This window comes from Halomonas litopenaei, from assembly GCF_003045775.1.
GTDB lineage: Bacteria > Pseudomonadota > Gammaproteobacteria > Pseudomonadales > Halomonadaceae > Halomonas > Halomonas litopenaei.
Genome location: NZ_PXNS01000005.1, coordinates 171188 through 401873, shown reverse-complemented (window position 1 = coordinate 401873; position 230686 = coordinate 171188). Strand labels below are relative to the sequence as shown.

Sequence of the window (230686 nt, the reverse complement as noted above, 5' to 3'; positions counted from 1 at the left end):
TGACGTTGGCGTGAGCGAAGACTTCGGTGGAGCCGATACCGACGATCAAGGAATGCAACCCCTCGCTGGCACGCAGCTCCTGCAAGGCCTCTTGACCGCCCCCCTCGTAGATCCAGTTGATATAGGTCTCCGGCCCCATGCCACCGGGGAAGCCGGCAAAGATGGCGTTGATGGGCTTCTGGTTTACCAGGTAGCTGGGCGTGGAGTGCCCCGCCTCCACGGTGCCTTCCAGCACGGCCTCGTATACCTGCAACGCAGGTACGATCACCCCTGCGCCGAAGGGTTTGATCTCCACCCGTCCCTGGCTGAGGGTGTCGGCGTTATCGGCAAACCGCTCCAGAAAGTTCTCGTAAAAAGGGGAGCCCGCCGGTACCGAGGTCGGCACCTTCCACTCGACGTCAGCCGCCAGGGCAGGCGCCACCAGCCCCATCACCAGACTTCCGATCGCTGCTGCACTCAAGGCCTTGTTGTTCATTGTATTGACTCCATCGGTGTATCCAGCGCCCATCGCCAGATTCCACATTCCCCAACGCTTCGACAGGCCGATACGCCCAGACTCAGGCAACACCGCCAAAACGTAGATTGTATAAAATATATTTACAGGATACCCAAATGCAAGAGCGCCGTGAAAGCCCGCCCCTGTGATCCATCACGACAACAGTCAGCCCAGAACCCGGTCAGGTGGCGCATGCCAGCTCGACGTGACACAACCGCACCAGGCCACCCTGTACCAAGGCGTCGCGCGTCGGCCGAGAGAGCCCGCGAAAAAAGCACGGAGGGAAGGCAGGAAACAGAGAAGGATGCCGAGAGAAGAATGCAGAGAGACGACCAGAGAGCACAGAGCATTAGCAGGCTTGGCAAACCCGTGCCCCCGAGGAGGCAACCATGGGAGAGGGAGCCTCCTTGAGGAGGCACTCCGCTGCACGACATACAGCGGCGCTTATTCTATGAATCCAGGTGCTTGAATTCAGGGGGTCAAACTGTCAGGTTCGCGGCAATGGCTGGTGTTGCCACACCCCCTGAACCACCCTAACCCGGTCGTCGCTGAGGTTGTCGAGCAGGTTACGGCCCATCTCCACGAAGACCTCACCAAAGATCAGCGCAGGACCAGGCAAGCGGGGACGAATGGGAGGACGGTCAGCAGGCCCTGACGCCTGAGGTGACGACTCTCCCCCCTCCTGCCTGGGCGGCTGCGCCTGGTCCGTGTTGGTGCCACCATCGGCTCGGCGGTCAGCCCCGCCCTGCTCGCGACGCCGGTGATGGCTACGCCAGGCCAGCGCCTCGGCGCTGACATCCTCCAGCGCCTGGCGCTGAAACCCGGCGGCCTGGAGGTGTTGCTCGAGATCCTTCAGGGACAACAGTCGGCTATGCTCGGGCGTTCTCGCCCAGGGCACCGGGAGCGATAACGGCGCAGGATTGTCGCCTCGAACCACCTCGTGGAGCACCAACCTGCCACCCGGAGCGAGCACCCTGCGACACTCGCTCAACACAGCGGCGAGGTCCGGCATATTGAGCAGGGCATGCTGGCACCACACCGCCTCGACACTGGCATCCCCCAGCGGCAACTCGGCGGCATCGGCGCACACGAAACGGGTAGTGTCCTCCAGTCCACAGGCCCGACTCAGCCAGGTCGCGACCTCGATGAAGCCCGGCGTGATATCCACCCCCACCACTTCGTAGCCAAGCTCACGGGCCAGCAGACGACTGGCGCCGCCGGTACCGCAGCCCAGATCGAGCAGGCGCGCTGCGCCGCTGGAACCCGTGCCCACACCCGCGAACGCGTCCAAGCGAGGACCGTCCCCCTTGTTCGGGGGCTGGCCGGCATCCCACCCCGCCAGGGCCATCAATCGCCGGCTGGCCGCCCTGCCCCCCAGATGCAGTTGATCGATACCGGCCATCTCGTCATGACTCAGATGGTCGGGGTCGCATCCCGCCTCGACGAAGGCACGTTCGAGCCGAGCCAGCAGGCTTCCTTTGGCATCATAGTGCTGGCCCAGCTGGCTACCTGGCGTTCCTTGCGGGGCCTCTCCTGGTGTCCCCTTTAGCGTCATGCGGCGCTCCTTGCACGTTTATGGCTGCTCAACCTCAAGCGGGAAGCCTCTTGGACAACAGCAGCAAAAAAGACATACACTTCTTGTACGAAAATTATGCAATACATCCAGCGGTGACTCGACTTCCACCCACCTGCCACCCTTCAGGAGCCCTCATGGATACGCAAGGACGCCGGCCTTCGTCGGCCCCGGCTCGAAAGCCGACGCGACGCTCTGCCCTGCTCGCCGCCGTTGGCGCCCCGCTGGTGCTGTCGGCCTGCACAGGCCTGCCCTCTGGCACCCAGCCCATCGATGACTTCACCCTGGAGGACTATCTGGGTCGCTGGTACGAGATCGCGCGCTTCGATCACAGCTTCGAGGAAGGGCTCGACTGCGTCACCGCCGACTACGCCACCCGGGATGACGGTGGCGTCCAGGTGATCAACCGTGGCGTCGACCTGTCCAAGGGCGAGCCCGACGTGGCCGAAGGCAAGGCCTACCTGCTGGAGGAAGACAACGTCGGCCGCCTGAAGGTGAGCTTCTTCGGCCCCTTCTATGCAAGCTACAACATTCTGGCGCTGGATGACGCCGGACAATGGTCGCTGGTCACCGGACCGGACCGCGACTATCTGTGGATCCTCGCCAGAAGTCCCCAGCTTGACGATGCGACCTACCGCTCGCTGGTCCAGCGCGCACAGGATCTGGACTACCCGGTCGAGGAGCTGATAGAGGTCGAACAGGGCGAGGAGTGCGAGCCCTATCGCCAGGGCTGAGCAATAATCAGGCGCTGCCACAGGCCGCCTGACCTCGTCAGAATGTATAACATACAGACCAGTGAACACCTCATACGCTGAAAGGGCGACCACCTCGGTCGCCCTTTCACTGCATGGAGGTCAAGCAATGTCACTGGGAAGACGAGAGTTTCTTGCCGCCACGGCGGCCATCGGCGCCACCGCTGCGGTGCCGTCGCTATTTGCCCACGCCGGCGGCACGCCCGAGCGCTATCCGATCGACGCCTGGCAGGTGGTGGATGATCGCTTCAAGCAGTACATGCTGTTCAACGCCCCGCTGGAACGGGAATGGACGGGCGGACTCTGGCTCGAGGGGCCTGCCTGGAACGCCGTGGGTCGCTACGCCGTGTTCAGCGACATCCCCAGGGCCCGGCAGATGCGCTGGGACGAGGCCAGCGGCCAGGTCAGCGTGCTGCGTGATCATATCGGCCATTCCAACGGCAACGCTTTCGACGATCGTGGTCGCCTGATCGCCTGCGAACACTCGCCGGCCCAGGTGGTTCGCTACGAGTGGGACGGCAGTCGCCATGTGCTGACCAGCACCTTCGACGGCAAGCCACTCAATGCCCCCAACGATCTGGTCACCCTGCCCGGCGGCGCCATCATCTTCACCGACCCCGGCTACGGCGCGCACTCCGACTACGAGGGCAAGCAGCGCTCGCTCGAACTCGAGACCGCCATCTACTACTGGGAGGACGGCATGCAGGAGCCGACCCGTCTGACCACAGAGCTCTACAAGCCCAATGGTATCGCCCTGGGGCCGGACGGCAGCTCGCTGTATGTCACCGATACCGCCCCTTCGCACCATCCCGATCAGCCCGCCACCATCACGCGATTCACCTTCAGCGCCGAGAACAGGACGCTGGCTGGTGCCGAGAGGCTGGTGGAAAGCACCAGCGAGGGCTATGACGGCATGTGCTGTGATGAGGACGGCAACCTCTGGGTCGGCACCTCAGGAGGCGAGGGCAAGGATGGGGTCAGCGTGTTTGCTCCGGATGGCACCCTGATCGGTCGCGTCCTGCTGCCGGAAGTCTGCGCCAACGTCTGCTTCGTCGGAGAGAAGCGCAACCGCCTGCTGATGGCCGCCAGTCAATCGCTGTATACCCTCTATACCGGCGCGCGCGGTCTCTAGGCGCCTGCCGCTGTGGCCGTTCATCTCCAACCCGGCGGCGAATGCTGCCGGGCCTTTCATTATCGCACCCCCGGTTTTCACCAGATCGACGCTCGCTCTTGCGAGGTCCCTCGCTGCCTAAGAAGGTGAAGCGGCATCCGCGCCTCCAGCGATGATCGAATGCCCGACCATCGGCCGCTGACAGGCCACGCCCTGCCCTGTTTCCGTTCGCCCCAGCTCGGCTGGCGAGTCGGCCCGGAGGGTCGCTAGTGGGTAGGTAGTGGGCCAGCTCTGGGCCGATAAGAGGCAACGGGGTCCTCCTGGGGGCTCGCAATGGTGCGGCGACAAGAATTCGATAAATGCCTTGGCAACAAGAAGACTCCCGATGACGTTTGTTCTGACACCCGACTCAGGTTCCCTTTGTTCCTCGCCTCTGGCGGGAGGTCGCCATGCTGGCTGAGTGGCTGACGGCAAGTCTTGAGGCCGATGCGTCGTCCCCCGACCGGCCGATCAAGGGCCGGGAAGGCTCGCTAAAAGGCGGCCGCTATCGGATCGAGGGGCCAGGCCTGCTGCGCCTGATCCCGGACACCGTCGGCGCAGATGCACGCGCCTGCGTGCTGTCCGTCGGCATCCACGGCAACGAGACCGCGCCGATCGAGCTGCTGGGTGATTGCCTGGCGCGCCTGGAGGCAGGGCTTGCCTCTGTCGGTGCTCCGGTATTGGTGATCCTCGGCAACCTCGAGGCGATTCGTCGCAACACCCGCTTCGTCGAGACCAACCTCAATCGGCTGTTCCGGCGGGAACTCGACCAGCCAGGCGACGAGGCCGTCCGCGCGCGTGAGCTGATGGCCGCGGTGGATGCCTTCTTCGCCGACCACAGCCAGCTGCCAAGGCTGCACTACGACCTGCACACCGCGATCCGCGACAGCCACTACCCACGCTTCGTGGTGGACCCTTTCGCCGAGACTCGTACCGATAGCGAGCAGTGGCACTGGATGGCCGGCGCGGGCATCCAGGCGGCGCTCAAGCAGCATCAGCATAGCTGGACCTTCTCCCACTACAGCAAGCACTACCACGGCGCCCAGGCGTTTACCCTGGAACTCGGCAAGGCGTTGCCGTTCGGCCACAATGATCTCGAGCCACTTGAACCCATGGGCCGGCTGATTCAGTCGCTGATCGCCGGACAATTGCCCGAGTCGGGCGAGATCCAGCAGCTGGATGGCTTTGCGGTGGCTGTCGAAGTGTTCCGTGAAAGCGAGGACTTCGCGCTGTGCTTTGCCGATGACATTCCCAACTTCACCGAGTTCGCCCCCGGTACCGTGGTGGCGCGTGACGCCCAGGCCGGCGATACCCGTATCGGTGACGAGCCGCTCAAGGTGGTGTTCCCCAACGCCAGGGTAGAACTCGGCGCTCGAGCGGCGCTGCTGGTGCGCCCGGTGAGGCTAACATCAGCGTGAGATCGCACCTCTTTTACTTACAATAAATATATACATAACAACAACCTGGAGATAGACGCATGACAACTCCCGCCCCTATACTCGACGAAGGTCTATACCCCCTCGGATCAGCTTCGTCTGCTGCGCCGTTCCAAGCCTGTTAGAATCCCCCGTTTTTTTCGCGCCAGCCCGCGCCATCCGGCCGGCCCACCCGGCACGGCCGATTCTATCTGGAGCCCGATTCATGGCTGATACACCAATTCCGCTGGAAGTGCGCAATATCAAGAAGCGCTTTGGCAACACCGAAGTGCTCAAGGGGCTGTCTCTCGAGGCCCGCAAGGGGGACGTCATCACCCTGATCGGCGCCTCCGGCTCCGGCAAGAGCACCTTCCTGCGCTGCATGAACCTGCTTGAACAGCCCAACGAGGGCGAGCTGTTTGTCCACGGCGAACAGATCCGCTTCAAGGAAACCAAGCACGGCCGCGAGCCTGCCGACTGGAACCAGGTGGTACAGATGCGCGCCAAGCTGTCGATGGTGTTCCAGAGCTTCAACCTCTGGGCCCACATGACGCTTCTGGAGAACGTCATCGAAGCGCCTGTCCACGTGCTCAAGAAGTCGAAGAAGGAGGCCATCGAACACGCCCGCGCCCTGCTAAAGCGGGTCGGCCTGGCCGAACGCGCCGACTATTATCCGGCCCAGCTTTCCGGTGGCCAGCAGCAGCGTGGCGCCATCGCCCGGGCACTCGCCATGGACCCGGAGGTCATGCTGTTCGACGAGCCAACCTCGGCGCTGGACCCGGAGCTTGTCGGCGACGTGCTCAAGGTCATGCGTGACCTGGCCGAGGAAGGCCGCACCATGATCGTGGTAACCCACGAAATGGCCTTCGCCCGCGACGTCTCCAGTCAGGTGATCTACCTGCACCAGGGTCAGGTCGAGGAAGCGGGTCCGCCCGACCAGGTGCTGGGCAACCCCAGCTCCGAGCGACTCAAGCAATTCCTTGCACCCAAGCGCTGAGGCGGCCAGGAGAGACCCATGATTGACCTTCACGGTTACGGGCCACGCCTTCTCGAGGGGGCGCTGGTCACCATCGAACTGGCGGTGCTGTCACTGATCCTGGCCATCGGGCTTGGCCTTGTCACCGCCAGCGCCAAGATGTCGCGCAACTGGGTGGCCCACCGCCTGGGCACCCTCTATACCACCATCATCCGCGGCGTACCGGACCTGGTGCTGATGATGCTGCTGTTCTTCGGCGGCCAGATCGGCATCAACATGGTCACCGACTGGCTGTATGCCCGCTTCGGTATCGACATCTTCATCAACGTCAACGAGTTCGTCGCCGGCGTCCTGACCATCGGCCTGATCTTCGGTGCCTATATGGGCGAGACCTTCCGTGGCGCCTTTCTGGCGGTGGACAGCGGCCAGATCGAGGCAGGCCGCGCCTACGGCATGAGCCACGCCCTGGTGTTCCGCCGTATTCGCTTCCCGCAGATGATGCGCCATGCCCTGCCGGGCCTGTCCAACAACTGGATGGTGCTGTTGAAGACCACCGCCCTGGTCTCGGTGATCGGCCTGTCCGACATGGTGCGGGTCGCCGCGGAGGCCTCCAAGGCCACCCGCGAGCCCTTCCTGTTCATGATCATCGTGGCGGTCATCTATCTGCTGATCGCCAGCGTCTCGGAGTGGTTCTTCGCCAGACTGCAGAAGCGCTACGACATCGGCTTCGGAGGGCATGACTGATGGATTCACTGCTTGCCTCAATCGAAGCACTGCTGGCCGACAACACCATCTTCACCCTCGACACCCTGTCGTACTACGGTGAGGGCCTGACCACCACGGTCCAGCTGGTGTTCCTGTCATTGATCGTCGGCCTGATCGCCGCGGTGCCACTGGCCATTGGCCGAGGTTCCAAGCGCCGCTGGATCAAGATGCCGATCTTCTTCTACACCTATGTGTTCCGCGGCACGCCGCTGCTGGTGCAGCTCTACCTGATCTACTACGGCGTGGTGTTCGTCGAGGGCATCCAGGACACCTGGCTATGGGTACTGCTGGAGAAGCCGTTCTTCCCGGCGCTGGTGGCGTTCTCGTTGAACACCGCGGCCTACACCACCGAGATCTTCCATGGTGCGATCAAGGCTACCCCGCGTGGCGAGATCGAGGCGGCCAGGGCCTACGGCATGCGCTACTCGCTGATGATGCGCCGCATCGTGCTGCCCAGCGCCTTCCGCCGGGCGCTGCCGGCCTACGGCAACGAGGTGATCTTCATGCTCCACGCCAGCGCCATCGCCAGCGTCGTGACCATCATGGACCTGACCGGTGCGGCACGCTTCGTCTATGCCCGCTACTACGCGCCCTTCGACGCCTTCCTGTTCGTGGCGGCGATCTACCTGTGCCTGACCTTCGCCATCCTGTACCTGTTCCGCTATCTGGAAAAGCGCCTGCTGGCCCACTTGAAGCCGGCCTCCGGTTAAGCCGTCGTGACGCCGGAGGCCACCGCCTCCGGCGCCGTCGCGCTATCGTCAAACAAGCGTTGGGAACTGGCGTTTCATTTCTGCCGCCCTGCCCTTCCTGAGAGGGCCCCGATTCGCTAAGGTGATGGTATGCGTCCACAAGACGCCCTCCCATCGCATCAACACCCGCTTATCAATAACAAGGGTTTACCTATATGACACTGCGCAAGCTCTTTACCGCTGGCCTGATCGGCACCGCGGTTCTCGCTTCTACCGCCCAGGCCGAGGTTCGTGACATCCGCATCGGCGTCGATGTGCCCTACGAGCCGATGGAATACCGCACCCCCGACGGCGAGCTGACCGGCTTCGACATCGATCTGGGTAACGCTCTTTGTGCTGAAGTCGGCATCCAGTGCGAGTGGGTGGTTCAGGGCTGGGACGGCATCATCCCCGGCCTGATGGCGCGCAAGTACGACGCCATCATGTCCTCCATGACCATCAACGACGAGCGTCGTGAGCAGGTGCTGTTCTCCGACCCCTACTTCACCCCGCCGTCCGCCTGGTTCGCCCCGACCGACCTGGAGATGGGCAACCCTGACGTCGAGTCCCTCGAGGGTCTGACCATCGGCGTGCAGCGTGGCACCCTGCAGGACAACTACGTCACCGACCTGTACGGCGACGTGGCCGATGTCAGCCGCTACGCCACCGCCGACGACCTGGTGCTGGACATGGACTCCGGCCGCGTCGACATCGGCTTCCTCGACTATCCGGTCGGCAAGTCGACCCTGCTGGACAGCGAGGCAGGCGACTACAAGGTGGTCGGTGAGCAGATCACCGAGCCCAAGGAGTACTTCGGTGACGGCTTCGGCATCGCCTTCCGTCAGCGTGACGAGGACCTGGCCAAGGCCTTCAACGAGGCGCTCGCCACCCTGAAGGACAACGGCACCTACGAAGAGATTCATGCCAAGTACTTTGCTGAATAAGTCTTTGCTGAATAAGCATCTTGCTGAAGCAACAAGTCCTGCCCGAGCCAACGCCTCGAGCAGGCACCGCGCCGGACCCTCTTGGGTCCGGTGTCACCACCGGCACTCGCTGGAACACTTGCTGTAGCACTCGCTAGAACACTCGACAGCACCTTGAAGCGACAGGACATCTTCGTGCCCCTGACCTGGCTCCCCATCTTCGCAGAGTCCCTTCCCCGGCCGCCCTGGCTGGATGGCTTTGCCCTGAGCGAATGGTTCGACGAATAGCGTCCCCGGCGTATACTCCAACGCCTTGAAAGTTCTGCTTGTTCGCCCTCCCCTGGCGACATTCCCCTGCCTGTCGGCAGCCCCCTGCTGATGCATCGCTGCAGGGGTCATATGCTGTGGTTATTCACTCTTGTCCAAGGAAGTCCCCATGAATCGTTCTCCCCTGCTGCTCGCCTCCGCCCTGTCCGCGCTGATGATCGGCGCAGGCCCAGCACTCGCCGATGAGCCGCTTCGCCTGGCCGTCGATGTGCCCTACGAACCCTTCGAGTACAAGACCGCCGACGGTACCCTGACCGGCTTCGAGATCGACCTGGGCAACGCCGTCTGCGAGCGCCTCGAGATCCAGTGCACCTGGGTCGAGCAGCCCTGGGACGGCATGATCCCGGCGCTGATGGCGCGCAAGTTCGACGCCATCATGTCGTCCATGGCGATCACCGAGGAACGCAGCCGCCAGGTGCTGTTTTCCGAGCCCTACTACACCACCCCGAGCGCCTGGATCACGCCGCGCGGCCGCGACATCGACATCGCCGACAAGGCCAGCCTCGAAGGCCTGAGCGTCGGCGTGCAGCGCGCCACCCTGCAGGATCGCTACGTCACCGACCTGTACGGCGATGTGCTCGAAGTGCGCCGCTACGCCAGTGCCGACGACGTGGTCGCCGACCTGCGTGCCGGCCGCCTGGACCTGACCTTCATGGACTATCCGATCGCCGAGGCGATGATCGACATCGATACCGAACAGAGCGACTTCGTGCGCATCAGCGACTTCATCAAGGAGCCCGAGACCTACTTCGGCCAGGGCGTCGGCGTGGCCTTCCGCAAGCGCGACCGTGAACTCGCCGAGCGTTTCAACGAGGCCCTGGCCGAGCTCAAGTCAGACGGCACCTACGACGAGATCATGAACGAGTACTTCAGCTACGACGTCAAACTGTGAACGTTGCCCTTTATCGTTCAGGCCGGCCTGCCCCAGGGCCGGCCCTGTCTCGGGAGCCGCCATGCTGACCCTTCTGAAGAATGCCCGCCTCTACGCCCCTGCCGCGATGGGCCTGAAGCACCTGCTGATCACCGACCGCCGCATCGCGGCGGTGCTGGAGCCCGAGGCCAGCGTCGATGAACACTTTCCCGGCCTCGAGGTACACGACCTCGAGGGCCGGCGGGTCATCCCTGGCCTGGTCGATCCGCTGGTGCACATGACCGGCGGTGGTGGCGAAGGCGGCTTTGGCACCCGCACCCCCGAGCTCCGCCTCGAGGATGCCATCGCCTCCGGCGTCACCACCCTGGTGGGGGCGCTCGGCACCGACGCTCTGACCCGCACGCCGGCCAACCTGCTCGGCAAGGTACGCGAGCTCGCCGCCGGCGGCCTGAGCTGCTACGCCTACACCGGCTCCTACCAGCTGCCGCCGGTGACCCTGACCGGCTCGGTGGCCGAGGATATCGTCCATATCCCCGAGTTCATCGGCGTCGGTGAGGTCGCCATCAGCGACCATCGCGGCTCCCAGCCCAGCGCCCATGAGCTTGCTCGGCTGGCCTCCGAGAGCCGCACCGCAGGAATGCTCGCCGGCAAGTCCGGGATCGTCTTCATCCACACCGGCGACGCCGAAGGTGGCCTGGAGATATTGCGTGAGGTAGCACGCACCACGGCCTTGCCCATCGCCCAGTTCATGCCGACCCACATCAACCGCACCGCGGCGCTGTTCGAGGATGGCCTGCGCTTCGCCCGGGACGGCGGGCGGATCGACTTCACCACCAGCACCACGCAGGAGCTTCTGGCCGACGGCGAGGTGCCTGCGTCAGAAGCCGCCGCCAGGGCGCTCAAGGCCCGCGTCGACCCTTCGCGCATCAGCCTGTCCTCCGACGCCAACGCTTCCCTGCCCCGCTTTGACGCCGAGGGGCGATTCGTCGGCCTCGAGGCTGGCCGCCTGGACAGCCTGTTCGAGGTACTGGGCGAGTGCGTCAACGACCACGGCATCGCCCTGGAGGTCGCCGTGGGCCTCGCCAGCACCCACGCCGCAGACGCCCTCGGGCTCAAGCGCAAGGGACGTCTGGCGGTCGGTCAGGACGCCGATCTGCTGGTGCTCGGCGACGATGACTGGGCGATCGACCAGGTCTGGGCGCTGGGCCAATGCCTGCATCGGCGTGACACGAATCGTTAGGCGTGTAAGGATCTCTCCATCACCACGACTGATTACGGTCCCGCAAGCTGGCGTGTAACCTTGATGGCAAGCCATCGCGCCGAGCCTGCGTCTCCCCCACCCACGAGGAGAGCCCATGAAAAGCTATGAAAAGTCACCCGAGGCCATCGCCCGACTGAACCGCGAGCAGTATCGGGTCACCCAGGAAAGCGGCACCGAGCGTCCCGGCACCGGGGAGCACCTGCACAACCAGGAGCCCGGCATCTACGTGGACATCGTCTCTGGCGAGCCGCTGTTCGCCTCGTCGGACAAGTACGAGTCCGGCTGTGGCTGGCCCAGCTTCACCAAGCCGATCGAGCCGGCCTACGTCAACGAGCTGGTGGATTCGTCCCATGGCATGATCCGCACCGAGGTGCGCTCATCCCACGGTGACAGCCACCTGGGTCACGTCTTCAACGACGGCCCCAGGGACAAGGGAGGCATGCGCTACTGCATCAACTCGGCGTCGCTCAGGTTCATCCATCGCGATGACATGGAAGCCGAGGGCTACGGCGAATATCTGAATCAAGTCGAGGAGGTCTGAACATGGCACAACAACGCGCAGTTCTCGCAGGCGGGTGCTTCTGGGGCATGCAGGATCTGATTCGCCAGTTGCCAGGGGTCGAGTACACCCGGGTCGGCTACACCGGTGGCGACGTGCAGAACGCCACCTATCGTAACCACGGCACCCACGCCGAGGGTATCGAGATCCTGTTCGATCCCGACGTGATCAGCTATCGCAAGCTGCTGGAGTACTTCTTCCAGATCCATGACCCGACCACGCCCAATCGTCAGGGCAACGACCGTGGCATGTCCTACCGCTCGGCCATCTACTACGTGGACGAGGAGCAGAAGCGTGAAGCGCTCGACACCATCGCCGACGTGGAAGCCTCGGGTCTGTGGCCCGGCAAGGTGGTCACCGAGGTCGAGCCGGTGGGGGATTTCTGGGAGGCCGAGCCCGAGCACCAGGACTACCTGCAGCGCATTCCCCATGGCTACACCTGCCACTTCCCGCGCAAGGACTGGGTACTGCCCAGGCGCACCGAAGAGGCCTGATGCGCGTCGTCTGACAACGCCAACCAGGCCATCGCATCACAGCACCCACCAGCGCCGCCCCTCGGGGCGGCGCTGTCGTGTCCGGCTCCAGGTGTCCTGTCCGGGCTCTCTGCAAGGGGAGACGCGGGCTTGCGCCAGCCGGGCTCAACGCCGCGGATGGACGCCACCGACGTGGGCATGCTCCAGCGTCTCGGGGGGATCGACCGGCTGGGACAGTTCATTGAGGATGCCGCACTCGCCGACCTTGCCCTGGCCTGCGCAGCGACGACGCAGGCCTTCCAGTTCGACCTTGAGCCTGGAGAGCTGTGCGATCCTCTGCTCGACGTGCCCCAGGTGCGCCTCGATCAGGGCGTCGGCCTCCTCGCAGGGCTGCTCGGGATCGTCCTGACAGACCAGCAGCGCGCGGATCTCGTCCAGCGTCATGTCCAGGGCGCGGCAGTGACGGATAAAGTCCAGGCGCTCGGCGTGGGCCTCACGATAGAGTCGATAATTGCCCTCGCTGCGCGCAGGCTCGGGCAGCAGTCCTTCGCGCTCGTAGTAGCGCACCGTCTCCACCTTGACCCCGCTGCGTCTTGCCAGCTCGCCGATCTTCATGGATTTTCCTCCCGCCAAACGTCCGTCCATTCTGGCCAGGCATCGACTGTCTCGTGCCAGCCCTTGACCCTATAGTGACTACAGGGTGTCAACTCTGACTCAGAGACCCGAGTGGAGTTCCCAGAATGGTAGATTCCCCCAAGATGGCAGATTCCCCTGAAGAGCGCAGCGCGAAAAGTACGAGCAAGGCCGGCTGCTGCGCCTCCAGTGCCACGCCCCGCACTGAAACCAAGACCGAAACTAGAGACGAAACAACAAGCGAAACCAGGCCGGCGGGAACCAGTACCTGCTGCGGGGCAGCCGAGACTGCCGACACCCCACAGAGCAGCGAAGCGTCCCCTTCGGCCAGCCGTCTTGCGCTGACCATCGACGAGATGTGCTGCCCCACCGAAGAAGGCGTGCTCAGAAAGGCGCTGGCCGATCTTCCCGGGGTCGAGGCACTGAGCTTCCAGCTGATGCAGCGTCGTCTGGTCGTCCATCACCACGGTGTCGATCGCGACGCCTTGGCCGCCCGTGTCCGCGACACCGGCATGACGCCTCGCTTCGAGGATGACCAAGGCGCCAACGCCGCCGATGATTCCCGCAGCACCACGACGACGCCCTGGGGGCGCCTCGCGCTGGCCGGCATTCTGGCCCTGGGCGCCGAGGCCATCGGCTGGCTCGGGCTGACCGCAGGCTTGCTTACGCCGCTGCTGGCCATCGTCGCCATCGCCCTGGTCGGCATTCCCACCTGGAAAAAGGGCCTTGTGGCGCTGCGCCACGGCACCCTCAACATCAATGCGCTGATGAGCGTGGCGGTAACCGGCGCCATGCTGATCGGCCACTGGGCCGAGGCGGCCATGGTGATCGTGCTGTTCACCCTGGCCGAGCACCTCGAGGCCGGGTCGCTTGCACGCGCGCGCCAGGCCATCTCAGGACTGCTCGACCTGGCCCCACCCAGGGCACGGGTGCTTGATGAAGGAGAGTCTGGCAGCGGCGAGTGGCGCGAGATCGACGCTGACGACGTCGCCATCGGTGATCTGGTCAGGGTACACGCTGGCGAGCGTCTGGCGCTGGACGGCGAGATCGTGCGCGGTGACCCTAGCCTGGATGAGGCGCCGATCACCGGCGAGAGCCTGCCGCGTGATCGCTCCCTCGGCGAGAGCGTCTACGCCGGCTCCATCAACCTGGCCGGCGACTTCGACTACCGCGTCACCCGGCGGGCCAATGACACCACCCTGGCGCGCATCATCCACGCGGTGGAAGAAGCCCAGTCCCGTCGTGCGCCTACGCAGCGCATCATCGATCGCTTCGCCGCCATCTACACCCCGGTGGTGTTCGTGCTGGCCGGGCTGGTCGCGCTGGGCTGGCCACTGCTCGGCCTCGGCCCCTGGCTCGACGGGGTCTACCGCGCCCTGGTGCTGCTGGTCATCGCCTGCCCCTGCGCGCTGGTGATCTCCACCCCGGTAACGGTGGTCAGCGGCCTCGGTGCCGCCGCACGCCAGGGTATCCTGATCAAGGGCGGCGTCTTTCTCGAGCAGGCCACCCGACTCACCCACCTGGCGCTGGACAAGACCGGCACCCTGACCGAGGGCAAGCCACGGCTGGTGCGCTCAGCTGCGCTCGGTGACAGCAGCGACGCCGAGGGACAGCGCCTGGCCCTCGCCCTGGCGGAGCGCTCCAACCATCCGGTGTCCCGCGCCCTGGTGCAGGGGCTGGGCTCTCAGCCTGCTTCTCAGCCCGCGGTGTCACTGGAAGGTGTCGAGGAGCGCGGCGGTCGTGGCCTGGTGGCAAGCGAGGCCGATAGCGGTGCGACGGTGTGGCTCGGCAACGCCCGCCTGGCCGGCGAGATGGGGGTCAGCCAGGCCCAGCTGAACAGTGAGGACAGTGACGCCGACGCCGACGACGACGCCGGCATCGTCTGGCTGGGGCGCGACGATCGGCTGCTGGCCTACTTCGCGGTCAGGGACGCCCTGCGCATCACCAGCCGCCAAGCCATCGAGCGCCTACACCGCCAGGGAGTGAGCGTCAGCATGCTCAGCGGCGACGCCCAGGCCAGGGTCGACGCCATCGCCCGTGAGGCCGGCATCGACGAGGCCTACGGTGAGCTGTTGCCTGAGGACAAGCTGGCGCGCCTGGACGCGCTGTCCCGCCGCGGTGTGTGCGCCATGGTCGGCGACGGCATCAACGACGCCCCCGCACTGGCCCGGGCCGACATCGGCATCGCCATGGGCGCGGCAGGCAGCGACGTGGCCATCGAGACCGCCGATATCGCGCTGATGAACGACGACCCGGCCAGTCTGCCGCGGCTGATCGACCTGGCCCGCAGCACCCGCCGCCTGCTGGTGCAGAACATCGCCCTGGCGCTCGGCATCAAGGCGGTATTCCTGGCCCTGGCGCTGACCGGCCACGCCACCCTGTGGATGGCGGTGTTCGCCGACCTGGGCTCGAGCCTGCTGGTCGTCGGCAACGGACTGAGGATACTCAGACAGCGGTTTGATTGAAGCGCAGTCTCCACTTTGCCATCACGGCGTCGTCGATGCGTCCGGCCAGCGAGGCCTGGCCTGGCGTGTCCGCCAGCTATTTGGCGGCCAGACCTCAATCGCTACCATGTTCTCGAATATACTGTTTCAGGGCCTGGTCGATGCGGCGCTGCCAGCCATCACCGCCCTGCTTGAAGTGGTCAATGACGTCCCGAGACAGACGGATCGACGTCTTCACCTTCGTCGGCGTTCGTTGCGCCCCCCGCTGTCCGATGGCCCGTTTGAGGTTTGCAGGCAACACCTCATCCATGGGGCGCATACGTTCGATATCCTCATCGGTGAGTTCCCGGACCTCACCTGTCCTGTCCGTGAGTCGCCTTGTCATAGCGCCGCACCTCCCGAGCGTTGGCCTTTCTCAAGCTGATGACGCGAATTCCACCTTCAATCGGCGTGAAGCACACCACGTGGGCCCGCTGACCGATCATCCCGATGGCAACAAACCGACGCTCCGGGTAATCGTTGCGCTTGTCTTCGGTCAGTAGCGCCCCTTCCCAATCGAAATGAGACACCTCGCTGAAGGGCAGGCCGCGCTCTCTGGCATTCCAAGCGCTCTTCCCCGGATCGAAGTCGATGATCATGCTTTAAATGTATGGACAAAAAAAGGACAAGAAGGTTCGTTCTCCCACAACGCACTCGTTGCCGAAACTAATGCTTGCCAGGTGCCTTGGCTGCCACCACCAAATAATGGCCTCCATCTTGCGTCTCGTCACCCCTCCCTGACCGCCATCGCCTCGCGCATGAAGCGCAGTATCCACTCGGCCATCACGCCGTCGTCGATACGTCCGGCCAGTGAGGCCTGGCCCTGGCGTACCCGTTCTTCCCCGACCAGGCCCTGGCGCAGGTGCATCAGGTCGCGGGAGTAGTCGGGGCGAAACTCGGGGTGGCCCTGGACGCCGAGAAAGCAGCGGCCGACGCGGATCAGGTAGTGGGGGCAGAAGCCGCTGCCGCCCAGGGTCGAGGCGCCTTCGGGCAGCGTCTCGACCTGATCCTGGTGGCTGACCAGCAGGTCGAGGTCATGCTGCCAGGGGGTCATCCAGGGCTCGCGCTCGCCGACCCGATTGTTGGAAAGCCCCACGCCCCAGCCCTTGGGACTCTTGATCACCTCGCCGCCCAACGCCTTGACGATCAACTGATGACCGAAGCACACCCCCACCAGCGGCTTCTCGGCGCGATAGAGCGCGCGCACGAAGTCCTCAAGCCGGGCGATCCAGGCGTGGCCGTCGTTGACCCCGAACTTCGAGCCGGTGGTCAGCCAGGCGTCCACTGCCTCGACGTCATCGGGAATCTCGCCGTCCAGGCAGCGGTAGACCTGCCACTCGAGGCTGACCCCCAGAGAAAAGGCCGCCGGCGCCAGCAGCGCCTCGAACATGGCCGGATAGTTGCCGTGGGCGTCGATCAGCTCCGGCGCCACGTCGTCGCACTGCAGTAGACCGATTCGCATGATGTTCTCCATCACCAGTACTCCCTTGACGCTGGCCGGCCACCTTGCCAGAGACGACCCGGGCGCCGCCAGGGCTACGTCATCGGGCGGGGCCGGGCGCTATACCAACGCTATACCAAGCGCTATAGCCGGCCCTGCTGGGCCGCCAGGAAGATGCGTTGATAATCCTCGGCCGTAAAGGCGATGGGATTGCTGGCCGCAGACGGGTCGACCACCGCCATTTCGCCGATCTTCACCGCTTCGGCGTCGTCGATGCCGATGGCCGCCAGGTCGTGGGGGATCGCGAGCCGCTCACGCAGCTCGAGCACCCAGTCGATGGCACTTGAGGTGCCCGGCTGGCGGATATCGAGATAGCGACACAGGCGCACCATGGGCTCGCCGATGGCGCGCTCGTTGGCCTTGAGCACATAGGGCATCAGGATGGCGTTCAAGGTGCCATGGTGGGCGTCGTACAGCGCCCCCAATGGATGGGCCAGGGCATGCATGGCGCCGAGCCCCCGCTGGAAGGCGGTGGCGCCCATGCTCGATGCCACCAGCATGTTGAGCCGGGCCTCCAGGTCGTCGCCGTGGGCGTAGGCCCGGGGCAGATAGTCGCGGACCCGGCGCATGCCCTCCACCGCGATGCCCTCGGCCATGGGGTGATAGCCCGGCGCGCACCAGGCCTCCAGACAGTGGGACAGGGCATCCATACCGGTAGCGGCGGTAACCGCAGGGGGCAGGCCCACGGTCAGGGTCGGGTCCAGGATCACCCGGGCCGGCACCATGCCGGGGTGGAAGATGATGCGCTTGACCCGCTCGGCCTCGTCGGTGATCACCGAGGCGCGTCCCACCTCCGAGCCGGTACCGGCGGTGGTCGGCACCGCCACCAGCGGCACGATGGCGTCGCCGTCGGCGTTCTTCCAGTTGTCGCCGACGTCCTCCAGCGACCACAGCGACAGGCCGTCGCGCTGATTGGCCATCAGCGCCACCGCCTTGGCCGCGTCGAGTCCGGAGCCTCCGCCGAAGGCGATCACGCCGTCGTGTTCCCCCTGGCGGAAGGCGTCGACGCCGGCGATGACGTTGGCACCGGTGGGATTGCCCTTGATCTCGGCAAACAGCCCCGCCCTGAGTCCCTCGGACGCGCAGTGATCGAGCACCTCGCGCACCATCGGCAGCGCCGCGAGCCCCGGATCGGTGATCAACAACGGCGCCGTCATGCCAAGCTCTCGACACTGGGCCGGCAGGTCACGAATCCGACCGGCGCCGGTGAGGATGGCCGAGGGGTAGTTCCAGCTGGTGGTGTAGCGGCTGATATCGCTCATGGTTGCCTCAGGCGTGTTTCAGATGGAAGGACTTGGGCCGGGTCAGGCTGTCGAAGCCGAGCCGCGACAGCGAGCAGCCGCGGCCTGAGTGCTTGACGCCGGTCCAGGCCAGCTCCGGGTCCAGATAGTCGCAGCGATTGACGAAGGCGGTGCCCACCTGAAGCCGCGCGGCCAGCGCTTCGCCGGTGGCCAGGTCGCGGGTGAAGATCGCCCCGGTCAGGCCGAACTCGGAGTCATTCATCAAGGCGATGGCCTCGTCGTCGCCCTCCACCGCCATCACCCCGACCACCGGGCCGAAGCTCTCCTCGCGCATCACCGCCATGCTGTGGTCGACCCCGGTCAACAGCTGTGGCGCCAGATAGGCGCTGCCGGGGCGCGACAGCGGATAGTCGCCGGGGTCGATCCAGGCGCGGGCGCCGGCGGCCACCGCGGCCTCCACCTGGCCCCGCACGAAGTCCGCGGCGGCGGGCTTGACCACCGGCCCCAGGCTGGTGGACGGGTCGCAGGGGTTGCCGAGCCTGAGCTGCTTGAGCCAGGCCACCGCCCGTTCGACGAAGTCATCGAAGATGGCGCGCTCGACGTAGATCCGCTCGATGCCGCAGCAGCTCTGGCCCGAGTTGAAGAAGGCGCCGTCCATCACCCCTTCCACCGCGCTGTCCAGGTCGACGTCGGCACGCACATAGGCGGCGTCCTTGCCGCCGAGTTCCAGCGCCGTGGCGATAAAGCGCCCGGCGGTGGCAGCTTCGACGGTGCGACCACCGCCCACCGAGCCGGTGAAGGACACATGGTCGATGCGAGGGTCACCCATCAGGGTCTCGGTGGCCTGGTGGCTCAGATGCAGGTACTGGAACACCCCCTCGGGGATACCCGCCTCTCGGGCGGCCTCGACCATGCGCTCGGCACACAGCGGGGTCTGGGCAGAGTGCTTGAGGATCACCGCATTGCCGGCGAGGATCGCCGGCACCACGGCGTTCACCGCGGTCATGTAGGGGAAGTTCCAGGGCGCGACGATCAGCGAGACGCCCAGCGGTTCGCGGCGGATATAGCGGGTAAAGCCGGGCTTGTCGGCCAGGCGCAGCGGCGCGAGCGCCTCAGGCGCCATGGCGATCATCGCCCGGGCGCGCTCCTCGAAGCCGCCGATTTCCCCGCCGCCCTGAGAAATGGGCCGGCCCATCTGCCAGCACAGCTCCTCGGCGTGCTGATCGCGCCGGGCGACGAAGGCGTCCACCATCGCACTGCACAGGCGGCAGCGCTCGGCGACGTCACGTTCGCGCCAGTCCTGCTGGGCCTCGACCGCGCGGGCCAGGGCGGTTTCGATCTCGGCCGCGTCGGCCTGCTCGCGCTCCACGTACACCGAGCCGTCCACCGGCGATATCGTCTGTTGAATGGCCATGCAGTTCTCTCGTCTGTCGGTTGGCGGGATGCCGGGCATCCTCGTCAGATGATCTCGATGCCGTTCTATCGTCCGTCGATCGGCATCATGCCGGGCATCCGCGTCAGATGATCTCGAAGTAACGGTCGAGCTCCCAGTCGGTGATATGCCGACGGAATTCGCGCTCCTCCCACTCCCGGGTGGCGGCAAAGTGCTCGACGAAGTCGTCGCCGAAGAGCCCGCGTGCAGGCGTCGACGCCTTGAGCCGCTGGGCCGCCTCCCACAGGGTTCGCGGCAGCGCCTGGTGCTCGGGATGGTCGAGCTCGTAGGCGTTGCCGGTGACCGCGGTATCGGGCTCGAGCTTCTGCTCGATGCCATGAAGGCCGGCACCGATGGCCGCGGCCAGCGCCAGGTAGGGATTGGCGTCGGCGCTGCCGAGCCGGTATTCGACCCGCTGGGACTTGGCGCTGCCGGGGATCACGCGCAGGGCGGTGGTGCGATTCTCGACGCCCCAGGTGGCGTCCGTCGGCGCCCAGAAGCCGGGAATCAGCCGGGTGTAGCTGTTGATGGTGGGGGCGAACATGGCCAGAAACTCCGGCATCAGCCGCTGCTGGCCGGCGACGAAGTGACGCTGGATGGCGCTCATGGAGTGCTCGGCGTCGGCGTCGTAGAAGGCCGACTCGCCGCTCTCGAGGTGATTCATCGACAGGTGGATATGGCCGCTCTGGCCGGGATAGTCCGGCGACCACTTGGCCATGAAGGTGGCCATCAGGCCGCGTCGCTGGGCCCACACCTTGGTGAAGGTCTTGAACAGCGCCGCCTTGTCGCCGGCGGCCAGCGCCTCGTCGACGCCGATGGCGGCCTCGAGCACGCCTGGCCCGGTCTCGGTGTGCAGCCCCTCGATGGGGAAGTCCATGCGCTGGGACAGCTCCAGCAGCTCGTGGTAGAGCTCGGCATGCACCGAACTCCTGAGCATGGAGTAGCCCATCATGTCCGGGGTCAGCGGGCGCAGGTTGCGAAAGCCCTTCTCGCGCACCGATTCCGGCGTCTCCTGGAACATGAAGAATTCATACTCCAGCGAGCCGTGTACCGAGAAGCCCATCTCGGCGGCCCGGCCCAGCACTCGCCGCAGCAGGCCACGCGGACAGATCGCCTCGGCCCGCTCGGTGAATTCGGCCATGAACAGCAGCATGTCGCCTTCAAAGGGTACCTCGCGACAGCTCTCCGGCAGCACGCGCAACTGGGCGTCGGGATAGCCGGTGTGCCAGCCGGTGTAGCGCGTGTTGTCGTACAGCTCGTCCTTGCTGTCCCAGCCCAGCACCACGTCGCAGAAGGCGAAGCCGCCGTCGAGGGCGGCAAAGAACTTGTCGCGGTGCATGTACTTGCCGACCATCACCCCGTCCAGATCGAGGAAACCGATCTTGACGTGGGAGAGGTTGCGCGCCTCGACCACCCGGCGGGCGTCATCCGCCGTGCGCACGTCCCTGGGATTGAGTCCTGACATCGATCACCCTCCTCATGGGCGAAGGAACAAGGGCGAAGAAACAACGGGCCGACCTTGATTGCCGAGCCGGCCCGCAACGCCCGATATCTACCGAGAGTGTCAGCTGTAGCGGTAGGGAGGTCCCGCCTGCTGCATGGTCTGACGATAGTCCTTGAGGATCTGCACCACCTTGGCGTTGCGCTCGCTCTGGCCTGCGATCTCGTCCCAGAAGCTCAGCGCCTCGTCCTCGATAGTCTGCCACTCGCTTTCCGGGATCGAGGTCAGCTCCAGCTTGCCGCCCTGGGTGCGGTAGTGGGCCTCGCCCCACCAGTACCAGTGCTGACGATAGTAGTGAGAGCTGTCCATGCACATTCTGAACAGCGTCTTCAGGTGATCCGGCAGCTCGTTCCAGCGCTCGCTGTTGGCGAAGTAGGAGCCGGCCCAGGCGCCGGAAATATTGTTGGTCAGGTAGTAGCTGGAGACGTCCGCCCAGCCCACGGTGTAGGCCTCGGTGATGCCGGCCCAGGCGATGCCGTCGAGTTCACGAGTCTGCATGGCGACCTCGATGTCCTCCCAGGGCAGGGTCACCGGCACCACCCCGAAGCGGGTCAGGAAGCGCCCGGCGGTGGGGAAGGTGAAGACCCGTTTGCCCTCCAGGTCCTTGATGCTGCGGATCGGCTCCCGGGTGACAAAGTTGCAGGGGTCCCAGCTGCCGGAGCCGAGCCAGGTCACTCCCTCGATCTCGCCGTAGGCCTCCTCCCAGATTTCCTTGAGGCCGTAGTGGTTGAACAGGGTCGGCACGTCCAGGCTATAGCGCGAGGCGAACGGGAAGTAGCCGCCGAACACCGAGACATCGACCGGGGCGTTGATCGAGTCGTCGTCGCTCTGCACCGCGTCGATGGTGCCCCGCTGCATCGCTCGGAACAGCTCGCCGGTGGGCACCAGCTGGTCGGAGAAGTACAGCTCGATCTCCATCTCGCCGTTGGCGGCCTTGTTGAAGGCCTCGATGGAGGGCTTGATCACGTGCTCCGCCAGGGCTGGCCCCGCATAGGTCTGCAGTCGCCAGCGGATCGGCGTCTTCGACTGGGCGTGGACGTAGGGGGCGGCCAGAGTGCCCGCCCCCACGGTGGCGGCGGTGGCGACACCGGCCTTCTTGAGGAAGTCGCGACGATTGGTCATCCGTTCTCTCCCGTTTTCGTTGTTGTTGCCTGACGTTGCGTCCGTAAAGGACGCCTGTTGTCGTCTTCTCCTGCCTTGACGCTTCTTGCTTCACATCCCTGCCTGCCGGGCCAAGACCGCGACAGTCCTGCTTCAGTAGTCCCTGAACAGACCCGGCAGCCATAGCGCCAGCTCGGGAAACGCGGTGATCAGCGCAAGCCCCGCCAGCATGATGGCGACGAATGGCCAGACGCTGCGGTAGATGTCGCCGAGACTGATCTCCGGCGGGGCCATGGCGCGCATCAGAAAGAGGTTGTAGCCAAACGGTGGGGTCATGTAGGCGATCTGCACGGTGATGGTGTAGAGCACTCCGTACCAGATCGGGTCGAAGCCCAGGGTGATCACCAGCGGCACGTACAGCGGCGCCACGATCACCAGCATGGCGGTGTCGTCGAGGAACATGCCGAGCAGAATGTAGGACAGCTGCATCATCACCAGGATCTGCCAGGGGGTGAGGCCGAACTGGTCGAGGAATACTGACTCGATGGCGCGCACCGCGCCGAGACCGTCGAACACCGCGCCAAAGCACAGCGCCGCCAGGATGATCCACATGAACATGCAGGTGATGCCGAGCGAGCGGCGCACCGTGGTTTCGATTACCGCCAGCGTCAGACGGCGCTTGAACGCCGCCGCCAGGGTCGCCGACAGCGCCCCCACCGCGGCGCTCTCGACCAGGCTGGTGACGCCCATCACGAACAGCCCGGTCATGAAGAAGAAGATTGCCAGCGGCATGATGCCCGCGCGCAGAAGCTTCAGCTTGTCGGCGGTGGACAGGTTGCGCTCCTCCGGCGGCAGCGCCGGCCCCAGGCTCGGCTGCAGGCGACAACGCACCACGATGTAGATGACGAACATCGCAGCCAGGATCAACCCGGGGATGGCGCCGGCAAGCCACAGCTGGCTGACCGGCTGTCGCGCGATCATGCCGTAGAGCACCAGCACCACGCTGGGCGGCACCAGGATGCCAAGCGAGCTTCCGGCCTGGATCACCCCAGTGACCATGATCTTGTCGTAGCCCCGGCGCAGCAGTTCCGGCAGGGCGATGGTGGCACCGATGGCCATGCCGGCCACACTCAGTCCATTCATCGCCGAGACCACCACCATCAGGCCGATGGTACCGACGGCGAGCCCGCCCTTGAGCCCGCCCATCCATACGTGGAACATCTCGTAGAGTTCGGAGGCGATGCCCGACTCCGAGAGCATGTAACCCATGAAGATGAACAAAGGCAGGGTCAACAGCGGATACCAGTTCATCAACTGGATGGCAGCGCTGAACGGCATCTCCATGCCGCCATCGCCCCACAGCAAGAGCGCCGCCGCCGCGCCGACGAAGCCGATGACGCCGAACACCCGCTGTCCGGTCAACAGCAGCAACATCATCGAAGAGAACATCGTCAGCGCGATCATTTCATAGCTCATCGATCGCCCTCCGTCCCTGGCTCTGGCTTAGAAACAGCAACATCATCGACGCTCTCGACAAGGGCAGCATAAGCACGATCATTTCATAGCTCATCGATCGCCCTCCGTCCCTGGCTCTGGCTCTGGCTCTGGCTTAGAAACAGCAACATCATCGACGCTCTCGACAAGAGCAGCGTAAGCGCGATCATTTCATAGCTCATCGATCGCCCTCCCCGTCCTTCCGGTCCTGCTCTTCCCTGCCGTCCTTATCCCCCTCGGTCTGCTCGAGCGGGTGTCCTCTCAGCACGGCGATATCCTTGAACAGGGTCGAGAGGCACTGGGCTAGCATCAGCGCTACCCCCAGGGTCATGATGATCTTGATCGGCGCCAGCGGCGGCGCCCAGGAGCTGTAGTTGGTCTCGCCGTACTTGATCGCGTAGCTGGTGCTGGAGATGCCGCCGGCCAGCAGGGTGGCGAGGAACACCAGCAACAGCAGCATGGTCAGGACGTCGCTCATGGCCTTGGCCCGTGGCGATAGTCGGGTATAGAAGAGGTCCATGCGCACATGGTCGTCGAGCTGCATGGAGTAGGCGCCGCCCAGCAGAAAGTAGGCGACCATCAGGAACTGAGAGACCTCGACGCCCCAGATCAACGGCCGATCAAACAGGGTGCGCGAGAGCGAGGCGTAGAGCAGGACCCCGATCATCACGAAGATCAGGTACATGACGATACGACCGATACGCCGATTGAATCGGTCCACGTAGCGGACGTAGAGACGAATGGCTGCCGGCATGGGCGCTCCCGGACACAAGAGGAATCTCCTGAGTCTTGGCCCAGCCTGGCCGGACGTGCCAGTTGCATCGACTTCAACGACGTGATGACTATCGAAGCTTTCGATACTGCTCAAGCAAAGTGCAGAGAAAAGCAGCCACTGCACCGAAACCGGCCATGCAACTGGCCATCGCCGGGAAGATTCTCAGACGGAAGTGACGATCTGCTCCTCGACCCAGGGCAGCTCCTCGGTGAGCGTGGCACGAAAGTCGCCGTCCAGCAGGCGGCGGGCGTCCCGCGCCAGCTGCCCAGGCAAGCCACCGAGTTCGTCGCGCCTGGCGACCAGCGTCAACGAGCGCTTGAGCGGCGCCAGCGGCAGCGCTTCGATACGCACCCTGAGCTGATCGAGCCCCGCCTGATACAGGCACAGCGGGGTCGTCACGGTAAAGCCGACGCCGTCGCTCACCGCCTTGAGCAAGGCGCAGGTGTTGTCCAGGTGCAGCCGCGCCGGCAGCTCCACACCGGCCAGGCGCAGGTGGCGCTCGATACTCTGGCCGATCAGCGACTGTGGCACGTAGCGCACGAAGTCGAGCTGACGCGATAGCCAGCGCAGATTGTCAGCAGGCCCCGTCCAACTCGCCGGCAACACCAGCACAAAGGGCTCGTCCAGCACCCTGTGACGCTCCAGGCCGTCGTAGTTTTCCAGCCGATCGTCGGAGATGATCACGTCCACATGCCGCGTCAGCAACGAGTGGCCGTGCATGTGCGAAAGCCCGGTGGTCAGGGTGTAGTCACGGGTGTGGCGGCGGATGACATCGATCAGCGGCTTGCCCACGGCGGTGGCCAGCGAATCCACCAGCGCCAGGCGCATCTGATGCAATTGACCGAAGGCGCCGGTGATCAGTTCGCGGCGGGTATCCCGGGCCTCGCCCAGCAGACGGCGGGCACGGTCATAAAAGAAGCGCCCGGCGCTGGTGGGCTCCAGCGGCCGCGAGCGGCGCTCGAACAGCGCCAGCCCCAGGCTCTCTTCGAGGGTCGCCAGGCAATGCGACACCGACGACTGGGTCAGGCCGAGCGCCTCGGCGGCGGCGCTCTGGCTACCGCGTTCCAGGGTCTCGACGAAGATTTCCATACTGCGCAGGTCGAAGCCGAAGCCATTCTTCATGGCGTCTCCTCGGTGGTGATGTTGTTATTGTCTCGGCGCTGTTGTCGGCTCTTGCAGGGGCTGTCGCAGAGATCCTTGACCCGGTGCTGATCCTGGTCGGTGTCGAAGCTCTACTCTGACTCCTGCGGAACTTGTCGGCCCGGCACAAGTCTACCCTGGCAAGCCGAACAACAGGGAAGTCCGATGACCTACGTCGCCAGCGCCAGCTACCACGAACGACCGTCCTCCCACTGGACCGGCTGGGGCCAGTGGATCGCGCTTGTCACCATGACCCTGGACCACCTGGCACGCTACCTGGCCACCGACGCCTGGCACCTTGGCTGGGTCGATTCGAGCGTGGGCCGTATCGCCTTTCCACTGTTCGCCGGCATGGTCGCCTGGCACGGGCTGTTCAATACCCGTGATCCGCTGCGCTACGCGCGCCGGGTGATGATCATCGGTCTGCTGGCCCAGTTACCCTACCAACTGATGCCCCGCGAGGCGCTGTTTCAGCTCAACATCTGCTTTACCCTGGCGCTCGGGCTGATGGCCGGACACTGGCTTGAGCAACTGACCCGGCGACAGGAGGCCGGAGAGCTGGGCCATGTACGCCTGGCGCTGGAGACCCTCGGCGTGGCAACCGGCTGGTACTTTGCCGGCTTCTGGGTCGAATACGGCCACCATGGCCTGTTGCTGGTGCCGTTTTTCATGCTTGGCATGGGCCAGCTCCATCGTACCGACGACGCCCTGCTCTCGCGCCTGCTGGCGGTGGTCGGCTGCCTGCCGCTGCTGCTGGTGGCAGGCATGATGAACAGCTCCGACATGGCCAAGTCGGTGACCGTGGCCACGGTCCTGGCGGTGCTGCTGCTGGCCGCTGGTGCTCACCGGCTATGCCGCGCGCCCGGCATCGTCATGCCGCGGCGGATGTGGCTCGCGTGGTATCCGGCCCACTTCGCGGTGATCGCCGCCATCCTGCTGTGGACCGGCAACGCCCAGATAATGTGAACCCGCCAAGGTGGCTCGCCTGCTCTTGGTACCCCCAGGCCCACTTCGCGGTGATCGCCGCCATCCTGCTGTGGACCGGCAACGCCCAGATAATGTGAACCCGCCAAGGTGGCTCGCCTGCTCTTGGTACCCCCAGGCCCACTTCGCGGTGATCGCCGCCATCCTGCTGTGGACCGGCAACGCCCAGATCATGTAACGGTACCGGCAACGCCCAGAGAACCCGCCAAGGTGGCTCGCCTGCTCTTGATACCCCCAGGCCCACTTCGCGGTGATCGTCGCCATCCTGCTGTGGACCGGCAACGCCCAGATAATGTGATATTGAAAGCGCGGTGATCGCCGCCATCCTGCTGTGGACCGGCAACGCCCAGATAATGTGATATTGAAAGCGCGGTGATCGCCGCCATTCTGCTGTGGAACGGCAACGCCCAGATCCTCTAGGCGTCCTGCGCCGGCAGCGCAAAACGGCTTCTCTGTTCCATCAAGAAGACCTTGAAGGCCTGCCAGGCCGGGCTGCGGTAGCGGTCCGGATGCCACACCAGCGAGAAGTGGCGGGTCAGCGGCAGGTCATGTGACAGCGCCAGCAACTCCCCTCGCTCGAGCTCTCCCCGCACGCTCAGGTGCGACAGGCAACCCAGTCCCAGGCCCGCCGCCACAGCCTGCTTGATCGCCTCGTGCTGCCCCAGCTCCATGCGTACCTTGAGCCTCGGCACCCGGGGCAGCACCGCCGCCTCGAGCACCTCCCGGCTGCCGGAGCCGATCTCGCGCAGGATCCACGACTGCTCGACCAGATCAGCGTCCTCGACCCGGCCCTTGGCCACCAGCGGATGTCCGGGCGCGCAGACAATCACCATATGATCTTCGCACCACACTTCGCTGGCGAGTCCCGGCTCGTGACAGCGCCCCTCGATCATCCCCAGGTCGGCGTCGAAGCGCTGTACCTCGGAGATCACCTCGCCGGTATTGCGAAGCCTCAGGCGCAGGTCGACCCCCGGATGCAGTCCGCCGAACTCCCCGGCCAGCGGCGGCAACAGATAGGTGCCGATGGTGGCGCTGGCGGAGATCGCTAGGCTGCCGTGGAGCTCGTCTCCCGGTTCCTCGGCGGCGGCGATCAGCTCGCCCAGATCATCCAGCAGCTGTTCGGCGCGCGGCAGCAGTCGATGGCCCATGTCGTTCAGGCCAAGCCGCCGTCCCGGGCGTTCGAACAGGGTGACACCAAGTTGACGCTCCAGGTCCGCCAGCGCCTGGCTGGTCGCCGACTGGGACAGGCTCAGTTGTCTGGCCGCGGCGCTGACGGTTCCCAGCCGGGCCACCGCCACGAAGACCTCGAGCTGGCGCAGGGTGATATGGGAGCGGGTGGGACTGTCTGGCGAGAAACTCATCACGGTGCTCGACGGTTGCAGGGAAGATGGCGGGGAAACGACAACGGCTCCTATATCGGCTCAGCTTATAACAGGTTTCGTTATTACACGATAATCATCTGGCATATCCACGCCTAGAATCTCCCTATCGAACCGACGCCTCAGGCTCCACCCAGACGAGCCGGTAGCGGCGATACCCTGACACGAAGAGGAGATCCGCTCATGTGGCAAGGACTTGCGCTATGCGCACTATTGACGCTGGCCGGGCAGGCCATCAGCCGACTGCCCGGTATCGCCGACGCAGGCGTCAGTCCGCTGGTGTTCGCCCTGCTGCTGGGCATCGTGGTCGGCAATCTGCCGCTCAAGCGCACCGTCGAGGGCGCCCAGCCGGGGCTCGCCTTCGCTACCCGCTGGCTGCTGCGCGGCGGCATCGTGCTGTTCGGCCTCTCGCTGACCTTCGCTCAGGTGGTCGGACTCGGGCCCAAGGTGCTGCTGCTGGACGCGCTGATCATCACCGCGGTACTGCTGGTCGGCTACCAGATCGGCACCCGGGTGCTCGGCATGGATCGCGAGACCACCCTGCTGACCAGTGCCGGCAGCGCCATCTGCGGCGCCGCTGCGGTGCTCGCCACCGAGTCGACCATTCGCTCGAAGCCGGCAGCGGCGTCCATGGCGGTGGCCACGGTGGTGCTGTTCGGCTCCCTGGCCATGCTGACCTACCCGCTGCTGTATCCGTGGCTGGGCATGGACGAGGGACTGTTCGGGGTCTATATCGGCGCTACCGTGCATGAGGTGGCCCAGGTGGTCGCCGCCGGCGACGCCGTCGGCCCGGATGCCCTGGCCAACGCGGTCATCGTCAAGCTGGTGCGGGTGATGCTGCTGGTGCCCTTCCTGCTGGTGGTCGGCCAATGGTGGCTGCGTCAGCCGACCCAGGAAGGCGCCGAGGCCGGCGCTCAGGGCGCACACAAGGCCAAGCTGGTGATCCCCTGGTTTGCCCTCGGCTTTATCGCCATGGTCGGCGTCAACAGCGTCATCACCCTGCCCGCGCCGCTGCACTCGGGTCTGGTGCTGGCCGGCCAGATCGCCCTGACCATGGCCATGGCCGCGCTTGGCATCAACACCCGGATGTCTCGCCTCAAAGCGCTCGGCGTGAAGCCCTTTCTGCTCGCCCTGATCCTGTTTGTGCTACTGGTGGTTGGTGGCGGGATGGCCAGTGCCCTGCTGATGGGCTGACCGGATCGATGGACCGGGCAGGAACCCGACACACAGCGAAGAAGGCGGCCTTGCGGCCGCCTTCTTGCGTGGTGCTGATCCATCATTGAGCAGCGAGAGACTTGCCCCTGCTACAGAGAGAATTCCTCGCCGTCGTAGGACGTCTGTACCTCGATGCTTCCTTCGACGATCTCGGCGGCGAGGCGATCGAGTTCGGCGACGATGTCGTCCTCGACCCAGGGCGCCAGCGACAGACGCACCGCCTCCGGGTTCTCCAGGCCGATACGCACCACCTCACCCGAGCTCCAGCTGCCCTGCTTGACCGCCTCGGCAGCAACAAAACCCGCCATGGACACGTTGGCGATGGCGGAGCCGGCGAACACCTCCGGGTAGTCCTCATGCCACTCGCGCACATTGCCGAACTGCCAAACGCCTTCGGCCTCCTGCATCGCCTCGATGGCCCCTTGGCGACCTGCATTCAACATGGTGAAGATGATATCGGCACCGGCCTCGATCTGGGCGCTGGCCACGTCATGGGCCAGTGACACATCGTCCTGATCGCCGGCGAAGATGGTGAGGAAGTCGGCGTCCGGCCGGGTATGCTGCAGACCGTGGTAGAAGCCCCCGCGACCCTTGAGACCCGGAGTGACGCGAATCCCCGAGATATGGCCCACCACGCCGCTTTGGGTCAGCAGACCCGCCGCTGCACCGGCGAGCCAGGCGGACTGCTCCTGAAGGACCTCATAGCTCGACACATTGTCGCCGGTGACATCCCCCTGGGTAACGGAGAACAGCACCTCGGGATAGTCCGCGGCCACCGTCATCACCGCCTCGGAATTCTGACCGCCGTGGGCGATGATCAGGTCCGGCCCGGCATCCGCCAATCTCCGCAGGGCGGCCTCAAGCGCGTCGGGCTCCGGCGCTATCCCGTCCTCGTAGCTGATCTCGGCGCCAAGTTCGGCCTCGATGCGCTCGAGTCCACGGTAACCCGCCTCCATGAAGCCGCCGTCATCCTTCTGCCCCGGCAATAGCATGGCCACCTCGAAGGCATCCGCCACGGCCAGGGAAGGCGAAAGCGAGAGACCACACAGCGCCGCCATGTATCCAACTTTACGTATCATCGAACACCTCATTACTTATTTTTGTATACAGAACGTATCAACTACTCTAGCGCCGTGGTGGCGTCATCGCCACCCCGAAACGACGACGGGCCCCGTAATGGGGCCCGTCGTGGAGGAAGCGAAACAGCGCCTGGCTCAGTCTTCGAAGCTGAAGCGCACCTCGGGGGCGTCCGGCACCAGGGCGGCGCATTCGCGCACCCGCTTGAGCAGGCTCGCGTGATCGTCGGCGACCAGGTTGATGTGACCAAGCTTGCGACCGGCGCGCTCGCTCTTGTCGTAGCGATGCAGGTGGGCGTCGCGCATGGCCAGCACCTGGCTCGGCTCGGGCTCGCGTCCGATCACGTTGACCATGCAGGTCGGCGCCCGGGCACTGGTGTCCCCCAGCGGCAGGCCCTGGATGGCACGCAGATGATTCTCGAACTGGCTGGTCACCGCGCCATCCATGGTCCAGTGGCCGGAGTTGTGCACTCGCGGTGCCATCTCGTTGGCCAGCAGGCTGCCGTCGGCGCACTGGAACAGCTCCAGGGTCAGCACACCGACATAGTCCAACTCGTCCAGCAGCGCCCGGATGTATTCATCGGCGGTGTGCTGGACGCTGTCGTCGAGATCCGGCATCGGCGCCAGCGAGTAACGCAGGATGCCATCGACATGGACGTTTTCCGCCATGGGATAGAACACCACCTCTCCGTCGCGTCCGCGCACGGCGATGATCGACACCTCGCGCACGAAGTCGACAAAGGACTCGACGATCAACCGCGGGTGATTGATGCGCTTCCAGGCATCGGCAGCTTCCGCCGGGTCCTTCAGCACCGCCTGCCCCTTGCCGTCATAGCCCTCGGTGATCGACTTGGCCACCACCGGCGTGCCCAGCTCACGAGCGGCGGCTTCCAGCGACTCGGCGCTGTCCACCAGGCGATAGGCCGGCGTCGGAATACCCAGTCGATCGAACAGCGCCTTCTCCTCGGCACGATTCTGACACACCCGGATCGCCTCACTGCCGGGGTAGACCGGTTTCTCGGCTTCGATCGCCTGGACCAACGACACCGGCAGGTGCTCAAACTCGTAGGTGACCAGGTCGACGTCTTCGAGGAAGCTCTGGACGTGCTTCTGGTCGGTGTCGATCATCACCTCGCCGATCCCGGCGCTGGGGTGGCCGGTGGTATCGAGAAAGCGGAACCGGTTGGCCAGCGGATAGCCGGCCAGCGCCAGCATACGGCCGAGCTGTCCGGCCCCGAGAACGCCAATCTTCATGACTTGCTCCTGTTTTCCTGCGGGTACACGACGCCGTTCAGCCCTGGCGAGACTCGGGCGGACGAGGATCGGGATTGTCGAGCACGGTCTGGGTCTGCTCGGCGCGGAAGGCCTCGACGGCCTCGCGAACCTGGCTGTCCCCGAGCCCCACGATCTGGGCTGCCAGCAGGCCAGCATTGGTAGCGCCGGCCTTGCCGATGGCCAGGGTGCCGACGGCGACGCCGCCCGGCATCTGGGCGATCGACAGCAGTGAATCCAGCCCCTTGAGCGCCTTGGACTCCACCGGCACGCCGAGCACCGGCAGCGCGGTCTGGGAGGCGGCCATGCCGGGCAGGTGCGCTGCACCGCCAGCCCCGGCGATGATCACCTGAATACCACGCTCGGCGGCACCCTTGGCGTAGTCGAACAGCAGATCCGGGGTGCGGTGGGCGGAGACCACCTGGGTCTCGTAGCTCACGCCGAGGCGCTCGAGCATGGTCACGGCGTGTTCCATGACCGGCCAGTCGGACTTGGAACCCATGATCACGCCGACCCGGGGCGCTGGGGAAGTGGATGACATCGGCAACTCCTCGAAGAAACGACGGCGCCGCGGCAAAGAAATCGCCACGACAAGGGAACAATCGGGAAGCGGCATAGTCTAGCAGAGCCGGGGGAGCAGTACCTCTCCCTATGCGGAGACGTCGCCAGCCAGCGACAGCGCCTTTCACCCTGACTGCGCATTGGCCTGCTAGGGTAACGCTGCTGTCGCGGCCATCGCCGACACTCCACGCCGCCTGACAGGACGACCCGCTCACCCAAGGAGAGAGCCATGAAACCGACCCTGCTGCTTATTGCCGCCCTGACCTCCGGCCTGGCGCTGGCCGGTTGCGATGAGGGACAGAGCACCGCCAGCACCGCGCAGGAGGGCTCGAACGCCAGCCAGCAGAGCACCACCGAACAGGCGCAGAAAATGACGCTTGACGGTACCCTGAGCTTCGCCGAGGCCGGCCAGAGCCTGCCCGACAATGCCGAGGTCACGGTGTTGCTCAACGACGTTGCCCTCGCCGACGCCCCGGCCAGGACCATCGCCGAAACCACGGTGACCATCGAGCGCCAGGCACCGACCGACTTCTCGCTGAGCTACGCAAGCGACGCGGTGAACCCGCGCCACACCCACAGCCTGCGTGGCGAGATCCGCAACGACGAAGGTCAGTTGGTGTGGACCAGTACCGAAGCCACTCCGGTGGAAGTCGGTGCCGACGCCGACCAGCCGCCGGTGTCGGTGGTGCTGCGCCCGGTGGGTGCCGACGGCAATGCCCAGAGCGACAGCATGCAGAAGGCCCAGGAGGCGCTGCTGTCCAGCGGTGATGAACCCACCGCCGCCGAGAAGCAGGCCGTGGAAGAGGCCGACGCCGTGGCCGAACAGGCCGCCGGCATGCAGGAGCCCAGCCAGGGCGCCGCCGCGGCGAGCGGCGAAAATGCCGACACCGGTGCCAATACCGAGACGTCGTCCAGCCAGCCGCAGTAAGCGAGCGCCCTCGACGGACCGGCTCCTCCCGATACGACAACGCCGTGCCCAAGGGCACGGCGTTGTCGCTGTTGGCGGCTGCCCTGGCGCCGCTACGCTGTTGCCGGCGAGCGGCGGGCCTGCCAGAAGTTGAGGCTGATGATCGCCAGCATGACGGCGGCACCGGCGACGTCGAACACCAGCGACGGCAGGAACACCCCGACGATCGCCGGCAGCAGCAGCACGCGCTGCCAGATCGCCATGCGGGTGAACAGATAGCCTTCCAGGGTGGCGGCGAAGGCGCCCAACGCCAGAAGCCCGGTGAAGCCCTTCCAGATCAGCAGCCAGACCGGCCCGCCGACGATGATCTCGGGGTTGTAGACCATGAACAGCGGCACCAGGTAGAGGCCCTTGGCAAACTTCCACGACTGGAAGCTGGTCTCCATGGGCTTGGCCCCGGCGATGGCGGCCCCGGCGAAGCCGGCCAGCGCGATCGGCGGCGTCACGTTGGAGTCCTGGGAATACCAGAACACCACCAGGTGGGCGATCAGCAACGGCACCCCGAACTCATTGGCCAGCGCCGGTCCCACCAGCACGATCAGCACGATATAGCTGGCCGTCACCGGCAGCCCCATGCCCAGCACGAGACTCGCCAGCAGCACCATGATCAGCGCCAGCAGCAGGTTACCGCCCGAGAAAGCCAGCATCATGGCCGAGAACTTGAGGCCGAGACCGGTCAGCCCCACTACCCCGACGATGATCCCTGCCACCGCACAGGCCATGGTCACCGCCACGGCGTTGCGCGCACCGAGTTCGAGGCCTTCAATCAGCTTGAGCAGACCGTTGCGACAGGCCAGCCCCAGACGCTCGGCGGTCACCGGCTGCCCCTCGCCTGGCGCCACGAACAAGAACCACACCGCAAAACGCAGCACCGCCACCAGCAGCATGCAGACGATGGCGTAGTAGCCCACTCGCATCGGCGACATGTTCATCATCAACAGCCACACCAGCACCGCCAGCGGCAGCAGGAAGTGCCAGCCGTGCTTGAGCACGTCGCTCATCTGCGGCAGCTCGTCCTTGGCCATGCCCTGCATGCCCTCCTTGAGGGCGATGATATGCACGAACAGATAGACGGTGGCGAAGTACATGAAGGCCGGCAGGATGCTGACCTTGACCACCTCGAGATACGGCAGCCGGGTGTACTCGGCGATCAGGAAGGCACCGGCCCCCATCAGCGGAGGCATGATCTGGCCACCGGTAGACGCCGCCGCCTCGATGCCACCGGCCTGGTGGGGCTTGTAGCCCAGGCGCTTCATCAGCGGGATGGTAAAGGCGCCGGTGGTGACCACGTTGGCGATGGCACTGCCGGAGATCGAGCCCATGCCGGCAGAAGCGATGACCGCGGCCTTGGCGGGCCCGCCACGCTGGCGGCCGGTGGCGGCGTAGGCCAGATCGATAAAGAACTTGCCCGCCCCGGTGATCTCGAGAAAGGCACCGAACAACACAAAGATGAAGATATAGGTCGCGGCCACCCCCATGGGCAGGCCGAAGATGCCTTCCTGCCCCAGGTAAAGCTGGCCCACCAGGCGATCGAGATTGTAGCCGCGATGCTCGAGGATGCCGGGCAGGAACTGGCCGAGCCAGGGTAACTCGCCACGGGGCCCGGCAAAGGCGTAGAGGATGGCGATCAGGCCGATGATGGTCATGCCCAGACCCACCGCGCGACGGCTGGCCTCCAGCACCGTGATGGTAGCGATGATGCCGACGGTGATGTCGGTCTGGCTCCAGAAACCGGCGCGATTAATGATCTCGTCCAGGAACAGCGCCATGTAGCCGCCGGTGATCATCGCCCCGATGAAGAACACAAGGTCGATCGCCCCACCCAGCACGCCCCTGTCACGCTTGGGACCGAACACCGGAAACATCAGGAACGCCAGCATCATCACCAGCGCGAGGTGGATGCTGCGCTGATAGAACAGCCCCAGCGGCTGAATCCCCGCCGAGTAGAGCTGGAACAGCGACAGGCCGACCGCCACCAGGGTGATCAGCCATAGGATGGTCTTGGGGTGGTTGGCCTGGCTGCCAGGCACCACCGGTGAAGCTGCCGTTTCGCTCATTGTCGTGATTCTCGTCAGGCCTTGCCGGCGCTTGGCCGGTCGGCATAATTCGGAATGCTGTCGCAGGTCGCAGGCCCTCGAGGGGCCGAAGTGCTCACGCGGTTGGTGGCATCATTCGATAGCCTGGGCCAACGACAGGCTAGTCGCGCCGCTCGAGTCCAACGCTGACCAAACGCCCCGCCGCCAGATCGCTCAGGCTGATGGGCGTGGAGGCCGCCGGCACGGCCAGGGAGTCCCCGTCTGGACAGTCGGCCCGAGCCTTGATCAACGTCTCCAGGGTCGGCTCACCACGGCTGACCAGGCGATGATCGACGCGCTTGGCGCCGACCCTCAGCCGATAGCGATTGCCGGGGACGGGCTCGTCGATGTCCTCGATCCAGTAGCCGCCCTGACCGTCGCTGACCTGGCGTCCGCGCCCGGGCACGTGGTCGAGGCCCGCGGCAAAGTCCGGCAGGTGACTGCGTTCAAGCACCATGGCACCGCCGAGGTTGCGATAGCAGTCGAGCACCTCGAAGCCTTCTACCGAGTGGTTCCAGGCCAGGCACCAGCCGGCACCATCGGGCATCGGCAGTTCCACCAGCGCGGCGCCCTCGGCGTCGCGCACGCTCAAGGTGAATAGAGCATCGCAGTCGGCATCACTTGCCTGGCCAGCGCCCGCCACAGTCATCAGCGTGACCAGCCCAAGCGCAGGCAGGGCGAGCCCGGAGGCCCGCCCTGCCATGTGTCGACGCCCCGCCATCAAGGACGCTGCTTGTCCTGCACCTCGGCACCGACTTCCTCGTAGTAGCGCAGCGCGCCCGGGTGGAAGGCGATGGGTGTGGAGTTCACCGAGAACTCGACGGTGGTGTCATTGGCCGCCGGATGGATGGCGATCAGCTCGTCGGTCTGCTCGAACAGGGTCTTGGTGATCTGGTAGGCCAGTTCCTCGTCCATCTCGCTGCTGGCGATCAGCACGTTGGGTACGCCAAGGGTCTGCACCGCTTCTTCCATGCCTTCGTAGAGACCGGCCTTGAGCTCATAGGGTGCAAACACCGGTTCGTCCTCGCGCGCCTTGGCGACTTCCTCGTCGCTGAGGCCGATCAGCCGAACATCGCTGGTGGTGGCCAGATTCAGAATCGAGCTGGTGGGCGGCCCCACGCTCCAGAAACCGGCATCGATATCGCCATCACGCAGGGCGTCGGCGGTCTCGTTGAAGTTCAAGCGACGCGGGTCGAAATCGTCGTAGCTGATGCCGTTGGCTTCGAGGATGGCGCGGGCGTTGAGCTCGGTGCCGCTGCCCGGCGCACCCACGGACACGACCTTGCCTTCCAGGTCCTCCAGCGAGTCGATGTCGGAGTCGGCCATGGTCACGATCTGCACCGCATTGGGATAGATGGAGGCGATGGCACGAATGTTCTCGAGCTTGCGCCCCTCGAAGTCACCGGTACCGGTAGCGCCCTGGTGGACGGTGTCGGCCAGCGCCAGCGCCAGATCGGAGTCACCACGCCAGACCAGTCCCATGTTCTCCACCGAGGCGCCGGTCACTTCGGCCACGGCGTCGTAGCCGTCGACGTGCTTCTTGATCAGCTCGGCCAGGCCTCCACCGTAGGGGTAGTAGGTGCCGCCGGTTCCACCGGTGGCGATCGACAGCTGGCTCTGGGCCACGGCGCTGTGGCTGGCAACCAGCAGGGATGCCGTCAGGGCAAGGGTCAGTGCTCGCATGGTCTTCCTCCGTTCCTCGTGGGAACCGCTTAGAATTTATTGTGCGGAATTGAAGTGTCGATACAGCAATCGCCTAGGCAAGCTAGCAAGAGCCGGCCTCGCTTGCCACTGCAGACATTTCGACGTTTTTTATCTTTGTCTGCAATTCTCACAAGGTCTTAGAGACACTGGCCCGCCATCCTGCCCGTCGAACCCCCGAAGGGCGCGCTTCTCAGGGAGCTGGCGTCGCGCCGGCTTTTCACGCCTCAGCGTTGACTGTCGACCTGCTCGCGTACCTTGGCGACGATATGCGCACCGATCGGCAACGCCGAGGTCGCCGCCGGCGATGGCGCATTGCCTACGTTAATGGTGCGCGGCGTGTTGACGAACAGGAAGTCGTCGACCAGCTTGCCGTCTCGTGTCACCGCCTGGGCACGCACCCCGGCCGGGTAGGGCTTCAGGTCATCGAGGGTGAGACTCGGGCAGTACTTGCGCACCTCTTCCAGATAGCCACGCCGTGACAGCGAGTTCTTCATCTCGCGCATGCCAGGGCCCAAATGACGCCACAGCACCTTGAGAATACCCGGATGGCTGACCATGCCGACCAGATCCGCTGCCGAGACATCACGCTTGCGATAGCCCTCGCGGGCCAGTGCCAGCACGGCGTTGGGCCCCACCGTCACGCTGCCATCGATCATGCGGGTAAGGTGGACGCCGAGAAACGGCATGCTGGGGTCCGGAATGGGGTAGATCAGATGATTGACGATGGCGTTGCGGTGCTCGGGCAACTGAAAGTACTCCCCGCGGAAGGGACAGATGGTGAAGCTCGGGGTCTGCCCCAGCATGCGCACCACCCGGTCGGCCATCAGCCCCGAGCAACTTACCAGGTAGCGACTGCTGAAGGTCTCGGTGGTGGTGGTCACCACCACTTCCTGGCGACGTTCGTCGAGCCCGGTGACCTCCCGTGAGTAGCGGATCTCGCCACCGCGTCGCTCGAACTCGGCGGCCATGGCGCGAGTGACCTCGGCATAGTCGACGATACCGCTGGACGGCACGAAGATGCCGCCGACGCCGGTGATGTTGGGCTCACGCTCTGCAAGGGCACCGGCGTCGAGCCATTCACGCTCGAGCCCATTGGCTTCGGTGCGTTCCCACAGGGCCTTCATCCGCCCCAACTCCACCTCGTTGGTGGCGACCAGCAGCTTGCCGCAGCTGTCGTAGGCGATGCCGTGGGTCTCGCAGAACGCCTTGGTGGCACGGTTGCCTTCCAGACAGAAGCGCGCCTTGAGGCTGCCCGGTGTGTAGTAGACCCCGGCGTGTATCACACCACTGTTGTGACCGGTCTGATGGCGAGCCGGACCGTCCTCCTTTTCCAGCAACAGCATGCGCTTTTCAGGATAGGCGTCCTTGAGCTGCATGGCGGTGGACATGCCCAGAATGCCACCGCCGATGATGATGAAGTCGTACATGGGGGTCTCGTTGTCCTTGGTCTTGCCCCGCCGCCGGGACGGGGCCGGATACATCGTGGGCGGCCGGGTATCGCGGGGCCCATCACCCTAGAGTACCGCGTCGGGCCGTGCCCCGCTGCCCCGCTGCCCCCCTCTTCCCCGGAGGACACCTCAGCCCTGGCGCGCTCGCAGGGTGCTGCCACAGGTGAAGACACCGCGCTGGCGCATCAGCTCGCGTCTGAGCTGCGGGTGAGCCTTGAACTTGTCGCGACCGTGCAGCCAGAAGTGGTTGTTGATCAGCAGGAAGCTGCCGACCGGGTTGGGCAGGGAGATGACGCCGTCGCTCGACTCCAGCGAGTCCGACAGCTCGCAGAGCCAGTTGCCCTCCTCCAGATCACGTGGCTGGACAAACTGATCGATGTAGGCCATCACCGGGCGGCCATCACGGTCGACGTCAAATACCGGGTGAAAGACGTCGCGCACCACATTCTTGCTGGGCGGAGCCGACCAGCGCATCTCACTGAACGCCAGCGGGTGACGGCAGAACCGCTCCAGCTCGTGCCAGTCGTCCAGATGCAGCAGCCGCGAGTTGCCGCCTTCCATGTGCTGCTCGTCGATCTTCATCATCAGCACGTAGTCGGTGACCTGCTCGACGAAGGTGCCGTCGTTGTGAAGCTCCATCACCCGATGCGGCGCCCGCAGATAGCTGTCGGAGGTGTCGACATTCTCGACCACGAAGCGGGCATAGTACTGACCACTCATGGCATCGAAGTTGGATCGTCCGATCAGGTGGGCAACGGCGGTGGCAAACTTGACCATGTCCTCGGCCTGCTCGACCCGGTCCAGCCCTTCCGGCACGACCTGCAGCGCTCCCTGGCGACGGTCCAGCAGGATATTGGCCAGCCGCGGCCTGAGCGTCCCCTCGCACAGCTCATCGAGTATTCCCGCGACACGAAAACGCAGCATCGACTTGTACTCCAGCGCCTGAATCGGCCATTCGGCACAGGCGTCGAGGAAGGCAGCGACGACCGACCGCTCGACACGCAGCTCCTGCAGACGCTCGGAAGAGGTCGACGGGACCAGGGTGAACCCGCGTGGATCGCGTGCGCCAGGGGCGGTGGTCTGATCATCACGATCCTGAAGCTGGGCAGAGGCAAGGATGGACATGGCAGGGCTCCGTATTGTTTTGACGTTTTGTCAAAATATCTACATTTTTATTTTTAGTCAACAAAAACCCGGCTGCCGCCGGGTGCTGACATTCTCGACAAGGTCCAGAGTTCTTGAAGCGTCCGCCGGCCGGCAAAGATGCCGACCGGCGTTGCGGTCAAGGCGTCAGGTGCCTTCCAGCTCACGACGCATCTGTCGCTGGCTGTAGGCCGTGCCATAGCGGCGGCGGGACCACAGGTACAGGCCAAGCCCGGCACCCATCCAGCCGGCGAACAGCCCCCACTCGATGGGTGACAGCGCCGAGGGGCTACCGGGCAGGTAGAGCCCGATCAGTCCCAGCGACAGCACCACCGCCAGCCAACCGACCAGGCGAGGATGGCTGACCTTGAACGGCCTTTCGAGTTCCGGCTCCTTGCGCCGAAGCACCAGAAACGAAATGGATACGAACAGGTAGGCGATGACGATGCCGAGACCACCGGCCACCACCAGCCACACCATGGCCTGGCGGCCCAGCAGAGGCGCCAGGCTCGACAAGGCTCCCATCAACAGGATGGCGTTGACCGGCGTCCTGTGACGAGGATGCAGCTTGGCCAGAAAGGCCGGCAGCATGCCGCAGTGGGCCAGTGCATAGATGGCGCGAGAGCCACCGACGTAGAAGGCGTTCCAGCTGGTCAGGATGCCGGCGATACCCGCCAGTACCATCAGGTTGGCCGCCCAGGGGGTATTGAACACCGCCCCCATGGCGTCAGGTACCGCCAGGGAGCTGTTCTCGAGCTCCGCCTTGGGCAGCATCAATGCCGTTCCCAGCACGATGAAGGCGTACCAGAACACCGCCAGGACCACCGACAGCATCAAAACCCGACCGATCTCGCGAAACGGCAGGTCGATCTCTTCCGCCGCCTGCGGGATGACGTCGAAGCCGACAAACAGGAAAGGAACCATGATCAGCACCATGGTGATCCCGCCCAGCACACCCTCTTCGGTGTTGAACAACGGTGTCAGCGAAGCACTGCTACCCTCGAACAGTGCGCCGGTGATGAACATCACACCGACGGCCAGAATCAGCAGCGTCACCACCTTCTGCACCAGCGCCGCGGTGCGCACGCCAACATAGTTGATGGCCATCATGACCACCGAGCCGGCCACACCGACGGCAACCCAGGTGGCCTTGACGTCCCAGCCCGCCAGGGTCCACAGGTGACCGACGGCGTAGCCGGGGAACAGATGCTCGACCACGGTGGGCAGCGCTACCGCCTCGAAGGCCACCACGCTGAGATAACCCAGCACGATCGCCCAGGTACACAGGAAGGAGGCAAAATGGCCCAGGGCACGGTAGCTATAGACGTGCTCACCACCGACCTGGGGCATCGCCGAAGCGAGCTCAGAGTAGGTCAGCCCCACCAGCACGATCACCATGCCGCCCAGCACGAATGCCAGTATGGCGCCAAGGCTTCCTGCCGAGGTGATGAAGCCACCCGTCAATACGATCCAGCCCCAGCCGACCATGGCACCGAAGGCCAGCGCCAGGACGTCCTTGCGTGCCAGCACTCGGCTCAGCTGGGCTCCGCCATTGCTGTTATTGTCCATGAGATAAACCTCTCGCCGCAGTGGTGCGTTCCCGCAGAACAGGGATTGTTGACCGGGGACAGGACGCACCGTTGAATTTATCAATCGCGCGTGCAACTTATCATGAGGATGTTTGCCGTCCGCAGCCTTCGTTTATACCTCTTTGGTCTAAGTTTGTAGGGCCTGCAGATGGCGCCATCGCCGTCAGCCGCAGTCTCCCGCGGCGTCTGCGGAATGAGGAGTTTTCGTCGCTGCGCCACGCCCAGAACGGACACCAAATTGGACTGGCAAGAGGGCAAAAAAGGTTGCATGCTGTAGGGGTCGAAAACGCCCATTGGAGTACCATGAGCACCGCAGATTCCTTGTCTCGAGCAGACGCTTCCGAACCGCCTCCTCGACGATGCCCTGACCTCGATGTCAGGGACCTGGAACAGCGCACACGACTGATGCGCATTGTTACGCGGCTTATCGCCGTATCTGATCTCGGAAGCCGCGAGATCGCACGCCGCGCGGGTCTCCCCATGCAGAAGATCAGTGATCTGCTGTCGGGACGACTGGAACACTTCACCTGCGACGAGCTGCAGGCCATTCGCCGCATCATCGACGATGGCCATCTGTCACTCTCCTGATTGGCCCGTGCTGGACGGCGCCCCGGAAGGCAATTCTGCCAGGGCGCCGCGTCTTGTTGGCGCGAGTCATTGCCCCACCCTTCCCCTTGATCTTCATGCCATGAGGAATCATCGATGCGCCGTCTGCTAGCGGCTTGTCTGCTATGTGTGTCTGCAAGCGCCCTGGCCGATGGCCAGGCCACCCTGGTCGATGGCAGTGGCGACCCCGAGAGCGCCGTCACCGCACGCTGGATCGGTGATCAACTGCGCCTGGACTTTCCCCGCCACGCGGCCAAGGGCTATCTGCTGTTGAGAGACGGCAAGGGCCACGTGGTCACCAACTTCGGTGGTCAGACGGTGGTGCTGGGCATCCGCGATGTTCAATCCATCGCCGGGCAACTCGGTGGCCAGGACCTGTCCGACCTCGGCAGTTACCAGGCCCAGCAGGTGCTGTCGCTGGAGCCTGTCGGCACGCGGGAAAGCGTCGCCGGCATCGAGGGCGAGGTCTATCGTCTTGACTGGATTACCCAGGAGGGCGATCGCCGAGAGGATGAACTGGTACTCAGCCAGCGACCGGAGGTCATCGAGCTTTTACGGGTCGTCGACCGCTATCAGAGCATTCTGTCGGGGCAACCGGACCCGGTGGCGGCAAGGCTCGAGCAACAGGGGCTCGGACTTCTGCGTTTTGGCGACAAGTTTCAGGTGGCCAGCCTGACGGCGACGTCGCCCGATCCTGCCCTGCTGGCATTGCCGTCCCAGAGTGGCAACGTTGGTGAGCTGTTGCGTTCGGTCATTCAATAGACTTAGGGCCAGGCGCCAACTTTCCCCCTCTCCAGCAGTAGATCCACAGCATACCTAGGATGGTGTACTTGATCGCGCACCGCGTGGAATAGGTGTGTGTCAATTGCGTGTAAAACCGCGAAAATGCGATGCAGGAGTCTCCAATCCACGATATATCTTGAAGGTAGCCTTCAAGACATGGTGCGGCCGCACGGCTCGATGTCGTTCCGCAGTGGTCGCACCCATCCAGTGAGAGTTGCCATGAGGCCAATCGACAAGTCCCTGCTGGAACAGATGCACATCAGCGAGGTCGAGATCCAGCGTCGCAAGGAATTCCTGAGCCTCGACGAAGCCGACCTGGCCGATCTGGCAGCGCTCAAACCCCTCATCAACGAGCATATCGAGATCATCGTCGAAGAGTTCTACGAGCGGCAGACCGAGATCGACGAGATCAGCCTGCTGATCGGCGACTCCGAGACCCTGCAGCGACTGCGCTCGGCCCAGCGCCAGTACGTCCTCGACATCTTCACCGGCTACTACGACGCGGAATACGTCAACAGTCGGCTGCGCATCGGTCTGGTGCACAAGCGTATCGGCGTCGAACCCAAGCTGTTTCTGGCCGCCATGCGCACGCTCAAGGAAATCCTGTTTCGCGTCATCGACGAGAACCTCGAGGACGTGCAGGCGACCAAGTCGGCGAAGAACAACCTCGACAAATTGATGTACTTCGATATCACCCTGGTCTTCGATACCTATATCGATACCCTGCTCAACGAGGTCCACAGCGCCAAGCGCCGGATGGAGCTCTACGCTCGCAACCTGGAAGAGAAGACCAAGGAGCTGGCCGCCTACGCAGAAAAGGACGCCCTCACCGGGCTGTTCAACAAGCGAGGCATGAGCGAGGCCCTGAACAGGGAGATCCGCATGGCCGAGCGACGTCACTCGCTGGTCAGCCTGATCTACTGCGATATCGATGACTTCAAGCAGATCAACGATACCCACGGCCACCACAAGGGTGATGAAATCCTTGTCACCTTCGGCCAGATCATGCGTGAAACGGTCCGCAGCAGCGACATCTGCTGCCGCCTCGGGGGGGATGAATTCTGCTGTATCCTGCCAGACTGTGACGCCAAGAGCGCCAAGACCATCGGCAGCAAGATTGAACTGGCCTTCCAGAGCAAGTACCCGAACTTCTCGATCAGCCTGGGCGTCGCCGAGACCGGGGATCGAGACTACCTGCGCGAGGAAGAACTGCTGCGCGCCGCCGACGCCATGATGTATCGCAACAAGGAAGCCAGAAAGCGCAGTGCCGCAGAGGCCGCCTCGAAGACCTCAGCCAGGACGTTGCCAGCCCCCGCCCAGGCAGCAGAGAAGACAACCAGCTCAACGGCCGCCCAGAGTGACGATCACTGACTTCCACTCGCCTGGCTCGGCATTGTCTCGATAAAAATTTAAATTTCTGCTAATAAAGTTGGATCTAAAATAAACAGCCTCGATCAGGGCATGCGGGAAGCTCGGCAGACGCCCCTGCTTCAACCAGGTCCTGATGGTGGCATGTGCTGGTTGTCGTACGGTCTCGAGGAAAATGCCCCATGTCCTACCATGAAGCCAAGGAACACGCGCCCGGTCGCCTGCATCGGCTATTCAGTTCGCCCTATACCGCCTTCGACAACCAGACCAGCGAGCGACGCCTGCATCTGCTGCTGGCCCTCAATCTGCTGGTCTTCGCGCCGATGCGCCAGGGCCGACTGACGTTACGACTGCTCGAAGGCTGGGAAAACGGCGACTGCGAACAGCACACCCTGAACTTCCGGGACGCCGACATCCACCGCCCCCAGGACCTCATCAACGCCGCACCACACACCCAGTCACGCCCACTGCTCGCCCCGGCCCTGGAAGAGGCGTTGTCCAGCGCCGAGGCCAATGCCATGGGGCTGGATAGCGATATTCGCCTTCACCCGGCGAAGTGGCCGGCCTTCCCCGGCGGACTCTCGCTCTACACACGCTACAAGGTCTGCCATCGCCTCATCTATGGCGAAGACGACAGCTACCGCTCGATTCGCTGCGAGACCCCGGTAGGCCTGCGCGAGATTCACGAGTTCCACCTGGAAGAAGGCGACTTCGCCGTCAGCCTGCCCCACGATGACTCCCCCGCCGACAGCGATGACACCGTGGGCCTGGTCCTTCATGCGGCCCAGCGCTCCGCCCTCACTCACTGGCTTGCCGATCTGGCAGAGCAACCACTGTCGAAGCTGATGGGCTGAGATCAGGCGTCCCTGGGCACCCTGCCCATCAAATAGAATTCCGGGTTGGGAGGCGTCCCGGTCAAGGTCACCAGGCGGTTGGACAGCCCAAAGAAGGCGCAGATCGCACCGATATCCCAGATATCGTCGCGGCTGAACCCCACCGCCTGCAGACGTTGCTCCCACTCACCGGTCAGCTCGCCCAGATCGATTGCGCAGTGCAGCGCGAAGTCCAGCATGACGCGATGTCGCTCGCTCAAGCCAGAACTGCGATGGTTGACCGCCACCTGGTCGGCGAGCAGAGGATCCTTGCTGTAGATCCTGACCAGCGCTCCATGAGCCACCACGCAGTAGAGGCAGTGGTTGCGGGCGCTGGTGGCGACCACGATCATCTCCTTCTCGGCCTTGGTCAGGCTATCGGACTCACGCTCCATCAGCGCATCGTGATAGGCGAAGAAGGCACGAAACTCCGCCGGCCGATGGGCCAGCATCAAGAAGACATTAGGCACGAAGCCCGCCTTCTCCTGAACCGCCAGGATGCTGTCACGGATATCATCGGGCAGATCGTTCAGTGATTCGGGGACGGGAAAGCGGCTGAGAGATGGGCTGATCGAGGGGCTCATGGGGGCTCCGGGCTGACGTGGGCATGGAAGAAGGGCCAGGCAATACATTGACGTTAACGTAAAGGTCAATTTAGTGCTCTGGTACTTTGATCGAATGCCGGGTCGCCGCTGCCGAAAACGACGATGCCCCCTTGATGGGGGCATCGCAGCCTGCAGCCGGGCCAGGCCCGAGAGCTCGAGTCAGACAGGACGTGGCCGCTGCGTCAGCATGCCTGCTCGGCCCTGGATCAGCCGAGCGAGATGGTGCTGTTGATGCCGCTCGAGACGTTTTCCGGCTCGAACCAGCGCGCGGTCACCGTCTTGGTCTGGGTCCAGAAGCTGATGGCCTGCTTGCCATTGGGGCCAAGGTCACCCAACTTGGAGGCGCGCGAGCCGGTAAAACTGAAGTAGGCCACCGGCACCGGGATCGGCACATTGATGCCCACCTGACCGACATCGATATCGCTCTCGAAGCGACGCGCCACCCAGCCGGAATTGGTGAAGATGGAAGTACCATTGCCGTTGGGGTTGGCGTTGACGAAGGCGATGGCCTCGTCCAGCGTGTCCACCTCGACCACGCACAGCACCGGACCGAACACCTCTTCACGATAGATGCTCATGTCCGCCGTCACGCCGGCGAACAGGGTTGGGCCGACGAAGTTGCCGTCGGGGTAGCCCTCGACCTGGCAGCCACGTCCGTCGACCAGCAGCCGAGCGCCTTCCTGTTCGCCCTTGGCGATCAAGCCTTCGACACGATCCTTGGCCGCCGGTGACACCAGAGGCCCGAGATCCGCCTCGCGGTCGGTGCCCGGCCCCACCTTCATGTTGCGAGCCCCCTCGACGATATCCTCGAGCCACTCCCGGGCCTGGCCGACCAGCACCACCACCGAGTTGGCCATGCAGCGCTGGCCGGCGGCGCCGAAGGCCGACCCCAGCAGGTTGTTGATGGCCTGAGAGCGGTTGGCGTCAGGCATCACCACACAGTGGTTCTTGGCACCCATCATGGCTTGAGCGCGCTTGCCGGACTCGCTGGCACGGCGATAAAGCTGGGTGCCGACATGGGTGGACCCGATAAACGACATGGCCTTGATATCCGGGTGCTCGCACAGGTGATTGGCGACATCAGGGCCGCCATGCACCACGTTGAGGACACCGGCGGGGACACCGGCCTCGAGCGCCAGTTCCACCAGGCGCAGGGTGGAGCTCGGGTCCTGTTCGGAGGGCTTCAGCACGAAGGTGTTGCCGGTGGCAATGGCCAGCGGGAACATGAAGCAGGGCAACATGATGGGGAAGTTGAAGGCGGTGATGCCGGCACCTACCCCCAGCGGCTGGTTGAGGGTGTAGACGTCCACCTCGTTGGCGGCGTTCTCGGCCAGCTCCCCCAGTTGCAGCGAGGTGATCGAGCAGGCGTGTTCGACCACCTCGAGACCACGACCGACTTCACCTTCGGCGTCGGGCAGGGTCTTGCCGTGCTCCTCGGTGATCAGGGCGGCAAGCTCCGGGGTATGCTCGCGAATCAGCGCCTGCAGCTTGAGCATGATGCGCATGCGCTTGGCCAGCGGCACCTTGCGCCAGGTGGCAAAGGCCTGATGGGCGCTGGCAACGGCCCGGTCGACCTCCTCCAGGGTACAGAACGGCACCCGCGCGACCACTTGCTGGGTCGCCGGATTGATCACATCGCGCCATTCGCTGGACTGCGAGGGGACGGCCTGGCCATCGATGATCATGGGAATTTCGCGGACTGACATGGGCGTGCTCCGGCTGTTGTCGTTGTGCATGAGCGTGGCGTCGTATGAGATGGACTGGGCGTACTGCCATGCCAGCAGCCGCCTTGATCGCTGTGGCGGTGTGCACCACGGCACGGCTATCCATGCTGACCAGTCTAGACACAGGTAGAATGGCCAAACAACGGCCAGTCAGGCACATTGCTTGTGCACTGATGCACAACCACAAACACATCGAAGTCCACGACGTCGTCGCTTAGCGGAGGTGATTTTTGCTCGACTGGCAGGACCTTCAGGTCTTTCTCGAGGTGGCCAGGCATGCCCGCCTGTCCGACGCCGCCCGACGGCTGGGCGTTGACCACTCGACCCTGTCGCGGCGAACCCGCCGCTTCGAACAGCGACTCAACACCCAGTTGTTCGAACGCAGCACCCACGGCTACCGCCTGACTCCCGCCGGCGAACGTCTGAAGAGCCACGCGGAACAGATGGCCCGACACGCCGACGAGGCCGCCGACAGCCTGACCGATCAGAACCTGCGCCTGGAGGGCCAGATCCGACTTGGCGTGACCGAAGGCTTCGGGACCTGGGTGGTGGCCCCGCTGCTCAGCGCCTTCTGCCGGCGTCATCCCGGCCTCACCCTGGACCTGCTGGCGCTGCCTCGCGTGGTCAATCTCAGCCGCCATGAAGCAGACCTGGCGATCACCATCGAACGACCGGGCAACCCCGGTCTGGTCACCTCGCGACTGTGCGACTACCGGCTCAAGCTCTACGCGGCGAGGCACTACGTCGAGCGCCACGGGGCACCGCAGCAGCTTGCCCAGCTGGGCACACATCCGCTGATCGGCTACGTGGACGACCTGTTGTTCAGCGAGCAGCTCAACTACCTGGATCCGCTACTGTCGCCGCAGGTGCAACAGGTGGCGCAGACCCACTTTGCGCTTCGCAGCACCAGCGTGACGACCCAGATGATGGCCACCGAGAGCGGCGCAGGCCTGGGCATTCTGCCGTGCTTCATGACGGCGGGAAGAGACGGGCTGATGCCGCTGCTGGAGGACGAAGTATCGGTGGTGCGTCAGTTCTGGATCACCGCCCGGCAGGAGCAGCGCCAGCTTGCCCGGGTGCGTCTGCTGTGGGACTTCCTGCGCGAGGCGCTGGCAATGAATCAGGATTTTCTGATGGGCCGCCATGACCGGCTGGTGCTGCCGGACGACGTCGAATGAACACCGGCTGGCTGCCACCAGGGCCGGCGCCAGCATAGGACTGGGCCCCCGCTGGCGCGGTGGTGTCGCAAGCCCCAGAACCACGACACCCCGCCTGGGCGGGGTGTCGTCGATGCGCAAGCAACCGCGTCAGGATTCGACCTTGGGTGGCTCGACCTCGAGCTTCTGGGCAGCGATCACCGCCTGGGTGCGCGAGTGCACGCCCAGCTTTCTGAGGATGGCGGTCACGTGGGCCTTGATGGTGGCCTCGGAGACGTTCAGCTCGTAGGCGATCTGCTTGTTGAGCAGGCCTTCGGTCAACATGTTGAGTACGCGGAACTGCTGAGGCGTCAGCGAGGCGATGGCCTCGGCAAAGCGCGCCTCTTCCTCGTTGGCCTCACCCAGGGCGTCGGCCATCTCTTCCGGCAGCCACACTTCGCCGTCGAGGATCTCGCCCACCGCCTCGGCGATCAACGCCAGCGACGAGGACTTGGGAATGAACCCCGAGGCACCGTAGTCGATGGCGCGGCGCACGACGTGCACTTCATCGCTGCCGGATACCACCGCCACCGGCACATCCGGGGTCTGACCACGCAGCTGGATCAGCCCGGAGAAGCCGTGGGCTCCAGGCATGTGCAGATCGAGCAGGATCAGGTCCGCGTCGGGGTGGCGAATGACCACGTCCGAGGTGGCCTCCATGGTGTCGGCCTCGATGATTTCGGCCTGGGGCGCGAGCTGGCGAAGCGCCTGCGTCAGGGCGGCACGGAACAGCGGATGATCATCGGCTACGATGAATTTCTGGGCAAAGGCCATGGACTCTCCTCCGGATTCCGATGCAGCGTGTCAGGCCTGGACGCCGCAACGCAAGACGCTTGTTTGCACAGCATGTTACCCCATGGTTGCCGGCTTTCCCAAGCGCCCTGACGCAAGCATCCTCAACGGCTACCCGTGGTGCCGACTCTGCGGCCTCCATCACTATGCAAAAACGGGCCGGCGCCGGAAGTTTCCGGCAGCCGGCCCGCAGGACCTGCTGTTACGCCATGAGCCTTACTTGGCGGCGCGGTGCTCGATCAGATCCTCGACCACCGAAGGATCGGCCAGGGTACTGGTGTCGCCGAGGCCATCACACTCATTGGCGGCAATCTTGCGCAGAATCCGGCGCATGATCTTGCCCGAGCGGGTCTTGGGCAGTCCCGGTGCCCACTGGATATGATCCGGCGAGGCGATCGGGCCGATGTCCTTGCGCACCCACTGGGTCAGTTCCTTCTTGAGCTCGTCGGTGGGTTCGGCCTCGTCGTTGAGGGTCACGTAGATATAGATACCCTGCCCCTTGATGTCATGGGGGAAGCCCACCACGGCGGCCTCGGCCACCGCTGAGTGTGCCACCAGCGAGGACTCGATCTCGGCGGTGCCCATGCGGTGACCGGACACGTTGAGGACGTCGTCCACCCGGCCGGTGATCCAGTAGTAGCCGTCCTCGTCACGGCGACAGCCGTCACCGGTGAAGTAAGTCCCCTCGTAGGTGGAGAAGTAGGTCTGGATGAAGCGCTCGTGGTTGTTCCAGATGGAGCGCGCCTGTCCCGGCCAGGAATCGAGGATGACCAGGTTGCCGTCGGTGGCGCCCTCGAGGCGCTTGCCTTCGTTGTCCACCAGCGCCGGCTGCACACCGAAGAACGGCAGGGTCGCGGAGCCCGGCTTCTGGTCGATGGCACCGGGCAACGGGGTGATCATGATGCCGCCGGTCTCGGTCTGCCACCAGGTATCGACGATCGGGCATTTGCTGTTGCCGATCACCCGGTAGAACCACTCCCAGGCCTCGGGGTTGATCGGCTCGCCCACCGAGCCAAGCAGGCGCAGACTATCCCGAGAGCTGGAGTCCATCACCTTGTCGCCGTGGGCCATCAGGGCGCGCACCGCGGTGGGGGCGGTGTAGAGGATATTGACCTTGTGCTTGTCGACGATCTCGCCCATCCGCCCGTGGGTCGGATAGCTCGGCACCCCCTCGAACATCAGGGTCACCGCACCGTTGGCCAGGGGCCCATAGACGATGTAGCTGTGGCCGGTGACCCAGCCCACGTCCGCGGTGCACCAGTAGACCTCGTCCTCGTGATAGTCGAACACGTACTGGTGGGTGAGGCTGGCGTAGGTCAGGTAGCCACCGGTGGTGTGCTTGAGCCCCTTGGGGGTGCCGGTGGAGCCGGAGGTATACAGGATGAACAGCGGATCCTCGGCGCCCATCTCTTCGGCGGGGCAGTCGATGTCCTGGTCGGCCACGGCGTCGTGGTACCAGACGTCACGTCCCTCGTGCCATTCGATGTCACCGCCGGTACGCTTGACCACCAGCACCTTCTCGGCCACGTCGGTGCCATCACGGGTCAGTGCAGCGTCGACGTTGTCCTTCAGCGGTACCTGCTTGCCACCGCGTACGGACTGGTCGGCGGTGATGATGACCCGTGAGGCAGCGTCCTTGACCCGCTGTGCCAGGGCGTCGGGAGAAAAGCCGCCGAACACCACCGAGTGCACCGCACCGATACGGGCGCAGGCCAGCATGGCCATGGCGGCTTCCGGGATCATCGGCATGTACAGGGTCACGGTGTCACCCTTGCCGATCCCCATGGACTTCAGGGCGTTGGCCAGCTGGCAGGTACGCTCGTACAGCTCGCGGTAGGTGATCACCGAAGATTCGTTCGGATCGTCCCCTTCCCAGATGATCGCCGGCTTGTCGCCACGCTTGTCGAGGTGTCGATCCAGGCAGTTGGCCGCCACGTTGAGGGTGCCATCCTCGAACCAGCGGATATCGACATTGTCGCTGGCGAAGGATACCGACTTGATGGTCTGCGGTGGCTTGATCCAGTCAAGGCGTGCGGCCTGCTCCTTCCAGAAGCCCTCGGGATCTTCCACCGACTGCCGGTAGAGCTTGTCGTAGGTGGCCTTGTCGGCCCAGGCGGTCTTGGCAAACGCATCGGAAACCGGATAGACGTGCTGATGATCGCTCATGGTGCTCTGTCCTTGGATACCCATCGAAGTGAAGAGCCAGCCGCCTGAATAAGAGAGACCGACCGGCGCGAATAACCTGACAGCCAGCATAACGTCGCCAGGCCAGGGTTTCCCCTTAGACATTGGTATGACTATTTTTTTATTTTATAACAAGAGGTTAAGCGCAAATTTCAGCACTTCTTCCCAACCAGGCACAGTCGGCCGCGACAGTGCCGGCAGCGATACTCCTGACCGGCCTGGGCGTTGGCGTGACGCCGTGCCGAGAATCCGTGCTCGCGACAGGCGCAGCGATAGCGATACGGGACAGGGCTCGAGCGGGCGGTATCGAAGCGATGGGTGACCCGGGGGGCCAAGCCGAACAGCCTGAGCATGACGGTCTGCCACTCCCTGCCATGGGGGCGAAAGGTAGGCCCATCTTCCAGGTGCCAGACCAGCCAGTGGGCCACCTCGTGGGGCACCACCTCGGTGAAGAAGGCGTGGCGGTTCTCTTCCAACAACTGGCCATTGAAGCGCAGTCCGCCGCGACCGAAGTGGGCCTGCCCTGCGCCCTTGCCGCGCAGATCGCACCACACCTTCGGCTCCGGCAGCCCAGGATGATAGTCACGACACAGCGCCACCGCCTCCACGACTCTTGCCATCAGCGCCTGGCGCAGGGCAGCGACGTCGAGTGACTGAAGCCAGGCGTCGTCGACGTCGGGCAACACCGGGGTGGGAGAGTCACCGCGAGCGCGCGGGCGAATTGATGGCCGGGTCGAGGTCATGACGCAGTCAGAGTAGGTAAAGGAGTGCTAGAATGCCGCCTCGAACGGGGACGGTAAAGACCACCGTCCAGTCATCCCCTCGCCAAGTGAGCGCCCCATGTCCGACGCCGAAACGCCGCTCCCCCTCCCCTTGCTCGAAGACGACGCTCTGGACCTGCTCGATGACTTTCTCGAGGAGCGCGCCGGTCCCGATGCGCTGGACCTGATCGGCGCCCACGGCTTCCTGGTCGCGCTGGCGGTGGCGCCGCGGGATGTCGAGGCTGCCGCCTGGGTCGCGGAGCTGTTTCACGGCACCCCCGAGTTCGAAAGCGACCAGGAAAGGGAGATCATCCTGGGCCTGCTCGAGCAGCTCAGGACCAACGCTATCGGCGTGCTGGAAGGCGGCGGTCTTCCCGAACTGCCCTTCGAGCTGACGCTGGACGGCATGGCGTCGGAAGAGACGCCCATCGGCGACTGGTGTGCCGGCTTCATGGAAGGCGTCTTCCTCGACGAGGCCGCCTGGTTCGAGGGCGATGAAGAAACCGTGGCCACACTGCTGTTGCCCTTCATGGCGCTGTCGGGACTGTTCGCCGACGAGCCCGACATGGCCGATCTGGCCGGGGAAGGCGAGCGACTCGAGCGCCTGGTCGGTCAGTTGCCGGAACTGGTGCTGGATCTGTACCTGCACTTCCGGGTACCGCCGGACACCCCCAAGCCCAAGCCCCGCGGCAAGGCGCCAGCCGGCGGCAGGGGTGGCAAGGCAGGCCACAAGGGTCATGGCAACAAGGGGCAAGGCAACAAGGGGCAAGGCAACAAGAGCAAGAGCGGCCAGGGCAGACCCCAGGCCAAAGGCCCCAAAGGCAAGCGATAGCGAATAACAGGCCAAGCGATAGCGCGTCACAGGCCAGGCGCTGGTCAGCACCGGAGCAAGCGATAGCCGGCGCCTCAGCGCAAGCGGGTCAGCCAGCCATCAAGGGTGCCGTACAGCCAGGTCCTGATCCTGGCCCACCAGGAGCGGCGCGCCCAGCTTTCCCGGGTGATCTCCCGACTCGCCGCGAAATTGCGCTCGAACAGCGCCGCGACCTCGTCGGCCAGGACGGCGTCCTCGACCTCCTGATTGGCCTCGAGGTTCCACTGCAAGCTCCAGTGGTCGAAGTTGCAGGAACCCAGGCTGACCCAGTCATCGGCGACCACAAACTTGGCGTGGATGAAGCTGGGCTGGAACTCGTAGATGCGCACACCCGCCCGCAGCAACCGAGTGTAGAAGCGTTGCCCAGCGTAGCGGATGCCGGGATGGTCGTGGTCCCGCCCCGGCAGCAGCAGGCGCACGTCGCGGCCCTTGCGCGCCGCACGCTGCAGCCTGAGCCTCAGCCCCAGGGTGGGCACAAAGTAGGGCGTACACAGCCACAGGCGCCGTTCGGCGCGGGCGATTCGCTCCTGCAGTGAGTGGCGAATGGCCTGAAAGCGGTACCCCCGCCCCCAGATCACCCGTGCCCTGACTCCAGGGTCATGGCGCCTCTCGCCACTCGGCGACGGCAGCGCCGGCGCCTGCGGGGCGCCTCTGGTCAGCGGCGAGTTCCACACCTGGGCAAACAGTGCCACCCAGTCGTCCACCACCGGGCCCTCGACACGAACGGCCACCTCGAACCAGGCCGCCAGGAACTCATCGACGGCGCCAAAGCCCCCGGTAAAGGCCAGTCGCTGATCCACCACCACCAGCTTGCGATGATCACGACTGACGTTGCGTCCCAGCGAGTGCCAGCCCAGCGGGTTGAAGTCCCGCAACCACACGCCGGATGCGATCAGGCGTTCTCTATCCTGGCCTGAAAGCCCCATGGCGCCGAAACCGTCCAACAGTAGATAGACGGCGACGCCGCGCTGCGATGCGGCCACCAGCGCCTCGATGACGCGGTCGGCCAGTTCGCCGGACTCCATCAGATAAAGTTCGATCAGCACGCTTTGACGGGCCTCGGCCACCGCCTCGAACAGCGCCGGCAGGAAGCGATCGGCCTCCGGCAATAGATCGACGCGATTATGCTGTCGCCACGCGGTGGTCATGCTGCACGTCTCCCTGGCGGTGTTACATCAAGCGGATATCAAGCAGATCATGGCGCCACCCTACCCGATCGTTATACTGACGGCACGACATGGATGGCCCGCAGACGGTCCTCGCCTACTGCCCCGAACAACGGAATTGCTATGCCTGGCATGCTTCGCGCACCGCTGCGCCGACTCATCGAACTGTGGACCGAGGTTCGGCTGGCGGAACCGACGCCGGATAAACTGGCGCTGGATCCGCAGCTGCCGACGCTCTATGTGCTACCGCGCCCCTCGCTGAGCGACGCCCTGCTGCTGGACAGCTACTGCCAACGTCATGGCCTGCCCCCGGCGCGTGGCCGGTTGGCGCTGCCCGACAGCAACCTGCCGCGCTGCGTGGCGCTGCCGGCACGCCGGTTCCGGCTGTGGCCGGGCCAAGCCACCGGTGTCGCGCCCTTCACCGAGCTGATCACCAGCGACACCCGGATACAGCTGGTGCCCGTCAGTGTGTTCTGGGGGCGAGCCCCGGGCAAGGACTTCGGTCTCTGGCATCTGCTGGCAGCGGACAGCTGGCGCCTGACCGGACGACTGCGGCGAGCGCTGTCGGTGCTGGTCAACGGCCGCGACGTGGAAATCCAGTTCGGCGCCCCGCTGCACCTCGAAGAACTGCATGACGGTGACGCCCCACGCACCAACCGCAAGGCGGCAAGGCTGTTGCGGGTACACTTTCGCCGGGTGCGTACGCGGGTACTGGGGCCGGACCTGTCGCACCGCAGCACGATGATCCAGGGAGTGGTGGCAAGCGACGAGGTGCGTCGGGAGATCGACCAACTGGCAGAGAAGGCCAGCTCACGCAAACGACTCAAGCGACGCGCCAGACGCTATGGCCACGAGATCGCCGCCAACATGACCTATCCGGTGCTGCGCTTTCTGGCCGGCGCCTTGAAGCGGCTGTGGAACCGGCTCTACGACGGCGTCGACGTCAATGGTCTGGAAGAGGTCAAGGCCCTGGCCGAGGATCACACCCTGATCTACGTGCCCTGCCACCGCAGCCATATCGACTACCTGCTGCTGTCCTACGTGCTCTACCGCGAAGGCTTGATGCCGCCCCACATCGCCGCAGGACGCAACCTTGACATGCCGTTGATCGGCCCTTTGCTGAGACGTGGTGGCGCCTTCTTCCTGCGTCGCAGCTTTCGCGACAACCGCCTCTACGGCGCGGTGTTCAACGAATATCTGCACCGCCTGCTGGCCCGGGGCTATCCGATGGAGTACTTCATCGAAGGCGGTCGTTCCCGCAGCGGTCGCATGCTCACGCCTCGTCCTGGCATGCTGGCGATGACACTGCGGTCCTTCCTGCGCTGCCAGCGGGTCGACGAGCGGCCGATGGTCTTTGTTCCGGTCTATATCGGCTACGAGCGTATTCTCGAGAACTCCAGCTACCAGCGCGAACTGGGCGGTGGCAAGAAGCGCAAGGAGTCCCCGCTGGATCTGCTGCGGGTGCTCGGACGTCTGCGCGAGCCCTACGGCCGGGTATCGGTCAATATCGGCGAGCCGCTGCCCATCGGGGGCTTTCTCGATAGCCACGCCCCCGGCTGGCGAGACGACGAGTCGCCGCGCCCCGACTGGCTGGCACCGACGGTCACCACGCTTGGCAGATCCCTGACCCGGCGCATCAATCGGGTGGCGGCGCTGAATGCCATCAACCTGACAGGCCTCGCGCTACTCTCGTCCCCGCACCGCGCCCTGGAGTACGCCACCCTGACCGACCAGCTTGCCCTGCTCTGTCGCCTGGCCGACAGCCCCGCCTGCGGCGAAAGACCCAGCCTGCCCGACGAGTCTCCGGAAGCCTGCATCGCCAGGGCGGTGGACCTGGGCATGGTCGAGCGCCACGCCCATAGCCTGGGAGACATCGTCAGCACCACGCCCGAGCAGGCGGCACTACTGGCCTGGTATCGCAACAACGTGCTGCATCTGTTCGCCCTGCCGGCGCTGGTTGCCTTTGCCTTTCGCAGCCGCCACCAACGCAGCCTGCACGAACTCTGCGACCTGTTGACGCCGCTTTGGCCGCCACTGGCCCGGGAGTTCTGTGTCGATGAAAGCGCGAACATGAAAGAACGCCTCGCGGCCATTCTTGCCGTTCAGGTGGACCTGGGGCTGCTGGAGCGCCATGGCGAAGGCTTTACCCCGGTGGAAAGTCTCGAAGGCAGAGAACGCCTCGAACTGATCGGGCGTATGATCCAGCCATCGCTGGAGCGCAACGCCCTGCTGATCGAGGTGCTGCTGCGATCCGGATCGGGGGCACTGGACCGGGCCACCCTGAAGGAGCGCTCGCGTGCGCTGTCGGAGCGACTTGGTCTGCTCAGCGGTCGCGAGGCGCCGGAGTTCTTCGATCCCAAGCTGTTCGAGACCCTGATCGACACCCTCGAGCACGAAGGCTGGGTGTGGCTCGAGCAGGACCGGCTGCACTTCGACGAGTGCCTCAAGCGCGCGGCCCAGCGGGCCTCACGCCTGCTCGACGCCTCGCTGCGGCGGCGCCTGGCGTTGATCAGCCGTCACCGCGAGGAGGCCGTCGAAGCTCCCTCAGAGGTCAGCGCTCAGCCTTGAGCGAGCGGTGCACGTAGATGTCGTAGCGGCTGGTCTTCTCCTCGAGTCGATGCCTCGGCTCGGGGCCTGCTATGGCAGGCGCCTTGCGCGGACGCTTGACCACCACGCGGTGGCTGGCGACGTCCAGCGCCGCTTCCAGTAGCCGAGGCGCATCGTCATCGTCCCCGGCCAACTCGCGAAACAGCCGCATCTCCTTCTTGACCAGGGCCGACTTGTCGCGGTGGGGGAACATCGGGTCCAGGTGGATCACCTCCGGGGCTACCCCGGCCGCTGCCACGATGGCGCCAAGCTCACGACTGCTGTCGCCATGGGCTAGGTGCATGTGCGCCGCCGCTTCCTGAGTGTCGCTATCCTCCCGCGCACGCCGGAGTCCGTCATCCAGCAGGGCCGCAATGGCGGCTACCCGCTCGATCAACAGCACCTCGGCGCCCAGGCTCGCCAGCACGAAGGCGTCACGGCCTAGACCCGCGGTGGCATCGATGATGCTCGGGGTGACGCCCTTGGCCAGACCACAGGCCCGAGCCACCAGCTGACCGCGCCCACCGCCAAAACGCCGCCGGTGGCCGGCGCGCCCACCGACGAAGTCCACCCACAGTGGCTTGCCATAGCGGGCCTCGTCGCCGACCAGCACCAACCTGCCCTGGTCATCCCGTTCCAGCGCCAGCGCCGCCTCGGGGTCGGTGTCCAGCACGAAGGGCAGCGCCAGGTCAGGGCTCAGTCGGACGCTCACGAGCGCGCCTTTCGCTCGGTCTTCTTCCAGGCCACCTGGTCGCGCAGATAGACGGGCTGGGCGTCGTGGGGACGCTGGGCATCGCCTGCAGCAAAGACTTCGGCGGCCAGACGCACCATGTCCTCGGCGGCAGGATCGACATCACTCACGGTCAGATTGAGGCTGGCCTGGATCTCGGCGGGCATCTGATCCCACAGCGCCCAGCCCGACCCCAGCCCCACCCAATCATGGTCTTCATGCTCGCGGGGCAGCACCAGCCGTTCGGGCGGCAGCACCGCTTCGTCCATCAGTGCCAACGGCCGCCCATCCTCGACCCGCCAGGCGCCGACGTAGATCTCGCCCATGCGGGCGTCCAGCGCGGTGACCATGTAGCGATAGCGATGGCGCAGGTGGCCACCCAGCGCCAGTGCCTCCAGCGTCGACACACCGACCAGCGGCCGGTCCAGCCCGTAGGCCAGCCCCTGGGCCACACCCGCGGCGATTCTCAGTCCGGTGAAGGAACCAGGACCGCGCCCGTAGGCCACGGCGTCCAGCTCGCTGGCCGCCACTCCGGCCTCGGCCAGCACTTCGTCGACCATCGGCAACAGGCGGCGGGTATGCTCTCGCGGGGTCTGCGCAAAACGCGATATCACCTCGTCCGGGCTACCCTCCTGGCGACGCAGCAGGGCCGCGGAGCAGGCGCTCGAAGAGGCGTCGAGGGCCACAATCAAGGTCATGTCAGGCTCATCCTGGTAGTGAATCCGGCACATTATAAACGACTCACGGCCCGCCTTGGGGCGGGCCGTGAGTCGATTGCAGCAAGCGTGGTGCGGTAGATCAGCCTTCGAGGGCCTCGCGCACCTGGCGGGTAATGTCGTCGACACTGCCCACGCCTTCCACGCGATGATAGCGGGGGGCATCTTCGGGCGCCTGCTGGGCCCATTGCTGGTAGTAGCCCACCAGCGGCTCGGTCTGCTCATGGTAGACCGACAACCGATTGCGCACGGTATTCTCGCGATCATCATCACGCTGAACCAGCGCCTCGCCGGTCACATCATCCTTGCCGTCTTCCTTGGGCGGATTGTGGTCCACGTGGTAGACGCGGCCAGATGCCGGGTGGACCCGACGACCCGCCAGACGATTGACGATTTCCTCATCGGCCACGGCGATTTCGAGCACGTGATCGATCTTGACGCCGCCTTCCTTCATGGCATCGGCCTGGGGAATGGTGCGCGGGAAGCCGTCAAACAGGAAACCGTTGGCGCAGTCCGGCTGGGCGATGCGTTCCTTGACCAGGGCGATGATGATGTCATCGGACACCAGTCCACCGGTGGTCATGATTTCCTTCACCTTGAGGCCCAGTTCACTGCCTTCCTTGACCGCTGCACGCAGCATGTCACCAGTGGAAATCTGTGGGATATCGTAGCGCTCACAGATGAATTGGGCCTGGGTGCCCTTGCCGGCACCCGGGGCACCCAAGAGGATCAAACGCATCGTTGGAACTCCTTCGAGAAAGCGAAAAGTCGGGGTGAAGAATGGGTTAAGCGAACAATACCCGTGCCGTCTTGGCGACACAACCTGAGGTTACTCGCAACTCACCGAAAACCTGCAGAAAAAGCGTTTAACATCAAGCTGCTGGCATCTAGATTGCACTTTGGTCAGGAGTCATCAAAGCGTCACGATTCGCCCGGCCTGGCACATCCGTGCGGCACGCCGACAGAGGCGACGGCAGGACGAGAAACGGCGCCTTGCGGCGCCGTTCTGTTCTCGCGTTCGGCCGGAATTACAGCAACAGGCGACGCACGTCGGTCAGCAACTGCCCCAGCAGCGCGGTGAAGCGCGCAGCATCGGCACCGTTGACCGCACGGTGGTCGTAGGACAGCGACAGCGGCATCATCAGTCGCGGCTGAAATTCCGCGCCATTCCATACCGGCTTCATCGACGCCTTGGAGACCCCGAGGATCGCCACCTCAGGCGGATTCACGATGGGCGTGAAGGCGGTACCGCCGATGGAGCCCAGGCTCGAGATGGTGAAGCAACCACCGGTCATCTCGTCACGCTTGAGCTTCTTCGACTGGGCCTTCTTGGCCAGCTCCACCGACTCCTTGGCCAGGTCGATCAGCGACTTCTTGTCGGCATCACGGATCACCGGCACCATCAGGCCATCGGGCGTATCCACGGCGATACCGATGTGCACGTACTTCTTCTGCACCACGGTCTCGCCGTCGGCCTTGAGGCTGACGTTGAACTGCGGGTACTTGTTCAAGGCATGGGCGCACGCCTTGATCATGAACGGCAGCGGAGTCAACTTGGCGCCCTGGGCTTCCGCCTCGGCCTTCATCGACTTGCGGAAGGCCTCGAGCTCGGTGATGTCCGCCTCGTCAAACTGCGTCACGTGGGGGATATTGACCCAGCTGCGATGCAGGTTGTTGGCGCCCATCTTCATCAGGCGGCCCATCGGCTTCTCTTCGATCTCGCCGAACTGGCTGAAGTCCTGATCCGGGATCGGCGGAATGCCCGAACCCCCGGCAGCAGGTGCCGCAGCGGCGTCGCTCTTGCCCTTGCCCTGGTTGGCCATGGCCTGCTTGACGTAGTTCTGCACGTCTTCCTTGAGCACTCGGTCCTTGGGACCGGAGGGCTTCACCAGGGCCAGGTCGACACCCAGTTCGCGGGCCAGCATGCGCACCGCGGGGCCGGCGTGAACATCCTTGCCATCACGCGGCTTGTCGGCCACCGCAGAGCCCTGACCGGATGCCGCCTGCTGCTTGGGTGCATCCTTCTTCGGGGCGTCCTTCTTCGGCGCGTCCTTCTTGGGAGCGTCCTTCTTCGGCGCCTTCTTCTTGGGCGCCGCGCCGGCGACCTCAATATAGCCGATCAGGTCGCCCTCGGAGACGCTGTCGCCTTCCTTCACCGACAGCTCGACCACCTTGCCCTTGAAGGGGCTCGGCACATCCATGGAGGCCTTGTCGGACTCCAGGGTGATCAGGGCGTCCTCGACGTCCACCTCGTCACCTTCGCTGACGGCCATCTCGATGATCGGCACGTCGCTGGAACCGGACAGGTCGGGGACACGAACCTCCTGACGACCACCTTCGGCGGCTTCCTCGTCGGAATCGTCCTCTTCGTCCTGCTCTTCCGGCGCGCTTTCGGCGGACTCGGCTGCACTATCATCGGCAGACGCATCGGCAGACGCGTCATCGCCTTCACCGGCGACTTCCATGGAGCCGATGACGTCACCTTCGGAGACGGTATCCCCTTCCTTGACGTTCAGGCTGACCAGCTTGCCCGCATGAGGACTCGGCACGTCCATGGAGGCCTTGTCGGACTCCAGGGTGATCAGGGTGTCTTCCTCGCCGACCTCGTCGCCTTCGGACACCGCCACCTCGATGATCTCGACGTCGCTGGAGCCACCCAGGTCCGGCACCTTGATCTCGACGGTCTTGCTGCCACCGCCGCTCTTCTTCTTCGGTGCCGGCTTGTCGTCGGACTTGGGCGCTTCCTGCTCGTCGCCGCCGGAATCGGCCTGCGACTCTTCAGCCGAATCGGCGTCGGCGTCAGCATCCTCGTCGGCGTCGCCACCACCTTCGGCCTCGATCTCGACGATGTCATCGCCTTCCGAGACGGTGTCGCCTTCCTTGACCAGAACCTTGAGGACCTTGCCGCCCTTGGGCGCCGGCACGTCCATGCTGGCCTTGTCGGATTCCAGGGTAATCAGGGTGTCTTCCGGCTCGATCACGTCACCTTCGGACACCGCGACTTCGATGATTTCCACATCGGTGTCACCACCGATATCGGGCACTTTGATGATTTCGCTACTCAAGGTCGCGCTCCTTCAAACTCTTGACGGAGGCGGGCCACCGGCCCGCCATGCCACCGGACATTCCAACCGATGCCTTACACCTCGAGCGGGTTGGGCTTGTTCGGGTCGATGTCGTACTTCTTGAGTGCCTCGGCCACGACCTTGCGGTCGATCTCGTCACGATCTGCCAGCGCCTTGAGCGCCGCCACGGTGACGTAGTAGCGGTCGACCTCGAAGAACCGGCGAAGCGCTTCGCGGGTATCGGAGCGACCGTAGCCGTCGGTGCCCAGTACATGATAGTCGGTCGGGACCCAGGCGCGGACCTGATCGGCGTAAAGCTTCATGTAGTCGGTCGAGGCGATCGCCGGGCCCTTGCGCCCTTCCAGGCACTTGGTGACGTGAGGCTTCTCGGGCTTGGCATCCGGGTTGATGAAGGCCTGACGATCGAGCCCCAGGGCCTCGCGGCGCAGCTCATTGAAGCTGGTCACGCTCCAGATGTCGGAGCCCACACCCCACTCCTCGGCCAGCATCTCGGCAGCCGCCTCGACCTCGCGCAGGATGGTGCCGGAGCCCAGCAGCTGGACGTGGCCCTTCTTGCCCTTGGTCTCGCGCAGCAGGTACATGCCCTTGATGATGTCCTCGGCGGGAATCTCCTCGAGCTCGGGGTGCTCGTAGTTCTCGTTCATCAGGGTCAGGTAGTAGAAGCAGTTTTCCTTGTCGGAGAACATCCGCTTCAGACCATCCTGCACGATGACCGCGACTTCGTGCCCGTAGGTCGGGTCATAGGTGCGGCAGTTCGGAATCATCGCTGCCTGCAGCAGGCTGTGACCGTCCTGGTGCTGGAGGCCCTCGCCGTTGAGCGTGGTACGACCGGCGGTACCACCGCACAGGAAGCCGCGAGCCTGCATGTCACCGGCGGCCCAGGCCAGGTCACCGATCCGCTGGAAGCCGAACATCGAGTAGTAGATGTAGAACGGCAGCAGGGTGGTGTTGTTATTCGAGTACGAGGTGGCCGCGGCGATCCAGGCAGACATGGCGCCGGCCTCGGTGATGCCTTCCTCGAGGATCTGACCCTTCTGATCCTCGCGGTAGAACATGATCTGCCCCTTGTCGACCGGCTCGTACTTCTGGCCTTCGGAGGTGTAGATGCCGAGCTGACGGAACATACCCTCCATACCGAAGGTACGCGCCTCGTCGGGGATGATCGGGACCACCCGCTTGCCGATCTTCTTGTCCTTGACCAGGCCGTTCAGGATCCGCACGAAGGCCATGGTGGTGGACACTTCGCGGCCCTTGGAGCCGCCGGTCTGGGAGGCAAAGGTCTTGTCATCGAGGCCGGGAATCTCGAGCGCCTCGAAGTCGTTGCGACGGCTCGGCAGATAGCCACCCAGCTGTTCGCGCCGATAGTGCATGTACTTCATTTCGGGCGAATCGTCGTCCGGCTTGTAGTACGGCACCTCCTTGAGCTGGTCGTCGGAGATCGGGATGCCGAAGCGATCACGGAAACGCTTGAGCGCCTCGTACTCCATGGTCTTGACCTGGTGCGCCTCGTTGGCCGCCTCGCCGTCGCCGCCACCCATGCCGTAGCCCTTGACGGTATGCGCCAGGATCACGGTAGGACGGCCGTTGGGGTTGGTGGTCGCCTCGTGGTAGGCCGCGTAGACCTTGAACGGATCGTGGCCACCGCGATTGAGCTTCCAGATGTCCTCGTCGGACATGTCCTTGACCAGGTCGGCGGTCTCCGGGTACTTGCCGAAGAAATGCTCACGGGTGTAGGCGCCGCCGTTGGCCTTGTAGTTCTGGTAGTCGCCGTCGACCGCCTCATCCATGCGCTTCTGCAGCATGCCCTTCTTGTCCTTCTCGAAGAGCGGGTCCCAGTGACGACCCCAGACGACCTTGAGCACGTTCCAGCCGGCACCGCGGAAGACACCCTCGAGCTCGTCGATGATGCGGGAGTTGCCGCGCACCGGGCCATCGAGACGCTGCAGGTTGCAGTTGACGACGAAGATCAGGTTGTCGAGCTTCTCGCGGCTGGCCAAGTGGATGGCGCCGAGGGATTCCGGCTCGTCACACTCACCGTCGCCCATGAAGCACCAGATCTTGCGATCCTGCATGTCGTGCAGCTCGCGGGAGTGCAAGTACTTCATGACGTGGGCCTGGTAGATCGCCTGGATCGGGCCCAGACCCATGGAAACCGTCGGGAACTGCCAGAACTCCGGCATCAGCCACGGGTGCGGATAGGATGACAGGCCGTTGCCATCGACTTCCTGGCGATAGCTGTCCATCTGCTCTTCGGTCAGCCGGCCTTCGAGGTAGGCGCGGGCGTAGATGCCCGGTGCCACGTGACCCTGGATGTAGATCAGGTCGCCTTCGAAGTCGCCGTTAGGGGCACGGAAGAAATGGTTGAAGCCCACGTCGTAGAGAGTCGCAGAGGACATGAAGCTGGCGATGTGGCCACCCAGTCCCGGCTTCGCCTTGTTGTTGCGAATGACCTGAGCGATGGCGTTGTAGCGGATCACCGAGCGAATACGACGCTCCATGAACAGATCGCCAGGCATCGGGGCCTCGCAGTGCACCGGAATGGTGTTGCGATGCGGGGTGGTGACCGAGAAGGGCACCTGCATGCCGTCCTGGCGATAACGGTCGGCGAGCCGCGTCATCAGGTACCGGGCACGATCCTCGCCCTCACGATCCAGAACAGACTCCAGGGAATCCAACCATTCCTGGGTTTCGACCGGATCGAGATCTTCTCTTGAACCAAGACTCATAGAACGTCTCTCCGAATGACGATGGGGGTCCATTGCCCCACGATCGAGGCCAATGAGCGAGCGGGATAGAGGAGTGATTCCCCGCCCGCCTCGCAGCGTCAGGCATGTAGTAATATTACTAGAATGTCCGTGCCAAACGAGCACGATTGGGCAAGAAGATACCTCAAACGCCCTGCACTGCCAATTGAAGCAGCTATGGAAATATTTTTCAATTACCTCATATTGCACTGCAACACAATGGCTTAACCCAAAGGGGGTATGACTTAAGCGCCTCAAGTCAGCCACTTGTAAACAAACTACCGTTTGACCTGAAGGCAATGGCTCAGGCTATGCCGAAACGATGCATCGCATCTTCCTCTAGCGGTGCTGCAAACAGCGCCGCAGGTACGCCCAGTCGAAGGAGGGGCCCGGATCGGTCTTTCGCAGGGGAGCGATTCGCGCGTGACTGGTCAGTCGTTGGGGGGTGATCTCGGGGTAGGCGTCAAACAGCGCGTGCAGCACCCGGGCCAGGGCGCGGTACTGGGCGTCTCGATAGGGCGACATCTCGTCCCCTTCCAGCTCGATCCCGATCGAGAAGTCGTTGAGCTCGCGGCGCAGGCAATGGCCATCGAACCAGCTGGAGCGTCCCGCGTGCCAGGCCCTCGCCTCGAAGGGCGCAAACTGAACACACTCTCCGTCGCGACGGATCAACAGATGCGCCGAGACCTTGAGCCCGGCGATGCTCGCGAAGTAAGGGTGGGCCTCGGGATCCAGACGGTTGGTGAACAGTTCCTCGATGTGCTCCCCGCCGAATTGCCCCGGCGGCAGACTGATGGAATGCACCACCACCGCCGATACTTCTCGTTCGGGTCGTTCATTGACGTTGGGCGAAGGCACTCGCCTGGCCCCGTCGAGCCACCCGTCGTGACACTGCATGCTGGTGTCTCCATTGTCTGAATATGGGATCGTCACCTCGCCCACTGACGTCGAGGTGCTAGTGCCCCTATAATGTCGGCTCCACGCGCCGCAATACAGAGATACCCATGCACTTTCAGGACGCCCTTGCCGAAGACATCCGCAACAGTGCCGCTCGCCTGCTGGCCGAGGACGTCGGTCCGGTGGACATCACCGCCCAACTGATTCCCGAAAAGCATCTGGGCAAGGCCCGCGTCATCAGCCGCGAGCCGGCGATACTCTGCGGCGTGGCCTGGGTCGACGAGCTGTTCCGCCGCCTCGATCCCCGGGTCGCTCTGACCTGGCATGCCGCGGACGGCGATCGACTGACGCCAGACGAGCCCTTTCTCGAACTGGCAGGCCCCGCTCGCAGCCTGCTGACCGGCGAGCGCGCGGCTCTCAACCTGCTGCAGACGCTGTCGGCCACCGCCACGCGCACCCGCCACTACGTCGACCTGCTCAAGGGCACCGGTGTGCGGCTGCTCGACACCCGCAAGACGTTGCCAGGTCTGCGTATCGCCCAGAAGTACGCGGTGGCCTGTGGCGGTGGCTGCAACCATCGGATCGGCCTCTACGACGCCTTCCTGATCAAGGAAAACCATATCTCGGCCTGCGGCGGCATCGCCGGCGCCGTGAAGGAGGCCCGCAGCATCGCGCGTGACCTGACGGTGGAGGTGGAAGTCGAGACCTTCGAGGAACTGGATCAGGCGCTGGCCGCCGGCGCCGACGTAATCATGCTCGACAACTTCTCACTGGATGACATGCGAGAAGCGGTGCGCCGCGTCGCAGGCCAGGCGACGCTGGAGGCGTCCGGCAATGTCGACGAGACGACGCTGAAAGCCATCGCCCAGACAGGTGTCGACTGCATCTCGAGCGGTGCACTGACCAAGGACGTGAAGGCCATCGACCTGTCCATGCGCATGGTCGAGGAAGGCCCGGCGGGCTGAGGCCCTGCCCGTTTCGACAAGCGATCCCCCGGCCTGGACCCTGGCCCATGCCTGGGGGCTATTCTTGAAGGGCACTCTCGGGGGCACTCCTGGAGATTACTCTCAGGGGGCTTTCCAGCGGGGTCACTCCAGCGGGGGTCACTCCAACGGCTTGCTCATGCATAGCCGTGGCAGCAGCTCTCCGGCGCGCTCGACCCACTCTTCACCGTGGGATTCCCAGCCGGCGTCGAGCAGTGGCTCTGCCAGCATCAGGCTGGCTTCGATGATCATACGCCGGGCGCCGGCGTTTCTCAGGCGCTCCTCGGCAAGCGACAGCAAGCGGCCGCCGATGCCCTGGCCGGTCAGCGAGGGCCACACATAGAGCGTCTCGACGCGCGCGCGACCGGGGTCCAACTCGACAAAGCCGACGCAGCGACCGTCACACTCGGCCACCAGGGTAGTAAACAATGCCTGGCGAGCACGCCAGGCGGAACCGTCCCTGGGCAGCGCCGAAGCCCAGGCCTGACGCTGGGCCAGACTGTAGTGGCGACTGGCCCCCATCATGACGGCGTGATAGAACACTTCGGCCTGATCCGAGCCATCCTTGGCGAGGGCCTCACGATAGTGAATACGGGAACGTCGCTCGACCGGCATGGCTTGCGACATTCTGGGTTCGGACATGTAGGGAACTCCTGCAGGAGTGGAGATGGATAATCCGGCGCGTCGAGGTTCGCCAAGCCTAATCAGATAACGGGCGCGATCCAACACTCCTGACCACCCTGATGCCCGGCGACGCTGTTTCATGCCCAACTGGAGCTTTGTCATGTCACGATACCTGCAAGCACGTTGCTGGAGTCATTCAGGTCACCCCTGAGCCACTTCCTGCGTCATCAGAGTTTCGACATCAAAGCATCGATGTAACAGCATCCACCTCAACGCCTCGACATCAGAGCCTCACCAGATCATGCCCGACGACTTCTATACCCTGACGCCCATCGGCACCATACGCAGCGACTTCCCGGACAAGTTCGGCGTACCCCGTCAGCCAGGGCTTGCAGAAGATGCCAGAGCTCGTCTGGTGCTGGAGGGCGACTTCGCCGATCCCATGGCCGTGCGTGGGCTGGAGGGGTTCAGCCACCTGTGGCTGACCTTCATCTTTCACCTTAGTCCGCCCCACTGGAAAGCGATGGTCCGTCCGCCTCGACTGGGAGGAAATGCACGAATAGGCGTATTTGCCAGCCGCAGCACCCACCGCCCCAACCGTCTCGGGCTCTCGCTGGTGGAGTTGATCGACGTCGATACGCGCGACGGCGTCAGCCTGGTGCTCAAGAGCGCCGATCTGGTCGACGGCACACCAGTGGTGGATATCAAGCCATACCTGCCCTGGGCCGAGAGTCGCCCTGACGCCCGTACCGGTTTTGCACCTGAAGCGCCGACGCAGCATCCGGTGGTGTTCTCGGCCGAGGCCGAAGCGGTGCTTTCCAGCAGCGACAACGATGGTTCCTTGCGTCGCTTGATCGCCCAGGTCCTCGCCCAGGACCCGCGCCCCGCCTATCGCAGCAAGGGCAGTGACGACGATCGCCAGTACGGCGTCAGCCTGAGAGGTTTCAACGTGCGTTTTCGCGCCGAAAACGACAAGGGCGCCCTGCGCTTTCGCGTGGACGCCCTTGAAACCCGACCGGAACCAGGACGAAACGACTGACCCGCTATGCTCGCAACTCGACTGGCCGCAGCATCATATGCCGCTACTTCGACGTCCGCGCCCCCTGTCATTGCACATCGACGCCGATCACCATCCGTGATCGCGACACCGTCAGTACCGCTGTGTCTTGCGACACAGCCGCACCCAAGGTGAACGACCAGGTTTTCGTTTGACCTGCCCACTGGTCTCAATCGATGACCCCGGAGATTCCCAGACCGATCGTTGGGCCACCGTGGGAGGCGCCAATCCCCATCCCGACACTCCAGCGGCCAGTATCAGCGGTTCGTCGTACGCTCACACCTAGTGCCGATTCTCCGTTGTAGTAGCCAGTCCCCACATGATAGGTGAGCTTTCCTGCGACATAGGGGGCATCGCCCATGGCGGCCAGGGCCGCGATCCCCGCACTGGCATCTCGCTCTACTTCGTCAATCTTGTGGTCGAGTTGGTTGTAGTCGGAAGTGAACTTACGGTTCAGTTCGTTGAGCTGCGACATGTTGACCGCGTCGGTGGGTGCCGAACCGGCAGCCACGTTGTGCAACTGGGTGGGGCCACTGCCATTGCCCAGGCTGACAGAGTGGTAGTCGACGCTGCCATCCTCGCTACGATCGTAGTTGACCGCTCCCTCTTGCACGGCACTGAGCTGGCGCACATTGACCGCATCGGTGTCCTCGGTGCCCCCCGCGACGTGGGTGATCTGACGTTCACCACCCTCGCTGCCGACCGCAACAGCTCCCTTGGATGACTCCACCGCCACGTGCGAAAAGGCTTCCTCCTCCCCCTTCATGCCTTCTCTATCGGCCACAGCGCCATCACCAAGTGCAACACCTCCTTCAGCTTGTGCCTTGGCGCCACCTCCGATGGCAACGGTGTCTGCAGCACTGGTAGTGGCAGCGTCTCCCTGCGAATTCGCCTGGAAGTACTTGGTGTCCTGACCACTCAGTGCCAGGTCGCCGATATCCTCCATCAAGTCCCAGATCTGACCACCATTGACCGCATCGGTACTGCCTTGATGGATATCGCCTTCGGCCAGATTGCTGATCACGGTACCACCGTCGGCACCAGCCAGAGTGATCTTTCCCTGGTTGGAATCTGGGTCATATTGCACTACATTCTGGGCCGGGTTGCCACTGCCGCCCCCCAAGCTGTCGAGGGTCGTCTGGATATCACCGACATCGCCTTCAAGATTGGTGAGACGACCATTGGTGGCGTGGAGCTGACTGCCGTTGACCGCCTCTAGACTGGTGTCGGAAAGCGACCCATCCGCAATATTACCGAGCACGGTACCGCCGAAGGCTCTACCAGGCGACTTCAGGGTTACGTGGTTCCAGTCGACGCTGCCGTCGTTGAAGTGGTCATACGCCACCACTTCCTCAAGCGCCTTATTGGTCGCATGGAGCTGGCTGCCATTGACCGCATCGGTACTGGTAGCGGAGATTCGACCCGCGGCCAGGTGGGTCAAGGTTCGCTCCTGCCCTTCGTCACCGATGCTGACGGTAGCAATGGGGTTTGTGCCGGCGTATTCATGCTGTTCACCGAAGATTATGCCTGACTCGGTGCCTATTGCCTCCTGTGAGGTCGACTGGGCCCCCAGCGCCACATCCATAGCCTGATTGGCGCTGGCTCCAGCACCCAGGGCCATCGCCTGCTCGCCCGAGGACACTGCCGTACTACCGACCGCAATCGCATCTTCCAGCAGGGTGTGGCTCTGGTCGCCAATGGCAACCGCACCGGCTGCCCCTATCTCCACCTTGGCGCTCACCCCCATACCGATGGCGTCATCGCCATTGACCGTGGTATCAGGCCCAATGGCGATGGAGCCTTCGCCGGTGGCGAGGGCGTCGACTTCCCCTCCCCCGTTGGCATGAAAATACAGCGATCCCGTATCCGAGAGCGACCCCACGGCCCCCTTGAGCTGACGCATGGTCACCGCATCGTGATCCTCGATACCATCGGCGATGTTGATCAACTGGCGATACTCACCGTCCCGACCCACGGAGACCGCTCCCATTAGATCGGCGTCCGAAGTGTTGTACTGAATGGTGGCATTGCCCACGACGATCTGGCCGGAGACCTTCGCCACCTCGCGGTTCGCGATCGCTCCGCTGCCCAGTGCCACGCCGCCAAACACCTAGCTTGAAGCGCCATTGCCGATGGCCACCGCATTGGTTGCCGACGACACCGCCGCCGGCCCCATCGCGAGGCTGTCGGTGCCGCTGGCACTGGCGCCGCTGGCGGAAGAGTTGGCCTGGTAGTACGCGCTGTCGGCGGCGATATCCCCCAGGTTGGTGGTGAGATTGGTGATATCGCCTTCGTTCTGGGTCACCCGCACATTGGTCGCGTTCAACTGACGGCCGGTGACCGCATCGGTGCTGTCGGTGGACAGGGTGGCGTCGGTCAGATTGGTGATCCGGGTACCGGCATCACCGGCCAGGGTGATACTGCCCTCATTGAGCGTGCCGTCGTCGCTACGGTCGTAGACCACCGCGCCGGCCGACAGATCGCCCAGGTTGGTGGTGAGATTGGTGATATCGCCTTCGTTCTGACTGACTCGAGCATTGGTCGCGTTCAACTGACGACCGGTGACCGCATCGGTGCTGTCGGTGGACAGGGTGGCGTCGGTCAGATTGGTGATTCGGGTTCCGGTATCACCGGCCAGGGTGATGCTGCCCTCATTGAGCGTGCCACCGGTGCCGCGGTCGTAGACCACTGCGCCCTCGGCCAGATTCCCCAGGTTGGTGGTGAGGTTGGTGATATCGCCTTCGTTCTGACTGACTCGAGCATTGGTCGCGTTCAACTGACGGCCAGTGACCGCATCGGTGCTGTCGGTGGACAGGGTGGCGTCGGTCAGATTGGTGATTCGGGTGCCGGTATCACCGGCCAGGGTGATGCTGCCCTCATTGAGCGTGCCACCGGTACCGCGGTCGTAGACCACTGCGCCCTCGGACAGATCCCCCAGTGCCTGATTGGTGGCATGGAGCTGGCTGCCGTTGACCGCGTCGGTACTGGTGGCCGAGAGTCGACCTGCTGCCACGTGGGTGATGGTGCGCTCGCTGCCACTGGTGCCCACGCTGACCGTACCGGTCGGGCTGCTGCCGGCCAAGGCGTAGTCAGTACCGGCCACGGTGGCCGTGGTGGTGGCCACCGCCGCTTCCGTGGTGGCACCGTTACCCAAGGCTACGCTGTTGGCGACGCTGGCCTTCGCGCCATTGCCGATGGCCACCCCATTGGTTGCCGACGACACCGCCGCCGGCCCCATCGCCAGGCTGTCGGTGCCGCTGGCACTGGCGCCGCTACCGCTGGATTTGGCCTGGTAGTACGCGCTATCGGCGGCGATATCCCCCAGGTTGGTGGTGAGATTGGCGATATCGCCTTCGTTCTGAGTCACGCGCACATTCGTCGCGTTCAACTGACGACCGGTGACCGCATCGGTGCTGTCGGTGGACAGGGTGGCGTCGGTCAGATTGGTGATTCGGGTACCGGCATCGCCGGCCAGGGTGATGCTGCCCTCATTGAGCGTGCCTCCGGTGCCGCGGTCGTAGACCACCACGCCGTCTGACAGATCTCCCAACGCCTGCACGCCTTCCGACAGTTCTCCCAGCGCCTGATTGGTGGCGTTCAGCTGACTGCCGTTGACGGCATCCGTGCTGGTGACAGCTAACCGTCCGGCCGCTACGTGGGTAATAGTACGCTCGACGCTGGCTACCGCATTGCCCCCGCTATCGGTCGTTGCCGCCGCGCCAAGGCTCAGAGTGCCTGTCGGTGCCGCACCGGCGAAACTGTAGCTCTTGCCCGCGATGGTAGCCTGGGTGGTTCCCACCACCGCCTCGGTGGTGGCGCCGTTTCCCAAGGCCACGCTGTTGGCCACGCTGGCCTTGGCATTGGTACCGATGGCAATGGCATTGCTGGCGGACGCCTCTCCGGAATCACCGAGCACCATGGAGTAGTTGCCACTCGCTTTCGACCAATTTCCCACTACATTGGTAGCGGCGCCGGCGACGGTATTTTGAAGACCTACTACATTGGCACCAGTAGCAGTCGATGACAGCGTGTTACTTGAGCCGAAAACACCGGAAAAATCGCTGGTCACGTTATTGGTATTGCCAACGACCCGGACTGCATTGCCTTGAACGGTATTGTTGAGACCAATCGCAGACGCATATGTCGATGCGCCTTCGATCTTGTTGGAAGTACCAATGGCAATCGCGTTCTTGGCGCCTGTCGATGTGGAGTTGCTCTCACCCAATGCAAGGCTATTGTCGCCATTGGAAACGTTGAGATGGCCAACACTGACACTTTTCGCGCCGTTGGCAACACTGCCTGATCCCAGTGCCGTGGAGTGGCCGCCTGTCGCTTTAGCCGTGGCACCAAGTGACGTCGCATTGGTCGCACTGGAGGTCGCCTTTGCGCCAATAGCAAGACTCGAGGTGGCGCTGGCAACGGACCCTCCGGTCAGGTCTCCGCCAATGGCAATGGCGTTCACACCTTTCGCTTGTGCGCCGTTTAATCGAGCGACCGTGCCGCTAGACAGTGCCCCGCCACCGATAGCAACGCCATTCTTGCTTGTCACGTAGGCCCCACGCCCGATCGAGACACCGGCCAAACCGCTGGTAACAGCCTGATCGCCCAGGGCAATACCAGAATCTGCCGCCGTACTCGTGGTCGCATAGTAGCCCATCGCGATAGAGGCATCACCATCGCCAACGGCACCGGTGCCTATATGGATGGCAGATGCTCCCGCAGCGGGCTGGATGCCCACCGGCGCCAGATAACGATTGACGACAAACTGTTCAGGCTTGTCGGCAGGCGTCGACGTCTCACCAGGCATGACGCATCTATCTTTAGTCGGTGACGTCAGAGGTATCATTGCCTCCTCTGACGCTATGTTGCCGACTTCACCTGCCACCGTCGGACAGTCATCAACGAGGGGGCCAGCCTCCGCTTTACTCGACCCCAGCCCAGGCGTGACAGCCGATAGAGACATCAGGATACAGGTGATAAAAACGCTTTTTGTCCCACTTCTTGCTGTTTTGAGCGAGTTAACGAACAAAAAAGTACGGCCATCCAATTCACTCACTCCGACCTCCTTGCCACCAATACTTAGGTGACATTTTCGTGCGCCACCAAAACACTCACTTTCATCCGAAATCCATCTTCAACCACCCAAAACCCTCTTATAAAAATCCTGAAAACAGAAAAACGAATCAAAAAACCAATAGCGTGCAGAAACCCGACTTCTTTAAACAAAACTTTCGAAAAGAAACATGATTAAAAAAATCTACACGCGCAGTGTCGTCACTTCCATTTTTAAATGTGACACAGATCATTTCTTGCTTGTAATTGGCGCAAGGCGCGCCAAATAAAGCACAAAAACTGACGGTCCGCTTCAGAAGCTGTACGGGCACTGATGAGATTCATCTTTCCCCCCAGCCATAGCCAGGTGCCATCAAAAACTGACGAGCGATGGTCAAATAAACAGGAATTTTCCCGACAGCTCAGTGCAAAGGAAGGTGTTGTACTGCGGTTAGACGCAGCCACACCAGGCACAGGGGGTTTCAGGACTCGCGGGAATGCGAATAACGTTGCCGCACACCTATCCGAGTCGACACTTCCCAGTACCCAATATCAGCGTAGCGCCAGGAACTTCATTCACTCGTGGGAGCCAAGGCATCGGTACAGACGTGGGCAGCGAAAAGCAGATCGCCCGGGCCAGGCCCGGGCGATCCTCTACATGCTTTCGGCGTTATCACCACTTGCACCACCGTCGTTGCATCATGCCCTTGCGGCAGTCAGCGCAGACCAGTGCCGGCAAGCGGCTGTCAGCTGAAATCGATGCCGATACGACGGCCGACTTCCTCGTAGGACTCGATGACGCTGCCCAGCCCCTGGCGGAAGCGATCCTTGTCGAGCTTTTCGCGGGTCTTGGCGTCCCACAGGCGGCAGCCGTCCGGCGAGAATTCATCACCCAGCACGATCTTGCCGTGGAATACGCCGAACTCGAGCTTGTAGTCCACCAGCAGCATGCCGCCGTCGGCGAACAGCTGCTTGAGCACCTCGTTGACCTTGAAGGTCAGCGCCTTCATCTCGGCCAACTGCTCGGCGCTGGCCCAACCGAAGCTTTCGGCCAGGGACTCGTTGACCATGGGGTCGTGGAGCTCGTCGTTTTTCAGAAACAGCTCGAAGGTCGGCGGTGTCAGCGGCTCGCCTTCCTTGACGCCGAGACGCTTGACCAGACTACCGGCGGCGATGTTGCGCACCACGCACTCCACCGGAATCATGTCGAGCTTCTTGACCACGCACTCGGTGGGCGACAGCAGCTCTTCCACGTGGGTGGGGATGCCGGCCTCTTCCAGCTTGGCCATGATGAAGGCATTGAAGCGGTTGTTGACCATACCCTTGCGCTCGAGCGACTCCATGCGGCGTCCGTCGAAGGCGCTGGTGTCGTCACGAAAGTGCAGGATCAGACGATCCGGGTCATCGGTGGCATAGACCGACTTGGCCTTGCCGGCATAGAGTTCTTCGCGCTTTTCCATGGGTGCCTCCACAGGCAAATCAAAAAAAGGGGTTCAAGCAGGACCAGGGTCCTGAATCAGTGAATCGCTTGCCAATCCAGGCCGTCATCCTGGGCAGCCACGGTCAGGCGGGTCTCGTCGCCATCCAGCAGAGGCGTCAATGCCTCCAGAGCGAGTTCGGGGCGGTTATTATGCTCCGACAGGTGGGAGCAGACGATACGCTGCAGCCGATCCAGCCCCAGTTCGGTCAACAGCGCCGCAGCCTGGCCATTGGCCAGGTGCCCCCAACGTCCGCCGACACGGCGCTTGAGACTGGGCGGATAGGGGCCTTCAGCCAGCATGCGCACGTCATGATTGCACTCGAGCACGAGGGCATCGCAGCCACGGAAGGCCTGGCGCACGTGTTCGCTGGGGTGGCCCAGGTCGGTCAGCAGCCCCAGCTTCCTGTCACCTGCGGCGATACGAAACTGCACCGGCTCTCGGGCGTCGTGGGGCACCGTGATGGCGTCGACGTCGAGTCCCTTGATGGCAAAACGCGACTGAGGGGTGATCCAGTGGGTCCTGGGGAGCCGGCCGAGCTTGCCGGACAGCCAGGTGCCCGGGGTCAGGTGTACCGGCAGGTCATAGCGACGGGCCAGGGGGCCGATGCCACGCACATGGTCGCCATGCTCGTGGGTGACCAGCAAGGCATCGAGCTGACGCGGATGGACACCCAGCCGCGCCAGCCGGCGTTCTGCCTCCTTGAGACCGAAACCGCAGTCCACCAGCAACATCGACTCGCCGTCGCTGACCAGGGTGGCGTTGCCCTTGCTTCCGCTGCCCAGGGAGGCGAAACGCAAGCCTCCCCGGGAACCATTGGCATGCCCGACGCTCATCAGCGCAGCAAGCCCTCCATGCGCTGCAGCAGCTCACGCTGGTCATCGCCGGAAAGCGGCTCGTCGTCGGCGCTACGTGCCTCCATCAGGGTTTCCTGGCCCTGAGGCGACAACCTGAGCTCGATGCGTTGCATCGACTCAAGCAGATCCATCGAGGTCAAGGAGTCGATGAAGCCACGGGTACGCTCGCTCTCGGTGATGTAGTCGATCACGAAGCGCTTGCCGCTTTCATCCACGGAGACCAGCTCGCGGCGATCTTCCATCTCGAAGTTGTTCTCGAGCTGGAAGGCGAGCTCGGCGTAGGCCCGCTCGATGTCGAAGGGCATCACCATCACCCAGTCATCGCCGCGGGGCTCGAAGCGAACGCTGTCGGCTTCGGGGGTCTGCTGGGCCGACGCCGAGGCGATGCTGGCCGAGGCGCTACGCGCTTCAAAGTGACGCTGCAGAGAGTTCAGGCACAGCCGGTTGAGCTGGCCCGCGGTATCACAGCGCACCTCACTGGTGCCCGACCTGAGGCCCTGGCGCAGTACCAGGCTGGCGTCGGAGGTCTCGATGACACCGCTGGCGCTGTCGCTGCGGGTGATCTCCAGGCCGCGCTGTTCGACGAAGCGCTCGAGCTCCGGCCAAACCACCGCGGGCGCGGCCCCTACCACCAGCCAGCGATCGGCGTCGGTCTCGCGCACCGCCACGTCACCGGCGGCCACCGCGGTGCTGGCAGACAGCGTCTGGGGCAAGGGCGCGGCGAAGTCTCCCTCGCGGGCGTAGAAGTCCCCGCGAGCCTGAGGCACCGGCATGATATCGCGATAGCGGCTCTGGTCGCGGCTGCCGGGGAGGGTCAGCGGAGCCGCCTGACGGGCGCCCGCGTAATCCTCGTTGCGATCGTGATAGTGACCGTCCTTGGCACAGCCGGCCAGGGTCAGGGCCGCGATCATCGCCAGCGGCAGTCCTTTAAGCGCAGAATTCATGCATCCACCTTGATTGAAAATTGGGTCCACGACATCACGACCGGAGGCACGGTTCAGGCGTCAGTCCTCGATCAGTCCTGCCAGCTGCAGGGCTTCGCTGATGGTGGAGTGATACTTCTCGCTCAGCCAGGTCAACGGCAGGCGGATGCCGGGCTCGATGATACCCATGCGGTTGAGCGCCCACTTGACGGGGATAGGATTGGCCTCGATGCCCAGGTTGGTATGCAGGGGTAGAAGCCGGGTGTTGATCTGGTGAGCCTTGTCGCTTTCACCGGCCACGGCGGCGGCGCACAACTCGTGCATGGCCTTCGGCGCCACATTGGCGGTCACCGAGATATCGCCATGACCGCCCATCAGCATGAAGTCGCAGGCGGTGGCGTCATCGCCGGAGTAGAGCATGAAGTCGCTGCCCTTGAGACGTTCGATCAGGTCCTCGGCGCGCTCCAGGTTGCCGGTGGCATCCTTGAGGCCGATGATGTTGTCGACCTCGGCCAGACGCAGCACGGTCTCGTTGTAGATGTCCGAACAGGTACGTCCCGGCACGTTGTACAGGATCACCGGCAGATCACTGGTCTCGGCGATCACCTTGAAATGCTGATACAAACCTTCCTGGGTCGGCTTGTTGTAGTAAGGCGCCACGGTCAGGCAGTAGTCGGCCCCCACTTCCTTGGCGTAGCGGGTCAGCTCCACCGCCTCGGTGGTGTTGTTGGAGCCGGTGCCGGCGATGACGGGAATGCGGCCATTGACCTCTTCGACCACGCTGCGAATCACGTCGAAGTGCTCGGCGAAGGTCATGGTGGTGGGCTCACCGGTGGTACCCGCCGCCACGATGGCGTCTGTGCCATTGTCGAGGTGGAAATTCACCAGTTTGCGCAACACTTCCCAGTCGATATCGCCGTTGGCCTTCATCGGTGTCGCCAAGGCGACAATACTGCCCGTGATCATCCTCGTTGTTCCTCTGTTGTCTGCCCTCCCGCGACCCTGACGATGGCGGTCGGGGTGAACGAATGTGGCCAAGGGGGTCGCGACCCGGGGAAGCGTGGTCGTGACCAGAGCACAAATGGTACTCAGGCGGCCATATCCTGTACAGCCGCGTCTTTACATGAAGAGCGTCATTGCGTGTAATCGGACGCCTATTTTTGCGATTCTGGAGCCACCATGACAGTGTCCATCGGCGAGCCGGTCCCCGACTTCAGCGCCAGCGCCACCGGCGACAACACCATCACCCTGTCGCAACTGCGCGGTCGCCAGGTGGTGATCTACTTCTACCCCAAGGCCAGCACCCCCGGCTGTACCACCGAGGGCGGCGACTTTCGTGACCACAAGGCAGACTTCGACGGCGCCAACACCGTGGTCATCGGCGTCTCCCGTGACGGCATCCGTGCCCAGGAAAACTTCAAGGCCAAGCAGGGCTTCAATTTCGAGCTGATATCAGACAAGGACGAAGCCGTGTGTGGCCTGTTCGACGTCATCAAGCTCAAGAAGCTCTACGGCAAGGAGCACCTGGGTATCGAGCGCAGCACCTTCCTGATCGACAGCGAAGGTCGCCTGGCCAGGGAGTGGCGCAAGGTCAAGGTCAAGGGCCACGTGGAAGAAGTGCTGGAAGCCGCCCGCGAACTGCACGCCCAGTCCTGACACGCCGGCCCACGGATGCAAGCCTCGTCCTCCCCGGCAAAGAACGAATGCCCGGCCATTGGCCGGGCATTGTGTTTCGCCTAGAGAGCAGGGCTCAGCCGTCGGTGCCGGTCCCTGTACCTGCGTCAGAGTGGGGCGGCAACCTTGCCATGCTGCGCTCCTTGATCCCGCGAGGCCAGGCATAGACCAGCGCCTTCAACAGGGTCGCCAGCGGGATCGCGAAGAACACCCCCCAGAAGCCCCAGACGCCGCCGAAGAACAGCACCGCCAGGATGATCGACACCGGGTGCAGATTGACCGCCTCGGAGAACAGCACCGGCACCAGCACGTTGCCGTCCAGCGCCTGGATCACGCCGTAGGCGACGATCACATAGAGAAACTGGTCGCCCAGTCCGAAGTGAAAGCCCGCCACCGCCGCCACCGGCAGTGTCGCAACCGCGGCGCCGATGTAGGGCACCAGCACCGAAAAACCCACCAGTACCGCCAGCAGCGCCGAATAGGGAAGGCCAAAGAAGGCGAAGGTGAAGAAGGTCACACTACCGACGATGACGATCTCGGTGGCCTTGCCGCGCACATAGTTGGCGATCTGGCAGTCCATCTCCTTCCACACCCGGGTCATCAGGTCACGCTTGGCCGGCAAAAGCGACACGGTAAAGCCCACCAGACGGTCACGGTCCTTGAGCATGAACAGCACCAGGATCGGCACCAGTACCAGGTAGATGAGCAGTCCCAGCACATTGCCGAGCGACGCCAGCGACAGCGTCAGCGCACGCTGGCTCAATTGGGTCGCCTCGCGGCTGAGCACGGCGATCCAGTCCTGGACCAGGTCCGGAGTGATCAGCTGGGGGTAGCTCATCTGCAGGTCGTCCAGCATCTGCTGGCCGGCAGCAAACATCCGCGGCGCTTCCTGGATCAGGCTGGCGAGCTGGTTCCAGATCAACGGCAGCAGGATCAGCGCCAACGCCAGCAGCACCCCGACAAAGGCCAGAAAGACCGTCATGACCGCCACCAGGTGTGGCACCTTGCGTCGCGTCAGGGCGTTGACCGCGCCCTGGAGCAGAAAGGCCACCACCAGCGCGGTGAGAAAGGGCGCCAGCATCTGGCCAAGCCAGATCACCACCGCCAGCCCCACCACCAGCAACACCAGCAGCAGCACCGCCTCTTCATCGGAGAAGTAGTGATCGACCCAGCCACGAAATACGCTACGCAGACTCATGCATCACCCGCCTTGCGCAACCAGTAGACATAGACCTTGTCGCGTTCTTCACGCCCTTCCAGCACGTGGGCGCTGTGCTCGGCAAAGCTTTCAAAGTCTCGCCAGGAACCGGCGTCGGTGGCCCTGACCTCCAGCACCTGCCCAGGCGACAGGCGCGACAGCGCCTGCTTCGCCTTGAGCAGCGGCAGCGGACACGGAAGTCCGCACGCATCTAGCACATCGTCAGGTTGCACTGCCATGATCTCTCCCGAGAGAATGCGATATCGGATCGCTGCACATCGCAGCGCCGTTGCCCCGAGGGGCGAGCCCTTGCGATTTAAAGGCACTTTTCCGGCTGAATCAATGTCCCAAGGCAACCCCCTCCAACGCTATCGATGAGGATTTCGATGCCCAAGCGCACGCTGTTTGCCGTCACCGCTCGCCCCGCGCGGGCACGCCGTCAGGCATTGCCTTGGCATCGCGGCCGCTGGCGCCCGATGCCGGCCCTGGCCCTGGCGTCGACGCTTGCGTTGAGCCTGAACGCCACCACGGCACAGGCCCAGTATCTGGACCAGGGCACCCTGCTCGATCAGCCGAGGGAGCTGAACCTGCCATCGCTGATGTCCACCGGCAGCAACGCCATCAGCGGCGAGGAAACCCGCCTTGGACGTGCCTGGCTACGCCAGTTTCGCGCCCACGTGCCGGAATGGCGCGACCCCCTGGCCCAGCACTATGTGGAGACACTGGTCGGCCGTCTGGTGCCCTACAGCGACCTGGGAGGCATCAACACCACCATCACCCTGGTCGACAACAAGACCTTGAACGCCTTCGCCGTCCCCGGCGGCGTGGTCGGCGTCAACACCGGGCTGTTCGCCTTTGCCGACCAGGAAGCCGAGGTGGCCTCGGTGCTGGCCCACGAGCTCGGCCACCTGTCACAACGCCACTATGCCCGTAGCAAGGCCCGCGCCGAGCAGACTCAGGTGCCGGCCATGGCCACCATGCTGGCGGGCCTGATCCTGGCCGCCAGTGGCGCCGGTGACGCCGGCATCGCGGCCCTGGCCGGCAGCCAGGCGGCGATGATCCAGGACCAGCTGCGCTACTCGCGTCGCTACGAGGAAGAGGCCGACCGCATCGGCCTGCAGGCCATGGCCAGCGCCGGCTACGAACCCCAGGCGATGGTCGACATGTTTCGCTCCATGCAACGCCTGATGAGCCTCCAGGGCGGCACTCCGCCGGAATTCCTGCTGACCCACCCGATCACCGAATCACGCATCAGCGACACCCAGGCCAGGGTCAACCAGACCCGGGTGACGGGCTCGGCACCGGATGAACTGCAGTACCAGTTCATCCGTGCCCGGGCACTGCTGGCGATCCACGAGCGTGCGCCCGGCCAGGCGATGACGGTGATGCGCCAGGACCAGGCGCCGGCGGACGCCCAGCGCTATCTGCAGGCGCTGATCGACGCCCGAGCCGGCCAGACCGGCTCGGCACTGAATACGCTCGACGGCCTGGCACGGGCCCACCCGGATACCGCCCTGCTGCCCGCCAGCGCCGTCCAGGTGGCGCTGGAAGGCGGGCGCGTCGACGAGGCCATCGAGCGTGCCCGGCGTCAGTTGCGCCTGATGCCAGGCTACCCACCGACCAGCCAGCTGCTGGGCGAGGCGCTCTTGCAGCGCGACCCCGACGCGGCCTACCGGGAACTCCACGAACTGGCCCAGCGCCGTCCCGAGGACCCCACCGTGTTCGGGCTGCTGGCGGAAGCCGCCGGGCGCAGTGGCCGCGAAGCCTGGGGCCATCTGGCCAGAGCCGAGCAACTGCAGCTGACCGGTGAGATCGATCGCGCCATTCGCCAGCTGGAGGTCGCCGAGGCAATGGCCGAGCGCGAAGGCGACCTCAACGCCAGGTCAAGCATTCAGCGTCGTCGAGACGCCTTCCTCGACTACCGCCGGACCATGGAGAAATTTCGCTGAGCCGGAAGTTCCGCTGGGCCCGACAGCGACGGGCGCGGCGACGACACCGTGCTCAGGCGACACAGTGCTCAGGCGACGCAACGCTCAGGCCCGCCAGCCCACAGACGACTCGGCCCAGGAACAAAAGCGCCCACGAGACTCTCTCGTGGGCGTGGGCTCGTGGGCGCGGGGTGTCACCAGGAAAAGTAACGGCTGGCCTCAGGCCTGAAACTCCAGCATACGCGTCAGCGGCTTCAGCGCCTGGGTGCGCAGGGCGTCGCTGACCTGGATTTCACCGCTGCCCTCTCGCAGCGCGGCGGCCAGATTGTCCAGGGCATTCATCGCCATCCACGGGCAGTGGGCGCAGCTTCGACAGGTCGCGCCATTGCCCGCCGTCGGGGCCTCGAACAGGGTCTTGTCGGGCACCGCCTGCTGCATCTTGAAGAAGATGCCGCGATCGGTGGCGACGATCAGCTGCTCGTTGGGCAGCTCCTTGGCCGCCTTGATCAACTGGGAGGTGGAACCGGCGACGTCGGCCAGACTGACCACCGCTTCGGGCGACTCCGGGTGCACCAGTACGGCGGCGTCCGGATAGACCGACTTGAGGTCCTCGACCCCCTTGGCCTTGAACTCCTCGTGGACGATGCAGGCGCCGTCCCACAACAGCATGTCGGCGCCGGTCTGCTTCTGGATATAGCCGCCCAGGTGCTTGTCCGGGGCCCACAGGATCTTCTCGCCCCTGGCCTTGAGGTGCTCGATGACGTCCACCGCGATGGAGGACGTAACCACCCAATCGGCACGCGCCTTGACCGCCGCCGAGGTGTTGGCATAGACCACCACGGTGCGATCCGGATGGGCGTCGCAGAAGGCCGCGAACTCGTCCTCCGGGCAACCCACGTCCAGCGAGCAGGTGGCCTCCAGGGTCGGCATCAGCACGCGCTTTTCCGGTGACAGGATCTTGGCGGTCTCGCCCATGAAGCGCACGCCGGCCACCACCAGCGTATCGGCCTCGTGGCGTGCACCGAAGCGCGCCATCTCCAGCGAATCGGCGACACAGCCGCCGGTCTCTTCGGCCAGCTGCTGGATAGCGTCATCGGTGTAGTAGTGCGCCACCAGTACGGCATTGTGAGCCTTGAGCAGGCGCTTGATCTCTTCGACGCGCGCAGCGTCTTCCGAGGGAATACGGGTAGGGCAGTACGGGCGCGCGAGATGCTCTCTGATCTCGGCGCGAGAAGTCATGATCGTCATCGTGTCTACCACTGTGATCGACAGGGGATCCCCCTGCTGATGGGACAGTGCCGCGAACGCTCCGTTCGGCGACACGCCAGGAGAACCCTCGAGCGTGGAGCCCGGCGCCGATAGCGCCAGCGGCGACTCCTGATGCGGCGCTGGAAAGGCGTCACTGCCGTTCCAGACCCGCTGCCGGTGGTTCTCTCCCTCGCCCATGCGTCTATCGCAGCGGCGAGTCACTTGACAGTTTAACGCAGGCGGACGGTTATGCCGAGTCTCCACGCATGGCATCGGCGCAAGATTGCGCCTGCGGCATACCTGTTCTCGACTTCCTGCCGACACGATGCCATCGGCTCGAAGCCTTCGGCTCGGCGTACTGGCGTCGCTTGAGGAACGGCCTGCTCAGGCTGACAGCGCCGTCGTGGCTGCGGCGGCGGCTCTAACCGCGGACTGCGCACACGAAAAACGGCCCCCGCTGCAAGCAGCGGGGGCCGTGAATCTGGTGGGTCGTGTAGGATTCGAACCTACGACCAATTGGTTAAAAGCCAACTGCTCTACCAACTGAGCTAACGACCCGATCATGACAGGACATCGTCCTGACCATGCACAGGTTCGGATGGTGGGTCGTGTAGGATTCGAACCTACGACCAATTGGTTAAAAGCCAACTGCTCTACCAACTGAGCTAACGACCCGATCATGACAGGACATCGTCCTGACCATGCACAGGTTCGGATGGTGGGTCGTGTAGGATTCGAACCTACGACCAATTGGTTAAAAGCCAACTGCTCTACCAACTGAGCTAACGACCCGATCATGACAGGACATCGTCCTGACCATGCACAGGTTCGGATGGTGGGTCGTGTAGGATTCGAACCTACGACCAATTGGTTAAAAGCCAACTGCTCTACCAACTGAGCTAACGACCCGATCATGACAGGACATCGTCCTGACCATGCACAGGTTCGGATGGTGGGTCGTGTAGGATTCGAACCTACGACCAATTGGTTAAAAGCCAACTGCTCTACCAACTGAGCTAACGACCCTTCCGAACGGGTGCAGATATTACGGATATGCCCCTTTCGACGCAAGTGTTTTTTTCGATTACCGTATCTTTAGCGCTTCTTGTCGCCGCGATCCGGCTTGCCGCCACGCTTCATCGTGTGCACCGGGCGACGCTTGTTCTTGTCGCGGCTCCAGCGATTCTTCTCGTCCGGCGTCAACTCAGGCACCTTGCGCGATTCGAGTCCCGCCAGTCCGGCCAGGTCGTCGACCTCGTCCTGGGAAAGCTCGGTCCACTCGCCGGCCTTGGCCCGCTTGTCGAGGAAGATATTGCCGTAGCGGACCCGCTTGAGGCGACTGACGGTCAGCCCCTGGGACTCCCACAGACGCCTGACCTCGCGGTTACGGCCTTCCATGATGACCACGTGGAACCAGGTGTTGATGCCCTCGCCACCGAACTCCTGGACGTCGCTGAAGCGTGCCGGGCCATCCTCGAGCATCACGCCTTCGACCATGGCCACCACGTGCTCACGTTTGACCTCCCCCATGACTCGCACCGCGTATTCGCGCTCGATCTCGGTGGAAGGATGCATCAGCCGATTGGCCAGCTCGCCGTCGGTTGTGAACAGCAACAGCCCGCTGGTGTTGATGTCCAGGCGGCCAATCGCGATCCAGCGCTCGCCCTTGAGGCGCGGCAGGCGGTCGAATACCGTACGCCGCCCCTCTGGATCCTTGCGCGTGCACAGCTCGCCCTCGGGCTTGTTGTACATGATCACCCGCCTTGGCACCTCTTCGGCGGCGCGCAGGGTGATCGGTCGGTCATCGAAACTGACCCGGTCACGGGCCTCCACTCGGTCGCCCAGGGTCGCCACGCTGCCGTTGACCTTGACCCGGCCATCGGCGATGGCGGCCTCCATCTCCCGGCGGGATCCTAGGCCGGCACGCGCCAGCACCTTCTGCAGTTTTTCGCTGGTGGTCGTCATTCGTCGTTCTCACTCTCTGTGGGTTCCACCCCCGAGGCAGCGTCATCATCGACGCGGCCCCGGGCGCGTTCGGACAGCCTGGCTTCCAGATCGGCAAAGCTCAGGCGAGCCCGTTCGGACGCCATCCCGGCGTGCTCGTCGTCGGCCGTCCCGGCCGTCGGTTCATTGACGTCGGGCGTTTGGCCCGCCGTCGTCTCGGCTTCCTCGCGGGAAGCCGTCACTTCATCCTTATCGGGCGATGATGCCTCGCCTTCCTCGGTCTCGCCTCTTTCGGTTCCCTCTTCAGCGCTTCCAGCTTCAGCGGGTTCACCTTCAGCGGTGTCACCCTCGGCGGTCTCACCATCGTCGTCCAGCGGCTCGTCGGCCTGGGCCAGCAGCGCCGAGGGCGGAGGCGGTGGCTCGTCCTCGGTGTCGAACTGCTCGAACTGCTTGAGCTCGTGCATCGGCGGAAGTTCGTCGAGGGTCTTGAGCCCGAAATCGTCCAGAAAGCCACGGGTGGTGGCGAACACCGCCGGGCGTCCCGGCACGTCTCGGTGCCCTACCACGCGAATCCAGCCACGATCGAGCAGGGTGCGCATGATCGAGCCGCTCACCGTGACCCCGCGGACCTCCTCGATATCGCCCCGGGTCACCGGCTGACGATAGGCGATCAGCGCCAGCGTCTCCAGCAGCGCCCGGGAATAGCGCTGGGGGCGTTCATCCCACAACCGGGCGACCCAGTTGGCCAGCCGCGGGCGAATGCGCAGCTGGTACCCGGAGGCGGTCTCGATCAGCTCCATGGCGCCTCTGAGGTGACGCTCGGACAATCGCTCCAGCGCTTCCTTGAGCGCCCGTCGCGGCGGGCGCTCGTGTTCATCGAACAGCTGTTCGAGGCGGTCCAGCGCCAGCGGTTGGCCGGCGGCCAGCAGCGCCGCCTCTACGATGTCGTCCAACGCATCGGGCGTCTCCATCACGCTCATGCGGGCTCATCTCCCTGTGTCTTGTCAACCGACTGACCGATACGCCTATCCGGTTCACCGGCATCATCGAAGGCGCTGTCGTCGCCCGCCTCGTCGTCTATAGCGCTGTCCTCAGCGGCACTATCATCAAAGGCATCATCCAAGGCATCACCAAAGGTATCGCCGAAGGTTTCGTCGTCGAAGGTTTCGTCGTCGAAGGCGCTCTCGCCCTCGTCCTCAAGCCCTTCGTACGGATCTTCGTCGCCGTCCTCGGCCAACCTCGCCCTGACGTGGATCGGTGACATCGGCGCATTCTGGACGATTTCGATCATCGCCTCCTTGGCCAGTTCCAGGATCGCCATAAAGGTCACCACCACCCCGGCCCTGCCCTCATCAAGCGAGAACAGCGCCTCGAAGGGGGTGTAGTGCTCATGGGTCAGGCGCTCCATGATCGCCAGCATGCGCTCCCGGGTCGACAGCACTTCACTTTCGATCTGGTGGGCCTGGTTGAGTTCGGCCCGGCGCAGAATGCCGGCCAGTGCGCCAAGCAATTCATCGAGCTCGACGTCCGGGTGGATGACCCGGGCCTCCACCGGGGGCAGCGCCGCCCGGGCAGGAAACCAGTCACGTCCAACCCGGGGCAACTCCGCCAGGGCCTCGGCGGCGAGCTTGAGCCGCTCGTACTCCTGCAGGCGGCGAATCAGCTCGGCGCGGGGGTCTTCGTCCTCGTCACCGTCCTCGCTCCTGGGCGGGCGCGGCAGCAGGGTGCGCGACTTGATCTCGGCCAGCATCGCCGCCATCAGCAGGTACTCGCCGGCCAGTTCGATTTCCATGGCCTTCATCAGTTCCACGTACTCGATGTACTGGTGGGTGATGGCGGCCACATTGATCGACAGGATATCCAGATTCTGCCGGCGAATCAGATAGAGCAGCAGGTCAAGCGGTCCCTCGAAGGTCTCGAGAAAGACCCTGAGCGCCTCCGGGGGAATGTACAGATCCTCGGGCAGCTCGGTGATCGGCTCATCGAACAGGCGTCCCAGCACCTGGGCGTGGGCTTCGACCTCGGCGTGAGGGGCAGCACCGGCCTGGGCCTGCAAATCGCCCTCGGTGTCAGGCCGAGTCGCTGCACCTTCCTCGTCAGTCCCACCCTGGGGTTGTTGTGTCGTCGGCGAGTCGCTCACGCGTGGGGGACCTGGGTTGCCATGGTAGTGGTTACGATGAACAAGGGAGGATGCGGCCGCTTGGACCGAGGCGCCACCAATCCCCCAGTCTATCAAGCTCCGCGCGATCTGGCTAAATCAGCGAGGCCCGGTCGGTGCTTCAGTCGGCACTTCAGGCGGCACTTCAGGCGGCGCTGTCGGCGGTGCGATAGCGGCCGCGATAGTCGAACAGCTTTTCACGCACCTGCCAGTGACGCCCCACCTTGCGCCCGACCACGAAATCCGGGGCCCTGAGCCTTTGCTGCTCGCGACATACCTGATCGGGTGACGTCGGCGACCAGGGCACACCGGGCGCCCGGGCGTGATCACGCAGAAACACCGCCTCGAAGGCCCGCCGCTGGGCGGGCGTCTCCAGTGCGAACCACTCGGCCAGGGTGGCGCCATCCTCATCATGGTAGGTGACCTTGAGCCGCGGCAGCCCCCGCCCATTGACGGTGGGCTCGAGCAGCATGCCGCTGACCCGCAGTACCCTGGCGTCCTTGAGCTTCAATGCCTCGCGCAGCTTGTCATCGGCGTCCACCAGCAGCGTCTGGCACCCATGGCAGCGTCGGGCGGCGATATCGTTCTCGGCGCCGCAGTCACCGCAGGTCTTGAAGCGAAAACGAAAGTCGCACTGGCGCGCCCCTGGCTCGGCGGCGGCCAGCGCCCTGCCTTCGGCGTCGACCAGGCCCTGGCAGCGACGGCCGAAGTGTTCGATCACCAGCTCGCCGTCGCGCTTGCCCCAGAACAGGTTGGCGTGGCCACACAGCGGACAGGGCACCTGCACCGGCTCGCTGTCGCTGTCCGGCCGCGGACTGCCCACCTCCGGCGCATACAGGTCCCAGGGATTGCCGGCGTAGTCGAGGATCAGACAGTCGCGCTTGCCGGGCGAGAGCCTGAGCCCTCGCCCGACGATCTGCTGGTACAGGCCGACGGACTCGGTGGGCCTGAGGATCGCGATCAGGTCCACATGGGGCGCATCGAAGCCAGTGGTCAGCACCGAGACGTTGACCAGGTACTTGAGCCGTTTCGCCTTGAAATCCTCGATCAGCCGGGTGCGCTCGTCACTGTCGGTATCGCCGGTGATCAGTGCCGAGGCCTGTGCCGGCAGATAGCCGAGAATCTCCTCGGCGTGGGCCACGCTTGCCGCAAACAGCATGACGCCCTCGCGCTGCCGCGCCCGCTCGATCACCTCGGCGATGATGCCCGGCGTGGCCCGGTGCCCGGCCACCACGCGATTGAGCTCTTCCTCGCGATATAGCCCGCCGGTTCCCGGCGCCAGTTGTGAGAAGTCGTAGCGGGCCACCGCCGCATCCACCTTAAGCGGGCTTGCCAGATAGCCCTGGCGCACCATCAGCCGCAGCGGCTGCTCGAACACGCAGTCGCCAAAGAAGCTGTCCGCGTCACCGCGCACCATGCCGTGGTGGTGGCGGTGGTAGATGAAGCCCTGGCCCAGCCGATAGGGGGTCGCGGTCAAACCCAGTACCTTGAGCGAAGGATTGCGAGAACGCAGATGGTCGATGACCCGCCGATAGGAGGAGTCCGCGTCCAGCGATACCCGGTGGCACTCGTCGATCACCAGCAGGGTGAAGGGTCCATGGGCGTTCTGCTCGTCACTTACCGCGTCCAGGTGGCGGACCACCGACTGCACCGAGCCGAACACCACCTGGCGGGCGCTCTCCTTGCGCCCGAGTCCGGCGCTGAAGATGTCCGCCTCGAGGCCGTAGGCCAGGTACTTGGCGTGATTCTGCTCGACCAGCTCACGCACGTGGGCCAGCACCAGCACCCGCCCCCGGGCCAGGCGGGCCAGTTCGGCGATGACCAGTGACTTGCCGCTGCCGGTGGGCAACACCACCACCGCGGGCTCGTCGGACTGACGAAAGTGACCAATGACGCGTTTCACCGCCTCGTGCTGATAGGGCCGCAGTTCTGGCCTGACGGAGGCGGGAGGCGACGATGGCGGGAGCCGGGACTCGGTCTGGGGCATGACGACGCCTTTACTCTGCAGGGTTCGGCAAATATTGATCCAGGGCACATCAGCGTGCACTCGGCGCCAGTAGCATAGGCGCCTGCGCGTCGAACCGACGCACTCTACGCCAAGCGCTCGATGCTCCACAACAGGGCCTGCCCCTCCCCCACCCTCCGGGCAGCCCTGGGGCACCGGCCTCGGCGAGTCACGCCGCACGTCAAGCGGCTCCGTCTTCAAGGACTCAGCCATGTCGCTTCGCCAACTCTGTCAGATGGCCTCCCTGCTCGTCTTTGCCGGTCTGCCCCTGCTGCAGGGCTGCTCCGAGGGAGATCCGCCCCTGGCCAAGCAGGTCACCCGCCCGGTCAAGCTGCTCACCCTGGACGAGATGGGCAATCGGTCCCTGACTCGCTACCCCGGTGTGGTCGAGGCCTCCGAACGCACCGACCTGGCCTTTCGCATCGGCGGGGAACTCAAGGAGTTGAACGTCCAGGCCGGCCAGGCGGTGACCAGTGGCGAGCGTATCGCCCTGCTCGACGACCGCGACGCCCGCAACGCCTTGTCCAACGCCCAGTCGAGCTACGACCTGGCGCTGGCGACCTACCGCCGCATGCAGATCTCGCTGGAAAAAGGCGCCATCAGCCGCGCCGCCTTCGATGAAGCCCGGGCGGCCTTCCTGTCGGCCCAGGCCCAGTTCGACCTGGCCAAGGATCAGCTCGGCTACACCGAGCTGAAGGCGCCCTTCGACGGCGTCATCGCCAGCGTGCCGGTGGACAATTTCCAGGTGGTGGCCCCCCAGCAGACCATCGCGGTGCTGCAGCAGCCCGGCAATATCGACGTGACCTTCGACCTGCCCGAACAGCAGATCCGCCAGCTCGATCTGGAACGCGTGCGTGCCGCCCTCAAGAAGGCCGACAGCGTTGCCTGGGTGCGCTTCGGCGATGACGAGCGTCGTTTCCCCGCGCGCTACAAGGAGCACGATACCCGCGCCTCCAGCGGCACCCTCAGCTACACCGTCACCCTGACCCTGCCGACGCCGGACGACGTCTACGTGCTGGCCGGCATGAGCGCCGTGGTATCGATGGACCTCAACGCCCTGACCGGCGAAAGCGACGGCCTGTGGCGGGTGCCGCTGGGCACCGTGGTCACGCTGGAGGACGACCCCGAGGCCACGGTGGTGTGGCGCTATATCGCCGACGACGAAGCCTCGGGCAAGGTGGAAGCGGTACCGGTAGAGGTCCGCACCGCCAGCGACGACGGCATCTTCATCGCCGGCGAGCTGGCGGCCGGCGACCGACTGGTCGGCGCCGGCGCCCATCTGATGCGCGAAGGTCTTCGCGTCACCGCCTGGACCCAGGAAGAGGGGCTCTAGGTCATGGTCGGCTATTTTCTGCGCAACAAGACCATCAGCTGGATGGTCACGATCCTGCTGTCGGTGGGCGGTATCGTCTCCTTTCTGGGCCTGGGGCAGCTGGAGTTTCCCGACTTCACCATCCGCATGGCGCTGGTCAGCACCGCCTACCCCGGCGCCAACCCGCAGCAGGTCGAGGAAGAGGTGACGCTGCGCCTGGAGAAGGCGATCCAGGAGATCCCCAACCTCAAGCGGGTCAGCTCGGTGAACAGCGCCGGGCTCTCCCAGATCACCGTGGAGCTCGACACCGACGTCCAGGGCACGGCCCTGCCCCAGTACTGGGACCTGCTTCGGCGCAAGATCGGCGATGCCCAGGCGGGCCTGCCCCCCGGCACCTCGGAGTCGCTGGTGGTGGACGACTTCAGCGACGTCTACGGTCTGCTGTTCAACCTGTCCGGCGATGACTACAGCCTTTACGACCTGAAGAATCAGGCCGACTTCCTGCAGCGCGAACTGCGCCTGATCGAAGGCGTCAAGAAGGTGGTGATCGCCGGTGATCGCCCGGAGCAGGTGACCATCTCGCTCAACCGCGAGCGCATGCAGGCTCTGAACATTCCCCCGGATGCGCTGATCGGCCTGCTCAACGCCCAGAACGCGGTAGCCGACGCCGGCAGCGTGCGTCGACACGGCAAGATCATCTCGTTGCAGCCCAGCGGCGAATTCAGAAGCGTCGAGGCGCTGGAGGACCTGATCGTCGGTCGCCCCGGCGCCAACCCGGTGCACCTGGGCGACATCGCCACGGTGACGCGCGCGCTCACCGACCGTCCCGGCCAGCTCTACCATGCCGACGGCAAGCCGGCGATCTCGCTTGGCCTGTCGTTCGTGTCCGGGGTCAACGTGGTCAAGGTCGGAGAGGCGGTGGACGCCCGCCTGGCCGAACTGGAATCCCGCCTGCCTCTGGGCATGCAGCTGACCCCGGTCTACCACCAGCCCCAGGTGGTCAAGGAGGCGGTGTCCGGCTTCGTCATCAACCTGATGGAGTCGGTGGGCATCGTCATCGTGGTGCTGCTGGTGTTCATGGGCCTGCGCTCCGGCCTTCTGATGGGGCTGATCCTGTCGATCACCATCCTCGGCACGCTGATGCTGATGGCCGCCCACGGCCTGCAGTTGCAGAAGGTCTCGCTGGGGGCCCTGATCATTGCCCTGGGCATGCTGGTGGACAACGCCATCGTGGTCACCGAGGGCATGCTGATCGGCCTTGGCAAGGGCAAGAGCAAGCTCGAGGCAGCCAAGGAGGTGGCCGGCCAGAACTGGCTGCCACTGCTCGGCGCCACCGCCATCGCCATCACCGCCTTCGCCCCCATCGGCCTGTCGCCGGACGCCACCGGCGAACTGGTGGGCTCGCTGTTCTGGGTGCTGTTCTATTCACTGCTGCTGAGCTGGATCACCGCCCTGACGCTGACCCCCTTCTTCTTCGACATCTTCTTCAAGGATCGTGAGATCGGCGACGGCGACAGTCACGAGGATCCCTACAAGGGAGTGATCTTCCAGCTGTTCGGCTGGCTGGTCGACAAGGGCATTCGCTTTCGCTGGCTGACCATCGCGGTCTGCGTGGGCCTTCTGGTCGGCGCCTTCGCGCTGTCCTCCAACATCAAGAACGCCTTCTTCCCGGATTCCACCACACCGCTGTTCTTCGTCGATGTGTGGATGCCGGAGGGCACCGACATTCTCGAGAGCGAGCGGGTGGCCTCGCGCCTGGAGGCCCAGGTGGCGACGATGGACCAGGTCACCCACGTGACCAGCGTGATCGGCGGCGGCGCCCAGCGCTTCACCCTGACCTACTCACCCGAGGACCGCTACGCGAGCTATAGCCAGCTGATCGTGGAGACCGAGGATCTCGACAGCCGAGCAAGCCGTATGGCCGAGATCATCACCCTGCTGCGCGATGACTATCCCGAGGTGCAGTACAAGGTCCAGGCGCTGCAGGTCGGTCCTGCGGCCAAGGCCAGCCTGGAGGCGCGCCTGTACGGCCCGGACCCGGACACCCTGCGCAAGCTCGCCACCGAGGTCAGCGAGGTGTTCCGCGCCGAGCCCTTCGTCGACAGCATCCGCCTGTCCTGGGGCAATCGGGTGGAGGAGCTGACGCCTGAGTTTCTCGAGCAGCAGGCGCGGCGCGTCGGCGTCACCCGCCAGGCGCTGCACCAGGCGTTGCTGATCCACAACGACGGCCAGATGGCCGGCGTCTACCGCGAGGGCTCCGACCTGATCCCCATCGTGCTGCGCGATGAACGGCAAGAGCGCTACGGCCTCAACGACATCGCCAGCCTCAACGTCTGGAGCGCCGAGCAGCAGACCTACATCAGCGCCGGCAGTGTGCTGGGGCCGCTCGAGACCCAGCTGCATGATCCACTGATCAAGCGTCGCGACCGTCAGCGCATGCTTGCGGTCTACGCCGAGCCGCTACCGCTGTCCGGCGAGACGGCGGCCAACATCCTTGCGCGGCTCAAGCCCCAGATCGAGGCCATCGATCTTCCCGAAGGCTACCACCTGGGCTGGGGCGGCGAGGACGAGACCTCGCGTGACGCCAAGAAGGCGCTGTTCAAGCTGTTGCCGCTAGGCATCCTCGGCATGTTCATCCTGACCATGCTGCTGTTCGGCAACCTGCGCCAGTCGCTGGCGATCTGGGCCATCGTGCCCTTGACCGTGATCGGTATCGTCGGCGGTCTTCTGACCTTCAACGCCCCCTTCACCTTCATGGCGCTGCTCGGCACCCTGAGCCTGGTCGGCATGGTGCTCAAGAACGCCATCGTGCTGGTCGAGGAGATCAAGATCCAGATGCCTCTGTACGAGGCGCCCTTCGATGCGGTGATGGCCGCCGCCATCAGTCGGGTACGGCCGGTATCCATGGCGGCGATCACCACCATGCTGGGCATGATCCCGCTGTTCGGCGACGCCTTCTTCGCCTCCATGGCGGTGGTCATCGTGTTCGGTCTGGGTGCGGCCACCCTGCTGACCCTGGTAATCCTGCCGGTGATCTACGCCACCCTGTTCCGTATCCATCCTCCGTCGCCAGTCGAGGGGCCTACCGGAACCTGACCCCTATCGGAAGGTGACTGCAAGACAAGGCCCTCGCGGGCGATACCCGCGAGGGCCTTGTCGTTGGCTTGCGGCATAGGCCGCCGGCGCTCAATCGAAGCGCGGTGGGCGCCCGTCCAGGCGTGCCCGGGTCGCTTCTCGCTGCTCGCGCCCGGCCAGCAGGTTGCGCTGCAGTTCGGCCTCCATGGCCAAGCGTCCGCGCTCATCCAGGCGTGGCGCCTCTCGCCACAGCCGACGCGCCGCGGCCACCGCCTTGGGCGAGCGCCGGGCCATGGACACGGCGAGCTCCAAGGCCGCCTCGCGCGGGTCCTCGTCCAGCCGCGAGGCCAGCCCCAGCACCATGGCCTCGTCGCCGGCCAGATGGCGGCCGGTCAGCATCAGATCCTGAATCACGTCCTGGCGCAGCGCGGCGGCGGTGACGCTGACCGCCATATCCGACATCAACCCCCACTCGATCTCCGGCAGCGCCAGCGTCGCCTCCGGGTGAACGATACGCAGATCGGCACCCAGCGCCATCTGCAGGCCGGCGCCAAAGACGTGACCATGCAGCGCCGCTACCACCGGCGCCCCCAGGTCACGCCAGCCAAGCGCCAGGCGCTGGGCCGGATTGACCCCACTGGCGTCCGGCGTCAGCAGCCAGGCCACGCGCTCGGGGCTTGCCACCACCGAGGCCACGTCCAGTCCCGAACAGAAGCTCTCGCCCTCGCCGGTAAGCACCACGGCGCGCAGGCCCACCCGCTCGCCGAGCCAGCGCTGAACCTCGAGCAGGGCGTCGATCATCGGCGGATCCATGGCGTTGTGGCGATCGGGCCGCTCGAGGTGAACCCGTGCCACATGGTCGATCAGGGAAACGCTCAAGCGGTCATGAAAACTGCGCTGGGTGGATGAGGACATGGAAGCTCCGTCGATAAGGTGGCCGGTCAGGTGATCGATAAAGGGGGCGAAACTGCGAAAGCGGGAACTTCAACTTGGCACCTGACGCCGCTCGATACAACACCTGACTTTGTCCCGGATACGACAACGCCGCCCGCAGGCGGCGTTGTCGTGGGTCTGGAGGGACTGGAGGATCAGCCCAGCCACACCCGGGCATTGCGGAACAGCCTGAGCCAGGCGCCGTCCTGGCTCCACTCGGCCGGCCGCCAGGAGTTGGTGACGGCACGCACCACCCGCTCCGGGTGGGGCATCATGATCGTCACCCGGCCATCCGGCGTGGTCAGGCCGGTGATACCGGAGGGCGAGCCGTTGGGGTTGGCCGGATAGCGGGTGGTGCACTGGCCGTAGTTGTCGATATAGCGCAGGGCCACCTGGCCCGAGCCCTGCATGCTGCGCAGGTGGGCGCTATCGCGAAACTCGGCGCGGCCCTCGCCATGGGCCACGGCGATGGGTAGGCGCGAGCCTTCCATGCCGGCCAGCAGGATCGACGGGGTCTTCTCCACCTGCACCATGGCCACTCGGGCCTCGAACTGCTCGGACTCGTTACGCACGAAGCGCGGCCAGTTCTCGGCGCCGGGGATCAGCTCCTTGAGCTGGGACAGCATCTGGCAGCCGTTGCACACGCCGAGTGCGAAGCTATCTTCGCGCGCGAAGAAGTCGGCGAACTGCTCGCGGGCACGGGGGTTGAACAGCACCGACTTGGCCCAGCCACCGCCGGCGCCGAGCACGTCACCGTAGGAGAAGCCACCGCAGGCGGCCAGCCCCTTGAACTCGTCGAGACCGACACGTCCCTCGAGCAGGTCGCTCATGTGCACGTCGACCGCCTCGAAGCCGGCCTTGTCGAAGGCCCAGGCCATCTCCAGGTGACCATTGACGCCCTGCTCGCGCAGGATGGCGGCACGCGGACGTGCGCTGTTGACGAAGGGTGCGCTGATGTCCTCATCGACCTTGAAGGTCGGGCTGGCACTCAGGCCCGGGTCACGGGTGTCGAGCAGGTTGTCGAACTCGTTCTTGGCGCACTCGGGGTTGTCGCGCAGGGCCTGCAGGCGGTAGCTGGTCTCGCTCCAGGTGCGCTGGGTCAGCTGCCGGGTGGTCTCCAGCAACGGCTCCTCGAACAGGGTCACGCGGATCTGGTCGTCGTAGCGCGGACGGGCGATGACGCCACAGGTCTCGATACCGGCGGCGGCGAACTGGGCCAGCACCTCTTCGGTGTGCTCACGGCTGACCTGGATGACCGCCCCCAACTCCTCGCTGAACAGCGCGTCCACCGCCTCGGCGGCCTCGTCGATCAACCAGTCGAGCTTGATCTCGAGCCCGGCGCGGCCGGCGAAGGCCATCTCCAGCAGGCTGACGATCAGGCCACCGTCGCTGCGGTCGTGGTAGGCCAGCAGTCGACCGTCGGCGTTGAGCCCCTGGATGACACTGAAGAACGCCTTGAGGTCCTCGGCGTCGTCCAGGTCCGGGCAGTCGTTGCCGACCTGACCGTAGACCTGGGCCAGGGCGGAGCCGCCCAGACGATTCTTGCCGGCGCCCAGGTCGATCAGCAGCAGGTCGCTCTCGTCCTGGTCGAGGCGAATCTGCGGGGTCAGCGTCTTCATGGCGTCGGTGACCGGAGCGAAGCCGGTGATCGCCAGGGTCAGCGGCGAGGTCACCGCCTTCTGCTCACCGTCCTGCTCCCAGGCGGTGCGCATGGACATGGAGTCCTTGCCCACCGGCACCGCGATGCCCAGCGCCGGGCACAGCTCCATGCCGACGGCGTGCACGGCGTCATACAGCGCCTGGTTCTCGCCTTCATGGTCCGCCGCGCTCATCCAGTTGGCCGACATCTTGATGTCGCCAAGCTGGGCGATCGGGGCAGCGGCCAGGTTGGTGATCGACTCGGCCACCGCCAGGCGTGCGCTGGCGGCGGGGTCGATCAGCGCCACCGGCGAGCGCTCGCCCATGGCCATGGCCTCACCGGCGTGGGTATCGAAGCTTGCCGTGGTCACCGCCACGTCGGCCACCGGCACCTGCCAGGGACCGACCATCTGGTCACGCGCGACCTGGCCGGTGATCGAGCGGTCGCCGATGGTGATCAGGAAGCTCTTGGAGGCCACGGTGGGCAGACGCAGCACCCGATCCAGCGCCTCGCGCAGGTCCAGGTTGTCGAGCATCACACCGGGCAGCTCCAGCGGCGCACGCTCAAACTCACGCTGCATCTTGGGTGGCTTGCCGAACAGCACGCTCATCGGCAGGTCCACTGGACGGGTGTCGAAGTGGCCGTCCACCACCGCCAGGTGGTGCTCTGCGGTGGCCTCGCCGACCACCGCGTAGGGGCAGCGTTCGCGCCGGCACAGGGCGTCGAAGGTCTCGAGATCCGCAGGTGCCACCGCCAGCACGTAGCGCTCCTGGGCCTCGTTGCACCAGATCTCCAGCGGGCTCATGCCGGGCTCGGCGTTGGGCACCTCGCGCAGGCTGAACAGACCACCACGATCGCCGTCCTTGACCAGTTCCGGCAAGGCGTTGGACAGACCACCGGCGCCTACGTCATGGATAAAGCAGATGGGGTTGTCGTCACCCAGCGCCCAGCAGCGGTCGATGACCTCCTGGGCACGCCGCTCGATCTCGGGGTTGTCGCGCTGAACAGAAGCGAAGTCGAGATCGAAGCTCGACGAGCCGGAGGCCATCGACGACGCTGCACCGCCGCCGAGCCCGATCAACATCGCCGGGCCACCCATCACGATCAGCTTGCCGCCCACCGGGATCTCGCCCTTGGCCACGTGCTGCTCGCGGATGTTGCCGTAGCCGCCGGCTATCATGATCGGCTTGTGGTAGCCGCGACGCTCGATGCCGCTGGCACCGAGGGCGTCCTGCTCGTAGGTACGGAAGTAGCCGGTGAGGTTGGGACGGCCAAATTCGTTGTTGAAGGCGGCGCCGCCGATGGGGCCCTCGAGCATGATCTCCAGGGCGTTGACGATGCGCTCGGGCTTGCCGTAGTCGAACGCCTCCCAGGGCTGCACGAACTCGGGGATACGCAGGTTGGACACGGTAAAGCCGGTCAGCCCCGCCTTGGGCTTGCCGCCGACGCCGGTGGCGCCTTCGTCGCGGATCTCGCCGCCGGCACCGGTGGCCGCGCCGGGATGAGGCGCGATGGCGGTCGGGTGGTTGTGGGTCTCGACCTTGGTCAGGATGTGGATCGGCTCCACTTCCCCGCCGTAGCTGGCGCGCTCACCGTCACGCCCGGTCAGCGGGGTGGCGAAGAAGCGACGCGCCTCGCTGCCCTTGATCACCGCAGCGTTGTCGCTGTAGGCCGACAGGATGCCGTCCGGCGAGGCCTCGAAGGTGTTCTTGATCATCTTGAACAGCGAGTGGCTCTGGGCCTCGCCGTCGATGACCCAGTCGGCGTTGAAGATCTTGTGGCGGCAGTGCTCGGAGTTGGCCTGGGCGAACATCATCAGCTCGACGTCGCTGGGGTTGCGGCCCAGCTCGACAAACGCCTCGACCAGGTAGTCGATCTCGTCCTCGGCCAGGGCGAGTCCCAGCTCGCGATTGGCGACCTCAAGCGCAGTACGGCCACCCTCGAGCACGTCCACCTGGCCCAGCGGCGCCGGCTCATGGTGGGCGAACAGGGTGGCGGCGTCGGAGCTGTCTCGCAGCACCGTCTCGGTCATGCGGTCGTGCAGGCCGGCGACGATGGCGTCGAAGTGGGCTTCCTTCAGCGTACCGCGCACCTTGATGCGATAGAGGATGCCGCGCTCCAGGCGGTTGATCTGGGTCAAACCGCAGTTGTGGGCAATGTCGGTAGCCTTGGATGACCAGGGAGACTGGGTGCCGATACGTGGCACCACCAGCAACGCAAGCCCCTCCACATCGCTATCCTGCTGTGCCGGCCCGTAGTCGAGCAGGCGCTCGAGCAGGCTCAGTTCGGTGGCATCGAGCTCCCGCTCCAGATCGGCAAAGTGCACATACTCGGCGTGCAGCGCCTCGATCTCGGGGACGGACACACGCAGTTGAGCCAGCAGCTTGGCGTGACGGAAGGTGGACAGGGCGGGCGCTCCGCGCAGTTCGAGCATATCCAGGAGCCTCTGAAGATCAGCGATAAAAGAAGGGGGCCGCGGCGGGCGAGACGGCATATGATACTGGAAACCGACGGGTGCGAGAAATCGATGCGGATGACAGCGCCCCGTGGGCTGGGTAAGGTGGGCGCTCCACCATGAGCGATTTTGCCCCGATGAAGGACGGTTTCCGTCATGCGCGGCGCCTGCGCATCCTTGCCGCCAGTGGCCTGGGCCTGCTGTGGGCGCTCTGGCCAACACCGCCCGGCCCCTCCTCAAGCGCCGCCCTGGAGCGAGTACTGGCACGTGATTTCATCACCGTGCACACCCGCAATACCCCCTTTACCTACTACGAGGGGCGCCAGGGACCTACCGGTTTCGAGTACGAACTGATGCGTCGCTTCGCCGACCGCCTCGGGGTCAGCCTGAACCTAAGCGATGACCACCATGTGCAGAGCGTGCTCGACGCGGTGCGCCACCAGGGCGACCTCGGCGCGGCCGCCCTGCCGCTGGATCCGCTGGCGGAAGGCCTGGTGTTTTCGCGCCCGATCCTGTCGATGCAGCCGATGGTGGTGTATCGCCGAGGACTGCAGCCGCCCAAGGCGCTCGATGACCTCAAGGACTGGAACATCGGCATCGCCAAGGGCACCGGCATCAGCCGCGTCATGCACGAATTGCAGCGCGAGCACCCTCGCCTCAGCTGGAAGGAAGCGGAAGACCTGGAGATCGCTTCGCTGCTCAGGCGCATCGAGGATGGCGAGCTGGACGCCGCGGTGGTGTACGCCCACCAGTTCCGCCTCAATCGTCTGTTCTTCCCCGAAGTGGAAGACGGCTTCGACATCGGCGAGCCGGTGACCATGGCCTGGGCCTTCTCCGGGAAAGACGGTCTGGCGCTGATCGAACGCGCCAATACGTTCTTCGACGAGCTTCGCGCAGAGGGTGAACTCGACCGCCTCACCGCCCGCTACTTCGGTCATGACGACTATCTCGAGTACGTCGGCGCCCGGGTCTTCATCAACCACGTCAACAAGCGCCTGCCCCGCTTCGATGCCCTGTTTCGAGAGGCCGCCCGCGCGCAGCACTTCGACTGGAAGCTGCTGGCAGCGGTCGGTTATCAAGAGTCCCACTGGGACCCCGAGGCGACGTCGCCCACCGGGGTGCGTGGGCTGATGATGCTGACCAACGCCACCGCCGAGGAAGTCGGAGTATCGAACCGGCTGGACCCGGCCCAGAGCATCGAGGGCGGCGCACGCTATCTGCGCAGCGTCGAACAGCGATTGCCCGAGTCGATCACCGGTGAGGACCGTCTCTACATGGCGCTCGCGGCCTACAATGTGGGCCTCGGCCATCTGTATGACGCCCGTGACATCGCCCGCATGCGGGGTGGCAACCCGGATCTGTGGCGTGATGTGCGTGAGGCGCTGCCCCTGTTGCAGGAAAGCCAGTGGCACAGCAAGACACGCCACGGCTACGCAAGGGGTGGCGAACCGGTCATCTATGTGCAGAATATTCGCCGCTATCTCGAGATCCTCGACTACGTCGATCGCAGCCAGCAGCAGTTCCACCAGCTGAATGCCCGCCTGCCCGATCAAGCCGACGCCGAGATCTTCGAACTCGTGCCCCCCATGCCCTAGGACACCTTGCCTTCATGTCTCGAATTGCCCTGTCCATGACGCTGCTGGTCATCCTGCTGGCCACGGCGGGACTGATCGTCGACCCCTCGATGATCCAGGATCAGAGCCACAGCGCCAGCTGGACCCTGCTGCTGCTGATCGGCATCGGCCAGGCGATGTGGTACTGGCGTGGGGTGAGGATGTCGGTCGTGTGTCTGCTGCCGGTGCTGGCGATCCTGCTGCTGGGCCTGGCCAGCTACCTGCTGCCCGAAGCCCTGATCCCTTACGTCACGCTCGACCAATGGGCATCGTGGCTACCCGGGGTCCAGGGCCTCGACGATCTTCGACCGCCCTTGATGGAGCTGCTCATCCTGCTGGCGCTGACTGGCGGGCTGCTGGGACGCACCCGGGCGAGCCTGGCTGCCCCGCTGCTGCAGGCGCTGGCGGCGCTGTTACTGGTCACCGAAGCGCTGCTGCTGGCCACCGACGAGATCCGCTCGCCGCAGAACCTGGCAGGCACCCCCGCCAGCATGCTGTTGCTGGCGCTCTTGCTGGCCGCCCAGTTCGTCGGCGTGGTCTCGGGGTGGCGCCACACCCAGACCAGCATCCTGCGCAGCCTGATTCCCTCGCTCGCCCTGGTGCTGGCCAGTCTGTTCGTATGGCATCAGCAAACGCTATACGTGGACCAGCAGCTTCAAGACGAGCTGCAGGGCGAAGCGGATCGTCTGGCGACTCAGCTTGGCGCCGAGATAACGGCCCACCTGGAGGCAGTGAGGCGTTTCGCCAGCTTCTGGAGCCTGCTGGAAGAGCCCCCCAGCGCCGAAGAGTGGGAGCGCCAGGCCGCCTTTTACCACCAGGACTTCAGCTACTTTCTCAACATCGCCTATATCGAAGCCGACGGTACCATCCGCCTTGTCCACCCACGCGATGACAGCAACCGGGCGATCGTCGGCATCAATGCACTAGACGTGGACCGCCCCTACGTCGACGCACTAGCGAAGGCACTGTCCGCCAACCAGGAGGGCCACACCGGCGTCGTGCCACTGCTGCAGGGGATGCCCGGCATGATCTACTACCTGCCGATCACCTCCCCCGACCAGCAGCGCGTCACCGGCGCTGCGGCCATGGTACTCAGCTTCCCGGTGCTGGCCGACAAGCTCTACGCCGAGACCCTGCTGGACCGTGAGCATATCCGCATGCGCTTTGCCGTGGATGGTGACACCATCCGCGACTGGCCGACCAGCGAGTCGCCAGGCCCATGGACCACGCTTAGCCTGCTTGCCCTTGACGAACAAGAGCTGACCGTCGCCTTGAACGCCTCCACCGGCTACCTGCTGGGTCTGCGTTCGCGCCAGCCGGTGGCCAGTCTCAGCATCGGGCTGCTGCTGGCTTACCTGCTGTACATGGTGGTATTCGGCCACCACCGCATGTCGGTACAACACTCGTCGATGTACCGCTCCAACGAGGAGCTGCGCCGAGAGGTCCGCCATCGTACCGAACTGCAGCGTGAGGTGGAGTGGCTTGCCGGCCACGACGAGCTGACGCTGCTGCCCAATCGCCGCCTGTTCATGTCGACGTTGCGAGAACAGCAGGAGTGCCGCCCGCTGAGCGTTCTTCTGTGTGACATCGATCACTTCAAGAGCATCAATGACCAGCTCGGCCACCAGGCGGGGGACGAGGCGCTTCGTCGCTTCGCCCGAGTGGGACGCCTGGCGATGCCCGAAGGGGTGGTGCTGGCCCGTTACGGCGGCGAGGAATTCGTCGCCCTGCTGACCGGGGTGGCCGCGGACGAGGCCGTCGAGATCGCCGAATCCCTGCGCCAGAGCGTGATGAACTGCGGCGTTGAGCATGCCGACGGGCGCCCCATGACGGTAAGCATCGGCATCGCCAGCCACGGCGCCGGCGACCTGATCGCCGAAGACCTGCTCCACCGCGCGGACCTGGCACTTTATCGGGCCAAGCGGCAGGGGCGCAATCGCATCGAGGTTTGTGGATCACCTGCCTGAGCGCGGCCTTGCGCGGATCTGGCACGCGGCCTCAACACCAGGCGCCAACCAGACACCCACCCGCCCCCTCGATGTCCTTGATCTACATCAGGAAAGGCATGGTTCCGCGCCCACTTGGCCGCATTTTCCAGCACAATCCCCCGAACGTCTATTCTTCTCGCTGATCGGTTCGGCGAGATATTTCGCTGACCACAACGTCCAACAACCGCCAGCTCCTCGCCTGGAAAGTGGGTACATGCTACGTCTCAGAATCCCGCTGACGCTGTTGTCCCTGGCACTGTACATTGCGGGGCTCTGCGCCAGCCTCGCCGGCTATACCGCCTCGACCACCTTGCCCACCCTGGTACTGGGCGGCTTGATCGGTCTTGCTCAACTGGCCTGGTACCGCCAGCGGCTGGGCTTGAGTCTGACGCTGGTGGTGGCGGTGTTGGCCGCTCTGCTGATCGGCGTGGCCGGCGATATCCTGCCCCAGGGCTGGCTGTCTCTGGCGACTTTCGATCCACCTGCGCCGCTCGATACTGGCCACCCACGCCTTTCCTGGCAGTGGCCGGGGTTGGCCGACAGCCTGCTGCTGGCGTGCCTGGCCTTGAGTCTTGCCCTGCGCACCCGTGCCGGCCTGGGCACCCCCTTGCTCCACGCCATCGCCGTCCTGCTGTGGGGGAGTCTGGCCTACCAGGTGGCGGCGCCCGAGACACTGCCGCCGCTGGCGCCACCCGCAGGCCCCTGGGCGCTGGCGGGCAGCGGGCTGCTATTGCTGACCCAGTTCCTGGCGGTGGTGACCGGCTGGCGCCACAACCTGGCGAGCCTGTTGCGCGCTCTGGGCCCCGGTCTTCTTATTGCCACGGCAACGGTTCTGCTGTGGTGCCAGCAGGATAGCGAGGCCAATCGGCAGCTATTCGAACGTGCCCAGCGGGAGACCGATCGCCTGTCGGCAACGATGACAGACCGCATCGACGACACCCTTCGAGCCATGCATCGCTTCCATCTGGTCTGGGAGATCGATCAACGCCTGCCCTCGGCATCGATGTGGCGCCACGAAGCCCAGAGCTTTATGAACGACTTCCCGGAACTGCCCCTGCTGGCCCTGATCGATCTCTCCGGACGGGTCGAGCACCTCTATCCCGACGACAACTGGCACCAGGCCTACCCGGGCATGCGCTTGCTGGATGGAGCCCTCGACCAGCCACTGATGGAAGTGCTGCAGCAGAGCTTTCACCAGCGCGACGCGGTGTCATCGGATATCCTGCCACTGCCCGATGGAGGCTGGGGCATCATCCACTTTCTGCCGATCCACACGGTGGATGGTGATCGGCTGCTGGGTTCGGTCGCCATGGTCTTCAGCCTCGACGCCTTAGCTTCCAATCTCCTGCCCGCGCTCGCCGATATACCGGACGCCATGACGCTGACATTGAAAGACGGCGACAGCACCCTATGGCGGGTACCGACGTCAGCGGCTAATTCGCCCTGGAGGCTCGTCAGCGACGTTCGTCTGCTGTCCCATACCCTGCACCTGGAGCTCAGCCCCAACCGCCGTTTGCTGGAGCACCTGAAGCTGCACTATCCGAGTTCAACGCTGTGCACCGGCCTGATCATGGCTCTGCTGCTCTACCTGCTGTTGTTCAGCCGCCATCGGCAGCGCCAGCAGCACCGCCAGATTGCCGATACCAATCTCGAACTACGCCGAGAGATGCGGCGTCGTTCGCGCCTGCAGAAAAACATCGAATGGCTGGCAGGACACGACGACCTCACGGGCCTGGCCAATCGACGCACCTTTCTCGCCAGCCTGCCGACGGATGCCGGACAGAACCCTCTCAGTCTGCTGTTATGTGACCTCGACCATTTCAAGCGCATCAACGACCAACAAGGCCATCAAGCCGGGGACCAGGCACTCAAGCGCTTCGCCGCCTGCGCGCAGAAGCTGCTTCCACAGGGTGGCGTGCTGGCCCGCTACGGCGGCGAGGAATTCGTGGTCTATCTGCCACAGGGCGATATCGCCTGGGTACATGCCTGGGCAGAACGCCTGAGGCGAGAGGTGCAGGCCTGCGGCGTACAACACGAAGACGGCAGTCCCATGACGGTATGTATAGGCCTGATCACCCAGACCGACGGCCCCGTTGTGCCAAGGGACTTGCTGCATCGAGCGGATATGGCGCTGTATCGTGCCAAGCGGCTGGGCCGCAATCGGGTGGAGATCGCCGAGGCGAAGCCCGCTGCCGAGCCCAGCGAGGCCACAGAGCCCAGCGGTCTGTTGCACTCCTGACTCAGGTCAACCCCACTGGCGCGAGGCGGCGCACTTCTTCCTGAGCCTCGTTCAGCGCCTGGGTAAGCTGGTCGTAGCGCGGCCAGTCAGGCCGCGAGCCGCCAGGGTTGGAACGCCTGAATGTGGTACACCTCGACACCCGTTGTTCGTCACTACCGGCTATTGAGCCAAGGGCTGACCCTGCTCGCCCTGGTGCTGGCAGTCGCCTCCCTCACTGTGCTCGATACTCGGGTAGCGTCTCTGCCGGCGAATCAGACGACCCTGGCGCTGGCCCTTATCGTCGCCATCGGTCAATGGCGATGGACACGCAAGGGGGTCTTCACCAGTGCCCTGGTGCTATGGCCACTGTGTCTGTGCCTGGTCACTCTGCTATTCGGCACCTGTGCACCGGAAGACTGGCTGTCACTGGAGCGCCTGTCCGAACCCTTCCGTTGGCTGACGACACCTTCGACTCTGCTGGACTGGCGCCCGCCGCTGGTCGAACTGGTCGTGCTGACGCTGCTGACCCTGGGGATACTGGCGCGCACGCGCTCGAGCCTGGGCGTCCCCTTGCTCCACATGTCCTGCTTGCTGCTGTTGCTGCTGGACCAGACACCACTGCATCACTGGCTGCCTTCAGCGGCACTGCTGCACGCCCACTCGCTCACCGTCACCGCCGTCCTCGGCCTGTTGCTGGCCGGCCAGTGGGTGGGCGTGGTAAGCGGCTGGCGTCCCACCCGCGACAGCCTCAGGCGTGGGCTTTGGCCTTCGACACTTCTGGTCGTGATGACCCTGGCACTTTGGCAGTACCTGGAGATTCAGGCCGATGGCGAACTGCAATATCTAGGACAGCGCGAAGGCCGTGCCATGGAGGAACGCCTGGCTAGCGAATTCAATGACTTTCGACACTCCCTGCAACATTTGCAGGTTTTCCTCGAACAATCGCCGCTCCCGCCCTCTACCGAACGCTGGCAGCACCTGACGCGACCTCTTCGCGACCACTTTCCCTACCTTGCGACGCTGCGCTACGTCGAAGTGACCGGCGGCAATGTGCGAAGCCCCGCGACCACAGTCGTCCCCAGGCCCACTGATATGCCTCAACCTGCCGCGGTGCCCCCCCCGGAGGCCCAGATCACTACCCTCGCCATCGACGCTCCTGCACCGACGATGAAGATCACGCTCTCGCTACCGATTCGCCGTCCCGGTGGAAAGCTGCTCGGGCACTTGGCAGCGACCTTGTCACTGTCAGCCATGGCCGAGAATATGTATACGCATCCCCCCTCGGGGGCGGGGAGCCTGCAGGTCCGACTTACCTACCACAACCGTCTGATCAAGGAATGGCCCATGGAGGGGCATCCGGCCTCGTGGACAGTATCCGTTCCCCTCGACGCCATTCCCCTGCATCGACCCGACAATAAGGCGGCGACAGTCGACACAGCCTATCTACCGCTCGAGCTGACCTTGCGCCCCGATACCCGATTGCTGACGCGCCTGCGCAGCCGTCTTCCGGCTGTCACCCTGATGCTGGGTCTGCTGTTCAGCCAGTTCCTCTATCTGACATTGTTCAGCCAGCACCAGATGGCCTCCCAGCATCGTGCGCTTGCACGCTCCAACGGAGACCTTCGCCGCGAGGTCCGCACTCGCCATCGCCTGCAGCAGCAACTCAGCTGGCTCGCCGACCACGACGAACTCACCGGTCTGCCGAACCGACGTCACCTTCAGGCCACCGCCCAGACCTGGCGGGCGCGCTTGCCCCTGAGCGTTATTCTTGTCGACATCGACCACTTCAAGCGCATCAACGACTGCCTCGGCCATGCCGAAGGCGACAGAGTGCTCAAGGCGGTAGGTCGACTTGCACAGGAGACCCTGGGGGATGACGGCCTGCTGGGGCGCTACGGCGGGGAAGAGTTTCTGGTGATCATTCCCGAAGGACGGCTAGCCGAAGCCAGCGCTGTGGCCGAGCGTCTGCGGCGTGCCGTCCGACAGGCGCCGCTGGCTCATCACGACGGCACGCCACTGACCATCAGCCTGGGGGTGGCATGCCAGGACCAGGCACCGCTAGATCTGGCACGCCTGATACAGCAGGCGGACCAGGCGCTCTATACAGCGAAGCACCAGGGACGCGACCGGGTCGAGCTCTTCGTGGATACCGTCGACGGCGCATCGGACCTGGACACACCGCCCTTCACCGCCTGAGCAAGGCTCGAAACCTGTAACGGGAGTCTTGAGCAACCCGTCGGCACCGCCGACGTTGCCTCAGTGCTTTGCGCTTCGGCAAAGGCTCATCGGCGCTCGGCAAAAAACGTCTTGAGCAGGCGAGAGGCTCGGTTCGCCAGCACCCCACCTTCGACCTCCACCTGGTGGAAGTGCCAGGGCTGGGCGAACAGGTTGGCTCGGGACTCGACCATGCCGGAACGAGGCTCCGCGGCACCGTAGACCAGACGCCGGATCCTGGCGTGGATGATGGCCCCGGAGCACATCATGCAGGGTTCCAGCGTCACGTACAGCGTGCAGCCCTCGAGCCGATAGTTCGACAGGCTCACCCCGGCGTCCCTGAGCGCCTGAACCTCGGCATGGGCGCTGGGATCATGGCTCGCCACGGGGCCATTGGCGCCGCGACCGATGATCTCTCCGGCCGCATCCACCACCACCGCACCGACCGGCACCTCTCCTGCCTGGGCCGCCCGCTCGGCCAGTTCCAGCGCTCGATGCATGTAAAATTCGTCACTGCGCAAGGTGTTGCACTCCCGTACACTGAGCCCAGGCAAATGCTGAACCATTGTCGCGGGCACGGCAATCGCCACCGTGTCACCGCCATCGACTAGCCGGGCTACCCCGGCGCAAGGAGGATACGCGAATGTCGGACGCCTTGAAGGGTCTGGTAGACCTGCTGGGCCTGGAAATGCTGGAAGAGAACCTGTTTCGTGGACGCAGCCAGGACCTGGGGCTTCCCCAGCTGTTCGGCGGCCAGGTACTGGGCCAGGCGCTGTCGGCGGCCACCCAGACCGTCGCGGCGGAGCGTCAGGTGCACTCGCTGCACGGCTACTTCCTGCGTCCCGGCGACGCCGCCATGCCGGTGGTCTATCAGGTCGACCGCGTTCGTGACGGTGGCAGCTTCACCACCCGCCGCATCACCGCGATCCAGAAGGGCCGTCCGATCTTCTTCTGCAGCGCTTCCTTCCATGGCCAGGAACACAGCCTGAGCCACCAGGCCAGCATGCCCGCCCTCGAAGCAACAGAGCCCGGCGACAGCGACGAGATCCTGCGCTTCCCCGGCCACCCGATCGAATTTCGCCATGTGGAAGACACCGCCGAGGACGGCGCGCCCGCACGCAAGCGGTTGTGGTTCCGGCTCAATGGCGAGCTGCCCGATGACCCCGCTCTGCATCGCTACCTGCTCGCCTACAGCTCGGATTTCAACCTGCTGACCACCGCCCTGGTGCCCCATGGCATCCGTTTCGGCGACCCCAAGCTGCAGATCGCCAGCCTCGACCACTCGCTCTGGTTTCACCAGGACGTGGCCGTCAACGACTGGCTGCTGTACGACATGGACAGCCCCTGGGCCGGCGGCGCCAGAGGCCTGGCTCGAGGCAGTATCTACAATCGAAAAGGCGAACTGGTGGCCTCCAGCGCCCAGGAAGGCCTGACACGCCTGAGGGAGCCCCGGGACTAGCGCACGGGAGGCCATCAGGGACGCCTGGAAACCCCGCTAGCCGGGCTGGCGGTAGGCCCGGTGTGATCGAGAAGGTGGTGTCAAGCCGGTGTAGCTCAGCAGGTAGAGCAACGCATTCGGGAGGCAGAGGTCGTAGGTTCGAATCCTGCTACTCCGACCAAGAATTTAGTAGAATCAGGCTCTTGCGAACATTCACGCAAGAGCCTTTTTCGTTTCTGAAGCCCCAATCTCTTCCAGGTGTCAATTAGGTGTCAGCACGCACAACCTCGTGACCGGATGATACCCCACCCTTCCCGGCGCCTCACTACGAAAAGACCCACGTTCGACCCAGTGCATGTGCAAGTGACTTACCGCTTGCCGCCCACGCACATCGTCACGCTGTCAGATTTTCCGTGCCAAAACGGTTGGTCACGCCTCACTATCCAACAAGCCTCCTCTGCCCTGCCCAAGAGCCGCCTACAAGGCTATCTGAAGACCGCTAGAGAACCGATAAGGCCAAGGCTTGGCTTGAGAATAGAAGCGCTTACGAGGGCTCTCAGAAAGCCAGAGACAGACCCACAGTGAAGAGAAGCGAGATATTTCAAGCAGGGGGTACGGGAGCCGGTGGGGATCTGCTCAAGAACACTGGGACGTTTGGAGCTTTTGTAGACCCCCACCCTACTTTGAGAGTGGAGGCTGGAAAGGAGTATTAAATTTTTTCGGGTGATTCCAGACGTTAAGCAGACGCAGCATAGTTACCAGCAATAATTTATCATACTACCTAACATATACAACAACATAGCATGGCATTAAGGACATAATATAAAATCTCATTCACTCACTAAATATCTTTCATTTCCATCCAAAGAAAGAGAAAATGACTTTGTATATGGCTGAAGATTTTCATCCGAGCAATTTATTTCGACCTTCAACTTCAAAGGAGGACTTTCTTTAACTCCAACATCAAAAGTTAGAGGGTATTCAACACCAGTCTTAAAGTATTGTATACTACCCATATTAGCGATTTGCGGGATTTCTGGGTCAGAAGAAAAATTAACATTCGACGCTGGACGACCATTATTTTCAACTTTAATTACAAACGTTTTTCTTCCTGAAGATATGCTTTTCCTGTAGGCTTGAGTTATAGAAAACGAAGGCTGACTCTCCCTCCTCATTCTACTTTCCTCTATTGCCAAGGCTTTAATCTCTGCTTCAACCTGCTCTCTAGTCACGGCAACCATCTGCCTATGTTGCTCAACTGACTTTTTCAACTCATCAGCTTGAAGTCTCAAAACTTCCGTATTTTGCCGAAACTCCTTTTGCTGCTGGATATAACCAACAATTAGCCAGAACAACATCAGCGGTCCAAAAACCCCCGCCAGAAAATCCCCAACTTCATTAAGCGGCATGGTTTTTAAAAGATAGAGATCTCCCCATCTAAGAAACACTATAATTGATGAATAACAAAATGTCACAGCTATCCCAAACCAGTGCATAACAACAACTCCAAATCATGACAACCAAAACACTACAGTAATTTTAACGTCTACCAAAAGCTCTCTGAACAGTCGATACACCACATCCTGCAAGCTCAGCCGTCTTCCTTATACTGAAGCCCTTCTCTCTTAGTTCCCTGATCCTCTGGTGCAACGCCTCGTTCACAGGACGGCCCCTGTAGGCTCCCTTCTCCTTGGCCTTCTCTATCCCTTCAGCCTGTCGCCTACGCCTGTCGTCGTAGTCCTTGCGAGCGACAGCAGCCAGCATATCAAGAAGCATAGCGTTTACCGCATCCAACATACGTCCCGTGAAGTCATCGCTGGCGCTGATCGTCATGGCCGTGTGGCTGGTGGGCAGGTCGAGCGCTACCACACGAAGTCCTGCACCTTGAATAGCAGCCTTCAACTTCTCCCAGTCTCCTTTGGTGAGACGTGTCAGACGATCAACCTGCTCGATGAGAAGAACATCCCCCGGCTGGGCATCGTCAATCAGCCGTACAAGCTCAGTACGGTCAGCCTTAGTGCCGCTGGCGTTCTCGATGTACCAGGAAGCGACCCTGACACCCTTGGCATCACTGAAGGCTTCAAGAGCTTCACGGGCACGACTGGCGTTTTGGTCATCGGAGGAAGCTCGAAGATAAGCGCGGATGAAAGTCACTTTGAACACTCCATGTTCATTAGGATGTGTTCATTATTGACGTACTCGTTTAGGTTGTAAATAAGTATTTATGAATACGAAAACGAGCCTCTCTAGCCCGTGCTCTCTCAGGTATACTCTATTGATCACAGAAAATCATGAGTACGTGCGGATGCATGAATGAACTAGGCCGAGCATCACCCTCACCCTGTTTGAAATATGCGGGATAAAGCCAACATGTAATCCACGCTCAAAACAAGCCCATGGGGCACAGAAGAACGTTGACGGACAAGACTGCTTGATGATAGCGAGAAAGGGAGGCATCTGCGTTTAAACGGTATGGGTTATCATCGCCTTTGGCCTAAAGATAAAGGGATTGTAAATATGACTGAACTTTTGAAGCTATGTCTGGTAACAAGCATGCCCTTCGTGTTCATATTATCCATGGTTTGGTTCTACGATATACGCGCAAAGATAAGAGGGTGGGACTTTGAGAAGGAGAAGCGGGAAGAACATGACAAAAATCTGGCGATGAAACTATGCCAAGGCTGGGACGCCGAAATTATCGATAGGAAGAGTGGTCAGAAGCTGTAGTCTCATACCCAAATTGATCACATATCACACTGGCATCTTGTCGATAAGTGGCGTTCAAGCTTAGCCGCACTCAGAATGAACCATACCCGCCCGTGCTTTCGCCCTGCCCGCTAACACGCTGAAACAAACCTCACCATGTCCAGCCTGGAGATCGCGGAACTGGTGGAGTCTCGTCATGACAACGTAAGCGGACTGTTGAGCGGCTTGTTGGACGAGGTATTGCAGAAGGGTATCAAGAGCAAGCGCTGTATGAGTGTTGGCTTCAGAGAGGGTTGAGCTTGACTGCATCTCAATTGAGATACAAACTCAAAAGTCCACATCCAGGAGGCAACGGCGATGGCCCGCACAACGATGCTGCATGTCCGAGTGGACGAAGATCTGAAGGCAGAAGCCACTGAAACTCTTGCAAAAATGGGTCTTACGGTGTCGGAGGCTGTACGGATTCTCCTGACACGGGTTAGCGCCGAAGGAGGGCTGCCAGCGGGACTCACCAGTGACCCCCAGGCACATGATGCTTGGTTTCGCATGAAGGTACAGGAGGCGCTGGCTGATACACGCCAGGGCATCCCACACGATGATGCAATGCGCCATATCCAGGCCATTATAGAGAGCAAGCGCAATGGTGAAGATTGAGTGGTCAATCTTGGCGCTTGAAGACGCATCAGGGATTGTTGAATACATTTCTGAAGACAACCCTGATGCGGCTCTAAAACTCTTCCATCATATAAAGGACAAGGTAGATCGTCTCCCTGACCATCCAAAGCTGTATAAACCAGGAAGGGAGCCTGGAACACGCGAGATGGTTGTCAAAGATAACTACATCGTTGTTTACCGAGAGTCTGAAGCATTGATTACCATCTTGCGGGTGCTGCATGCTGCGCAAAAATGGCCTTAGAATCGCAAAAGGAATAGTATTTAAACGCAGCAGTAAACTTTTAAACAAACCTCAACATGTCCAGCCGAGAGATTGCAGAGCTGACGGGGAAGCGACACAACGATGTGATGCGGGACATCCGCAACATGTTTGATCAGCTTGATGCCGACTCAGCGCAGTTCTGCGCTCAGTACCGGGACAGCACCGGACCTTTCCTTCCGTGCTTCGCTCGACCGCTACCACACCGAAGTCCTCGTCACTGGCTACAACGTGAAGCGTATGGCAGCCGTCATCAAGCGCTGGATGGACTTGGAAACTGGTGCAGCTAAACCCGTAGCAGTGCTACTGGGCAAGATCAGTTCGAGGCCGTGATGCCCGGTGGTCCGCCCGAACGTCATCCGGTCAGCATGGCCAGGTAGTCCTTGAGCACCACGGCGTTGTTGTGGGTCTCATCCTTCGAGGAAAACACCAGGGTGACCTTGTGCTGCTGGCTGCGCTCGGCCAGGGGTCTGAGCGTTTCCCTCTGCTCCTTCAGCTCAGCCAGATAGCGCTGACGAAACTCGCCCCAGCCCAGTGCTTCGCTGTGAAAGGCCTTGCGCAGGTCATCACTGGGAGCGGCCTCCTTGATCCATTCATCGATACGCGCCTCGTCCTTGGCGATCCCCCGCGGCCAGAGCCTGTCCACCAGCACCCGATAGCCGTCGTTGTCGGCGGGCGCATCGTAGGCCCGCTTGAGCTGAATCGTCATCGTGCCTCCACGTCCGAGAATGTGCTCCATCCTTAACAGACGCATGGCCCGGCCGTCACCCCGTGTGGCTTTGGCAGTCGCGCCGATGCCGATGCCGATGCCGATGCCGATGCCGATGCCGATGCCAATGAGACAATCAGACCAGGCGCCAGCGTCCGACTATTCGAGGCGTTCGAGAATGGTGCAGGAGCAATCCCGCTCCCCCACCTCGTCGATCAGTACCCGATAGCGCGGCAGACGTATGTCGTCACCGTCACCTTCGACCAGGGCCGAGGTATCGATGATCTCGGCGGTGTTACCCGAGGACAACTGGTCCTCGGCTACCATGACCAGATCACGGGCAATCAGCAGGGTGTCGCCAATGTGCATGGGGGCTTCCTCTTGATGGCTCTTTTCTCTTGATGGGGAGCGGCCACGCCCAAGGGCGAAGCCATCTACCGACATTGGCTGGCGCCTGATCATCCCAGTGCTGGCGTGCGCTCGCGCGCCGCCAGGTGCTCGGGCCGTGGGGACTTGGCGCCGAAGGGAGTGACCAGGCGGTTGTCGACGCTGTTGTAGACGAAGAACAGGTTGGAGCGCGGCCACGGTGACAGGTTGCTGTTGGACGCATGCAGCGCGTTGCAGTCGAACAGCAGAATCGACCCGGCCGGCCCCTTGGGCGCCTCGATGCCCTGCTTTTCGATGATCGGTCCCAGCTGCTCTCGGGTGGGTACGCCGATGTGCTGCGCCTTGAGCGAGGTCTCCCAGTTCTGGTCCGGGGTGCGTCCCACGGTGGGAACAAACTGGCGATGGGACCCCGGTACCAGCATCAGCGGTCCGTTGAACTCGCCGTTGTCGGTGAGCATCAGCGAGACACTCAGCGCGCGCATGCCGGGCATGCCGTCTTCTGCGTGCCAGGTCTCGAAGTCCGAGTGCCAATCGAAGCCACTGCCCTGAAAGCCGGCCTTGTCGTTGATCCGCGACTGGTGCACGTAGACACCGCCCCCGAGCAGCTGCTCGACGATCTTCAGAAGCCGCGGCGAGCGGGTCAGGCGATCGAAGCGCTCGGACAATTCGTGCATGCCGAACACCGAACGAATGGCGCCAGAGACAGGATCGGTGATGACCTTGTCGCTGCCGGTCAGCTCGGGATCGCGCTCCATGGCGCTTAGCTCATCGAAGAAGGGCTCGATGTCGTCGGCCTCGAAGAAGCTGTCGAACCAGAGAAAGCCACGTTCTTCGAATGCGGCCAGCTCCTGCTCGTCGAGCGGCCCGGCCTGGCGCTGCTCGGGCGTCGCATGGACGACCGGGCAATGGCGGGCGATATTGCCCATTGGCGCGTCGAGCCGTGTGGGATAGCCATCATCCGAACGGATCGACAGTTGGTTGGGTGCGTAAGTCATGACTCCGCCTCCGTAACGATTCCAGAATGGATCGCCGTGACCGGAGACGCTGTGCCTTGACCGACCTCGGCGATGGACCCCCATCCTGGGCCTGTATCTACCGCGCCGACATAACCTGAGTTAACGTAAACCCCTAATACGCATTCTCCATCGAGCCTGTCGTGCAAGGAGCCTTGCCGTGTCGAACCGGGACAGCTGCATCGTCAAGCATTTTCGCCACTATCACCCGCTCAGCGATGGCGATCGCCAGCTGCTGGGCGCGCTCGAGAAGTCACCGCTGGAGGTCAAGGCCGGCGATAGCCTTTGGGAGGAACGCGATCCTGCCCAGGACTTCTTCACCCTGAGCCAGGGCTGGGCCTTCTCCTACCGGCAGCTGGAAGACGGCGCGCGCCAGATCCTGGAGGTCTACCTCCCTGGCGACGTGATCGGGCTACGCGAATACGCCTTTCATCAGCGTCTTACCGGCGTCCAGATGATCGAGGACGGCACCATCTGCCGCTTCCCCCACGCCCGTCTGACCGACATCTTTCAACAGTCGACCACCCTGACCTCGATCCTCTTCGCCATGGCCAGCCGCCAGCAGGTGCTGCTGACCGAGCGCCTGGTCAATCTGTCGCGACGCAGCGCCAGACAGAAGCTGGCCCACTTCATCATGGAAATGTACGAGCGCCTGGCCAAGACCGCCGGCCGCCAGGAAGACCACAGCATCCGTCTGCCACTGTCCCAGGAAATGCTGGCCGACGTGCTGGGGCTGAGTCCTGTGCACGTCAGTCGCACCTTCAGCGCACTCGACGAGGAGGGCCTGCTGCACCGAAACCGTCATCGTCTGCTGCTGCCTGATCCGGCCGCCCTGGCCGATGCCGGCCAGTTCGACGAACGTTACCTGGCCGACAGCGTATTCGCGGCCAACGACGCGGTGGGCTAGGGCTTGTCTGAAAAGTGCCTGCGCTCGGTAATACGGCGTTAAAAATCGGATCAAAATGCTCATTTACACCCCGTAAACTGCGCTTTCTCACCGATTTTTGCCTTGTCTAACCTTCGCTCGTCGACTTTTCGGACAGCGCCTAGGACTGGTCCACCACCGGGGAATCACCGGCCGCTGCATGCAATTTCGACCAAAAGTCTAACTTCGCCCAGCCATAAAGCCCTCTACTCTTACGATTGTATGCAATGTAAGAGATTTCCTCGTGACTCCGACCACCCCGCTCGAAGCCAGCGGTGCCCGCACGGCCACCGCCCAGGTCCATGAAGCCATCAAGCAACGCATCCTCGACGGCGCCTATCGACCGCTCGAATTCGTGCGTGAGGCGGCGGTTGCCCGGGAACTCGAGGTCAGCCGTACCCCGGTCCGCGAGGCACTGCGGGAGCTGGTCTCCGAGGGCTGGCTCGAGGCCATCCCCCATCAGGGCGCCAGGGTGGCCGAGTGGACCGAAAAGGACGCCCGTGAAGTGTTCGAACTGCGCCTGGTACTCGAACCCATGGCGGTCGGACTCGCCTGCCGACACATCGACGCTGACACCCTCGCCCATCTGGATGACCTGGCCTCGCGCATGGAGGCCCTGACCGAGAGCCCCCTCGATGGTGCGGGCCACAGCGAGCTGGCCTCGCTCAACCACGAGTTTCACCGCCTGTTGATCCAGGCCAGCGACAACCAGCGTCTGGCCCAGATCCTCGAGAGCGTGGTGCGTACCTCGATCATCCGACGTAATTTCGCCAGCTACGACCGCTCGGCGCTCAAGCGCAGCATGCAGCACCACCGCGAGATGCTGATCGCCATCGGCGCCGGCAACGCCGCCTGGGCGGAGAACGTGATGCGCGCCCATCTGCTGGCCGCGCGGGTACTGCACGTGACCGTCGACACCTCGACCGCGACCTCATCGCCCCCGTGATCCTCCCGACGCGGCCCTTTTTGCGTTTCACCCTTCATCTTCCACCCTCGACCTCTGACCACGGACCTCCAACATGAACGAGCTTATCGCCTCACTCCCGCTGGACGACCTCAAGGTGCTCGAACTCGGCCAGCTTATCGCCGGGCCCACCTGCGGCCAGGTACTGGCCGACTTCGGCGCCCAGGTGGTCAAGATCGAGCCACCGGGCAAGGGCGACGCCATGCGCCAATGGGGCCAGACCGACGAGAGCGGCGAACCGCTGTGGTGGAACGTGATCGCCCGCAACAAGCAGTCGCTGACCCTCGATCTGCGCAAGCCCGAGGGCCAGGACCTGCTGCGGCGACTGGCGGCCAAGGCCGATGTGCTGATCGAAAACTTCCGCCCCGGCACCATGGAGCGCTGGGGCCTGGACTACCAGAGCCTGTCGGCCGACAACCCGGGGCTGATCATGGTGCGGGTCACCGGCTTCGGCCAGGACGGTCCCTACGCGTCGCGTGCCGGTTTCGCGGCGGTGTGCGAAGCCATGGGCGGGCTGCGCTACATCAGCGGCTACCCGGACCGCCCCCCGGTCAGGGTGGGGATTTCGCTGGGCGACACCCTGGCCGGGGTCCAGGGCGCCATGGGCGCGTTGCTGGCGCTGCACCAGCGCGAGAAGACCGGGCGTGGCCAGGTGGTGGACAGTGCCATCTTCGAGGCGGTGATGGCGATGATGGAGAGCCTGATCCCCGACTACGCCCGGGCCGGCAAGATCCGTGAGCGCGCAGGCAGCTTCCTGCCCAAGATCGCGCCGTCCAACGCCTATCCCGCCAGGGACGGCCGGGACGTCATCATCGGCGCCAATCAGGACACCGTCTTCCGCCGGCTGTGCGAGGCCATGGGTCAGCCCACCCTGGCCGATCATCCGGACTATGCCGACCATCGCGCGCGAGGCGAGAACCAGCAGGCCATCGACGAGCTGATCGCCGCCTGGACCGCCCACCACGATGCCCAGCATATCGTCGACCTGCTGGCCGACGCCGGTGTCCCGGCGGGCCTGGTGTACACCGCCAAGGACATGCTCGAAGACGAACACATCAAGGAGCGCGGCTCCATCGTCGAGGTGCCGGACCGCCACGGCAAGCCGCTGCCGATGCAGAACGTCTTTCCGCGGCTGTCGCAGACGCCTGGCAAGGTACGCCAGGTCGGTCCGGGCCTGGGCGAGCACACCGAGGCGGTGCTCGGCGACTGGCTGGAACTCGACCAGAACAGCATCGATGCCCTGCGCAAGGACAGCGTGATCTAGCACCGCCAACCAGCGACCACTCTGCCGACAACAACAACCTAGAGGCTCTTGCATGGAACCCCTACTCGTCCTGGCGCTGCTGATCGTATTGATCGCCGTCGGCCTGCCGATCTTTCTGTCCCTGGGGCTGGCCGGGCTCGCCGGCCTGTACATGGCCCGGGGCTCCATGGCGTTCTTCTTCGCGCCGTCATCGCTGTTTGGCCAGCTCAATGCCTTCGAACTGATCGCCCTGCCGCTGTTCATATTGATGGGCAACCTGCTCGGTGCTACGCCGGTGGGCAACAACCTGTTCCAGGCGGCGGTGAGGTGGCTGCACTGGCTCAGGGGTAGCCTGGCGATCTCCTCGGTGGGTGCCTCGGCGGTGTTCGGCGCGGTGTCCGGAGTGAGCCTGGCCGGCGTCGCCGCGGTCGGTTCGATCGCCGTACCGCAGATGCTCGAGCGCGGCTACAGCCGCTCGCTGGCCGCCGGTGCGGTGGTCAGCGCCGGCGCCCTGGCGATGCTGATCCCGCCCAGTGTGCCCTTCATCATCTATGGCGCCGTGGCCAGCGTATCGGTGGCCGACCTGTTCATCGGCGGTATCGTCCCCGGGGTGGTACTGGCCCTGGCGCTGTCGCTCTACATCTTTATCCGGGTGAGTCTGAAGCCCGAGGAAGCGCCCAGCGTCGAGCAACGCTTCAGCTGGCGCGAGCGCTTCGCCAGCCTTGCCCACATCTGGCACGCCGCCCTGCTGGTGCTGGTGGTGCTTGGCTCTATCTATTCTGGACTGGCCACCCCCAGCGAGGCCGCCGGCATCGGCGCCTTCGGCGCCTTCGTGATCGCCGCGCTGATCTTCCGTTGCCTGACGCTTGCCTCCTTCGGCCGCATCCTGGCCAGCACCGCGCGAGTCAGCGGCGCCATCCTGCTGATCATCGGCTGCGCCAAGATCTTCGGCGACTACCTCAACATGGTGCGGGTGCCGCAGCTACTGACCGAATCGCTGACCGCCTCGGGCCTGCCGGACTGGGCGATCCTGCTGGCGGTCATGCTGCTGCTGATCCTGCTCGGCATGATCGTCGATGCGGTCTCGCTGATCGTGGTCACCACGCCGGTGCTGCTGCCGCTGATCCAGGCCATGGGCTATGACCCCCTGTGGTTCGGCATCGTCATGGTGCTGAACCTGGAGATCGCGGTGATCACCCCGCCGGTGGGACTCAACCTCTACGCGCTCAGGGGCGTCTGCCCGGAGCTGTCGGTGGAGGAGATCATCAAGAGCGCGCTGCCCTTCGTGGCGGTGCAGTTCCTGGTGCTGATGCTGTTCGTGTTCTTCCCCAGCATCAGCCTGTGGCTACCGAGCCTGATGCACTGAAGGGGCCCCGATTCACTCGCCCCGCTGGCCAGGGGCAACAACGACAATGACAAGACGGAGACATTCCCATGAACCTGACCCGCCGCCAACTGCTCAAGACCACCGCCTTCGCCACCGCGGGGGCCTCGCTGCTGGGCCCCCAGGCGCTGATGCCACGCCATGCCCGCGCCGCCACCACCTTCACCGGCGTGACCTACCTGCCACCGTCCTACAAGGCGCTGACCTATGGCTCCGCCGGCTTCGTCAACTACCTGCGCGACAACGGCGGCGACGTGCTCGAGGTCGATTTCTACGACTCGGGCCAGCTGCTCAAGGCCGACGAACAGCTTCCCGCACTGCGCTCGCGCAATATCGACTTCATGTTCCACACCACCTCCTACATCACCCGCTCGCTGCCGATCCTCGGCATCACCGGGCTGCCCGGTGTCGTCGGCGAGCTGTACCGCCACCCCGAGCGGCTGCGTCAGGGCAGCCCGCTGTTCGACCTGATCAATGAGGAGCTGGCCAAGGAAAACCTCTACATGCTGACCTCCGGCGGCGGCATCCTCGAGCCCGAATACATCTGGAGCACCCAGGACAACGCGGTGCGCAGCCTCGAGGACATTCGCGGCAAGAAGGTCAGGGTGGTCAGCTTCGAGGCCACCTCGGCGCTGGAGGCCTACGACATCGGTGCGGTGCGCATTCCTTCGTCCGAGACCTACATGGCGCTGCAGCGCGGTACCGTGGACGCCGGCGTGTTCAATATCTCCACCATCATCGGGCGCAGCCTGCAGGAGCAGGTGGACGTGTGCTACCAGCTGCCGATCACCGGCTTCTCGGTGGCGCCCTTCATGCTGCGTGACCGCTGGGACAGCCTCGACGACGACAGCCGTGCGATCCTCGAAGATGCCGCCCGCTGGTACGACGAGAACTTCATCAGCCACTGCAACGACGATATCTATCCCAACGAGTACTGGCCCCAGGTGCGCGAGGAGAACGTCGAGATCATCGCCCCCAGCGACGAGGATCTGGCCGCCTTCAACGAGGCCACCCACAAGGTATGGGACCACTGGAAAGGCGAGGTCGGTGAGGAACTCGGCGAACGCGCCATCAAGCTCGCGCTGGGACAGGCCTGAGATCGCCATGAAAGCGCACGCACAGAGGATCCCCCTCAAGGGCTGGGATGGCGTACTCGCCATCCTGCGCCTGGCCTCGATGGCGGTGCTGGTGTTCATGACGGTGTCGATCTGCTACGACACCGTCATGCGCTACGCCTTCTCCGCCCCCACCCACTGGAGCCTGGAGATCAACTCCTTCCTGCTGGTGTATCTGGCGGTGATGGGAGCCGCCGAGGCCCAACGCTTCGACGCCCATATCCGTATCACCTTCTTCAAGGACAAGCTTCCCGCCAAGGCGCGTCGGCTGCTGGAAGTGTTCACTGGTCTTGCCGGGATGACGTTCTGCGCGATCCTCGCCTGGCGCGGTTATCTGATGGCGGCCCAGGCCTTCGAGTACGGCGAACGGGTGTCCAGCGCCCTCGGCACCCCCATGGGCATCCCCTACGCGCTGCTGCCGATCGGCTTTACCGCACTCGGCCTTCAGTTTCTGATCGACACCCTGGCGAGCCTTTCCCGCGGAGCCCCACTGCCGCCGCCGGACGGCTCCGATCACATCGATGCCACCCACCCTTGAACCCGACGGAGACTCCCGCATGACCACCACGTCACCCGCCCCGATCGAACTGGTCGAGGTCGCCCCGCGCGACGGCTTCCAGTCGATCGCCGATCCGCTGCCGACAGAGCGCAAGATCGAGGTCATCCAGGCGCTGCTCGACGCCGGCATCCGACGCATGGAGATCGGCTCCTTCGTCAGCCCCCGAGCGATTCCCCAGATGGCGGACACCGGCGAGCTGATTCGCGCCTTCGCCCATCGCCGCGATGTGAGATTCTCCGCGCTTGTTCCCAACCTCAAGGGAGCCGAGCTTGCGCTTGAACACGATGTCAGCGAGCTGGTCTACGTGGTCTCGGTGTCCGAGGCGCACAACCGCAACAATGTGCGCCAGTCGGTGGATGAATCGTTGGCGGCCTTCGCCCGTGTGGTCGAGGCGGTTCGCGCCAAGGGCAACACCGCCCTGCGCCTGGACCTTGGCACCAGCTTCGACTGCCCCTTCGACGGCAGGGTCGACTGGCGCCGGGTCGATGAGGTGCTCACTAAGGCGCTCGCCATCACCGGCGAGTTGCCGGTGGAAGTCGCCCTGTGCGACACCACCGGTCGCGCGACGCCCTTCCAGGTGGCGGCCCACTTCACCGAGCTGACCGAGCGCCACCGATCCCCCGCCCTGTCCTGGGCGTTCCACGGCCACGACACCTTCGGCATGGGCGTGGCCAACGCCCTGTTCGCAGCCCGCCACGGTGCCACCGCACTCGACGCCGCCTGCGCCGGCCTCGGCGGTTGTCCCTTCGCTCCGGGGGCCACCGGCAATACCGCCAGCGAAGACCTGGTCTACGCCCTGCAGGGGGGCGGGATGGCAGGTGACATCGATCTTGGCGCGCTGCTGCACGCGGCCGACTTGATCGCGGCACTGCCCGGCGGCAAGACCGAAAGCCACCTGCGGCGGGTTCCGCGTGAAGGCCTGGCCGGGGCAGACGCGGGGGCATGAACCAGCAAACGGCGCCCTCTCCAGCTCCCTCTTTACCACCCTCACCGCCTCCCCAGGTCGGTATCGCCCTGCTGGCCACCACCCTGGTGCTGGCCTTCTCGTCGCTGGTGGCGCTGTTTCCCTCGGCCATCGCGCCGACCCTGGCAGACTCGTTGGGGGTTTCCACCGCCACCGTGGGTATCCAGGTCAGCCTGATCTTCGGTGGCGCCATGCTGACCTCGCTGGTCGGCGGGCCTCTGACCCGACGCTATGGCCCCTGTCGAGTCAGCCAGCTGGCGCTGGGGCTGCTTGGCGGCGGCGCGGCGCTGCTGACCCTGCCGTCGCTGGCCACCTTCGCCCTGGCCTCGCTGATCGCCGGGCTCGGCTATGGCCTGACCAACCCCTCCGCGTCGCTTTTGCTGTTTCGGGTTACTCCGCGTCACCGCCAGGGCCTGGTGTTCTCGCTCAAGCAGACCGGGGTGCCCTTGGGTGGCGTGCTGGCGGGCCTTGTCGCCCCCGCCCTGGCGCTGGCCATCGGCTGGCAGGCGGCTCTGGGCTGCCTGTTCCTGGTCGCCGTCATCGGTATTCTGCTATTGCAGGTTCAGCGCCATCACTGGGACCGCGAGCGCGACCCTCGCACTCCTTGGCTGACCACCCCCCTGGCCGGGCTCCAGGTCGTCTGGCAGCGCCCGGCGCTGCGCTATCTGGCCCTCTTGAGTCTCTGCTTTTCTGCCATCCAGCTATCGGTCTCGGCCTTCACCGTGGCGCTGCTGGTCGAGGATCTGGGCGTCGGCCTGGTCGTCGCCGGCGCCACCATGTCCGCAGTCCAGGTCTTCGGCATCATCGGCCGAGTGCTGTGGGGCCTTGTCGGCGATATCCTCGACGATCGCCTGATCACCCTGATGGGGCTGGCCTGCCTGAGCGCCGGTAGCGGCCTGGCCATCGCCACCATGGACGCCGACTGGCCGCGCTGGACAATGGTCGCGGTGCTGTGCCTCATGAGCCTGTCGGCGCTTGGCTGGAACGGCGTGTTCATGGCCGAGATCACCCGTCTGGCCCCCGCCGAACGGGTGGCCGACGCCGCCGGTGGCTGCCTGGTGCTGACCTACAGCGGGGTGCTTGTCGGGCTACCCCTGCTGGGTGCGCTACATGGGCTGTTCGGCAGCTATACCGCCCTGTTCGGGCTGTTGGCGGGACTTGCCCTGGTGGGCCTTGGCTTTCTGCTGAAGGCGCGACGGGCCATCGCCGCTCCCGGCTGACCGTCGACGCGGTGTGACCAGCGTTCGGCGGCCAAGGGTCGTTGAAGCGGCTGGCTCAAGCGACTGGTTCAAGCGGCTGGCTCAAGTGGCTGACGGGGCCTAGATAAAACGCCAGCGCTTGAGCACCACCAGCTCCACCGCCACCAGCACCACCATGAAGGTGCAGAACAGGGCGAAGGACATGGGATTGTCGACGCCAGGCATGCCGCCGATATTCACGCCCAGCAGGCCAGTCAGAAAGCTGATCGGCAGGAAGATGCCGGAGATGATCGACAGCAGGTAGGTGTTGCGGTTGACCTTTTCGGTGTGCTGATGGGTCTGGTACTGCTGAACCATGCCTACATGCTCAAGATAGAAGTCCACCGACTCGTTGATTCGCTGGATGGTGTCGCGGGCATTGGCCAGATCGAATCGATCATCGGCAAGCAGCGGTGGCAGGCTGTCGATCATCGCTTCAATGGCGTAGCGCTGGGGCTTGAGGAAGCGACGCAGCTTGATCAACCGCTTGTTCAGCGACATCAGGACGGTGTTGTCGGCCTCAGGCTCTTCTTCCTGGGCGGCGATGGTGGCGTCGAAGGGCTCGACGAAATCCTCGATGCGCTCGTGGAGCTTTTCGATGATATCCACCACCACTGCTCCCAGATCGTCAGGCCCCTTGCCCTGCTCGAGCTCACGGCGTATGTCGGCGATGGCCCGGGAAGGCAGCTTGCGGGTGGAAATCAGCACCCCATCGTAATAGAGGATGCGGATACTGAGCATGTCGTCGGGCTGCTCGCCCTGGTTGAGGTTGACCCCACGCAGAATCAACAGGAAGTTGCCGTCGCCGAGGGTCTCGAAGCGCGGCCGGGTGTCCTCGGCCAGCACGCCGTCGATGGCGGATTCGGGGATTCCTGCCAGCTCGAGGCGCTCGCAGGTGGCTTCGGCATCCCGCTGAAAGTGGTACCAGGCGCCTGCCTGAAGCGGGCCAGGCGCTGGCTCGGGCAACTGGCGGACTTCCTGGCCAAACGACCAGGCGTCGATGAAAAAAGGCGCGGTCATGCAGGCTCCATCAGGTGTTCATCAGGCGGGCCGCGCCCGCCGCTTACAAGGTCGAGAAATCAAGCTCGGACAGCGGCGCCGGCTGTCCGTACAAAAAGCCCTGGTAGCGGTGGCAACCGTGTCGATGAAGCCAGTCCCGCTGCTCCGCTGACTCCACTCCCTCGGCAATCACATCAAGCCCCAGGCTGCGAGCCAGAGCAATGGTGCTTGCCACGATGGCGGAGCTGGTGGCGTTGTCGAGCACGTCGCGAACGAAGGACTGGTCGATCTTCAGCTCGTCCAGCGGCAGACGCTTCAAATAGGCCAGCGACGAGTAGCCGGTGCCGAAGTCGTCCAGCGCGAAGGTCACGCCCAGTGCCTTGAGCCGCGTCATGGTGCGCTCGACCCCGTCGCGATCCGCCACGAACAGCGACTCGGTCACCTCAAGCTTGAGACGCCGGGCCGGCGCCCCGGTGCGCGCGAGGATATCACTGACCCGGGCAACGAAGCCGGGATCCTGAAACTGCCTGGGACTGACGTTGACCGACACGGTCCTGGTGCTGTCATCACCCTGCTGCACCCAATCCACCAGCGTCAGGCAGGCCTGCTCGATGACCCAGAGACCGAGTTCATGGATCAGTGGGCGCTCCTCGGCCAGCGGAATGAACTCGGACGGCGGAACGAGGCCCCTGTCGGGGTGTCGCCAGCGGATCAGCGCCTCGACCCCGGTGACACAATCAAGCTGATCGACCTGCTTCTGGTAGACCAGATACAGCTCAGAGCGTGCCAGCGCGCCAAGCAGGTCTTCGTATAGCTGAGCACGCTGCTGCATCCGTCGCTGCATCCCCGGGTCGAAGAAGCAGACGTCGCTGGCGGTCTGACTCTTGGCCTGGAACAAGGCCATGTCGGCCTGCTGCAACAACCGTTCGCGAGAGACCTCGTCGCGAAACGGACTGATACCGACGCGCGCATTCGGCGACACCGGACGTCCTTCGATCCAGACCGGCATATCCAGCGTGTTCAGCAGCTTGCGAGCAACGGTATCGGCCACGCGCACCGCGGTCTCGAGTTCCACGCCCACGCCTTCGAGGACCACCACGAACTCATCGGCGCTGAGGCGTGCCAGGGTATCCTCCTCGCGCAATACCGACTCGAAGCGACGGGCGGCTTCTCTGAGCAGCTCGTCACCGCCGTGGTGGCCGAGGGTATCGTTGACCTGCTTGAAGTTATCGAAATCAATGAGCAGCAGTGCGCCGTAACAGCCATCCCGCTGACAACGTTCCAGTTTTTCGCCGAGTCGATCGAGCAGCAGGCGTCGATTGGCCAGGCCCGTCAGCGGGTCGAAGAAGGCAAGCTGATGAATTTCTTCCTCCGCCGCCTTGCGCTCGGTGATGTCGCTGAGCGTCGCCACGTAGTTGCGCAGCTGGCCCCGCTCGTCACGCACCGCGCTGATGGTCAGCCATTGAGGATAGATGTCTCCGCTCTTGCGACGATTCCAGATCTCGCCCTGCCAGGCACCGGTATCGCCGATCCGCTGCCATAGCTGTCGATAGAAGTGTTCGTCATGTCGCCCCGAGCGCAGGATGTCTGGGCGACTCCCCTGGACCTCGTCTTCGCGATAGCCGGTGATGTCGGTAAAGGTCCGATTGACCTTGAGAATGCGGCCATCGACATCGGTGATCATCATGCCCAGGTGGGTCTCGAAGGCTACCGCGGCAATGCTCATGTTGGCCTGATGCAACCGCTCCAGGGTGACATCACGCACTACCAGCAGGACACCGTCATGCTCCCCATCACCGCTGAGCAGCGGACTGATCAATGCACTGAAGTCACGGGGGCCGCCACCTACGCTCAGAGAATAATCAAACCGACGTACTTCACCGCTGGCCGCCACCTCGGCCAGCGCCTCGTCCAGACGTCTGGCGATGTCCGGCGGCAGAAAGGCGCGGTAGTGGCTGCCGACCAGGACCTCCGGCGGTGCCAGCAGCAAGGCTTCGTCTCCGGCATGGACAAAGGAGAAGTGGCCACCGCGATCCAGCACCAGTACCAGGTCCTGCATGGAACCGATCAACGCCTTCAAGCGAGCTTCACGGCGGTGGGCGGCCTGTTCGGCGCGCTGCCGTTCGACCACCTCCCCCTGCAACGCCAGCTGGGCACGCCCCTGCGCCAGCACGTGACGCAGCAACCATAATCCGAGCAGGGCCAGCAACGCCCCCAGCACTACCAGTGGCCACAGGCGCTGGCTCCAGCCCGACAGCAACGCCTCGTGACTGTAGCCCAGCACCAGCCACAGAGGCAGTTCGGCCACTCGCCTCGCCACGAACAACCGCTCCTGACCATCCAGCGGGGATTGCTGACGAAAGTGAAGCGTATCCGGCGCGTCCGCGGTCAGCGATCGACTTCCCGCCTGCGACACCAATTCTCCCGGCGCCAGCCCAGCCGCAGGCACGCGGACCACCAGCCGTGCCTCGCTGTCGACCAGGGCGATGCTTTCTCCCTGCATCAGGCCGAACCCCTTGATCGCTTCCGCCAGGGGTCGAGGGTCGATCGATGCCATGGCAACATGCATCTGAGTGGTCTCTGCCGTGCTCCGTTGCACCAGAGTCATGCGATATTCGCCGGCAGACGGCGAATAGTGCAGAGACGAAACCAGGGTCTCTCCCCTCCTCAATCCGGCCAACTGTCGAAGAAACGCATCCTGGGGTAACCAACCCTCGAAAAAGCGAGCTTCTGCGCTTGTCGGGTCCGAGAGGATCGCCAGGTCTTCTACCAGGGGAAGGGACCTGGTTCGCTCCCTGAGCAAGGGTGCCATCGGCGGCCCATTGCCGGCAGGATTGATCATTTCATCGAGAGCCAGTAGCCCGGCAAGCGCGTGAGTCGCGACGTCAAAAGGCTCGGCCACCAGCGCCTCGACCACCTCCGCTCGCGCGTCGAGACGTTGCTCCACACGCTCCACCTCGGCCAGATACTGGCCCCTGAGGGTCCACACGATGCTGGCGACCAGCAGCATCAAGGCGGTCACATAGAGCGCAATGGCACGACGACGCCCCGAGTCGGACGCATTCGTCACAAAGGGGGATGGATCAACTGACACGGACACGTCGTCGTTTCGCCTCTAGAGCATTCATGTGGAAGGTGCGCATCCAGATTCCGTCGACTGTCTTGGGCATGGACGAGTGATCATAGCCAACCCTGCACTACTTGCGCAGTACTTGCGCACCACTCGCGCATTAAACCGCCTAGTTTCTTGATCACACCAAGCTGACCATGGTCCATCATTCCCCCAGAAAACCTCCGACCTGGCGGCGCCACAGGGAAGCATAGAGGCCATCCCGGGCCAGCAAAGATTCGTGCTCACCCATCTCGACGATGCGCCCCTTGTCGATGATTACCAGTCGATCGAGCATGGCGATGGTCGACAGACGATGGGCAATGGCGATGACGGTCTTGCCCTCCATCAGGGTATAGAGATGCTGCTGAATTGCCGCTTCCACCTCGGAGTCCAGCGCCGAGGTGGCCTCGTCGAGCACCAGGATCGGCGCATCCTTGAGCAACACCCGAGCGATGGCGATCCGCTGGCGCTGCCCCCCGGATAGGGTCACACCGCGCTCTCCCACCTGTGCATCCAGGCCCCGACGCCCATGAGGATCGACCAGATCCTCGATAAACTCGTGAACATGCGCCTGACGCACCGCCTGCCACAACCTTTCTTCGCTGCAGTCTCGACAACCGTAGGTCAGATTCTCGCGCAGCGATCGATGCAGCAGGGACGTATCCTGGGTCACCATACCGATCTGTCGACGCAGCGATGCCTGGGTGACCTCGGCGATATTCTGACCATCGATCGTTATCTGCCCGGCCTGCAGATCATGAAAGCGCATCAGCAGCGACGCCAGGGTCGACTTGCCGGCGCCGGAGCGGCCGATGATGCCCACCTTTTCGCCCGGGGAAATGTTCAGATCGAAACCGTCGAACACCCTGGGGCCCACCTGGCTTCCCCGGGCGTAGCCAAAGACCACGTCCTCGAAACGAATCTCGCCGTGCTGGACCCGCAGCGCAGGGGCCGCTGGTCGATCCTGCACTTCGGGGATACGCGACAGGGTGTTGATACCGTCCTGAACGGTGCCGACATTCTCGAACAGGCCAGCGACTTCCCACAGGATCCAGTCGGACATGGAGCGCACCCGCATGACCAGACCGATCGCCACCGCCGTTTCACCAAGGGACACCCAGCGGTGATACCAGGCCAGTACGACCAGTCCCGCCATACCCACCAGCAGCAGGGTATTGAGGGTCGCCAACGACACCGATAGCCAGGTGGCCAGGCGCATCTGCCGATGTACCGTTCCCATGAAGCCATCCATGGCTTCCCGGGCGTAGGCCCGCTCCGCCCCGGCATCGGCAAACAGCTTGATCGTCTGGATATTGCTGTAGCTGTCCACGACCCGCCCGGTCATCACCGCCCGCGCGTCCGCCTGGGCCATGGACACTCGGCGCAGCCGGGGGATAAAAACCCTCATCAATGCCAGGTAGCCCGCAAGCCATAGCACCAGAGGAGCCATCAACCAGGGCTCGGCGGCCCCCAGCACCACCAGCGCGCCGGTGAAATACACCAGCACATAGACCAGCATGTCGAGCACCTTGGTGACGGTCTCGCGCATGGCCAGCGCGGTCTGCATCACCTTCTGCGAGACGCGCCCGGCAAACTCGTCATGAAAGAACGACAGGCTCTGCTCGAGCATCAGCCGATGGGAGAGCCAGCGCCCGAGCATGGGGTAGTTGCCGAAGATTCCCTGGTGGGTGATCAACGACAGCAAAAACACCAGAAGTGGCAGTCCTGCCAGCACCGCCGCTCCCAGGCCGATCAAGCTGGTCAGGTGGGTGTCGACAAAGCCCTCACGGTCGGCTTCGGCCAGCCAGTCCACCAGTTCGCCCATGGCGGTGAAGAACACCACCTCGGCGATGGAGACCAGCGCCGTGACCACCGCCATGGCCGCCAACAGCCCGGTGAAGGGACGCGAGTAGTGGAGCACGAAGGGCCACAACCGGTCCGCGGGTACCGATTCGGGCTGGTCGGGATAGGGATCCACCAGCCTCTCGAAAAAACGCAGCATGTTCCGCTCTCGTATCGCATGACGCCAGCCGCTCATCATACCCTTGTGCCGTTCATGCGGCGTGTCCTGTCATGGTCGGTGCACCAGTGCCATGTCATGGTCGGTCAGGCGCATCGCGCCTCGATCGGTGACCCTCACCGTATTGCTTAGACCGATGCCGAAACCTCCCGGCAAGCGCAGACACAGCGGCAGGTGGAAGACCATGTTGCGGGCAAGCGGCGTGGTCTGCCCGGCGGCGAGAAAACCCGTGCCTTCCACCCAGCTCGGCGGAAACTGGGCACCGACCGCGTAGCCGTAAACCCCTGAATGGAAGAAGCGTTCGCGGTGTGGCGCCAGGATAGCATCGGCGAGCCGGGCGACGTCTTCGAAAGGTGTGCCAGGCGTCATGGCCTCGCACATGCGGGCCTCCATCTCGACACACAGGTCGGCGGCGAGGCGCATCTCGTCGCTGATCGGCCCGACCACCACCGTGCGCATGGTCGGCGCGGTGTAGCGCTGCCAGACAGCACCAAACTCGAGGAACACCGCATCGCCCGAAGCGATGCCCCGGCGTTTGTGGTTGACGTGGATGATGCCACTGCGCGACCCGCTGGTGACGATCGGGGCAAGGCTGAAAAATTCGCTGCCGGCCTCGAGCATCACCTGGGCACCTACGGCGGCCACCTGGTTGTCGGTGACACCGGGCTCGACCACCTCGATGGCACGCGCAAGCCCAAGCGATGTCATCTTGGCGCTGCGCGTCAGGCAATCGAGTTCGGCGTCGCTCTTGACCAGTCTCAAGCTCGCCATCAGGCCACCGGCCCGATCATGGAAGCGATCGCCACCGAGTCGCCCCTGCAGATGACGCATCAGGCCAAACCGTAGACCGCTACTGCTGCCATCGATGCCGATGTCGTGACTGTCCGCCAAGGCGTCAGCCAACGGATCGATCACCTCATCGAGGGCTTCCCAGCGATAGCCGACCACTTCATCGACCCTCGCCGTCACCACGGCGGGCCCGGTCTCGATGGACGCCACCTGCAGCAGCGTGCGCGAAGGGGTGACCACCAGGGCCGCGTGCACGGAGACTTCGAAGGTGTGATAGCCACACAGATAGAAGATGTCCGCCGCCTGGCACAGCAGCAGGGCGTCCAGCCCCTGTCGCTGCATGGCATCGCGAGCGCGCGCCAGCCGGCGATCGAACTCCTCGGCGGCAAACGGCAGTTCGCTTCCGGCGTGCTCTACCGCCAGGGCCTGGCGGTACTGATGGTGATCCATTGGCCGTCTCCTTGATCGATTCACCACAGTGTAGACAGTTAAGCCGGTTCGTCTTCCAGGCGATCCCGGGCAAGCCAAGGGGAAATAAGACTTCTCGCCGAGGGGCGGACTCTCGTAGAATTCCAGACTCGTGTAGACACGCCACAGGAATACGCAATGGGCAGGGCCTTCCAGAACCGCAAGGAATCCATGGCCAAGACGGCCGCCGCCAAGACCAAGGTCTACAGCAAGTACGGACGCGAGATCTACGTCTGCGCCAAGTCCGGAGGCGTCGATCCGAACGCCAATCTGTCGCTGCGCAGCCTTCTCGACCGCGCCAAGAAGGACCAGGTACCGGGTCATGTCATCGATCGGGCGCTGGAGAAGGCGTCGGGCGTCGGCGGCGAGGACTACTCGCTGGCACGCTATGAGGGCTTCGGTCCCGGCAACGCCATGGTGATCGTCGAATGTCTGACCGACAATCCCAACCGGACCTTCGGCGACGTTCGTGCCTGCTTCACCAAGACCAAGAGCAAGATCGGCACACCGGGCAGCGTCAGCCACATGTTCGACCATCTGGCGATCCTCGCCTACACCGGCGAGGATGAAGAAGCCGCGCTGGAAGCCTTGATGGAAGCCGACGTGGATGTCACCGACATCGAGAACGAGAACGGCCTGATCACCGTGTTTGCTCCGCCAACCGACTACGCCAAGGCGCGTCAGGCGCTGCGCGAATCCCTCGGCGCCGAGGAGTTCGAGATCGACGAGATCCAGTTCCTGCCCCAGGCCACCACGCCGGTGGAGGGGGATGACCTGGCCATGTTCGAAAAGCTGCTCGACATGCTCAACGACCTCGATGACGTCCAGAACGTTTACCACAGCGCTGAATTACCCTAGCGCATCGACGCCTTTCGACTGACGAAACTGCTACAGTTAAGTAGCATCGCAGTGCCCGGCAGGGGCTCGTACCCAGGCATGAGCCCTGCCCTGACACTGCTTCTGGGCATGGGATTCGATAGAACTGCGAGGACTCTACCGTTCGTTGGAACGCTTCGACGACTACTTCCACCGAGAGCGAGTTTCCGTGCATGGCCCCATTTTCAACCCTGACCCAGGCTGCCGCACAACGCCCGGACAACATTCGACACCGCAATCTTCGCAAGCACCTGCTCACCCGCTGGGCCAGTCTGATGGGTGCGGCGGTGCACTTCCTCTTCATTCCACTGTTCTGGGTGCTCGATCACTCGCTGCTGGCACTGATCAACGTGATCAGCGTGGCCATGTGGCTTGGCGCCTATCTCGCCAATCAACATGGCGAGCAGGACCGCGCGGTCTACCTGATCACCACCGAGGCTTACTGCCACGCCATCATCGCCACCGTGATCCTGGGTACCTCCGCCGGCTTCCACTTCTACCTGCTGACACTGTCCTGCTGGGCGGCCGTCACCCACTCGGTCAAGTGGGTCGCGCTGGTGCTCGGTCTGATGGGGATGCTGATCTTCCTGTTCCTGGAGTTCCCGCTGTCCCAGATGTTTCCGCTGGAAAGCGGCCCCGGCTTCCCGCTGATGCTGGCGACCCTGAACCTCTCCTGTGCGCTGTTCACCATGGTCGGCTTCGCCATGCTGGCCCGCCACGTCTACGAGACCCAGGAAGAAACGCTGACCAGCATGGCGACCCGTGATGCCCTCACCGGCCTGCACAACCGTCGTTTTGCCGGCGAATACCTGCGCCAGTTATCAGGCGACAGACAGGATGGCACCAACACGCCCTACAGCCTCGCGCTGATCGATATCGATCATTTCAAGCTGATCAACGACAAGCATGGGCACAAGGTCGGCGACCAGTGCCTGATCCAGATTTCCGATTTGCTGGTGCGCCACTTTCGCCGCTCGGATGTACTCTGCCGCTGGGGCGGCGAGGAATTCCTGCTGATCTTCCCCGGCGCCGACTTGAACGAGATCCTGCCGGTGCTCGAAGGTTTCCAGGAGCGCCTTCGCAGCCTGCCCATCATGCACAACGGCGACGTCATTTCCTTGACCGTCAGCGTCGGCGTGACCAGCCATACGCCCGGCATGCACTACGATCTGCTGATCAATCGCGCCGATCACCTGCTTTACCGAGCCAAGGCCGAAGGTCGGGACCGGATCATCAGCGATGGGTCAGAGGAGCAGGTCCCTCCGCCGCTCTAGCCGGCAAGCGCCAAGCGACCACCTGGACAGCCCTCGGTCATCGCTCCCACGCCAATCAAATGCCGCCCGTCAAAGCCTGCCTTGAGGCAGGACTCAGGTCAGGTGGACCACCTCGAAGCGCGCCAGCACCTTGTCGTTTTCATCGAGCAGTTCAAGCTCATCGGCCAGCAGACGAAACGCTCTAGTGGCCCCCAGTGCCTCGACCAGCGCGCGCTCCTGGGCCATGACAGGCCCCTGGCAGGCCTTCCTGGTAGTGGCCAGCGGAGCCAGCGACAGCGCATCCCCCTCCCGCTGGTAACTTCCCATCAGGCGGTTGCACCCTCCGGATCCGGCCAGGCGACCCTCCTGGGTGTGCAGCACGATATGCGCAGAACCGTCGACAGCGACTTCTCCGTCGACTTGCACCAGCTTCCAGTAGCGCTCTTCCAGTGGCTCACGCAGCGGTTCGGGCAGCCGCGCCAGGCGGGCAGACGCGCCATCTGGCGTACGCGACGCCTGCGACACAAGATCGCCCCCCTGCGCGACTTGCCACCGCTGCGCCGCCTCAGGGGCGGGCTCGCCCAGCGACAGTTCGCCATCCGTCAACTTCCACTGACCCCGGTGGCGGCGGCGAGGTTGCTCGCCGGGTCCCAGATGCGTCTCCTTGAGCAGATATCGCCCCCCGTCATCGAGCGCCAGATCGAGACGTACCGCCTTGCAGTCATCACAGGACACTTCACCACGAAAGCTCGCAGGAAGTGGCGCCAGGCTGGATGCCTCTGCCTGGAACGACTCGCTCGACCCGGTGCCACTCGACGACGCCCCGGTACAACCGGCCATCAGCAGCAACAGCCAGGCCGTCCCCCACAGACGCGACTGGCGTAGAGTTCCTGGAGTCGGTTTCATGGTGCCCCCTTGGTGTTGAAGAAACGATGCTGGCACACGGCTGTGGCAACATATAACGCATCTTGGACCGCCATCCTGCCAAGGGTTCCACGCCTGCGCATGTCGAAGATCAGGGAACCGGCCAGACGCCAGACTTCAGAAGGTACCTTCATGAGGTCGTCGAGGCGACGCCACCGGAGGCATTCAGCACCACCCGATCGCGGCCGGCGTACTTGCCTCGATACAGCGCCTGGTCGGCCCGCCGCAACAGGGCTGAGGCGCTCTCGCCCTCCAGTCGCTTGGCCACCCCCAGGGTACAGGTCAACAACACCTGCTCTCCGGTGAGCAGCGTCAATGGCGTCGTCGCCAGCCCCTTGCGAATGCGTTCGGCGATATCCAGCGCCTGATGCTCGTCGCGCTCCTTGAGAAGAATCACGAACTCTTCTCCCCCGTAACGACACACCGGATCGATGTCGCGCACGACCTCCTCGATCACCTTGCCCAGGTGCTGCAGCGCGCGATCGCCCTCGGCATGCCCCCAGCCATCGTTGAATCGCTTGAAGTTATCGATATCCAGCATGATCAACGACAGTGGTCGCCCGCTTACCTCGGCCTGGGCCACCGCAGCGGGCAAGGCTTCGTCGAGATAGCGGCGATTGTGCACACCAGTAAGACCATCGAGATAGCTCATGCCGTGCAACCGCGCCTTCTCCTCCAGCAGCGTCTCTCGCTCGCGCTGCAACAGACTGATGCGATCGGCCAGGGCCAGCGACAAGAGGATGGCCTCCAGCGCGGAACCGATCTGGAAACCGTGCAGCGTCCAGAAGTTGTGGGGGGACAACCCATAGGTCACCAGCAGCAACAGGACCACCCCGACCACCAGCACCGACCATGCCATCAACAGCCACTGAGCGGGGCGAAAGCCACGCCACAAGCCACGCACCGACGACAGCAGAAAAGCCGTTAGCGTCAGCACCCCCAGCAGCGAATAGAACACCACGGTCAAGAAGCTCGGCAGCAGCCAGGCGATGGCGGCGGCCAGCGCCAGGAGCCAGCACAGCCACCGCATCAACGAGTCCACTCTCGGGTCCTGGCGCGCCGTCATCAGAAAACGCCGGCAGAACTGCAACCCGCAGATGCTGATCACCGACAGGGCCGTCAGCAGCAAGGCCTCGTTCAGGCGTGCCCCCATCTGCGGAAAATAAAGCAGCAGCAAGCCGTTCTGACACAAGAAGTAAGCGCCCGCTCCACTCAAGAACCCCAGATACCAGAGGTAGTTGGTATCGCGAAGACTGAACAGCAGAAGGCTGTTGTAGATCACCAGGCCCGCAATCAAGCCGAAATAGAGCCCCTGCCCCAGCAACAAGTCACGCCAGTAACGGTGCAGATCGACGTCATCCAGTACCTGCACATTGAAGCGTATCGCCTGATCGGTCTCGACGCGCAACAGCAGTTCATTCGTTGCCACAGGCAAGCGGAACTGGGGCAAGGCAGCAGCGAGCCCCGGATCATCGGCAAAATGCGTCTCCCTCGCGACGGGGCGACACCCCGAGTCGTCACAGACCAGCAGCTCGACTCCCTGAACCAGAGGATTGGACAGCACCAGGCGCTGCCCGGGCAGAGCACCCACCACCCTCAGTCGCAGCCATACCGGATGCGCCTTGAGTCCCAGGCTGACCTGCTCATCGAGAGACTCTGCGGTAACCGTAGAAAGCGCTCCTTTCTCCGGTGGTTGCTGCCCCTGGTGGTCGAGTACCCACAGCGACACATTGGGCTGTGGGCGTGAGGCCTCCCCCGCCAGCTCCCACGCCAGCAGCACCACCATCGCGGTCAACAAAAGCCAAAGCCGCCCCATGCCTCTGCCCGACTCACCTCCGCCGCCCCACTGCATCGCAGCACTCCTTGTCGCCCAGACTCAGTGTAGCCGCTTCCTTCCGGCATACCTTTCCTGCGGCACTGTGCCGCCAGCGAAGTTTCAACCCAGAGGAAGGATAGTGCCCAAATCCCCCAGCAAGGACTCACTTACACGAGACGACCCAACAGGGTTGAGGTAGCGCCCCCGAGGGAGGGAGTGGCAAGGACGTCATATGCGAGTATGCTGGGACCTGAACGTGATGAAAGAACAGGAGATCGCTCACTTCACCAGCAAGGAGGTTCACATGAAGGTCTACAAACCTCAGTGGCAATGTACCCTCAACGTGACCGAGGGCGCAGAGCAGACCGCAAGCTGGAAGAATCGCCTGGCCTGGCAGCTCAGGCAGATGGCAGACCGTCTCGAAGGAGGCCGCCGCACCCTGATTCTGGATGTGGATGTCCAGCCCTCCATCGCCAAGGACGATGTGGATCGTTGCCTGGGCAAGGGCTTTGCCCTTTCCCAGACCCTGATGACCGAGCTGGCCCAGCAGGCCGCCTGCGAGGACATCATGCGTGACGCCAAGGCAGAACTGTACGAGAGCGATTGAACGACAGAGTCCCAGACCGGCGCGGCTTGATGGTGCGCCAGGCCCGGGCCAATAGTCTGCACCTGAACGCACAACACCCGCCAAGTGGCGGGTGTTGTGGTTTTCGAACATTGCACCGACGCCGTCAGGTCGTCGGATCAGGGATCATTCCCACTCGATCGTCGCCGGCGGCTTGGACGAGACGTCGTAGGTGACGCGGGAGACCCCGGACAGCTCGTTGATGATACGGTTGGAGACCTTCTCCAGCAGTTCGTAGGGCAGGTGGGCCCAGCGGGCGGTCATGAAGTCGATGGTCTCGACGGCACGCAGGGCGATGACCCATTCGTAGCGGCGGCCATCACCGACCACACCGACGGACTTGACCGGCAGGAACACCGCGAAGGCCTGGCTGGTCTTGTGGTACCAGCCGGAGTTGTGCAGCTCTTCGATGAAGATGGCGTCGGCCTCGCGCAGGATGTCGGCGTACTCCTTCTTGACCTCGCCGAGGATACGCACGCCCAGGCCCGGCCCCGGGAAGGGGTGACGGTAGACCATGTCGTAGGGCAGGCCGAGTTCCAGGCCGAGCTTGCGCACCTCGTCCTTGAACAGCTCACGCAGCGGCTCGACCAGCTTGAGCTTCATCGTCTCCGGCAGGCCACCGACGTTGTGGTGGGACTTGATCACGTGGGCCTTGCCGGTCTTGGCGGCGGCCGACTCGATCACGTCCGGGTAGATGGTGCCCTGGGCCAGGAAGTCCACACCCTCGATCTTGGCCGCTTCGCTGTCGAAGACGTCGATGAAGGTGTTGCCGATGATCTTGCGCTTGGCTTCGGGGTCGGCCTCACCTTCGAGCTTGCCGAGGAACAGCTCTTCGGCGTCGACGCGGATCACCCGCACGCCCATGTGCTGTGCGAAGGTCTCCATCACCTGATCGCCTTCGTTCTTGCGCAGCAGGCCGTTGTCGACGAACACGCAAGTCAGCTGATCGCCGATGGCCTTGTGCAACAGGGCCGCCACCACCGAGGAGTCGACCCCGCCTGACAGTCCCAGCAGCACGTGGCGGTCACCGACCTGGTCACGCACCCGGGCGATCTGGTCCTCGATGATCTTGGCCGGCGTCCAGTTGCGCTCGGCGCCACAGATCTCCAGCACGAAGTGCTCGAGGATGCGCTGACCCTGCAGGGTGTGGGTGACCTCGGGGTGGAACTGTACGCCGTAGAAGCGCTTTTCCTCCCAGGCCATGGCGGCGATCGGGCAGCTCGGGGTGGAGGCGGTGACGGTGAAGGTCTCCGGCACCTGGGCGACCTTGTCACCGTGACTCATCCACACGTCCAAAAGGCCGCGCCCGCTGTCCGGATCGACGTGATCCTTGATGTCCTTGAACAGCGCCGTCTCGGCGTCCAGGCGGATCTGGGCGTAGCCGAACTCGCGCTTGTTGGAGCCCTCGACCTTGCCACCCAGCTGCTCGGCCATGGTCTGCATGCCGTAGCAGATACCGAACACCGGCAGCCCCATCTCGAACACGCAGGCCGGCGCCCGCGGCGAGTCCAGCTCGGTCACCGACTCCGGGCCACCGGCCAGGATGATGCCGTTGGGGCGATACTCGCGGATCTCCTCCTCGGTGATGTCGAAGGCGCGAATCTCGGAGTAGACGCCGATCTCGCGAACCCGGCGAGCGATCAGCTGGGTGTACTGGGAGCCGAAGTCGAGGATCAGGATCTTGTGGGCGTGGATATCGGTCATGGGGACTTACCTTGCAGGCAGTGGGGCCGGTGGGCCGAGCAATCGAAAAGCGAAAAGCTGGAAGCGGCGGACCGCTTCCAGCTCAGGGTGACGAGGGGCGAGTCGCCCCGCGCGCCCTCTGGTGCAACGCGTCTGGTGCGATACGCCTGGCGCGTCACGTCAGCGCCTACCCTGCTCGATAGTTGGGCGCTTCCTTGGTGATCTGGACGTCGTGAACGTGGGACTCGTTGAAGCCGGCGCCGGTGATCTTGACGAACTCGGGCTTGGTGCGCATCTCGTCGATGCTGGCACAGCCGGTGTAGCCCATGGAGGCACGCAGGCCACCCATCAGCTGGTGCACGATGGCACCCATCACGCCCTTGTAGGGCACCCGGCCTTCGATGCCTTCCGGCACCAGCTTCTCGACGCCGTCGTCCTTGTCCTGGAAGTAGCGGTCGCTGGAGCCCTGGGTCTGGGACATGGCGCCCATGGAACCCATGCCACGGTAGGCCTTGTAGGTACGCCCCTGGAACAGCTCGACCTCGCCCGGCGCCTCCTCGGTGCCGGCCAGCAGGCCGCCGACCATGATGCAGCTGGCACCGGCAGCCACCGCCTTGGCGATGTCACCGGAGAAGCGCACGCCACCGTCGGCGATCAGCGGGATGTCGAACTCCTTGAGCGCCTCGGCCACGTTGGACACCGCGGTGATCTGCGGCACGCCGACACCGGCGACGATGCGGGTGGTGCAGATGGAGCCAGGACCGATGCCCACCTTGACCGCGTCGGCACCGGCCTCGGCCAGAGCCCGGGCGGCGTCGGCGGTGGCGATGTTGCCGCCGATGACCTGGATCTGCGGGAAGTGCTCCTTGACCCAGCGCACCCGCTCGATCACGCCACGGGAATGACCGTGGGCGGTATCGACGACGAGGGCGTCGACACCGGCTTCGGCCAACGCCTTGACCCGGTCAGGGGTTTCCGGACCGGTGCCCACGGCGGCGCCGACCAGCAGGCGGCCGTCGGCGTCCTTGGCGGCGCTGGGGAAGGTGCGCGCCTTCTCGATGTCCTGGAAGGTCACCAGGCCACGCAGGCGGAAGTCGCCGTCCACCACCAGCATCTTCTCGACCCGGTGCTCCTGCATCTTGCCCTTGATGACGTCCAGCGGGGTGCCTTCCGGCACGGTCACCAGGCGATCGCTCGGGGTCATGATGTCGGCGACGCTGTCGCCATGGTTGGGCTGGAAGCGCATGTCACGCTCGGTCACCAGGCCGACCAGGGTCTCGCCCTCGACCACCGGGAAGCCGGAGAAGCCGTGTTCCTTGGCCATCGCCAGCAGGTCCTGCAGCTTGGCCTTGGGTCCGACGGTGACGGGATCCTTGACGATGACGCTCTCGTGCTTCTTGACCTTGCGCACTTCCAGCGCCTGCTGAGCGATGCCCATGCTCTTGTGGATGATGCCGATGCCACCTTCCTGGGCCATGGCGATGGCCAGGCGGGCTTCGGTGACGGTATCCATGGCGGCGGAGGCGAGGGGAATATTGAGGAAGAGGTCGCGAGTCAGGCGGGTCCGGAGACTGACGTCCTTGGGGAGAACGTCGGAATAGCCGGGAACGAGCAATACGTCGTCAAACGTAAGTGCTTCTTGGGCCATACGTAGCATAATCGGCAACACCCACTGAGGCTTTAGAGGGAGGGAAGAAGTTAATCGCCCATTATAACGTTCCGCCCCGGCCTCCGGCAATGTGCCAGCTTGACACATCGATGCGCCTCGGTTGCCATCCGCCGTCTACTCCGGCGCCAGCGCCCCGCTACCCCGTTCGACCGCTTCATCCAGCGCCTGCTCGCCCTGAAAACGCGCTCGCCAGTGGTCGGTGAAGGCCTCCCGGCGGGCAGGATCGACGAAGGCCAGCAAGGTGGCGTTGGGCAGTATCGGGTAGAGCCGCTCCCCCACCTGGGTGCGCAGCCTGGCGGCGGTGTAGGGGCCGGTCACCCCCGGCAGCACGCTGAACAGTGGCGTCTGCCCCGCCAGCACCCGCTGGCCACGCTGACTCAGCAAAAACCTGACGAAGGTCTCGGCGGCCTCGACGTGGGGGGCATCGCGATGCACGAAGGCCATGCGCATCAGCACCAGCGAATAGTCCCTGGGCACCTGCACGATCACCTCGGGATGTTCCTGGGCGTAGACCATGGCGTAGGAACCCAGCAGGTTGTAGCCGAGCCAGTAGCGTCCCTGGCTGAGCCCTTCGAGCATGGCCCGGGTGGTCGTCTCGAGGCGAGTATCGACACGCCCCATGGCGCCGACCAGCTCCCAGAAGCGCGAGGAGTAGCGAGCATCCTGCTGGGCCAGGGTGTAGCCCACCCCGCTGGAAAGCGGCGAGTAGGTGGTCACCTTGCCCGTCAGCCAGCGGGCCTGGGTCGCCAGCAGCGCGTGCAGGTCGCCATGGGTCTGGGGCGGCAGCATATGTCGCGACAGATCCAGCCGATAGGCCATCACCACCGGCTCGAAGGTGAAGGCGAAGACCTCGTCGCGCCAGCGCGCCCACTCGGGCCAGCGCTCGATCTCCGGCCCGTTCAGGCGCCGCGCCAGTCCTTCATTGACCCGGGCCATCTGCCACGGCATCGCCGAGCTGATCACCACGTCAGGCGCCCTGCTCGTCCCTTCGCCCTCTACCCCGCCCCCAGCGAGATGTCCCACCACGCTGTCGTCCACCTCCCGGGTGGTGCGATCCTCAAAGCGCAGGGGAATCTGAGGGTAGGCCTGGCGAAAGGCGTCCAGCAGCGGCGCCACCACGTCAAGATCCAGCGCCGCCGAGATCACCAGCGGATCTTCATCTGTGGGGGTGCGGCTGTCGCCGCTGTGACAGCCGCCCAGCAGCAGGAGCATGAGCAGTAAAAGCGGCAGGCACGGCGACACCACCAGGGGCTGCCGCCGTGTGACCTGCGTCGCACAGCGGGCCGGGAGACGTCCACAGGATCGAAGGCGTTGTCCGGGCGGCAGGGACATCAAGTACTCTCTCCTGGATTCACGCCGGCAGCAAAGGCACCGGTGACATCCTGTTCGTCCTTCGCCAGCGGCAGCCACAGCACCACCTCGAGTCCCTGCGGCGAGCGGTTGGCGAATTGCACGCGGGCGCCCATGCGCCGGGCGGTGGTATCGACGATGGCAAGACCCAGTCCAGAGCCCTCGGTGTCCTGGCGCCCACCCCGCTGAAACGGCTGTCCCAGCGTCGCCAGCGCCGCGTCGGCGACACCGGGGCCGTCATCGACGATCGACAACCGCGCCCAGTCGCCCTCGCGCGACAGATGCAGGGTGATCTCGCAACCTGTCGGCGTGTAGCGCAGGGCGTTGTCGATCAGGTTGCCCAGGGCTTCGCGCAGTGCCCAGCCCTCGACACAGACCTTCAGCGGCTCGGCTGGCAGGCTGCCAAGCCCGAGGTCATGCTCCGCCGCCCGCTCCCGCGCCGCCCAGTCCAGGGCGACGTCGCGCACCAGCTCACCCAGGTCGAGCGCAGGCAGCGCCGTCTCCCGGTCGAGGTGGCGCAGTCGCGCCAGCGACAGCAATTGGCCGGCCAGTCGACTGGTGTCCTCGGCCCGGGCGTGAACGCGCGTGAGCGCCTGGCGCCATTCATCCGGATCACTGCTGCGAAGGCCCAGCTCGCTGACGGTCTTGAGTCCCGCCAGCGGCGTCTTGAGCTGGTGGCTGGCGTCGGCGGTGAAGCGCAGAAGATCCTCGCGTCCCTGGCGCTGACGGGCGAACAGGTGGTCCAAGGCCTGGGCGAGCTCATGAAGCTCCTTGGGCACCCTGGCCGCCAGCGGACTGAAGTCATCGGCGCCGCGCCCACGAATCTGGCGGCGCAGGCGGCGCAGGGGAGACAGCGCCGCGCGCATGGTCAAGCCCATCAGCACCCCGGTCAGCAGCACCATGGCAATAAAGCGCGACAGCGAACGCTCGAACAGTGAGCGGGCCAGGGCTCGGCGCCCCTCGAGGGTATGCCCGACCCACACCTGCACCGGCAGCTGGGTGACCCAACCCGCCGAGGCCACCCGCTGGGCATGCAGACGCAGCTCTCCCAGCGTCGTGGTCAGGTCCCGCGACATGCCGCCTTCATCCAGCGCCTGCTGCCAGGCGACGGGGATGTCCACCGGCCAGTTACGCGACAGCGTCCTGCCGTCATCGTCCAGCACCGCGTAGAACACCCGCGCCTGGCTGTCGGTGGCGAGAATCTGCAGCGCCGCCGCCGGCACCACTACCTGGGGGATGCCGTCCTGCCAGCGCACCGCCTCGGCGATGGTCAGCGCCGCCGCCTGCAGCTGGGCGTCGAAGGCCCGCGCCGCCGCCCGCTGACTGCTGACCCAGGCCTCCACCATCAGCGCCAGCCCCAGCACCCCGACGGTGACCACCAGCCAGCCACCGAGCCGACGCTTGAGTGATCCCTCGACCTCGATCACCCGTCGTCCTCTTCCAGACGGTAGCCAAGTCCGCGAAAGGTGCGGATACGCAGACCTGCGCCCTTGAGCCGCTTGCGCAGCCGGCTGACGTAGACCTCCAGGGCGTTGGAGCCCACCTCGCCGAAGCCGAAAAGTCGCCCTTCCAGGGTCTCGCGAGGCGCGATGGCTCCAGCGTGCAGCAACAGGCTTTCGACCAGCAGCAATTCGCGATGGGGCAGCGCCATGGGCTCGCCGAACAGACTGGCGGCGCCACTGGCCGGATCGAAGGACAAGGGACCCAGGCCAAGACGGTTGTCGGCGCGCTGCTGGCTGCGCCTGAGCAGCGCGCGTACCCGCGCCTCAAGTTCGGCCAGCTCAAAGGGCTTGGCCAGGTAGTCATCGGCCCCCAGGTCGAGTCCCCTGACCCGGTCATCCAGGGCGTCCCGGGCGGTCAGGATGATCACCGGGGTGCGATCGCCCGCGTCACGCAACTCGGCCAGCAGTGACAGGCCGTCACCGTCGGGCAGCCCGATGTCCAGAAGCATCAGGTCGACCCCACCCTGGCGCAGCGCTGCCCTGGCATCACTGCAGCAGGCAAACACCTCCACGGTATTGCCAAGGGGGGTCAGGGCATCGACCAGCGAGCGGCTGATGAGGGCATCATCTTCGACGACGAGAAGGCGCATGCGACTAATGTCTTATCCAGGCAGGGAGGGCATGACAGGTTGATGAAAGCTAGTCGGCCTAGCATCTCTCACGTTAAAGCACCCCGGTTTCATCAATCCATAATAATAGTTGTCAGGAGTCCGCATGAAGAATATCACAGCTCTGCCCGCCGCCCTGCTGCTCGGCGCCAGCCTCAGCGTCGGCACCGCCCAGGCCGCCGACGAGGCCGAATGCATCGCCCCCGCCAAGCCCGGCGGTGGCTACGACCTGACCTGCCGGCTGGCCGCCAATGGCCTGCTCGAGACCGGCCTGAACGAGGACCCGATGCTGGTCACCTACATGCCCGGCGGCATCGGTGCGGTGGCCTACAACCACGTCAACGGCGTGCGCACCGACGACCCCAACCTGATCGTCGCCGCCAGCACCGGCGCTGCGGTCAACCTGGCGCTGGGCAAGTTCGGCCAGTACGACGCCAGCGAAGTGCGCTGGGTCGGCGCCCTGGGGGTCGACTACGGCGCCATCGTGGTCAAGGCCGACGCGCCCTGGCAGACCCTGGATGAGCTGATGACGGCGCTGCAGGAAGACCCCACCCAGGTCGCCTTCGGCGCCGGTGGCAGCGTGGGCAGCCAGGACTGGATGAAGGCCGCGCTGACCGCCAAGGCCGCCGACGTCGATCCGCGCAGCCTGCGCTACGTGGCCTTCGAGGGTGGCGGTGAAGCCCTGGCTGCACTGCTCGGCAACCATATCCAGGTGTTCTCCGGTGACCTCTCGGAGCTCAAGTCCCAGCTCGAGAGCGGCGACATCCGCGTGCTGGCGGCGCTGTCCGAGGAGCGCATGGGCGGCCCCTACGCCGAGATTCCCACCGCCGCCGAACAGGGTTACGACGTCCAGTGGCCGATCTGGCGCGGCTACTACATGGGCCCCGAGGTCAGCGACGAGGCCTACCAGGCCTGGGTCGAGCGCCTCGAGAACCTGGCCGGCAACGAGACCTTCGCCGAGCTGCGCGAAGCCCGCGGCCTGTTCCCCATGGCCCGCTTCGGTGACGACTTCGACGGCTACGTCAAGGATCAGGTCGCCGGCTTCAAGGAGCTGGCCACGGAAGTGGGTCTGACCCAATGAGTATCGCCGCCGACCGCTGTCTGGGTATCGCCCTGATGGGGTTGGCGGCGTTTACCGCCGTCAACGCCCTGTCCCTCGAGGTGCCCTTCAGCTACGACCCCGTTGGCCCCAAGGCCTTTCCGCTGGGGCTCTCCATCCTGCTGGGGCTGCTGTCGCTGGTGCTGGTGATACGTCCGGGTGAAAACGGCCACTGGCCCGACAAGCGCCTGGGATTGCGCCTGATCGGCGTGCTGGTGCTGCTGCTGGTCTACGCCGTGCTGTTCCCGCGCCTGGGCTTTTTGTTGAGCTCGATGCTGGTGATCGCCGCCCTGGCCTGGCTGTTCGAGGCCAGTCCGCTCAAGGCCGTGGCCACCGGTGTGTTGATGGCGCTGGGCGGCCAGTGGCTGTTCACCCATGGCCTTGGCATCGGCCTGCCCGGCCTGCCGTGGTAGCGCGAACCGCCGCCCTGAAGCCAGCTCCTGTAACAGCTCAGCTGCCAGCGCTGCCCCAGCCCTGACCGCCACCGATCCCTGATCAAGGTGTTCCCATGTTCGACTTTCTTATTGAAGGCTTCGGCGTCGCCCTGACGCCGCTCAATCTTGGCCTGGCCTTCCTCGGCGCGCTGCTGGGCACCCTGTTCGGCGCCCTGCCGGGCATCGGGCCAATCAACGGCATCGCCATCCTGATGCCGCTGGCCTACACCCTGGGCCTGCCCGCCGAATCCGCGCTGATCCTGCTGGCCGGCATCTACACCGGTGCCGAGTACGGCGGGCGCATGTCCAGCATCCTGCTCAATGTGCCCGGCGACGCCGGCGCGGTGATGACCACCCTCGATGGCCATCCGCTGGCCAAGCGTGGCCTGGCCGGTCCGGCGTTGGGCCTGTCGGCGGTGGCGTCCTTTGTCGGCGCCACCATCGCCATCATCGGCCTGACCCTGTTCGCCCCGCTGCTGGCCCGGGTGGCGGTGATGTTCGGCCCCGCCGAATTCTTCGCGCTGATGGTGTTCGCCTTCTCGTCGATGTCGGTGATGATGGGCAAGGACCCGATCAAGACCGCCATCGGCGCCGTGCTCGGCGTGCTGATCGGCACCGTCGGCGTCGACTCCGGCACCGGCGTGATGCGCTACACCTTCGGCATGCCGGAGCTCTATGACGGTATCGACTTCGTGGTGATGATCATCGGCCTGTTCGCCATCAGCGAGATCCTGCTGATGCTCGAGCACGCCCATCGCGACGACGTCGATGACACCCTGCCGCCGCTGGGCCGGGTGTTCGTCAGCCTCAAGGAAGTGATGGCCTGCAAGGGCACCATGCTGCGCTCCGGCGTGCTCGGCTTCATTATCGGCGTACTGCCCGGAACCGGCGCCTCGGTGGCCGGGGCGGTGTCCTACACCACCGAAAAGCGGCTGGTGGACAAGGACAACACCTTCGGCACCGGCGACATGCGTGGCCTGGCGGCGCCCGAAGCGGCCAACAACGCCTCCGCCGCAGGTTCGTTCGTACCGATGCTGACCCTGGGCATCCCCGGCTCCGGCACCACCGCGGTGCTTCTCGGCGCGCTGATGCTCTACAACATCACCCCGGGACCGATGATGTTCACCGACAACCCGGAGGTCGCCGGTGGCCTAATCGCCTCGCTGTACATCGGCAACCTGGTGTTGCTGGCGCTCAACCTGCCGCTGGCCGGGGTCTTCGCCAAGGTGCTGACCATCCCGCGCTGGGTGCTGGTGCCGGCCATCGCCGTGCTATCCTTCGTCGGGGTCTATCAGCTGCATTCCGACCTGACCGCCATCTATCTGATGCTCGTCATCGGTGTCTTCGGCTACCTGCTGCGCAAGCTCGGCTTCTCGCTGGCGCCGGTCATCCTCGGCTACGTGCTGGGCGGCCTGATGGAAGAGAACCTGCGTCGGGCGTTGGCGATCAGCGGTGGCGACACCGCCATCCTGTGGCAGTCCGGCATCTCGCTGTCGCTGTGGATCGCCGCCTCGGCGCTGCTGGTACTGCCCTGGCTGGTACCCAAGCTGCTCAAGCAACGGCCCTCGAGCCAGGCTTGATGCAACGGGCTTCAGGGCCATGCTCGAGTCGCCCCGGCAAAGGCCCTGGCATAGCTCTCGGCATAGCTCTCGGCATCGCTCTTGTGTGGCCCGCACAAAGCCCCTGCGTAGCCCTTGTGTAGCCCTTATGTAGTCCCTGCGCGGCGCCATCTGGCGCCGCGCGCCGTCGTCAGGCTCGATCACCACCACCTGTGCAAAGAGTACAGGCAACGCACACAGGAGACGCCATGCCCGCCGCCCCCACACTCCTTCACCCTGGCGCCTGGCGCTTCCTGCCCACCCTCGCCCTGGGCGGCCTGGGCGGGGTCATCGCCTACCTGATCGACCTGCCGCTTCCGTGGCTGCTCGGCGCCCTGATCACCACCACCCTGACGAGCCTCGCCGGGGTGCGCCTGGGCTCGCCGGGACGGTTGCGCAAGGGGGTTCTGGTGGTCATCGGGGTGATGCTGGGCTCGGCCTTCACCCCGGAGCTGTCCGGCGATATCACCGCCTGGGCCGCCAGCGCCGCAATCATGCTCGCCGCCACCGCGGTAATGATGGTGGTGGCGGTGGCCTTCAGCTACCGCGTAGCCGGTCACTCGCTGGACACCGCGCTCTACGCCGGCGCCCCGGGCGGACTGTCGGCGCTGTTGATGATGGCCCACGAGTCTGGCGCTGACCTGCGTGCCGTCGGTATCACCCACGCGGTGCGTATCCTGGTGCTGCTGCTGGCGATTCCACCGATCCTCGGCCTGTTCGGCCACGTGGACCTGGCCGGCGCCAGCAACGGGCCGGCCCAGTGGAGCCAGCTACCCTCGCTCGCCGGCACCGCCTGGCTGGTGGTAGCGGCGGTGCTCGGCGCCGTGGTCGGCCGGGTGCTGCGCCTGCCCAACGCCCTGCTGTTCGGCCCGGCGCTGGTGTCGTCGCTGCTGCACTTTTCCGGGCTGACCCACGCGGTGCTGCCACCGGCGCTGATCGCCCTGGCTCAGGTGGTCATCGGCACCTCGGTGGGCGTGCGCTTCGTCGGCGTGGCGCTGTCCGACATGGCGCGCCAGCTGGGACTGGCGGTGGTCCAGGCGCTGATCCTGGTGTTGCTGGCGGTGGCGGCAGCCTGGGTCGGCCAGGCGCTGACCGGCATCTCGGTGGCCGCGGCGCTGCTGGCCTACATGCCGGGCGGGGCGCCGGAGCTGAGCCTGGTGGCGCTTTCGCTGAACATCGAACCGGCCTTCGTCACCTCCCACCATCTGCTGCGCATCACCGTTCTGCTGGTGGCGTTGCCGCCGCTGGTGGGCTGGGCCCATCGCCGCCTCAGGGCCTGACGGCACCTGGATTCAGGCGTGGCGCCTGGGCTCAGGCGTGGGCGTTCAGAAACGTCATCAACCGGGGAAAGACCTCACGGTCGACCCGGGCGCCCATGAACACGTCCTGATGACCGTAGCCGTCGATGATCGCGAGCTCATGGCGGCCTGGGGCGACCTCCTCCAGGGCCCGGTGGCAGTGCACGTTGCTGTCGGTGAAGACGCGATTGTCGCGTCCCGTCAGCAACAGGCAGGGGGTATCGACGCGGCGCGCCTCGAGCAGGTAGTCGTCGGGTAGCGCGGCGTATTCGGGCGCCTCGCGCATCTTCACCGTGCGATGGCCCCGGCCCAGCATCTTCAAGACATGCCGGTGGTAGTTGAGCCCTACCGGGCCGTAGAGGTCACCACCCCGTCGGTGGGTGCGCTCGTCCAGGTTCTCGTGGTTGTACAGTGCCGGCCAGCCGGTGCCCCACATCAGCGACAGCATATGGCAGGCCGGCACGTCGCATTCGCGGTGGAACAGCGATACGCCTTTCGACAACAGCTTGCCCAGCGTGAATCTTGGATCCTCGCTCCAGCGCGGGCTGACGTAGGGCTGCTGGAAGATGCGCTCGATCACGAAGGGAAAGATGTGGCCCTTGATCCTCGACCAGCGCGGTACATGGGGCGTCAGCGCAACGCTGTTGAGGATGCAGGAGCGAATGCCGCTGACGGTGCCGCCGAACAGTGCCATGGCAAAGCCCATCGAGCCGAGACAATGAGCGATCACGTGCAGCTCGACGTCGTCACCGGCGACCTGACGGATCTTTGCCACCGCCGCGGGAAAGTCAAACAGCGCACAGTCATCCATGGAGTAGCGGTTGGGCTGCAGGTTGTAGGGGTGGCGGTTGCTCATGCGGAAGTCCAGTGTCCACACCTCGTCGACCCCTTCGTCCAGCAGGAAGCTGACCAGATTGCGATGCTCGGGCTGGATGAACATGTCGCTGGAGGTGGTCAGGCCGTGAACGATCATTACCGCCATGCGCCCCTGGCCACGACGAAAGCGCAGCAGTGACAGCCCCAGGCCGTCCTCGGTACAGAAGCCGTGCTGGGTGACCTCGGCGTCGACAACGCCGTCGAGGGTATAGAGGGGGATCTCGCGGGCCATGATGTTACCTCCCGGTGGGTCGCCGCTTCCGTCTGCTAGGCCAGCATCCGCGCCATGGCGCGCTCGGCCAGGGCGGCGATGGTGCGCGAGGGATTGAGCCCCAGCGCGCGCGGCACGATGGCACCGTCGAGCACGTACAGTCGCGGATAGCCGAACACCTCCCCGGCATGGTCGACCACCCCGTCCCAGCGATTCTCTCCCATGGGACAACCGCCCAGTGGGTGCGGGGTGATCAAATAGTCCAGCAGGCGCCAGCTCGGTGGCTCGATGGCGACGCCTCCGGTGGCCGCGCTCAGGCGCTTGTGGCGTTCGCACAGCGCCTGCACCGTGGCTCGCGACGCGGCCACCCGATAGTCCAGGCTCAACGACGGCTCTCGCTCCAGCCAACGCCGCGTCAGCCTCAGCACCCCGTCGGCGGTGTCCATGCCCTGGCCGAACCAGGGCATCAGGCAACGATCGGGGTCATTCTCCTTGAGCGCCTCGGCCAGCACCGCGCGCCAGCCACCCCGCAACATGCTCGCGGTGGCGGAGCGCGACAGCAATTGCGTCAAGGCGTGGGCGATCAAGTCAGGGTAGCCGCCGTCCTCGACGAAGTAGCGCTCACCGCCGTCGCTGCCGTCGAGATAGTCGATGGCGGCGCTGATGGTCGGCCCGCGACAGGCATCGATGCGTCTGTTCGGGTAGATCGCGGGGGTCAGGAAATCGCCATTGGCGCACCAGCGATGGCCAAGCAGCGGCGACAGTTCCGGCAGGGTGCGGTACTGGTCCCTGGCCCGCAGCAACAGCTCGGTGGACCCCAGCGAGCCAGCGGCAAGGATCACTCGCTCGGCGCGCTCGTGACGGATCGTCGGCGCGCCTTCCAGATGCTGAAAGGTCACCCGGTAGCCCCCGGACTCCGGCACCAGCGATCGCACCATGCTCAATGGACGGACCTGTGCCCCCAGCTGCTCCGCCCGGGCCAGGTAATTCAGGTCAAGGGTATTGCGGGCCCCCACCGGGCAGCCGATATCGCAATAGCCGCAGTGGATGCAGGTCCCCTGTTCCTTGCCGTGGACATTGAGGGTCTGCCGACTGTGTCGACGGTGGTGAGGCTCACTGAGCCGATAGTTCCAGTCGGGGTCGAAGCGCACCGCCAGCGGCAAGGGGCGAAAGCGATCGCCGTCACCGCTGCGCACGGCGGCCTCCTGGACCAGTCGATAGCGCTCGCTGACCTGGCCCGCGGGGACCTCGGCCACCTCCAGCATCTGGCCTACCCGGTCCTGGTAGGGGACGAGTTCATCGAAGTCGATCGCTTCCGGCCAGCCACTGTCGAAGGCGAAGCGCTCAGCCGGCACCGAGACATTGGCGTAGACCAGCGAACCACCACCCACGCCAGCGCCCTGTGCCACCGCCATGCGCGAAAAGAAGCGCAGGTCGAGCCAGCCATGACGCTCCCGAGGGGCGTCCACATCGAAACACCAGTCATCATCCGGCCCCCGGGGAAAGTCCTCGCGCTCCCAGCGTCTTCCGCGCTCAAGCACCAGCACCTTGAGCCCAGCCTCGGCGAGCCGGCAGGCCGCCACGGCCCCACCAAACCCTGACCCCACCACGATGGCGTCATAGTTCATGCCTCGGGCTCCCGGCGAATGACCCAGGGCGCATAGAGGTGCCACAGTTCACCAAAGAAGAAGCGACCGAAATCCGCCACCGTGCGCAGATCCCCTTGGCCCGTCGGCGTCATGGTCTTGAGCATGGCCATCAACTCGGCCACGCCCAGGTGCAGGATGCCCGCCCCGAGAATGTCGGCCGTGGCGCTCTCGCCCTCATGCAGAGTGGTATAGAGGGTGGTGGTATCACGCCAGAGATCAGGCCCCGGATCGTCGTTGACCCGCTTCACCCCGTGCAGGAACAATCGCCGCTCATCCAGTTCCAGAACCGCGTCGTAGACCATCTGACGCCCCGCCCCGGGGCCCTGGGAAAACAACTGAAAGTCGCCCTCGAGAATCACCAGCCCAAGGCCCAGCGGGGCAAAATCGACGACACCACCCAGCCTGCCGTGGTGGCGGTCGTCGGCCAGGAAGGCGCCCATGTCATCGATCTGGACCTTGGCGTGGAGGGCCAGTTCGGTGCCTTCTGCATGCCCCAGCCGTTCACCACGCTCGGGCGCCTGGCTTCCGAGCGAAAAATGGCCTCGCATGGTTTCCTCGAACAGCAATCCCGCCAGCATGGGGTTAGTCGTATTCACCGCCATTTCTCCAGGAAAGGACCTGCTCTTGCGCCTGTCGTCCGGGCCGCCCGCCCTTTGGCGACCGGCCCGTCAGCACTCTTCCGACAAGCACTCTTCCAACGAGCGCTCTCCAGCCCAGCGCCCTTCAGCCCCGATTTCGACATTGCCGCTACCGGCCATATCGCTCGCTACCAGGGCACCAGCGCCAGATCGTTGTAGGGCACCACGGAGCCATCGGGGTCCGTCACCCTGACTTCATCGCCGTAGCGATCGATCACCTTGACCCGCAGACGGTGGTGAGCGCGGTCCAGCTCCAGGCGACAGAAGTTTTCCTGCTGATAGAAGCCAAAGGCCCGGTAGTGCAGCGTCATGTCACCATCAAACAGCGGAAAGCCATCCACCTGACCGGGCAGACGGGAGTCGTGAACAAAACCGTTGGGGTCCCCGTCGGCCCAGAAGAACGGCCAGTACAGCGCCGAGGAGGTGACGTCGTACAGCCGTCGCGGCTCGCCACCGCCCCCTTCCACCACCATCTCGGCGATATTGGCGCAGTGCACGTCGCCGCTGAGGAAGATCACGTTGTCGATGCCGGCCTCGACGATATGTTCGACCAGCGCCTTGCGGGTGGCCGGAAACCCCGACCAGCTATCGCTCTCGGCACGCCGGGAGAGGTTGGTCCGCACCAGATCCGTCGGCGCCTGGGCGTCATGGCCATCCAGGGCCGGATCGAGCCTTTCATCCAGCGGACTGGGCGCGAACACCGTCGAGGTAACGACAAACTTGGGCATCGCGCCGCAGCGGGCCTGCTGGTCGCTCAGCCACGTGAGCAGCACGTCCAGCTGGGAAGGATGCTGGGGGTCGATGCTGGGCCGTCCCAGCAGATGGTTGTCCATCACCCGGTTCTCGCGACCGTAGGTACGATGGGTACGGGTGTCACAGACGAAGAAGGGATAGCCGCCGCAGTCGAAGTGATAGTGCAGATGACGCCCGAAGCTGCGCGGGCAGTGTGACCACTGGTAGCTCATGTAGGCGCCAATGGCGACATTGAACAGCTCGCGCTTGGCGGCGAGGCGGTCACGATGCCAGTTGTCCTCGATCTCGTGGTCATCGAGGATCATGTACACCGGTGCCTGGCGCAGGAAGTGGCGCATCTGCGGGGAACCAAAGGCCTGGCGATAGCGGTCCTGAAACTCGGCGAAGGTCTCGGCGCGACCGATCGGCACGAAGCGACTGTACTGATCGGCGTAGATCTGATCGCCCACCAGCAGGCTGAAGCGCGCCGCCGGCCGACTGCCTCGACGCCTCAAGTGACTGGCCATGGGGCCGAAGATGCGATCGGCTTCCTTGGTCTTCCACAGGGTACCGGGATAGCGACAGGACCCCAGCAGAAAGGCCAGTCGTGGCTCCACTGCGGCGGCGAAGGTGGTGAATTCGGCCTCGCAGTGCTCGCCATCTAGGTCGGCGAGCAGCGACGCCATGCCGTTGACGTCGGGCAGCCTGGCGGCGATCTGGGCGTCACTCAGGCTTTCCACGTCGGGCGTCGTGTCATCCAGGGTGAGGGTCGCGACACGCACCTTGTAGCGGGTATCGGGCGTCAACGGCACCACCCCATCGGGTTGGCCCAGCGGCGCCACGCCATCGATCGCTCCCAGACCTTCCTCGGCCCCCAGCTCGAAGGTCCCGGTACGATCAAACTCCCGGTGCAGACGAAAATAGAAGGCGTGGGGACGTGACGGATCACCGTCGATCAGGCGGGGCAAGCCATTGTCCTCGACCACCGCCAGCAGGCCCACGGTGCGCAAGGACGCGGTCAGGTCGACGCCATCATCATTGGGAGCGATACCGCGAACCCACAGCCGACAGCTGTGAGCCGTGGTGTGCCCCACGATAGGCCCGATATCGGGCGCGCGAAGTCCCGACATGTGCCCTCCTCCGTCGCAGCGGCGCGTGCGAGGCAGACCGGTTGCCCGCCTGTCCCGTTAAGCGTAGTTCGACTTTGCTGAAGCGGCGACTTGGGCTCTGGTAACCTGTCACTTGCCAGCGTGGTCCTGCCAGTCGCTGATGCTCGCCGATTCTCTTCAATGCCAGCCCAGGAAGCCTCCATGACAGCGACGTCGGATAGCGCCCAGGACGTACTCTCGGTCAGCGACCTCAATCGACGCGCGCGCGCTACGCTGGAGGCCGACCTGGGCGAACAGTGGATCGAAGGCGAGCTGTCGGGGGTCTCGCGCCCGGCCTCGGGGCACGTCTACTTCACCCTCAAGGATGAACGCGCCCAGGTGAAGGCGGTGCTGTTTCGCACGCGTGGACGCTTTGTGTCGACGCCCATGCGTGACGGTGATCTGGTGCGGGTGCGCGCCCGAGTCTCGCTGTTCGAGCCCAGGGGCGACTACCAGTTGATCGTCGAGGCGGTGCAGGCCGCCGGAGCCGGCGCCCTGCTCGCCGCCCTGGCGGCGCTCAAGCAACGCCTGGGCGACCAGGGGGTCTTCACCAACGCTCGCTCGCTGGCCTTTCCCCCGCGACATCTGCTGGTGCTGACCTCCGCCAGCGGCGCCGCCCTGCGCGACGTGCTGGCGGTACTCCGGGCACGCTGGCCGCTGGTCACGGTGACCCTGATACCGGTACCGGTCCAGGGGGCCGAGGCGGCGCCCGCGATCATCGCCGCCCTGGGCCTGCTCAATCGCCAGGCGACGCTGGACCCGGCCCGGGACGTGGTGCTGATCACCCGTGGCGGCGGCAGTCTCGAGGATCTGTGGGCCTTCAACGATGAACACCTGGCCCGAGCGATCCACCACTCGCGCCTGCCGGTGATGTCTGCGGTGGGCCACGAGACCGACCAGAGCCTGTCGGATCTGGCCGCCGACGCCAGCGCACCGACGCCCTCCGCCGCCGCCGAACGTCTGGTGCCCTCGCGCCAGGAACTGACGGCCCGGCTAACCCAGGCAGACAATCGTCTGAAGGGTGCACAAGCACGCCTGTTGCAGCGGGAAGGCCAGCGGCTGGATCACCTGCGCTCGCGCCTGCGTCACCCCGGCGAGGCGATCGCACGTCAGCGCGATAGTCTTGGCCAGCTGAAGGAACGCCTCGGACGCGCCATCAGCGGTCGAGTGGTCGCCGAGCGGCGCCGCCAGACAGACCTGGCTCACCGTCTGTCGCTGCGCTCGCCCGGACTCACCCTGGACGAGAATCGGCGCCAACTGAGCCGCTTGAGACGCCGTCTCGACGGCGCCCAGCGGCTATCGCTGGTCCATCGGCGCGAGCGCCTGGCAGCCGCCGCCCGGGAGTTGCAGGCGGTCAGTCCGCTGGCCGTATTAGGTCGTGGCTACGCCATCCTCACCGCCAGCGACGGCCAGGCGGTGCGCCGTGCCGATCAGGCCGCGCCCGGCCAGCGACTGCACGCTCGTCTCGCCGATGGCGAGCTGGACGTCGAGGTGATCGAGACATGGCCGGCAGGCAAGCAGGCCACCGGCGACCGGTCGGACGACGACGGGGCCTAGGTTGTCGGCATCTTGCGGGCGGCACCTTGCCGACGAACCGCCGCCGGCTGAAGCAGCCGGACGGGGCCGGAGCGGGGATCTTCGGGGGCTCGGCCCATCGCACCGAGCCTGCCCATCGGGCTAGCGAGAAGGGCTTGCCACCCCCGGCTTGAACGAGGCGGGTTCCAGCTCATGGCGGGACAACAGCTTGTAGAAGTCGGTGCGGTTACGTCCGGCGATGCGCGCCGCCTGGGTCACGTTGCCCTCGGTAATCTTCAGCACCTTGACCAGGTAGCTACGCTCGAATCCTGCGCGAGCGTCGTTGAAGGTCGGCATGGCGTTGTCTTCCGCCGCCAGCGCCTGGGCCACCAGGGCTTCCGGGATCATCGGCGCACTGGACAGTGCCACGCACTGCTCGACCACGTTGACCAGTTGACGCACATTGCCGGGCCAGGCACAGGTTGCCAGCAGATTGAGCGCCTCCGGCGAGAACCCCTTGACGAAGGGCTTGTGGCGCGACGCCGCCTGGGCCACCAGATGCTTGACCAGCAGCGGCACATCCTCGGCGCGATCCTTGAGCGCCGGCAGCTTCAGGTTGACCACGTTGAGGCGATAGTAGAGATCCTCACGGAACTCACCTTCATGCATGGCCTGATCCAGATCGCGATGGGTCGCCGACAGCACCCGCACGTCCACCGGCACCGACGTGGTGGAGCCCACCGGGCGCACCTGACGCTCCTGCAATACCCGCAGCAGCTTGACCTGGATCGCCAGCGGCATGTCGCCGATCTCGTCCAGGAACAGGGTGCCACCGTCGGCCGCCTGGAACAGCCCGCCGTGTTCGCTGATGGCCCCGGTGAAGGCGCCCTTGGCGTGGCCAAACAGCTCGCTTTCCAGCAACTGCTCCGGCAGCGCGCCGCAGTTGATCGCGATAAAGGGCTTGTCGGCGCGGGCGCTGGCCTTGTGGATGGCATTGGCCAGCAGCTCCTTGCCGGAGCCCGATGGTCCAGTGACCAGCACGCTGACATCGGACCCCGCCACCATCCGCGCCTGCTCGAGAATACGCTCCATTTCAGGGCTGCGGGTGATGATCTCGTCGCGCCAGCTGTCGTCACCTTCGCCGCTGCTGGCGGTATTGGACAGAGCATCGTCGATGGCACCGAACAGCTCTTCGCGGTCCACCGGTTTGGTCAGAAAGCTGAACACGCCCTGGCGAGTGGCGCTGACCGCATCCGGAATCGAGCCATGGGCGGTCAGGATGATCACCGGCAGGCCGGGCATGCGCCGCTGGATATCCTGGAACAGCGCCATGCCGTCCATTTCATCCATGCGCAGGTCAGACAGCACCAGATCCGGCCGCCCTTCTTCCAGCCGTTTGAGCGCCTCGCGACCGCTCTCGGCGGTGGTCACCCGATAGCCGCGGCTTTCCAGGCGCATGCCCAGAAGCTTCAGCAGGCTGACATCATCGTCTACCAGCAGTACATGGGCCGATGTCCTGGCGTTCGCGGTCGCTGCGACTTGCTTCATATCACCGTCTCCACAATTTCACTCCATCCGCTGTCGCTGGTTGGTGCTCTGCTCTCATTCCGCCTGCTGTCGCAGATTGATGTTCTGCTCGATGGCGGTCATTGCATCGAGCTTGTCTGCCAGTTCCTTGTTTTCCTGGCGTAGCCGAGCCACCTCGCCATGATGGCGACCGGCGCGGTCATCCAGGGCGCGCCGCCCTTCGAGTTCGTTGAGCCAGTAGCGCAGCAGGGGCTGGAGTTCAACGGGCGCCAGGCTCAGGTCCGCCTTGTAAAGCTCCGACGCCTGGTCCCACTGGGCTTCGCTGCCCCAGCTCAAGGCCACGGCGCGCCCCAGGCGTTGCTCGGGCGCATGACCTTCCAGCCGCGCCAGCATGGCGTCACGCCACTGGCGATCGCCACGCTGGGAGGCCAGACCGAAGGCGATCCAGTCGGTCAACATGCAAGAAGACTCGGCAAAGGTCGGCACCTCTGCATGGCAGGTGGTCAGATCGAGCGCTTCGACCGCCGGTGTTTCGTCACCGACTGACTCGATAGGCAGCATTTCACAACCGCTGATCACCAGCATCAGACTGACAACAGCGGCAGGGCCGACGACTCGGGTAAGCGAGCGTCGAGGTGTCAGGGTCACACCCCTAGAGTTCATAGCGTCAGATTCCTTGCGTCCTGACCCGTCAATGCGGGCCTTATATCGTTATGTAGGCCGTAATGTCGGCCATCTTCCGGTGGTGCTGCCGGCAGCGTCAGTCGAAAGCACACCGGCCACTCGGGATCATCGATCAGCTCGAGCCGGCCGTGCTGCAGACGAGCGCAGTCGGCCGCCACGGAGAGTCCGATGCCGGAGCCCTTGAGCGCACCCTTGCGTCGTGCTCGTCCCTGGTAGAAGGCCTCGAAAAGGTGGTCGCGATCCTGCTCGGCGATCGGCTCGCCGGTGTTGGCTACCTCGAGCTCGAGCCTGTCGTGGCGTGCACGGGCGCGAATCAGCAGCTTGCCACCATCCTCACCGTAGGCCACGGCGTTGGACACCAGATTATCGAGCAATCGGGCGGTGGCCTGATGATCGGCACGCCACTGCAGCGGGCCCGAGAACACTTCGACCGCCATTTCCTTGGACTGCAGGCTCAATCGATGCTTGGCCAGCACCTCGCGTGCCACCGTGGCCATGTCGAGGCGCTCGATGGCCGCACTGCGGTGGTGCTGCAACAGATTATAGTCGAGCAGTTGCTCGATCAGGCGCTGCAGTTCGGCGCCGCTGGCGTCGATCAGGTCCAGCACTTCACGCTGACGCGGGCTCAACTCACCGGCCACGCCATCGGACAAAAGCGCCGATCCCTCACGAACGCTGGCCAGCGGTGTCTTCAGTTCATGGGACATATGGCGCAGGAACTGCTGTTTCTGGGCTTCGAGTTCTTCCAGGCGATGGGTCAACCAGTCGAGCCTCTCGCCCAGCGCTACCAGCTCCGCAGGGCCCTGAACGTGGCGCTGCTGGCTGTCCTGATAGCCACTGCCAATGCCGAGGATGCGCCGCTCTAGCTGACGCACCGGGCGTATGATCAAGCGGGTGAACAACAGCATCAGCATCAGACTCGCCGAGACCAGCGCCCCGGTCTGCCACCACAGGCGTTGCTGCACTTGTCGAGCCCGTTCACGGATGGCGTCCAGGCGCAGATCGATGCGCCTGTTGGTGGCCTGGCGCATACCCTCGACGTGTCGGGAAAAGGCTACAAAGTCGTCGAGCGAAGCCGCGTAGGCCTCCGGCGGCTGTTGCGGCAGGGTCGCGAGTTCGTCGAGCAGGCGTTCCAGCGCCTGGATGTCGGGGTCATCGGGCAGCAGCAGGCGCTGACGCGCCAGCAACTCGCGGAACTCGGCCAGACGATCGGCATAGATGTCGAGCAGGCTTTCTTCCTGGATCACCGCGTACTGGCGCGCACCACGCTCCATTTCCACCGCCAGCGACCCCAGGGTGCGTGCCCGACGTGTCTCGGACACCGCCTGACGAGCGCTGACCTCAGCCAGCCGCGACAGCTCCGACAGCGCCTGACCAGCCTGGTACATCAGCACACCAAGCGGCAGCATGACCACCACGAAGGCCAGCAGCACCAGTTGCAACAACGAGCGGGGGCGCCAACGGCGCGTGGCAGCAGAGGTCATGACCAGAGTTCTGTGAAGGAAGGTGAATGAAGCGTCCATCAATCCATCCAGAAGAATACCAGAGTTGGCCCATTACCCCCGCGTCAAACGCTCAGCCGACTTCGCAAAAAACCGTATGAAAAAAAAGGGGCCGGCTAGGCCGGCCCGAATACGCAGGGAACTGAAGGGTCGAAAACAGATCAATCGATGGCCTGGTCCGCCCATTGAACGGTTTTCGGGTGGCCCAAAGGGCCCGAAGCCAAGGTGGGATCGTCGTTACCAGGAACTTGATCTCACCCCTTGGATGGTCTCCCATCCTGCCTCGTTCTGGCTCCGTCGCCTGGGCGGCGGAGCGAAAGACTCCCCCGAAGGGGTCGGCTTCCTTGCCAGAGCATCCTTGCTCTTCACGACACCTCTCCATGCCTGATCGGCCGGTGCCGTCTCATCGCAACCTTGTGTCGCACATCACGCGGAGCAGGCGCTGGGTTCGTCGGAGTCGCACAGGGCAGTGATTTCTCCGCCGATCCCGGAAGGACAACGACACTTGATCGCCACCTTCCCTGCTCGCCAAGACTATTGCGATCACCGTGCCAAAAACAAAGCAACTTATTTATTATCAATAACTTAAAATTATCAAAAATCGACAACCATAGACATCTTGAGCGTCATGGCCGACTTTCGAGGTCTGCCCCCTGAACAAACGTCGCCAATTCCAGACGCAAAACGAGTAAAAATCAAAATATCCTTATTTAACAAACAATTACGGCGTCTCCATTTGGAGACGCCGTAATTGTTGGCCGAAACGTCGACGAGCACCTTCCCTGGTACGCCCTACAAGGCCTTGCTCATTACCTTCGACTTCCGCGCATGATTGTAGGCGTCGCGTCGCAGCGGTGGCAGTTCATCGAGCGCCGAGGGGACAAAGCCGTGCTCAAGAAACCAGTGGGCGGTGTGGGTGGTCAGGGCAAACAGACGATCGATGCCCTGGCGCCGGGCCTGACGCTCGATCTCTGCCAGCAGGCGTTCACCACGGGCCCCGCTACGATAGTCCGGGTGCACCGCCACGCAGGCCAGCTCACCGACGTTGGCGTCGTCGAAACGGTGCAGGGCGGCGCAACCGATGACCATGCCATCACGCTCGATCACCAGGTAGTCGTCGATCTCGTGCTCGAGCCGTTCGCGGGATCTCGGGACCAGCATGCCGCGCTTCTCCAGCGGATCCAGCAGTTCCAGTAGCCCGCCGATATCCTCCACGCCCGCCGCTCGAAGCTGTTCGTAGCGATGCTGGGTGATCATGGTGCCGACGCCGTCACGGGTGAAGAGTTCGCCCAGCAGAGCGTCGGCGTCGCGCCAGGACAACAGGTGGGTGCGTGCGACGCCATGGGACGCCGCCTCGCAGGCGGCTCCCAGGTGGCGTGCGCGCTCCTCACCGATAGAGGCGTCGTCCAGCAGCGGCCGCGCCTCCGCCGGAGACAGCTGTCGCAACAACCGCCCGCTGTCATCGCGCAGACCGTCGGATTCTCCCAGCAGGATCAACTTGTCGGCCTTCAGCGCCACTGCCACTTGCTGGGCGACCTCTGCGGCATCCAGATCGAAGACCTCGCCAGTGCTGGAAAACCCGAGCGGCGGCAGCAGCACCAGCGAGTGCTGCTCGAGCAGGGCTCTGACTGCCCCCGAGCGGACCCGGCGTACCTCGCCGGAACGCTGGAAGTCGACGCCGTCACGCACCCCCAGGGGCTTGGCCATGACCAGATTGCCGGACACCGTGGTCAACTCGATACCGTGCAGCGGCGTGTTGGGCAGCCCCAGTGACAGCCGCGCCTCGAGCCACAGGCGCTGCTCGGCGGCGACCCGCTCGACCCTGGCCATGATGGTTTCGTCGGCGACCCAGCGCCCCTGATGGCGCACCGGCGAGATACCCTCGGCCTCGAGCACGCTGTGTACCTGATGGCGAATGCCGAAGGCCACCACCAGCTTGACCCCCAGGGTGTGCAAGAGCGCCAGGTCCTGGATCAGCGACTCCCCTCGCCCCGCCGCCATCGCCTCCCCTTCGACCAGCACGACGAAGGTGCGGCCACGGTGGGCATTGATATAGGGCGAGGAATGGCGAAACCAGTCGACGAAGGAAAAGGACGTGTTCAAGGACCGGACCTGCTGCGGCGGACAAGGAGAAAGGAGTTCTCACTATATCAGAGCCTGCTATCGACCCACACCCGCCCCGCCCGTTACGCCCGGTTGCCACCTGCGCAGCTGTGAATGCCAGACACGACAACGGCGCCCGAAGGCGCCGTAGCGGGTGTGTGTGGTGGGGGGGGGAGGAGTGAGCAACACGATCGCCTGGCGATCTCGCCTGTCAGCCCTATCGCCCCTTTCCAACCCGTTAGTTGAAGATCCCCTTGAACATGAAGAAGAACATGATCGCAAGGCCCGCCCCTGCCGGCAGGGTAATCAGCCAGGACATCACGATGGTACCGATGACCCGCAAGTTGAGGGCGGCAAGACCACGGGCCAGACCCACGCCCAGCACCGCACCCACCAGGGTGTGGGTGGTCGAGATCGGCAGGCCGGTTCCCGAGGCCAGCACCACGGTGGTGGCGGCGGCCAGGGTGGCGGCGAAGCCACGGCTCGGGGTCAGCTCGGTGATGCCGGTGCCGACGGTGGCGATGACCTTGTGACCATAGGTCACCAGGCCGACCACGATGCCACCACCGCCCAGCACCAGCACCCACCAGGGCACCGCCGAGGCGCCTTCGATGCTGCCATGCTCATGCACCACGCTGATGACCGCGGCCAGGGGGCCGACGGCATTGGCGACGTCGTTGGAGCCATGGGCGAAGGCCATGGCACAGGCGGTAAAGATCATCAGCACGCCGAACACTCGCTCGACACCTTCGAAACCGAAGGAGTCGGTCTTGCGCTGGCTACGGCCGATGCTGCGCTCGCGCCAGATACCCAGGCCCATCAGCGCCAGGCCAAAGAGCACCGCGATCAACAGACTCTCGAAGGGAGCAAGGTGCAGGCCCACGTGCTTGAGGCCCTTGGTCAGGGTCACCATGGCGACGATGAAACCCACCAGGAACACGTACATCGGCACATAGCGCTTGGCAGCGGCGAACGGGTCGTCGGCTTCGAACACCAGACGCTGCACCGACTTGAACAGCATGAAACCGATGGAGCCCGCGAGCAGCGGCGAGACGATCCAGCTGGCGGCGATCTGGCCCACCTTGCCCCAGCCCACCGCCTCGATGCCGAGCCCTGCCAGGGCAAAACCGACGATGGCACCGACGATGGAATGGGTGGTGGACACCGGCCAGCCCTTCATCGAAGCGATCAGCAGCCAGGTGCCGGCGGCCAGCAGCGAGGCCAGCATGCCGTAGACCAGGAACTGGGGGTCGTTTTCCAGAAGGGCCGGATTGATGATGCCCTTGCGGATGGTTTCGGTGACCTGGCCACCGGCCAGCCAGGCACCGAGAAATTCGAAGATGACGGCGATGATGATCGCCTGCTTGATGGTGACCGCCCGTGAACCTACGGAGGTACCCATGGCGTTGGCCACGTCATTGGCACCGACGCCCCAGGCCATGAAGAAACCGAACGCGCAGGCCAGTAGGATGAAGATGTCACCGTGCTGGGCAATGATCGACATGGGAGAAGATCCCTTGATTGCTGACTGAGGAAAGTCTGAATGACGTCAGACCGCCCGCGGGCGGTCGGATGGAAAGACGGTCTTCAGTTCGCCGTCATGATCTGGAGTCGGCTGCCGACCCGCTCGGCGCGGTCCGACACTTCTCCGATCCATTCGATGATCTGATAGAGGAACATCACGTCTACCGGCGGCAGGTCCTTCTCTAGGGCGAACAGCTGGCGACGAATGGCGATCTGCTGCTCGTCGGCACGCTGCTCCAGATCATGCAGCCCACGGATCAATTTCTGCATCAGCTCGGTGACATTGCGTCCGAAGCCGGATTCGAGCAGGTCCTTGAGTTCCTCGAGGGCCTGACGCGCCTGGGCGACACAGTCGACGGCGGTGGCGATGTACTCGCGCATCGGGGTCGCCAGGGCGTCGGGTACCTGCATCTGGCGGCCGAGCATGATGCCGGTGATGTCGCGGGTCTTGTTGGCGATCTTGTCCTGAACGCTGACCAGGTCCAGCAGGTCCGAACGGGAAACCGGCAGGAACAGGGTGTTGGGCAGGTTCAGCCTCAGCTCGGTCTTCAGCGAGTCCGCCTCGTGTTCGAGCCGGGTAATCACTTCACGATGCGAGGCCGCCGCATCCCAGTCGCCCCTAAGGGTCGCCTCGAAGAAGGGCAGCAGCTCGGCAGAGCAGTCGTGCGCCTTTTCGATATGGGCCAGCAGCGGTTGAAAGGGGGAGCGGCCAAACATCGCCGAAAACGGATTTGATGTCACCATAGGGAGTCACGGACACTGGAGAAATGGCGGCGACAGTATAGTGACCCCAAACTGTCACGTCATGGAAAAAATACCGCCACACTAACGTCACATTGATGTGATTCACCCTCCATTATCCCTGTCAGGACGCTCCGCATGAGCCATGAAGTCGAACTCAAACTCGCCCTGGGGCCGGACGGCCCGGATGCGCTACGACGCCACCCCCGCCTCGCCGGAGAGGCTTCCCGCCGTGAGACGCTGGTCAATACCTACTACGACACCCCAGAGGGAGATCTCAAAGAGGCCCGCGTCGCCCTGCGTCTGCGGCGTATCGGCGACGAGTGGCGCCAGACCCTGAAGACCAGCGGCCAGGGCGGTGGCGGCCTGTCCACCCGGGGAGAATGGGAATGGAAGGTGGCCGGCGACACCCTCGACCTGGAAGGTCTCAAGGGGCTCGAGCCGATCCAGGCATTGGACGAGACCCTGCTGACCCGCCTGGTTCCCTGCTTTACCACCGACTTTCAGCGGGAGGTGTGGCTTTTGCAAAGCGATGGTGGCGAGGTCGAAATCGCCCTCGACGAGGGCGAGATTCGCGTGGGGGAGCTAAGCGTTACCATTCGCGAGGTCGAGCTCGAGCTCAAGCGGGGAGACGCCGAGCGCTTGCTGGAACTGGCCGACGGCTTCGCCGAGAGCGTCCCGCTGCGCCCATCGGACACCAGCAAGGCGGCTCGCGGAACGGCACTGGCGGAGGGCTGGCGGCTGCCGTCCGGCGACAGCCCCTCGACCCTGCTGCATCGCCTGGTGGTCGCCCTCGACGCCTACGCCGACACCCAGGACAGCGGCTGGATGGTCACCGCCCGGGAGACGCTAGAGCGGCTTGCACAGTGCTCGTCGGCGCCCGGAGTCGGTGAGGAAGTGAAGCACCTGCAAGGCTCCCTCGAGGACGCAGAGCACCGTCCCGACTGGCTCAGTGCCGAGGTCGGCGCCGGCCTGTTGAGACTCGGTCGCCGGCTACCCGACAACGTCGAGATGGAGTAACGTCAATAGCGAGCAACGCCGACGATGGCCCTATTTCCTGTAGGCGATAGCCCAATCCCTGCAGGAGAATGCCCCGAGACCACAAGGACATGCCCGTGATCAACGGCTACAAGCCGGCCGCCGAAGGCCTCAAGACGCGCATCTTTCAGATCATCTTCGAGTCGGATACCCGGCTGGCCAAGGGCTTCGACATCGCCTTGATCACCGCCATCCTGGTCAGCGTGCTGGTGGTGGTGCTGGAGAGTGTCGATAGCCTGCGCATGCAGTATGGCGAGCTGTTCCGAGCCATCGAATGGACCTTCACCATTCTCTTTACCATCGAGCTGGTCCTCAGGCTCTACTGCCTCGAGCGGCCGCTCAATTATCTGAAGAGCTTCTACGGCACCGTCGACCTGATCGCCATCCTGCCGAGCTGGCTGGCGCTGCTGATCCCCGGGGCCCAGTCGCTGATCGTCATCCGCCTGCTGCGCAGCCTGCGCATCTTCCGGATACTGAGACTGATGGAATTCGTCGGCGAGGGACGCCTGTTGATCGACGCGCTGAAGCGCAGCGGCCACCAGATCTTCCTGTTCCTGTTCACGGTGTTCATGCTGGTGACCATCTTCGCCTCGATGATGTATCTGATCGAGCCGAGGGAGGCCGGTTTCACCAGCATTCCGGTAGCCATCTACTGGGCGGTGGTGACACTGACCACGGTGGGCTACGGCGATATCTCGCCGGTGACGCCGCTTGGCCAGGCCATCAGCGTGGTGGTCATGTTGATCGGCTACTCGATCATCGCGGTCCCCACCGGGGTCTTCTCCGCCGAGGTAATCCGCTCGATTCGTGCCGATCGCTACTCCGACGAAGCCTGCCCAGGCTGCGGCCACGACCGCCACGAGCAGCGTGCCAAGTACTGCCTGATCTGTGGCACCTGGCTCGACGAGGACACCCCCGACCCCAACGCGCCGAAGGAAGAACCAGAAGAGGAACCGGAGGACGACGGCGGTGAGGAAGAAAAGGCCAAGCGCGAAGATGACGAAGACGATGGCGTCAGCAATCCCGACCGCAGCGGGCCCTCTGTCTAAGGCGGGGTCCACAACCGCGGCCCGGGAGAGCGAGCCAGGAACGCGACCCCATCATCGTGGCGGTATTCGCCTGTCGCCTTTCTGACAATGCGCCGCATGCTTTCGCTGGTTTGCGTCGAGCGCTACTCCTGGAAGGGTGAGATATCGCCGCGCCCTTCGCGCACGATGACCGGCGGCATGTCGCGCAGATCGATCACGCTGGTCGGCTCCAGCTGACAGGCGCCACCGTCGATCACCAGATCCAGGTGCGCACCGAAGCGATCGCGAATCTCTTCGGGGTCGGTCATCGGCAACGCCTCCCCTACCGGAATCAGGGTCACGCTCATCAGCGGCTCGCCCAGGCGTTCAAGCAGGGCACGCGAGATCTCGTGGTCCGGCACCCGAACGCCGATGGAGCGGCGCTTGGGATGCAGCAGCAGCCGGGGCACCTCGGTGGTGGCGTGCAGGATAAAGGTGTAGGCGCCTGGGGTGTGGGCCTTGAGCAGGCGGAAGACGGCGTTGTCCACCTTGGCGTAGGTGCCGATCTCCGACAGGTCCGAGCACACCAGGGTAAAATTGTGCTTGTCGTCCAGCGACCTGAGCCACTTGATCTTCTCGATGGCCTTCTTGTCCCCCAGGTGGCAGCCCAGGGCGTAGCCCGAGTCGGTCGGATAGGCCACCACTCCGCCCTTGTGGATGATCTCGACCGCGCGGTCGATCAGGCGCTTCTGGGGGTTGTCGGGGTGAATCTGAAAGTACTGGGTCATGTTGCCTCCCTGGCGAACAAACGGGCAAAAGAAGTTGGCGAAGAAAGCACGAGGCGCAGCGCGGGCCTTCCCTCTGAGACTAGACCGAATGGGCGGCGTTCTTGTCTTCGGGGCTCTGGTCTTCCGGACTCTCGCCTTCCGGGCTCTGGTCTTCAGGGCCTAGTGCGCGCGGGGTGTCATCGTCCACGCTCGCATTTATCGCGCCAGGGCCCGCCACGTCCGTACTCGCCGCGCTGGCGAACCAGGCGGCAAGGCGCGGATGGGCCCACACCGGCGCCACCGCGGTGCGCGGAATCGGACTCATGCTGCCCGGCGCCAGGTGTCCTCCCGGAAAGTGAAAGTCGCTGCCCAGCGATCCGTACAGGTCGCGCTCCATCAACTGTCGCGCCAGGCCCCGGGTGACATCCGGGTTCTGGAAGCCGCTGACCAGCTCCGCCGCCTGGCCCCCCGCCCGACAGAACTCGTCGAGCAGCAGGCCGCGCTTGCGCCGGGTCAGCTTGTAGCGAAGGGGATGAGCCAGCACCGCCACGCCGCCGCTGTCGAGGATCCACTCCACCACCTCGGACAGGTAGGGCCAATGCGACTTCACGTCGCCGATCTTGCCGTTGCCAAGATACTTGCTGAAGGCCCCGGACAGATCCGCCACCAGCCCTTCTGCCACCATCACGTGGGCGAAGTCGGGGCGATTGAGCGGCCGGTCGCTGCCGGCCCAGGCACGCGCCTTGGCCAGCCCGTCGCTCAGGCCGATGCGCTCGAGTCGCCGGGCAATGGTCTCGGCACGCTTCTCGCGGGCGATGGCCTGCTCGGCAAGGCCGGCTTCCAGCATGTCCCCCGGCCCCGACGGCAACAGCCCGACCACATGGATATTGAGTCCCCGCCACTGACAGGACAGTTCGCTGGCGGGCAGCACCGACAGCCCAAGCTCGCGGGCGCGACGGTCGGCCTCGGCGACCCCCTCGAGGCTGTCATGGTCGGTCAGGGCGATATGCGAAAGCCCCTTGGCGTGGCACAGCGTCACCAGTTCCGACGGCGCAAGAGCGCCGTCGGAAGCGGTCGAGTGCATATGCAGATCGATGGCGAGGGCCGTGCCCTCGAAGGACTCAGGAAGGGCTGGCATGGGACAGGAAACTGGCTCCTCGACATGACGCCGGGCGGCGACTTTGACAGAATATGGCCTCCATGGTGCGCGTGGCGCCTGCCGCGGTCAATGCTGGTCGCGTCGCGCATGCGCCTCCCCGAGCCGGGTGATCGTCATCCAGGATGCCGTAGAGCGGCATCCGACCGCCCGGCGAGTCTGCCCGGGCCAACGTCAACCGGGCCCTATCGAGGAACTATCGATGCTCTACGCGATCATCAGCGAAGATGTGGACAACAGCCTGGAACGTCGACTGGCCGCCCGGCCCGACCACCTGGCTCGACTCGAGGCCCTGCGCGATGAGGGACGCCTGGTGCTGGCCGGACCGCACCCGGCGGTGGACAGCGAAAATCCCGGAGACGCCGGCTTCAGCGGAAGCCTGGTGGTCGCCGAGTTCGACGACCTGGCCAGCGCCCAGGCCTGGGCCGATGCCGACCCCTACATGATCGCCGGCGTCTACGCGTCGGTCACCGTCAAGCCGTTCAAGAAGGTCCTGCCCTGAGGCGAGCCGAGTGCCTGTCCCGCGCACCTGGCGGGATCGCGGGCACCCTGCTTCTGGCACCTGTTCGTGGACAAGCGATGTCCTGGCTACCGTTCACGGACAGCCTGTTTGCACCGGGTTTGTTCACAGCCCGCTTGTTCACAGAGTCTGTGGAAAAGTCTGTTGAAACGCCGCGGACGCATTGCTGTAACCCTGTTGCCACGCCCTCGACAACAGAGTGATCAATTCTTGACCAGCCCCGCCAGCCGGAAATCTTCGACGTGACATCATCTCCAGATGGCCTCCCCGCCCTGACCGCCGCCACTACCGCCGAACTGGACTGGCGAGAGGACGACAGCGGAATCAGCCCTCACTCCCGTGCCTTCGACGATGTGTACTTCTCGCGCCACGACGGTCGCGCCGAGACCGAGCACGTGTTTATCGCCGCCAACCGGCTGCCCCAGCGCTTTGCCGCCTGGCACGAGCAGCGCCCCTTCGTGATCGGTGAAACGGGCTTCGGCACCGGGCTCAACGTGCTGTGCGCCTGGCACAGCTTCGAGGCGCTGGCGCCCCCCGGGGCGCGGCTGCACATCGTCTCCACCGAGCGCTATCCCATGAGCGCCGAGGATCTGACTCGGGCCCTGGCAGGCCAGCCGGATCTGGCCGACAAGGCGGCGGCGTTGATTCGCCAATGGCCGGCGGCGGTCACCGGGGTGCATCGACTGGTGCTGTCGCCCCGGGTCATTCTCGATCTGCACCTGGGTGACAGCAGCGAACGCCTTGCGCTGCTCGACGGCCTGGTGGACGCCTGGTTCCTCGACGGCTTCGCCCCGTCGAAGAATCCCGAGATGTGGCAGCCTGCACTGTTCGCCGCGATGGCGGCGCACTCCCGTCCTGGCGCCACCTTCGCTACTTTCACCTGCGCCGGTATCGTCAAGCGCGGGCTCAAGGCCGCCGGTTTCACCTGGCGCAAGGTACCGGGCCACGGACGCAAGCGCGAGATGCTCGCCGGCGAGATCGACACGCCTCCCGACGATACCGGCAGACGTCACACCCCCTGGTTTCTCCCCCCTGAGGCGCGACCCTGTCGGCGCGTGGCCATCGTCGGCGCGGGCATCGCCGGCTGCAGCGCCGCCGAGGCACTGGCCCGACGCGGTGTCGAGGTCACCTTGATCGACGCTTCGCGACCCGGCAGCGGGGGCTCCGGCAATGTCCAGGGCGCGCTCTACGTGAAGCTCGCCGCCGACACCAACCACCAGAGCCGGGTCTATCTGGGCGGGCTGCTCTACAGCCAGCGCTGGCTTGCCCGGCTCGACCCCGAGCAGCGCCTGTGGTCGCCCTGTGGCGTGCTGCAACTCGGTGCCAACGAGCGCGAGGCCCGTCGTCAGCGACGCTTTCTCGATCACCACGGCCTTCCCCACACGGTGGTGCGTGGCATCGACGCCGACGAGGCCTCCAGCCTCGCCGGGCTCTCGCTGCCCCACGGCGGCCTTTACTATCCGCTGGCAGGCTGGGCCAGGCCGCGCGAGCTGTGCGAGCAGCTCGCCCGCACGCCAGGGGTGACCTTCGTCCAGGCCAGCATCGACAGCATCGAGCCTCTGGAGGACGGCGGCTGGCGTCTTGTCGGCAGCCACGCCCCGAAGGGCGATCACTCCAGCGTCGCCATCGAGGTGGATCAGGTCATCGTCGCCGCCGCCTATCGCTCGGCTGACTTCAGCCAGGTCACTGGCCTGCCGCTGCAGGCGGTACGCGGCCAGGTCAGCCGCGCGCCCCTGGCGCTCGAGGCCCCGGCGCCGAAGCGAGTGGTCTGCGCCGGTGGCTACGTGGCACCGCCGCTGGATGGCGTGCTGACCTTCGGCGCGACCTTTGCCCCGGGGCGTAGCGACAACGACACCCTCGACGAAGACCACCAGGCCAACCTGGAGGAACTCGACAGAACCCTGCCGGGCTACCTCGACCAGCTGCGCCAGGCCGGCCATCCTCTGGCGATAGAGAACCTCGATGGCCGTGGCGGTGTGCGCTGCGCAAGCCCCGACAAGACGCCCTACGCCGGCCCGCTGCCCGATCAGCCGGCATGGCTTCGCGACTACGCGGTGCTGGCCAAGGACGCCACCCGGGTGCCGGACGTCGCTGGCAGCCACCATCCCGGCCTGTGGATCAGCGCCGCCCACGGCTCACGGGGGCTGGCCAGCGCGCCGCTGTGCGCCGAACTGCTGGCCTCGCGGATCTGCGATGAACCGCTGCCGCTGGAAGCCCCCCTGGCCGACCACCTGCACCCGGGGCGGCGGCTGATCCGCGATATCGTCCAGGGCAAGCGCCAGGGCTAGCGACAGGGCTAGCAAAAGGGCGGGCTCCAGGGCCTGGCTATAGAGCTAGCTCCGGGGCTTGCACCAGGGCTAGCACCAGAGCTTGCTCCAGGGCTGGACGCGAGCAGCAACGCCCAGACGCCGACGGCCCGCCTTGAAGGCGGGCCGTCGTCTTTTTCACCCGCCGCAGCAAGCGTCAGGCGGCCTGGGACATCGGCAGATCAGATGTCTCCTTCTTCCTCGTCATCTGCGATGTCTCTGCCAAAGGATCGCCACTGGGCCAGGGTCAGCACCTCGGTGCTCTCGGTCTCGAGGTCGTGGGCGATGATCAGCTCCGAGCGCTCGAGCTGACCCTTGAGTTCCTTGACCCAGCCTTTCATGCCCTCGCCGGTGTCGGTGGTGTCGTAGCCCTGACGGGTGACGAAACTCTCGAGCAGGGCGTCCAGTGTCTCCCCGGGCAACATGCGATAGGGTACTTCGACGAAACGGCTCATGCTTGCTCCTCCGAACTCTCGGATTCCCACTCGTTCAGGCGCGCGAGGAAGGTCGCCTCGTCGATCACCTCGACCCCCGCCTGCTCGGCCTTGGCCAGTTTGCTGCCGGCACCGGGGCCGGCCACCAGGCAATGGGTCTTCTTCGACACGCTGCCGGCCACCTTGGCGCCCAGCGCCTGCAGGCGCGCCTTGCCCTCGTCCCTTGTCATGGTCTCCAGAGTACCGGTGAGCACCCAGGTCTGGCCTTCCAATGGCGTGGGGCGCTCGCCGACGTCGACCTCGTCCCAGTGCACCCCGGCGGCGATCAACGCCTCCAGCGTTTCGAGGTTGTGCGCCTGGTGGAAGAAGGTGGCGATATGGGCGGCCACCACCGGACCCACGTCGTCCACCGCCTCCAGCGTTTCACGGTCGGCCTGCTTGAGGGCATCGAGGTTGCCGAAGTGGCTCGCCAGGTTGGCCGCGGTGGCCTCGCCGACCTCGCGGATACCCAGGGCGTAGATAAAGCGTGCCAGGGTGGTGGCCTTGGCCCTTTCCAGCGCCTCGACCAGATTGCTGGCCGACTTCTCGGCCATGCGCGGCAGTTCTGCCAGTCGTTCGGCGGACAGGCTGAACAGGTCCGCCGGGGTCTTGACCCAGTCACGCTCGACCAGGGCATCGATCAGCTTGACGCCGAGGCCGTCGATGTCCATCGCCCGGCGCGAGGCGAAGTGCTTGAGCGCCTCCTTGCGCTGGGCGGCGCATACCAGCCCGCCGGAGCAGCGTGCCACCACCTCGCCCTCAATCCGCTCTATCTCGGACTCGCACACCGGGCAGCGCTCGGGGAAGACGATGTCCTGGCCGTCGCCTGCCGCCTCGACCACCCTGACCACCTGGGGGATCACGTCGCCGGCGCGGCGAATGGCGACCCGGTCGCCGATGCGCACGCCAAGCCTCGCGATCTCGTCGGCGTTGTGCAGGGTGGCGTTGGACACCGTCACCCCGGCCACGCTGACCGGATCGAGCCGTGCCACCGGGGTGATCGCCCCGGTGCGCCCCACCTGAAATTCCACGTCGGTGAGGGTCGTGGTCTGCTCCTGAGCCGGGAACTTGAAGGCGATGGCCCAGCGCGGCGCCCGCGAAACGAAGCCCAGCTCGCGCTGCAGGCGTAGCTCGTCGACCTTGATCACCACCCCGTCGATATCGACGTCCAGGCGCTCACGACGCTCCCCCAGGCGGCGGCAGTAGTCGATTACACCGTCCGCCCCCTTGACCACTTCGAGCTCGCGACTGACCGGCAGGCCGACCTCGGCCACCCGCTGCATCAGTTCGCTATGGGTGCTTGCGCCTGTGTCGGGCTCGAGGCGCGCTACCTGGTAGCCACGGAATTCGAGTGGCCGCGTGGCGGTCACCCTGGGGTCGAGCTGGCGCAGGCTGCCGGCGGCGGCATTACGAGGATTGGCGAAGACCTTGCTGCCCTGCTCACGGGCACGCTCGTTCATCGCCTCGAACTCCTGGTGACGCATGATGACCTCGCCGCGCACCTCCATCAGCGTCGGCGGCGTCTCGCCCCGAAGGCGCAGCGGAATGGACTTCAGCGTCTTCAGATTGGACAGGATGCCCTCGCCGGTACGGCCGTCGCCACGTGTGGCACCGCTGACCAGCACACCGTCTTGGTAGACCAGCGAGACCGCGGCGCCGTCGAACTTGGGCTCACAGCTGAACGACAGTGCGTCGGCGTCCAGCTCCATACGCTCGGCCACCCGCTTGACGAAGGCTCGTATCTCATCGTCATCGAAGGCGTTGTCCAGCGACAGCATGGGCAGCGCGTGGGTCACCTCGGGGAAGCCGTCGGCGGGCTTGGCACCGACCCGCTGGGTCGGCGAGTCGGGGCTCGCAAGCTCGGGATGCGCCTGTTCGAGCTCCGTCAGCCGACGCAGCAGCCGGTCGTACTCGGCGTCGGGCAGGCGCGGGTCGTCGAGCACGTGATAGCGGTAGTTGGCGTCATCGAGTTCGGTGCGAAGCCGCGCGACCTCGTCACGGGTCGAAGCATCGGTGGTCATGTAAACCCTTGTCCTGGCGAAGTGCGAAGTGCTGATGATCGGCCATTCTACCCCATGCCCGCCGGGAGAAAACCGCCAGACATCACCGCCCCCGACAGGCAACCCCGGTCCACCCCATCAAGACACAGAAGGAAAACGCAGACGGCCCCGTGTCTCCACGGGGCCGTCGCGTACCAGGCAGCGCCTGCGCGGTCAGTTCACCTGATAACGATGCAGGCGGTGGCGGCGCTCGAACTCCTGCACCCGCTGGCGGGCAAACTCCACGGTCTGGGCGGTCATCACGCTGTGATTCTCGTCCTTCAGCTCACCCCCCATATGGCGCACGATCACCATCGCGGTCTCGACCATGGCCTCGAAGGCCGCCGAGCTGTCCTTGGCGCTGGGCAGCGGCATCAGCAGGGTGATGCCAGGTGTGGTGAAGTCGTCCATGGCTTCGATCGGGAAGGTCCCGGGCTTGAGCACGTTGACCATGGAGAACTGCAGGGCGCTGCCCTCGTCCTCGGTCTCGAAGCGATGGAAGATGCCCATGTCTCGGCTGTAGCGCAAACCGCAGGCCATCATCAGCTCCAGCAGGGTCGTGCCAGGGAAGCCGTCCTCGTCACGGGACATCACGCTGATGACGATGATTTCCTCGGCATTGCTCAGGCTGTCACGGGCATGCTCGGCGTTGACGTCGTGGCGCAGGGCCTTCTCGAGCACCGGATGGGTGCGCACCCTGGAGTCTTCGGCATTGGCGTCCGCTGCTTCGTTAAATGCGGCTTCGTCATACGCGGCTTCGTCGTACGTGGCATCGTCGAACGAGGCTTCGTCTTCCATCGACGAGGCGCCACGCTGATCGGCAGCGGTCTGCCTGGCAAGCAAGGCTTCCTGACGGCGGCGCTCGGCCTCCTGGGCGGCCTGCTCCTGACGCAGCCCTTCTTCCTGCTGCCGCTGACGCTGCTGTTCGGCCTGATGCTGTGCCTGTTCGGCCTGCCGGCGAGCTTCTTCCTCGGCCTTGAGCTTGGCTTGTTCGGCCTTCTGCTCGGCCTTGAGCCGTGCCTTCTCGGCTCTTTCCTTCTCACGCTTCTCGCGTTCGATACGCTTCTGTTCCCGGCGTTCTCCCAGCGACTTCTGCAGCGAAGCGCCAAAACGATGCACGGAGGACCCCATGCGACGAGAGCGATCCTTCAACGAATCTCCCATCCCCTCGAAGTCCACCAGACGATACTGATCCTCGTCGAACTCCTCGTGGTCCTGTGGGTCCGCCGCCAGAGACGGCATGGCAGCGTCGCCGGGCTCGCTGGCGACGTCATCGTCACGACGCGCGCTCAAGCTGGGCTCGCGGCGCCCATCACCCGCGTCGGCGACATCGTCACGCACCGCGTGTTCGTCCTGGGCAGTCTTGCCGGTGGAGGCGTCAGCGTCCACCGGAGCGTCCATCGTCGTCTCGCTGGTCGCCCTTGGCTCCTCGCGGCTGTCGGCCGCCATGGGCTCGTCGGTCAGGGAGGACTGCTCGGCCACTTCTTCAGCGTTTTCAGCGTTCGGGGCCTGCGCGGGCGCTTGATCGACCCGCACCGACGGCTCTGCCTGTGCTGGAGTCGGTTCTGCCTGTGCTGGAGTCGGTTCTGCCTCGGCGGGCGCTTGTTCTGCACCCTCTTCTATACCCTCTGCCTGGGTGGGCTGCTCGGCCCGGGCTGCAGGTGCCGGCTGACTGGCTCGCGGGGCAACGGTGTCCGCCGGCCGGTCATTGGTCGACGATCCATCGGCGCGCTGGCTGTCCCCAGCCTCCTGAGCGCGACTGGCCTGACTGGAGCGGAATTCGGACAACACCCGGGATGGCCCGGGGTGCTCCTGGCGCTGCAGCTTGGGCTTGGGCTGAACATTGGAGAAGTCCGCAGGCCTGACGACCCTGGCCCCTCCATTGGGCAGCTCCCAGTTGATTTCTTCCTGGCGCGCACGCTCCTCGGGGTCGTCCTCTACCGAGGCCACCTCCCGACGCTCTGGCGCGCTGGGTCCGGGGCTCGCCGCCATGGCGGGTTCCTGATCATGGCGACTGCCATGACCACTGCCATAGCCGCTTTCGTAGCTACCGTAGCCACTATCGAGGACGTCTCCCTGCACCTCATCAAGGCGGGGAGTGCGACGTTGGCGCTGGAGGCGACGCGCCCCATCGATAACGATGAGGGTCACCAGTGCCAGCCCCAGAATGATCAGCCACTCTCTTAGTTCCATGGGTCGTCATGCCTTTGCTAAGGCGCCATGCCTGATGGTTGTCCGTCAACAGCATAGCGTGATTGCGAAAAAAAGGGCCACTTTTTTTATTTGTCAAGCGCCGGATTTTCTCCGGTCTTCTCGACAGTGCCCTTCGCATTCGCCCTTCCAACTCCCTTTGCTTACCTTGCCATGCAGTATCATGGTCTTACTTGGTAACCCTATTATAACCACCTTTCAAGTGCATCATGCTTCTGCCAGCGCGGCCGCCTCGTCCACGCCCACCGAGACCAGTCGCGAGACGCCAGGTTCCTGCATCGTCACACCCATCAGTCGTTCACCGGCCTCCATGGCGATCTTGTTATGGGTGATATAGATGAACTGAACGCTCTCGGACATTTCCTTCACCAGCTTGGCATAGCGCCCGACATTGGCATCGTCCAGGGGCGCATCCACCTCGTCGAGCATACAGAACGGCGCCGGGTTCAACTGAAAGATGGCGAATACCATGGACAACGCCGTCAGTGCTTTTTCTCCCCCGGACAGCAAATGAATCGTGCTGTTCTTCTTGCCCGGAGGTCGCGCCATGATGGCCACCCCGGTTTCCAGCAAATCATCGCCTGTCAGGGTCAACCATGCGGTTCCACCACCGAAGACTCGCGGGAAAAGCGACTGCAGGCCGGCGTTGACCCGCTCAAAGGTATCGCGGAATCGCATCCGCGTCTCCTGATCAATACGTCGGATCGCCTTGTCCAGGGTTTCGAGGGCCTCGTTCAGCTCGGCCTGCTGCGCTTCGAGATAGTCACGCCGCTCGGCCTGCTGCTCGTACTCCTCGATGGCGGCCAGGTTGATCGCCCCCAGCCGGCGAATCTTCTCGCCCAGCTCCTCCAGCCGGGTCTGCCAGGCGGACTCGGTGGCATTGGGGTCGAGCCCTTGTGTCAGAGCCTCGGCATCGTGGCCAAGTTCCCTGAGCTGCTCATCCTGGGTCTCGGCCTTCAGCGCCAATGCCTGAACCTGCATACGCGCCTCCTGCAGACGCTCGCGCACGCCATCGAGATTTCGCTCGTGGCTCTGCCGCGCCTGCTCGTCGTCGCGCAGGCGCTCGACCAGCGCCGCCGCCCGTGCCCGCGACTCATTGAGCTGGCGCTCCTCCTGCTCGCGCCGGTGCAACAGCTCATCGAGACGCTCGCGACGTTCCTCATCCGGCTCATGCAGCCCCTCACGCGCTTCCTCGAGTTCGGCCACCCGCTCCTCCAGGCGTGAGCGGGTATCCCCCGCGCGCCCCTGCTGCTCGGCCAGGCCAGCACGCTCGGTGGTCAACCGCTGGTGCTCCAGGGTGAGCTGCTGGGAGCGCTCGCTCAGCGGACGCTGGCGGGTACGCAGCGAGGCCAGCCGCTCGCGCGCCTGGGTGCGCTCGCGCTCGAGACGCTCGCGTACCTCGGCGCCCTCTTCCAGCCGGGCCATGGCGCTCTGCCACTGCTCGCGCATTTCCTCGATGGCCAGCCGCGCTTCCTCGTCGGCTTCGGCCAGGCCCTCGAGCTCCTCGTGGATCTCGGCGCCGCGACTGGACAGATGCTCAAGCCGGCTGGCCAGACCATTGTCCTGAACCGCCAGTTGCTGACGCGCCTGATCCAGCTCACGCTCCGACAGCCGCAGTTGCTCGAGCCCCTGCTCGGCCTGATCGACCAGCGCCTGGGCACCTTCGCGGGCCTGCTCGACTGACGCCAGCCGCTGTTCCTGCTCTGCCAGGGCGGCACTTGCCTCGTCCAGCCGGGCACGGCTCACCAGCAACGCATCCGGCCCATCTCCCTCGCCCCGCTGGCGCGCCCAACCAGGGCCTAGCCACAGGCCGTCGGCGGTCACCAGGCTGGCCCCCGCCTCGAGCCGATCCTGTGCCTGCCAGGCCTCGTCACGGGAGGCCGCACAGCGAATGCCGGCGAGCCACTGCGCGGCCGCACCGGCGCCCTTGACCCTCGCCGCCAGGCTGTCGCCGGCAGCGTCGACGCTGGCCTCTGAATCGAGCAGTGCCAGTTCGGCGGCAAGCGGCGAGGCCATCACCTCACGACAGTGACTCGACGACGCCATGCGGGCCCTGAGCCAGGGACCCAGCACCCAGGACACCGTCTCCTCCCAGCCGGGCTCGACATTCAGGCATTCGCCCAGGCGTGGCGCCTCGGCAAGGCCATGCTCGGCCAGGTGCCGGTCCAGGCTTTCGTCGTGGTCGGCCAGGGCCGCCTCGATCAGCGCCTCCAGCGAGGCGATCTCGCCACCCAGGGCGCTGTGACGGGCAAGCGCCTGCTCGCGCGCGCGGTCATGTTCGACAACCTCGCGACGGTTGGCGTCGCGCTGCTCGATCAGCCGTTCACGACGCTCCTCGAGCTCCTCGGCGCGGGCCTCGTGCTCGGCCAGCTGACTCTTCACTTCTTCGCGCTGAGCGCTGAGGCCGGCCAGGTCCGGCAATTCATCGAGCTGCTGACGGCGCTTGGCACGGTCGGCGGCGATGCGCTCGAGCCGAGCTTCCAGCTCACGCAGGCGGTCCTGGGTGCGTTCGGCCTCGTGGCTGTCGCTGCGCCAGCGTTCGTTGAAGGCCTCCCATTCGGCGTCGGCTTCCTCCACCGCGGGCTCGGCCTCCTCCAGCGCCGCTTCCAGCTCTGCCAGTTGCTCGGCCAATTCTTCCTGCTCGGGGCCGAGGGTCTCCAGGCGATCCTCGAGGGCCAGCAGGCGCTGACTGTCGTCCTCGCCGAGACGATCGAGCTCCTCGAGCTCGCGGCGGGCACTCTCGAGATCCCGCGCCAGCTGCTGATCGCGGGAGCGGGTGTGTTCGAGCTCCTGCTCGAGGCGGGCGATGGCGGTGGTGGTCTCGTAAAAGCGTGCCTGGCGCTGGTCGAGCTCCGAGGCCAGGCCATCGTGCTCGGCGCGGGCCTCTTCCAGCCGGGTCTCGCACTGGCGCATGCCGAGCACCTCGCGCTCCACCGCGGTCTCGAGCTCGCGCACCCGGGTGTCCTGCTCGGTCTGGGCGGCACGCAAGGCGCGTCCGCGCAGCAGTGCGAGTTCGCCCTTGACCCGGTGCTCTTCTTCTTTCAACGACTGGTAGCGTCTGGCCGCCTCGGCCTGACGCTTGAGCCGCTCGAGCTGCTTGTCCAGCTCCTCACGGATATCGTCGAGCCGGTCCAGGTTCTCCTGGGTGCGACGCATGCGATTTTCGGTCTCGCGACGGCGCTCCTTGTACTTGGAGATACCGGCGGCCTCTTCCAGGGTGGCGCGCAGCTCTTCGGGACGCGCCTCGATCAGCCGCGAGATCATGCCCTGGCCGATGATGGCGTAGGAGCGCGGCCCCAGGCCGGTGCCCAGGAATAGGTCGGCGATGTCGCGTCGGCGACACTTCTGGCCGTTGAAGAAGTAGCTGGACTGGGCGTCCCGGGTGACCTGACGCTTGACCGAGATCTCGGCGTACTGGGCGTAGACCCCGCCCATGGTGCCGTCACGGTTGTCGAAGGTCAGCTCGATGGAGGCCATGCCCACCGGCTTGCGCCCGGTGGAGCCGTTGAAGATGACGTCGGTCATCGACTCGCCACGCAGGGTCTTGGCCGAGGATTCGCCCATGACCCAGCGTACGGCGTCGATGATGTTCGACTTGCCGCAGCCGTTGGGACCGACGATGGCGGTCATGTTGCCGTCAAAGGGCACCGTGACCGGATCGACGAAGGACTTGAACCCGGCCAGCCGGATCGACGTCAGACGCATGGACTATTCAATCACTCGATCGATGATAAGCGCGACAGGATCCATGTCCGGGCCGCCTACTGCAACCCCTTGTCGTTCACCCATGAGATCGCCGGCCTGGGGCTGGGCCTGGCCGCTGGACGATACCCGCGCCAGCAGACGCACCTCATCGACCTGCGCGAGGCTTGCCATGGGCGACATGGCATCGCTGGCGTCAAGGGTCAGGCTGGCCGGCAGGTCGGCCAGGGTCAGGCGCTCGATGGCCAGCGGCGGCAGCTTGCCTTCGCTGTCCCGTGCCACCACGAACACTGTGGTCTCCGGCGCCAGACGCCCGACCAGTTCGTCGGCCAGCGACAGGCTGACCAGCACATTGCGCTCGCTCGCCGCAGGGGCCAGGCGTTGCTCGGCCTGGGCGACGCCCTGGCGCATGGCCTCGGACAACGGCGAGTCGTCTGCCGTCGACAGACCGCGCCGCCAGAAGCCCAGGGCGCCCTGGTAGTCGTCCTGCTGGAAGGCCTCGACCCCCAGAAACCACATGGCCGAGGGCAGATTCGGCGCCTCGCGACTGGCCTCCCGGGACAGCGCCAGAATGCGATCGTCGAGCCGCCCTTCGTTGATGAAGTACTGCATCTTGGCCAACTCGCCGATCCACCAGGGTGAACGCCCCTCCAGCGCAAGCACACGCTCGATGGCATCGCTGGCCTCGGCGTAGGCGCCGCTGTCGCGGTAAAGCGGATACAGCGTCTGCCACACGCGAGGGTTGTCGGGTTGGCTCTCGGCCTGCTGCTCGAGGCGCTGGATCATCAGCGCGAGGCTCGCCTCGGGGTCGTTGCGTACCTCTTCGATGGCCTGATACAGCACCAGGTCGCCCTCGGCGCCCTCCCAGCGGTACCACAGCACGCTGACCACCACCACCGCCACCAGCACCAGCGGCACCGCCAGCTTGCCCGCAGCGGCAGACTTCAGCGGCGAGCGCTTGAGCCGCTCGGTGTCATCGAGCAGGCTGCGCTGGAGTTCACTGAGATCCTCGTCGAAGCGTGCTGCGTCGATGTCTCCCCGAGACTTGGCCGCTTCCAGCGACGCCACCCGACGACGATAGACCGCCACGTTCTGGGCGGCGGCGTCATCGCTGTCCTCCAGCGCACGTTGCAGGCGCTCCACCTTCGCCGCACGGCGCAGGGGCAGGATCAGCAGCCAGGCCGCGAGCAGCAGCAGAACGGCAAAGGCCAGCCATAACAGGGTCATGCGGATCCCTCTCTATCGATCAGGTCGTCCAGGCGCGCCTGCTCCTCGGCGGACAGCCTGCGTACCTGGGTGCGTCGCCGTGAGCGGATGATCAGCCACAGCACCAGGGCGCCGATGACGACCAGCGCGCCGGGCAGCCCCCACAGCAGCAGGGTGCGCCCCTCGAGACGCGGATTGTAGAGGACATAGTCGCCGAAGCGCTGGACCATGAAGTCGATGATCTCCTTGTCCGAGCGGCCGTCCTGAAGCTGGGCGTAGACCCGCTCGCGCATGTCGGCGGCGATCGGCGAGTTGGAGTCGCCGATGGCCTGGTTCTCGCACTTGGGGCAGCGCAGGGTGGCGGTCAGCTCCTGATAGCGCTTTTCGGTCACCGGGTTGTCGAAGCCGCGTACCTCGATGGCTTCCGCCCGAGCGTCGAGCGCAGCGACAAGCATCAACAGCGCCAGCACCATGCCCGCCAGCCAGCCAAGGCCCGAGCCAGGCAGGTTACGTGCACGGGCGCTGCGGTCGTCGCCGCTAGCGCGGGTGCGGGCGCTGGAACTGATAGCGCGGGTGCGGGCGCTGATAGCGCTCGAGCAGCACAGATCGATCAACGCCATTTTTCCACCTCCGGCAAGATGATCTTCTCCACATCGTCGGCGGTGATATAGCCGGTGTGGTGGTAGCGAATGATCCCCTCGGCGTCTACCAGGAAGGTCTCGGGAGCGCCGTAGACGCCGAGATCGAAGCCGAGGGTACCCTCGGGATCGAAGATATTGAACTCGAAGGGATTGCCGAACTGGGTCAGGAAGGCGCGTCCCCTGGCTCTGCGCTCGCCGTCGCTGGCACCTTCTTCCTTGTAGTCGACCCCGACCAGGCGTACCCCGCGCTCGGCCAGATCCAGAAGCTGCGGCATCTCCTGACGACAGGTCGGACACCAGCTGCCCCAGACATTGACCAGGGAAAGCTCGCCGGACAGTGCGTCCTGGCTCACCCGGCGCTCGGGATCCTCGAGGGTCGACAGCTCGAAGTCCGGGAACTCCCTGGCCATCAACGCGGATTCCCTTTCAAAGGGGTTGATCGACAGCCCCTGATAGAGAAAGATTCCGAGCGCCAGAAACAGCACCAGCGGCAACAGCAATAGAAGTCGACGTTTCATGCACGGGTCTCCCTGGCCGTGACGACAATGACAGGAGCGAAGGCCAGCGGCTGACGATCTTTCATGATGCATTGGCCTCCCTGGCCGTCACGACAGGTTCGGGCTCACGTACGCTCAAGCGGCGACGGTAGCGCCTGTCGGCGACGGCGATGATGCCACCGGCGGCCATCAGCAGCGCGCCCAGCCACAGCCAGCGCACGAAGGGCTTGATCTGCACCCTGAGCGCCCAGCTGCCGTCGTCGAGCTCCTCGCCCATGGCCACGTAGAGGTCATGGAACAGGCCAGGCCGCAGCGCCACCTGGGTCATCGGCATGCCGCGCGCGATGTACAGGCGCTTCTCCGGGTGCATCTCAAAGCTTGCGCTGGCGCCCTCTCGGGTCACCTCGATGGTGGCCGCGTCGGAGACATAGTTCGGCCCACGACGCTCGTCCAGCGCCGTCATGTGAAAGCCGATGCCGTTGACCTCGACGCGGTCACCGACATTCATGCGCACGTTGCGCTCCACCGAATAGTTGGACACCAGGGCGACCCCGATGATGGTCACGGCAAGCCCCAGATGGCCGAGCACCATGCCCCAGTAGGCAGGCGTCAGGCGCTTGAGGGCGCCAAGGCGCGAGCCGGCTCGGGAGGTCTTGCCCCACAGGTCACGCACCAGCGACAGCACCAGCCACAGCGCCGCGACCAGGCCCAGCGACGCCTTCAGGTTCCACTGCCCGGTGTAGACCAGCGGCGCCGCCACGCCGATGACCAGAGCGCCGAGACCGGCGATCCACAGGCGGGTCAGCAGCTCGCGCCCGGCCATGCGCTTCCAGCGGGCGCTGGGGCCAAGCCCCATGAACACGCAAAGCAATACGGTCAGGGGCACGAACAGGGCGTTGAAGTAGGGAGGCCCCACGCTGATCTTGCCCAGGTTCAGCGCGTCGAGCAGCAGCGGATAGACGGTCCCGAGCAGCACCGTCACCGTCATCACCACCAGCAGGATGTTGTTGACCAGCAACAGGGCATCGCGGGATACCCAGTTGAAGCCGCCGGGCTGGCTGACCCGTGGCGCGCGCAGGGCGAAGATCAACAGTGACAGGCCCACGGTGATGCCCAGCAGCACCAGAATGAACAGGCCCCGCGAAGGATCATTGGCGAAGGCGTGCACCGAGGTCAGCACCCCTGAGCGCACCAGGAAGGTGCCCATCAGCGACAGCGAGAAGGTGGTGATCGCCAGCAGCACCGTCCAGCTCTTGAAGGTGCCGCGCTTTTCGGTCACCGCCAGGGAGTGGATCAGCGCGGTGCCGGCGAGCCAGGGCAGCAGCGAGGCGTTCTCCACCGGGTCCCAGAACCACCAGCCGCCCCAGCCCAGTTCGTAGTAGGCCCACCAGCTACCGAGCGCGATGCCGACGGTGAGAAAGGCCCAGGCGATATTGGTCCAGGGGCGCACCCAACGGGTCCAGGCGCTATCCAGGCGTCCGCCCAGCAGCGCAGCGATGGCAAAGGCGAAGACCACGCTGAAGCCCACGTAACCCATGTACAGCATCGGCGGATGGATGATCAGACCGACGTCCTGCAGCAGCGGATTGAGGTCGGCGCCGTCGGCGGGGATATTCGGCAGCGAACGCTCGAAGGGGTTGGAAGTGATCAGCACAAAGGCCAGAAAGCCCACGCTGACCAGCCCCATCACGCCGAGCACGCGCGCCACCATGTCCGGTGGCAGCCCCCGGGAGAAGCAGCCCACGGCGAAGGTCCAGACTCCGAGGATCAGGCTCCACAGCAGCACCGAGCCTTCGTGGTTGCCCCACACCGCGCTGAACTTGTAGTACCAGGGCAATAGCGAGTTGGCGTTGTTGGCGACGTTGACCACGCTGAAGTCGTCGAGCATGTAGCTCGCCGTCAGACAGCCGTAGGCGATCAACAGAAAGGCCAGCTGGCCCGCCGCCATCGGCCGCGCGTAGGCCATCCACAGCGGGCGCCGAGTGGCAGCCCCGGCCAGCGGCAGCACCGCCTGCACGCAGGCCATCAGCAGCGCCACGATCAGCGCGTAGTGTCCGATTTCCGGAATCATCTTGATCAGCATGGATTCACCTTGGCCCGCCTTCCGTCCGCGTCAGTCCACTGGCGCCTGGCTCTGCGACTGAATCGCGTGGGCCCATGGGCCCGGAACGCCTGCGTTATGGTCGATTGACCCTGTCTCCTTCTGGCTCGAAGAAGCGCCTTCGGCCCTGCCCCCTCGGGCAAACAAGACCCCGCACCACGGAGCCCTGTTGTCGGGATACCTTTTTTGTCGATGCACGCAGCCTACTGCGACGTGCCTGGGCCCGCCTGCTTGTAGTCTGCCGGCGAATAGCCGGCGTCTTCCAATGCCTCGGCGACCTCGGGCGGCATATAGTTCTCGTCGTGCTTGGCCAGCACCTTGTCGGCCGCGATATAGCCGTCGCCGGTCAGTTCGCCGACCACCACCACGCCCTGCCCCTCGCGAAACAGGTCCGGCAGGATGCCGCTGTAGCGCACCTCGACATCGTCGACGTAGTCGGTGACCACGAAGCTGACGTCCAGGCTGTCACTGTCACGATGGACGCTGCCTTCCTTGACCATCCCGCCGGCACGCAGCTGCCGGTCCACGGGGGCTTCTCCGGCGGCAATCTGCACCGGGCTGAAGAACAGGTTGATGTTGGAGCGCAGGGCGTACAGCGTCAGTCCCACCGCCACCGCACACAGCGCCACCAGTCCAAGCACCAGCAGCATCTTATTTCGGCGTTTAGCCCTCATCTTGATCCTCCGAGGGGGAACTTGCGACCGCGGCGTCACGCCTCAGCCGGCGGCGCAAGGTGCGCCGAACACCGCGGCTTTCGCCGCGAACCAGAATCACGCTCAACAGCAGAAAGCCCAGGGTCGCACCCCAGGCGGTCCACACATAGGGGCCGTGGCTGCCCATGCTGACCAGCTCGGCCAGCGACTCGAAAGCCATCATGGACGCTCCTCGAACAGCTCTTTCACCCAGCGCTTGTGGCCTTCACGGCGCAGGATCTCGGTACGGGTGCGGGTCAGGGTGAAGGCCGCGAAGAAGGCGTAGAACCCCAGCACCATGATCAACAGCGGCATCCACATCTCGACCGGCATCGCCGGGCGTTCGGTGATGGTGAAGCTGGCGGGCTGGTGCAAGGTGTTCCACCACTCCACCGAGTACTTGATGATGGGTATGTTGATCACCCCCACCATGGCCAGCACCGACGCCGCCTTGGCGCCGCTCTGGGGGCGGGCGAAGGCGCGCCGGATCAGCATCACGCCAAGATACAGAAACAGCAGGATCAGCATCGAGGTAAGGCGGGCGTCCCACTGCCACCAGGTGCCCCAGGTAGGCTTGCCCCAGACCGACCCCGACAGCAAGGCGATGGCGGTCATGGCGGCGCCCAGCGGCGCCATCATCGCTGCCGCCATGTCGGCGATCTTGATCTTCCAGACCATGAATACGAAGCCGGAGGCGGCCAGCGCCAAGAAGATCGACTGGGCCAGGAAGGCCGCAGGCACGTGCACGTAGATGATGCGAAAGCTGTTGCCCTGCTGGTAGTCCGCCGGAGCGAAGGCCAGCCCCCAGACGCTGCCGACCAGGATCAGCGCCAGCGCCAGCGCCCAGCACCAGGGAGAGAGACGCGCGGCTATGCCGTAGAACCAGCGCGGCGATCCCAGCTTGTGAAAGAAGGCCCACATGAGCGTTGTACCTCGATCAACCTTGAATTCGTGATGGCCACGACGGCCCGATCAACCATGGATACTGATGCGCAGCGACGCGGCAATGGCCACAGGAGCCGCCATCAGCGCTACCGACAACAGCGCGCCGATCACCGCCAGGTGCCCAAGCCATTCCCCGCCGCCCAGCGCCGCGCCCATGGCGCCGGTGCCGAAGATCAGCACCGGCATGAAAAGTGGCAACACCAGAAGCGACAGCAGCATGCCACCACGCGCCAGCCCCACCGTCAGCCCTGCGCCGATGGCACCAATCAGGCTGATGCAGCCACTTCCCAGTGCCAGGGTCGCGCTCAGCGCCAGGTAGCTGCCCTGGGGCAATGCCAGCAGCACCCCCAGCAAGGGGGCCATCAACGCCAGCGGTAGCCCGGTGGTCAACCAGTGCACGGCGACCTTGGCCAGCACCAGCAGCGACAGCGGGTGCGGTGCAAGCAACAGTTGCTCCAGGGTGCCGTCCTCGAAGTCGCCACGAAACAGGCCGTCCAGCGACAGCAGTGCCGACAGCAAGGCGGCCACCCACAACACGCCAGGGGCGATCAGCGCCAGGCGTTCGGGTTCCGGCGAGATCCCCAGTGGAAACAGGGTGATCACCATGGCGAAGAACACCAGCGGGGTCAGGGCGTCACCCGGTCGACGGGCGACCGCCGTCAAGTCACGGCGGAAGGTGGCAGCCATCGCGCGGCCAAGGCCATCACCGGCCTCTCTGACCGGCTCGGCGGCTTCGATCGACCCAGACATCGGCGTGTTCATGAAGCCACCTGTCGTTGTCCGTCCATGGTCAGCCGGCGTACGCCAGGCACATTGGACAGCGGATGGTGGGTGGTGACCAGCACCGCGCCGCCGCTGGCGGCATGGCTGGCCAGGCGGCGCTCCAGGGCGGCCACGCCGGCCACATCGATCGCGGTAAAAGGTTCGTCCAGCACCCACAGGGCACGGCGACTCGACACCAGACGAGCCAGGGTCACCCGGCGCTTCTGGCCGGCCGATAGCTGGGCGGTGGGGACGTCCTCGAAGCCGGCCAGGCCGACTTCGGCCAGGGCCGCCTCGAGCTCGGCATCGGGGCGCCCCTCGCCCCCCAGCGCCTGATACCAACGCAGGTTTTCCAGGGCACTCAGGTTGGCCTTGATACCCGGGGCATGGCCCAGATACAGCAGGTTGGCCAGCAGGTCGGCGCGGGCGCGGGGCAGCGCCCGCCCCTGCCAGCGCACCTCTCCATCGACGTCGGCGATCTGGCCGCACAGGATCTTCAACAGCGTGGTCTTGCCACTGCCGTTGGGTCCCTCGACTCGGAGCACTTCCCCCGCCTTGAGGACAACATCCAATCCTCGAAACAACCAGCGGCCATCGCGCTCACAGGCCAGTTGTCGGGCTTCAAGACACAGACGCAAAGGGCACTCCACAACCAGGGACGGGGCAGCAAATCACGCACAGACTTTACACCGATTGCACTACCCGAACCAGACAGCCAGCGCAGCTGACAGCCGCAATCGCACAGGCAATGCACCTTTCGTTGATCCATGGCACTTGCACGAGCGGCAAGGCCTGCTATCTTTCACATACTGTATGAATCGACAGTACCAAGATCCCTCGACGTTGACACCAATCGCCACCCGCTACTCCATCCCGTGACAGCCCGACCCTCACAACAAGGGAGACCCCGCGCCATGGATATCGCGACCTGCCAGTTCCTCGAACGCCTGCCCAACCTGCCCATCGCCGACAGCTGGGCACCCGTCGACTCCACCTCGGATGCCCTGGTGGAGGTCCCCCTGCTGGGACAGGTATCCGCCGGCATGCCGATCGAGGCCTGCCTGGACAACGCCACCCTGCAGGTGCCATCGCGCATGGTCAGGCGCAACACCTACGCCCTCAAGGTGTGCGGCAACTCGATGATCGATTGCAATATCTTCGACGGCGATGTGATCATCATCGAACGCCAGGAAAGCGCCGAGAACGGCGAAACGGCGGTGGTGATGATCAATGACCAGGAGGTCACCCTGAAAAAGCTCTATATCGAGAAGAATGGTGTTCGCCTGCAGCCGGCCAACGAGACCATGCCCCCGATCTACCTGAATAACAGTGACATCCGTGTGCTGGGCCTGGTCATGGGTGTCGCCCGCCAGGAAGAAATGGCCGCCTGATGCGCTACCCGATACCCGAGCTTGCCCCCGGTGAGTGGCACGAAAGCGAGATCGAGGTGGAAAAGAGCCGCTTTATCGCCTGGGTGGCCCACGCCCCCAAGGTGGCGGACTTCGAAGCGCTGCTGGCCGAGGCTCGCAGGCAGCATCCCAATGCCAGCCATCATTGCAGCGCCTACATCGCAGGCCCGCCCGGGGAGCAGGTGCACATTGGCTTCTCCGATGACGGAGAGCCGGGCGGCACCGCCGGCCGACCGATGTTTCAGGCACTCGATGGCGATGGCATCGGCCAGGTGGGCGCGGTGGTGACCCGCTACTTTGGCGGCACCAAACTCGGTACCGGCGGACTCGCCCGCGCCTATACCCAGGCGCTGGTCACGGCGCTGGAAAGCCTGCCCAGGGGCGAATGCATCGAGCGCCGCCCACTCAAGATACGGGTCGACTTTGCCGGCGAGGCCGACGCACGGCAGTGGTGCCAGGGGCAGGATATCCCGGTGCAGGCGGTCGACTACGGGGCCGAAGGCGTCACCTTGACCCTGGGCTGGCCCAGTGAACGGTCCACCGACCTGAGCGAGCTCAGCACTCGCCTCAAGGGCCGCATCGAGTCCCTGGACCATCAGGCAGGCTAGGCCCGCTCGATGCTAACGTCGAGGGAGCCTCCAGCCCCGTCTGTTCCGCCTCCGGGACCGGTCCGACGCGACCCCTGCTAAAGCGGCCTCTCCAGGACGGCGTGTTCGTCCTTGGTGAGAGCGTCCTCTCCAGACGAGACAGCGTCTTCACCGATATAGCGTCTGCGCTTGTCGGCCTTGAGCCGTGCCACGTCCACCACCACCAGGCCATCGATGCAGTAGCCGAAGGCGGTATCCACGCCGAAGGCCTTGAAGCTGACGCCGCCAGGTTCGGCCACCTCCACGTATTGCTTGTAGAGCGCCGGCACCCCCGCCCCCATGGCCTGCAGTGCGCCTTTCAAGCGCTGAAAGTCCTCGCCGGCATCGTTGCCGGCGAACAGCCGATCCGCCTCCTCGCGCCCGGCGCGCGACATCGTGCACACCGCCTTGGCCCGGATCGGGCTGTCACCGTCCCCGTGGTAGTGCCGGTAGTAGCTGACCAGCAGGTCCTTGGCCAGGGGCGGTAGATGATTGGGAATGGTCACCGGCCCGAACAGCCAGCGCACCTCGGGATGATGGCGCAGGTAGGCGCCAAGACCATGCCAGAGATAGTCGAGACTGCGACGTCCCCAGTAGCGTGGCTGGACAAAGCTGCGGCCCAGCTCCAGCCCGTGGCGCCAGCGATCCATCGGCGCCTGTTCGAGATGAAAGATGGTGGCGCTGTAGAGCCCTTCGATGCCTTTGCTATCGAGGATGCGCCCGACCTCACCGAGACGATAGGCCCCGGCGATTTCCAGGTCACGATCGTCCCACAGCACCAGATGACGATAGTGCTCGTCGTACTCGTCCAGATCCCGCTTCTGGCCGGTGCCCTCGCCGACCCGGCGAAAGGCAATTTCACGCAGCCGCCCGATCTCCCGCATCACCGCAGAGTCGGGACGATGGTCAAACAGCAGGATCTGCTTGCCGTCAGGCGTCCTGCCCAGCACCTCGGCGTCGACCAGCTCCTCTCGCAGGTGCTGGCGATTTTCCGGATGGGCGATACCGGCCTCGGAGACAAACACGCCCTTGCGTCCCCGCCCCAGACGGTAGACGTGCTTGCGCAACAGCTTGAGCTTGGCGACGGTGGCCAGGTCCTCGCGGTCGAAGCGTGACAGCGGGATCTCGCCCCCCACCTTGAGCGTGATGTGCCGCCCTTTCTGGCGAAACATCTCGTGGGGCAACAGCAGCGTGCCCAGCGGCGAGTACAGCGAGGCCAACGAATAGAACAGCGAGGAGTTGCGACCGCCAACGTGCACCGGCAGGATCGGCGCATTGGTGCGCCGGGCCGCGTGCAGGAAACCCGACAGCCAGTTGCCGTCCTTTACCCCCTTGGGCCCCGCCCGCGACACCTCGCCGGCGGGGAAGACGATCACCGCCTGTTCATCGTCGAGGGCATCAACGATGCCCTGCAGGCTCTTGCGAAAGCCCCTGCGCGACAGGTTGTCCACCGGCAGCAGCAACGGTGCCAACGGCGAAAGCTGCATCAACAGATCATTGGCGACGATCTTCACGTCAGGGCGTACATCCGCCACCATGCGTACCAGCGCCAGCCCATCCAGAGCACCGAGGGGATGATTGGCGACGATCACCACCCTGCCGGCGACCGGAATGTTGTCGCGATCACGCGACGACAGCGAATAGCCGAAGTTCAGCTGATCGAGCACCGCGTCGATGAACTCGAGCCCTCCGGCGCGGCGATGACGCTCGAGAAAGGCATTGATCTCGCGCTCGTGCACCAGCCCCTTGAGGCCGGCGCTCAACAGGCGGCGGCACCAGGCTGGCCAGCTCTGTGCCTTCGGCACCTTGGCCATCAAGGCCTTTTCGACATCGATCATGCCCGTCCTCCGTCGGTGGCAATAGCCGCCAGACTAGAAAGCGCGCATGACAGCACCGTGGCGATCGCGTGTAAGCGGGATGACGGGCTCGACCAGAGTCAGCTACAAAAGCAGCGCCCCCACCTGGCGGCGGGGGCGCTGCGTTCGGTCAAACCTGGGCTGCGGGCCCGGATGACTCTACTCCCGGGTCTTGATCACCATCCCGGGACCATCATGTCGGGGACCCGATCATCATCCCAGGTACTTGATCATCACCCCGGCGGCTACCGCCGAGCCGATGACACCAGCAACATTGGGTCCCATTGCGTGCATCAGCAGGAAGTTGTGGGGATTGGACTCGAGCCCCACCTTGTTGGACACCCGCGCCGCCATGGGCACCGCCGAGACACCGGCGGAGCCGATCAACGGGTTGATCGGATGCTTGCTGATGAGGTTGAGCAGCTTGGCCATCAGCACACCGCAGGCGGTGCCGATGGCAAAGGCCACCATGCCGAGCCCGAGGATGCCCAGGGTCTCCACCGCCAGGAAGCGGTCGGCCATCAGCTTGGAGCCCACCGACAGTCCGAGGAAGATGGTCACGATGTTGATCAGGGCGTTCTGCGCCGTGTCCGAGAGCCGTTCGACCACCCCGCACTCACGCATCAGGTTGCCGAAGCAGAACATCCCGAGCAGCGGCGCCGCATCCGGCAGGAACAATACCACCAGGATCAGCAGTGCCAGCGGAAACACGATCTTCTCGAGCTTCGACACCGGACGCAGCTGGGTCATGGCGATGCTGCGCTCCTTCTGGGTGGTCAACGCCTTCATGATCGGCGGCTGGATCAACGGCACCAGCGCCATGTAGGAGTAGGACGCCACCGCGATGGCACCCAGCAGCTCGGGGGCCAGGATGCTCGAGACATAGATCGAGGTCGGACCGTCGGCTCCACCGATGATGCCGATGGCCGCAGCCTGGTTGAGGCTGAAGTCCATCCAGCCCATGGCGGTCATGCCCACCGCCCCGATCAGGGTCACGAAGATGCCGAACTGGGCGGCGGCGCCGAGGAACAGGGTGCGCGGGTTGGCCAGCAGCGGACCGAAGTCGGTCATCGCGCCGACCCCCATGAAGATCACCAGCGGCGCGATACCGGAGGCGATGGCCACGCTGTAGAACTGATACAGCATGCCATGGGAATAGCCCCCATCCATGGCCAGGTCGTTGGCGGTGCGAAGCAGCGCCGGCGAGATATCACCGTGCAGCGTCTCGCTGATGGCGTAGCGCCAGGTATCCACGTCGGCGCCAGCCGGCAGGCTGGTGCCGAGCGCCTGGGCCATCTGCGCCAGCAGCTCGGGACGGCCCAGGTGGGCCGCCTGCTCCGCCGCCGACAACGCCAGCCCTGCCTCGGGAATATTGGCCAGGATGCCGCCGAAGCCGATCGGCACCAGCAACAGCGGTTCGAACTTCTTGGCGATGGCCAGCCACAAGAGCAGCAGGCCCACCACCAGCATCACCGCCTGGCCCAGGGTCAGGTTGTACAGCCCGGAGCCGTACCATAGGGTCAGAATCTTCTCCATGGGAGGTCCTTAAAGCACGATCAGGGTGTCGCCGACGGAGACGCTGTCGCCCTCGGCGACCTGGACGTCAGACACGGTGCCGGCAGCGGCAGCGCGGACCTCGGTCTCCATCTTCATCGCCTCGAGGATGACCACCACGTCACCCTCGGCCACGCTGTCGCCGGGCTTGACGTTGACCTTGAAGATGTTGCCGGCCAGCGGTGCATCGATGGTCTCGCCGGAGGAAGCTGCCGGCGCCGCCGGTGCAGCGTCAGAAGAGCCAGCGGCGGGCGCTTCCTTGACCTGGGAAATGTCGCCACCCTCGGCGACCTCGACCACGTAGGCGGTGCCGTTGACCTTGACGGTGTAGGTCTCGGGTCCGGCGGTACCAGCCTTGGCCGCCGTCGCCTTGGCGGGCGCAGCGGGCGTCGCCGCCTCGACACTGGGCGCGGGTTCGAAGGCGTCGGGGTTGTCACGGTTCTTGAGGAACTTGAGCCCGATCTGCGGGAACAGTGCGTAGGTCAGAACGTCGTCTACCTGACGCTCGCCTTCGGCCAGACGGATGCCGTCATCCTTGGCCTTGGCGGCCAGCTCATCGGTCAACCGCGACATCTCGGGATCCAGTCGATCCGCGGGACGCTCGGTGATCGGCGAGGCACCGTCCAGCACCCGGCTCTGCAATTCGCTGTCGAAGTCCGCCGGCGCAGCGCCGTACTCGCCCTTGAGCAGCGCCTGCACCTCCTTGGAGATGGACTTGTAGCGCTCCCCCATCATCACGTTCATCACCGCCTGGGTGCCGACGATCTGGGAGGTGGGGGTCACCAGCGGAATATAGCCGAGGTCTTCACGGACCCGGGGAATCTCCTTGAGCACCTCGTCGAGACGATCACCGGCGCCCTGCTCCTTCAACTGGCCTTCCATGTTGGTGAGCATGCCGCCCGGCACCTGGGCCACCAGAATGCGCGAGTCGATACCCTTGAGCGAGCCCTCGAAAGCGGCGTACTTCTTGCGCACCTCACGGAAATAGGCGGCGATATCTTCCAGGGCCTCCAGGTCCAGGCCGGTATCGCGCTCGGTGTCCTTGAGCATCGCCACCAGCGATTCGGTGGGGCTGTGGCCGTAGGTCATCGACATCGAGGAGATGGCGGTATCGACGTTGTCGACGCCTGCCTCGGCGGCCTTGAGCGCGGTCGCCGATGAAAGCCCGGTAGTGGCGTGGCAGTGCAGATGGATGCGAATATTCAGCGCCGACTTGAGTTTGGTGACAAGCTCGAAGGCGTCATAGGGAGTCAGAAGCCCCGCCATGTCCTTGATCGCCAGGGAGTCGGCGCCCATGTCGGCGATGGACTTGGCTAATTCCACCCAGCTATCCAGGGTGTGCACCGGGCTCTTGGTGTAGGAGATGGTACCCTGAGCATGGCCATCGTTGGCCTTGACCGCCTGGATCGCACGCTCGAGGTTACGTGGGTCGTTCATCGCATCGAACACGCGGAAGACATCGACCCCGTTGGTCTTGGCGCGCTCGACGAAGCGGTCGACCACGTCATCGGCATAGTGGCGATAGCCCAACAGGTTCTGGCCCCGCAGCAACATCTGCTGGGGCGTATTGGGCATGGCTTCCTTCAACGCCCGTATCCGCTCCCACGGATCTTCGCCGAGGTAGCGGATACAGGCGTCAAAGGTGGCGCCGCCCCAGGATTCCAGCGACCAGAAGCCGATCTTGTCGAGCTTCTCGGCGATGGGCAGCATGTCGTCGATACGCATGCGGGTGGCAAACAGAGACTGATGGGCGTCGCGTAGCACGACATCGGTGATGCCTAGCGGGCGTGCAGATTCGCTCATGGCTGGGTCCTTATCGTTATGAAGCGCTTTGTCGAAATTCACGGTCAGGGTCGTCGCCTGGTACGGACGACCTCAGCGACGCTGGCGGTAGCGGTGAACCGCGGCCGAGATCGCCGCCATCACCGCATCGTCCTGGCCCGGCGCGGCGGGTGCCGCCCCGCGCTTGGGCGCCTCGACCGGCACCGGTTCGGGAAAGTAGCGACCGATGACACGAGACATCAGCGTGGTGGTGATCACCAGCACCGTAAGAAAAACAAAAACAAAACCCATGCCGAGCGCCATCAGGCTGAGGCCCTCGTTGAGCAACTGAGTGTCTTGCATGCGGGATCCTCCGCGTTGTAGCGCCAAAGTTGCCTTGATCTTTCTGGATCATACGGCTTGCGCAAAAATTTTGATGCTATACCCTGCCACATCCCCGGCACAGCACCATGGTCTAAAGGTAGCAGTTTTGGTTGTTAAATTACTACATAAACAGGGGTTAGACGAAGGTCGCATCGGGCTCGCGCCCATGGAGGGCGTGATCGACGCCCACACCCGCGACCTGCTGACCCGTGACGCCGGCTTCGACTGGACGGTCACCGAGTTCGTACGGGTGGTGGACGCGCGCCTGCCGCCTCGAGTGTTCTACAAGCACTGCCCGGAACTGGCGACCGAGGGCGTCATCACCCCCAACCACATCCCGGTGCACCTGCAACTGCTCGGCTCCGACCCCGACGCCCTGGCCGCCAATGCCCGCCAAGCGCTGCGCCTCGGCGCCATCAGCCTGGACTTGAACTTCGGCTGCCCAGCCAAGCTGGTCAACCGCCATGACGGCGGCGCCTCATTGTTGCGCGATCCGCGACGCCTGGAGCGTGCCGTGGACGCCGTCCACCGCGCCGTGGGCGACAGCATCCCGGTCACCGCCAAGATCCGCCTGGGCTTCTCCGACCGCCGCCGGGCGCTGGACTGCGCCCTGGCCGCCGAGGCCGCCGGCGCCACCCAACTGGTGGTCCATGCCCGCACCCGGGACGAGGGCTATCGCCCGCCGGCCCATTGGGAGTGGATCGGCCGCATCAACCAGCGCCTGCGCATCCCGGTCGTCGCCAACGGCGACATCTGGACCCTCGAGGACTACTGGAAGGCACGCACCCTGTCCGGCTGTCGCGACGTCATGCTTGGCCGCGGCGCCCTGGCCGACCCGAAACTCGCCCCGCGCATCCGCCACTGGCAGCGCACCGGAGAGCGCCTGCCGGCCACGACATGGGCCCAGCGAGCCGGTATCCTGACGTCCTATGCTGCAATGCAGCGTACCACACTCCCGGCAAAAGTGGTGGTATCGCTACTAAAGCAGTGGATGAACCACATGAAGGCGCGCGACCGCGAGGCCGCCTCCCGCTTTCAGGCCCTGCGCCGCATCACCGATCTCGATGAATTCCTTGCGGGGCTCGGCGCCCAGCGCATCGAATCAGACGCAGCGCCAGAAACCGCACCTGACGCCACACTGCGCCAGAATCTCACCTCACCCAAGCACCGAAGCGAGGCAGTCGCCGCCGCCCAATAGGGATAGGCAGGCCAACCTCCCCTCCCGGAGAGGAATCCGATCGGAGCAGCGCCTAGCTCTTGTCCTTGAGATCGGCCCAATCCACATCGGGATCACGCCGCCCATGGCCGCCTGCATAGGCCGGAGATTCGGGCGGCTGCCACTGCGCCAGCCGCTCGGACTCGACCTCGAACACTTCCACCGCCAAGGGGTGGCAGGTGGACAGCGGATCCCTGGCGTCCGGCCCCCATAGATCCACCGACAGATCGCCACCGGGACAGCAGGACAGCGCGCACAACAGGTCGATCTCGGCAAACAGCTCAAGATAGTCCCCAGGCCGCGCCGGGCAGGCCTTCATGAAGTACTGGTCATCGTCGTTGAGCCCGGTGCACTGGAAGACATTGAGCACGTCATGCACGTCAAACTCGGTCAACCCCCAGGGCGCGACCGCCCTCACCAGGTTGGAATGGCAGTGAAAGTCGAAGTCCTCGCCGGTCAACAGGCGATTGACGTAGGGATCACAGCGGGTTCCCAGCAGGTCATGCACGCGCCCGCCTTCGGCGTCCTCACCATAGCCTGCCAGGGTGTCGTCGATGATGGTGGCCATGGGGCGCAGAAAGGGCAGCGTCGACCACAGCCTGTCGTAGGTGCTGACATGGGCCCGCTGCAGCTGACGGGTGCGCGAGGCCCACATGCGCTCGCGCGGGTCATGGCGATGCCACATGTTGAAGTCACCGACCTGGGCGCCATCGACGATGGCGATGCGAAAGACCTGCCCCGCCTTGACCTCCCAGGCGAGTCCATCACGAATCGGTACCCGGTGACTGGCCACCCGCCGCCGCCTCCCCGCCCGCTCGGTCAGGCCGTCATAGAAGGCGCGATCCACGTCGAGCACTGACCCCCTGGTCGCCTGATACGCCGCCGCCACCTTGCCGCCCATGCGCCACCCTCCCGATGCGTGAATGTCAGGCTTCAGCCTAGACCAGGCCAGGGGAGACAACGACCGACGCTCGACACAGCACCGTTCATAAAGAATCGACGCCGGTCAGCCGGTCAGCCGGTCAGCCGGTCAGCCGGTCAGCCGGTCAGCCGGTCAGCCGGTCAGCACGAAACTGGACAGGAAACTTGGCAGGAAACAGCATAAAAAAAGGCGCCCATCTCGCGACAGGCGCCTAAACGATCGCAACCGGCAGTAGTAGCCAGCCGGTCAGCACGAAACTGGACAGGAAACTTGGCAGGAAACAGAAAACCCGCCCTCCGAAGAGAGCGGGTCTAAATCTGGCGCGCCCGGGAGGATTCGAACCTCCGACCACCTGATTCGTAGTCAGGTACTCTATCCAGCTGAGCTACGGGCGCGTAGGCAATGAAACTCATTGCGATGTCGTATTCCAGGAAACTATCGGAATCCAACCTGGGAGAAGATGGCGCGCCCGGGAGGATTCGAACCTCCGACCACCTGATTCGTAGTCAGGTACTCTATCCAGCTGAGCTACGGGCGCGTATCAATCTCTTGATGCACCAGGCATCCAACATGCCTGATCATCGGTACCCATGAAGCCGCTTCACGACATGCATCGTAAAATGGCGGAGAGGGAGGGATTCGAACCCTCGATGAGGCTATAAACCCCATACTCCCTTAGCAGGGGAGCGCCTTCAGCCACTCGGCCACCTCTCCCTCATCGGCACGGTGCGTATCCTACCGAGACGTAAGGCCTTTGTCCAGCCCGAGGCGAAAAAAGTTCTCCGCTCGGCCACCACCTTCACTCATCATCGGCAGCGCCATCGTCAGCCTTCTCGCGCTGGATGCGCTGGTAGATCTCTTCACGGTGGACGGCAACGTCCTTGGGCGCATTCACGCCGATACGCACTTGATTTCCCTTCACCCCCAGAACGGTGACGGTGATATCGTCCCCGATCATCAGGGTTTCGCCGACGCGGCGTGTCAGGATGAGCATGACTGATCTCCTTCTCAGACTTGTTACGTGAGTCGCTACGCCGTCACGCTTCCGGACGACGTGCCCTCTTTCTTGGTGGCGAGCACTAGCGACTCATGACACCTGATTGTGCCGTTTAAGGGAAGCCCCCGGCCGAATTGGCGAGGGGGACTCCTTAAAGCGTAGAAGGTGTGCGCCGCGCCGAGAAACTTATTCGCTCTCGATATCGGCCTTGTCGAGACCAAATGCCTTGTGCAGCGCACGTACTGCCAATTCCATCTGCTTCTCGTCGATCACCACGGAGATCTTGATCTCCGAGGTCGAGACCATGCGGATGTTGATGTTTTCCTCGGACAGCACGCGGAACATCTTCGAGGCGACCCCGGCGTGTGAGCGCATACCCACCCCTACCAGAGACACCTTGGCGATATTATCGTCGCCACGCAACTCGCCACCGCCCAGATCGGGGATGACCTGCTGCTCGAGGATGCGCATGGTCTGCTTGTAGTCACCCTTGGCTACGGTGAAGGTGAAGTCGGTGTAGTCACCGGCCGGCGCCACGTTCTGCACGATCATGTCGATCTCGATGTTGGCGTCGGCGATCGGGCCCAGGATGCGCGAGGCCACGCCCGGCACGTCCGGCGTGTTGAGCAGGGTCAGCTTGGCTTCGTTGGCGGTGAAGGCGATGCCTGAGATCAGCGGTTCTTCCATGGAATCCTCGTCTTGTTCGGAGTCTGCAACGATCAGGGTGCCGGGGCCGTCCTCGAAACTGGACAGCACGCGCAGCGGAACATTGTACTTGCCGGCAAATTCGACGGCGCGAATCTGCAACACCTTGGAGCCGAGGCTGGCAAGCTCCAGCATCTCCTCCACGGTGATCGAATCCAGGCGCTGGGCCTTGGAGCAGACCCGCGGGTCGGTGGTGTAGACGCCGTCCACATCGGTGTAGATCTGGCACTCGTCGGCCTTGAGCGCGGCCGCCAGCGCCACACCGGTGGTGTCCGAGCCGCCACGACCCAGGGTGGTGATATTGCCTTCCTCATCGACCCCCTGGAAGCCGGCGACCACCACCACCTGGCCAGCGTCCAGGTCTTCGCGCATCTCGTCGGTCTCGATGCGCTGGATACGCGCCTTGGTGTGGGCGCTGTCGGTCATGATGCCGACCTGAGAGCCGGTGTAGGACGTTGCCGGCACGTCCAGCTTGTGCAGCGCCATCGCCAGCAGCGAGATGGTCACCTGCTCGCCGGTGGACACCAGCATGTCCATCTCACGGGGGGTCGGCTCGTCGTTGATCTCGTTGGCCATCCCGATCAGGCGGTTGGTCTCGCCGCTCATGGCGGAGACCACCACCACGACCTGATGGCCCTGGTCGCGGAAGCCCTTGACCTTCTCGGCCACGGCCTTGATGCGCTCCACCGAGCCGACCGACGTCCCACCGAACTTCTGTACGTATAGTGCCATATGCCGTCTTCCTCGCTCGTTGGATTCAATGAATGAAACTGTTGTCTCTGCGAAGTTTTGTCAGGGCAGAAAAAAGGGCCGGGGACCCTCTCGAGCCCCCGACCCCAGAGGGATCACAATTTGGCGTCCACCCAGGCCGGGACGCTCTCCAGCGCCGCCGGCAGTGCATTGACGTCGCTACCGCCGGCCTGGGCCATGTCGGCACGACCGCCGCCCTTGCCGCCGACCTGCCCGGCGACGTGATTGACAAGCTCCCCGGCCTTGACCCTGGCGGTCAGATCATCGGTCACCCCGGCGATCAGGCTGACCTTGCCGGCGGCCTCGTCGGCCACCCCCAGCACGATGATGCCGGAGCCAAGCTTGTTCTTGAGCTGGTCAAGCACGCCACGCAATTCCTTGCCCGACACGCCATCCAGGTGCGTCGCCAGTACCTTGACGCCCTTGACCTCAGTGGCGCTTGCCAGCATGTCGCTGCCGGCGGCGCTGGCGAGCTTGGCCTTGAGCCGCTCGAGCTCCTTCTCCAAGCCGCGATTACGCTCGACCAGGCTGTCGACGCGCTCCTCGAGCTGCTCGGGCTTGGCCTTGAGGCGCTCGGCCACACGCGCAAGGCGCGCCTCCTGTTCGCCGAAGTAGGCCAGCGCGCCCTCACCGGTGATCGCCTCGATCCGACGCACGCCTGAGGCGATGCCGCTCTCGGCGACGATATGACAGCAGCCGATGTCGCCACTGCGGGCCACATGGGTACCACCACACAGCTCGATGGAGAAGTCATCGGCACCGATGGTCAGCACCCGCACGCTGTCGGCGTACTTGGCCTCGAACAGGGCAGCGGCGCCCTTCTCCTTGGCCTCATCGAGGGTCATGCTCTCGATCCGGGTCGGCGCATTGGCCAGCACCTGCTGGTTGACCAGGCGCTCCACTTCCTTGAGCTGTTCGGCGCTCATTGCCTCGAAGTGGCTGAAGTCGAAACGCAGGCGCTCAGGCGTCACCAGCGAGCCCTTCTGCTGGACATGATCGCCCAGCACCAGACGCAGGGCCTTGTGCAGCAGGTGGGTCGCCGAGTGGTTACGCACCGTCGCCGCACGCAGGCTCTCGTCCACCTGGGGCGTGACCTCGCTGCCGACCACCAGCTCACCTTCGAGCAACACCCCCTGATGCAGGTGATGCCCCGCCTGTTTCTGGGTGTCCTTGACCAGGAACCGTCCGCCCTCGACGTTCAGGTAGCCGGTATCACCGACCTGGCCACCGGACTCGCCGTAGAAGGGGGTGCGGTCCAGCACCACCACGGCGGGATGCTCAGGCGTCAGGCGCTCGAGCGCATTGCCTTCGCTGTCATAGAGCGCGACCACCCTGGCGTTGTCCTCGAGGCGGTCGTAGCCGGTGAACTCGGTCTGGCCCTCGAGCTCGATGGTGGCGCTGTACTCGGCGCCGAACTGGCTGGCCGCCCGGGCCCGCTCACGCTGCGCCTCGAGCTCCCGCTCGAAGCCTTCGGCATCCAGGGTGACGCCACGCTCACGGCAGACATCGGCGGTGAGGTCATAGGGAAAGCCGTAGGTGTCGTAGAGCTTGAACACCGTCTCGCCCGGCAGGGTGTCACCGTCGAGCGCGGCCAGCGCCTGCTCCAGCAGGCCCATGCCATGATCCAGGGTGCGAGCGAACTGCTCTTCTTCCTTCAGCAACACGCGCTCGATCTGTGCGCGAGCCTGGCGCAGTTCCGGGTAGGCCTCGCCCATCTCGGCGTCCAGCGCCGCCACCAGGCGATGGAAGAAGGCTCCCTGGGCGCCCAGCTTGTGACCATGGCGGATTGCCCGGCGAATGATCCGCCTGAGCACGTAACCACGACCTTCGTTGGAAGGCAGCACGCCGTCCGCGATCAGGAAGGCACAGGAACGGATATGGTCGGCGATCACGCGCAGCGACGGCGCCTCCAGGTCGCTCGCACCGGTCGCCTCGGCGGCGGCCTTGAGCAGATTCTGGAACAGGTCGATCTCGTAGTTGGAGTGGACCCCCTGCATGACCGCGGCGATGCGCTCCAGCCCCATGCCGGTATCGATGGACGGCTTGGGCAGCGGCTTCATCTCGCCGCTGGCGTCGCGATCGAACTGCATGAACACCAGGTTCCAGATCTCGATGTAGCGATCACCGTCTTCCTCCGGACTGCCGGGAGGGCCGCCCCACACCTCGGCGCCATGATCGTAGAAGATCTCGGAGCTGGGACCGCAAGGGCCGGTGTCGCCCATCTGCCAGAAGTTGTCTTCGTCCAGCTTGGAGAAGCGCTCGGGATCGATACCGATCTCGTCTTTCCAGATGCGTTCGGCCTCATCATCACTGACGTGGACGGTGACCCACAGCTTCTCCTTGGGCAGTCCCAGCACCTCGGTCAGGAAGGTCCAGGCAAAGCCGATGGCGTCGCGCTTGAAGTAGTCGCCGAAGCTGAAGTTGCCCAGCATCTCGAAGAAGGTGTGATGACGCGCGGTGTAACCGACGTTGTCCAGATCGTTGTGCTTGCCACCGGCGCGCACGCAGCGCTGGGAGGAGGTAGCCCGCACATAGTCCCTGGGGTCACGCCCGAGAAAGACGTCCTTGAACGGCACCATGCCGGCGTTGGTGAACAACAGCGTCGGATCGTTGCCCGGCACCAGCGAACTGGACGGCACGCGGGTATGACCCTGTTCTTCGAAGAACCTCAGAAAGGCCTGTCTGATATCTGCGCTTTTCATGAAATATCCGTGGCGATGAGCGATAGAGCGCGTCGAACCGGCCCACTGCCGTGGCACGCCGGAGCATCCGAGCATGAAACCGCGACCCGGGGCTGTCGCAAAAGGGGACATTATAGCGTAGTTGTCAAGCGACTAAAGTGGGTCGTGCAAAACCGCATCCGAGAAGGCCCGTCTGGCGGCGGTTCAATCATCGCCGAGGGCCCGTATCGCCTCGCGCACCTGGTCGAAGTCGAAACCGCGCCCGGCCAGAAAGCGTTCACGTCGAGCACGTTCCCTGGCATCCGCTGGCAGCTCTCGGCCGAAGCGCCGCTCCAGCGCTTCGCTGGCCAGTCGATACCAGTCGACGGACTCCTCGCGCTCCAGTTCCGCCAGCGCCTCCCTGGCCAGCGCTCGATCGACGCCCCTCTGGCCCAGTTCCGCCAGCATCTTCACCGGCCCCTGCCCACGCATCAACCGACCGCGCAGAAAGCTCTCGGCGAAGCGCCGGTCGCTCTGCAGGCCTTGATCGGCAAGCGCTTCCAGGGCCTGCTCAATGTCCTCGAGGGCGTGCCCCTTGGCCAGCAATCGCCCTCGCAGCTCTTCACGGCCGTATTCGCGTCGAGCGAGCAGATCGATGGCGTGCTCGCGTGGGGACATCTGGCTGGCAGCCTTGTGCATGTCATCTCCTGTTGGCACGGGACGGCGAGCACCGACGGCGCGAGCCCCCTTTCACAAACGCCTCGGGCCCCTGTCGAGGGGCCCGAGGAAAGTCGTACGTTGCGACGTCACAGGCCGGCGTGCCGGCCTGCCGCGAGTCGACCTGCTACAGCAGATCGTCGCCAAGGTCGTCGCCAGCGGGCGCCGCGGCTTCCGCTTCCTTCTCGCTCTTCTTCGGCTCCGGCTGGGTCAGCAGCTGGGCACGAATCTGGGACTCGATCTCTTCCATGATGGCCGGGTTGTCCTCGAGGAACTGGGCGGCGTTGGCCTTGCCCTGGCCGATCTTGTTGCCCTGGTAGCTGTACCAGGCGCCGGCCTTGTCCACCAGCTTGCACTGAACGCCAAGGTCCACCACCTCGCCGGCGTGGTAAATGCCCTTGCCGTAGAGGATCTGGAATTCGGCCTGACGGAAGGGCGGCGCCACCTTGTTCTTGACCACCTTGACCCGGGTCTCGTTGCCGGTGACCTCGTCGCCCTGCTTGACCGAGCCGGTACGACGGATATCCAGACGCACGCTCGAGTAGAACTTCAGGGCGTTACCGCCGGTGGTGGTCTCGGGGCTACCGAACATCACCCCGATCTTCATGCGGATCTGGTTGATGAACACCACCATGCAGTTGGCGTTCTTGATATTGCCGGTGATCTTGCGCAGCGCCTGGGACATCAGTCGGGCCTGCAGGCCGACGTGGGAGTCGCCCATCTCGCCTTCGATCTCGGCTCTGGGCGTCAGCGCCGCCACCGAGTCGATGATGATCACGTCGACGCCACCGGAACGCACCAGCATGTCGCAGATTTCCAGCGCCTGCTCACCGGTATCCGGCTGCGACACCAGCAGATCATCCAGATTGACGCCAAGCTTCTCGGCGTAGCTGGGATCGAGGGCATGCTCGGCGTCGATAAAGGCGCAGGTCTTGCCGTCCTTCTGGGCCTGGGCGATCACCGACAGTGTCAGGGTGGTCTTGCCCGAGGACTCCGGACCAAAGATCTCCACCACTCGACCATAGGGCAGACCGCCGATGCCAAGTGCGATATCGAGACCCAACGAGCCGGTGGATACCGACGGCATCACCACCCTGGGAGCGTCTCCCAGACGCATCACCGTACCCTTGCCGAACTGGCGATCGATCTGGGAAAGGGCGGCGTCCAGCGCCTTGCTGCGGTTCTGATCCTGCGCCATTACGGAGCTCCTGTAGACAATGGATCGGGGTCGAGCGCCTTGCCCGAGTCCCCATCGGGCCCTGCGCCGGACCCTGGCAATTACTGTATGACTGAACAGTAGTATGACGAAATTTGCGGACGACGACCAGCCCTTCGAGGTGACGAATCGAGCGCATAGGGCAAATCAATAGTGGATGAGGGGTTGATCGCTGCACCGCCACAGCCGCGGGGCCGGAACGCTTGCGCCCCACGCCCGGCACACGGCGCTGGACGCTACGCCCACGGGCACATCAAGGGGCATCACCGGCAAGGCTCAGGTCAGGCTCTCGAGCCGCCTGATCAGGCCTTCGAGCGCATGGACCACGGCGGCCTGGCGAACCTCATCGCGACCGCCGGCAAAGCGCTGCCGATCGGCCTCGAGCCGCCCGTCGACGGCGAAGGCAAACCACACCGTACCGACAGGCTTTTCAGCGCTGCCGCCATCCGGACCGGCAACGCCACTGACCGAGACGCCAAGTCGGGCACCACTGTCGCGACAAGCGCCCTCTACCATCGCCTCCACCACCGGCTGACTGACGGCGCCATGGGCGTCCAGGGTCTCGCCGGGCACCCCCAGCAGCCGCTGCTTGGCGGCGTTGGAGTAGGTCACGTAGCCGGTCTCGAAGTAGCGTGAACTGCCGGCGATATCGGTAATGGCGGCGGCCACGCCGCCACCGGTACAGGACTCGGCGGCGGTCACCGAGACCCCACGCTCGACGCACAACTCACCCAGGCGAATCGCCAGGCGACGAACACGATCGTTTGCATTTGTCATCGCAGAGCCCGTCTCTTGTGGTGAAAACAGGGTGTCACGATACGACATCACGACAACAATGACAGGCTCGTCGTCGCCTCGGAAACGTCTTGCCACGACAACCGCGACAACAAGCCGACAGGTACAGCGCCCACCAACGCATCGCGGCGACCGAGGTCGCCGCGACAGTGATACCCGTCATCCAGGCAGGTTCAGCGCTTGGCAATGATCCAGATGGCGTGAACGATACCGGGAATATAGCCCAGCAGGGTCAGCAGGATATTGAGCCAGAAGTGCAGACCAAAGCCCACCTGCAGGAAGACGCCCAGCGGGGGCAGCAGGATCGCGAGAATAATGCGTACAACGTCCATATGACAGCTCCTTTGAATAGTCCGTAAAGACAGTTCCTTGTGGACGACTCCTTGAGAGAGTCCTGCAAGGGAAGAGAGTTCCTTGAAAATCGCTCCGCACTCACCAGAAAAGGCGTCGACCGATCACCCACAAGGGTAGACGGACACCCTCTGGCCCCACAAATGCTGCATCGTGGATACATCATGCTGACACGCCTGGCCCCCGGGAAGAAAGCCCGAGACGGATCTCGGCACAGCGGTACAGGCGCGCCCTGCGCCCATGCTATCCTTGACGCCTTTCGCCAGCGTCCCTCGCGATGCCGGCCCGCCGCCGACGACTCATCAACATCGCTTCGAGATCCCATGAACGACATGGCCAAGCCCAGCGCCCCCAGCCATACGCCGATGATGACCCAGTACCTGCGGATCAAGCGCGAGCACCCCGAGGTGCTGCTGTTCTACCGCATGGGGGACTTCTACGAGCTGTTCTACGAGGACGCCAAGCGCGCCGCCGCGGCCCTCGACATCACCCTGACCCAGCGCGGGCAGTCCGCCGGCAAGCCGATTCCCATGGCCGGCATTCCCTATCATAGCGCCGAGGGCTACCTGGCACGCCTGGTCAGCGCCGGCGAGTCGGTGGCGATCTGTGAACAGATCGGCGACCCGGCCACCTCCAAGGGACCGGTGGAACGCAAGGTGGTGCGTATCGTCACCCCCGGCACCCTCCACGACGAAGCCCTGCTCGACGCCCGCCGCGATAACCTGCTGGTGGCGATCGCGCCCCAGGGCGAGCGCATCGGCCTGGCCTGGCTCGAGGTCTCCAGCGGCCGCTTCAGCGTGCTCGAGGTGGAAAGCGAGGCAGAGATGCTGTCGGAGCTGACCCGCCTGGACCCGGCGGAGCTGCTGGTACCCGAAAGTACCGAGCTGCCGCCGGCGCTTGGCGAACGCCGCGGCCTGCGTCGTCAGAGCGACTGGCTGTTCGACCACGAGAGTGCCCATCGGGTGCTGTGTGACCAGTTCGGCGTGCAGGACCTCAAGGGGTTCGGCTGCGCCCACCTGCACGCGGCGATCATCGCCGCCGGGGTACTGGTGGACTACGCCAGAGACACCCAGCGCAGCGCCCTGCCCCATGTCACCGCCATCGGCGTCGAGAGTCGCGACGACACCGTGGTCATCGACGCTGCCAGCAGGCGCAACCTGGAGATCGACACCAACCTTGGCGGGGGCGGCGACAACACCCTGGCCAGCGTGCTCGACACCACCACCACCGCCATGGGCTCACGCCTGCTCAAGCGCTGGCTCAATCGACCGCTGCGTGATCGCGAGCAGGTCATGGGGCGCCAGGCGGCCATCAGCCTGCTGCTCGACCATGACGGCCATGAGCCGCTGCGCGACGACCTCAAGGCGATCGGTGACGTCGAACGCATTCTGGCCCGGGTGGCCCTCAACAGTGCCCGCCCGCGGGACCTGGCACGGCTGCGCGACGCCCTCAACGCCCTGCCGGCACTCGAGGCGAGCCTTGCCGGCTACGCCGACGGCACCACGCTCGACGGCCTGCGCCAGCACATTCGCCCCTTCCCGGAGCTGGCCAAACTGCTGACCCGAGCCCTGGTCGACAATCCTCCCGTGGTGATCCGCGACGGCGGCGTCATCGCCGAAGGCTTCGACGACGAGCTCGACGAGCACCGGGGCCTGGCCGAACACGCCGGCGACTACCTGGTGAAGCTCGAGACCCGCGAACGCTCGCGCACCGGGCTTGCCGGGCTCAAGGTCGGCTACAACAGGGTTCACGGCTACTACATCGAGATCCCCCGTGCCCAGGCCAAGGAGGCCCCGGCCGACTATATTCGCCGCCAGACGCTGAAGAACGCCGAACGCTTCATCATCCCGGAGCTCAAGGAATTCGAGGACAAGGCGCTGTCGGCGAAGTCCCGCGCCCTGGCCAGGGAAAAACTGCTGTACGACAGCCTGCTCGACAGCCTCAACGCCGAACTTGCCAGGCTCCAGGCGACGGCCAGGGCGCTGGCCGCACTCGACGTACTGTGCACCCTGGCGGAGCGAGCCCGGGCGCTGGACTTCGTCCGGCCGACGCTGTCAGAGACCCCAGGCTTCGATATCCGCGGTGGTCGCCATCCGGTGGTCGAACAGGTCAGCGACGGCCCCTTCGTGCCCAATGACCTGCGCATGGACGACGATCGCCGCATGCTGGTGATCACCGGCCCCAACATGGGCGGCAAGTCGACCTACATGCGCCAGGCGGCCCTGATAACATTGCTCGCCCACAGCGGCAGCTTTGTGCCCGCCGACAGCGCCACCATCGGCCCGGTGGATCGCATCTTCACCCGCATCGGCTCCAGCGATGACCTGGCCGGCGGGCGCTCCACCTTCATGGTGGAGATGACCGAAACCGCCAATATCCTGCACAACGCCACCGACCACAGTCTGGTGCTGATGGACGAGATCGGCCGGGGCACCAGCACCTTCGACGGCCTGTCACTGGCCTGGGCCAGCGCCGAACACCTGACCCGTACCCGCGCCTTTACCCTGTTCGCCACCCACTACTTCGAGATGACGGCGCTGGCCACAGAGGCGCCGGCGGTGACCAACGTCCACCTGACCGCCGCCGAACACAATGATGGCATCGTATTCATGCACCGGGTCGAGGACGGCCCCGCGAGCCAGAGCTATGGCCTGCAGGTGGCCCAGTTGGCCGGTGTGCCCCAGACCGTCATCGCCGAGGCACGGACCAAGCTTGCCGCCCTGGAGCAGCAGGAGATCGATCATGGCCGCAGGAGCGCTGATCCGGATGGCGGAAGCCGACGCCACCAGTCCGCCCCCCAGCAGGCGGACCTGTTCGCCAGCGCCCCCCACCCTCTGGTGGAAGAACTCGGCGGCCTGGCGGTCGATGACCTCAGTCCACGCCAGGCACTGGAACTGCTGTACCGCTGGAAGTCGGCACTGTGAGGCCCTTGTGAGGCATACTCTTGCCCGATAGCGGCGCGAGGACTAGAATGTGGCACCCAAGGACCGTAGATTATAAAAAGCCATTTCTATATAACATTAAGGCTTAAGACGCGCCGGCATGTTACGCCGGACGCGAAGGTTGCATGGCCTGCATGGGCGCCACGCCGCACGCACGTCACCAACGACCCGGGCGAAAGCCACCACTGTACAGAGAGGCCGGCAAGGCGCTGGCCCGAGGAAGGGAGACTGGCATGACATTCGTCGTCACCGAAAACTGCATCAAGTGCAAGTACACCGACTGTGTCGAGGTCTGCCCGGTGGACTGCTTCTACGAAGGCCCCAATTTCCTGGTGATTCACCCCGACGAATGCATCGACTGCGCCCTGTGCGAGCCGGAATGCCCGGCTGAGGCGATCTACTCGGAGGATGAACTGCCCGAGGGCCAGGAACAGTTCCTGGAGATCAATACCGAGCTGGCGGAGGTGTGGCCCAACATCACCGAGAAGAAGGATCCGCCGGAAGACGCCGAGCAGTGGGACGGCAAGCCGGGCAAGCTGGAAAAGCTCGAGCGCTGAGCACCGCGCCAGGCAGTACCTGAACAAACGCGACAGCCGCCTTACCCGGGCGGCTGTCGCGTTTGTGTAAAGCAAATCTTGAAGAAGGGTTCCGGCCCACTCGCCCCCGGACAAGCACCGACCGGCCGGGATTTCTGCCTGACATCGGCGCAGGAAGGACGTGGTGCAATGGCCTCTCAAAGCAGGTGCCCGACAGGCAGGCATAAAAAAAGGCGGCCCGTAGGCCGCCCGCTCCAAGCGTTTCCTTGGGCGGATCCCTCCGCCCTACTCCCTGAGCGCCCTCCGTGCCCAGAAGCGACTTCCTGTCGCACCAGGCGCGCTCTTGACTCCTGAACGCATCCCGAAAACACCTACCTGAACCGTAGAGTGGCAAGTCCGGCCCATCCGGGTGTCAACCACCGAGGACATCCATGCCCCTTCACTGCCGACGTCGACTCCACCTCCTTGCGGAAACGATGCCGAAACAATGAAGTTTCCGTGGGACAGACGGGCGACTTGCCGCCGCGAAGCCTGACCTCTCGATTCGTGTGGCCATTCTGTCAGTTTCTGGGGTCATCACAAGCACCCTACTTTTCTCACCCATGACGCAGACCGAGAGGACTTTTCGGAAAAAGTATCGAAAAATCAAGGCGATAAAAAAGGCCCGCAACACGGTTGCGAGCCTTTTCGGCGCCAAAATAGTCAATGTCTTACAAGAACTGTAGTCAATCTCTTACAAGACGCGTCGACACTAGCACCATCGGTGCCTTGCCAAGGGCCTACGCCTGCCCCTTGATGGCGGAGCGGCCCGGATAACTCGCACGCTCACCCAGCTCCTGCTCGATGACCAGCAGACGGTTGTACTTGGCCACACGATCGCTGCGGCACAGAGAGCCGGTCTTGATCTGACCGGCACAGGTGCCCACGGCCAGGTCGGCGATGGTGGTGTCCTCGGTCTCACCGCTGCGGTGGGAGATGACCGCCGTGAAGCCGGCGTCCTGAGCCATGCGAATGGCATCGAGGGTCTCGGACAGGGAACCGATCTGATTGAACTTGATCAGGATGGAGTTGCCGATGGACTCGTCGATGCCGCGCTTGAGGATACGGGTGTTGGTCACGAACAGGTCGTCACCCACCAGCTGCACGCGATCGCCGAGCTTGGCGGTCAGCGACTTCCAGCCGTCCCAGTCGGACTCGTCCAGACCATCCTCGATGGACACGATCGGGTACTCGTCGCTGAGGCCCACCAGGTAGTCACCGAAGCCCTCGGCGTCGAAGCTCTTGTCCTCGCCGGCCAGCAGGTACTGCCCGTCCTTGTAGAACTCGCTGGCGGCGCAGTCCAGCGCCAGGGTGACGTCCTTGCCCAGCGCGTAGCCGGCGTCTTCGACGGCCTGCTTGATGACCGCCAGCGCCTCGGCGTTGGAGGCCAGGTTGGGGGCGAAGCCGCCCTCGTCACCGACGGCGGTGGCCAGACCACGCGCCGACAGCACCTTCTTCAGCGCATGGAAGATCTCGGCGCCGACGCGCAGCCCTTCGCGGAAGCTCGGCGCGCCGACCGGCTGGACCATGAACTCCTGGATGTCGACGTTGTTGTCGGCGTGCTCGCCCCCGTTGAGGATGTTCATCATCGGCACCGGCATCAGGTACTTGCCCGGCTGGCCGTAGAGCTCGGCGATGTGCGCGTAGAGCGGCACGCCCTTGGCGTTGGCGGCGGCCTTGGCCGCGGCCAGGGAGACCGCCAGGATGGCATTGGCGCCCAGGTTTTCCTTGTTGTCGGTGCCGTCGAGCTCGAGCATGGCATCATCCAGCCCGCGCTGATCGCGTGCGTCCATACCCAGCAGACGCTCACGGATCTTGCCGTTGGCCGCGTCCACCGCCTTCAGCACGCCCTTGCCCAGGTAGCGACTCTTGTCACCATCACGCAGCTCCAGCGCCTCGCGAGAGCCGGTGGAGGCGCCGCTCGGTGCGCAGGCGACACCGATCGCGCCGCTTTCCAGGCGGACTTCCGCCTGCACGGTGGGGTTGCCGCGAGAGTCCAGCACCTCGAGGGCACGAATATCGACGATCTTGGTCATCTTGAGGATCCTTGTGGGTGAAAAACTCGTGTCAGCGTTGTCGATCCGCCCGGGTGACACCATAGGCCCCAGGGCCAGAACACACGATCCAACGGAGGTAGCGTCAGCGTATCTCGATCGACGGTAGTTTTTTTACTACGTCATCCAGCGCCTTGATCTGCGACAGGAAAGGCTCGAGCTTATCAAGCGGGAGTGCACAGGGGCCGTCGCATTTTGCTGAATCGGGATCGGGATGGGCTTCCAGGAACAACCCGGCGATGCCTACCGCCACCCCGGCCCTGGCCAGGTCCAGCACCTGGGCGCGGCGGCCATCGGCGCTGTCACTGCGCCCGCCCGGGCGCTGCAGCGAGTGGGTCACGTCGAACAGCAGCGGGAAGCCGGTGTCCTTCATCTCGCCGAAGCCGAGCATATCCACCACCAGGTTGTTGTAGCCGAAGCTCGAGCCGCGCTCGCACAGCAGAAGCCGCTCGTTGCCGGCTTCCTGGAACTTGGTGATGATGTGGCGCATCTCGTGGGGGGCCAGGAACTGCGGTTTCTTGATGTTGACCACCGCACCGGTCTCGGCCATCGCCACCACCAGGTCGGTCTGGCGAGCCAGAAACGCCGGCAGCTGGATGACATCGGCCACCTCGGCCGCCGGCGCCGCCTGGTGCGGTTCGTGGACATCGGTGATCACCGGCACCCCGAAGCGCGACTTGATCTCATCGAGGATCGCGAGCCCCTTGTCGAGGCCGGGACCACGATAGGAGTGAATCGAGCTGCGGTTGGCCTTGTCGAAGCTGGCCTTGAACACATAGGGGATGTCGAGCTTGCCGGTCACCTCGACGTAGGCCTCGGCGACCTCGAGGGCCAGCTCACGGGATTCGAGCACGTTCATCCCTGCAAACAGCACCAGAGGCAATGAATTGCCGGCCCTCAGGCCGGCAAATTCGATGGTACGCTGGGCGTCTGACATGGCGATCACTCCTGGTGCGCGGACTGGGCGCGGGTGCGCTTGGCCTTGTGACCCAGGGCCGCGTTGACGAAGCCGGTGAACAGCGGATGGCCATCACGCGGCGTCGAGGTGAACTCCGGGTGGAACTGACAGGCCACGTACCAAGGGTGGTCCGGCAGCTCGACCATTTCCACCAGGGAGTTGTCGACGCTGCGTCCGGAGACCACCAGGCCTGCCTTCTCCAGGTCCTCGATGAACTGGTTGTTGACCTCGAAGCGATGACGATGACGCTCGACGATGATGTCGTCACCGTAGGCCTCGCGGGCCTTGGACCCCTTGGCCAGACGGCACTCCTGGCCACCCAGACGCATGGTGCCGCCCAGATCGGAGGCCTCGTCACGCACCTCGATCTTGCCTTCGGGGTTGAGCCATTCGGTGATCAGGCCCACCACCGGGTGCTGGGTGTCGTGGGTGAACTCGGTGGAGTCGGCATCGTTCCAGCCGGCCACATGGCGCGCGTACTCGATCACCGCCACCTGCATGCCCAGACAGATGCCCAGGTAGGGAATGTCGTTCTCGCGGGCGAAACGCGCGGTGGCAATCTTGCCTTCCACACCGCGCTCACCGAAGCCGCCGGGCACCAGGATGGCGTCCTTGCCGGCCAGCCGGTCGGTGCCGTGACGCTCGATGTCCTCGGAGTCGATGTAGTCGACGTTGACCTTCACGCGGGTCTGGATGCCGGCGTGGATCAACGCCTCGTTCAGCGACTTGTAGGCGTCCAAGAGCTCCATGTACTTGCCGACCATGGCGATGTTCACCGACTTGAGCGGGTTGAGCTTGGCGTCGAGCACCTTGACCCACTCGCTGAGGTCGGCCTCGTCGGCCTCGAGGCGCAGCTTGTCGCAGACGATGTCATCGAGCCCATGCTCGTGCAGCATCAGCGGAATCCGATAGATGGTATCGGCGTCCTGCAACGGTACCACCGCGCGTTCTTCCACGTTGGTAAACAGCGCGATCTTGCGACGCTCGGTCTCTTCCAGCTCGACCTCGCTGCGGCAGATCAGGATATCCGGCTGGATACCGATGGAGCGCAGCTCCTTGACCGAGTGCTGAGTCGGCTTGGTCTTGGTCTCGCCGGCGGTCTGGATGTAGGGCACCAGCGTCAGGTGCATGAAGATGGCGTTGCTGGCGCCCTTCTCGCTGCGAATCTGACGGATGGACTCGAGGAACGGCAGCGACTCGATGTCACCCACGGTGCCACCGATCTCCACCAGTGCCACGTCGAAGCCCTCGCCACCTTCGTAGACACGACGCTTGATCTCGTCGGTGATGTGCGGGATGACCTGTACCGTGCCGCCCAGGTAGTCGCCACGACGCTCCTTGCGCAGCACGTGCTCGTAGACCCGGCCAGTGGTGAAGTTGTTGGACTGGGTCATCTTGGTGCGGATGAAGCGCTCATAGTGGCCCAGGTCCAGGTCGGTCTCGGCGCCATCCTCGGTGACGAACACCTCGCCGTGCTGGAAGGGACTCATGGTGCCCGGATCCACGTTGATGTACGGGTCGAGCTTGAGCATGGTGACCTTGAGGCCGCGAGCCTCGAGAATCGCCGCCAGCGAGGCCGACGCAATGCCCTTGCCAAGAGAGGACACAACGCCGCCGGTCACGAAGATATATCGTGTCATGGAGAACCTGTCGAAACGTGATCGGTAGGCCCGGCAGGAAGCCGCGCCAGGATGGGACGACAGACTAGCAGATATCGACTAACGGCTCAATTTGCACAACAGGAAGTCATCCTGGAGAAACCGCCCCGCCCCTCCGCCATGATTCTCACAGCGGGGGACGGGGGCTCGGCAGAGCCTCAGATGTCGAGGTAGTCGAGGATGCCCTCGCCGGCCTGGCGACCTTCGTAGACCGCGGTCACCACCAGATCGGAGCCGCGCACCATGTCACCACCGGCAAAGATCTTCTCGTTGGTGGTCTGGAAGGCGAAGCTGCCATGCTCAGGCGCCTTGACCCGGCCACGCTCGTCGACCTCGATGCCCACCGACTCGAACCAGGGCGCCGGGCTCGGCTGGAAGCCGAAGGCGATGACCACGGCGTCGGCGGGGATGATCTCCTCGGAGCCCGGCACCACCTCGGGACGGCGACGGCCGTTCTCGTCGGCTTCGCCCAGGCGGGTACGCACCACCTTGACGCCTTCGACCCGCTCTTCACCGACCACCGCCACCGGCTGACGATTGAACAGGAAGTCCACGCCTTCCTCGCGGGCATTGGCCACCTCACGCCGGGAGCCCGGCATGTTCTCTTCGTCACGGCGGTAGGCGCAGGTCACCTCACGGGCGCCCTGGCGAATGGCGGTACGGTTGCAGTCCATGGCGGTATCGCCACCACCCAGCACCACCACACGCTGACCTTCCAGCGAGACGAAGTCCTCGGGATTCTTCTCGAAGCCCAGGCGGTGGTTGACGTTGGCGATCAGGTAGTCGAGCGCCTTGTGCACCCCGGGCAGGTCCTCGCCGGGGAAGCCACCTTCCATATAGGTATAGGTGCCCATGCCGAGGAACACGGCGTCGTACTTCGCCAACAGATCCTCGAAGGCGACGTCCTTGCCCACCTCGACGTTGAGGCGGAACTCCACGCCCATCTCCTCGAACACCGCACGACGACGTTCCATTACCGTCTTCTCGAGCTTGAATTCGGGGATGCCGAAGGTCAGAAGGCCGCCGATCTCGGCGTACTTGTCGAAGACCACCGGCTTGACGCCGTTGCGCACCAGGATGTCGGCGCAGCCGAGGCCAGCGGGGCCCGCGCCGATGATCGCGACCTTCCTGTCGGTCCAGGTCACCTGGCTCATATCCGGGCGCCAGCCCATGGCGAAGGCAGTGTCGGTGATGTACTTCTCCACCGAACCAATGGTCACCGCGCCGAAGCCGTCATTGAGGGTGCAGTCACCCTCGCACAGGCGGTCCTGGGGGCACACCCGGCCACACACTTCGGGCAGCGAGTTGGTGCGATGCGACATCTCCGCCGCCTCGAGGATGTTGCCTTCGCTGACCAGCTGCAGCCAGTTGGGAATGTAGTTGTGGACCGGACACTTCCACTCGCAGTAGGGATTACCGCAGTGCAGGCAGCGATGCGCCTGGCTGGCCGCCTCCATGGGCTTGAACGGCTCGTAGATCTCGGCGAACTGGCGGGCGCGGGTGCGCGCCGCCTTCTTCTGCGGATCCTGACGACCGACGTCGATGAACTGAAAGTCGTTGTTCAAACGGTTTGCCATGATGTTCTCCTGCCTTGTTCGGGACGCCGTCGGGTTATTCGGGCTGACGCGTGGACTGGGCCAAGAGGCCATTCAGGCTCGCCGCCTTGGGCTTCACCAGCCAGAAGTGGCGGATGAAGTCGCTGAAGTCCTCGAGGATCGCCTGACCGCGCAATGATCCGGTCTCGGCCACATACTCCTCGATGGTTTCCCTGAGGTGTCTCCGATAGGCCTCCATGGCCTCGGTGTTGACCCGATGGATCTCCACCAGTTCGTGGTTGTAACGGTCGACGAAGCAGCGATCCTCGTCGAGCACGTAGGCGAAGCCGCCGGTCATGCCCGCACCGAAGTTGACGCCGGTCTCGCCGAGCACGCAGACGATGCCGCCGGTCATGTACTCGCAGCAGTGATCGCCCGAGCCTTCGATGACCGCGTGGGCGCCGGAGTTGCGCACGCCGAAGCGCTCGCCGGCGGTACCCGCGGCAAACAGCTTGCCGCCGGTGGCGCCGTACAGGCAGGTGTTGCCAATGATCGCCGTCTTGTGGCTCTCGAACTGACTGCTCTTCGGCGGGGTGATGACGATCTTGCCACCGTTCATGCCCTTGCCGACATAGTCGTTGGCGTCACCTTCCAGGTACAGATTGAGTCCGCGGGCGTTCCACACCCCAAAGCTCTGACCGGCGACACCGGTGAAGCGCGCGGTCACCGGCGCGTCGTCAAGACCCGCCTCGCCGTAACGCTTGGCGATGGCGCCGGAAGTCAGCGCACCCACCGAACGATCACAGTTGGTGATAGTGAAGGACACGTCGGCCCCGCCCTTGGACTCGATGGCGTCCTTGAGCGCCTCCAGCACCTCGAGGTTCTTGGCGCCCGGGTCATGCGGCACGTTACGGCTGACCTGGCAATACTGAGGGGCATCTGCCGGCACATGGTCGTTGGCCAGCAACGGCGTCAGGTCAAGCTTGTGCTGCGAAGGCGTCAGCCCCTCGAACACCTCGAGCAGGTCGGTGCGCCCGATCAGGTCGGTGAGCTTGCGCACACCCACCAGCGCCATCAGTTCGCGCACTTCCTCGGCGATGAAGCGGAAGTAGTGCTTGACCATGTCGACGGTGCCACGGAAGTGCTCGTCGCGCAGGTACTGCATCTGGGTGGCGACACCGGTGGCGCAGTTGTTGAGGTGGCAGATACGCAGGTACTTGCAGCCCAGCGCCACCATCGGTGCGGTACCGAAGCCGAAGCTCTCGGCGCCAAGAATCGCCGCCTTGATCACGTCCAGGCCGGTCTTCAGGCCGCCGTCAGTCTGCAGCCGGATCTTATCGCGCAGACCGTTGATGCGCAGCGCCTGATGCACCTCCGGCAGGCCCAGCTCCCAGGGTGAACCGGCGTGCTTGATCGAGGTCAGCGGGCTCGCCGCGGTGCCGCCGTCGTAGCCGGACACCGTGATCAGGTCAGCGTAGGCCTTGGCCACGCCGGTGGCGATGGTGCCGATGCCGGGTTCGGAGACCAGCTTGACCGACACCTGGGCGTCGGGATTGACCTGCTTGAGGTCGAAGATCAGCTGGGCCAGATCCTCGATGGAGTAGATGTCGTGGTGCGGCGGCGGCGAGATCAGGGTCACCCCCGGCACCGAATAACGCAGCCGGGCGATCAACTCGTTGACCTTGCCACCGGGAAGCTGGCCGCCCTCGCCGGGCTTGGCGCCCTGGGCCACCTTGATCTGCAGCACCTCGGCGTTGACCAGGTAGGCCGGGGTGACACCGAAGCGCCCGGAGGCGATCTGCTTGATCTTGGAGCTTCTGATGGTGCCGTAACGCGACGGATCCTCACCACCCTCACCGGAGTTGGAGCGCCCACCGGCCTCGTTCATGGCCTGGGCCAGGGCCTCGTGGGCCTCCGGCGACAGCGCACCCAGCGACATACCGGCGCTGTCGAAGCGAGGCAGCAGGTCCTCGACCGGTTCGACTTCCTCGAGCGGCAAAGCCTCGGCGGCGGGCTTCAGCTTCAGCAGGTCACGGATGGTGGCGGGCGCGCGATCATTGACCAGCTGCGCAAACTTCTTCCACTTGGCGTAGTCGCCCTCCTGCACCGCCTCCTGCAACGCCTTGACCACATCGGGGTTGTAGGCGTGGTACTCGTGACCATGGACGTACTTCATCAGGCCGCCCTGGGAGATGCCCTTGCGCGGCTTCCAGGCGTCCTTGGCCAGCGCCACCTGGGTCAGCTGGATCTCGTTGAAGCCGGTACCCTCGATGCGCGAGGCCATGCCGGTGAAGCAAAGATCCATCACCTCGGAGGACAGACCCACCGCCTCGAACAGCTGCGAACCACGATAGGACGCCAGGGTCGAGATGCCCATCTTGGAGAGGATCTTGAACAGCCCCTTCTGCAGGCCCTTGCGGTAGTTCTCGCGGGCGTCCGCCGGATTGCCGGACAGCTCGCCAGTGCGATGCATATCGGCCATCACCTGGTAGGCCAGCCACGGATAGACCGCGGTGGCGCCCACCCCGAACAGCACCGCCATCTGGTGGGCGTCACGGGCGTAGCCGGTCTCGACGATCAGGTTGACCCGCGGGCGCAGGGCCTTGCGACCGAGTTCGTTGTGGATCGCGCCCACCGCCAGCGCCGGATGGATCGGCACCTGCCCCTGGGGCAGGTCGGCGTCGGACAGCACCAAGATCACCTTGTTGTCGTGAACCGCCGCCTCGGCCTCGCGACACAGCTCGAGCAGCGCCGCCTTGAGCCCTGTCTGCTCCGGGTCATAGCCCAGCGACAGACGCTGGCTGGCAAAGGCCGGGTCGTCCTGGCCGACCAGAGCGGTGAACTTGCGCGGCGACAGGATCGGGGTCGTCAGCACGATACGGTGGGCGTGCTCCGGGGTCGCCTTGAACACATTGCGCTCGGCACCGATGCAGGTCTCCAGCGACATCACGATGGCTTCGCGCAGCGGATCGATGGCCGGGTTGGTGACCTGGGCGAACTTCTGACGGAAGTAGTCCGACAGCATCCGGTGCTTGCCGGAGAGCACCGCCATGGGGGTGTCGTCACCCATGGAGCCCACCGCTTCCTGGCCGCTTTCGCCCAGCGGACGCAGCACCTGATCACGCTCCTCGAAGCTGACCTGGAACATCTTCTGCTGCACCTGAAGGGTGTCGGAGTCCATGTTCTTGAAGGCTGCGAGCTCGGTCAGCGCGGACTCCAGGAACTGAGCCTCCTGCTTGAGCCAGCGCTTGTAGGGATAGGCCGACTTCAGCCGCTCATCGATGTCGCTGGTGTGCAGCACTTCGCCGGTCTCGGTGTCCACGGCGAGGACCTGACCGGGGCCGACACGGCCCTTGGCCACCACGTCCTCGGGCTTGTAGTCGTAAGTGCCGATCTCGGAGGCCAGGGTGATGAAGCCGTTGCGGGTGATCACCCAGCGCGCCGGGCGCAGGCCGTTGCGGTCGAGCATGCACAGGGCCTGACGGCCATCGGTCATGACCACACCGGCGGGGCCATCCCAGGGCTCCACGTGCATGGAGTTGTACTCATAGAAGGCACGCAGGTCGCCGTCCATGATCTCCACGTTCTGCCAGGCCGGCGGCACCATCATGCGCACCGCCCGATGCAGCTCCATGCCGCCGGTCAGCAGCACCTCGAGCATGTTGTCCATGCTCGAGGAGTCGGAACCGGTGGTATTGACGATCTGGTCGAGGCTGGCGATGTCGGGCAGCCGCTCGGAGACGAAGTTCTCCTTGCGCGAGTTGGCCCAGCCACGGTTGGCCTCGATGGTGTTGATCTCGCCGTTGTGGGCCAGCAGGCGGAACGGCTGAGCCAGCGGCCAGCGCGGCGCGGTGTTGGTGGAGAAACGCTGGTGGAACACGCAGATGGCGGTTTCCAGGCGCTCGTCACCCAGGTCCTGATAGAAGGCCGGCAGATCCACCGGCATCACCAGTCCCTTGTAGGAGACGACGTCGCTGGACAGCGAGCTGACGTAGAAGTCCGGCTCGTCGATCAGCGCCTGCTCGGCCAGTCGGCGGGCCATGAACAGCGAGACGTCAAAGGCTTCCTCGGCGTCACCGGGCTCGACGAACAGTTGACGGATACGCGGCAGGCACTCCAGCGCCATCGGGCCGCACACGCTGGGGTCCACCGGCACCTCGCGCCAGCCGAGCACCTTGACACCACGCTCTGTCAGGCTCGCCTCGAGCACCTGGCGGGCGCGCTCCTCACGCTGGTCGTCGTCGGGCAGGAAGATCACGCCCACGGCATAGCTGTCGCCCAGTTCGATACCCAGGCTTTCCTTGGCGGCGTGGCGCATGAAGCCGTCGGGCATCTTCAACAGCAGGCCACAGCCGTCACCGGTCTTGCCGTCGGCAGCGATACCGCCACGGTGGGTCATGCAGGTCAGGGATTCGATGGCAGTACTGAGCAGTTCATGGCTAGCCTGCCCTTCCATGTGGGCGATCAGGCCAAACCCGCAGTTGTCACGGAACTCGCCGGGCTGGTGAAGACCTCTGTTCATGGGCGCGCCTCAGGTGAAAGGGTTGTAGTCACAGCATAATCGCGATATTATTATCGGTTTTTCTTTTGATTTTAAGCCCTTAAGGGCTTTCGCTAACTGCACGAAAAATGGGTACCCAGCATAGCCAGCCCCCCGCCCTCGCGCAATCTCCCCGCCGCGCACGCCCGATAAAAAAACACCGTAAATCTGATGCTTGCACCAAGGCTTCGAAAAAAAACCTTATCAGGTCAACGACTTGGAAGCCGTTTCCAGCAAGTCTTGCTGTACGCCTTTCGCCACTAGACTTTAGTCGCAAAAACTGTCGACACCCCATGCCGATCAGGCATACGACATACAGATCCACGCATGAGCGGCGCCTATTCCCCCTATCCCGAAGCCGTCGACAGCACCTCGTACCGCACTCCGTGAAGCCCTGTTCGGCCAATACCTGTCCCGTCTCTAGCCGCCCCTTTCCACGCCAAAGCCACGCCAAAGCCACCCGTGCCGAAGCCAACCTTGCCGCTCGGCGTGCCCCAGACACGACAACGCCCGCACAAGGCGGGCGTCGCAGTCGATACTCTGGAGACTGGCATCATCAGGCCCGCGGGTATGCCTCGATGCATTCGCCGAGCAGCGCCGGCGGGGTCTGATCGTAGACGCAGGCCTCGCCGAGCGCGCGCATCAGCACCAGGCGCATGCGGTCATCGGTATTTTTCTTGTCGAGCTTCATGCGCGACACGAAATCCTCAACCGTCATCTCCCTGGGCGCCGCCACCGGCAGACCCGCCCGCTCGATCACTCGACGGGTGCGCGTCACATCGGCCTGCTCGATAAAGCCCTGACGCATCGACAGGTCAGCCGCCATCAGCATGCCCACACCCACCGCCTCGCCGTGCAGCCAGGTACCGTAGCCCATGTAGGCCTCGATGGCGTGCCCGAAGGTGTGCCCCAGATTCAAAAGCGCCCGCACGTCCTGCTCGGTCTCGTCGAGGGCGACGATCTCGGCCTTGATCGCGCAACTACGTTCGATGGCCTTGGCGAGCACAACATCGTCGAGGTCACGCAGCGCAGCCATCTCATCTTCCAGCCAGCCGAGAAAGTCACTGTCATGGATCAGTCCGTACTTGATCACCTCGGCAAGACCCGCGGACAGTTCGCGCTCGGGCAGGGTCGAGAGCGTGGCGGTATCGATCAGCACTGCGCGGGGCTGCCAGAAGGCGCCAATCATGTTCTTGCCCAGCGGATGATTGACCCCGGTCTTGCCCCCTACCGAAGAATCCACCTGGGACAGCAGAGTGGTGGGCACCTGAATAAAGGAGATGCCGCGCTGGTAGGACGCCGCGGCGAAGCCGACCATATCGCCGATCACCCCGCCGCCCAGCGCCACCAGCGTGGCCTTGCGGTTGAAGCCGGCCTCCAGCAGGGCGTCCCAGATGCGCGAGACGCCATCGACATTCTTGTGGGCTTCACCATCCGGCAGCACCAGGGTCTCGATCCTGAGGCGGTCGTCGGCCGCTGACAGCGCCGAGGTCAGCCGCTCGAGATAGTGCGCGGCGACGGTGTCGTTGGTCACCACCATCACCTGGCGACCGCTGAGATAGGAGGCCAGACGCTCACCGTCATCGACCAGCCCCGGTCCGATATGGATGGGGTAGCTGCGATCGCCCAGGGCGACGGTCAGGGTCAAGGGATTCACGGACGTGGGTGTGCTCATGATGAGGCCTTGCAGGTGAGAGGGTCGAGGAGGCGATGGACGCGACGAACGATATCGTTGACCACCGAGCGCGGCCCGCGGCGGTCGGTGCGGATCACCAGGTCCGCGGTGGCGCGATACAGCGGGTCACGCAGGGCGAACATGTCGCGTAGCAGTTGCTCGCGATCACCGCGCTGCAGAAGCGGCCGGTTGCGATCCTTGGCGGTGCGCTTCAACTGCTGCTCCACGGTAGTGAACAGATAGATGACGGTACCGCCCTCGCGGATACGCTGGCGATTTTCCTCGCGCAGCACCGCGCCGCCGCCAGTGGCGATCACTACCTTGTCGTAGTCCACCAGCTCGCTGATCATGGCGCTTTCCCTGTCACGAAAGCCGCTCTCGCCCTCGACATCGAATATCCAGGGGATATCCGCGCCACAGCGTGACTGAATCTCGTGGTCACTGTCGTAGAACGGACGTGACAATTCGGCCGCCAGCAGGCGGCCGATGGTGCTCTTTCCCGCCCCCATGGGGCCTATCAGAATCAGGTTGGGTACTTCCTGCATCAGTGAGTCGCCAGGCCGTCGTCGAGTATCCGGGGAGTGATGAATACCAACAACTCTACCTTATCGTTGACGTCCTCGGTATAGCGAAACAGCTTTCCCAGCCAGGGGATATCGCCAAGCCAGGGCGTCTTGTACAGCGTATGCAGCTGCTGGGTGGTGAGAATCCCCCCCAGCACCACGGTCTCGCCGTCCTCGACCAGCACTTGGGTCTGGATCTCGTTGGTATCGATGGCCGGCTCGCCGTCGAAGCTCTGCTCGGCCAGGGTGTCATTGTTGATGGTCAGATCCATGACGATACGGTCATCGCTGGTAATCTGCGGGGTGACCTCCAGCGCCAGCACCGCCTCCTTGAACTCCACGTTGGTGGCACCGCTGGAGGTGGACTCCTGGTAGGGGATCTCCTTGCCCTGCTTGATCAGGGCGGTGTGCTGATTGGCGGTAATCACCCGCGGCTCGGAGATGGTCTGGCTCTTGCCCTCGCTCTCCAGCGCATGCAACTCCAGATCCAGCAGCACATCCCCGGCCAGATAGCCGAACTTGAAAGAGCTTCCCGGATCCAGGGCATCGCCCAGATCCACCCCCAGGCCACCGTAGGCATCCCCTCGATTGCCGAAGACCCCATCACCGATCTGTACCGATTCACCCAGCGCCCCGGACAGGGCACCGTCCCCGCTCCCCACAGGCAACTTGTCGTGGCGGCTGCGTGCCCCCCAGTTGACGCCAATCTCCTCGGCGGTGTTGTCTCGGGCCACCACGATGCGCGCCGAGATCTGCACCTGGCGTACCGGCACATCCAGGCGCGCCAGGGTCCAGCGAATCTCGTCGAGCTGACTGGCCACGTCCTGGACCAGCAGGGTATTGGTGCGCGGATCGGTGGCCACGCGCCCGCGCTCGGACAACAGCCCGAAACCGTTCTCGCCACGCAGCAAGGCGGCGAGCTCAGCCGCCTTGGCATACCGCACTTCGATATGCTCGGTCACCAGTGGCTCAAGCTCGTCCAGCCGCGAGGCCGCCTCGAGCTTGAGACGATCACGCTCGGCCAGCTCCGAGGCCGGCGCCACCAGCAGGATGTCGCCCTGCCGACGACTATCGAGCCCCTGGCTCTCCAGCACCATATCCAGCGCCTGGTCCCAGGGCACCGCCTCCAGGTTCAGGGTCACCCGCCCAGCGACGCTGTCGCTGGCGACGATATTGAGGCCGGTGAAGTCACTCAACACCGACAGCACCGAGCGCACCTCGACATCCTGAAAGTTCAGAGTGATCGGCGCGCCCTGATAGCCCTCGCCCTGCGCCCAGCCCGGCGACGCCAGCAGCACACCGACCACCAGCCCCACCAGCCACCGCGCGATCGCCCGCCCAGGCGAAAACGCCGATTCGCCTGTCCGACATGAACCGATATCAGGTCGCCTGCTCACTCGCCTACCCTCATGACACGCTCCTTCCAGCGATAGTCCTTGCCTGCAACCGCCTCCAGCCTGACGGCCTCAGCGCTGATCGCCGCGACCCTGGCGGGCGGATTGGCCAGCATCTCCCCTTGCGCCACCCGATAGAGATGACCATCGGGCGCCTCGAACAGCGCCCAATGCCGCTGCCCTCGACCCAGCACTCCCACCAGTTCAAGTTCGTCCAGGGAAAAGGCAGCAAGACCGCTGCCTTGCCCAAACCGCTGACCGCCGAAGCCCTGGCCCTCGAAGCGAAAGGGGCTTCTCGCGTTGGCGTAGCGATACTGCAGCACCGGCAGGCTCACTACCTCGGGCAACGCTACCGGCCGCCGATCGAGCTCCGGCGCCAGCGCCTCGGCCAGACGCCGATCCAGGGCGTCGAGGTCCGCCTGCTGGCAACCCGTCAGGGCCACACCCAACAAGGCGCCCATCAGCACGCCCACCAGCCGGCGCCGCCTCATGAACCCTCCACCAGCGCATCGGCGACGCGCGCCCCGTCACCAATACTGTAGGTCTGCGCCAGCGCGTGCAGCTCAAGCCCTCCCTCGACCGGCGATAGGCTGAAATCGTGCAACGTCACCAGTCGGGGCAGGTTGGCCAGATCAGCCACGAAACCACCGATGGCGTGGTAGTCGCCCCGCACCCGCAGATCAAAAGGCCGCTCGACATAAAGCTCCAGGGGGCGCGCCGGCCTCAGTTCGAGCTCCTCCAGCGATAGCCCGCGACGCTTGGCCACCTGGCCGATGCCTTCCAACAGCGATGGGATGGCGGCACCATCCGGCAACATGCGCCTCCGCTCGCTGACACGCTGATCGAGATCCACCAACAGCCGCTTGAGGCGATCAAGCTCCGCCAACTCGCGTGCGCGGCCTTCGAAGTCGGCGACCACCTCTCACTCCTGACGCTGCAGCTCCACCAGACGCTGTGACAGGGGATGCAGATAGCCCACCACCATGGCCACCAGGGCGAGCACGAAAGCCAGGATCGCCACCAGGGTCCGCAGCGACATCGGCCAGCGCCCGGCCTCACTCAGCTCCAGCCGACGCCAGTCCAGCGCCCTGAGCCGGCGCCACTCATCGAGCCAGCGCTCACGCCAGCTGACGTCACCGCCCTGCTCTGAATTCATGGCAAGGCCTCCAGCGCCGGCAATGCCGCGAGGGTCATCTCCAGCGCAAAATGCTGATAGCCCTGCTCGGCCCCCACCCGCGACAACAGCGGTTCGGCAAAGACCTGCGCACGCTCGAGGGAGCGCAGCTGCTCGACCAGCCTGGCACTGTCGACGGCCTCGCCCTCGAGCATCAATCTGTCGCCGATGCGCTCGACACGCTGGTAGCGAACCCCCGGAGCCAGGGTGGCTGCCAGGGCGTTGACCACCGCAAGCGTCTGGCGCCGCTCGTCCTGCAGCCGCTCGAGCAACGCCTGTTCCTGATCCAGCAATGAGAGCTGGCGTTCGAGATCAACCATCTCGGCGGACTTTTCTTCCAGACGCTCGACGGCAGCGGCGACATGTCGCTGGCGGGCCTCCATCTGCCTCAACCCCCACTGCAGCCACAGCGTCGCCATCAACGCGAGCCCGACACCCGCCAACGCCGACAGCGCCACCGCCAGCCAGAAGCGTCGCGTGCGCCTGGCGCGAGCGGCCTCGCGCCAGTCAAGCAGATTGACCTGGACCTCGTTGATCGTCACATCTTTCATGGTCGTCCTCGCATGGCCAGGCCGCAGGCGGTCAGCAGGGCCGGCGCTTCGCCGCGCAGTGCCGCCGCGTCCAGCGATGGCTTGAGCGCCATCCCCTCCAGCGGGTCCACCTGGCTGACCGGCAGGCCGAGGGCCTGGCTCAGACGATCGGCAAGCCCCGCGACCAGGCTGCCACCTCCGGTCAACAGCAGTCGCTCGAGCGGACGCACATGGTCCGACACCTGATACAGCTGCAACGATCGCTGGATGTGCTCCACCAGGGTCTCGACGAAGGGCCCCAGCACCGTGTGCGAATAGTCGTCCGGCAAACCGCCCCGCTTCTTGCCAAAGCCGGCCTCATCCATGCCGATACCGTAGTGACGCTGGATCGCTTCGGTGAGCTGCATGCCGCCGAACAGGCTGTCATGGCTGTAGACGATGCGCCCGGCCACCACCACGTGCAGCGTGTTGAGGTAGGCGCCCACGTCCACCAGGGCCAGAGCGCCATCCCCCAGTCGGCGACGACGGCAAAGGCCAGCGATGGCCCGCTCGATGGCGAAGCTCTCGACATCCACCGCCGCAGGCATGAGCCCGCTGGCCTCCAGCGCCTGGGTCAACTGCTCGACGTCCTGGCGACGACAGGCCACCAGCAGCACCTCCTGCCACTGCGGATCGTCGGAGCAGCGTCCCAGGCGATAGAAGTCAAAGGCCACCTCACGGAACGGAAACGGTATGTGCTTGTCTGACTCCCATTCGATACGGGCCTCGATCTCTTCATCATCGAGCGCTGCCGGATAGCGCAGTACCCGGGTTATCGCCGCGCGGGATGGCACCGCCACGGCGGCCTCTCGACTCCCTGGAGAGGCCAGTTCGACCACCCGCGACAGCACCTCGATGACCTCGCCCATATCACGTATGCGGCGCTCCACCACGGCCCCTTGACGCAGCGGTCTGACCGCGTAGCCGGCCACGCGGTGGCCGGCGTCGTCCTCCACCAGCTCGATCAACTTGACCGAGGCAGAGGTGATATCGACACCGACCAGACCCTTGTCCTTCGAGGAAAACCACATGAGCCCATCACACTGCCACCATGGCACCGCGCCCGATGCACGACGCTGTGGCGCCAGCCTAGCCAAAACCGGGCCGGGCCTTACTGATCCATGACGGCACTTTGTGCAACAAGACGGGCAATTCGTCACAATGGTGGTGACAGGCCCTCCCAGTTCCTATAATGGCCGACGCAAAGGACTGCCTTACCCCATCTCTTCGCCCCGCCGTTTTTCGTTCTCAGCATGGACACCGCGATTTCATGAAGTATCTCAGAACGCTCATTTTCTCCGCCGTGTGGCTGGTGATATCGCTTGGCGCCGCCGCGGCCCTGGGCGTCGTCGGTGCCGCCCTCTACTTCGCTCCTGGGCTTCCCGATGTCCGTCAACTGCAGGACTTCGAGCTGCAGACACCACTGCGCATCTACACCCGCGACGGTCAGCTGATCGGCGAATTCGGCGAGGAACGCCGCATGCCGGTCGACTTCGAGGACATTCCAGAACCAATGCTCCAGGCACTGATGGCAGCAGAGGATTCGGCGTTCTTCGAACACCCCGGCGTCGACCCCAAGGGCCTGGCGCGGGCCGCAGTGGAACTGGTGTCCAGCGGTGGCGATATCCAGTCGGGCGGTTCGACCATCACCATGCAGGTGGCGCGCAACTATCTGCTGACGCTGGATCGTACCTTTACCCGCAAGCTGCGTGAGATCCTGTTGTCGCTGCAGATGGAACAGATCCTGAGCAAACAGGAAATCATGGAGCTCTATGTCAACAAGATCTTCCTGGGGCACCGTGCCTACGGCATCGCCGCCGCCGCCGAGGTCTACTATGACAAGCCGCTCGACGAGCTGACGCTGGCCCAGCACGCGATGATCGCAGGCCTGCCCAAGGCGCCTTCGGCCTTCAACCCCCTGGCCAACGCCGAGCGCGCGCTGATTCGCCGCAACTGGATCCTGTTTCGCATGCGCGAGCTGGGCTACATCGACCGGAGCGCCTATGACGAAGCGGTTCAGGCGCCGATCACCGCCAGTCGCCACGTGGCCAAGGCCGAGGTTCAGGCCGACTATGTCGCCGAGATGGCCCGTCAGTTCGCCACCGATCGCTTCGGTGACGAGGCCTATACCGGCAGCTATCGCATCACCACCACCATCGACAGCGAGCTCCAGCCCATGGCTCGCCAGGCGCTGGCCAATGGCCTGATCGCCTACGACACCCGCCATGGCTGGCGCGGGCCTGAGGACACCGAGATTCCTCAGAGTCTGGCCGAAGCCCAGGAAAAGACCGAGCGCACCGGCCTGGAGGAAGAGCTGTCCGAGTCTCCCGAGGTCATGGAAACCGCCCGTCGCGCGGCCGAGCGCAGTCAGACCAGCGTCGAGGGCGTCGATGGCGACGTCAGCAACTGGCTGCAGGTGCTGGAGCGCACCCCGACCTACGGCCCGCTGGAACCCGCCATCGTGGTGAAGAGCGAAGGCCGCGAGATGCAGGTGCTGGCCCATGAGGGCGAGCTGATCACCCTGTCCTGGGACGGGCTGGACTGGGCCGCGCCCTACAAGAGTGCCCGCTATCGTGGCGCCTCACCGTCCTCGGCCTCAGAGATCGCCAGCCGGGGTGACCTGGTGCGCATCCTCCAGCGCGAGGACGGCAGCTGGCGCCTGTCCCAGCAGCCCGGTGCCGAGGGCTCACTGGTGGTGATGGACCCGCAGACCGGCGCGATCCTCGCACTCCAGGCCGGCTTCGACTTCGACGCCAGCAAGTTCAACCGCGCGATTCAGGCCCGTCGCCAGGCCGGCTCCATCTTCAAGCCGTTCATCTACCTGGCGGGCCTGAACAGTGGCGAGGTGACCCCCGCCACCGTCATCAACGACGCCCCGGTGGTGCTCAACGACGGCAGCAACGAACTGTGGCGCCCGTCCAACTCCAGCGGTGACTTCCTCGGCCCGACCCGACTGCGGGTCGGCCTTGCCCGCTCGCGCAACCTGGTCACCATTCGCCTTCTGCAGAACATCGGGCTGAGTCGCACCATCGACTTCCTGGTGGACTTCGGCTTCTCCCGTGATCGTCTACCCAACGGCCTGTCGCTGGCACTGGGCAGCGCCAGCCTGACCCCGCTGGAAATGACCAACGCCTACGCGGTGCTGGCCAACGGCGGCTTCCGGGTATCGCCCTGGTTCATCGAGAAGATCACCCAGGGCGAGCAGCAGACCCTGGTGGAAGAGGCAAGCCCCCGCGTGGCCTGCCGCGAATGCAGCGAAAGCCAGACCACCACAGAAATCGACGGCAAGACCTACGAGGTGGCGCCTAGGGTCGCCAACGAGCGTGCCGTCTACCTGCTGCGCGACATGCTGCGCGACGTGGTCGAGCGCGGCACCGCCCGCCGCGCCCTGGCACTCGAGCGCACCGACATCGTCGGCAAGACCGGCACCACCAACGACCAGCGTGATGCCTGGTTTGCCGGCTTCAACGGCGACTACGCTGCCACCGTGTGGGTGGGCAAGGACGACAACACCCCCACCGCCGAGTACGGCGCCCAGGCCGCCTTGCCGATCTGGGTCGACTTCATGGGCCAGGCGCTGGCCGGCAAGCCGGAGAACATCCCCGAACAGCCGCCCGGCATCATCACCGCCAGGGTCGACGCCAACAGCGGTCGCCTGCTGCGCGACGGCCAGGGTGGCGGCGTCGAGGAACTGTTCGACGAAGACCACATGCCCACCGTACAGCCCCGCCGTGTCGAAAGCGCCGTCGAGCGCCACAGCGGCTCCCAGGGTACCGGCGCCTACGAAGCCATCTTCTAAGGCCATTACCCCTCCTTCCCGTCGGGAAGGAGGGGTCCCTTGTCACTTCGCGCTACCCACCACGCCTTGAACCTTCCTAGAGACCACCTTATGGTGATTTCCCGTTTTCATTTGCCCGCGACGGCACTATGCATTTTCGGGCTTTTTGTGCCGATAAAAGCCGCGCTGGCGGACGCCTTCTACGCCCCGATCCCCGTCCATGACGACTCGCCGGACTTTCTCGGCCATGTCGAGTTCGGCTACACCCATCTGTCGGGCAACTCCAACAGCGAGACCTTTCTCGGCAAGGCTCAGCTGACCTGGCTGCAGGGGGCCTGGCTGTCACGCCTGCGCGGCGAGGCCCGCCACGCCAGCGAGGACAGCGAGACCAGTGCGGAGCAGTATCTGGTGTCCTTTCGCCAACGCCGCGAACTGGTCGGCCCGCACTATCTGTTCGGCTTCGGCCGCTGGGAGAAGGATCGCTTCAGCGGCTACGACCACCAGTTCACCGCCATCACCGGCTACGGCCGCCAGCTGATCGACGACGATCGCGCCCACCTGGCGCTGGAGGCAGGCCCCGGCTATCGTGCCGACATCCTGCCCGGCGAGAACGACCAGCGTCTGGCGGTGGCCTACGGCGCCCTGGAGGCCGGCTATGCGCTGAGCGATAGCGCCACCCTCGAACAGGAACTGTCGCTGGAGACCACCCGCAAGAACTCGACGGTGCGCTCCTATACCGCCCTGGATACCCGCATCAACGCCCATATGTCGCTGCGCCTGTCCCACGAGATCAAGCACAATTCGGATCCCCCCGAGGACGCCGAGGCCAAGACCGACCGCATCACCTCGGCCTCGCTGCGCTACGAGTTCTAAAGCAGCGTCCATTCCCCGATGGCCTCGCTGCGATACGAGTTCTCAAGCAGCTCTCATCCCTTGGGATCCCCCCGAGGATGCCGAGGCCAAGACCGACCGCATCACCTCGGCGTCACTGCGCTACGAGTTCTAGGGCAGCCCTCGATCAAGAACAGACCGGCTCCTGCGCCACGAGTTCTCAAGCAGCTCTCATCCCTTGAGGACGCCGAGGCCAAGACCGACCGCATCACCTCGGCGTCACTGCGCTACGAGTTCTAGCGACCAGGACCGATCGGATTACGGCCACCAGACGCGACAAGGCCCTCCACTGGAGGGCCTTGTCGTTGCTGTCGAGACGTCTGAATCTAGCGGCGCCTGGATCTATCGGCGCCTGGCTCAGCCGCCGTAGACTTCGTCGATGGTCTTGAGCGGATAGTGCGACGGGTAGGGCTTTCTGGCCACGCCGGAGTCCACCGCCGCCTGGGCCACCGCCGAGGTCACCCGCTCCAGCAGACGCACGTCCACCGGGGTCGGAATGATGTACTCACGGCCGAAGCTCATGGCGTCCTTCTCGTAGGCTTCCAGCACCGCCTGGGGCACCGGCTCCCGCGCCAGGTCCTTGAGCGCGTGGACGGCGGCGACCTTCATCTCTTCGTTGATGCGGGTGGCGCGCACGTCCAGGGCACCGCGGAAGATAAAGGGAAAACCGAGCACGTTGTTGACCTGGTTCGGATAGTCCGAACGTCCGGTGGCCATGATCACGTCCGGGCGGGTCTCCCGCGCCAGGTCGGGATGGATCTCCGGATCCGGATTGGTGCAGGCGAAGACGATCGGGTCCTTGGCCATCTTGCGAATATGATCGGCGGTCATCAGGCCAGGGCCGGACAGACCGATGAACACATCGGCACCATCGATGGCGTCATCCAGGGTGCGCTTGTCGGTGTCCACCGCAAACATCGCCTTGTACTGGTTGAGGTCCTCACGACCTGTATGGATAACGCCCTTGCGGTCGAGCATCACCAGGTTCTCGGGGCGAGCACCACAGGCCACCAGCAGCTTCATGCAGGCGATCGCCGCGGCGCCGGCGCCCATGCACACGATACGCGCCTGATCGAGGGACTTACCGGCAATTTCCAGCGCATTGAGCATACCCGCCGCAGTGACGATGGCGGTGCCATGCTGATCATCGTGAAACACCGGGATCTTGCAGCGCTCGACCAGCGCCTGCTCGATCTCGAAACACTCCGGTGCCTTGATGTCCTCGAGGTTGATGCCGCCCCAGCTGTCGGCAATCCGCGCCACGGTATCGATGAATGCCTGGGGACTCTCGGCGTCGACCTCGATATCCACAGAGTTGATGCCGGCGAAGCACTTGAACAGCACACCCTTGCCTTCCATCACCGGCTTGCTCGCCAGCGGCCCCAGGTTACCGAGGCCAAGGATGGCGGTGCCGTCGGAGATCACCGCAACGGTGTTGCCCTTGCCGGTATAGCGATAGGCGTTTTCCGGGTCCCGCGCGATCTCTCGCACCGGCTCCGCCACGCCGGGACTGTAGGCCAGCGCCAGGTCCTTGGCCGTGGCGGTCGGCTTGGTCAGTTCGACCGACAGCTTTCCGGGAATGGGGAGAGCGTGATAGTCCAGCGCAGCCTGCTTCTTTGCGTCCGTCATGCTTGGTGTCCGGATGTCCTTGTGGAACGGTGGCAACACAATATAGAAAAATATTCCATTTCTCAACATGATTGAGAAAAGCGTCAGTTATACGCCCGTTTCAGGATTTTCGCTGACAATGTCGACAACTTTTGCTGCATTGCACCAACCCTTGTCATGAAGAAAGATGCAAGGAAGGTGAGCGCAGAGATGGGCCAAGGGTGACGCTGAAAGCTCACCGCTCGGGCAAGCGCGAGTTCGCTCAGTGACAACGATGAGGCCCGACCATCGCCTCCCTTTGCTGCTTGAAGCCTAGTCGCCCGCCGCGCGTTGCGCATTGATGCAACGCAATAACGAGAACGCTCACGCGGTCGCGGGCCCTGTCCTTTGCCCCCCCCTTCCCTCTGCGCGGCCCCAGACGCAACGAACCCGCCATGAAGGCGGGTTCGAAGGGGACATTGCCCGAGCATCGTCGACCAGCGTTTCTCGCTGGTGCGTTCAGCTCCGTACGATCAACGCTTGAGCGCGGCACCGAAACGCTTGTTGAAGCGCTCGACGCGACCACCGGTGGTGGCCTGCTTCTGCTTGCCGGTGTAGAACGGGTGGCACTGAGAGCAGACGTCCAGGCTCAGGTCGTGGCCAGCGGTGGAACCGACCTCGAAGGTGGCGCCGCAGGAACAGGTCGCATTGACCGTCTTGTAATCCGGGTGGATACCTTGTTTCATCGTGAACCTCACTTTTCGGTATGCCGCCACCTGATCCATTGCCAGGCACCGCATACGGGTAATGGCACGGGCACTCGTTGGTGCGTCGTCAAGCCCCTGTGCCGGCCGGTGATCCGCTCCCGTCAAGGAAGCGGCGGAGTATTCTAGCAGACTTCATTGTGGAGGCCAATTGGCTGACTCTCCTGCCCCGCGCGTGCTGCGGATCGCCATTCCATCCCCCCTTCGCCGCCTGTTCGACTACCTCCCCCAGGGGGCGCCCCCGCAAGGGGGCTGGTCGCCGGGACTGCGCGTGCGCGTCGAGTTCGGCCGCCGCCAGGTGGTGGGCGTCATCGTCGACTGTCGTGACGACAGCGACCTGCCGCTGGCCAAGCTGAAGCCGATCCAGGCCTGTCTGGACAAGGCGCCGCTGCCAGGAGATTGGCTGTGGTTATGTCGATTCACCTCGCGCTACTACCAGCACGCCCTCGGCGACACCCTGGCCCATGCCATGCCGGTGTTGCTGCGTCAGGGACGCCCGCTGGAGGCGCGGGTACGCGAACGCTGGCAGGTCGCCTTGAACGGCGATCCTGCCCGCCTGGGCCGGGCTCCGCGCCAGGCCGAACTGCTGGAGATGCTGCGCCAGCATCCCCAGGGCCTCACCACCCAGGTGATCCAGGCGCAATCCTTCACCCGCGACCAGCTCAAGGCGCTGGAAGCCAAGGGGCTGGTGAGCTGCCATGAGGAAACCCTCACCGGCCCCACCCCCGACGACAGCCAGGGCCTGCTGGCGAGCCCGGCGCTGGCCCTGAACGACGAGCAGGCCAAGGCGCTGAACCAGCTCCACCAGGGGCTCGATCGCTTTCACCCTTGCCTGCTGCACGGGGTGACCGGCAGCGGCAAGACCGAGGTCTACCTGCAGTTGATCGAGGCGGTGGTGGCCAAGAAGCGCCAGGCGCTGGTGCTGATTCCCGAAATCGGCCTGACTCCGCAGACCCTGGGGCGCTTTCGCCAGCGCTTCCGGGTCCCGGTGGTGGCACTGCACTCGGGGCTGACCGACCACGAGCGCCTGGACGCCTGGGAGGCGGCGGCCAGCGGGAGGGCGCCGATTATCATCGGCACCCGCTCGGCCATCTTCACCCCGCTGGCACGTCCAGGCCTGATCATCGTCGACGAAGAACACGACGGTTCGTTCAAGCAGCAGGACGGGCTACGCTACCACGCCCGCGACCTGGCGGTGGTGCGCGCCAAGCGCCATGGCATTCCGCTGCTGCTGGGGAGCGCCACGCCGTCGCTGGAGAGCCTGCACCGCGCGCGCACCGGTGACTACGCTCACCTGCGGCTGACCCGGCGGGCCACTCGCCACGCTCCCGCTCGACTGGAACTGGTCGACCTCAAGGGGCGCCCTCGACGCGGCGGCCTGATTCCGCCGGTCATCGACGCCATCAAGGCAACGCTGGATGCCGGCCATCAGGTGCTGGTGTTCATCAATCGCCGCGGTTTCGCCCCCACCCTGGCTTGTCACGCCTGCGGCTGGATGGCCGAGTGCGACCACTGTGACGCACGCATGACCTGGCACCGCCAGCCGCCGATGCTGGCCTGCCACCACTGCGATCGCCGCCGGGTCATTCCCGACGCCTGCCCGGACTGCGGCAGCGCCGACCTGCGTCCGCTGGGTAGCGGCACCGAGCGTACGGAGGAGAGCCTGGCCGAAACCTTTGCCGAGACCCCGGTCCACCGCATCGACCGCGACAGCACCCGGGCCAAGGACGCGCTCGAGAAGATGCTCACCGAGGTCCGGCGTGGTGAACCAGCGATCCTGGTCGGGACCCAGATGCTGGCCAAGGGCCACCATCTGCCCCACGTCACCCTGGTCGTGGTGGTCAACGCCGACGCTGGCCTCTACGCCAGCGACTTTCGCGCGCTGGAGCACTCGGCCCAGTTGCTTGAGCAGGTGGCCGGGCGCGCCGGCCGCGCCGCCCACCCTGGCCGAGTGCTGGTGCAGACCATGCACCCGGACGACCCCAGCCTGCGTCTATTGGCCGAGCGCGGCTACGACGCCCTGGCCGAGTCGCTGCTTGAAGAACGCCGCATCGCCGCCCTGCCGCCACTGCGCTTCATGGCCCTGATCCGCCTGGAAGGCCCCCGGGAAGACGCCCTGACGGCACTCGCCCGGGAGATCGCCGGAGAATTGCGCGAGCAGGTACGTAGCCTGGCTCTGGATCTCGACTGCCTCGGCCCGGTACCGGCCCCCATGGAGCGCCGTCAGAACCGCTACCACCTGCAGATCGCGCTGATGGCGGAGCGACGCAGCCAACTGCACCCCGCGCTGGAATGGCTGGCCCACCGTCTGGAAGCCTGGCCCGAGGCGCGGCGTATCCGCTGGTCCATTGACGTCGATCCGCAGACCCTGAGCTGAGGTCCGATACGCTGAGCTTTGCCGCCCCGGCCTTTAAAGGCCAGGCGCAATCATCGATAATACGCGGTCTGCCCGCCGACAGGTGCTCCCGCCAGGATTCGCCACGCTCGGCCACCGTGCCACAGGACATAGACGCCTCATGAAAGACACCATCGTTGCGCTGCTGGATGCCGCTCTTGCCGAGCTCAAGCAGCAGGAAGTCGTTCCCCAGGAGCTTTCCCCGGCCTACAAGGTCGACCCGACCAAGGACAAGGCCCACGGCGACTACGCCACCAACCTCGCCCTGATGCTGGCCAAGCCGGCCAAGGCCGCACCGCGCCAGGTGGCGGAAAAACTGGTCGCGGCCCTGCCCGAAAGCGCAGCCGTGTCCAAGGTCGAGATCGCCGGCCCCGGCTTCATCAACTTCTTCGCCGCCACCGACGCCGCGGCCCAGGTGGTGCGCCAGGTGCTGGACGCCGGCGACGCCTTCGGCCGTAGCCTGGCCGGCGCTGGCGAAAAGGTGCAGGTGGAGTTCGTTTCCGCCAACCCCACCGGCCCCCTTCATGTCGGCCACGGCCGAGGCGCCGCGGTGGGCGACTGCCTGTGTCGCCTGCTCGAGGCCACCGGCTACGACGTCACCCGCGAGTTCTACTACAACGACGCCGGCGCCCAGATCACCAATCTGGCGCTGTCGGTTCAGGCCCGCGCCAAGGGGCTGGGCCCGGACAGCGACGGCTGGCCGGAGGACGGCTACCGCGGCGGCTACATCGAGGACGTGGCCAAGGCCTACCTGGCCGGCGAGACCATCCACGCCGACGACCGCCACGTCACCGCCAAGGCTGACCCGGAGGATCTCGACGCCATCCGCGAGTTCGCGGTGGCCTACCTGCGTCGCGAACAGGACCTGGACCTGCGCGCCTTCGGCGTCGGCTTCGATGTCTACTTCCTCGAGTCCTCGCTGTACCAGCAGGGCAAGGTCGAGGAGACCGCCCGTCGCCTGACCGATAACGGCCACACCTACGAGCAGGACGGCGCCCTGTGGCTGCGCACCACCGACTTCGGCGACGACAAGGATCGGGTGATGCGCAAGAGCGAAGGCGGCTACACCTACTTCCTGCCCGACGTGGCCTACCACCTGGACAAGTGGCAGCGCGGCTTCACCAGCGTGATCAACGAGCAGGGTGCCGACCACCACTCCACCGTGACCCGGGTACGCGCCGGCCTGCAGGCGCTGGATGTCGGTATCCCCCAGGGCTGGCCGGACTATGTGCTGCACCAGATGGTGCTGGTCACCCGTTCCGGGGTCGAGGTCAAGCTGTCCAAGCGGGCCGGCAGCTACGTTACCCTGCGCGACCTGATCGACGAGGTCGGCCGCGACGCCACCCGCTTCTTCCTCGCCGCCCGTCGCGCCGACTCCCAGCTGACCTTTGACATCGATCTGGCGCGCTCGCAGTCCAATGACAACCCGGTGTACTACGTCCAGTACGCCCACGCCCGGGTCTGCAGCGTGCTGCGCAAGGCCGAGAGCGAAGGCCTGGCCTTCGACCACGCCACCGCCATGGCCAACCTGGGCCTGCTTGAGGCAGACCAGGAAAAGGCCCTGCTCAATCGCCTGGCGCGCTATCCCGAGGTGGTCGAGCACGCCGCCAAGGCCCGAGAGCCGCAGCAGATCGCCCAATATTTGCAGGATCTGGCAGCCGACTTCCATAGCTGCTACAACGCCTGCAAAGTCATGGTCGACGACGACGCCCTGCGCAATGCGCGCCTGGCGCTGGGCCTGGCCGCGCGTCAGGTGCTGCGTAATGGACTCGACCTGATGGGCGTCGGTGCACCGGAGGAGATGTAAGCCATGGCCACTCGCAAGGCGCCCCCGCGCAAGCGCGGAGCAACCAC

The 230686-nt window shown here is 64.6% G+C and carries 185 protein-coding genes, 8 tRNA genes and 2 pseudogenes (2 of these 195 cut by a window edge); 66 read left to right on the top strand and 129 right to left on the bottom strand.

Annotated elements, in window-relative coordinates; all coding sequences use genetic code 11:
• Nucleotides 1-475, bottom strand: partial view of a TRAP transporter substrate-binding protein DctP gene (gene dctP / locus C6W88_RS10585; protein WP_108132408.1) — the 5' portion only. The gene continues 575 nt to the left of window position 1, outside the view; only the first 475 of its 1050 coding nucleotides appear in the window; the start codon lies at nucleotides 473-475; the stop codon falls past the left edge of the window.
• A gap of 508 nt (nucleotides 476-983) precedes the next feature.
• Nucleotides 984-2051, bottom strand: coding sequence for a class I SAM-dependent methyltransferase (locus C6W88_RS10580; RefSeq protein WP_231498608.1), 1068 nt, complete (start codon nucleotides 2049-2051; stop codon nucleotides 984-986).
• A gap of 155 nt (nucleotides 2052-2206) precedes the next feature.
• On the opposite strand from C6W88_RS10580, the gene C6W88_RS10575 reads away from it, so the two are divergent.
• From C6W88_RS10575 to msrA, 11 genes are all read left to right on the top strand, one after another.
• Entirely contained in the window at nucleotides 2207-2803 is a 597-nt protein-coding gene (locus C6W88_RS10575) for a lipocalin family protein (protein WP_108132407.1), read from the top strand.
• A gap of 127 nt (nucleotides 2804-2930) precedes the next feature.
• Nucleotides 2931-3953 carry an SMP-30/gluconolactonase/LRE family protein gene (locus tag C6W88_RS10570; RefSeq protein WP_108132406.1) on the top strand — a complete coding sequence of 341 codons (1023 nt, stop codon included), beginning with the start codon at nucleotides 2931-2933 and terminating at the stop codon, nucleotides 3951-3953.
• 428 nt (nucleotides 3954-4381) lie between these two features.
• Nucleotides 4382-5389, top strand: a complete 1008-nt coding sequence (locus C6W88_RS10565) for a succinylglutamate desuccinylase (RefSeq protein ID WP_045992791.1) — start codon at nucleotides 4382-4384, stop codon at nucleotides 5387-5389.
• A gap of 223 nt (nucleotides 5390-5612) precedes the next feature.
• Nucleotides 5613-6383 (top strand): ABC transporter ATP-binding protein, encoded by a 771-nt coding sequence (locus tag C6W88_RS10560; RefSeq protein WP_045992792.1) that lies wholly within the window; start codon nucleotides 5613-5615, stop codon nucleotides 6381-6383.
• An 18-nt stretch (nucleotides 6384-6401) separates the two neighbouring features.
• Nucleotides 6402-7106, top strand: coding sequence for an ABC transporter permease (locus C6W88_RS10555; protein WP_108132405.1), 705 nt, complete (start codon nucleotides 6402-6404; stop codon nucleotides 7104-7106).
• On the top strand, nucleotides 7106-7837 hold the full coding sequence (locus C6W88_RS10550; protein ID WP_108132404.1) for an ABC transporter permease: 732 nt from the start codon (nucleotides 7106-7108) through the stop codon (nucleotides 7835-7837). The genes C6W88_RS10555 and C6W88_RS10550 overlap by 1 nt, the downstream gene beginning before the upstream one ends.
• A 194-nt stretch (nucleotides 7838-8031) precedes the next feature.
• Nucleotides 8032-8799 (top strand): transporter substrate-binding domain-containing protein, encoded by a 768-nt coding sequence (locus tag C6W88_RS10545; protein ID WP_371931862.1) that lies wholly within the window; start codon nucleotides 8032-8034, stop codon nucleotides 8797-8799.
• A gap of 415 nt (nucleotides 8800-9214) precedes the next feature.
• Nucleotides 9215-9997: a transporter substrate-binding domain-containing protein gene (locus C6W88_RS10540; protein WP_083970403.1), complete on the top strand. Its 783-nt coding sequence runs from the start codon at nucleotides 9215-9217 to the stop codon at nucleotides 9995-9997.
• Nucleotides 9998-10058: 61 nt separating this feature from the next.
• Nucleotides 10059-11216, top strand: coding sequence for a beta-aspartyl-peptidase (iadA, locus tag C6W88_RS10535; protein ID WP_108132403.1), 1158 nt, complete (start codon nucleotides 10059-10061; stop codon nucleotides 11214-11216).
• A 115-nt stretch (nucleotides 11217-11331) separates the two neighbouring features.
• Complete coding sequence (gene msrB, locus C6W88_RS10530; protein ID WP_108132402.1) at nucleotides 11332-11778, top strand: peptide-methionine (R)-S-oxide reductase MsrB; 447 nt, start codon at nucleotides 11332-11334, stop codon at nucleotides 11776-11778.
• A gap of 2 nt (nucleotides 11779-11780) precedes the next feature.
• Entirely contained in the window at nucleotides 11781-12290 is a 510-nt protein-coding gene (msrA, locus tag C6W88_RS10525; protein WP_045992797.1) for a peptide-methionine (S)-S-oxide reductase MsrA, read from the top strand.
• Between the two features lie 144 nt (nucleotides 12291-12434).
• Here msrA and cadR read toward each other — a convergent pair whose 3' ends face one another.
• Nucleotides 12435-12884 (bottom strand): Cd(II)/Pb(II)-responsive transcriptional regulator, encoded by a 450-nt coding sequence (gene cadR / locus C6W88_RS10520; RefSeq protein WP_045992798.1) that lies wholly within the window; start codon nucleotides 12882-12884, stop codon nucleotides 12435-12437.
• A gap of 125 nt (nucleotides 12885-13009) precedes the next feature.
• On the opposite strand from cadR, the gene C6W88_RS10515 reads away from it, so the two are divergent.
• Entirely contained in the window at nucleotides 13010-15367 is a 2358-nt protein-coding gene (locus C6W88_RS10515) for a heavy metal translocating P-type ATPase (RefSeq protein WP_231498607.1), read from the top strand.
• 94 nt (nucleotides 15368-15461) lie between these two features.
• Here C6W88_RS10515 and C6W88_RS10510 read toward each other — a convergent pair whose 3' ends face one another.
• From C6W88_RS10510 to C6W88_RS10465, 10 genes are all read right to left on the bottom strand, one after another.
• On the bottom strand, nucleotides 15462-15731 hold the full coding sequence (locus C6W88_RS10510) for a BrnA antitoxin family protein (RefSeq protein WP_108132401.1): 270 nt from the start codon (nucleotides 15729-15731) through the stop codon (nucleotides 15462-15464).
• Nucleotides 15700-15984 carry a BrnT family toxin gene (locus tag C6W88_RS10505; RefSeq protein ID WP_108132400.1) on the bottom strand — a complete coding sequence of 95 codons (285 nt, stop codon included), beginning with the start codon at nucleotides 15982-15984 and terminating at the stop codon, nucleotides 15700-15702. Before C6W88_RS10505 ends, C6W88_RS10510 begins: the two co-directional genes overlap by 32 nt.
• A 128-nt stretch (nucleotides 15985-16112) precedes the next feature.
• Entirely contained in the window at nucleotides 16113-16847 is a 735-nt protein-coding gene (locus C6W88_RS10500) for a glutamine amidotransferase-related protein (RefSeq protein ID WP_108132551.1), read from the bottom strand.
• Between the two features lie 122 nt (nucleotides 16848-16969).
• A complete protein-coding gene (locus C6W88_RS10495) occupies nucleotides 16970-18148 on the bottom strand; it encodes an iron-containing alcohol dehydrogenase (protein ID WP_181248599.1) in 1179 nt (392 codons plus the stop codon).
• A 7-nt stretch (nucleotides 18149-18155) separates the two neighbouring features.
• A complete protein-coding gene (locus C6W88_RS10490; protein WP_108132399.1) occupies nucleotides 18156-19541 on the bottom strand; it encodes an aldehyde dehydrogenase family protein in 1386 nt (461 codons plus the stop codon).
• 103 nt (nucleotides 19542-19644) lie between these two features.
• Nucleotides 19645-21024, bottom strand: coding sequence for a glutamine synthetase family protein (locus C6W88_RS10485; RefSeq protein ID WP_108132398.1), 1380 nt, complete (start codon nucleotides 21022-21024; stop codon nucleotides 19645-19647).
• A 99-nt stretch (nucleotides 21025-21123) separates the two neighbouring features.
• Entirely contained in the window at nucleotides 21124-22182 is a 1059-nt protein-coding gene (locus C6W88_RS10480) for a twin-arginine translocation signal domain-containing protein (protein WP_045992803.1), read from the bottom strand.
• Nucleotides 22183-22314: 132 nt separating this feature from the next.
• The gene (locus C6W88_RS10475) at nucleotides 22315-23637 is read right to left on the bottom strand and encodes a TRAP transporter large permease (RefSeq protein ID WP_045992804.1); all 1323 of its coding nucleotides are present in this window, start codon (nucleotides 23635-23637) and stop codon (nucleotides 22315-22317) included.
• A 196-nt stretch (nucleotides 23638-23833) separates the two neighbouring features.
• On the bottom strand, nucleotides 23834-24409 hold the full coding sequence (locus C6W88_RS10470) for a TRAP transporter small permease subunit (RefSeq protein ID WP_108132397.1): 576 nt from the start codon (nucleotides 24407-24409) through the stop codon (nucleotides 23834-23836).
• Between the two features lie 183 nt (nucleotides 24410-24592).
• The gene (locus C6W88_RS10465; RefSeq protein ID WP_045992806.1) at nucleotides 24593-25552 is read right to left on the bottom strand and encodes a LysR family transcriptional regulator; all 960 of its coding nucleotides are present in this window, start codon (nucleotides 25550-25552) and stop codon (nucleotides 24593-24595) included.
• A gap of 183 nt (nucleotides 25553-25735) precedes the next feature.
• Here C6W88_RS10465 and C6W88_RS10460 point away from each other — a divergent pair, with 183 nt between their 5' ends.
• Nucleotides 25736-26536 carry a TraX family protein gene (locus C6W88_RS10460; protein ID WP_108132396.1) on the top strand — a complete coding sequence of 267 codons (801 nt, stop codon included), beginning with the start codon at nucleotides 25736-25738 and terminating at the stop codon, nucleotides 26534-26536.
• Between the two features lie 434 nt (nucleotides 26537-26970).
• On the opposite strand, the gene C6W88_RS10455 is transcribed toward C6W88_RS10460, so the two are convergent.
• Nucleotides 26971-27915, bottom strand: coding sequence for a LysR substrate-binding domain-containing protein (locus tag C6W88_RS10455; RefSeq protein ID WP_045992807.1), 945 nt, complete (start codon nucleotides 27913-27915; stop codon nucleotides 26971-26973).
• 201 nt (nucleotides 27916-28116) lie between these two features.
• Here C6W88_RS10455 and C6W88_RS10450 point away from each other — a divergent pair, with 201 nt between their 5' ends.
• Nucleotides 28117-29127, top strand: coding sequence for a YeiH family protein (locus C6W88_RS10450; protein ID WP_108132395.1), 1011 nt, complete (start codon nucleotides 28117-28119; stop codon nucleotides 29125-29127).
• Between the two features lie 110 nt (nucleotides 29128-29237).
• Here C6W88_RS10450 and C6W88_RS10445 read toward each other — a convergent pair whose 3' ends face one another.
• From C6W88_RS10445 to purE, 3 genes are all read right to left on the bottom strand, one after another.
• The gene (locus C6W88_RS10445) at nucleotides 29238-30227 is read right to left on the bottom strand and encodes a BMP family protein (protein ID WP_197037102.1); all 990 of its coding nucleotides are present in this window, start codon (nucleotides 30225-30227) and stop codon (nucleotides 29238-29240) included.
• A gap of 135 nt (nucleotides 30228-30362) precedes the next feature.
• Nucleotides 30363-31478, bottom strand: a complete 1116-nt coding sequence (locus C6W88_RS10440; protein WP_045992810.1) for a 5-(carboxyamino)imidazole ribonucleotide synthase — start codon at nucleotides 31476-31478, stop codon at nucleotides 30363-30365.
• Nucleotides 31479-31515: 37 nt separating this feature from the next.
• On the bottom strand, nucleotides 31516-32037 hold the full coding sequence (purE, locus tag C6W88_RS10435) for a 5-(carboxyamino)imidazole ribonucleotide mutase (RefSeq protein WP_108132393.1): 522 nt from the start codon (nucleotides 32035-32037) through the stop codon (nucleotides 31516-31518).
• A 249-nt stretch (nucleotides 32038-32286) separates the two neighbouring features.
• Here purE and C6W88_RS10430 point away from each other — a divergent pair, with 249 nt between their 5' ends.
• Nucleotides 32287-32985 (top strand): YbaY family lipoprotein, encoded by a 699-nt coding sequence (locus C6W88_RS10430; RefSeq protein ID WP_052704348.1) that lies wholly within the window; start codon nucleotides 32287-32289, stop codon nucleotides 32983-32985.
• A 92-nt stretch (nucleotides 32986-33077) separates the two neighbouring features.
• Here C6W88_RS10430 and C6W88_RS10425 read toward each other — a convergent pair whose 3' ends face one another.
• The 6 genes from C6W88_RS10425 to C6W88_RS10400 all read right to left on the bottom strand — a co-directional run bounded on the left by C6W88_RS10425 (nucleotide 33078) and on the right by C6W88_RS10400 (nucleotide 40963).
• Nucleotides 33078-35081: a TRAP transporter permease gene (locus tag C6W88_RS10425; RefSeq protein WP_045992812.1), complete on the bottom strand. Its 2004-nt coding sequence runs from the start codon at nucleotides 35079-35081 to the stop codon at nucleotides 33078-33080.
• 139 nt (nucleotides 35082-35220) lie between these two features.
• On the bottom strand, nucleotides 35221-35802 hold the full coding sequence (locus tag C6W88_RS10420; protein WP_231498605.1) for a DUF1850 domain-containing protein: 582 nt from the start codon (nucleotides 35800-35802) through the stop codon (nucleotides 35221-35223).
• Nucleotides 35803-35819: 17 nt separating this feature from the next.
• Entirely contained in the window at nucleotides 35820-36782 is a 963-nt protein-coding gene (locus C6W88_RS10415; RefSeq protein WP_108132391.1) for a TAXI family TRAP transporter solute-binding subunit, read from the bottom strand.
• A 245-nt stretch (nucleotides 36783-37027) separates the two neighbouring features.
• On the bottom strand, nucleotides 37028-38230 hold the full coding sequence (gene lhgO / locus C6W88_RS10410; protein WP_108132390.1) for an L-2-hydroxyglutarate dehydrogenase: 1203 nt from the start codon (nucleotides 38228-38230) through the stop codon (nucleotides 37028-37030).
• Nucleotides 38231-38380: 150 nt separating this feature from the next.
• Complete coding sequence (glaH, locus tag C6W88_RS10405; protein ID WP_108132389.1) at nucleotides 38381-39376, bottom strand: glutarate dioxygenase GlaH; 996 nt, start codon at nucleotides 39374-39376, stop codon at nucleotides 38381-38383.
• A 165-nt stretch (nucleotides 39377-39541) separates the two neighbouring features.
• Nucleotides 39542-40963, bottom strand: coding sequence for an APC family permease (locus tag C6W88_RS10400; protein ID WP_045992816.1), 1422 nt, complete (start codon nucleotides 40961-40963; stop codon nucleotides 39542-39544).
• Nucleotides 40964-41286: 323 nt separating this feature from the next.
• Here C6W88_RS10400 and C6W88_RS21980 point away from each other — a divergent pair, with 323 nt between their 5' ends.
• The 4 genes from C6W88_RS21980 (at nucleotide 41287) to C6W88_RS10380 (ending at nucleotide 44594) form a co-directional block, all read left to right on the top strand.
• Nucleotides 41287-41571 carry an XRE family transcriptional regulator gene (locus C6W88_RS21980; protein ID WP_071211119.1) on the top strand — a complete coding sequence of 95 codons (285 nt, stop codon included), beginning with the start codon at nucleotides 41287-41289 and terminating at the stop codon, nucleotides 41569-41571.
• A 114-nt stretch (nucleotides 41572-41685) separates the two neighbouring features.
• Entirely contained in the window at nucleotides 41686-42351 is a 666-nt protein-coding gene (locus tag C6W88_RS10390) for a hypothetical protein (RefSeq protein WP_045992818.1), read from the top strand.
• Between the two features lie 240 nt (nucleotides 42352-42591).
• Nucleotides 42592-43743 (top strand): diguanylate cyclase, encoded by a 1152-nt coding sequence (locus tag C6W88_RS10385; protein ID WP_181248598.1) that lies wholly within the window; start codon nucleotides 42592-42594, stop codon nucleotides 43741-43743.
• A 179-nt stretch (nucleotides 43744-43922) separates the two neighbouring features.
• Nucleotides 43923-44594 (top strand): hypothetical protein, encoded by a 672-nt coding sequence (locus C6W88_RS10380; RefSeq protein ID WP_181248597.1) that lies wholly within the window; start codon nucleotides 43923-43925, stop codon nucleotides 44592-44594.
• Nucleotides 44595-44596: 2 nt separating this feature from the next.
• Here the strand turns inward: C6W88_RS10380 and C6W88_RS10375 are convergent, their stop codons facing one another.
• Together C6W88_RS10375 and C6W88_RS10370 are read right to left on the bottom strand one after the other, a co-directional pair.
• Nucleotides 44597-45196, bottom strand: a complete 600-nt coding sequence (locus C6W88_RS10375; RefSeq protein WP_108132387.1) for a peroxidase-related enzyme — start codon at nucleotides 45194-45196, stop codon at nucleotides 44597-44599.
• 227 nt (nucleotides 45197-45423) lie between these two features.
• The gene (locus tag C6W88_RS10370) at nucleotides 45424-46923 is read right to left on the bottom strand and encodes a CoA-acylating methylmalonate-semialdehyde dehydrogenase (protein WP_045992821.1); all 1500 of its coding nucleotides are present in this window, start codon (nucleotides 46921-46923) and stop codon (nucleotides 45424-45426) included.
• 248 nt (nucleotides 46924-47171) lie between these two features.
• Here C6W88_RS10370 and C6W88_RS10365 point away from each other — a divergent pair, with 248 nt between their 5' ends.
• On the top strand, nucleotides 47172-48119 hold the full coding sequence (locus tag C6W88_RS10365) for a LysR family transcriptional regulator (protein ID WP_108132386.1): 948 nt from the start codon (nucleotides 47172-47174) through the stop codon (nucleotides 48117-48119).
• 129 nt (nucleotides 48120-48248) lie between these two features.
• Here the strand turns inward: C6W88_RS10365 and C6W88_RS10360 are convergent, their stop codons facing one another.
• The 3 genes from C6W88_RS10360 to C6W88_RS10350 all read right to left on the bottom strand — a co-directional run bounded on the left by C6W88_RS10360 (nucleotide 48249) and on the right by C6W88_RS10350 (nucleotide 51856).
• Nucleotides 48249-48911 carry a LuxR C-terminal-related transcriptional regulator gene (locus C6W88_RS10360; protein ID WP_045992823.1) on the bottom strand — a complete coding sequence of 221 codons (663 nt, stop codon included), beginning with the start codon at nucleotides 48909-48911 and terminating at the stop codon, nucleotides 48249-48251.
• 234 nt (nucleotides 48912-49145) lie between these two features.
• A complete protein-coding gene (acs, locus tag C6W88_RS10355; RefSeq protein WP_108132385.1) occupies nucleotides 49146-51095 on the bottom strand; it encodes an acetate--CoA ligase in 1950 nt (649 codons plus the stop codon).
• A gap of 170 nt (nucleotides 51096-51265) precedes the next feature.
• Nucleotides 51266-51856, bottom strand: coding sequence for a SprT family zinc-dependent metalloprotease (locus C6W88_RS10350; RefSeq protein ID WP_045992825.1), 591 nt, complete (start codon nucleotides 51854-51856; stop codon nucleotides 51266-51268).
• Between the two features lie 97 nt (nucleotides 51857-51953).
• Between C6W88_RS10350 and C6W88_RS10345 the strand changes: the two genes are divergently transcribed.
• On the top strand, nucleotides 51954-52706 hold the full coding sequence (locus C6W88_RS10345; protein ID WP_108132384.1) for a YecA/YgfB family protein: 753 nt from the start codon (nucleotides 51954-51956) through the stop codon (nucleotides 52704-52706).
• A gap of 74 nt (nucleotides 52707-52780) precedes the next feature.
• Here the strand turns inward: C6W88_RS10345 and C6W88_RS10340 are convergent, their stop codons facing one another.
• Nucleotides 52781-53893, bottom strand: coding sequence for a phospholipase D-like domain-containing protein (locus C6W88_RS10340; protein WP_108132383.1), 1113 nt, complete (start codon nucleotides 53891-53893; stop codon nucleotides 52781-52783).
• A gap of 141 nt (nucleotides 53894-54034) precedes the next feature.
• Here C6W88_RS10340 and plsB point away from each other — a divergent pair, with 141 nt between their 5' ends.
• Nucleotides 54035-56479, top strand: coding sequence for a glycerol-3-phosphate 1-O-acyltransferase PlsB (gene plsB / locus C6W88_RS10335; RefSeq protein WP_108132382.1), 2445 nt, complete (start codon nucleotides 54035-54037; stop codon nucleotides 56477-56479).
• On the opposite strand, the gene C6W88_RS10330 is transcribed toward plsB, so the two are convergent.
• The 6 genes from C6W88_RS10330 to ampD form a co-directional block, all read right to left on the bottom strand.
• Nucleotides 56463-57179, bottom strand: a complete 717-nt coding sequence (locus C6W88_RS10330; protein ID WP_045992845.1) for a class I SAM-dependent methyltransferase — start codon at nucleotides 57177-57179, stop codon at nucleotides 56463-56465. The two genes, plsB and C6W88_RS10330, sit on opposite strands and share 17 nt — an antisense overlap.
• 26 nt (nucleotides 57180-57205) lie before the next feature.
• Complete coding sequence (gene tsaB / locus C6W88_RS10325) at nucleotides 57206-57925, bottom strand: tRNA (adenosine(37)-N6)-threonylcarbamoyltransferase complex dimerization subunit type 1 TsaB (protein ID WP_108132381.1); 720 nt, start codon at nucleotides 57923-57925, stop codon at nucleotides 57206-57208.
• 100 nt (nucleotides 57926-58025) lie between these two features.
• A complete protein-coding gene (adk, locus tag C6W88_RS10320) occupies nucleotides 58026-58682 on the bottom strand; it encodes an adenylate kinase (protein ID WP_045992828.1) in 657 nt (218 codons plus the stop codon).
• A gap of 289 nt (nucleotides 58683-58971) precedes the next feature.
• Nucleotides 58972-61008 (bottom strand): pyruvate dehydrogenase complex dihydrolipoyllysine-residue acetyltransferase, encoded by a 2037-nt coding sequence (gene aceF, locus C6W88_RS10315; RefSeq protein WP_108132380.1) that lies wholly within the window; start codon nucleotides 61006-61008, stop codon nucleotides 58972-58974.
• A 74-nt stretch (nucleotides 61009-61082) separates the two neighbouring features.
• Nucleotides 61083-63755 (bottom strand): pyruvate dehydrogenase (acetyl-transferring), homodimeric type, encoded by a 2673-nt coding sequence (aceE, locus tag C6W88_RS10310; RefSeq protein ID WP_108132379.1) that lies wholly within the window; start codon nucleotides 63753-63755, stop codon nucleotides 61083-61085.
• Nucleotides 63756-64112: 357 nt separating this feature from the next.
• On the bottom strand, nucleotides 64113-64670 hold the full coding sequence (gene ampD / locus C6W88_RS10305) for a 1,6-anhydro-N-acetylmuramyl-L-alanine amidase AmpD (protein ID WP_108132378.1): 558 nt from the start codon (nucleotides 64668-64670) through the stop codon (nucleotides 64113-64115).
• Between the two features lie 107 nt (nucleotides 64671-64777).
• On the opposite strand from ampD, the gene nadC reads away from it, so the two are divergent.
• Nucleotides 64778-65635: a carboxylating nicotinate-nucleotide diphosphorylase gene (gene nadC / locus C6W88_RS10300; protein WP_108132377.1), complete on the top strand. Its 858-nt coding sequence runs from the start codon at nucleotides 64778-64780 to the stop codon at nucleotides 65633-65635.
• A 138-nt stretch (nucleotides 65636-65773) separates the two neighbouring features.
• Here the strand turns inward: nadC and C6W88_RS10295 are convergent, their stop codons facing one another.
• Complete coding sequence (locus C6W88_RS10295) at nucleotides 65774-66295, bottom strand: GNAT family N-acetyltransferase (protein ID WP_045992833.1); 522 nt, start codon at nucleotides 66293-66295, stop codon at nucleotides 65774-65776.
• A 283-nt stretch (nucleotides 66296-66578) separates the two neighbouring features.
• Here C6W88_RS10295 and tsaA point away from each other — a divergent pair, with 283 nt between their 5' ends.
• Nucleotides 66579-67316 (top strand): tRNA (N6-threonylcarbamoyladenosine(37)-N6)-methyltransferase TrmO, encoded by a 738-nt coding sequence (gene tsaA / locus C6W88_RS10290; RefSeq protein WP_108132376.1) that lies wholly within the window; start codon nucleotides 66579-66581, stop codon nucleotides 67314-67316.
• 187 nt (nucleotides 67317-67503) lie between these two features.
• On the opposite strand, the gene C6W88_RS10285 is transcribed toward tsaA, so the two are convergent.
• From C6W88_RS10285 to dapA, 7 genes and pseudogenes are all read right to left on the bottom strand, one after another.
• On the bottom strand, nucleotides 67504-69432 hold the full coding sequence (locus C6W88_RS10285; protein WP_146164651.1) for a YadA-like family protein: 1929 nt from the start codon (nucleotides 69430-69432) through the stop codon (nucleotides 67504-67506).
• A gap of 12 nt (nucleotides 69433-69444) precedes the next feature.
• Nucleotides 69445-71253 carry a beta strand repeat-containing protein gene (locus C6W88_RS21650; RefSeq protein WP_197037101.1) on the bottom strand — a complete coding sequence of 603 codons (1809 nt, stop codon included), beginning with the start codon at nucleotides 71251-71253 and terminating at the stop codon, nucleotides 69445-69447.
• A 351-nt stretch (nucleotides 71254-71604) separates the two neighbouring features.
• Nucleotides 71605-71991: pseudogene (locus C6W88_RS22075) on the bottom strand (hypothetical protein); the annotation flags it as partial.
• 1141 nt (nucleotides 71992-73132) lie between these two features.
• On the bottom strand, nucleotides 73133-73846 hold the full coding sequence (purC, locus tag C6W88_RS10275; RefSeq protein ID WP_045992003.1) for a phosphoribosylaminoimidazolesuccinocarboxamide synthase: 714 nt from the start codon (nucleotides 73844-73846) through the stop codon (nucleotides 73133-73135).
• Nucleotides 73847-73902: 56 nt separating this feature from the next.
• On the bottom strand, nucleotides 73903-74700 hold the full coding sequence (locus C6W88_RS10270) for an MBL fold metallo-hydrolase (protein ID WP_045992002.1): 798 nt from the start codon (nucleotides 74698-74700) through the stop codon (nucleotides 73903-73905).
• The gene (locus C6W88_RS10265) at nucleotides 74700-75665 is read right to left on the bottom strand and encodes an outer membrane protein assembly factor BamC (protein WP_045992001.1); all 966 of its coding nucleotides are present in this window, start codon (nucleotides 75663-75665) and stop codon (nucleotides 74700-74702) included. Before C6W88_RS10265 ends, C6W88_RS10270 begins: the two co-directional genes overlap by 1 nt.
• Nucleotides 75666-75725: 60 nt before the next feature.
• Complete coding sequence (gene dapA / locus C6W88_RS10260; RefSeq protein WP_045992000.1) at nucleotides 75726-76610, bottom strand: 4-hydroxy-tetrahydrodipicolinate synthase; 885 nt, start codon at nucleotides 76608-76610, stop codon at nucleotides 75726-75728.
• A gap of 213 nt (nucleotides 76611-76823) precedes the next feature.
• On the opposite strand from dapA, the gene C6W88_RS10255 reads away from it, so the two are divergent.
• Complete coding sequence (locus C6W88_RS10255; RefSeq protein WP_045991999.1) at nucleotides 76824-77300, top strand: peroxiredoxin; 477 nt, start codon at nucleotides 76824-76826, stop codon at nucleotides 77298-77300.
• 94 nt (nucleotides 77301-77394) lie between these two features.
• Here the strand turns inward: C6W88_RS10255 and C6W88_RS10250 are convergent, their stop codons facing one another.
• Entirely contained in the window at nucleotides 77395-78516 is a 1122-nt protein-coding gene (locus tag C6W88_RS10250; protein WP_045991998.1) for an AI-2E family transporter, read from the bottom strand.
• Entirely contained in the window at nucleotides 78513-78755 is a 243-nt protein-coding gene (locus C6W88_RS10245) for a sulfurtransferase TusA family protein (RefSeq protein ID WP_045991997.1), read from the bottom strand. Before C6W88_RS10245 ends, C6W88_RS10250 begins: the two co-directional genes overlap by 4 nt.
• A 147-nt stretch (nucleotides 78756-78902) precedes the next feature.
• Between C6W88_RS10245 and C6W88_RS10240 the strand changes: the two genes are divergently transcribed.
• A complete protein-coding gene (locus tag C6W88_RS10240; RefSeq protein WP_231498604.1) occupies nucleotides 78903-80465 on the top strand; it encodes a M48 family metalloprotease in 1563 nt (520 codons plus the stop codon).
• A 198-nt stretch (nucleotides 80466-80663) separates the two neighbouring features.
• On the opposite strand, the gene nadA is transcribed toward C6W88_RS10240, so the two are convergent.
• The 10 genes from nadA to C6W88_RS10190 all read right to left on the bottom strand — a co-directional run bounded on the left by nadA (nucleotide 80664) and on the right by C6W88_RS10190 (nucleotide 87781).
• Entirely contained in the window at nucleotides 80664-81692 is a 1029-nt protein-coding gene (gene nadA, locus C6W88_RS10235; protein WP_045992009.1) for a quinolinate synthase NadA, read from the bottom strand.
• A gap of 482 nt (nucleotides 81693-82174) precedes the next feature.
• Nucleotides 82175-82250: transfer RNA gene (locus tag C6W88_RS10230), tRNA-Lys, on the bottom strand.
• A 41-nt stretch (nucleotides 82251-82291) separates the two neighbouring features.
• A tRNA-Lys gene (locus C6W88_RS10225) sits at nucleotides 82292-82367 on the bottom strand.
• 41 nt (nucleotides 82368-82408) lie between these two features.
• A tRNA-Lys gene (locus tag C6W88_RS10220) sits at nucleotides 82409-82484 on the bottom strand.
• A gap of 41 nt (nucleotides 82485-82525) precedes the next feature.
• Nucleotides 82526-82601: transfer RNA gene (locus C6W88_RS10215), tRNA-Lys, on the bottom strand.
• Between the two features lie 41 nt (nucleotides 82602-82642).
• Nucleotides 82643-82718, bottom strand: a tRNA-Lys gene (locus C6W88_RS10210).
• 69 nt (nucleotides 82719-82787) lie between these two features.
• Complete coding sequence (gene rluB / locus C6W88_RS10205; RefSeq protein WP_108132373.1) at nucleotides 82788-83657, bottom strand: 23S rRNA pseudouridine(2605) synthase RluB; 870 nt, start codon at nucleotides 83655-83657, stop codon at nucleotides 82788-82790.
• Complete coding sequence (gene scpB / locus C6W88_RS10200; protein ID WP_108132372.1) at nucleotides 83654-84616, bottom strand: SMC-Scp complex subunit ScpB; 963 nt, start codon at nucleotides 84614-84616, stop codon at nucleotides 83654-83656. Before scpB ends, rluB begins: the two co-directional genes overlap by 4 nt.
• Nucleotides 84613-85692 carry a segregation and condensation protein A gene (locus tag C6W88_RS10195; RefSeq protein ID WP_231498623.1) on the bottom strand — a complete coding sequence of 360 codons (1080 nt, stop codon included), beginning with the start codon at nucleotides 85690-85692 and terminating at the stop codon, nucleotides 84613-84615. Before C6W88_RS10195 ends, scpB begins: the two co-directional genes overlap by 4 nt.
• 247 nt (nucleotides 85693-85939) lie before the next feature.
• Complete coding sequence (locus C6W88_RS10190) at nucleotides 85940-87781, bottom strand: DNA repair helicase RadD (RefSeq protein WP_108132371.1); 1842 nt, start codon at nucleotides 87779-87781, stop codon at nucleotides 85940-85942.
• A gap of 229 nt (nucleotides 87782-88010) precedes the next feature.
• On the opposite strand from C6W88_RS10190, the gene C6W88_RS10185 reads away from it, so the two are divergent.
• Complete coding sequence (locus C6W88_RS10185) at nucleotides 88011-89132, top strand: efflux RND transporter periplasmic adaptor subunit (RefSeq protein ID WP_108132370.1); 1122 nt, start codon at nucleotides 88011-88013, stop codon at nucleotides 89130-89132.
• A 3-nt stretch (nucleotides 89133-89135) separates the two neighbouring features.
• On the top strand, nucleotides 89136-92207 hold the full coding sequence (locus C6W88_RS10180; protein WP_108132369.1) for an efflux RND transporter permease subunit: 3072 nt from the start codon (nucleotides 89136-89138) through the stop codon (nucleotides 92205-92207).
• 90 nt (nucleotides 92208-92297) lie between these two features.
• Here the strand turns inward: C6W88_RS10180 and C6W88_RS10175 are convergent, their stop codons facing one another.
• Entirely contained in the window at nucleotides 92298-93101 is an 804-nt protein-coding gene (locus C6W88_RS10175; protein WP_045992008.1) for a crotonase/enoyl-CoA hydratase family protein, read from the bottom strand.
• Nucleotides 93102-93274: 173 nt separating this feature from the next.
• On the bottom strand, nucleotides 93275-97192 hold the full coding sequence (gene purL / locus C6W88_RS10170) for a phosphoribosylformylglycinamidine synthase (protein WP_108132368.1): 3918 nt from the start codon (nucleotides 97190-97192) through the stop codon (nucleotides 93275-93277).
• Between the two features lie 140 nt (nucleotides 97193-97332).
• Between purL and mltF the strand changes: the two genes are divergently transcribed.
• The 4 genes from mltF to C6W88_RS10150 all read left to right on the top strand — a co-directional run bounded on the left by mltF (nucleotide 97333) and on the right by C6W88_RS10150 (nucleotide 105228).
• Nucleotides 97333-98808: a membrane-bound lytic murein transglycosylase MltF gene (gene mltF / locus C6W88_RS10165; RefSeq protein WP_231498603.1), complete on the top strand. Its 1476-nt coding sequence runs from the start codon at nucleotides 97333-97335 to the stop codon at nucleotides 98806-98808.
• Nucleotides 98809-98822: 14 nt separating this feature from the next.
• Nucleotides 98823-100793, top strand: a complete 1971-nt coding sequence (locus C6W88_RS10160; RefSeq protein ID WP_108132367.1) for a GGDEF domain-containing protein — start codon at nucleotides 98823-98825, stop codon at nucleotides 100791-100793.
• 235 nt (nucleotides 100794-101028) lie between these two features.
• Nucleotides 101029-103053, top strand: a complete 2025-nt coding sequence (locus tag C6W88_RS10155) for a GGDEF domain-containing protein (RefSeq protein ID WP_108132366.1) — start codon at nucleotides 101029-101031, stop codon at nucleotides 103051-103053.
• Between the two features lie 120 nt (nucleotides 103054-103173).
• Nucleotides 103174-105228 carry a sensor domain-containing diguanylate cyclase gene (locus C6W88_RS10150; protein WP_083970291.1) on the top strand — a complete coding sequence of 685 codons (2055 nt, stop codon included), beginning with the start codon at nucleotides 103174-103176 and terminating at the stop codon, nucleotides 105226-105228.
• 86 nt (nucleotides 105229-105314) lie between these two features.
• Here C6W88_RS10150 and tadA read toward each other — a convergent pair whose 3' ends face one another.
• Nucleotides 105315-105767 (bottom strand): tRNA adenosine(34) deaminase TadA, encoded by a 453-nt coding sequence (gene tadA / locus C6W88_RS10145; RefSeq protein WP_108132365.1) that lies wholly within the window; start codon nucleotides 105765-105767, stop codon nucleotides 105315-105317.
• 122 nt (nucleotides 105768-105889) lie between these two features.
• On the opposite strand from tadA, the gene C6W88_RS10140 reads away from it, so the two are divergent.
• On the top strand, nucleotides 105890-106705 hold the full coding sequence (locus C6W88_RS10140) for an acyl-CoA thioesterase (RefSeq protein ID WP_108132364.1): 816 nt from the start codon (nucleotides 105890-105892) through the stop codon (nucleotides 106703-106705).
• A gap of 809 nt (nucleotides 106706-107514) precedes the next feature.
• On the opposite strand, the gene C6W88_RS10135 is transcribed toward C6W88_RS10140, so the two are convergent.
• Both C6W88_RS10135 and C6W88_RS10130 read right to left on the bottom strand, forming a co-directional pair.
• Nucleotides 107515-108180, bottom strand: coding sequence for a DUF8453 domain-containing protein (locus C6W88_RS10135; RefSeq protein WP_108132363.1), 666 nt, complete (start codon nucleotides 108178-108180; stop codon nucleotides 107515-107517).
• Nucleotides 108181-108223: 43 nt separating this feature from the next.
• Nucleotides 108224-108847, bottom strand: coding sequence for a recombinase family protein (locus C6W88_RS10130; RefSeq protein ID WP_231498602.1), 624 nt, complete (start codon nucleotides 108845-108847; stop codon nucleotides 108224-108226).
• Between the two features lie 900 nt (nucleotides 108848-109747).
• Here C6W88_RS10130 and C6W88_RS10120 point away from each other — a divergent pair.
• From C6W88_RS10120 to C6W88_RS22070, 3 genes are read left to right on the top strand one after another with little or no spacing between them, the layout of a single operon-like run.
• Nucleotides 109748-110044: a type II toxin-antitoxin system RelB/DinJ family antitoxin gene (locus C6W88_RS10120; RefSeq protein WP_045991985.1), complete on the top strand. Its 297-nt coding sequence runs from the start codon at nucleotides 109748-109750 to the stop codon at nucleotides 110042-110044.
• Complete coding sequence (locus C6W88_RS10115; RefSeq protein ID WP_108132362.1) at nucleotides 110031-110306, top strand: type II toxin-antitoxin system RelE/ParE family toxin; 276 nt, start codon at nucleotides 110031-110033, stop codon at nucleotides 110304-110306. Before C6W88_RS10120 ends, C6W88_RS10115 begins: the two co-directional genes overlap by 14 nt.
• Nucleotides 110307-110362: 56 nt before the next feature.
• Nucleotides 110363-110614 (top strand): Rha family transcriptional regulator, encoded by a 252-nt coding sequence (locus C6W88_RS22070; RefSeq protein ID WP_083970288.1) that lies wholly within the window; start codon nucleotides 110363-110365, stop codon nucleotides 110612-110614.
• A 65-nt stretch (nucleotides 110615-110679) separates the two neighbouring features.
• Here C6W88_RS22070 and C6W88_RS10105 read toward each other — a convergent pair whose 3' ends face one another.
• The 3 genes from C6W88_RS10105 to thpD all read right to left on the bottom strand — a co-directional run bounded on the left by C6W88_RS10105 (nucleotide 110680) and on the right by thpD (nucleotide 112415).
• Nucleotides 110680-111033, bottom strand: coding sequence for a DUF488 domain-containing protein (locus tag C6W88_RS10105; protein WP_045991984.1), 354 nt, complete (start codon nucleotides 111031-111033; stop codon nucleotides 110680-110682).
• Nucleotides 111034-111192: 159 nt separating this feature from the next.
• The gene (locus C6W88_RS10095; protein WP_108132360.1) at nucleotides 111193-111402 is read right to left on the bottom strand and encodes a hypothetical protein; all 210 of its coding nucleotides are present in this window, start codon (nucleotides 111400-111402) and stop codon (nucleotides 111193-111195) included.
• An 89-nt stretch (nucleotides 111403-111491) separates the two neighbouring features.
• Nucleotides 111492-112415, bottom strand: coding sequence for an ectoine hydroxylase (gene thpD, locus C6W88_RS10090; protein ID WP_045991982.1), 924 nt, complete (start codon nucleotides 112413-112415; stop codon nucleotides 111492-111494).
• A 178-nt stretch (nucleotides 112416-112593) separates the two neighbouring features.
• Here thpD and C6W88_RS10085 point away from each other — a divergent pair, with 178 nt between their 5' ends.
• From C6W88_RS10085 to C6W88_RS10050, 8 genes are all read left to right on the top strand, one after another.
• Nucleotides 112594-113340, top strand: coding sequence for a Crp/Fnr family transcriptional regulator (locus C6W88_RS10085; protein WP_045991981.1), 747 nt, complete (start codon nucleotides 112594-112596; stop codon nucleotides 113338-113340).
• Between the two features lie 262 nt (nucleotides 113341-113602).
• Nucleotides 113603-114304 (top strand): GntR family transcriptional regulator, encoded by a 702-nt coding sequence (locus C6W88_RS10080; RefSeq protein WP_108132359.1) that lies wholly within the window; start codon nucleotides 113603-113605, stop codon nucleotides 114302-114304.
• A gap of 73 nt (nucleotides 114305-114377) precedes the next feature.
• A complete protein-coding gene (locus tag C6W88_RS10075) occupies nucleotides 114378-115586 on the top strand; it encodes a CaiB/BaiF CoA transferase family protein (RefSeq protein WP_108132358.1) in 1209 nt (402 codons plus the stop codon).
• Nucleotides 115587-115638: 52 nt separating this feature from the next.
• A complete protein-coding gene (locus C6W88_RS10070; RefSeq protein WP_108132357.1) occupies nucleotides 115639-116931 on the top strand; it encodes a TRAP transporter large permease in 1293 nt (430 codons plus the stop codon).
• Nucleotides 116932-116999: 68 nt separating this feature from the next.
• Entirely contained in the window at nucleotides 117000-118046 is a 1047-nt protein-coding gene (locus C6W88_RS10065) for a TRAP transporter substrate-binding protein (RefSeq protein ID WP_045991077.1), read from the top strand.
• A 7-nt stretch (nucleotides 118047-118053) separates the two neighbouring features.
• On the top strand, nucleotides 118054-118602 hold the full coding sequence (locus C6W88_RS10060) for a TRAP transporter small permease (RefSeq protein ID WP_108132356.1): 549 nt from the start codon (nucleotides 118054-118056) through the stop codon (nucleotides 118600-118602).
• Between the two features lie 19 nt (nucleotides 118603-118621).
• Nucleotides 118622-119569 (top strand): hydroxymethylglutaryl-CoA lyase, encoded by a 948-nt coding sequence (locus C6W88_RS10055; RefSeq protein ID WP_108132355.1) that lies wholly within the window; start codon nucleotides 118622-118624, stop codon nucleotides 119567-119569.
• On the top strand, nucleotides 119566-120807 hold the full coding sequence (locus tag C6W88_RS10050; protein ID WP_108132354.1) for an MFS transporter: 1242 nt from the start codon (nucleotides 119566-119568) through the stop codon (nucleotides 120805-120807). The genes C6W88_RS10055 and C6W88_RS10050 overlap by 4 nt, the downstream gene beginning before the upstream one ends.
• 99 nt (nucleotides 120808-120906) lie before the next feature.
• On the opposite strand, the gene C6W88_RS10045 is transcribed toward C6W88_RS10050, so the two are convergent.
• The 4 genes from C6W88_RS10045 to C6W88_RS10030 form a co-directional block, all read right to left on the bottom strand.
• Nucleotides 120907-121845: a CorA family divalent cation transporter gene (locus tag C6W88_RS10045; RefSeq protein ID WP_052704205.1), complete on the bottom strand. Its 939-nt coding sequence runs from the start codon at nucleotides 121843-121845 to the stop codon at nucleotides 120907-120909.
• 43 nt (nucleotides 121846-121888) lie between these two features.
• Nucleotides 121889-124918, bottom strand: a complete 3030-nt coding sequence (locus C6W88_RS10040; protein WP_146164649.1) for a bifunctional diguanylate cyclase/phosphodiesterase — start codon at nucleotides 124916-124918, stop codon at nucleotides 121889-121891.
• A gap of 181 nt (nucleotides 124919-125099) precedes the next feature.
• Complete coding sequence (locus C6W88_RS10035; RefSeq protein ID WP_108132352.1) at nucleotides 125100-126938, bottom strand: ABC transporter ATP-binding protein; 1839 nt, start codon at nucleotides 126936-126938, stop codon at nucleotides 125100-125102.
• 69 nt (nucleotides 126939-127007) lie between these two features.
• Nucleotides 127008-128195: a M24 family metallopeptidase gene (locus C6W88_RS10030; protein ID WP_108132351.1), complete on the bottom strand. Its 1188-nt coding sequence runs from the start codon at nucleotides 128193-128195 to the stop codon at nucleotides 127008-127010.
• Between the two features lie 156 nt (nucleotides 128196-128351).
• On the opposite strand from C6W88_RS10030, the gene C6W88_RS10025 reads away from it, so the two are divergent.
• Together C6W88_RS10025 and C6W88_RS10020 are read left to right on the top strand one after the other, a co-directional pair.
• Nucleotides 128352-129071: a YebC/PmpR family DNA-binding transcriptional regulator gene (locus C6W88_RS10025; RefSeq protein ID WP_108132350.1), complete on the top strand. Its 720-nt coding sequence runs from the start codon at nucleotides 128352-128354 to the stop codon at nucleotides 129069-129071.
• A gap of 191 nt (nucleotides 129072-129262) precedes the next feature.
• The gene (locus C6W88_RS10020; protein ID WP_108132349.1) at nucleotides 129263-130363 is read left to right on the top strand and encodes a GGDEF domain-containing protein; all 1101 of its coding nucleotides are present in this window, start codon (nucleotides 129263-129265) and stop codon (nucleotides 130361-130363) included.
• A gap of 93 nt (nucleotides 130364-130456) precedes the next feature.
• Here the strand turns inward: C6W88_RS10020 and C6W88_RS10015 are convergent, their stop codons facing one another.
• Entirely contained in the window at nucleotides 130457-131248 is a 792-nt protein-coding gene (locus C6W88_RS10015; protein WP_108132348.1) for an META domain-containing protein, read from the bottom strand.
• 148 nt (nucleotides 131249-131396) lie between these two features.
• The gene (locus tag C6W88_RS10010) at nucleotides 131397-133118 is read right to left on the bottom strand and encodes a GGDEF domain-containing protein (protein WP_108132347.1); all 1722 of its coding nucleotides are present in this window, start codon (nucleotides 133116-133118) and stop codon (nucleotides 131397-131399) included.
• 268 nt (nucleotides 133119-133386) lie between these two features.
• Here C6W88_RS10010 and C6W88_RS10005 point away from each other — a divergent pair, with 268 nt between their 5' ends.
• Nucleotides 133387-133689, top strand: coding sequence for a hypothetical protein (locus tag C6W88_RS10005; RefSeq protein WP_045991267.1), 303 nt, complete (start codon nucleotides 133387-133389; stop codon nucleotides 133687-133689).
• Nucleotides 133690-133833: 144 nt separating this feature from the next.
• Here the strand turns inward: C6W88_RS10005 and guaA are convergent, their stop codons facing one another.
• The 5 genes from guaA to C6W88_RS09980 form a co-directional block, all read right to left on the bottom strand.
• Nucleotides 133834-135411 (bottom strand): glutamine-hydrolyzing GMP synthase, encoded by a 1578-nt coding sequence (guaA, locus tag C6W88_RS10000; RefSeq protein ID WP_045991086.1) that lies wholly within the window; start codon nucleotides 135409-135411, stop codon nucleotides 133834-133836.
• Nucleotides 135412-135577: 166 nt separating this feature from the next.
• The gene (gene guaB / locus C6W88_RS09995; protein WP_045991087.1) at nucleotides 135578-137047 is read right to left on the bottom strand and encodes an IMP dehydrogenase; all 1470 of its coding nucleotides are present in this window, start codon (nucleotides 137045-137047) and stop codon (nucleotides 135578-135580) included.
• Between the two features lie 126 nt (nucleotides 137048-137173).
• Nucleotides 137174-138271, bottom strand: coding sequence for an ABC transporter substrate-binding protein (locus C6W88_RS09990; protein WP_108132545.1), 1098 nt, complete (start codon nucleotides 138269-138271; stop codon nucleotides 137174-137176).
• A 119-nt stretch (nucleotides 138272-138390) separates the two neighbouring features.
• Entirely contained in the window at nucleotides 138391-139836 is a 1446-nt protein-coding gene (locus tag C6W88_RS09985; protein ID WP_108132346.1) for a sensor histidine kinase, read from the bottom strand.
• Nucleotides 139833-140501 carry a response regulator gene (locus C6W88_RS09980; RefSeq protein ID WP_108132345.1) on the bottom strand — a complete coding sequence of 223 codons (669 nt, stop codon included), beginning with the start codon at nucleotides 140499-140501 and terminating at the stop codon, nucleotides 139833-139835. The genes C6W88_RS09985 and C6W88_RS09980 overlap by 4 nt, the downstream gene beginning before the upstream one ends.
• Before the next feature lie 124 nt (nucleotides 140502-140625).
• Between C6W88_RS09980 and C6W88_RS09975 the strand changes: the two genes are divergently transcribed.
• The 4 genes from C6W88_RS09975 to C6W88_RS09960 all read left to right on the top strand — a co-directional run bounded on the left by C6W88_RS09975 (nucleotide 140626) and on the right by C6W88_RS09960 (nucleotide 144930).
• Nucleotides 140626-141600 (top strand): Bug family tripartite tricarboxylate transporter substrate binding protein, encoded by a 975-nt coding sequence (locus C6W88_RS09975; protein ID WP_108132344.1) that lies wholly within the window; start codon nucleotides 140626-140628, stop codon nucleotides 141598-141600.
• Nucleotides 141597-142031 carry a tripartite tricarboxylate transporter TctB family protein gene (locus C6W88_RS09970; protein WP_045991090.1) on the top strand — a complete coding sequence of 145 codons (435 nt, stop codon included), beginning with the start codon at nucleotides 141597-141599 and terminating at the stop codon, nucleotides 142029-142031. The genes C6W88_RS09975 and C6W88_RS09970 overlap by 4 nt, the downstream gene beginning before the upstream one ends.
• A 95-nt stretch (nucleotides 142032-142126) precedes the next feature.
• A complete protein-coding gene (locus C6W88_RS09965; protein WP_045991091.1) occupies nucleotides 142127-143632 on the top strand; it encodes a tripartite tricarboxylate transporter permease in 1506 nt (501 codons plus the stop codon).
• Nucleotides 143633-143859: 227 nt separating this feature from the next.
• Nucleotides 143860-144930, top strand: coding sequence for an AbrB family protein (locus C6W88_RS09960; protein ID WP_108132343.1), 1071 nt, complete (start codon nucleotides 143860-143862; stop codon nucleotides 144928-144930).
• Nucleotides 144931-144961: 31 nt separating this feature from the next.
• On the opposite strand, the gene C6W88_RS09955 is transcribed toward C6W88_RS09960, so the two are convergent.
• The 4 genes from C6W88_RS09955 to C6W88_RS09940 all read right to left on the bottom strand — a co-directional run bounded on the left by C6W88_RS09955 (nucleotide 144962) and on the right by C6W88_RS09940 (nucleotide 150184).
• Nucleotides 144962-146056 (bottom strand): alpha/beta hydrolase family protein, encoded by a 1095-nt coding sequence (locus C6W88_RS09955; protein WP_108132342.1) that lies wholly within the window; start codon nucleotides 146054-146056, stop codon nucleotides 144962-144964.
• A 35-nt stretch (nucleotides 146057-146091) separates the two neighbouring features.
• A complete protein-coding gene (locus tag C6W88_RS09950) occupies nucleotides 146092-147663 on the bottom strand; it encodes a GMC oxidoreductase (protein WP_108132341.1) in 1572 nt (523 codons plus the stop codon).
• Nucleotides 147660-148280, bottom strand: coding sequence for a hypothetical protein (locus C6W88_RS09945; RefSeq protein WP_146164648.1), 621 nt, complete (start codon nucleotides 148278-148280; stop codon nucleotides 147660-147662). The genes C6W88_RS09950 and C6W88_RS09945 overlap by 4 nt, the downstream gene beginning before the upstream one ends.
• Before the next feature lie 170 nt (nucleotides 148281-148450).
• A complete protein-coding gene (locus tag C6W88_RS09940) occupies nucleotides 148451-150184 on the bottom strand; it encodes an alkaline phosphatase D family protein (protein ID WP_108132339.1) in 1734 nt (577 codons plus the stop codon).
• Between the two features lie 180 nt (nucleotides 150185-150364).
• Here C6W88_RS09940 and xseA point away from each other — a divergent pair, with 180 nt between their 5' ends.
• Nucleotides 150365-151759: an exodeoxyribonuclease VII large subunit gene (gene xseA, locus C6W88_RS09935; RefSeq protein ID WP_108132338.1), complete on the top strand. Its 1395-nt coding sequence runs from the start codon at nucleotides 150365-150367 to the stop codon at nucleotides 151757-151759.
• Nucleotides 151760-151879: 120 nt separating this feature from the next.
• Here the strand turns inward: xseA and glrR are convergent, their stop codons facing one another.
• From glrR to C6W88_RS09905, 6 genes are all read right to left on the bottom strand, one after another.
• Nucleotides 151880-153265 carry a two-component system response regulator GlrR gene (gene glrR / locus C6W88_RS09930; protein WP_045991097.1) on the bottom strand — a complete coding sequence of 462 codons (1386 nt, stop codon included), beginning with the start codon at nucleotides 153263-153265 and terminating at the stop codon, nucleotides 151880-151882.
• Nucleotides 153266-153319: 54 nt separating this feature from the next.
• Nucleotides 153320-153907: a hypothetical protein gene (locus C6W88_RS09925; protein WP_231498601.1), complete on the bottom strand. Its 588-nt coding sequence runs from the start codon at nucleotides 153905-153907 to the stop codon at nucleotides 153320-153322.
• Nucleotides 153904-155412, bottom strand: coding sequence for a sensor histidine kinase (locus tag C6W88_RS09920; protein WP_108132544.1), 1509 nt, complete (start codon nucleotides 155410-155412; stop codon nucleotides 153904-153906). Before C6W88_RS09920 ends, C6W88_RS09925 begins: the two co-directional genes overlap by 4 nt.
• 810 nt (nucleotides 155413-156222) lie before the next feature.
• Entirely contained in the window at nucleotides 156223-157533 is a 1311-nt protein-coding gene (gene argA / locus C6W88_RS09915) for an amino-acid N-acetyltransferase (RefSeq protein WP_045991098.1), read from the bottom strand.
• A 238-nt stretch (nucleotides 157534-157771) separates the two neighbouring features.
• Complete coding sequence (locus C6W88_RS09910; protein ID WP_045991099.1) at nucleotides 157772-159037, bottom strand: inorganic phosphate transporter; 1266 nt, start codon at nucleotides 159035-159037, stop codon at nucleotides 157772-157774.
• Between the two features lie 83 nt (nucleotides 159038-159120).
• Entirely contained in the window at nucleotides 159121-159801 is a 681-nt protein-coding gene (locus C6W88_RS09905; protein ID WP_045991100.1) for a TIGR00153 family protein, read from the bottom strand.
• Between the two features lie 135 nt (nucleotides 159802-159936).
• Between C6W88_RS09905 and C6W88_RS09900 the strand changes: the two genes are divergently transcribed.
• Nucleotides 159937-160818 carry a CYTH domain-containing protein gene (locus C6W88_RS09900; protein WP_108132337.1) on the top strand — a complete coding sequence of 294 codons (882 nt, stop codon included), beginning with the start codon at nucleotides 159937-159939 and terminating at the stop codon, nucleotides 160816-160818.
• Between the two features lie 98 nt (nucleotides 160819-160916).
• Nucleotides 160917-161885, top strand: coding sequence for an ion transporter (locus tag C6W88_RS09895; protein WP_231498622.1), 969 nt, complete (start codon nucleotides 160917-160919; stop codon nucleotides 161883-161885).
• A 122-nt stretch (nucleotides 161886-162007) separates the two neighbouring features.
• Here C6W88_RS09895 and C6W88_RS09890 read toward each other — a convergent pair whose 3' ends face one another.
• Both C6W88_RS09890 and C6W88_RS09885 read right to left on the bottom strand, forming a co-directional pair.
• Nucleotides 162008-162631, bottom strand: coding sequence for an L-threonylcarbamoyladenylate synthase (locus C6W88_RS09890; protein WP_045991103.1), 624 nt, complete (start codon nucleotides 162629-162631; stop codon nucleotides 162008-162010).
• A 79-nt stretch (nucleotides 162632-162710) separates the two neighbouring features.
• On the bottom strand, nucleotides 162711-163748 hold the full coding sequence (locus C6W88_RS09885; RefSeq protein WP_108132336.1) for a PHP domain-containing protein: 1038 nt from the start codon (nucleotides 163746-163748) through the stop codon (nucleotides 162711-162713).
• Nucleotides 163749-163968: 220 nt separating this feature from the next.
• Between C6W88_RS09885 and C6W88_RS09880 the strand changes: the two genes are divergently transcribed.
• Together C6W88_RS09880 and mnmC are read left to right on the top strand one after the other, a co-directional pair.
• Nucleotides 163969-164268: a YciI family protein gene (locus C6W88_RS09880; protein ID WP_045991104.1), complete on the top strand. Its 300-nt coding sequence runs from the start codon at nucleotides 163969-163971 to the stop codon at nucleotides 164266-164268.
• Nucleotides 164269-164528: 260 nt separating this feature from the next.
• Nucleotides 164529-166574, top strand: a complete 2046-nt coding sequence (gene mnmC / locus C6W88_RS09875; protein ID WP_108132335.1) for a bifunctional tRNA (5-methylaminomethyl-2-thiouridine)(34)-methyltransferase MnmC2/FAD-dependent 5-carboxymethylaminomethyl-2-thiouridine(34) oxidoreductase MnmC1 — start codon at nucleotides 164529-164531, stop codon at nucleotides 166572-166574.
• A gap of 200 nt (nucleotides 166575-166774) precedes the next feature.
• Here the strand turns inward: mnmC and C6W88_RS09870 are convergent, their stop codons facing one another.
• The 13 genes from C6W88_RS09870 to ccmA all read right to left on the bottom strand — a co-directional run bounded on the left by C6W88_RS09870 (nucleotide 166775) and on the right by ccmA (nucleotide 182499).
• Nucleotides 166775-167047 carry a YheU family protein gene (locus tag C6W88_RS09870; protein ID WP_045991106.1) on the bottom strand — a complete coding sequence of 91 codons (273 nt, stop codon included), beginning with the start codon at nucleotides 167045-167047 and terminating at the stop codon, nucleotides 166775-166777.
• Nucleotides 167044-169086, bottom strand: coding sequence for an NAD-dependent DNA ligase LigA (ligA, locus tag C6W88_RS09865; protein WP_108132334.1), 2043 nt, complete (start codon nucleotides 169084-169086; stop codon nucleotides 167044-167046). Before ligA ends, C6W88_RS09870 begins: the two co-directional genes overlap by 4 nt.
• 192 nt (nucleotides 169087-169278) lie before the next feature.
• Nucleotides 169279-171297 (bottom strand): cell division protein ZipA, encoded by a 2019-nt coding sequence (gene zipA, locus C6W88_RS09860; RefSeq protein WP_108132333.1) that lies wholly within the window; start codon nucleotides 171295-171297, stop codon nucleotides 169279-169281.
• A gap of 225 nt (nucleotides 171298-171522) precedes the next feature.
• The gene (gene smc, locus C6W88_RS09855; RefSeq protein ID WP_108132332.1) at nucleotides 171523-175020 is read right to left on the bottom strand and encodes a chromosome segregation protein SMC; all 3498 of its coding nucleotides are present in this window, start codon (nucleotides 175018-175020) and stop codon (nucleotides 171523-171525) included.
• Nucleotides 175021-175023: 3 nt separating this feature from the next.
• Nucleotides 175024-176244: a c-type cytochrome biogenesis protein CcmI gene (ccmI, locus tag C6W88_RS09850; protein WP_108132331.1), complete on the bottom strand. Its 1221-nt coding sequence runs from the start codon at nucleotides 176242-176244 to the stop codon at nucleotides 175024-175026.
• Nucleotides 176241-176843, bottom strand: a complete 603-nt coding sequence (locus C6W88_RS09845; protein WP_308812416.1) for a cytochrome c-type biogenesis protein — start codon at nucleotides 176841-176843, stop codon at nucleotides 176241-176243. Before C6W88_RS09845 ends, ccmI begins: the two co-directional genes overlap by 4 nt.
• Nucleotides 176834-177382 (bottom strand): DsbE family thiol:disulfide interchange protein, encoded by a 549-nt coding sequence (locus tag C6W88_RS09840; RefSeq protein ID WP_108132330.1) that lies wholly within the window; start codon nucleotides 177380-177382, stop codon nucleotides 176834-176836. The genes C6W88_RS09845 and C6W88_RS09840 overlap by 10 nt, the downstream gene beginning before the upstream one ends.
• 61 nt (nucleotides 177383-177443) lie before the next feature.
• The gene (locus tag C6W88_RS09835) at nucleotides 177444-179444 is read right to left on the bottom strand and encodes a heme lyase CcmF/NrfE family subunit (protein ID WP_108132329.1); all 2001 of its coding nucleotides are present in this window, start codon (nucleotides 179442-179444) and stop codon (nucleotides 177444-177446) included.
• Nucleotides 179445-179665: 221 nt separating this feature from the next.
• Complete coding sequence (gene ccmE, locus C6W88_RS09830) at nucleotides 179666-180136, bottom strand: cytochrome c maturation protein CcmE (RefSeq protein WP_045991113.1); 471 nt, start codon at nucleotides 180134-180136, stop codon at nucleotides 179666-179668.
• Nucleotides 180126-180338 (bottom strand): heme exporter protein CcmD, encoded by a 213-nt coding sequence (gene ccmD / locus C6W88_RS09825; RefSeq protein ID WP_231498600.1) that lies wholly within the window; start codon nucleotides 180336-180338, stop codon nucleotides 180126-180128. The genes ccmE and ccmD overlap by 11 nt, the downstream gene beginning before the upstream one ends.
• Nucleotides 180335-181075, bottom strand: a complete 741-nt coding sequence (locus tag C6W88_RS09820; protein WP_108132328.1) for a heme ABC transporter permease — start codon at nucleotides 181073-181075, stop codon at nucleotides 180335-180337. The genes ccmD and C6W88_RS09820 overlap by 4 nt, the downstream gene beginning before the upstream one ends.
• Before the next feature lie 51 nt (nucleotides 181076-181126).
• The gene (gene ccmB / locus C6W88_RS09815; RefSeq protein WP_045991115.1) at nucleotides 181127-181861 is read right to left on the bottom strand and encodes a heme exporter protein CcmB; all 735 of its coding nucleotides are present in this window, start codon (nucleotides 181859-181861) and stop codon (nucleotides 181127-181129) included.
• Nucleotides 181858-182499: a cytochrome c biogenesis heme-transporting ATPase CcmA gene (gene ccmA, locus C6W88_RS09810; RefSeq protein WP_108132327.1), complete on the bottom strand. Its 642-nt coding sequence runs from the start codon at nucleotides 182497-182499 to the stop codon at nucleotides 181858-181860. The genes ccmB and ccmA overlap by 4 nt, the downstream gene beginning before the upstream one ends.
• Nucleotides 182500-182775: 276 nt before the next feature.
• Between ccmA and lexA the strand changes: the two genes are divergently transcribed.
• Nucleotides 182776-183252: a transcriptional repressor LexA gene (lexA, locus tag C6W88_RS09805; RefSeq protein ID WP_108132326.1), complete on the top strand. Its 477-nt coding sequence runs from the start codon at nucleotides 182776-182778 to the stop codon at nucleotides 183250-183252.
• Nucleotides 183252-183878, top strand: a complete 627-nt coding sequence (locus C6W88_RS09800; RefSeq protein ID WP_108132325.1) for an IMPACT family protein — start codon at nucleotides 183252-183254, stop codon at nucleotides 183876-183878. The genes lexA and C6W88_RS09800 overlap by 1 nt, the downstream gene beginning before the upstream one ends.
• A gap of 77 nt (nucleotides 183879-183955) precedes the next feature.
• On the opposite strand, the gene C6W88_RS09795 is transcribed toward C6W88_RS09800, so the two are convergent.
• The 4 genes from C6W88_RS09795 to C6W88_RS09780 all read right to left on the bottom strand — a co-directional run bounded on the left by C6W88_RS09795 (nucleotide 183956) and on the right by C6W88_RS09780 (nucleotide 189430).
• Nucleotides 183956-185734 carry a bifunctional ornithine lipid synthase OlsF gene (locus C6W88_RS09795; protein WP_108132324.1) on the bottom strand — a complete coding sequence of 593 codons (1779 nt, stop codon included), beginning with the start codon at nucleotides 185732-185734 and terminating at the stop codon, nucleotides 183956-183958.
• A 231-nt stretch (nucleotides 185735-185965) separates the two neighbouring features.
• On the bottom strand, nucleotides 185966-187288 hold the full coding sequence (locus C6W88_RS09790; protein WP_108132323.1) for a sodium ion-translocating decarboxylase subunit beta: 1323 nt from the start codon (nucleotides 187286-187288) through the stop codon (nucleotides 185966-185968).
• A 9-nt stretch (nucleotides 187289-187297) separates the two neighbouring features.
• Complete coding sequence (gene oadA, locus C6W88_RS09785; protein ID WP_108132322.1) at nucleotides 187298-189109, bottom strand: sodium-extruding oxaloacetate decarboxylase subunit alpha; 1812 nt, start codon at nucleotides 189107-189109, stop codon at nucleotides 187298-187300.
• A gap of 72 nt (nucleotides 189110-189181) precedes the next feature.
• Entirely contained in the window at nucleotides 189182-189430 is a 249-nt protein-coding gene (locus tag C6W88_RS09780) for an OadG family protein (protein ID WP_045991122.1), read from the bottom strand.
• Between the two features lie 187 nt (nucleotides 189431-189617).
• On the opposite strand from C6W88_RS09780, the gene C6W88_RS09775 reads away from it, so the two are divergent.
• Complete coding sequence (locus tag C6W88_RS09775; RefSeq protein WP_108132321.1) at nucleotides 189618-190649, top strand: tRNA dihydrouridine synthase; 1032 nt, start codon at nucleotides 189618-189620, stop codon at nucleotides 190647-190649.
• A gap of 52 nt (nucleotides 190650-190701) precedes the next feature.
• On the opposite strand, the gene C6W88_RS09770 is transcribed toward C6W88_RS09775, so the two are convergent.
• The 11 genes from C6W88_RS09770 to C6W88_RS09720 all read right to left on the bottom strand — a co-directional run bounded on the left by C6W88_RS09770 (nucleotide 190702) and on the right by C6W88_RS09720 (nucleotide 199761).
• Nucleotides 190702-191568: an urea carboxylase-associated family protein gene (locus C6W88_RS09770; protein ID WP_108132320.1), complete on the bottom strand. Its 867-nt coding sequence runs from the start codon at nucleotides 191566-191568 to the stop codon at nucleotides 190702-190704.
• Between the two features lie 339 nt (nucleotides 191569-191907).
• Nucleotides 191908-191984: transfer RNA gene (locus tag C6W88_RS09765), tRNA-Arg, on the bottom strand.
• A 66-nt stretch (nucleotides 191985-192050) separates the two neighbouring features.
• Nucleotides 192051-192127, bottom strand: a tRNA-Arg gene (locus C6W88_RS09760).
• 83 nt (nucleotides 192128-192210) lie between these two features.
• A tRNA-Ser gene (locus C6W88_RS09755) sits at nucleotides 192211-192303 on the bottom strand.
• Nucleotides 192304-192388: 85 nt separating this feature from the next.
• The gene (gene csrA, locus C6W88_RS09750; RefSeq protein ID WP_045991125.1) at nucleotides 192389-192583 is read right to left on the bottom strand and encodes a carbon storage regulator CsrA; all 195 of its coding nucleotides are present in this window, start codon (nucleotides 192581-192583) and stop codon (nucleotides 192389-192391) included.
• Nucleotides 192584-192772: 189 nt separating this feature from the next.
• On the bottom strand, nucleotides 192773-194023 hold the full coding sequence (locus C6W88_RS09745; protein WP_045991126.1) for an aspartate kinase: 1251 nt from the start codon (nucleotides 194021-194023) through the stop codon (nucleotides 192773-192775).
• 113 nt (nucleotides 194024-194136) lie between these two features.
• Nucleotides 194137-196743 carry an alanine--tRNA ligase gene (gene alaS, locus C6W88_RS09740; RefSeq protein WP_108132319.1) on the bottom strand — a complete coding sequence of 869 codons (2607 nt, stop codon included), beginning with the start codon at nucleotides 196741-196743 and terminating at the stop codon, nucleotides 194137-194139.
• Between the two features lie 183 nt (nucleotides 196744-196926).
• Complete coding sequence (locus tag C6W88_RS09735; protein WP_108132318.1) at nucleotides 196927-197400, bottom strand: regulatory protein RecX; 474 nt, start codon at nucleotides 197398-197400, stop codon at nucleotides 196927-196929.
• Between the two features lie 145 nt (nucleotides 197401-197545).
• Nucleotides 197546-198616 (bottom strand): recombinase RecA, encoded by a 1071-nt coding sequence (gene recA, locus C6W88_RS09730; protein WP_045991129.1) that lies wholly within the window; start codon nucleotides 198614-198616, stop codon nucleotides 197546-197548.
• A 294-nt stretch (nucleotides 198617-198910) separates the two neighbouring features.
• Nucleotides 198911-199411, bottom strand: a complete 501-nt coding sequence (locus tag C6W88_RS09725; protein WP_108132317.1) for a CinA family protein — start codon at nucleotides 199409-199411, stop codon at nucleotides 198911-198913.
• 191 nt (nucleotides 199412-199602) lie between these two features.
• On the bottom strand, nucleotides 199603-199761 hold the full coding sequence (locus C6W88_RS09720; protein WP_045991131.1) for a YqaE/Pmp3 family membrane protein: 159 nt from the start codon (nucleotides 199759-199761) through the stop codon (nucleotides 199603-199605).
• 342 nt (nucleotides 199762-200103) lie between these two features.
• Here C6W88_RS09720 and mutS point away from each other — a divergent pair, with 342 nt between their 5' ends.
• Complete coding sequence (gene mutS / locus C6W88_RS09715) at nucleotides 200104-202704, top strand: DNA mismatch repair protein MutS (protein ID WP_375037915.1); 2601 nt, start codon at nucleotides 200104-200106, stop codon at nucleotides 202702-202704.
• Nucleotides 202705-202955: 251 nt separating this feature from the next.
• Nucleotides 202956-203279, top strand: a complete 324-nt coding sequence (fdxA, locus tag C6W88_RS09710; protein ID WP_045991132.1) for a ferredoxin FdxA — start codon at nucleotides 202956-202958, stop codon at nucleotides 203277-203279.
• A 758-nt stretch (nucleotides 203280-204037) separates the two neighbouring features.
• Here the strand turns inward: fdxA and eno are convergent.
• From eno to pilM, 13 genes and pseudogenes are all read right to left on the bottom strand, one after another.
• Nucleotides 204038-205333, bottom strand: a complete 1296-nt coding sequence (eno, locus tag C6W88_RS09705) for a phosphopyruvate hydratase (RefSeq protein WP_108132316.1) — start codon at nucleotides 205331-205333, stop codon at nucleotides 204038-204040.
• A gap of 103 nt (nucleotides 205334-205436) precedes the next feature.
• Complete coding sequence (gene kdsA / locus C6W88_RS09700; RefSeq protein WP_108132315.1) at nucleotides 205437-206288, bottom strand: 3-deoxy-8-phosphooctulonate synthase; 852 nt, start codon at nucleotides 206286-206288, stop codon at nucleotides 205437-205439.
• A 5-nt stretch (nucleotides 206289-206293) separates the two neighbouring features.
• Nucleotides 206294-207949 (bottom strand): CTP synthase, encoded by a 1656-nt coding sequence (locus tag C6W88_RS09695; protein WP_045991135.1) that lies wholly within the window; start codon nucleotides 207947-207949, stop codon nucleotides 206294-206296.
• A gap of 176 nt (nucleotides 207950-208125) precedes the next feature.
• Nucleotides 208126-209544: a glutamate synthase small subunit GltD family protein gene (locus tag C6W88_RS09690; protein ID WP_045991136.1), complete on the bottom strand. Its 1419-nt coding sequence runs from the start codon at nucleotides 209542-209544 to the stop codon at nucleotides 208126-208128.
• A gap of 34 nt (nucleotides 209545-209578) precedes the next feature.
• Nucleotides 209579-214024 (bottom strand): glutamate synthase large subunit, encoded by a 4446-nt coding sequence (gltB, locus tag C6W88_RS09685; protein WP_108132314.1) that lies wholly within the window; start codon nucleotides 214022-214024, stop codon nucleotides 209579-209581.
• A 574-nt stretch (nucleotides 214025-214598) separates the two neighbouring features.
• Nucleotides 214599-215717, bottom strand: a complete 1119-nt coding sequence (aroB, locus tag C6W88_RS09680; RefSeq protein WP_045991138.1) for a 3-dehydroquinate synthase — start codon at nucleotides 215715-215717, stop codon at nucleotides 214599-214601.
• Nucleotides 215714-216262, bottom strand: coding sequence for a shikimate kinase AroK (gene aroK, locus C6W88_RS09675; protein WP_045991139.1), 549 nt, complete (start codon nucleotides 216260-216262; stop codon nucleotides 215714-215716). Before aroK ends, aroB begins: the two co-directional genes overlap by 4 nt.
• Nucleotides 216262-217551, bottom strand: a pseudogene (locus C6W88_RS09670) (type IV pilus secretin PilQ); the annotation flags it as partial. The pseudogene C6W88_RS09670 and the gene aroK, both read right to left, overlap by 1 nt.
• Before the next feature lie 122 nt (nucleotides 217552-217673).
• Entirely contained in the window at nucleotides 217674-218165 is a 492-nt protein-coding gene (locus C6W88_RS09665) for a pilus assembly protein PilP (protein WP_108132312.1), read from the bottom strand.
• On the bottom strand, nucleotides 218162-218593 hold the full coding sequence (locus C6W88_RS09660) for a type IV pilus inner membrane component PilO (protein WP_108132311.1): 432 nt from the start codon (nucleotides 218591-218593) through the stop codon (nucleotides 218162-218164). The genes C6W88_RS09665 and C6W88_RS09660 overlap by 4 nt, the downstream gene beginning before the upstream one ends.
• Before the next feature lie 3 nt (nucleotides 218594-218596).
• The gene (locus tag C6W88_RS09655; protein ID WP_108132310.1) at nucleotides 218597-218830 is read right to left on the bottom strand and encodes a hypothetical protein; all 234 of its coding nucleotides are present in this window, start codon (nucleotides 218828-218830) and stop codon (nucleotides 218597-218599) included.
• Nucleotides 218827-219399 (bottom strand): PilN domain-containing protein, encoded by a 573-nt coding sequence (locus tag C6W88_RS09650; protein WP_108132309.1) that lies wholly within the window; start codon nucleotides 219397-219399, stop codon nucleotides 218827-218829. Before C6W88_RS09650 ends, C6W88_RS09655 begins: the two co-directional genes overlap by 4 nt.
• Nucleotides 219396-220448: a type IV pilus assembly protein PilM gene (pilM, locus tag C6W88_RS09645; RefSeq protein ID WP_108132308.1), complete on the bottom strand. Its 1053-nt coding sequence runs from the start codon at nucleotides 220446-220448 to the stop codon at nucleotides 219396-219398. Before pilM ends, C6W88_RS09650 begins: the two co-directional genes overlap by 4 nt.
• Nucleotides 220449-220687: 239 nt before the next feature.
• On the opposite strand from pilM, the gene C6W88_RS09640 reads away from it, so the two are divergent.
• Together C6W88_RS09640 and C6W88_RS09635 are read left to right on the top strand one after the other, a co-directional pair.
• Nucleotides 220688-223216, top strand: coding sequence for a penicillin-binding protein 1A (locus C6W88_RS09640; RefSeq protein ID WP_108132307.1), 2529 nt, complete (start codon nucleotides 220688-220690; stop codon nucleotides 223214-223216).
• Nucleotides 223217-223363: 147 nt separating this feature from the next.
• Nucleotides 223364-224068, top strand: coding sequence for a DUF481 domain-containing protein (locus C6W88_RS09635; RefSeq protein ID WP_231498599.1), 705 nt, complete (start codon nucleotides 223364-223366; stop codon nucleotides 224066-224068).
• Between the two features lie 375 nt (nucleotides 224069-224443).
• Here the strand turns inward: C6W88_RS09635 and C6W88_RS09630 are convergent, their stop codons facing one another.
• Together C6W88_RS09630 and rpmE are read right to left on the bottom strand one after the other, a co-directional pair.
• Nucleotides 224444-225715, bottom strand: a complete 1272-nt coding sequence (locus tag C6W88_RS09630) for a malic enzyme-like NAD(P)-binding protein (protein WP_108132305.1) — start codon at nucleotides 225713-225715, stop codon at nucleotides 224444-224446.
• A gap of 491 nt (nucleotides 225716-226206) precedes the next feature.
• The gene (gene rpmE / locus C6W88_RS09625; RefSeq protein ID WP_045991147.1) at nucleotides 226207-226419 is read right to left on the bottom strand and encodes a 50S ribosomal protein L31; all 213 of its coding nucleotides are present in this window, start codon (nucleotides 226417-226419) and stop codon (nucleotides 226207-226209) included.
• Nucleotides 226420-226588: 169 nt separating this feature from the next.
• On the opposite strand from rpmE, the gene C6W88_RS09620 reads away from it, so the two are divergent.
• From C6W88_RS09620 to C6W88_RS09610, 3 genes are all read left to right on the top strand, one after another.
• Nucleotides 226589-228814, top strand: a complete 2226-nt coding sequence (locus C6W88_RS09620; protein ID WP_108132304.1) for a primosomal protein N' — start codon at nucleotides 226589-226591, stop codon at nucleotides 228812-228814.
• Nucleotides 228815-228953: 139 nt separating this feature from the next.
• Nucleotides 228954-230639 (top strand): arginine--tRNA ligase, encoded by a 1686-nt coding sequence (argS, locus tag C6W88_RS09615; RefSeq protein WP_108132303.1) that lies wholly within the window; start codon nucleotides 228954-228956, stop codon nucleotides 230637-230639.
• A 3-nt stretch (nucleotides 230640-230642) separates the two neighbouring features.
• Nucleotides 230643-230686, top strand: the beginning of a protein-coding gene (locus C6W88_RS09610) for an SPOR domain-containing protein (protein WP_108132302.1). The gene runs 691 nt beyond the window's last position; only the first 44 of its 735 coding nucleotides appear in the window; its start codon is at nucleotides 230643-230645; its stop codon lies beyond the right edge, outside the window.

Excerpts from the sequence above, each read along its gene's own strand:
- alaS (WP_108132319.1), bottom strand. The coding sequence starts at position 196,743 with ATGAAAAGCGCAGATATCAGACAGGCCTTTCTGAGGTTCTTCGAAGAA.
- C6W88_RS09640 (WP_108132307.1), top strand. The coding sequence starts at position 220,688 with ATGAAGTATCTCAGAACGCTCATTTTCTCCGCCGTGTGGCTGGTGATA.
- C6W88_RS10135 (WP_108132363.1), bottom strand. The coding sequence starts at position 108,180 with ATGCACTGGTTTGGGATAGCTGTGACATTTTGTTATTCATCAATTATA.
- C6W88_RS10020 (WP_108132349.1), top strand. The coding sequence starts at position 129,263 with ATGGCCCCATTTTCAACCCTGACCCAGGCTGCCGCACAACGCCCGGAC.
- C6W88_RS10070 (WP_108132357.1), top strand. The coding sequence starts at position 115,639 with ATGGAACCCCTACTCGTCCTGGCGCTGCTGATCGTATTGATCGCCGTC.
- C6W88_RS09925 (WP_231498601.1), bottom strand. The coding sequence starts at position 153,907 with ATGAACTCTAGGGGTGTGACCCTGACACCTCGACGCTCGCTTACCCGA.
- C6W88_RS09870 (WP_045991106.1), bottom strand. The coding sequence starts at position 167,047 with ATGAGCCGTTTCGTCGAAGTACCCTATCGCATGTTGCCCGGGGAGACA.
- C6W88_RS10560 (WP_045992792.1), top strand. The coding sequence starts at position 5,613 with ATGGCTGATACACCAATTCCGCTGGAAGTGCGCAATATCAAGAAGCGC.
- ccmD (WP_231498600.1), bottom strand. The coding sequence starts at position 180,338 with ATGATGGCTTTCGAGTCGCTGGCCGAGCTGGTCAGCATGGGCAGCCAC.
- scpB (WP_108132372.1), bottom strand. The coding sequence starts at position 84,616 with ATGAGCGTGATGGAGACGCCCGATGCGTTGGACGACATCGTAGAGGCG.
- ccmI (WP_108132331.1), bottom strand. The coding sequence starts at position 176,244 with ATGACCCTGTTATGGCTGGCCTTTGCCGTTCTGCTGCTGCTCGCGGCC.
- C6W88_RS09795 (WP_108132324.1), bottom strand. The coding sequence starts at position 185,734 with ATGATCGATGTCGAAAAGGCCTTGATGGCCAAGGTGCCGAAGGCACAG.
- C6W88_RS10490 (WP_108132399.1), bottom strand. The coding sequence starts at position 19,541 with ATGGCCATTCAACAGACGATATCGCCGGTGGACGGCTCGGTGTACGTG.
- C6W88_RS10415 (WP_108132391.1), bottom strand. The coding sequence starts at position 36,782 with ATGCGAGCACTGACCCTTGCCCTGACGGCATCCCTGCTGGTTGCCAGC.
- C6W88_RS10015 (WP_108132348.1), bottom strand. The coding sequence starts at position 131,248 with ATGAAACCGACTCCAGGAACTCTACGCCAGTCGCGTCTGTGGGGGACG.
- C6W88_RS09840 (WP_108132330.1), bottom strand. The coding sequence starts at position 177,382 with ATGAAACGTCGACTTCTATTGCTGTTGCCGCTGGTGCTGTTTCTGGCG.
- rpmE (WP_045991147.1), bottom strand. The coding sequence starts at position 226,419 with ATGAAACAAGGTATCCACCCGGATTACAAGACGGTCAATGCGACCTGT.
- C6W88_RS10580 (WP_231498608.1), bottom strand. The coding sequence starts at position 2,051 with ATGACGCTAAAGGGGACACCAGGAGAGGCCCCGCAAGGAACGCCAGGT.
- C6W88_RS10445 (WP_197037102.1), bottom strand. The coding sequence starts at position 30,227 with ATGATACGTAAAGTTGGATACATGGCGGCGCTGTGTGGTCTCTCGCTT.
- C6W88_RS09650 (WP_108132309.1), bottom strand. The coding sequence starts at position 219,399 with ATGAAAGATGTGACGATCAACGAGGTCCAGGTCAATCTGCTTGACTGG.
- oadA (WP_108132322.1), bottom strand. The coding sequence starts at position 189,109 with ATGAGCGAATCTGCACGCCCGCTAGGCATCACCGATGTCGTGCTACGC.
- C6W88_RS09720 (WP_045991131.1), bottom strand. The coding sequence starts at position 199,761 with ATGGACGTTGTACGCATTATTCTCGCGATCCTGCTGCCCCCGCTGGGC.
- C6W88_RS10160 (WP_108132367.1), top strand. The coding sequence starts at position 98,823 with ATGTCTCGAATTGCCCTGTCCATGACGCTGCTGGTCATCCTGCTGGCC.
- C6W88_RS09880 (WP_045991104.1), top strand. The coding sequence starts at position 163,969 with ATGCTCTACGCGATCATCAGCGAAGATGTGGACAACAGCCTGGAACGT.
- C6W88_RS10270 (WP_045992002.1), bottom strand. The coding sequence starts at position 74,700 with ATGAGCGTCGGGCATGCCAATGGTTCCCGGGGAGGCTTGCGTTTCGCC.
- ampD (WP_108132378.1), bottom strand. The coding sequence starts at position 64,670 with ATGCAGTGTCACGACGGGTGGCTCGACGGGGCCAGGCGAGTGCCTTCG.
- glaH (WP_108132389.1), bottom strand. The coding sequence starts at position 39,376 with ATGTCCATCCTTGCCTCTGCCCAGCTTCAGGATCGTGATGATCAGACC.
- C6W88_RS10105 (WP_045991984.1), bottom strand. The coding sequence starts at position 111,033 with ATGACGATTCAGCTCAAGCGGGCCTACGATGCGCCCGCCGACAACGAC.
- pilM (WP_108132308.1), bottom strand. The coding sequence starts at position 220,448 with ATGTGGTTTTCCTCGAAGGACAAGGGTCTGGTCGGTGTCGATATCACC.
- C6W88_RS09770 (WP_108132320.1), bottom strand. The coding sequence starts at position 191,568 with ATGGGCGGCAAGGTGGCGGCGGCGTATCAGGCGACCAGGGGGTCAGTG.
- C6W88_RS10150 (WP_083970291.1), top strand. The coding sequence starts at position 103,174 with ATGTGGTACACCTCGACACCCGTTGTTCGTCACTACCGGCTATTGAGC.
- acs (WP_108132385.1), bottom strand. The coding sequence starts at position 51,095 with ATGAGCGATCATCAGCACGTCTATCCGGTTTCCGATGCGTTTGCCAAG.
- C6W88_RS10400 (WP_045992816.1), bottom strand. The coding sequence starts at position 40,963 with ATGGACAATAACAGCAATGGCGGAGCCCAGCTGAGCCGAGTGCTGGCA.
- C6W88_RS10180 (WP_108132369.1), top strand. The coding sequence starts at position 89,136 with ATGGTCGGCTATTTTCTGCGCAACAAGACCATCAGCTGGATGGTCACG.
- C6W88_RS10010 (WP_108132347.1), bottom strand. The coding sequence starts at position 133,118 with ATGCAGTGGGGCGGCGGAGGTGAGTCGGGCAGAGGCATGGGGCGGCTT.
- C6W88_RS10240 (WP_231498604.1), top strand. The coding sequence starts at position 78,903 with ATGCCCAAGCGCACGCTGTTTGCCGTCACCGCTCGCCCCGCGCGGGCA.
- C6W88_RS09900 (WP_108132337.1), top strand. The coding sequence starts at position 159,937 with ATGAGCCATGAAGTCGAACTCAAACTCGCCCTGGGGCCGGACGGCCCG.
- C6W88_RS10035 (WP_108132352.1), bottom strand. The coding sequence starts at position 126,938 with ATGCTGCGTTTTTTCGAGAGGCTGGTGGATCCCTATCCCGACCAGCCC.
- msrA (WP_045992797.1), top strand. The coding sequence starts at position 11,781 with ATGGCACAACAACGCGCAGTTCTCGCAGGCGGGTGCTTCTGGGGCATG.
- C6W88_RS09965 (WP_045991091.1), top strand. The coding sequence starts at position 142,127 with ATGTTCGACTTTCTTATTGAAGGCTTCGGCGTCGCCCTGACGCCGCTC.
- purC (WP_045992003.1), bottom strand. The coding sequence starts at position 73,846 with ATGGAAAAGCGCGAAGAACTCTATGCCGGCAAGGCCAAGTCGGTCTAT.
- C6W88_RS09630 (WP_108132305.1), bottom strand. The coding sequence starts at position 225,715 with ATGACGGACGCAAAGAAGCAGGCTGCGCTGGACTATCACGCTCTCCCC.
- recA (WP_045991129.1), bottom strand. The coding sequence starts at position 198,616 with ATGGCGCAGGATCAGAACCGCAGCAAGGCGCTGGACGCCGCCCTTTCC.
- C6W88_RS09955 (WP_108132342.1), bottom strand. The coding sequence starts at position 146,056 with ATGGCCCGCGAGATCCCCCTCTATACCCTCGACGGCGTTGTCGACGCC.
- C6W88_RS09695 (WP_045991135.1), bottom strand. The coding sequence starts at position 207,949 with ATGACACGATATATCTTCGTGACCGGCGGCGTTGTGTCCTCTCTTGGC.
- C6W88_RS10555 (WP_108132405.1), top strand. The coding sequence starts at position 6,402 with ATGATTGACCTTCACGGTTACGGGCCACGCCTTCTCGAGGGGGCGCTG.
- C6W88_RS10565 (WP_045992791.1), top strand. The coding sequence starts at position 4,382 with ATGCTGGCTGAGTGGCTGACGGCAAGTCTTGAGGCCGATGCGTCGTCC.
- C6W88_RS10255 (WP_045991999.1), top strand. The coding sequence starts at position 76,824 with ATGACAGTGTCCATCGGCGAGCCGGTCCCCGACTTCAGCGCCAGCGCC.
- zipA (WP_108132333.1), bottom strand. The coding sequence starts at position 171,297 with ATGGAACTAAGAGAGTGGCTGATCATTCTGGGGCTGGCACTGGTGACC.
- csrA (WP_045991125.1), bottom strand. The coding sequence starts at position 192,583 with ATGCTCATCCTGACACGCCGCGTCGGCGAAACCCTGATGATCGGGGAC.
- C6W88_RS09845 (WP_308812416.1), bottom strand. The coding sequence starts at position 176,843 with ATGGCGTTGATCGATCTGTGCTGCTCGAGCGCTATCAGCGCCCGCACC.
- C6W88_RS09655 (WP_108132310.1), bottom strand. The coding sequence starts at position 218,830 with ATGAATTCAGAGCAGGGCGGTGACGTCAGCTGGCGTGAGCGCTGGCTC.
- C6W88_RS09690 (WP_045991136.1), bottom strand. The coding sequence starts at position 209,544 with ATGGCAAACCGTTTGAACAACGACTTTCAGTTCATCGACGTCGGTCGT.
- purL (WP_108132368.1), bottom strand. The coding sequence starts at position 97,192 with ATGCTCGAACTGCGCGGAGCGCCCGCCCTGTCCACCTTCCGTCACGCC.
- C6W88_RS09975 (WP_108132344.1), top strand. The coding sequence starts at position 140,626 with ATGAAGAATATCACAGCTCTGCCCGCCGCCCTGCTGCTCGGCGCCAGC.
- C6W88_RS10295 (WP_045992833.1), bottom strand. The coding sequence starts at position 66,295 with ATGTCCGAACCCAGAATGTCGCAAGCCATGCCGGTCGAGCGACGTTCC.
- C6W88_RS10485 (WP_108132398.1), bottom strand. The coding sequence starts at position 21,024 with ATGTCAGGACTCAATCCCAGGGACGTGCGCACGGCGGATGACGCCCGC.
- C6W88_RS10455 (WP_045992807.1), bottom strand. The coding sequence starts at position 27,915 with ATGAGTTTCTCGCCAGACAGTCCCACCCGCTCCCATATCACCCTGCGC.
- C6W88_RS10430 (WP_052704348.1), top strand. The coding sequence starts at position 32,287 with ATGAAACCGACCCTGCTGCTTATTGCCGCCCTGACCTCCGGCCTGGCG.
- aroB (WP_045991138.1), bottom strand. The coding sequence starts at position 215,717 with ATGAGCACACCCACGTCCGTGAATCCCTTGACCCTGACCGTCGCCCTG.
- C6W88_RS10350 (WP_045992825.1), bottom strand. The coding sequence starts at position 51,856 with ATGACCTCGACCCGGCCATCAATTCGCCCGCGCGCTCGCGGTGACTCT.
- tsaB (WP_108132381.1), bottom strand. The coding sequence starts at position 57,925 with ATGACCTTGATTGTGGCCCTCGACGCCTCTTCGAGCGCCTGCTCCGCG.
- C6W88_RS09970 (WP_045991090.1), top strand. The coding sequence starts at position 141,597 with ATGAGTATCGCCGCCGACCGCTGTCTGGGTATCGCCCTGATGGGGTTG.
- smc (WP_108132332.1), bottom strand. The coding sequence starts at position 175,020 with ATGCGTCTGACGTCGATCCGGCTGGCCGGGTTCAAGTCCTTCGTCGAT.
- C6W88_RS10050 (WP_108132354.1), top strand. The coding sequence starts at position 119,566 with ATGAACCAGCAAACGGCGCCCTCTCCAGCTCCCTCTTTACCACCCTCA.
- C6W88_RS10385 (WP_181248598.1), top strand. The coding sequence starts at position 42,592 with ATGAGGCCAATCGACAAGTCCCTGCTGGAACAGATGCACATCAGCGAG.
- C6W88_RS10265 (WP_045992001.1), bottom strand. The coding sequence starts at position 75,665 with ATGAATTCTGCGCTTAAAGGACTGCCGCTGGCGATGATCGCGGCCCTG.
- C6W88_RS10505 (WP_108132400.1), bottom strand. The coding sequence starts at position 15,984 with ATGATCATCGACTTCGATCCGGGGAAGAGCGCTTGGAATGCCAGAGAG.
- C6W88_RS10515 (WP_231498607.1), top strand. The coding sequence starts at position 13,010 with ATGGTAGATTCCCCCAAGATGGCAGATTCCCCTGAAGAGCGCAGCGCG.
- C6W88_RS09800 (WP_108132325.1), top strand. The coding sequence starts at position 183,252 with ATGCGCTACCCGATACCCGAGCTTGCCCCCGGTGAGTGGCACGAAAGC.
- C6W88_RS10030 (WP_108132351.1), bottom strand. The coding sequence starts at position 128,195 with ATGGATCACCATCAGTACCGCCAGGCCCTGGCGGTAGAGCACGCCGGA.
- C6W88_RS09790 (WP_108132323.1), bottom strand. The coding sequence starts at position 187,288 with ATGGAGAAGATTCTGACCCTATGGTACGGCTCCGGGCTGTACAACCTG.
- C6W88_RS10550 (WP_108132404.1), top strand. The coding sequence starts at position 7,106 with ATGGATTCACTGCTTGCCTCAATCGAAGCACTGCTGGCCGACAACACC.
- C6W88_RS21650 (WP_197037101.1), bottom strand. The coding sequence starts at position 71,253 with ATGGTGCTCGGTGATTCCGGAGAGGCGTCCGCCAGCAATGCCATTGCC.
- argS (WP_108132303.1), top strand. The coding sequence starts at position 228,954 with ATGAAAGACACCATCGTTGCGCTGCTGGATGCCGCTCTTGCCGAGCTC.
- C6W88_RS09980 (WP_108132345.1), bottom strand. The coding sequence starts at position 140,501 with ATGCGCCTTCTCGTCGTCGAAGATGATGCCCTCATCAGCCGCTCGCTG.
- fdxA (WP_045991132.1), top strand. The coding sequence starts at position 202,956 with ATGACATTCGTCGTCACCGAAAACTGCATCAAGTGCAAGTACACCGAC.
- C6W88_RS09745 (WP_045991126.1), bottom strand. The coding sequence starts at position 194,023 with ATGGCACTATACGTACAGAAGTTCGGTGGGACGTCGGTCGGCTCGGTG.
- C6W88_RS09725 (WP_108132317.1), bottom strand. The coding sequence starts at position 199,411 with ATGACAAATGCAAACGATCGTGTTCGTCGCCTGGCGATTCGCCTGGGT.
- C6W88_RS10065 (WP_045991077.1), top strand. The coding sequence starts at position 117,000 with ATGAACCTGACCCGCCGCCAACTGCTCAAGACCACCGCCTTCGCCACC.
- mutS (WP_375037915.1), top strand. The coding sequence starts at position 200,104 with ATGAACGACATGGCCAAGCCCAGCGCCCCCAGCCATACGCCGATGATG.
- glrR (WP_045991097.1), bottom strand. The coding sequence starts at position 153,265 with ATGAAGCAAGTCGCAGCGACCGCGAACGCCAGGACATCGGCCCATGTA.
- C6W88_RS10450 (WP_108132395.1), top strand. The coding sequence starts at position 28,117 with ATGTGGCAAGGACTTGCGCTATGCGCACTATTGACGCTGGCCGGGCAG.
- eno (WP_108132316.1), bottom strand. The coding sequence starts at position 205,333 with ATGACCAAGATCGTCGATATTCGTGCCCTCGAGGTGCTGGACTCTCGC.
- guaA (WP_045991086.1), bottom strand. The coding sequence starts at position 135,411 with ATGACCGATATCCACGCCCACAAGATCCTGATCCTCGACTTCGGCTCC.
- C6W88_RS09960 (WP_108132343.1), top strand. The coding sequence starts at position 143,860 with ATGCCCGCCGCCCCCACACTCCTTCACCCTGGCGCCTGGCGCTTCCTG.
- C6W88_RS10360 (WP_045992823.1), bottom strand. The coding sequence starts at position 48,911 with ATGGCCTTTGCCCAGAAATTCATCGTAGCCGATGATCATCCGCTGTTC.
- iadA (WP_108132403.1), top strand. The coding sequence starts at position 10,059 with ATGCTGACCCTTCTGAAGAATGCCCGCCTCTACGCCCCTGCCGCGATG.
- dapA (WP_045992000.1), bottom strand. The coding sequence starts at position 76,610 with ATGATCACGGGCAGTATTGTCGCCTTGGCGACACCGATGAAGGCCAAC.
- C6W88_RS10460 (WP_108132396.1), top strand. The coding sequence starts at position 25,736 with ATGACCTACGTCGCCAGCGCCAGCTACCACGAACGACCGTCCTCCCAC.
- C6W88_RS10425 (WP_045992812.1), bottom strand. The coding sequence starts at position 35,081 with ATGAGCGAAACGGCAGCTTCACCGGTGGTGCCTGGCAGCCAGGCCAAC.
- C6W88_RS10420 (WP_231498605.1), bottom strand. The coding sequence starts at position 35,802 with ATGGCAGGGCGGGCCTCCGGGCTCGCCCTGCCTGCGCTTGGGCTGGTC.
- C6W88_RS09890 (WP_045991103.1), bottom strand. The coding sequence starts at position 162,631 with ATGACCCAGTACTTTCAGATTCACCCCGACAACCCCCAGAAGCGCCTG.
- C6W88_RS09990 (WP_108132545.1), bottom strand. The coding sequence starts at position 138,271 with ATGCTCCTGCTGCTGGGCGGCTGTCACAGCGGCGACAGCCGCACCCCC.
- lhgO (WP_108132390.1), bottom strand. The coding sequence starts at position 38,230 with ATGTACGACTTCATCATCATCGGCGGTGGCATTCTGGGCATGTCCACC.
- C6W88_RS10115 (WP_108132362.1), top strand. The coding sequence starts at position 110,031 with ATGGTGAAGATTGAGTGGTCAATCTTGGCGCTTGAAGACGCATCAGGG.
- C6W88_RS10190 (WP_108132371.1), bottom strand. The coding sequence starts at position 87,781 with ATGCCCCAGACCGAGTCCCGGCTCCCGCCATCGTCGCCTCCCGCCTCC.
- C6W88_RS10250 (WP_045991998.1), bottom strand. The coding sequence starts at position 78,516 with ATGAGTCTGCGTAGCGTATTTCGTGGCTGGGTCGATCACTACTTCTCC.
- C6W88_RS10060 (WP_108132356.1), top strand. The coding sequence starts at position 118,054 with ATGAAAGCGCACGCACAGAGGATCCCCCTCAAGGGCTGGGATGGCGTA.
- C6W88_RS10380 (WP_181248597.1), top strand. The coding sequence starts at position 43,923 with ATGTCCTACCATGAAGCCAAGGAACACGCGCCCGGTCGCCTGCATCGG.
- plsB (WP_108132382.1), top strand. The coding sequence starts at position 54,035 with ATGCCTGGCATGCTTCGCGCACCGCTGCGCCGACTCATCGAACTGTGG.
- C6W88_RS21980 (WP_071211119.1), top strand. The coding sequence starts at position 41,287 with ATGAGCACCGCAGATTCCTTGTCTCGAGCAGACGCTTCCGAACCGCCT.
- C6W88_RS09775 (WP_108132321.1), top strand. The coding sequence starts at position 189,618 with ATGGAGGGCGTGATCGACGCCCACACCCGCGACCTGCTGACCCGTGAC.
- nadC (WP_108132377.1), top strand. The coding sequence starts at position 64,778 with ATGCACTTTCAGGACGCCCTTGCCGAAGACATCCGCAACAGTGCCGCT.
- C6W88_RS10345 (WP_108132384.1), top strand. The coding sequence starts at position 51,954 with ATGTCCGACGCCGAAACGCCGCTCCCCCTCCCCTTGCTCGAAGACGAC.
- C6W88_RS10480 (WP_045992803.1), bottom strand. The coding sequence starts at position 22,182 with ATGACCAATCGTCGCGACTTCCTCAAGAAGGCCGGTGTCGCCACCGCC.
- C6W88_RS10045 (WP_052704205.1), bottom strand. The coding sequence starts at position 121,845 with ATGACCGCGCCTTTTTTCATCGACGCCTGGTCGTTTGGCCAGGAAGTC.
- C6W88_RS09820 (WP_108132328.1), bottom strand. The coding sequence starts at position 181,075 with ATGTGGGCCTTCTTTCACAAGCTGGGATCGCCGCGCTGGTTCTACGGC.
- C6W88_RS09920 (WP_108132544.1), bottom strand. The coding sequence starts at position 155,412 with ATGACCTCTGCTGCCACGCGCCGTTGGCGCCCCCGCTCGTTGTTGCAA.
- C6W88_RS10245 (WP_045991997.1), bottom strand. The coding sequence starts at position 78,755 with ATGGCAGTGCAACCTGACGATGTGCTAGATGCGTGCGGACTTCCGTGT.
- thpD (WP_045991982.1), bottom strand. The coding sequence starts at position 112,415 with ATGACTTACGCACCCAACCAACTGTCGATCCGTTCGGATGATGGCTAT.
- tsaA (WP_108132376.1), top strand. The coding sequence starts at position 66,579 with ATGCCCGACGACTTCTATACCCTGACGCCCATCGGCACCATACGCAGC.
- C6W88_RS09835 (WP_108132329.1), bottom strand. The coding sequence starts at position 179,444 with ATGCTGATCAAGATGATTCCGGAAATCGGACACTACGCGCTGATCGTG.
- C6W88_RS10500 (WP_108132551.1), bottom strand. The coding sequence starts at position 16,847 with ATGCGAATCGGTCTACTGCAGTGCGACGACGTGGCGCCGGAGCTGATC.
- guaB (WP_045991087.1), bottom strand. The coding sequence starts at position 137,047 with ATGCTACGTATGGCCCAAGAAGCACTTACGTTTGACGACGTATTGCTC.
- C6W88_RS10120 (WP_045991985.1), top strand. The coding sequence starts at position 109,748 with ATGGCCCGCACAACGATGCTGCATGTCCGAGTGGACGAAGATCTGAAG.
- C6W88_RS10185 (WP_108132370.1), top strand. The coding sequence starts at position 88,011 with ATGTCGCTTCGCCAACTCTGTCAGATGGCCTCCCTGCTCGTCTTTGCC.
- C6W88_RS10570 (WP_108132406.1), top strand. The coding sequence starts at position 2,931 with ATGTCACTGGGAAGACGAGAGTTTCTTGCCGCCACGGCGGCCATCGGC.
- cadR (WP_045992798.1), bottom strand. The coding sequence starts at position 12,884 with ATGAAGATCGGCGAGCTGGCAAGACGCAGCGGGGTCAAGGTGGAGACG.
- xseA (WP_108132338.1), top strand. The coding sequence starts at position 150,365 with ATGACAGCGACGTCGGATAGCGCCCAGGACGTACTCTCGGTCAGCGAC.
- C6W88_RS10155 (WP_108132366.1), top strand. The coding sequence starts at position 101,029 with ATGCTACGTCTCAGAATCCCGCTGACGCTGTTGTCCCTGGCACTGTAC.
- mltF (WP_231498603.1), top strand. The coding sequence starts at position 97,333 with ATGAGCGATTTTGCCCCGATGAAGGACGGTTTCCGTCATGCGCGGCGC.
- C6W88_RS10370 (WP_045992821.1), bottom strand. The coding sequence starts at position 46,923 with ATGTCAGTCCGCGAAATTCCCATGATCATCGATGGCCAGGCCGTCCCC.
- C6W88_RS09885 (WP_108132336.1), bottom strand. The coding sequence starts at position 163,748 with ATGCCAGCCCTTCCTGAGTCCTTCGAGGGCACGGCCCTCGCCATCGAT.
- C6W88_RS09780 (WP_045991122.1), bottom strand. The coding sequence starts at position 189,430 with ATGCAAGACACTCAGTTGCTCAACGAGGGCCTCAGCCTGATGGCGCTC.
- C6W88_RS10340 (WP_108132383.1), bottom strand. The coding sequence starts at position 53,893 with ATGACCACCGCGTGGCGACAGCATAATCGCGTCGATCTATTGCCGGAG.
- aroK (WP_045991139.1), bottom strand. The coding sequence starts at position 216,262 with ATGCAGGAAGTACCCAACCTGATTCTGATAGGCCCCATGGGGGCGGGA.
- ccmE (WP_045991113.1), bottom strand. The coding sequence starts at position 180,136 with ATGAGGGCTAAACGCCGAAATAAGATGCTGCTGGTGCTTGGACTGGTG.
- C6W88_RS10475 (WP_045992804.1), bottom strand. The coding sequence starts at position 23,637 with ATGAGCTATGAAATGATCGCGCTGACGATGTTCTCTTCGATGATGTTG.
- aceE (WP_108132379.1), bottom strand. The coding sequence starts at position 63,755 with ATGAGTCTTGGTTCAAGAGAAGATCTCGATCCGGTCGAAACCCAGGAA.
- C6W88_RS10540 (WP_083970403.1), top strand. The coding sequence starts at position 9,215 with ATGAATCGTTCTCCCCTGCTGCTCGCCTCCGCCCTGTCCGCGCTGATG.
- C6W88_RS10025 (WP_108132350.1), top strand. The coding sequence starts at position 128,352 with ATGGGCAGGGCCTTCCAGAACCGCAAGGAATCCATGGCCAAGACGGCC.
- C6W88_RS09910 (WP_045991099.1), bottom strand. The coding sequence starts at position 159,037 with ATGTCGATCATTGCCCAGCACGGTGACATCTTCATCCTACTGGCCTGC.
- C6W88_RS10055 (WP_108132355.1), top strand. The coding sequence starts at position 118,622 with ATGACCACCACGTCACCCGCCCCGATCGAACTGGTCGAGGTCGCCCCG.
- C6W88_RS10005 (WP_045991267.1), top strand. The coding sequence starts at position 133,387 with ATGAAGGTCTACAAACCTCAGTGGCAATGTACCCTCAACGTGACCGAG.
- ligA (WP_108132334.1), bottom strand. The coding sequence starts at position 169,086 with ATGACCACCGATGCTTCGACCCGTGACGAGGTCGCGCGGCTTCGCACC.
- C6W88_RS10465 (WP_045992806.1), bottom strand. The coding sequence starts at position 25,552 with ATGAAGAATGGCTTCGGCTTCGACCTGCGCAGTATGGAAATCTTCGTC.
- C6W88_RS10075 (WP_108132358.1), top strand. The coding sequence starts at position 114,378 with ATGAACGAGCTTATCGCCTCACTCCCGCTGGACGACCTCAAGGTGCTC.
- C6W88_RS10495 (WP_181248599.1), bottom strand. The coding sequence starts at position 18,148 with ATGAGCGATATCAGCCGCTACACCACCAGCTGGAACTACCCCTCGGCC.
- C6W88_RS10095 (WP_108132360.1), bottom strand. The coding sequence starts at position 111,402 with ATGCACATTGGCGACACCCTGCTGATTGCCCGTGATCTGGTCATGGTA.
- purE (WP_108132393.1), bottom strand. The coding sequence starts at position 32,037 with ATGTCATCCACTTCCCCAGCGCCCCGGGTCGGCGTGATCATGGGTTCC.
- C6W88_RS10175 (WP_045992008.1), bottom strand. The coding sequence starts at position 93,101 with ATGTCCTCATCCACCCAGCGCAGTTTTCATGACCGCTTGAGCGTTTCC.
- adk (WP_045992828.1), bottom strand. The coding sequence starts at position 58,682 with ATGCGTTTGATCCTCTTGGGTGCCCCGGGTGCCGGCAAGGGCACCCAG.
- C6W88_RS10510 (WP_108132401.1), bottom strand. The coding sequence starts at position 15,731 with ATGACAAGGCGACTCACGGACAGGACAGGTGAGGTCCGGGAACTCACC.
- C6W88_RS10375 (WP_108132387.1), bottom strand. The coding sequence starts at position 45,196 with ATGAGCCCCTCGATCAGCCCATCTCTCAGCCGCTTTCCCGTCCCCGAA.
- C6W88_RS10545 (WP_371931862.1), top strand. The coding sequence starts at position 8,032 with ATGACACTGCGCAAGCTCTTTACCGCTGGCCTGATCGGCACCGCGGTT.
- C6W88_RS09940 (WP_108132339.1), bottom strand. The coding sequence starts at position 150,184 with ATGTCGGGACTTCGCGCGCCCGATATCGGGCCTATCGTGGGGCACACC.
- msrB (WP_108132402.1), top strand. The coding sequence starts at position 11,332 with ATGAAAAGCTATGAAAAGTCACCCGAGGCCATCGCCCGACTGAACCGC.
- rluB (WP_108132373.1), bottom strand. The coding sequence starts at position 83,657 with ATGACGACCACCAGCGAAAAACTGCAGAAGGTGCTGGCGCGTGCCGGC.
- C6W88_RS09665 (WP_108132312.1), bottom strand. The coding sequence starts at position 218,165 with ATGAGGCGGCGCCGGCTGGTGGGCGTGCTGATGGGCGCCTTGTTGGGT.
- nadA (WP_045992009.1), bottom strand. The coding sequence starts at position 81,692 with ATGACGATCATGACTTCTCGCGCCGAGATCAGAGAGCATCTCGCGCGC.
- C6W88_RS09950 (WP_108132341.1), bottom strand. The coding sequence starts at position 147,663 with ATGAACTATGACGCCATCGTGGTGGGGTCAGGGTTTGGTGGGGCCGTG.
- C6W88_RS09905 (WP_045991100.1), bottom strand. The coding sequence starts at position 159,801 with ATGGTGACATCAAATCCGTTTTCGGCGATGTTTGGCCGCTCCCCCTTT.
- C6W88_RS10140 (WP_108132364.1), top strand. The coding sequence starts at position 105,890 with ATGTCGGACGCCTTGAAGGGTCTGGTAGACCTGCTGGGCCTGGAAATG.
- ccmB (WP_045991115.1), bottom strand. The coding sequence starts at position 181,861 with ATGAACACGCCGATGTCTGGGTCGATCGAAGCCGCCGAGCCGGTCAGA.
- gltB (WP_108132314.1), bottom strand. The coding sequence starts at position 214,024 with ATGAACAGAGGTCTTCACCAGCCCGGCGAGTTCCGTGACAACTGCGGG.
- C6W88_RS10390 (WP_045992818.1), top strand. The coding sequence starts at position 41,686 with ATGCGCCGTCTGCTAGCGGCTTGTCTGCTATGTGTGTCTGCAAGCGCC.
- C6W88_RS10440 (WP_045992810.1), bottom strand. The coding sequence starts at position 31,478 with ATGAAGATTGGCGTTCTCGGGGCCGGACAGCTCGGCCGTATGCTGGCG.
- C6W88_RS10575 (WP_108132407.1), top strand. The coding sequence starts at position 2,207 with ATGGATACGCAAGGACGCCGGCCTTCGTCGGCCCCGGCTCGAAAGCCG.
- kdsA (WP_108132315.1), bottom strand. The coding sequence starts at position 206,288 with ATGTCAGACGCCCAGCGTACCATCGAATTTGCCGGCCTGAGGGCCGGC.
- C6W88_RS22070 (WP_083970288.1), top strand. The coding sequence starts at position 110,363 with ATGTCCAGCCGAGAGATTGCAGAGCTGACGGGGAAGCGACACAACGAT.
- lexA (WP_108132326.1), top strand. The coding sequence starts at position 182,776 with ATGGATATCGCGACCTGCCAGTTCCTCGAACGCCTGCCCAACCTGCCC.
- C6W88_RS10470 (WP_108132397.1), bottom strand. The coding sequence starts at position 24,409 with ATGCCGGCAGCCATTCGTCTCTACGTCCGCTACGTGGACCGATTCAAT.
- C6W88_RS09735 (WP_108132318.1), bottom strand. The coding sequence starts at position 197,400 with ATGCACAAGGCTGCCAGCCAGATGTCCCCACGCGAGCACGCCATCGAT.